This is a genomic window from Lentzea chajnantorensis, from assembly GCF_054300775.1.
In genome coordinates, this window is the sequence record NZ_JBSDZT010000002.1 from 6864197 (window position 1) to 7088816 (window position 224620).

Annotated in this window: 221 protein-coding genes, 10 pseudogenes and 1 riboswitch (1 of these 232 only partly in view); of the genes and pseudogenes, 96 read left to right on the forward strand and 135 right to left on the reverse strand. The window is 71.3% G+C overall.

Translation table 11 applies throughout. The features are described from left to right. Positions 1-173: 173 nt before the first annotated feature. The gene (locus tag ACVDFE_RS32840; RefSeq protein WP_458433245.1) at positions 174-374 is read left to right on the forward strand and encodes a hypothetical protein; all 201 of its coding nucleotides are present in this window, start codon (positions 174-176) and stop codon (positions 372-374) included. A 274-nt stretch (positions 375-648) separates the two neighbouring features. On the opposite strand, the gene ACVDFE_RS32845 is transcribed toward ACVDFE_RS32840, so the two are convergent. Next, positions 649-792 (reverse strand): hypothetical protein, encoded by a 144-nt coding sequence (locus tag ACVDFE_RS32845; protein WP_458433246.1) that lies wholly within the window; start codon positions 790-792, stop codon positions 649-651. 174 nt (positions 793-966) lie between these two features. Here ACVDFE_RS32845 and ACVDFE_RS32850 point away from each other — a divergent pair, with 174 nt between their 5' ends. After that, positions 967-1677 (forward strand): toll/interleukin-1 receptor domain-containing protein, encoded by a 711-nt coding sequence (locus tag ACVDFE_RS32850; protein WP_458433247.1) that lies wholly within the window; start codon positions 967-969, stop codon positions 1675-1677. Positions 1678-1782: 105 nt separating this feature from the next. Here the strand turns inward: ACVDFE_RS32850 and ACVDFE_RS32855 are convergent, their stop codons facing one another. Next, on the reverse strand, positions 1783-2523 hold the full coding sequence (locus tag ACVDFE_RS32855; protein WP_458433248.1) for a hypothetical protein: 741 nt from the start codon (positions 2521-2523) through the stop codon (positions 1783-1785). 397 nt (positions 2524-2920) lie between these two features. Then, positions 2921-3774 (reverse strand): annotated as a pseudogene (locus ACVDFE_RS32860) (IS5 family transposase). A gap of 230 nt (positions 3775-4004) precedes the next feature. Between ACVDFE_RS32860 and ACVDFE_RS32865 the strand changes: the two are divergent. Continuing rightward, complete coding sequence (locus tag ACVDFE_RS32865) at positions 4005-4520, forward strand: lytic polysaccharide monooxygenase auxiliary activity family 9 protein (protein WP_360387458.1); 516 nt, start codon at positions 4005-4007, stop codon at positions 4518-4520. Between the two features lies 1 nt (position 4521). Here ACVDFE_RS32865 and ACVDFE_RS32870 read toward each other — a convergent pair whose 3' ends face one another. Genes ACVDFE_RS32870 through ACVDFE_RS32885 form a run of 4 tightly spaced genes read right to left on the reverse strand, consistent with a single transcriptional unit; the run spans position 4522 to position 8036 of the window. Further along, the gene (locus tag ACVDFE_RS32870; protein WP_458433249.1) at positions 4522-4929 is read right to left on the reverse strand and encodes a DnaJ family domain-containing protein; all 408 of its coding nucleotides are present in this window, start codon (positions 4927-4929) and stop codon (positions 4522-4524) included. Next, entirely contained in the window at positions 4926-5846 is a 921-nt protein-coding gene (pip, locus tag ACVDFE_RS32875) for a prolyl aminopeptidase (RefSeq protein WP_458433250.1), read from the reverse strand. The genes ACVDFE_RS32870 and pip overlap by 4 nt, the downstream gene beginning before the upstream one ends. Positions 5847-5848: 2 nt before the next feature. Next, positions 5849-7039 carry an MFS transporter gene (locus tag ACVDFE_RS32880; RefSeq protein WP_360387452.1) on the reverse strand — a complete coding sequence of 397 codons (1191 nt, stop codon included), beginning with the start codon at positions 7037-7039 and terminating at the stop codon, positions 5849-5851. A 4-nt stretch (positions 7040-7043) separates the two neighbouring features. Continuing rightward, positions 7044-8036 (reverse strand): ABC transporter substrate-binding protein, encoded by a 993-nt coding sequence (locus tag ACVDFE_RS32885; protein WP_458433251.1) that lies wholly within the window; start codon positions 8034-8036, stop codon positions 7044-7046. 140 nt (positions 8037-8176) lie between these two features. Between ACVDFE_RS32885 and ACVDFE_RS32890 the strand changes: the two genes are divergently transcribed. From ACVDFE_RS32890 to ACVDFE_RS32905, 4 genes are all read left to right on the forward strand, one after another. Continuing rightward, positions 8177-8443 (forward strand): hypothetical protein, encoded by a 267-nt coding sequence (locus tag ACVDFE_RS32890; RefSeq protein ID WP_458433252.1) that lies wholly within the window; start codon positions 8177-8179, stop codon positions 8441-8443. Positions 8444-8506: 63 nt separating this feature from the next. Beyond that, positions 8507-9487 carry a C40 family peptidase gene (locus tag ACVDFE_RS32895; RefSeq protein ID WP_458433253.1) on the forward strand — a complete coding sequence of 327 codons (981 nt, stop codon included), beginning with the start codon at positions 8507-8509 and terminating at the stop codon, positions 9485-9487. A 263-nt stretch (positions 9488-9750) separates the two neighbouring features. Continuing rightward, positions 9751-10692: a C40 family peptidase gene (locus tag ACVDFE_RS32900; RefSeq protein WP_458433254.1), complete on the forward strand. Its 942-nt coding sequence runs from the start codon at positions 9751-9753 to the stop codon at positions 10690-10692. A 169-nt stretch (positions 10693-10861) separates the two neighbouring features. Continuing rightward, on the forward strand, positions 10862-11428 hold the full coding sequence (locus tag ACVDFE_RS32905) for a LysM peptidoglycan-binding domain-containing protein (RefSeq protein ID WP_458433256.1): 567 nt from the start codon (positions 10862-10864) through the stop codon (positions 11426-11428). Positions 11429-11495: 67 nt separating this feature from the next. Here ACVDFE_RS32905 and ACVDFE_RS32910 read toward each other — a convergent pair whose 3' ends face one another. From ACVDFE_RS32910 to ACVDFE_RS32920, 3 genes are all read right to left on the reverse strand, one after another. Next, positions 11496-11666 carry a hypothetical protein gene (locus ACVDFE_RS32910; protein ID WP_458433258.1) on the reverse strand — a complete coding sequence of 57 codons (171 nt, stop codon included), beginning with the start codon at positions 11664-11666 and terminating at the stop codon, positions 11496-11498. Next, entirely contained in the window at positions 11656-11811 is a 156-nt protein-coding gene (locus tag ACVDFE_RS32915) for a hypothetical protein (RefSeq protein ID WP_458433260.1), read from the reverse strand. Before ACVDFE_RS32915 ends, ACVDFE_RS32910 begins: the two co-directional genes overlap by 11 nt. A 467-nt stretch (positions 11812-12278) precedes the next feature. Then, a complete protein-coding gene (locus ACVDFE_RS32920; RefSeq protein WP_360387436.1) occupies positions 12279-12923 on the reverse strand; it encodes a hypothetical protein in 645 nt (214 codons plus the stop codon). A gap of 143 nt (positions 12924-13066) precedes the next feature. Between ACVDFE_RS32920 and ACVDFE_RS32925 the strand changes: the two genes are divergently transcribed. The 4 genes from ACVDFE_RS32925 to ACVDFE_RS32940 are packed head-to-tail and all read left to right on the forward strand — an operon-like array spanning position 13067 to position 17047. Further along, positions 13067-13768: a VIT1/CCC1 transporter family protein gene (locus ACVDFE_RS32925; RefSeq protein ID WP_360387433.1), complete on the forward strand. Its 702-nt coding sequence runs from the start codon at positions 13067-13069 to the stop codon at positions 13766-13768. 24 nt (positions 13769-13792) lie between these two features. After that, entirely contained in the window at positions 13793-14017 is a 225-nt protein-coding gene (locus ACVDFE_RS32930; RefSeq protein ID WP_360387430.1) for a hypothetical protein, read from the forward strand. Positions 14018-14024: 7 nt separating this feature from the next. Continuing rightward, a complete protein-coding gene (locus ACVDFE_RS32935; RefSeq protein ID WP_458433262.1) occupies positions 14025-14702 on the forward strand; it encodes an HAD family hydrolase in 678 nt (225 codons plus the stop codon). Continuing rightward, positions 14699-17047 carry a glycoside hydrolase family 65 protein gene (locus ACVDFE_RS32940; protein ID WP_458433263.1) on the forward strand — a complete coding sequence of 783 codons (2349 nt, stop codon included), beginning with the start codon at positions 14699-14701 and terminating at the stop codon, positions 17045-17047. Before ACVDFE_RS32935 ends, ACVDFE_RS32940 begins: the two co-directional genes overlap by 4 nt. Here ACVDFE_RS32940 and ACVDFE_RS32945 read toward each other — a convergent pair. The 3 genes from ACVDFE_RS32945 to ACVDFE_RS32955 all read right to left on the reverse strand — a co-directional run bounded on the left by ACVDFE_RS32945 (position 17044) and on the right by ACVDFE_RS32955 (position 19198). After that, complete coding sequence (locus tag ACVDFE_RS32945; RefSeq protein ID WP_360387423.1) at positions 17044-17379, reverse strand: nuclear transport factor 2 family protein; 336 nt, start codon at positions 17377-17379, stop codon at positions 17044-17046. The genes ACVDFE_RS32940 and ACVDFE_RS32945 overlap by 4 nt on opposite strands. Position 17380: 1 nt before the next feature. Further along, on the reverse strand, positions 17381-18082 hold the full coding sequence (locus ACVDFE_RS32950) for an SDR family NAD(P)-dependent oxidoreductase (RefSeq protein WP_458433264.1): 702 nt from the start codon (positions 18080-18082) through the stop codon (positions 17381-17383). Positions 18083-18223: 141 nt separating this feature from the next. Next, complete coding sequence (locus ACVDFE_RS32955; protein WP_360387419.1) at positions 18224-19198, reverse strand: alcohol dehydrogenase catalytic domain-containing protein; 975 nt, start codon at positions 19196-19198, stop codon at positions 18224-18226. A gap of 82 nt (positions 19199-19280) precedes the next feature. On the opposite strand from ACVDFE_RS32955, the gene ACVDFE_RS32960 reads away from it, so the two are divergent. The 4 genes from ACVDFE_RS32960 (at position 19281) to ACVDFE_RS32975 (ending at position 23612) form a co-directional block, all read left to right on the forward strand. Beyond that, entirely contained in the window at positions 19281-20447 is a 1167-nt protein-coding gene (locus tag ACVDFE_RS32960; RefSeq protein WP_458433265.1) for a beta-1,3-glucanase family protein, read from the forward strand. Between the two features lie 82 nt (positions 20448-20529). Continuing rightward, positions 20530-21201 (forward strand): response regulator transcription factor, encoded by a 672-nt coding sequence (locus ACVDFE_RS32965; RefSeq protein ID WP_458433266.1) that lies wholly within the window; start codon positions 20530-20532, stop codon positions 21199-21201. Continuing rightward, positions 21198-22526 carry a HAMP domain-containing sensor histidine kinase gene (locus tag ACVDFE_RS32970; RefSeq protein WP_458433267.1) on the forward strand — a complete coding sequence of 443 codons (1329 nt, stop codon included), beginning with the start codon at positions 21198-21200 and terminating at the stop codon, positions 22524-22526. The genes ACVDFE_RS32965 and ACVDFE_RS32970 overlap by 4 nt, the downstream gene beginning before the upstream one ends. A 45-nt stretch (positions 22527-22571) precedes the next feature. Further along, positions 22572-23612, forward strand: a complete 1041-nt coding sequence (locus tag ACVDFE_RS32975; RefSeq protein ID WP_458433268.1) for an NAD-dependent epimerase/dehydratase family protein — start codon at positions 22572-22574, stop codon at positions 23610-23612. On the opposite strand, the gene ACVDFE_RS32980 is transcribed toward ACVDFE_RS32975, so the two are convergent. After that, the gene (locus ACVDFE_RS32980) at positions 23599-24765 is read right to left on the reverse strand and encodes a hypothetical protein (protein WP_360387405.1); all 1167 of its coding nucleotides are present in this window, start codon (positions 24763-24765) and stop codon (positions 23599-23601) included. The genes ACVDFE_RS32975 and ACVDFE_RS32980 overlap by 14 nt on opposite strands. A gap of 123 nt (positions 24766-24888) precedes the next feature. Here ACVDFE_RS32980 and ACVDFE_RS32985 point away from each other — a divergent pair, with 123 nt between their 5' ends. From ACVDFE_RS32985 to ACVDFE_RS33000, 4 genes are read left to right on the forward strand one after another with little or no spacing between them, the layout of a single operon-like run. Further along, positions 24889-25527, forward strand: a complete 639-nt coding sequence (locus ACVDFE_RS32985; protein ID WP_360387402.1) for a glycosyltransferase family 2 protein — start codon at positions 24889-24891, stop codon at positions 25525-25527. Then, positions 25524-26183 carry a TIGR04282 family arsenosugar biosynthesis glycosyltransferase gene (locus ACVDFE_RS32990; protein WP_458433271.1) on the forward strand — a complete coding sequence of 220 codons (660 nt, stop codon included), beginning with the start codon at positions 25524-25526 and terminating at the stop codon, positions 26181-26183. The genes ACVDFE_RS32985 and ACVDFE_RS32990 overlap by 4 nt, the downstream gene beginning before the upstream one ends. Next, entirely contained in the window at positions 26180-26779 is a 600-nt protein-coding gene (locus ACVDFE_RS32995) for a methyltransferase (RefSeq protein WP_458433272.1), read from the forward strand. Before ACVDFE_RS32990 ends, ACVDFE_RS32995 begins: the two co-directional genes overlap by 4 nt. Next, positions 26776-27819: a molybdopterin-dependent oxidoreductase gene (locus ACVDFE_RS33000; protein WP_458433274.1), complete on the forward strand. Its 1044-nt coding sequence runs from the start codon at positions 26776-26778 to the stop codon at positions 27817-27819. The genes ACVDFE_RS32995 and ACVDFE_RS33000 overlap by 4 nt, the downstream gene beginning before the upstream one ends. Positions 27820-28145: 326 nt before the next feature. Here the strand turns inward: ACVDFE_RS33000 and ACVDFE_RS33005 are convergent, their stop codons facing one another. Together ACVDFE_RS33005 and ACVDFE_RS33010 are read right to left on the reverse strand one after the other, a co-directional pair. Continuing rightward, on the reverse strand, positions 28146-28961 hold the full coding sequence (locus tag ACVDFE_RS33005) for an ABC transporter permease (protein ID WP_458433275.1): 816 nt from the start codon (positions 28959-28961) through the stop codon (positions 28146-28148). Next, entirely contained in the window at positions 28961-29821 is an 861-nt protein-coding gene (locus tag ACVDFE_RS33010; protein ID WP_458433276.1) for an ABC transporter ATP-binding protein, read from the reverse strand. Before ACVDFE_RS33010 ends, ACVDFE_RS33005 begins: the two co-directional genes overlap by 1 nt. Positions 29822-29920: 99 nt before the next feature. On the opposite strand from ACVDFE_RS33010, the gene ACVDFE_RS33015 reads away from it, so the two are divergent. Continuing rightward, positions 29921-30973, forward strand: a complete 1053-nt coding sequence (locus ACVDFE_RS33015) for a sensor histidine kinase (protein ID WP_458433277.1) — start codon at positions 29921-29923, stop codon at positions 30971-30973. Continuing rightward, positions 30970-31614: a response regulator transcription factor gene (locus ACVDFE_RS33020; RefSeq protein WP_360387381.1), complete on the forward strand. Its 645-nt coding sequence runs from the start codon at positions 30970-30972 to the stop codon at positions 31612-31614. The genes ACVDFE_RS33015 and ACVDFE_RS33020 overlap by 4 nt, the downstream gene beginning before the upstream one ends. Positions 31615-31700: 86 nt before the next feature. Here the strand turns inward: ACVDFE_RS33020 and ACVDFE_RS33025 are convergent, their stop codons facing one another. Continuing rightward, positions 31701-32147 (reverse strand): Lrp/AsnC family transcriptional regulator, encoded by a 447-nt coding sequence (locus ACVDFE_RS33025; protein ID WP_360387378.1) that lies wholly within the window; start codon positions 32145-32147, stop codon positions 31701-31703. Continuing rightward, the gene (locus ACVDFE_RS33030; RefSeq protein WP_360387375.1) at positions 32144-33265 is read right to left on the reverse strand and encodes a M24 family metallopeptidase; all 1122 of its coding nucleotides are present in this window, start codon (positions 33263-33265) and stop codon (positions 32144-32146) included. The genes ACVDFE_RS33025 and ACVDFE_RS33030 overlap by 4 nt, the downstream gene beginning before the upstream one ends. Between ACVDFE_RS33030 and ACVDFE_RS33035 the strand changes: the two genes are divergently transcribed. Further along, positions 33264-34238 carry a 5'-3' exonuclease gene (locus tag ACVDFE_RS33035; RefSeq protein WP_458433278.1) on the forward strand — a complete coding sequence of 325 codons (975 nt, stop codon included), beginning with the start codon at positions 33264-33266 and terminating at the stop codon, positions 34236-34238. The two genes, ACVDFE_RS33030 and ACVDFE_RS33035, sit on opposite strands and share 2 nt — an antisense overlap. Here ACVDFE_RS33035 and ACVDFE_RS33040 read toward each other — a convergent pair. The 13 genes from ACVDFE_RS33040 to pafA form a co-directional block, all read right to left on the reverse strand. Continuing rightward, positions 34235-35404, reverse strand: a complete 1170-nt coding sequence (locus ACVDFE_RS33040) for a GNAT family N-acetyltransferase (RefSeq protein WP_458433279.1) — start codon at positions 35402-35404, stop codon at positions 34235-34237. The two genes, ACVDFE_RS33035 and ACVDFE_RS33040, sit on opposite strands and share 4 nt — an antisense overlap. A gap of 132 nt (positions 35405-35536) precedes the next feature. Next, a complete protein-coding gene (locus ACVDFE_RS33045; RefSeq protein ID WP_360387366.1) occupies positions 35537-36223 on the reverse strand; it encodes a DUF4333 domain-containing protein in 687 nt (228 codons plus the stop codon). 96 nt (positions 36224-36319) lie between these two features. Continuing rightward, complete coding sequence (locus ACVDFE_RS33050; protein ID WP_360387363.1) at positions 36320-39067, reverse strand: DEAD/DEAH box helicase; 2748 nt, start codon at positions 39065-39067, stop codon at positions 36320-36322. Between the two features lie 195 nt (positions 39068-39262). Beyond that, positions 39263-41107, reverse strand: a complete 1845-nt coding sequence (gene htpG / locus ACVDFE_RS33055) for a molecular chaperone HtpG (RefSeq protein WP_458433280.1) — start codon at positions 41105-41107, stop codon at positions 39263-39265. A 45-nt stretch (positions 41108-41152) separates the two neighbouring features. Continuing rightward, positions 41153-42013 carry a diacylglycerol/lipid kinase family protein gene (locus tag ACVDFE_RS33060; protein WP_458433281.1) on the reverse strand — a complete coding sequence of 287 codons (861 nt, stop codon included), beginning with the start codon at positions 42011-42013 and terminating at the stop codon, positions 41153-41155. After that, the gene (gene tatC / locus ACVDFE_RS33065; protein WP_360388362.1) at positions 42010-42933 is read right to left on the reverse strand and encodes a twin-arginine translocase subunit TatC; all 924 of its coding nucleotides are present in this window, start codon (positions 42931-42933) and stop codon (positions 42010-42012) included. Before tatC ends, ACVDFE_RS33060 begins: the two co-directional genes overlap by 4 nt. Positions 42934-43047: 114 nt before the next feature. Next, positions 43048-43374 (reverse strand): Sec-independent protein translocase subunit TatA, encoded by a 327-nt coding sequence (tatA, locus tag ACVDFE_RS33070; RefSeq protein ID WP_360387355.1) that lies wholly within the window; start codon positions 43372-43374, stop codon positions 43048-43050. Then, positions 43367-43639 (reverse strand): bacteriophage holin, encoded by a 273-nt coding sequence (locus ACVDFE_RS33075; RefSeq protein WP_360387352.1) that lies wholly within the window; start codon positions 43637-43639, stop codon positions 43367-43369. The genes tatA and ACVDFE_RS33075 overlap by 8 nt, the downstream gene beginning before the upstream one ends. 18 nt (positions 43640-43657) lie before the next feature. Continuing rightward, positions 43658-44629 carry a helix-turn-helix transcriptional regulator gene (locus ACVDFE_RS33080; RefSeq protein ID WP_360387349.1) on the reverse strand — a complete coding sequence of 324 codons (972 nt, stop codon included), beginning with the start codon at positions 44627-44629 and terminating at the stop codon, positions 43658-43660. Then, on the reverse strand, positions 44626-45591 hold the full coding sequence (locus ACVDFE_RS33085) for a helix-turn-helix transcriptional regulator (RefSeq protein ID WP_360387347.1): 966 nt from the start codon (positions 45589-45591) through the stop codon (positions 44626-44628). The genes ACVDFE_RS33080 and ACVDFE_RS33085 overlap by 4 nt, the downstream gene beginning before the upstream one ends. 90 nt (positions 45592-45681) lie before the next feature. Beyond that, positions 45682-46527: an alpha/beta fold hydrolase gene (locus ACVDFE_RS33090; protein WP_458433282.1), complete on the reverse strand. Its 846-nt coding sequence runs from the start codon at positions 46525-46527 to the stop codon at positions 45682-45684. Between the two features lie 35 nt (positions 46528-46562). After that, positions 46563-47567: an oxidoreductase gene (locus ACVDFE_RS33095; protein WP_458433283.1), complete on the reverse strand. Its 1005-nt coding sequence runs from the start codon at positions 47565-47567 to the stop codon at positions 46563-46565. A gap of 32 nt (positions 47568-47599) precedes the next feature. Further along, complete coding sequence (gene pafA, locus ACVDFE_RS33100) at positions 47600-48958, reverse strand: Pup--protein ligase (RefSeq protein WP_089955448.1); 1359 nt, start codon at positions 48956-48958, stop codon at positions 47600-47602. 116 nt (positions 48959-49074) lie between these two features. On the opposite strand from pafA, the gene ACVDFE_RS33105 reads away from it, so the two are divergent. Genes ACVDFE_RS33105 through ACVDFE_RS33120 form a run of 4 tightly spaced genes read left to right on the forward strand, consistent with a single transcriptional unit; the run spans position 49075 to position 54271 of the window. Next, the gene (locus ACVDFE_RS33105) at positions 49075-50439 is read left to right on the forward strand and encodes a bifunctional phosphatase PAP2/diacylglycerol kinase family protein (protein WP_360388359.1); all 1365 of its coding nucleotides are present in this window, start codon (positions 49075-49077) and stop codon (positions 50437-50439) included. A 40-nt stretch (positions 50440-50479) separates the two neighbouring features. Further along, positions 50480-51235 (forward strand): IclR family transcriptional regulator, encoded by a 756-nt coding sequence (locus tag ACVDFE_RS33110; RefSeq protein ID WP_360387339.1) that lies wholly within the window; start codon positions 50480-50482, stop codon positions 51233-51235. A 53-nt stretch (positions 51236-51288) separates the two neighbouring features. Continuing rightward, the gene (gene glpK / locus ACVDFE_RS33115; protein ID WP_458433284.1) at positions 51289-52758 is read left to right on the forward strand and encodes a glycerol kinase GlpK; all 1470 of its coding nucleotides are present in this window, start codon (positions 51289-51291) and stop codon (positions 52756-52758) included. Next, the gene (locus ACVDFE_RS33120) at positions 52751-54271 is read left to right on the forward strand and encodes a glycerol-3-phosphate dehydrogenase/oxidase (protein ID WP_360387334.1); all 1521 of its coding nucleotides are present in this window, start codon (positions 52751-52753) and stop codon (positions 54269-54271) included. The genes glpK and ACVDFE_RS33120 overlap by 8 nt, the downstream gene beginning before the upstream one ends. Positions 54272-54327: 56 nt before the next feature. Here ACVDFE_RS33120 and ACVDFE_RS33125 read toward each other — a convergent pair whose 3' ends face one another. Further along, positions 54328-54870 carry a GNAT family N-acetyltransferase gene (locus ACVDFE_RS33125; protein WP_458433285.1) on the reverse strand — a complete coding sequence of 181 codons (543 nt, stop codon included), beginning with the start codon at positions 54868-54870 and terminating at the stop codon, positions 54328-54330. A gap of 137 nt (positions 54871-55007) precedes the next feature. Between ACVDFE_RS33125 and ACVDFE_RS33130 the strand changes: the two genes are divergently transcribed. Next, positions 55008-55553, forward strand: coding sequence for a PadR family transcriptional regulator (locus tag ACVDFE_RS33130; RefSeq protein WP_458433286.1), 546 nt, complete (start codon positions 55008-55010; stop codon positions 55551-55553). After that, positions 55550-55708 carry a hypothetical protein gene (locus ACVDFE_RS33135; protein ID WP_458433287.1) on the forward strand — a complete coding sequence of 53 codons (159 nt, stop codon included), beginning with the start codon at positions 55550-55552 and terminating at the stop codon, positions 55706-55708. The genes ACVDFE_RS33130 and ACVDFE_RS33135 overlap by 4 nt, the downstream gene beginning before the upstream one ends. 229 nt (positions 55709-55937) lie before the next feature. On the opposite strand, the gene prcA is transcribed toward ACVDFE_RS33135, so the two are convergent. The 5 genes from prcA to ACVDFE_RS33160 form a co-directional block, all read right to left on the reverse strand. Further along, complete coding sequence (prcA, locus tag ACVDFE_RS33140; protein ID WP_360387324.1) at positions 55938-56705, reverse strand: proteasome subunit alpha; 768 nt, start codon at positions 56703-56705, stop codon at positions 55938-55940. A gap of 34 nt (positions 56706-56739) precedes the next feature. After that, the gene (gene prcB / locus ACVDFE_RS33145) at positions 56740-57588 is read right to left on the reverse strand and encodes a proteasome subunit beta (protein ID WP_360387321.1); all 849 of its coding nucleotides are present in this window, start codon (positions 57586-57588) and stop codon (positions 56740-56742) included. A gap of 48 nt (positions 57589-57636) precedes the next feature. Beyond that, positions 57637-57831 carry a ubiquitin-like protein Pup gene (locus tag ACVDFE_RS33150; RefSeq protein WP_360387319.1) on the reverse strand — a complete coding sequence of 65 codons (195 nt, stop codon included), beginning with the start codon at positions 57829-57831 and terminating at the stop codon, positions 57637-57639. Between the two features lie 79 nt (positions 57832-57910). Beyond that, positions 57911-59404, reverse strand: a complete 1494-nt coding sequence (dop, locus tag ACVDFE_RS33155; protein WP_360387317.1) for a depupylase/deamidase Dop — start codon at positions 59402-59404, stop codon at positions 57911-57913. 73 nt (positions 59405-59477) lie between these two features. After that, positions 59478-61883: an FtsX-like permease family protein gene (locus ACVDFE_RS33160; RefSeq protein ID WP_458433288.1), complete on the reverse strand. Its 2406-nt coding sequence runs from the start codon at positions 61881-61883 to the stop codon at positions 59478-59480. Positions 61884-61990: 107 nt separating this feature from the next. Here ACVDFE_RS33160 and ACVDFE_RS33165 point away from each other — a divergent pair, with 107 nt between their 5' ends. Next, complete coding sequence (locus tag ACVDFE_RS33165; protein WP_360387311.1) at positions 61991-62497, forward strand: NUDIX hydrolase; 507 nt, start codon at positions 61991-61993, stop codon at positions 62495-62497. Here ACVDFE_RS33165 and ACVDFE_RS33170 read toward each other — a convergent pair. The 4 genes and pseudogenes from ACVDFE_RS33170 to ACVDFE_RS33185 form a co-directional block, all read right to left on the reverse strand. After that, entirely contained in the window at positions 62477-63355 is an 879-nt protein-coding gene (locus tag ACVDFE_RS33170) for an aldo/keto reductase (protein WP_360387309.1), read from the reverse strand. The genes ACVDFE_RS33165 and ACVDFE_RS33170 overlap by 21 nt on opposite strands. A gap of 94 nt (positions 63356-63449) precedes the next feature. Beyond that, complete coding sequence (locus ACVDFE_RS33175; protein WP_360387307.1) at positions 63450-64493, reverse strand: glycoside hydrolase family 5 protein; 1044 nt, start codon at positions 64491-64493, stop codon at positions 63450-63452. 93 nt (positions 64494-64586) lie between these two features. Then, positions 64587-65342 (reverse strand): ABC transporter permease, encoded by a 756-nt coding sequence (locus ACVDFE_RS33180; protein ID WP_458433289.1) that lies wholly within the window; start codon positions 65340-65342, stop codon positions 64587-64589. Positions 65343-65392: 50 nt separating this feature from the next. Continuing rightward, positions 65393-66040: pseudogene (locus ACVDFE_RS33185) on the reverse strand (ABC transporter ATP-binding protein); the annotation flags it as partial. A 114-nt stretch (positions 66041-66154) separates the two neighbouring features. On the opposite strand from ACVDFE_RS33185, the gene ACVDFE_RS33190 reads away from it, so the two are divergent. Together ACVDFE_RS33190 and ACVDFE_RS33195 are read left to right on the forward strand one after the other, a co-directional pair. Beyond that, positions 66155-67222: a sensor histidine kinase gene (locus ACVDFE_RS33190; RefSeq protein ID WP_458434436.1), complete on the forward strand. Its 1068-nt coding sequence runs from the start codon at positions 66155-66157 to the stop codon at positions 67220-67222. Further along, positions 67219-67848, forward strand: a complete 630-nt coding sequence (locus ACVDFE_RS33195; RefSeq protein ID WP_360387302.1) for a response regulator transcription factor — start codon at positions 67219-67221, stop codon at positions 67846-67848. Before ACVDFE_RS33190 ends, ACVDFE_RS33195 begins: the two co-directional genes overlap by 4 nt. Before the next feature lie 180 nt (positions 67849-68028). Here the strand turns inward: ACVDFE_RS33195 and arc are convergent, their stop codons facing one another. Then, positions 68029-69825 carry a proteasome ATPase gene (arc, locus tag ACVDFE_RS33200; RefSeq protein WP_360387299.1) on the reverse strand — a complete coding sequence of 599 codons (1797 nt, stop codon included), beginning with the start codon at positions 69823-69825 and terminating at the stop codon, positions 68029-68031. A 702-nt stretch (positions 69826-70527) separates the two neighbouring features. On the opposite strand from arc, the gene ACVDFE_RS33205 reads away from it, so the two are divergent. Both ACVDFE_RS33205 and ACVDFE_RS33210 read left to right on the forward strand, forming a co-directional pair. Beyond that, complete coding sequence (locus tag ACVDFE_RS33205) at positions 70528-70710, forward strand: hypothetical protein (RefSeq protein WP_458433290.1); 183 nt, start codon at positions 70528-70530, stop codon at positions 70708-70710. Positions 70711-70768: 58 nt separating this feature from the next. Next, positions 70769-71614 (forward strand): Rv0361 family membrane protein, encoded by an 846-nt coding sequence (locus ACVDFE_RS33210; RefSeq protein ID WP_458433291.1) that lies wholly within the window; start codon positions 70769-70771, stop codon positions 71612-71614. Positions 71615-71668: 54 nt separating this feature from the next. On the opposite strand, the gene ACVDFE_RS33215 is transcribed toward ACVDFE_RS33210, so the two are convergent. Further along, entirely contained in the window at positions 71669-72496 is an 828-nt protein-coding gene (locus ACVDFE_RS33215) for a tRNA (adenine-N1)-methyltransferase (RefSeq protein WP_458433292.1), read from the reverse strand. A 12-nt stretch (positions 72497-72508) separates the two neighbouring features. Then, positions 72509-73627, reverse strand: coding sequence for a site-2 protease family protein (locus ACVDFE_RS33220; RefSeq protein ID WP_360387289.1), 1119 nt, complete (start codon positions 73625-73627; stop codon positions 72509-72511). A 106-nt stretch (positions 73628-73733) separates the two neighbouring features. Between ACVDFE_RS33220 and ACVDFE_RS33225 the strand changes: the two genes are divergently transcribed. The 3 genes from ACVDFE_RS33225 (at position 73734) to ACVDFE_RS33235 (ending at position 76230) form a co-directional block, all read left to right on the forward strand. Then, complete coding sequence (locus ACVDFE_RS33225; protein WP_360387286.1) at positions 73734-74579, forward strand: RecB family exonuclease; 846 nt, start codon at positions 73734-73736, stop codon at positions 74577-74579. Beyond that, positions 74579-75340, forward strand: a complete 762-nt coding sequence (locus tag ACVDFE_RS33230) for a thioesterase family protein (protein WP_458433293.1) — start codon at positions 74579-74581, stop codon at positions 75338-75340. The genes ACVDFE_RS33225 and ACVDFE_RS33230 overlap by 1 nt, the downstream gene beginning before the upstream one ends. Positions 75341-75600: 260 nt before the next feature. Next, complete coding sequence (locus ACVDFE_RS33235) at positions 75601-76230, forward strand: phosphoribosyltransferase (protein WP_458433294.1); 630 nt, start codon at positions 75601-75603, stop codon at positions 76228-76230. Here ACVDFE_RS33235 and ACVDFE_RS33240 read toward each other — a convergent pair. The 3 genes from ACVDFE_RS33240 to ACVDFE_RS33250 are packed head-to-tail and all read right to left on the reverse strand — an operon-like array spanning position 76186 to position 77614. After that, positions 76186-76479: an antibiotic biosynthesis monooxygenase family protein gene (locus tag ACVDFE_RS33240; protein WP_458433295.1), complete on the reverse strand. Its 294-nt coding sequence runs from the start codon at positions 76477-76479 to the stop codon at positions 76186-76188. The two genes, ACVDFE_RS33235 and ACVDFE_RS33240, sit on opposite strands and share 45 nt — an antisense overlap. Next, a complete protein-coding gene (gene hisG / locus ACVDFE_RS33245; RefSeq protein ID WP_360387278.1) occupies positions 76476-77336 on the reverse strand; it encodes an ATP phosphoribosyltransferase in 861 nt (286 codons plus the stop codon). The genes ACVDFE_RS33240 and hisG overlap by 4 nt, the downstream gene beginning before the upstream one ends. A gap of 14 nt (positions 77337-77350) precedes the next feature. Continuing rightward, complete coding sequence (locus ACVDFE_RS33250; RefSeq protein WP_065920430.1) at positions 77351-77614, reverse strand: phosphoribosyl-ATP diphosphatase; 264 nt, start codon at positions 77612-77614, stop codon at positions 77351-77353. A 106-nt stretch (positions 77615-77720) separates the two neighbouring features. On the opposite strand from ACVDFE_RS33250, the gene ACVDFE_RS33255 reads away from it, so the two are divergent. From ACVDFE_RS33255 to ACVDFE_RS33265, 3 genes are all read left to right on the forward strand, one after another. Next, positions 77721-78371 carry a (2Fe-2S)-binding protein gene (locus ACVDFE_RS33255; protein WP_360387276.1) on the forward strand — a complete coding sequence of 217 codons (651 nt, stop codon included), beginning with the start codon at positions 77721-77723 and terminating at the stop codon, positions 78369-78371. Between the two features lie 48 nt (positions 78372-78419). Then, positions 78420-78594, forward strand: a riboswitch (cobalamin riboswitch). 32 nt (positions 78595-78626) lie between these two features. Next, positions 78627-78815: a CbtB domain-containing protein gene (locus tag ACVDFE_RS33260; RefSeq protein WP_458433296.1), complete on the forward strand. Its 189-nt coding sequence runs from the start codon at positions 78627-78629 to the stop codon at positions 78813-78815. Between the two features lie 16 nt (positions 78816-78831). Then, positions 78832-79581 carry a CbtA family protein gene (locus ACVDFE_RS33265; RefSeq protein ID WP_458433297.1) on the forward strand — a complete coding sequence of 250 codons (750 nt, stop codon included), beginning with the start codon at positions 78832-78834 and terminating at the stop codon, positions 79579-79581. A 36-nt stretch (positions 79582-79617) separates the two neighbouring features. Here ACVDFE_RS33265 and ACVDFE_RS33270 read toward each other — a convergent pair whose 3' ends face one another. Continuing rightward, entirely contained in the window at positions 79618-80331 is a 714-nt protein-coding gene (locus ACVDFE_RS33270) for a GntR family transcriptional regulator (RefSeq protein ID WP_458433298.1), read from the reverse strand. A gap of 30 nt (positions 80332-80361) precedes the next feature. Beyond that, positions 80362-80895: a GntR family transcriptional regulator gene (locus tag ACVDFE_RS33275; protein WP_458433299.1), complete on the reverse strand. Its 534-nt coding sequence runs from the start codon at positions 80893-80895 to the stop codon at positions 80362-80364. Positions 80896-80995: 100 nt separating this feature from the next. Between ACVDFE_RS33275 and ACVDFE_RS33280 the strand changes: the two genes are divergently transcribed. Further along, on the forward strand, positions 80996-81601 hold the full coding sequence (locus ACVDFE_RS33280) for a hypothetical protein (RefSeq protein ID WP_458433300.1): 606 nt from the start codon (positions 80996-80998) through the stop codon (positions 81599-81601). Here ACVDFE_RS33280 and ACVDFE_RS33285 read toward each other — a convergent pair. Both ACVDFE_RS33285 and metH read right to left on the reverse strand, forming a co-directional pair. Then, on the reverse strand, positions 81594-82259 hold the full coding sequence (locus tag ACVDFE_RS33285) for an HAD family hydrolase (RefSeq protein ID WP_458433301.1): 666 nt from the start codon (positions 82257-82259) through the stop codon (positions 81594-81596). The genes ACVDFE_RS33280 and ACVDFE_RS33285 overlap by 8 nt on opposite strands. Continuing rightward, entirely contained in the window at positions 82252-85791 is a 3540-nt protein-coding gene (metH, locus tag ACVDFE_RS33290; protein ID WP_458433302.1) for a methionine synthase, read from the reverse strand. Before metH ends, ACVDFE_RS33285 begins: the two co-directional genes overlap by 8 nt. Before the next feature lie 114 nt (positions 85792-85905). Between metH and ACVDFE_RS33295 the strand changes: the two genes are divergently transcribed. Together ACVDFE_RS33295 and ACVDFE_RS33300 are read left to right on the forward strand one after the other, a co-directional pair. Continuing rightward, complete coding sequence (locus ACVDFE_RS33295; RefSeq protein ID WP_458434437.1) at positions 85906-86739, forward strand: PAC2 family protein; 834 nt, start codon at positions 85906-85908, stop codon at positions 86737-86739. Between the two features lie 139 nt (positions 86740-86878). Further along, positions 86879-88039 (forward strand): MFS transporter, encoded by a 1161-nt coding sequence (locus ACVDFE_RS33300; RefSeq protein WP_458433303.1) that lies wholly within the window; start codon positions 86879-86881, stop codon positions 88037-88039. Here ACVDFE_RS33300 and ACVDFE_RS33305 read toward each other — a convergent pair. After that, positions 87969-89552 (reverse strand): ABC transporter permease, encoded by a 1584-nt coding sequence (locus ACVDFE_RS33305; protein WP_458433304.1) that lies wholly within the window; start codon positions 89550-89552, stop codon positions 87969-87971. The two genes, ACVDFE_RS33300 and ACVDFE_RS33305, sit on opposite strands and share 71 nt — an antisense overlap. Then, positions 89549-90436 (reverse strand): ABC transporter ATP-binding protein, encoded by an 888-nt coding sequence (locus ACVDFE_RS33310; RefSeq protein WP_360387258.1) that lies wholly within the window; start codon positions 90434-90436, stop codon positions 89549-89551. The genes ACVDFE_RS33305 and ACVDFE_RS33310 overlap by 4 nt, the downstream gene beginning before the upstream one ends. Before the next feature lie 92 nt (positions 90437-90528). Here ACVDFE_RS33310 and ACVDFE_RS33315 point away from each other — a divergent pair, with 92 nt between their 5' ends. After that, on the forward strand, positions 90529-91017 hold the full coding sequence (locus ACVDFE_RS33315; protein WP_360387255.1) for a GbsR/MarR family transcriptional regulator: 489 nt from the start codon (positions 90529-90531) through the stop codon (positions 91015-91017). Positions 91018-91074: 57 nt separating this feature from the next. On the opposite strand, the gene ACVDFE_RS33320 is transcribed toward ACVDFE_RS33315, so the two are convergent. Next, complete coding sequence (locus ACVDFE_RS33320) at positions 91075-92175, reverse strand: S1 family peptidase (RefSeq protein ID WP_458433305.1); 1101 nt, start codon at positions 92173-92175, stop codon at positions 91075-91077. Positions 92176-92588: 413 nt separating this feature from the next. Here ACVDFE_RS33320 and ACVDFE_RS33325 point away from each other — a divergent pair, with 413 nt between their 5' ends. The 3 genes from ACVDFE_RS33325 (at position 92589) to ACVDFE_RS33335 (ending at position 96679) form a co-directional block, all read left to right on the forward strand. After that, positions 92589-94385, forward strand: coding sequence for a S8 family peptidase (locus ACVDFE_RS33325; RefSeq protein ID WP_458433306.1), 1797 nt, complete (start codon positions 92589-92591; stop codon positions 94383-94385). A gap of 602 nt (positions 94386-94987) precedes the next feature. Continuing rightward, positions 94988-95128: a hypothetical protein gene (locus ACVDFE_RS33330; protein ID WP_360387246.1), complete on the forward strand. Its 141-nt coding sequence runs from the start codon at positions 94988-94990 to the stop codon at positions 95126-95128. After that, the gene (locus ACVDFE_RS33335) at positions 95129-96679 is read left to right on the forward strand and encodes a helix-turn-helix domain-containing protein (protein ID WP_458433307.1); all 1551 of its coding nucleotides are present in this window, start codon (positions 95129-95131) and stop codon (positions 96677-96679) included. A gap of 87 nt (positions 96680-96766) precedes the next feature. Here the strand turns inward: ACVDFE_RS33335 and mshC are convergent, their stop codons facing one another. After that, complete coding sequence (gene mshC, locus ACVDFE_RS33340; RefSeq protein ID WP_360387242.1) at positions 96767-98005, reverse strand: cysteine--1-D-myo-inosityl 2-amino-2-deoxy-alpha-D-glucopyranoside ligase; 1239 nt, start codon at positions 98003-98005, stop codon at positions 96767-96769. Between the two features lie 163 nt (positions 98006-98168). Between mshC and ACVDFE_RS33345 the strand changes: the two genes are divergently transcribed. Genes ACVDFE_RS33345 through ctaD form a run of 4 tightly spaced genes read left to right on the forward strand, consistent with a single transcriptional unit; the run spans position 98169 to position 106046 of the window. Next, positions 98169-98951: a slipin family protein gene (locus ACVDFE_RS33345; protein ID WP_360387239.1), complete on the forward strand. Its 783-nt coding sequence runs from the start codon at positions 98169-98171 to the stop codon at positions 98949-98951. A 58-nt stretch (positions 98952-99009) separates the two neighbouring features. After that, the gene (locus ACVDFE_RS33350) at positions 99010-102924 is read left to right on the forward strand and encodes an AAA family ATPase (RefSeq protein WP_458433308.1); all 3915 of its coding nucleotides are present in this window, start codon (positions 99010-99012) and stop codon (positions 102922-102924) included. Further along, entirely contained in the window at positions 102921-104246 is a 1326-nt protein-coding gene (locus ACVDFE_RS33355) for an esterase/lipase family protein (protein ID WP_458433309.1), read from the forward strand. Before ACVDFE_RS33350 ends, ACVDFE_RS33355 begins: the two co-directional genes overlap by 4 nt. A 36-nt stretch (positions 104247-104282) precedes the next feature. Continuing rightward, positions 104283-106046 carry an aa3-type cytochrome oxidase subunit I gene (ctaD, locus tag ACVDFE_RS33360; protein WP_360387233.1) on the forward strand — a complete coding sequence of 588 codons (1764 nt, stop codon included), beginning with the start codon at positions 104283-104285 and terminating at the stop codon, positions 106044-106046. On the opposite strand, the gene ACVDFE_RS33365 is transcribed toward ctaD, so the two are convergent. Continuing rightward, positions 106047-106859 carry an SCO6745 family protein gene (locus tag ACVDFE_RS33365; RefSeq protein WP_458433310.1) on the reverse strand — a complete coding sequence of 271 codons (813 nt, stop codon included), beginning with the start codon at positions 106857-106859 and terminating at the stop codon, positions 106047-106049. It lies immediately after the preceding gene. A 463-nt stretch (positions 106860-107322) separates the two neighbouring features. Between ACVDFE_RS33365 and ACVDFE_RS33370 the strand changes: the two are divergent. Beyond that, positions 107323-107604, forward strand: a pseudogene (locus ACVDFE_RS33370) (DUF4240 domain-containing protein); the annotation flags it as partial. On the opposite strand, the gene ACVDFE_RS33375 reads toward ACVDFE_RS33370, so the two are convergent. From ACVDFE_RS33375 to ACVDFE_RS33385, 3 genes are all read right to left on the reverse strand, one after another. Then, positions 107547-107708: a hypothetical protein gene (locus ACVDFE_RS33375; protein ID WP_458433311.1), complete on the reverse strand. Its 162-nt coding sequence runs from the start codon at positions 107706-107708 to the stop codon at positions 107547-107549. The pseudogene ACVDFE_RS33370 and the gene ACVDFE_RS33375 sit on opposite strands and share 58 nt — an antisense overlap. Before the next feature lie 508 nt (positions 107709-108216). Next, positions 108217-110142: a vWA domain-containing protein gene (locus ACVDFE_RS33380; RefSeq protein ID WP_458433312.1), complete on the reverse strand. Its 1926-nt coding sequence runs from the start codon at positions 110140-110142 to the stop codon at positions 108217-108219. Further along, a complete protein-coding gene (locus ACVDFE_RS33385) occupies positions 110139-111530 on the reverse strand; it encodes a sigma 54-interacting transcriptional regulator (protein ID WP_458433313.1) in 1392 nt (463 codons plus the stop codon). The genes ACVDFE_RS33380 and ACVDFE_RS33385 overlap by 4 nt, the downstream gene beginning before the upstream one ends. A gap of 320 nt (positions 111531-111850) precedes the next feature. Here ACVDFE_RS33385 and ACVDFE_RS33390 point away from each other — a divergent pair, with 320 nt between their 5' ends. From ACVDFE_RS33390 to ACVDFE_RS33405, 4 genes are read left to right on the forward strand one after another with little or no spacing between them, the layout of a single operon-like run. Next, a complete protein-coding gene (locus ACVDFE_RS33390) occupies positions 111851-112342 on the forward strand; it encodes a YcxB family protein (RefSeq protein ID WP_360387219.1) in 492 nt (163 codons plus the stop codon). 58 nt (positions 112343-112400) lie between these two features. Beyond that, a complete protein-coding gene (locus ACVDFE_RS33395) occupies positions 112401-113198 on the forward strand; it encodes a hypothetical protein (RefSeq protein WP_458433314.1) in 798 nt (265 codons plus the stop codon). A 52-nt stretch (positions 113199-113250) separates the two neighbouring features. Further along, positions 113251-114270 (forward strand): GlxA family transcriptional regulator, encoded by a 1020-nt coding sequence (locus ACVDFE_RS33400; protein WP_458433315.1) that lies wholly within the window; start codon positions 113251-113253, stop codon positions 114268-114270. Between the two features lie 18 nt (positions 114271-114288). Next, positions 114289-114651, forward strand: coding sequence for a hypothetical protein (locus ACVDFE_RS33405; protein ID WP_458433316.1), 363 nt, complete (start codon positions 114289-114291; stop codon positions 114649-114651). A gap of 45 nt (positions 114652-114696) precedes the next feature. Here the strand turns inward: ACVDFE_RS33405 and ACVDFE_RS33410 are convergent, their stop codons facing one another. The 3 genes from ACVDFE_RS33410 to ACVDFE_RS33420 are packed head-to-tail and all read right to left on the reverse strand — an operon-like array spanning position 114697 to position 117290. Beyond that, entirely contained in the window at positions 114697-115725 is a 1029-nt protein-coding gene (locus ACVDFE_RS33410) for a ferrochelatase (protein WP_360387207.1), read from the reverse strand. Between the two features lie 52 nt (positions 115726-115777). Further along, positions 115778-116545, reverse strand: coding sequence for an enoyl-ACP reductase FabI (gene fabI, locus ACVDFE_RS33415; RefSeq protein WP_360387204.1), 768 nt, complete (start codon positions 116543-116545; stop codon positions 115778-115780). A gap of 40 nt (positions 116546-116585) precedes the next feature. Beyond that, positions 116586-117290 carry a beta-ketoacyl-ACP reductase gene (locus ACVDFE_RS33420; RefSeq protein WP_360387201.1) on the reverse strand — a complete coding sequence of 235 codons (705 nt, stop codon included), beginning with the start codon at positions 117288-117290 and terminating at the stop codon, positions 116586-116588. A gap of 120 nt (positions 117291-117410) precedes the next feature. Between ACVDFE_RS33420 and ACVDFE_RS33425 the strand changes: the two genes are divergently transcribed. From ACVDFE_RS33425 to ACVDFE_RS33445, 5 genes are read left to right on the forward strand one after another with little or no spacing between them, the layout of a single operon-like run. Beyond that, a complete protein-coding gene (locus ACVDFE_RS33425) occupies positions 117411-120005 on the forward strand; it encodes an FAD-binding and (Fe-S)-binding domain-containing protein (RefSeq protein ID WP_458433317.1) in 2595 nt (864 codons plus the stop codon). 49 nt (positions 120006-120054) lie between these two features. Continuing rightward, a complete protein-coding gene (locus tag ACVDFE_RS33430) occupies positions 120055-120714 on the forward strand; it encodes a response regulator transcription factor (RefSeq protein WP_360387195.1) in 660 nt (219 codons plus the stop codon). Continuing rightward, positions 120715-122019, forward strand: a complete 1305-nt coding sequence (locus ACVDFE_RS33435; protein ID WP_360387193.1) for a sensor histidine kinase — start codon at positions 120715-120717, stop codon at positions 122017-122019. Next, positions 122016-122879: a TAXI family TRAP transporter solute-binding subunit gene (locus tag ACVDFE_RS33440; RefSeq protein WP_458433318.1), complete on the forward strand. Its 864-nt coding sequence runs from the start codon at positions 122016-122018 to the stop codon at positions 122877-122879. Before ACVDFE_RS33435 ends, ACVDFE_RS33440 begins: the two co-directional genes overlap by 4 nt. Next, complete coding sequence (locus ACVDFE_RS33445) at positions 122876-123409, forward strand: dihydrofolate reductase family protein (protein ID WP_360387189.1); 534 nt, start codon at positions 122876-122878, stop codon at positions 123407-123409. Before ACVDFE_RS33440 ends, ACVDFE_RS33445 begins: the two co-directional genes overlap by 4 nt. Here ACVDFE_RS33445 and ACVDFE_RS33450 read toward each other — a convergent pair. The 5 genes from ACVDFE_RS33450 to ACVDFE_RS33470 form a co-directional block, all read right to left on the reverse strand. Continuing rightward, the gene (locus ACVDFE_RS33450) at positions 123406-124371 is read right to left on the reverse strand and encodes a VWA domain-containing protein (RefSeq protein WP_360387186.1); all 966 of its coding nucleotides are present in this window, start codon (positions 124369-124371) and stop codon (positions 123406-123408) included. The genes ACVDFE_RS33445 and ACVDFE_RS33450 overlap by 4 nt on opposite strands. Continuing rightward, positions 124368-125249, reverse strand: coding sequence for a DUF58 domain-containing protein (locus tag ACVDFE_RS33455; RefSeq protein ID WP_458434438.1), 882 nt, complete (start codon positions 125247-125249; stop codon positions 124368-124370). The genes ACVDFE_RS33450 and ACVDFE_RS33455 overlap by 4 nt, the downstream gene beginning before the upstream one ends. 62 nt (positions 125250-125311) lie before the next feature. Beyond that, positions 125312-126376, reverse strand: coding sequence for an AAA family ATPase (locus ACVDFE_RS33460; protein ID WP_458433319.1), 1065 nt, complete (start codon positions 126374-126376; stop codon positions 125312-125314). 46 nt (positions 126377-126422) lie between these two features. Beyond that, positions 126423-126953 (reverse strand): molybdenum cofactor guanylyltransferase, encoded by a 531-nt coding sequence (gene mobA, locus ACVDFE_RS33465; protein WP_458433320.1) that lies wholly within the window; start codon positions 126951-126953, stop codon positions 126423-126425. After that, on the reverse strand, positions 126950-127612 hold the full coding sequence (locus ACVDFE_RS33470) for a TetR/AcrR family transcriptional regulator (protein WP_360387179.1): 663 nt from the start codon (positions 127610-127612) through the stop codon (positions 126950-126952). Before ACVDFE_RS33470 ends, mobA begins: the two co-directional genes overlap by 4 nt. Before the next feature lie 157 nt (positions 127613-127769). Between ACVDFE_RS33470 and ACVDFE_RS33475 the strand changes: the two genes are divergently transcribed. The 4 genes from ACVDFE_RS33475 (at position 127770) to ACVDFE_RS33490 (ending at position 130289) form a co-directional block, all read left to right on the forward strand. Then, on the forward strand, positions 127770-128111 hold the full coding sequence (locus ACVDFE_RS33475; protein ID WP_360387176.1) for a DUF2203 domain-containing protein: 342 nt from the start codon (positions 127770-127772) through the stop codon (positions 128109-128111). Positions 128112-128220: 109 nt separating this feature from the next. Continuing rightward, on the forward strand, positions 128221-128769 hold the full coding sequence (locus ACVDFE_RS33480; protein ID WP_458433321.1) for a cysteine hydrolase family protein: 549 nt from the start codon (positions 128221-128223) through the stop codon (positions 128767-128769). Next, on the forward strand, positions 128766-129668 hold the full coding sequence (locus tag ACVDFE_RS33485) for a GlxA family transcriptional regulator (RefSeq protein ID WP_458433322.1): 903 nt from the start codon (positions 128766-128768) through the stop codon (positions 129666-129668). The genes ACVDFE_RS33480 and ACVDFE_RS33485 overlap by 4 nt, the downstream gene beginning before the upstream one ends. A 63-nt stretch (positions 129669-129731) precedes the next feature. Further along, positions 129732-130289: a cysteine hydrolase family protein gene (locus ACVDFE_RS33490; RefSeq protein ID WP_458433323.1), complete on the forward strand. Its 558-nt coding sequence runs from the start codon at positions 129732-129734 to the stop codon at positions 130287-130289. Here the strand turns inward: ACVDFE_RS33490 and ACVDFE_RS33495 are convergent. From ACVDFE_RS33495 to ACVDFE_RS33515, 5 genes are all read right to left on the reverse strand, one after another. Continuing rightward, entirely contained in the window at positions 130214-130666 is a 453-nt protein-coding gene (locus ACVDFE_RS33495; RefSeq protein ID WP_458433324.1) for a hypothetical protein, read from the reverse strand. The genes ACVDFE_RS33490 and ACVDFE_RS33495 overlap by 76 nt on opposite strands. Further along, positions 130663-131307: an epimerase gene (locus tag ACVDFE_RS33500; RefSeq protein WP_458433325.1), complete on the reverse strand. Its 645-nt coding sequence runs from the start codon at positions 131305-131307 to the stop codon at positions 130663-130665. Before ACVDFE_RS33500 ends, ACVDFE_RS33495 begins: the two co-directional genes overlap by 4 nt. A 47-nt stretch (positions 131308-131354) precedes the next feature. Further along, positions 131355-132665: an NlpC/P60 family protein gene (locus ACVDFE_RS33505; protein ID WP_458433326.1), complete on the reverse strand. Its 1311-nt coding sequence runs from the start codon at positions 132663-132665 to the stop codon at positions 131355-131357. A gap of 135 nt (positions 132666-132800) precedes the next feature. After that, complete coding sequence (locus ACVDFE_RS33510) at positions 132801-134315, reverse strand: class I adenylate-forming enzyme family protein (RefSeq protein WP_458433327.1); 1515 nt, start codon at positions 134313-134315, stop codon at positions 132801-132803. A 10-nt stretch (positions 134316-134325) separates the two neighbouring features. Further along, positions 134326-135135: an SIR2 family NAD-dependent protein deacylase gene (locus ACVDFE_RS33515; protein ID WP_458433328.1), complete on the reverse strand. Its 810-nt coding sequence runs from the start codon at positions 135133-135135 to the stop codon at positions 134326-134328. A 17-nt stretch (positions 135136-135152) separates the two neighbouring features. On the opposite strand from ACVDFE_RS33515, the gene ACVDFE_RS33520 reads away from it, so the two are divergent. From ACVDFE_RS33520 to ACVDFE_RS33530, 3 genes are all read left to right on the forward strand, one after another. Continuing rightward, entirely contained in the window at positions 135153-135617 is a 465-nt protein-coding gene (locus ACVDFE_RS33520) for a hypothetical protein (protein ID WP_360387154.1), read from the forward strand. Beyond that, complete coding sequence (locus ACVDFE_RS33525; RefSeq protein WP_458433329.1) at positions 135601-137109, forward strand: flagellar basal body protein FliL; 1509 nt, start codon at positions 135601-135603, stop codon at positions 137107-137109. Before ACVDFE_RS33520 ends, ACVDFE_RS33525 begins: the two co-directional genes overlap by 17 nt. An 83-nt stretch (positions 137110-137192) precedes the next feature. Next, positions 137193-138494 (forward strand): FAD-dependent monooxygenase, encoded by a 1302-nt coding sequence (locus tag ACVDFE_RS33530; RefSeq protein ID WP_458433330.1) that lies wholly within the window; start codon positions 137193-137195, stop codon positions 138492-138494. On the opposite strand, the gene ACVDFE_RS33535 is transcribed toward ACVDFE_RS33530, so the two are convergent. From ACVDFE_RS33535 to ACVDFE_RS33545, 3 genes are read right to left on the reverse strand one after another with little or no spacing between them, the layout of a single operon-like run. Further along, positions 138414-141131: a BTAD domain-containing putative transcriptional regulator gene (locus ACVDFE_RS33535; protein ID WP_360387146.1), complete on the reverse strand. Its 2718-nt coding sequence runs from the start codon at positions 141129-141131 to the stop codon at positions 138414-138416. The two genes, ACVDFE_RS33530 and ACVDFE_RS33535, sit on opposite strands and share 81 nt — an antisense overlap. Beyond that, the gene (locus ACVDFE_RS33540) at positions 141128-141760 is read right to left on the reverse strand and encodes a hypothetical protein (RefSeq protein ID WP_458433331.1); all 633 of its coding nucleotides are present in this window, start codon (positions 141758-141760) and stop codon (positions 141128-141130) included. The genes ACVDFE_RS33535 and ACVDFE_RS33540 overlap by 4 nt, the downstream gene beginning before the upstream one ends. Then, entirely contained in the window at positions 141757-142467 is a 711-nt protein-coding gene (locus ACVDFE_RS33545; protein WP_458433332.1) for an ATP-binding cassette domain-containing protein, read from the reverse strand. Before ACVDFE_RS33545 ends, ACVDFE_RS33540 begins: the two co-directional genes overlap by 4 nt. 192 nt (positions 142468-142659) lie before the next feature. Here ACVDFE_RS33545 and acnA point away from each other — a divergent pair, with 192 nt between their 5' ends. Beyond that, positions 142660-145470: an aconitate hydratase AcnA gene (gene acnA, locus ACVDFE_RS33550; RefSeq protein WP_458433333.1), complete on the forward strand. Its 2811-nt coding sequence runs from the start codon at positions 142660-142662 to the stop codon at positions 145468-145470. Between the two features lie 143 nt (positions 145471-145613). Then, entirely contained in the window at positions 145614-146039 is a 426-nt protein-coding gene (locus tag ACVDFE_RS33555; RefSeq protein ID WP_360387135.1) for a DUF1761 domain-containing protein, read from the forward strand. Here ACVDFE_RS33555 and ACVDFE_RS33560 read toward each other — a convergent pair. The 12 genes from ACVDFE_RS33560 to ACVDFE_RS33615 form a co-directional block, all read right to left on the reverse strand. Beyond that, the gene (locus ACVDFE_RS33560; RefSeq protein ID WP_360387133.1) at positions 146036-146680 is read right to left on the reverse strand and encodes a dihydrofolate reductase family protein; all 645 of its coding nucleotides are present in this window, start codon (positions 146678-146680) and stop codon (positions 146036-146038) included. The two genes, ACVDFE_RS33555 and ACVDFE_RS33560, sit on opposite strands and share 4 nt — an antisense overlap. A gap of 71 nt (positions 146681-146751) precedes the next feature. Next, positions 146752-147189 carry a PH domain-containing protein gene (locus ACVDFE_RS33565; protein WP_458433334.1) on the reverse strand — a complete coding sequence of 146 codons (438 nt, stop codon included), beginning with the start codon at positions 147187-147189 and terminating at the stop codon, positions 146752-146754. Further along, positions 147186-147683: a 6,7-dimethyl-8-ribityllumazine synthase gene (ribH, locus tag ACVDFE_RS33570; protein WP_360387128.1), complete on the reverse strand. Its 498-nt coding sequence runs from the start codon at positions 147681-147683 to the stop codon at positions 147186-147188. The genes ACVDFE_RS33565 and ribH overlap by 4 nt, the downstream gene beginning before the upstream one ends. Continuing rightward, on the reverse strand, positions 147680-148942 hold the full coding sequence (locus ACVDFE_RS33575) for a bifunctional 3,4-dihydroxy-2-butanone-4-phosphate synthase/GTP cyclohydrolase II (protein WP_360387125.1): 1263 nt from the start codon (positions 148940-148942) through the stop codon (positions 147680-147682). Before ACVDFE_RS33575 ends, ribH begins: the two co-directional genes overlap by 4 nt. After that, positions 148939-149559 carry a riboflavin synthase gene (locus tag ACVDFE_RS33580; protein ID WP_458433335.1) on the reverse strand — a complete coding sequence of 207 codons (621 nt, stop codon included), beginning with the start codon at positions 149557-149559 and terminating at the stop codon, positions 148939-148941. The genes ACVDFE_RS33575 and ACVDFE_RS33580 overlap by 4 nt, the downstream gene beginning before the upstream one ends. 8 nt (positions 149560-149567) lie before the next feature. Continuing rightward, positions 149568-150551 carry a bifunctional diaminohydroxyphosphoribosylaminopyrimidine deaminase/5-amino-6-(5-phosphoribosylamino)uracil reductase RibD gene (ribD, locus tag ACVDFE_RS33585; protein WP_360388348.1) on the reverse strand — a complete coding sequence of 328 codons (984 nt, stop codon included), beginning with the start codon at positions 150549-150551 and terminating at the stop codon, positions 149568-149570. Positions 150552-150565: 14 nt separating this feature from the next. Continuing rightward, positions 150566-151216, reverse strand: a complete 651-nt coding sequence (rpe, locus tag ACVDFE_RS33590; protein ID WP_458434439.1) for a ribulose-phosphate 3-epimerase — start codon at positions 151214-151216, stop codon at positions 150566-150568. Between the two features lie 26 nt (positions 151217-151242). Beyond that, on the reverse strand, positions 151243-151743 hold the full coding sequence (locus tag ACVDFE_RS33595; protein WP_360387119.1) for a flavoprotein: 501 nt from the start codon (positions 151741-151743) through the stop codon (positions 151243-151245). 271 nt (positions 151744-152014) lie between these two features. Beyond that, positions 152015-153451: an RsmB/NOP family class I SAM-dependent RNA methyltransferase gene (locus tag ACVDFE_RS33600; RefSeq protein WP_360387116.1), complete on the reverse strand. Its 1437-nt coding sequence runs from the start codon at positions 153449-153451 to the stop codon at positions 152015-152017. Between the two features lie 334 nt (positions 153452-153785). Next, positions 153786-154712, reverse strand: a complete 927-nt coding sequence (gene fmt, locus ACVDFE_RS33605; RefSeq protein ID WP_458433336.1) for a methionyl-tRNA formyltransferase — start codon at positions 154710-154712, stop codon at positions 153786-153788. Between the two features lie 2 nt (positions 154713-154714). Further along, positions 154715-155263: a peptide deformylase gene (gene def / locus ACVDFE_RS33610; RefSeq protein WP_360387111.1), complete on the reverse strand. Its 549-nt coding sequence runs from the start codon at positions 155261-155263 to the stop codon at positions 154715-154717. 47 nt (positions 155264-155310) lie between these two features. Next, entirely contained in the window at positions 155311-155469 is a 159-nt protein-coding gene (locus ACVDFE_RS33615; RefSeq protein ID WP_360387109.1) for a hypothetical protein, read from the reverse strand. A 220-nt stretch (positions 155470-155689) separates the two neighbouring features. Here ACVDFE_RS33615 and ACVDFE_RS33620 point away from each other — a divergent pair. Continuing rightward, positions 155690-156207 (forward strand): annotated as a pseudogene (locus ACVDFE_RS33620) (DinB family protein). A 33-nt stretch (positions 156208-156240) separates the two neighbouring features. Here ACVDFE_RS33620 and ggt read toward each other — a convergent pair. Then, positions 156241-158021: pseudogene (gene ggt, locus ACVDFE_RS33625) on the reverse strand (gamma-glutamyltransferase). A gap of 86 nt (positions 158022-158107) precedes the next feature. On the opposite strand from ggt, the gene ACVDFE_RS33630 reads away from it, so the two are divergent. Then, on the forward strand, positions 158108-158554 hold the full coding sequence (locus tag ACVDFE_RS33630) for a hypothetical protein (RefSeq protein ID WP_458433337.1): 447 nt from the start codon (positions 158108-158110) through the stop codon (positions 158552-158554). A gap of 24 nt (positions 158555-158578) precedes the next feature. Here the strand turns inward: ACVDFE_RS33630 and ACVDFE_RS33635 are convergent, their stop codons facing one another. The 14 genes and pseudogenes from ACVDFE_RS33635 to pyrR form a co-directional block, all read right to left on the reverse strand. Further along, positions 158579-160939 (reverse strand): primosomal protein N' family DNA-binding protein, encoded by a 2361-nt coding sequence (locus ACVDFE_RS33635; protein ID WP_458433338.1) that lies wholly within the window; start codon positions 160937-160939, stop codon positions 158579-158581. Between the two features lie 75 nt (positions 160940-161014). Then, the gene (locus ACVDFE_RS33640; RefSeq protein ID WP_458433339.1) at positions 161015-162961 is read right to left on the reverse strand and encodes a phosphocholine-specific phospholipase C; all 1947 of its coding nucleotides are present in this window, start codon (positions 162959-162961) and stop codon (positions 161015-161017) included. Positions 162962-163131: 170 nt separating this feature from the next. Further along, positions 163132-164334, reverse strand: coding sequence for a methionine adenosyltransferase (metK, locus tag ACVDFE_RS33645; RefSeq protein ID WP_360387093.1), 1203 nt, complete (start codon positions 164332-164334; stop codon positions 163132-163134). Between the two features lie 37 nt (positions 164335-164371). Beyond that, positions 164372-165580 carry a bifunctional phosphopantothenoylcysteine decarboxylase/phosphopantothenate--cysteine ligase CoaBC gene (gene coaBC, locus ACVDFE_RS33650; RefSeq protein ID WP_458434440.1) on the reverse strand — a complete coding sequence of 403 codons (1209 nt, stop codon included), beginning with the start codon at positions 165578-165580 and terminating at the stop codon, positions 164372-164374. Positions 165581-165797: 217 nt separating this feature from the next. Continuing rightward, positions 165798-166076, reverse strand: coding sequence for a DNA-directed RNA polymerase subunit omega (gene rpoZ, locus ACVDFE_RS33655; protein ID WP_045313812.1), 279 nt, complete (start codon positions 166074-166076; stop codon positions 165798-165800). Between the two features lie 3 nt (positions 166077-166079). Then, on the reverse strand, positions 166080-166676 hold the full coding sequence (gene gmk / locus ACVDFE_RS33660; protein ID WP_360387088.1) for a guanylate kinase: 597 nt from the start codon (positions 166674-166676) through the stop codon (positions 166080-166082). Then, positions 166673-166990 (reverse strand): integration host factor, actinobacterial type, encoded by a 318-nt coding sequence (gene mihF / locus ACVDFE_RS33665; protein ID WP_053733390.1) that lies wholly within the window; start codon positions 166988-166990, stop codon positions 166673-166675. Before mihF ends, gmk begins: the two co-directional genes overlap by 4 nt. A gap of 295 nt (positions 166991-167285) precedes the next feature. Next, on the reverse strand, positions 167286-168098 hold the full coding sequence (gene pyrF / locus ACVDFE_RS33670) for an orotidine-5'-phosphate decarboxylase (protein ID WP_360387085.1): 813 nt from the start codon (positions 168096-168098) through the stop codon (positions 167286-167288). Continuing rightward, the gene (gene carB, locus ACVDFE_RS33675) at positions 168095-171397 is read right to left on the reverse strand and encodes a carbamoyl-phosphate synthase large subunit (protein WP_458433340.1); all 3303 of its coding nucleotides are present in this window, start codon (positions 171395-171397) and stop codon (positions 168095-168097) included. The genes pyrF and carB overlap by 4 nt, the downstream gene beginning before the upstream one ends. Position 171398: 1 nt before the next feature. Further along, positions 171399-172511, reverse strand: a complete 1113-nt coding sequence (gene carA, locus ACVDFE_RS33680; RefSeq protein WP_360387079.1) for a glutamine-hydrolyzing carbamoyl-phosphate synthase small subunit — start codon at positions 172509-172511, stop codon at positions 171399-171401. Further along, positions 172508-173014 (reverse strand): PH-like domain-containing protein, encoded by a 507-nt coding sequence (locus tag ACVDFE_RS33685; protein WP_360387076.1) that lies wholly within the window; start codon positions 173012-173014, stop codon positions 172508-172510. The genes carA and ACVDFE_RS33685 overlap by 4 nt, the downstream gene beginning before the upstream one ends. Beyond that, entirely contained in the window at positions 173011-174291 is a 1281-nt protein-coding gene (locus ACVDFE_RS33690) for a dihydroorotase (protein WP_458433341.1), read from the reverse strand. Before ACVDFE_RS33690 ends, ACVDFE_RS33685 begins: the two co-directional genes overlap by 4 nt. Then, positions 174288-175221, reverse strand: a pseudogene (locus tag ACVDFE_RS33695) (aspartate carbamoyltransferase catalytic subunit). Before ACVDFE_RS33695 ends, ACVDFE_RS33690 begins: the two are co-directional and overlap by 4 nt. Beyond that, positions 175218-175790 carry a bifunctional pyr operon transcriptional regulator/uracil phosphoribosyltransferase PyrR gene (gene pyrR, locus ACVDFE_RS33700; protein WP_360387067.1) on the reverse strand — a complete coding sequence of 191 codons (573 nt, stop codon included), beginning with the start codon at positions 175788-175790 and terminating at the stop codon, positions 175218-175220. The pseudogene ACVDFE_RS33695 and the gene pyrR overlap by 4 nt, the downstream one beginning before the upstream one ends. A 257-nt stretch (positions 175791-176047) precedes the next feature. On the opposite strand from pyrR, the gene bldD reads away from it, so the two are divergent. Beyond that, positions 176048-176536: a transcriptional regulator BldD gene (bldD, locus tag ACVDFE_RS33705; RefSeq protein ID WP_030471611.1), complete on the forward strand. Its 489-nt coding sequence runs from the start codon at positions 176048-176050 to the stop codon at positions 176534-176536. A 135-nt stretch (positions 176537-176671) separates the two neighbouring features. Here bldD and ACVDFE_RS33710 read toward each other — a convergent pair whose 3' ends face one another. Then, entirely contained in the window at positions 176672-177487 is an 816-nt protein-coding gene (locus ACVDFE_RS33710; protein WP_458433342.1) for a sigma-70 family RNA polymerase sigma factor, read from the reverse strand. A gap of 87 nt (positions 177488-177574) precedes the next feature. Here ACVDFE_RS33710 and ACVDFE_RS33715 point away from each other — a divergent pair, with 87 nt between their 5' ends. Both ACVDFE_RS33715 and ACVDFE_RS33720 read left to right on the forward strand, forming a co-directional pair. Continuing rightward, positions 177575-178303, forward strand: coding sequence for an SDR family oxidoreductase (locus ACVDFE_RS33715; RefSeq protein ID WP_458433343.1), 729 nt, complete (start codon positions 177575-177577; stop codon positions 178301-178303). A 12-nt stretch (positions 178304-178315) separates the two neighbouring features. Continuing rightward, positions 178316-178999, forward strand: coding sequence for an HD domain-containing protein (locus ACVDFE_RS33720; RefSeq protein ID WP_458433344.1), 684 nt, complete (start codon positions 178316-178318; stop codon positions 178997-178999). Here ACVDFE_RS33720 and ACVDFE_RS33725 read toward each other — a convergent pair. The 4 genes from ACVDFE_RS33725 to ACVDFE_RS33740 form a co-directional block, all read right to left on the reverse strand. Next, a complete protein-coding gene (locus ACVDFE_RS33725; RefSeq protein ID WP_458433345.1) occupies positions 178978-179586 on the reverse strand; it encodes a dihydrofolate reductase family protein in 609 nt (202 codons plus the stop codon). The genes ACVDFE_RS33720 and ACVDFE_RS33725 overlap by 22 nt on opposite strands. A gap of 244 nt (positions 179587-179830) precedes the next feature. Then, positions 179831-180250, reverse strand: a complete 420-nt coding sequence (gene nusB / locus ACVDFE_RS33730) for a transcription antitermination factor NusB (protein ID WP_360387054.1) — start codon at positions 180248-180250, stop codon at positions 179831-179833. Next, the gene (gene efp / locus ACVDFE_RS33735; protein WP_360387052.1) at positions 180250-180819 is read right to left on the reverse strand and encodes an elongation factor P; all 570 of its coding nucleotides are present in this window, start codon (positions 180817-180819) and stop codon (positions 180250-180252) included. Before efp ends, nusB begins: the two co-directional genes overlap by 1 nt. Before the next feature lie 30 nt (positions 180820-180849). Then, a complete protein-coding gene (locus tag ACVDFE_RS33740; RefSeq protein ID WP_360387049.1) occupies positions 180850-181926 on the reverse strand; it encodes a M24 family metallopeptidase in 1077 nt (358 codons plus the stop codon). A gap of 35 nt (positions 181927-181961) precedes the next feature. Here ACVDFE_RS33740 and ACVDFE_RS33745 point away from each other — a divergent pair, with 35 nt between their 5' ends. Then, positions 181962-182366, forward strand: coding sequence for a B-4DMT family transporter (locus ACVDFE_RS33745; protein WP_458433346.1), 405 nt, complete (start codon positions 181962-181964; stop codon positions 182364-182366). Here the strand turns inward: ACVDFE_RS33745 and ACVDFE_RS33750 are convergent. Beyond that, positions 182352-182729, reverse strand: a complete 378-nt coding sequence (locus tag ACVDFE_RS33750) for a VOC family protein (RefSeq protein WP_458433347.1) — start codon at positions 182727-182729, stop codon at positions 182352-182354. The genes ACVDFE_RS33745 and ACVDFE_RS33750 overlap by 15 nt on opposite strands. Before the next feature lie 29 nt (positions 182730-182758). On the opposite strand from ACVDFE_RS33750, the gene ACVDFE_RS33755 reads away from it, so the two are divergent. Beyond that, entirely contained in the window at positions 182759-183691 is a 933-nt protein-coding gene (locus ACVDFE_RS33755) for a hypothetical protein (RefSeq protein ID WP_458433348.1), read from the forward strand. 4 nt (positions 183692-183695) lie between these two features. On the opposite strand, the gene aroQ is transcribed toward ACVDFE_RS33755, so the two are convergent. The 7 genes and pseudogenes from aroQ to ACVDFE_RS33790 form a co-directional block, all read right to left on the reverse strand. Next, positions 183696-184127 (reverse strand): type II 3-dehydroquinate dehydratase, encoded by a 432-nt coding sequence (gene aroQ, locus ACVDFE_RS33760; protein ID WP_458433349.1) that lies wholly within the window; start codon positions 184125-184127, stop codon positions 183696-183698. After that, positions 184124-185188: a 3-dehydroquinate synthase gene (gene aroB / locus ACVDFE_RS33765; protein WP_458434441.1), complete on the reverse strand. Its 1065-nt coding sequence runs from the start codon at positions 185186-185188 to the stop codon at positions 184124-184126. The genes aroQ and aroB overlap by 4 nt, the downstream gene beginning before the upstream one ends. Positions 185189-185213: 25 nt before the next feature. Further along, positions 185214-185739, reverse strand: a pseudogene (locus ACVDFE_RS33770) (shikimate kinase); the annotation flags it as partial. Further along, entirely contained in the window at positions 185736-186935 is a 1200-nt protein-coding gene (aroC, locus tag ACVDFE_RS33775; protein WP_458433350.1) for a chorismate synthase, read from the reverse strand. The gene aroC and the pseudogene ACVDFE_RS33770, both read right to left, overlap by 4 nt. A gap of 13 nt (positions 186936-186948) precedes the next feature. Further along, positions 186949-187401: a prepilin peptidase gene (locus ACVDFE_RS33780; RefSeq protein WP_458433351.1), complete on the reverse strand. Its 453-nt coding sequence runs from the start codon at positions 187399-187401 to the stop codon at positions 186949-186951. A gap of 146 nt (positions 187402-187547) precedes the next feature. Then, positions 187548-188003 (reverse strand): PTS sugar transporter subunit IIA, encoded by a 456-nt coding sequence (locus ACVDFE_RS33785; protein ID WP_360387025.1) that lies wholly within the window; start codon positions 188001-188003, stop codon positions 187548-187550. Beyond that, positions 188000-188236, reverse strand: coding sequence for a PTS glucose/sucrose transporter subunit IIB (locus ACVDFE_RS33790; protein WP_360387022.1), 237 nt, complete (start codon positions 188234-188236; stop codon positions 188000-188002). Before ACVDFE_RS33790 ends, ACVDFE_RS33785 begins: the two co-directional genes overlap by 4 nt. A 111-nt stretch (positions 188237-188347) precedes the next feature. Between ACVDFE_RS33790 and ACVDFE_RS33795 the strand changes: the two genes are divergently transcribed. The 3 genes from ACVDFE_RS33795 to ACVDFE_RS33805 are packed head-to-tail and all read left to right on the forward strand — an operon-like array spanning position 188348 to position 190764. Beyond that, positions 188348-189103, forward strand: a complete 756-nt coding sequence (locus ACVDFE_RS33795) for a GntR family transcriptional regulator (RefSeq protein WP_360387019.1) — start codon at positions 188348-188350, stop codon at positions 189101-189103. Continuing rightward, complete coding sequence (locus ACVDFE_RS33800) at positions 189100-190464, forward strand: PTS transporter subunit EIIC (protein ID WP_458433352.1); 1365 nt, start codon at positions 189100-189102, stop codon at positions 190462-190464. Before ACVDFE_RS33795 ends, ACVDFE_RS33800 begins: the two co-directional genes overlap by 4 nt. A 33-nt stretch (positions 190465-190497) precedes the next feature. Then, entirely contained in the window at positions 190498-190764 is a 267-nt protein-coding gene (locus ACVDFE_RS33805; RefSeq protein WP_360388343.1) for an HPr family phosphocarrier protein, read from the forward strand. A gap of 219 nt (positions 190765-190983) precedes the next feature. Here ACVDFE_RS33805 and ACVDFE_RS33810 read toward each other — a convergent pair. Beyond that, positions 190984-191475, reverse strand: a pseudogene (locus tag ACVDFE_RS33810) (phosphatase PAP2 family protein); the annotation flags it as partial. 103 nt (positions 191476-191578) lie between these two features. On the opposite strand from ACVDFE_RS33810, the gene ACVDFE_RS33815 reads away from it, so the two are divergent. The 3 genes from ACVDFE_RS33815 to ACVDFE_RS33825 are packed head-to-tail and all read left to right on the forward strand — an operon-like array spanning position 191579 to position 193990. Next, the gene (locus ACVDFE_RS33815; RefSeq protein WP_458433353.1) at positions 191579-192253 is read left to right on the forward strand and encodes a response regulator transcription factor; all 675 of its coding nucleotides are present in this window, start codon (positions 191579-191581) and stop codon (positions 192251-192253) included. A gap of 10 nt (positions 192254-192263) precedes the next feature. Beyond that, positions 192264-193607, forward strand: a complete 1344-nt coding sequence (locus ACVDFE_RS33820; RefSeq protein WP_458433354.1) for a sensor histidine kinase — start codon at positions 192264-192266, stop codon at positions 193605-193607. Continuing rightward, positions 193604-193990, forward strand: coding sequence for a hypothetical protein (locus ACVDFE_RS33825; protein WP_360387007.1), 387 nt, complete (start codon positions 193604-193606; stop codon positions 193988-193990). The genes ACVDFE_RS33820 and ACVDFE_RS33825 overlap by 4 nt, the downstream gene beginning before the upstream one ends. Before the next feature lie 35 nt (positions 193991-194025). Here ACVDFE_RS33825 and ACVDFE_RS33830 read toward each other — a convergent pair whose 3' ends face one another. From ACVDFE_RS33830 to ACVDFE_RS33865, 8 genes are all read right to left on the reverse strand, one after another. Continuing rightward, positions 194026-194973, reverse strand: a complete 948-nt coding sequence (locus tag ACVDFE_RS33830) for an IS481 family transposase (RefSeq protein WP_458429237.1) — start codon at positions 194971-194973, stop codon at positions 194026-194028. 108 nt (positions 194974-195081) lie between these two features. Beyond that, the gene (locus ACVDFE_RS33835) at positions 195082-195549 is read right to left on the reverse strand and encodes a DUF6985 domain-containing protein (protein WP_458433355.1); all 468 of its coding nucleotides are present in this window, start codon (positions 195547-195549) and stop codon (positions 195082-195084) included. A 16-nt stretch (positions 195550-195565) separates the two neighbouring features. Then, positions 195566-196384 carry a shikimate dehydrogenase gene (locus ACVDFE_RS33840; protein ID WP_458433356.1) on the reverse strand — a complete coding sequence of 273 codons (819 nt, stop codon included), beginning with the start codon at positions 196382-196384 and terminating at the stop codon, positions 195566-195568. Beyond that, positions 196384-197589, reverse strand: a complete 1206-nt coding sequence (gene mltG, locus ACVDFE_RS33845) for an endolytic transglycosylase MltG (RefSeq protein ID WP_360386998.1) — start codon at positions 197587-197589, stop codon at positions 196384-196386. Before mltG ends, ACVDFE_RS33840 begins: the two co-directional genes overlap by 1 nt. Then, complete coding sequence (gene ruvX, locus ACVDFE_RS33850; protein WP_458433357.1) at positions 197586-198074, reverse strand: Holliday junction resolvase RuvX; 489 nt, start codon at positions 198072-198074, stop codon at positions 197586-197588. Before ruvX ends, mltG begins: the two co-directional genes overlap by 4 nt. Then, a complete protein-coding gene (gene alaS, locus ACVDFE_RS33855) occupies positions 198061-200730 on the reverse strand; it encodes an alanine--tRNA ligase (protein ID WP_360386992.1) in 2670 nt (889 codons plus the stop codon). The genes ruvX and alaS overlap by 14 nt, the downstream gene beginning before the upstream one ends. Positions 200731-200786: 56 nt before the next feature. After that, on the reverse strand, positions 200787-201056 hold the full coding sequence (locus tag ACVDFE_RS33860) for a hypothetical protein (RefSeq protein ID WP_166046713.1): 270 nt from the start codon (positions 201054-201056) through the stop codon (positions 200787-200789). Continuing rightward, positions 201053-201457 carry a DUF948 domain-containing protein gene (locus ACVDFE_RS33865; RefSeq protein WP_360386989.1) on the reverse strand — a complete coding sequence of 135 codons (405 nt, stop codon included), beginning with the start codon at positions 201455-201457 and terminating at the stop codon, positions 201053-201055. Before ACVDFE_RS33865 ends, ACVDFE_RS33860 begins: the two co-directional genes overlap by 4 nt. Before the next feature lie 426 nt (positions 201458-201883). Here ACVDFE_RS33865 and ACVDFE_RS33870 point away from each other — a divergent pair. After that, positions 201884-202117, forward strand: a pseudogene (locus ACVDFE_RS33870) (GNAT family N-acetyltransferase); the annotation flags it as partial. A 13-nt stretch (positions 202118-202130) separates the two neighbouring features. Beyond that, complete coding sequence (locus ACVDFE_RS33875; RefSeq protein WP_458433358.1) at positions 202131-202337, forward strand: GNAT family N-acetyltransferase; 207 nt, start codon at positions 202131-202133, stop codon at positions 202335-202337. A 97-nt stretch (positions 202338-202434) separates the two neighbouring features. Here ACVDFE_RS33875 and ACVDFE_RS33880 read toward each other — a convergent pair whose 3' ends face one another. The 3 genes from ACVDFE_RS33880 to ACVDFE_RS33890 are packed head-to-tail and all read right to left on the reverse strand — an operon-like array spanning position 202435 to position 204779. Beyond that, positions 202435-203070 carry a maleylpyruvate isomerase N-terminal domain-containing protein gene (locus ACVDFE_RS33880; protein ID WP_458433359.1) on the reverse strand — a complete coding sequence of 212 codons (636 nt, stop codon included), beginning with the start codon at positions 203068-203070 and terminating at the stop codon, positions 202435-202437. Positions 203071-203128: 58 nt separating this feature from the next. Continuing rightward, positions 203129-204478 (reverse strand): replication-associated recombination protein A, encoded by a 1350-nt coding sequence (locus ACVDFE_RS33885; RefSeq protein WP_360386981.1) that lies wholly within the window; start codon positions 204476-204478, stop codon positions 203129-203131. A 10-nt stretch (positions 204479-204488) separates the two neighbouring features. After that, a complete protein-coding gene (locus ACVDFE_RS33890) occupies positions 204489-204779 on the reverse strand; it encodes a hypothetical protein (protein ID WP_458433360.1) in 291 nt (96 codons plus the stop codon). Between ACVDFE_RS33890 and ACVDFE_RS33895 the strand changes: the two genes are divergently transcribed. The 6 genes from ACVDFE_RS33895 to ACVDFE_RS33920 all read left to right on the forward strand — a co-directional run bounded on the left by ACVDFE_RS33895 (position 204769) and on the right by ACVDFE_RS33920 (position 210043). Further along, positions 204769-205119 carry a hypothetical protein gene (locus tag ACVDFE_RS33895; protein WP_458433361.1) on the forward strand — a complete coding sequence of 117 codons (351 nt, stop codon included), beginning with the start codon at positions 204769-204771 and terminating at the stop codon, positions 205117-205119. The two genes, ACVDFE_RS33890 and ACVDFE_RS33895, sit on opposite strands and share 11 nt — an antisense overlap. Before the next feature lie 82 nt (positions 205120-205201). After that, entirely contained in the window at positions 205202-206179 is a 978-nt protein-coding gene (locus ACVDFE_RS33900; RefSeq protein ID WP_360386976.1) for a hypothetical protein, read from the forward strand. After that, positions 206166-206765: a DUF4129 domain-containing protein gene (locus ACVDFE_RS33905; protein WP_360386973.1), complete on the forward strand. Its 600-nt coding sequence runs from the start codon at positions 206166-206168 to the stop codon at positions 206763-206765. Before ACVDFE_RS33900 ends, ACVDFE_RS33905 begins: the two co-directional genes overlap by 14 nt. Then, a complete protein-coding gene (locus ACVDFE_RS33910; RefSeq protein WP_458433362.1) occupies positions 206762-207793 on the forward strand; it encodes a DUF4350 domain-containing protein in 1032 nt (343 codons plus the stop codon). Before ACVDFE_RS33905 ends, ACVDFE_RS33910 begins: the two co-directional genes overlap by 4 nt. Beyond that, positions 207790-208752 carry an AAA family ATPase gene (locus tag ACVDFE_RS33915; RefSeq protein ID WP_458433363.1) on the forward strand — a complete coding sequence of 321 codons (963 nt, stop codon included), beginning with the start codon at positions 207790-207792 and terminating at the stop codon, positions 208750-208752. Before ACVDFE_RS33910 ends, ACVDFE_RS33915 begins: the two co-directional genes overlap by 4 nt. A 1-nt stretch (position 208753) precedes the next feature. Next, positions 208754-210043, forward strand: coding sequence for a DUF58 domain-containing protein (locus tag ACVDFE_RS33920; protein ID WP_458433364.1), 1290 nt, complete (start codon positions 208754-208756; stop codon positions 210041-210043). A gap of 28 nt (positions 210044-210071) precedes the next feature. On the opposite strand, the gene ACVDFE_RS33925 is transcribed toward ACVDFE_RS33920, so the two are convergent. Together ACVDFE_RS33925 and ACVDFE_RS33930 are read right to left on the reverse strand one after the other, a co-directional pair. Then, the gene (locus ACVDFE_RS33925; protein WP_458429237.1) at positions 210072-211019 is read right to left on the reverse strand and encodes an IS481 family transposase; all 948 of its coding nucleotides are present in this window, start codon (positions 211017-211019) and stop codon (positions 210072-210074) included. A 123-nt stretch (positions 211020-211142) separates the two neighbouring features. Continuing rightward, the gene (locus ACVDFE_RS33930; protein ID WP_458433365.1) at positions 211143-212150 is read right to left on the reverse strand and encodes a stage II sporulation protein M; all 1008 of its coding nucleotides are present in this window, start codon (positions 212148-212150) and stop codon (positions 211143-211145) included. A gap of 19 nt (positions 212151-212169) precedes the next feature. On the opposite strand from ACVDFE_RS33930, the gene ACVDFE_RS33935 reads away from it, so the two are divergent. After that, complete coding sequence (locus tag ACVDFE_RS33935; protein WP_458433366.1) at positions 212170-212976, forward strand: RDD family protein; 807 nt, start codon at positions 212170-212172, stop codon at positions 212974-212976. On the opposite strand, the gene ACVDFE_RS33940 is transcribed toward ACVDFE_RS33935, so the two are convergent. Further along, positions 212894-213310 carry a nuclear transport factor 2 family protein gene (locus ACVDFE_RS33940; protein ID WP_360386956.1) on the reverse strand — a complete coding sequence of 139 codons (417 nt, stop codon included), beginning with the start codon at positions 213308-213310 and terminating at the stop codon, positions 212894-212896. The two genes, ACVDFE_RS33935 and ACVDFE_RS33940, sit on opposite strands and share 83 nt — an antisense overlap. Positions 213311-213388: 78 nt before the next feature. Between ACVDFE_RS33940 and ACVDFE_RS33945 the strand changes: the two genes are divergently transcribed. Continuing rightward, the gene (locus tag ACVDFE_RS33945) at positions 213389-213904 is read left to right on the forward strand and encodes a TetR/AcrR family transcriptional regulator (RefSeq protein ID WP_458433367.1); all 516 of its coding nucleotides are present in this window, start codon (positions 213389-213391) and stop codon (positions 213902-213904) included. Here the strand turns inward: ACVDFE_RS33945 and ACVDFE_RS33950 are convergent. The 4 genes and pseudogenes from ACVDFE_RS33950 to ACVDFE_RS33965 all read right to left on the reverse strand — a co-directional run bounded on the left by ACVDFE_RS33950 (position 213883) and on the right by ACVDFE_RS33965 (position 216259). After that, positions 213883-214671, reverse strand: coding sequence for an energy-coupling factor ABC transporter ATP-binding protein (locus ACVDFE_RS33950; protein WP_458434442.1), 789 nt, complete (start codon positions 214669-214671; stop codon positions 213883-213885). The genes ACVDFE_RS33945 and ACVDFE_RS33950 overlap by 22 nt on opposite strands. Beyond that, positions 214660-215298, reverse strand: a pseudogene (cbiQ, locus tag ACVDFE_RS33955) (cobalt ECF transporter T component CbiQ); the annotation flags it as partial. The pseudogene cbiQ and the gene ACVDFE_RS33950, both read right to left, overlap by 12 nt. Further along, positions 215295-215576, reverse strand: coding sequence for a PDGLE domain-containing protein (locus ACVDFE_RS33960; RefSeq protein ID WP_360386950.1), 282 nt, complete (start codon positions 215574-215576; stop codon positions 215295-215297). The gene ACVDFE_RS33960 and the pseudogene cbiQ, both read right to left, overlap by 4 nt. Then, on the reverse strand, positions 215573-216259 hold the full coding sequence (locus tag ACVDFE_RS33965) for an energy-coupling factor ABC transporter permease (protein ID WP_458433368.1): 687 nt from the start codon (positions 216257-216259) through the stop codon (positions 215573-215575). Before ACVDFE_RS33965 ends, ACVDFE_RS33960 begins: the two co-directional genes overlap by 4 nt. A gap of 289 nt (positions 216260-216548) precedes the next feature. On the opposite strand from ACVDFE_RS33965, the gene ACVDFE_RS33970 reads away from it, so the two are divergent. Continuing rightward, positions 216549-218663, forward strand: a complete 2115-nt coding sequence (locus tag ACVDFE_RS33970; RefSeq protein ID WP_458433369.1) for a glycosyl hydrolase family 95 catalytic domain-containing protein — start codon at positions 216549-216551, stop codon at positions 218661-218663. Positions 218664-218705: 42 nt separating this feature from the next. Continuing rightward, positions 218706-220055, forward strand: a complete 1350-nt coding sequence (locus ACVDFE_RS33975; protein WP_360386942.1) for a pyridoxal phosphate-dependent decarboxylase family protein — start codon at positions 218706-218708, stop codon at positions 220053-220055. A 99-nt stretch (positions 220056-220154) separates the two neighbouring features. Here the strand turns inward: ACVDFE_RS33975 and ACVDFE_RS33980 are convergent, their stop codons facing one another. Further along, complete coding sequence (locus tag ACVDFE_RS33980; RefSeq protein ID WP_245816540.1) at positions 220155-220670, reverse strand: MarR family winged helix-turn-helix transcriptional regulator; 516 nt, start codon at positions 220668-220670, stop codon at positions 220155-220157. A 375-nt stretch (positions 220671-221045) separates the two neighbouring features. Between ACVDFE_RS33980 and ACVDFE_RS33985 the strand changes: the two genes are divergently transcribed. Both ACVDFE_RS33985 and ACVDFE_RS33990 read left to right on the forward strand, forming a co-directional pair. Further along, positions 221046-222395: a glutamine synthetase family protein gene (locus ACVDFE_RS33985; protein ID WP_360386938.1), complete on the forward strand. Its 1350-nt coding sequence runs from the start codon at positions 221046-221048 to the stop codon at positions 222393-222395. 10 nt (positions 222396-222405) lie between these two features. Next, positions 222406-224620, forward strand: the 5' portion of a protein-coding gene (locus tag ACVDFE_RS33990; protein WP_360386935.1) for a DEAD/DEAH box helicase. It continues 272 nt past the right edge of the window; the window shows 2215 of its 2487 coding nt (coding positions 1-2215); it begins with the start codon at positions 222406-222408; its stop codon lies beyond the right edge, outside the window.

Here is a 224620-nt window from a genome sequence, read left to right on the forward strand (position 1 = left end):
AGTCGACAGACAAGCCCAGTGTTCGTCGCTTCAGGCCAGGATGGCAGCGCTGACGCTACCCAGTTCGATCCGACTCCCGACGCAGTCAGGAGTGCAACGCTCATAAAAAGCGTCATGTGACCACCTCCTCGACGCTCACTGTCTGCCCACTTGAGACTGATGTAGGAGGCGATGTGAGTGAAAAGCAGGATGATCGCTATCGCGATCAGGTACGCATGGAAGGAACCCAGCCCGAGGAAACCCTCGCCTCAAGCGACGAACCCGATCATTCTACCAACAAGCACCAGCAGCCGGGAACGGTCTCTCCAGGTCGGAAGCCCGCTGAGTTCACGACGTGCTCACTCCCCGAACGCCACCTCGAAGGCCTCGACTGAAGAGTTGCTCGGCGCGTTCAAGGTGCGAGAGGCGACGTCGACGGCGATCGCCAGATCCCCCGGCCCGGGATACCGTCCCCGGCGTGTACGACCACGTTAATCGGCGTGGAGTTGATCTGGAGCTGCTCGCCGGGACGTGCCAGCGCCGTTGCGCTGAACGCTCCGGGCGGCCGGTTCGCTGTCTGCCGCCGGGTGACCGCCGGGCCCACCACCAGGTACTCATCGCCGTCGAAGGCGACCCGGTCACCGACCCTCAGAACCGCTCCTGCCGACGTCACGAGCCCGCCGCCTCACCTCTGACCACGACCTCTGGATGTCTGGGCAGGTCCAGGTTGGTGTTCAACTCACGCCGCCACAGCAGGTGGAACAGCACCGGCAGCACCGCGATTAGATCGCCGACCTCATCGGCTCCGTCCAACAGCCGGCTGGAGCGGAGCACGCCGCACGCAGCGCGGCGGCAACGTCATCGAGCCGGTGGTGAGGATGCCGGTAGCCGTCCGCTGGCTCCCCAATGGCGCCGTCGAGTCCCGACACGGAAAGCGTCAGGCAGCAAGCGACTCATAATGCCGGAAGTTGCATCTACCATGCGCGTATGGCGCAATGCACAGCACCAGTCGAAGGCCACCGCTCGTCAGCGGCAGCTGCGCGATGCCCGGCATGTCGTGGGAGAAGTTCGTATCGCTCCTACTCTTCCTACAACCCGCCACGGACTTCTTACAGCGGAGGGTCGTCCAGTGGTAGCGGCGAGGGTTACCGAAGCTTGTCAGGCGGTGGAGGCTCGCGCCACACCAGGACGGGCACGACGGTGTCGTACACCCCTACCGAATGGCGCACCGTCGAGCCCTTCACCCAGAAGGCTGGCGAGCAGGCTCAGGCACACCCGGAACGCCGCGACCTCTTCCTCTGCCACGCCTGGGACGACCGAGAAGGTAGCGCAAAAGAGCTGTATGGCCACCTGAAGTCGAATGGCGCCTCAGTGTGGTTCAGCGAAGAAGACCTCCTACTCGGTTCGCTCATGATCCGCGAGATTGATAAGGGGCTACGAAACTCCCGCGTCGGGATCGTGCTAGTCACGCCTGCGCTGCTCAGGAGCATCGAGTCCGAGGGCGTGGCCGAGAAGGAGCTGGCCGTACTGCTCTCCACTCGTCGCGTCATCCCTGTACTACACGAAGTGAGCTTCGACGACCTCAACAACGTCAGCCCGATGCTGGCTTCGCACGCTGGACTCAGTACCAAGGAGTCAACGCTGAGCAACGTCGCAGCCAAGGTCGCCGCCGCTGCGGCCGCGCTTCCCGCTGCATAGACCGACCAGCTACAAGAGGCCAAGGCCGGTGGCCGAGGTATAGCTTTGGGCTGCATTGCCGCATTCCGACGGCGTCCCTTCGGAGATCGTCGCCGAGAAGCGCAATCAGGCTGGGGCGGTCCCCGTCGTCCGCAGGGTCCGCAGCTGCGCCAGGGACAACTCCCGCGTCCGGTCCGACACGGGCGAGGACGTCCAGTCGTACAGATGACGGTTCGCCGTCACCTGACTCGTGTCCGGGGTGACGTCGTGACCGCCGGAGGCCACGATCTTCTCGATCATCTCGGCGAACTTCCCGGGTCCACCGCCGCCGTATCCGACGTTATAGCCGTCGCCGGTCTTCTCGGGTAGGAAGTGCAGCTCGCCGCGGTCGTTGCGCAGCCACATGACGCCAGCGTCCCGATCGATGATCAAACGCTCCAGCACCTGTCCCTCGGGCAGCGACAATGGGGAGAAAGTCCAGTAGGTCCAGTTCTCGATGTTCCCGCTGACCGTGCGGTAGTGCTCCTTCACGACGGGCATCCAGGTGAGCGGATCGTAGAGGGTCGTCAGACACAGACAGCCGTCGCCGGCGATTGCCGACGGCGACTCGGGGTCGTCGAAGACGCAGGGAGCCCACAGTCGCGGGGCCTCATTATTGGAGACCAGGGCCATGTGAAGCGGGGTCGGCTCGGTGTCTTGCAACCGGCCAATCCATTCCTGCGTGTACCGGCTGGACTTGCGCAGTCGCTGGGTGGCGTTGAGCGCAGATCCCCACATCTTCGGTGTCTCACTGTAGAGCACGAAATTGAACCATCCTCGCTGCGGGTCATAGGTCAGGTTCAATTCACGGCTAGGCTGGTAGGTCATCAGTCGGGAATCCCTTCTGCGGTCGGACCTACCAGCGTCCCATTTTCTCCCGACAAGAGCGGCCAGCACCCTCTGAGATAAAGGGAAGTTCAGCCAATCGGCGCAACCGCGATCACCGACAAGGTTGCCCGCCGAATGGTGAAGATCAGGGAAGCGCTGAACGTGTCAGGCGTGGTGCAGGATAAGCCGACCGGCGCAGCGAACCCAGTGATGCCAGGCATCGTAACCCGCCGGATCAGCCGTGACCGGGCACCCGTCGAGCGTCCGTCTCCGCCGTGATCAGCTTCCGCAGCACCTCGGCCAGCCGCGCGTCAGCATGCCCGATGGCCTCGTGCGTGCTCGCAGCTCGCACTGGTCGACCAGACCCCACAGCCCTGTCCAGGACCGCTAAGAGGTCCTAACAGAATCGTTGGACGTGGCGGTAGCAGATGATGCAGGTAGCGAGGCCGAGGAAGGCTTCGTGGATGTCGTCGCGGCGTTCCCAGCGGATGCGCAGGCGTTTCATGCCGTGGTACCAGGCGATCGTGCGCTCCACGACCCAGCGGACTGTCCCCAGGCCGGAGCCGTGGGACTCGCCGCGGCGAGCGATCCGCGGCGTGATTCCCCTGGCGCGCAGGCGTCTGCGGTACTTGTCGTGGTCGTAGCCGCGGTCGGCGTAGACCGTCCTCGGGCGTCGGCGCGGCCGGCCCCGTCTGCCGCGCACGTTGGGCACCGCGTCCAGTAGCGGCTCGAGACCGGTGACGTCGTTGCGGTTGCCGCCGGTGAGCAGGACCGCGAGCGGGATGCCCCCGCCGTCGGTCAGGACGTGGTGTTTGGAGCCCGGCCGGGCGCGGTCGACCGGGCTCGGCCCGCTTTTGGGCCGCGTCGAGCAGCACGGACGTGCGAGGTGTCGATCACTGCCCGGTCCCAGTCCAGCCTGCCCGCCGAGTGCAACTCCGCCAGCAGAAGCTCATGCAGCCGCGACCACACGCCAGCCTCGTTCCAGTCGCGCAACCGCCGCCAGCAGGTCATCCCGGAGCCGAAGCCCAACTCCTGCGGCAGGAACTCCCACTGGATCCCGGTGTGCAGCACGAACAGAATTCCGCACAGCACCTGCCGGTCCGGCATCCTCTTACGACCAGGATTACGCGGCCTGCGCGGCACCACCGGCAGTAACGGCTCGATCCGCTCCCACAGATCGTCCGAGACGATCCACGGCGGCGACTGACCCCTCCTCACGGTCAAACATGATCCACATCCGACATGCTGCACGCCACCACGTTGATCATTCTGTTAGGAACTCTAAGCCTGCGGCGGTCAGCAGATACCCGGCCAGCACCACCTGCTCGCGACCAGCATCCGCCCGCAGACGGCGGCAATGTCATCGCCAGCCGATCCGCAGGCACACCTTGTGGCTCCTTCGTCACTCGCGGTATGGTCTAGACCTTCACCGCCGCCGCGATGTAACGCACAACCCGCAACATCAAGGCAAAGGAAGTCACATGAAAATTCGACGCAGGGTCGCGGCCGCTGTGGCCGGTGTGGTCGCTGCACCGTTGCTCGTCGTGGCTCTCCCCACCGGCACGGCGTTCGCGCACGGGTACGTGTCCTCGCCCGCCAGCCGTCAGGCCCAGTGCGCCAGTGGCGTGGTCTCCTGCGGCAACATCAAGTACGAGCCGCAGTCGGTCGAGGGCCCGAAGGGGCTGCAGAGCTGCCACGCCAACCTGCCGCAGTTCGCCGAGCTGAGCAACGACAGCAAGGGCTGGAAGGTGCACCAGACCGGTCGTTCGGTGACGTTCAACTGGACGTTCACCGCGCGGCACCGCACGCGGGACTACGACTACTTCGTGGACGGTCGCAAGGTGGCCACGTTCAGCGGCAACAACCAGCAGCCGCCGGCGAGCGTGCAGCACACGGTGAACGTGGGGTCGGCGGGCCGGCACAAGGTCCTCGCGGTGTGGAACATCGGCGACACCGCGATGGCGTTCTACTCCTGCATCGACATCAACGCGAGCTGAGCTAGTCGGTACGTGAGGTCCCCTTCCGCTCACGTACCAGCTTTTCGACGTTGAACGGCATCAGGTTCAAAGGCGGACCGGACAACGGTTTGCGCAGTGCGTCGAGGATGCGCGCGTTGATCGCTTCGATGATCGCGCGCGCGTCCTCGTCGGTGGGAGCCGTGAGCGCGCGTTCCTTCGCGCTCTCGGCTTCCTTGCGCAGCACGAGGGAAGGCGGCAGGCCCGCTGTCCCCTCCTCCTCGCGCACCTTCCGCTTGATCCACCAGTCCTCGTCGAGCGGTTCCCCCGCGCCGGGCAGCGGTTTGCCGGCGCTGGGCAGGCCGTCGAACTCGCCGCGCTCCTGGGCCTCGCGGATCTGGCGGTCGATCCACGACTCGAAGTCCATGCCGTGCGGTTTCCGTTGCGTCATGGGGAGAACCTCCTCGCTGCGGCCTCGATGGCGGCGACGAACGCGGGACTGCCCTTGTGGCCGCTGTCGTCCACGACGGTCAGCGTCGCATCCGGCCACGCCTTCGCCAACCGCCAGGCCGTGTCGGGTGGGCAGCTCAGGTCGCGGCGGCCGTGGATGATCTCACCGGGGATGCCGGCGAGCCGGTGCGCGTCGCCCACCAAGTCGCCGACGAAGCCGTGGTTGGCGTAGTAGTGCGCGCAGATCCGCACCAGCGCGAGCATCTCGTCGGAGGGGCGGCCGGTCCAGCTGCCCTGCTTGCCGAAGTTCTCCAGCGACAACACGGTGTCCTCCCACCGCGACCACTCGATCGCCGCCCGTTCCCGCACCGCGCGGTCGGGGTGCTCCATCAGGTCCGCGTAGGCGCGCACGACGTCCGGCGGATCGCCCGCGTGCGCGCTGAAGCGGGCCCACGCCTCCGGGAAGAACCGGGACGCGCCCCGGTACAGCCAGTCCAGCTCGCGCTGCGAGGACAGGCTGACCGCCACGAGGATCAGCTCGCTGACCCGGTCCGGGTGGCGCTGCGCGTAGGCGACGGCCAGCGTCACACCCCAGGAACCGCCGAACACCAGCCACTTCTCGATGCCGAGGTGCTCGCGCAGCCGTTCGACGTCGGCGATCAGGTGGTCGGTGGTGTTGACGCTCAGGTCCGTCGCCGGATCGCTCGCGTTCGGCGTGCTGCGGCCGCAACCGCGCTGGTCGAACAGGACCGTCTTGTAGTTGCCCGCGCTCAACACCTTGCGCGCGCCGACCGAGCAGCCCGACCCCGGTCCGCCGTGCAGGTACACGGCGGGTTTGGCGTCCGGCTCGCCGACGACCTCCCAGTAGAGCCGGTTGCCGTCGCCGACGTCGAGCAGGCCGTGGTCGAGGAGGTCCATGATCACGAGGCTACCGAGCCGTGCCGGCGCAGGGCGACCGCGACCCAGACCGCCACGAGCACGCCCGCGCCACCGGCCACGACGAACGTCAGCCGGGGTCCGGCCGCGTCGAGCAGCAGGCCGCCGCCGACGTACGACAGCGCCGCGGCGACGCCGATCCCGCCGTAGAAGTTGCCGAACACCCGGCCCGTCCGGTCGGCGGGCACCAGCCGTTGCAGCAGCGTGCTGTGCGCGACGTCCATGCCCGCGATGCCCAGCCCGCGCACCGCCTGCAGCGCGAACGCCGACGCGACGCCCCACGCCAGACCGGTGAGCAGGTTGCCCGCGCTGCTCAGCACGAACCCGGTGACGAGCAGCGCGACCATGCCCAGCCGCGCGGACCCCTTGGCGAGCAACGCGTACCCGGCGAGCAACCCGGCGCCGACCGCGGCCAGCACCACGCTCGCCGCGCTGTCGGAGCTCCCGAAGACGTCCTTGGTGAGCTGGATGACCGCCACGTCGTCGATCGCGGTGCACGCCACGACTCCGCAGAAGCCCAGGAACACGATCCGCACCGTGCGGTTGTGCCAGATCTCGCGCAGCCCGGCACGGGCGTCGCCCAGGACCGTCTCCCCCGGTTCCGCCGGCACCACCAGCCGCGGCAGCCGCAGCAGCAACACCGCGGCCAGCGCGAAGGAGGCGGCGTCCACGAGCAGCACACCGCGGGTGTCGAGGAACGTCAGCAGCACGGCGGCGAGCAGCGGCCCGAGCACGTCCGCGCTGTTGGTGCCGAAGCCCAGCGCGGTGTTCGCGGGCCCGAGGTCCTCCTCCGCGACCAGGCTCGGCACCGCCGCCCGCGACGCCGGCAGGAAGACCTGCCCCAGCAGCGCCCGCAGCCCGACGAGCGCGAGCAGGACCGGCAACGGCGGCAGGGTGAACGCGATGACCGCCAGCAGCACGCACTGCGCGGCCTCGCAGCCGACCATGACCGTGCGCCGGTCGAAGCGGTCGCTCACGAGGCCGGTGAACGGGCTGAGCAACGACGGCGCGAAGTCCCCGACGAGCAGCAGGGCGGCGACCGCCAGCGCCTGCCCCAGCGCCGACTGGACGTGCAGCATCAGCGTGACCAGGCTCAGCGCGTCCCCGACAACGGAAACGACCCGTGCGGTGGTGAGCACGCGCAACGGGCCGTTGTCCTTCAAAAGCGTCAGCACATGGTCATCGTGCCAAGGCCGCGTCCAACTGGTCAGCCAATTTGTTCATGATCCCGGCGTAGGAGGTGTAGCTCAGCGGGGCGACCGCGTTCCACTCCACGAACCGGCCGGCCTGCACGGCGGGCAGTGCCTGGAAGACCGGGTGGCCCTCCTTCATCTTCTCCGGGTCGAGCACGTGCTGGCGGGTGTCCCACATGATCACGTGTTCCTTGTACGTGCCGACGTTCTCCCACGACAGCGACTGGAAGTAGCCGCCGCCCTCGGCGTCGGGCGTGGCCGGCGTGAGCAGCGGCAGGCCGAGCTCCTTCGCGTACCAGTCGAGATCGGGGTTGCGGGCCGGCACCGCGACGTAGAAGAGCTTCGGGTCGGCGCCGACCACCTGGATCTTCTGGTTCGCGGCCGTCATCTTGGCGCCGATGGCCTTCAACCGCTCGGCGGCCTTGGTGAACGCCTGCTCGTCGGCCTTCACCTTGGCCGAGTCGACGTCGGCGCCGAGGGACTGGGCCAGGTCGCGAAAGCGCTTGATGCCGTCCGGCAGCTGGATCTTCGACTGGCCGATGCCGACGGTCGGGGCGATCTTCGCGACCTTCTCCTCGAACTCGGCCGTGAGGTGCCAGAGCCCGCTGACCTCGGGGTAGTAGCCGGCGACGACGAGGTCGGCGTTCAGCGCGGCGAACTTCTCGATGTCGATCTCGCCGTAGCCGGGGCCGGTGATGTCGGTGACCTGGCTCGGGTCGATGCTGCCCGCCTCGGGGTCGGTGGTGCCGTCCGCGCGCTTGAGCGGGCCGAACGTGCCGACCACGTTGACGCCGTAGTCCTTCAGCGCGCCCGCGGCGGACACCTGTGCGACCACGCGCTCCGGCCGCTTCTCGGCGGTGACCTCCTTGCCCCGGTCGTCCTTGAACGACCACTGGTCCTGCTGCTGCTCCGCGGGGGTGGTCCCACCACACCCGGCCACCAGTCCGAGCAAGAGCACCGCGGCGACTGTCCTGCGCACCTGTCCACCTCCTGAGTTTAGGCTTGCCTAACCTATCAAGCGCCCATGGAACCCGCGCAGGGTGCCTGATCGGGTGGTGTTGGTGTCGAACCGGCGAGTGGTGCCGTAATGGAGCCGTGAGCACCTCTAGGTTGCGCGTCGTGTCCAAATACTCACGTATCGCAACCTCTGTTCTCGCGGCCGCCGGTGCCGCACTCGCCGCCGCGTCCCCCGCACTGGCCGACCCCGGTTCGATGTTCGGCCCGGACGTGCAGGTGCCCGAGAACCCCTGGAACCACAGCGCCGTGGCCGTGTGCGCGACGGACGTCCTGACCGCACCCGTGTTCGGCAGCTCGGTCGGAGAGGTGCTGAACCACTGCGGCAACGGCGCGGTCGTCGCCGAGATGCTGGATCACGCCCAGGGCTGAACCCGGTCGGCCCACCGGCCGTACGCCTCCTCAGAAGTTGTTCCCGACTCCTGAGGAGGCCGCGTGTCCGGCCGACGTGCTGCAAGGACCGCGAGGACGGCCGCTCTCGCCGCGGTGGTGGCCGCGACGGTGGTGTCGACGCCCTCCGCGCACGCCCAACCGGCCGCCGACGCGCTGAAGGCCTACACCGAGCTGACCCACCACGCCGAGGAGCTCACCCAGGACCACCTCAAGGCGCAGGTCGACCTGGCGGCGGCGAACACGCGGCTCGGCACCGCCACCGAGACCGAGAAGCAGGCGCTGGCCGCGTCCGAACAGTTCCGCGGGCAGGTGGACCTGCTGACCGAGGCGTCGTTCCAGGGAGCGCGGTTCAGCGACATCTCCGCGCTGCTGACCAGCACGTCCCAGCAGGACTTCCTGGAGCGCATGCAGGCGCTCAACGTCCTCGCCGCGGAGAACAACGAGGCGGTGGCCCGGCTCGACGCCACGCTGACGGCGGCCGCGAAGGCCAGGGCCGGCGCGGCCTCGGCGGCCGAGGCGGCGACCGAGCTCGTCGCGGACGTGGCGGCCCGCAAGACCGCGATGGACCAGCAGGTGGCGACCGCGCGGGCCAAGTACCAGTCGCTGTCGAGGCCGCAGCAGGCGACGCTGGCCGCCAAGGGCGACACCTCGGCGGTGCCGGTGCCCGCGGGTGCGGCCGGCACGGCGCTGAACTTCGCGCTGGCGCAGCGCGGCGAGCCGTACGTGTTCGGCGCCAACGGCCCCGACCAGTGGGACTGCTCCTCGCTGGTGCAGGCCGCCTACCGGGCCGCGAACGTCTCGATCCCGCGGGTCACCTACGACCAGGCGAAGGTGGGCCGCGCGGTGACGCGGGCGACCATCGCGCCGGGCGACCTCATCATCTACTACGCAGGTCAGTCGCACGTGGCGATGGCCGTGGACAGCGTCCGCGCGGTGCACGCGTCCACGGAGGGCGTTCCGGTCAAAATCGCCGACATCGACTCGATCGGTCCCATTTCGGTGATTCGCCGCGTCGTCGGGTGACGCGTCTCTCCACCCCGCGATAAGCCGACGTAGACGACTGTGAGAGCGTGCGTTCGCCGAACTGGTGAGGATCCGGTGGTAGACGAACACAAGGTCATTCCGTAACCTGTCCGAGACCTTCGGCCCAGCAGTTAACCCACTCGGGGCACACGCCAAGGTTGCCGCCTCACGCGCAGTAGTTCTCAGCGTGGCGGCTGCCAGGAAAAAGGAGGACCCGCGACGTGGTGTCGCAACCCTCACGCCGTACCGTGCGTGGAGCGATCGTGGCGGCTGCTGTCGTCGCCGCCGCACTGCCCACGGCCCCGGCCACCGCACAACCGACGGCTGCTGACGCGCTCAAGAAGTACAACGAGCTCAACGAGCAGGCGTCGCAGATCAACCAGGACCAGCTCAAGGCCCAGGACGACCTGAAGGCCAAGCAGGGCGAGCTGGACAAGGCGAAGAACGACCTCGTCGTCGCCAAGCAGGCGGAGGAGACCCTCCGCGGCCAGGTCGACCTGCTCACAGAGGCCTCGTTCGGCGGAGCCCGCTTCAACCAGCTCTCCGCGCTGCTCGTGAGCAACTCGCAGCAGGACTTCCTCAACCGCATGACGGCCATCAACATCCTGGCCACGGACAACGCGGAAGCCCTCAAGAAGCTCACCGACGCCGTCGAGGCCGCGGACGCCGCCACCAGGACGGCCAACGAGGCCACCGAGGCGTCGAAGAAGCTGCTCGCGGACATCGAGCAGAAGAAGGCCGCGCTCGCGAAGCAGATCGAGGAAGTGCGTGCTCAGTACAACCAGCTGAACACCGCGACCCAGAACGCCCTGAAGAGCAAGGGCGACATGTCGAACATCCTGGTCCCGGCCGGCACCGCCGGCAAGGCCCTGGAGTTCGCCCTCGCCCAGCGCGGTGAGCCCTACGTCTACGGCTCCAACGGCCCGGACTCGTGGGACTGCTCCTCGCTGATCCAGAAGGCCTACGCCTACGCGGGCGTGTCCATCGGCCGCACCAGCTACGCCCAGGCGGCAGCGGGTCGCCCGGTCTCGCGCAGCGAGGTCAAGGCGGGCGACATCATCGTCTACTACTCCAGCCAGTCCCACGTGGCCATGGCGATCGACAACGTGCGCGCCGTGCACGCGTCGACGGAGGGCCAGCCGGTGAAGATCGCCGACATCAACTCGATCGGCCCGGTCACCGGGATGCGCCGCATCGAGGGCTGACCAGGTTCTCCGCAACGCCCCCGTCCCGCTGCCCCGGGACGGGGGCGTTGTGCGTCCATCACCGCATCGGGTGCAGGAGCCGCGCTGACCCTGCGGTCCCGGCCGCACCGCACTACGGTCCGGGTGGCCGCCCGGACCCGGCGGCCTTCGCGTGCGAAGTGGAGCGTCGATGAACACTCTGGAAGCCGGCCAGGAGCTCACCACCGGCCAGCAGCTCACCACTGCCAACGGCTACTCCCTGACCCTCCAGTCCGACGGCAACCTGGTGCTGACGGAGAACAACGGCACCGTCTGGGCCAGCGGCACCAACGGCAGGGGCGCCGTGCGCGCCGCGCTGCAGGACGACGGCAACTTCGTGCTCTACAACGGTGACAACAACCCGGTGTGGGCCACCGACACCGCCGGCAACACCGGCTCGCGCCTCGTGCTGCAGGACGACCGCAACCTCGTCGTGGTCGGCGGCGACGGCAGCGCCAAGTGGGCCAGCGGCACGAACACCGACACGCCGCAGTCCACCCCGGCCGCCGCAGAGCCCGCCCCCGCCGCCCCGGCCCCGGCCGAACAGGCCCCGCCGGCACCGGAGGTGCTCACCTACACCGTGCAGCCCGGCGACTCGCTGTGGGCGATCGCCGAGAGCTGGTACCGCGACGGCAACCGCTACACCGACGTCGCGGCCGTCAACGGCATCGAGAACCCCGACCTGATCCACCCCGGCCAGGTCCTGCGCATGCCCTGAGCTCCCGCGCACATGCGAACGGGCCGGTCCTCTCCTCGGAGGACCGGCCCGTTCGCGCACGTGGCGTCTACACGGAGGCGACCCCGTCCTCGGGCGCCTGGCGGGCGATCGCGAAGGCCGGGTTGCCCTCCTCGTCCTGCCGCACGTCGAGGACCTTGTCGTCCAGGAACTCCGCGGCGGCCGGCTCCATGATGACCTTGGCACCCGCGTCGGCGGTCACCACCTGGTCACCGTCCACCGGCTCGCTGAGGGAGAAGCTCGAGCGCCGCCTGGCTGTCCTGCTCGGTGGCGAGAGCGAACCTCAGGCCGACGTCGTCGTTGGTGGTGGACTGTGAAGTCAGCTCGTTGATGACTTCCGCAGCCACCGGCGTCACTTCGAGCATGTCGGCCCCTTTGTCTGGAAACAACGAACGCGCCCCGTGTTCCCGGTGAGCACCCGCCTCAACCATCGGATGCCGATGGATGTGGAGAACGCGCAGGTAGAAGGCCCGAGATCGGTGGCGGAGCCAGGGCGGACGGGCGGATCGCCGGGCTCGGCGGGGCAATCGAGCGGATCAACCGCCAGGGTCCGGTGGACGGGCTCCGACGCGGACCGGTCGCAGCGGACAGCGCGGCCACCCGCGTCCAGCGCCCGCAGCACGGCACCCGCGCTCAACACTCCCCACGCGCCCAGCGCCCGCAGCACGGCACCCGCGCCCAACACTCCCCACGCGCCCAGCGTCCGAGCACGGCACCTGTGCCCGGAACGCGCCGCCGCGTCCCCGCGCATCGCCCGCAGCCTGGACCCCGGCACGCCCACGCCCGCTCCCAGCCGGCCCACACCGGGCAGCCCAAGAGCCGAAACAGGCCCCTAAGCCACCCGGTGCGTCGCGGGACGAGCCGTCTCCTGCCGCACGTGGCCGCAGGCGGAGCAGACCCGCGGCACCGGCACGAGCTCGGCGACCAGCCGCCACGAGTCGGCGAAGCTCGGTGCCTGCACGCCCGGCACCAGGAGGCTGTCCAGCGACTCCTGGCGGCGGCGGCCCTTCTCGCGGCTGCGTTCCACGGGGTCGCGGCGGTGGGCCAGGGCGCGGGAGGCCGCGCGGGCGCGTTCGCCCTCCGTGCCCAGTTCGCGGGCGCGGCGCGGGGTGTTGAGCAGGGCGTTGCGGCGGTTCACGCGGAACCACTCGCCCAGCGTCATGCCCGGTAACGGCGGGCGGGCCAGGGTGCCGTCCGCCGTCCACGAGCGCAGGCGGGCGCGCAGGAACTCGTGCGCCACCTGCGAGCGGGAGCGGGGGCGGCCCTGGCGGGTGCCGTCGGGGTGCGTGTCGATCGCGGCGAGCACGGCGTCGACGGACCAGCCGGCGGCGAACCAGGGTTCGAGGGTGCGGCGGACCCAGTGGCGGTTCGCGTCGGGCCAGGAGGCGCGCACGCACAGCGACTCGACGGCGGTGGCCACGTCGGCGTCGGTGGCGGGGACCACGCGGCCGGGCCAGCGGCTGGGTTCGATCTGCATCTGGACTGACCTCCTGGAAGCACCGTGACGAACATCTGTTCGACAGTGTGCCACCGGGGTCTGACAAAAAACGACGTCCAACCGGTTGACCTGGGCAAACACCGGTCGACGCACGCCTGAACAGTGCACGATAGCCTGCGGAAATGACGCATCACGAGCCCCACGACGACGTCAGCGGCAACCGGATGAACTGGCTGCGCGCCGGGGTCCTGGGCGCGAACGACGGCATCGTCTCCACCGCCAGCCTGGTCGTGGGCGTCGCGGGCGCCACCGCGGACAGGACCCAGATCCTCGTCGCGGGCCTCGCCGGGCTGTTCGCGGGCGCGATGTCGATGGCCAGCGGCGAGTACGTCAGCGTCAGCAGCCAGCGCGACGCCGAACGCGCGCTGATCGCGCAGGAGAAGCGCGAGCTGCGGGACACGCCCGACGAGGAGCTGAAGGAGCTCGCGGGCATCTACCGGGACAAGGGCCTCGACGCCGAGACCGCCCGGCAGGTCGCCGAGCAGCTCACCGAGCACGACGCGCTGGCCGCGCACGCCGACGTCGAGCTCAAGATCGACCCCGACAACCTCACCAACCCGTGGGCCGCCGCCATCGCCAGCTTCGTGAGCTTCACCATCGGCGCGCTGCTCCCCCTCATCGCCATCGCCACCACCTCACCGTCGCTGCGCGTGCCTGTGACGGTCATCGCCGCGATAGCCACCCTCGCGCTGACCGGCTACGTCAGCGCGCGCCTGAGCAACGCGCCGAAGCAGCGCGCTGTCCTGCGCAACGTCGTGGGAGGCCTGATCGCCATGGGCATCACCTACGCGGTCGGGGCGCTCGTGGGCCAAAGCATCGGATAGACCGAATGCGGGTACAGGTGCGCCATGAGTGAAGACAGGGGTAGCTACGCACCCGCCGACACCGACGACTTCGAGGCCCTCGACGAGGACAACCTCCAGAAGGACCCGCTGGAGGAGGGCATGGACCCGCCGGAGGGCTGGGCGGGGGCCGACCGGTACGGGACGACCGAGTACGAGCAGGCCCACCCCCGGCCGCTCGACGAACGCCTTCAAGAGGAACGGCGCGAGAACGACGAGACGGGTGCATGATCACAACATGAGCCTCGGCATCCCGGACCGGATCACGGCGTTGCTGTTCGACCTCGACGGTGTGCTCACGAGCACCGCGGTCCTGCACCGCAAGGCGTGGCGGCAGACCTTCGAGGACATGGGTCAGCCGTTCAGCGAGCAGGACTACCTCTCCTACGTGGACGGCAAGCCGCGCTACGACGGCGTCAGAAGCTTCCTGGCCTCGCGCGGGCTCACGCCGCCGGAGGAGGAGGTCCGCCGCATCGGTGACCGCAAGAACGACCTGGTGAACCACATCATCGACGAGGAGGGCATCACGCCCTACCCCGGTTCGGTGCGCTACCTGCAGAAGGCGCGCGAGGCCGGGCTGCCGATCGGGGTGGTCACGTCCTCGGCGAACGCGATGCGCGTGCTGCGCTCGGGCAACCTGCTGGACTACGTCGACGCGCTGGTGGACGGCAACGTCATCGCGGCGGACAACCTGCGCGGCAAACCGGAACCCGACTCCTTCGTCGAGGGCGCGAAGAGGTTGAAGACGGCACCGGAGCACGCCGCCGTCTTCGAGGACGCGCTCGCCGGTGTCGCGGCCGGGCGCAAGGGCGGGTTCGGGTTCGTCGTCGGCGTCGACCGCGGCAACCAGCGCGACGCCCTGCGCGAACACGGTGCCGACCAGGTGGTCGACGAGCTCGACGAGCTGCTGTCATGAGCTACGCGATCGAACCGTGGCAGTTGCGCTGGCAGGGCCTCGCGGTCGACCAGCTGCACCGGACCGAGTCGACGTTCGCCCTGGCCAACGGGCACATCGGCTTCCGCGGCACCCTCGACGAGGGTGAGCCGCGCGGTCTGCCGGGCACCTACCTCAACGGCTTCTACGAGGAGCACCCGCTGCCCTACGGCGAGGGCGGCTACGGCTACCCGGAGGCGGGCCAGACGGTCGTCAACGTCACCGACGGCAAGATCATCCGGTTGCTGGTCGAGGACGAGCCGCTGGACATGCGCTACGGCACCGCGCTGGAGCACGAGCGGACGCTGGACTTCCGCTCCGGCACGCTGCGCCGCCGCACGGTGTGGGAGTCCCCGACCGGCCGGCGGGTGGTGGTGCGCAGCGAGCGGCTGGTGTCGTTCACGCAACGCGCGGTCGCCGCCATCCGCTACGAGGTCGAGCCGGTGGACGACGTGCAGCTCGTCGTCCAGTCCGACCTGCTGGTCAACGAACCCATCGAGAAGCGCACCAACGACCCCCGCGTCGCGGCCGCGCTGAACGCACCGCTGGTCGCGGACTTCGTCATGGCCGAGAAGGCCAGGGCGGTGCTCTGCCACCACACCAGGGAGTCCGGGCTGCGGATGGCCGCGGCGATGGACCACGAGGTCGACGCGGGCGGTGTGGACCCGCGCACGGACATCCGCGCCGAGGACGACCTGGCCCGGTTCACCGTCGCGGTCGACGTGGCCGGGGGCAGCAGCCTCAAGCTCACCAAGTACCTCGGCTACGGCTGGTCGGCGCAGCGGTCGACGCCCTCGCTGCGGGCGCAGGTCGAGGCCGCGCTCGCCGGTGCGCTGCAGACCGGCTGGACCGGGCTGCTGGCCGAGCAGAGGGCGTTCCTGGACGACTTCTGGGAGGTCGCCGACATCGAGCTCGACGGTGACGACGAGCTGCAGCAGGCGATCCGGTTCTCGCTGTTCCACATCCTGCAGGCCGGTGCCCGCGGGGAGACCCGCGCGATTCCGGGCAAGGGGCTGACCGGTCCCGGCTACGACGGGCACGCGTTCTGGGACACCGAGACGTTCGTGCTGCCGGTGCTCACCTACACCGTCCCGGACGCGGCCCGCGACGCCCTGCGGTGGCGGCACTCCACGCTGGACAAGGCCCGCGACCGTGCGAAGGTGCTGGGGCTCGGGGGTGCCGCGTTCCCGTGGCGGTCCATCAACGGTGCCGAGTGCAGCGCGTACTGGCCGGCGGGCACGGCCGCGTTCCACGTCTCCGGCGACGTCGCCTACGCCACCCAGCAGTACCTCAACGCGACGAACGACGAGGACTTCGACCGGGAGGAGGCCGTCGAGATCCTCACCGAGACCGCACGGCTGTGGACCTCGCTCGGCCACCACGACCCGCACGACGGGTTCCGCATCGACGGCGTCACCGGTCCGGACGAGTACTCGGCGATCGTGGACAACAACGTCTACACGAACCTGATCGCCCAGCAGAACCTGCGTGCCGCCGCCGACGCCGCCGAACGGCACCCGGACCGGGCGGGGGCGAGTGAGGAGGAGATCGCCGAGTGGCGCAGGGCCGCGGACAAGATGGCGCTGCCCTACGACGAGATGCTCCAGGTCCACCCGCAGGCGGACAACTTCACCAAGCACGCCGAGTGGGACTTCGAGGGCACGCCGCAGGAGAAGTACCCGCTGCTGCTGCACTACCCGTACTTCGACCTGTACCGCAAGCAGGTGGTGAAGCAGGCGGACCTCGTGCTGGCGATGCACCTGCGCGGTGACGCGTTCACCGCGCAGGAGAAGGCCCGCAACTTCGCCTACTACGAGGCGCGGACCGTGCGGGACTCGTCGCTGTCGGCCGGGACGCAGGCGGTGATCGCGGCCGAGGTCGGGCACCTGGACCTGGCGTTCGACTACCTGGTCGAGGCCGCGTTCACCGACCTGCACGACCTGCACGACAACGTCCACAACGGACTGCACATGGCCTCGCTGGCCGGTGCGTGGATGGCGCTGGTGGCCGGGTTCGGCGGCATGCGCGACCACGGCGGCGAGCTGACGTTCGCGCCGCGGATGCCCGCCGCGCTGCGCCGGTTCTCGTTCCGGATGTCGTTCCGGGGCACCAGGATCGGGGTCGAGGTGACCGAGACGGAGGCGACCTACCGGATCGTCGACGGCACCGAGCTGACGACGAGGCACCACGGGGAGCGGATCACGATCACCGAGGGCAACCCGGTGACGATGCCGCTCCCGCCGGCGCCGGAGCTGGAACGGCCGAAGGGCCCGTACGGCCGGGAGCCGCGCAGGGCGGCTCCCGGACAGCCGGGCACGGAGCGCTAGGGCAGTGGGGAGACCTGGTAGTGCGTGATCAGGTCTCCCCGCACCAGCACGCTCAGGTTCACCGCGACCGCCGGCCGGTCGGCGAACGAGAAGTCGACCGCGAGATAGCCGAGCGTCAGGTTCTCCGCCAGTTCTCGCGTTTCGAGGACCTCGTACTCGGCTTTCAGGCCGATCGGCTGGGAGTCGTAGTAGGCGGCGACCGCCTCACGTCCCACCCCGTAGGGCTTGAGGCCCTGGAAGATCGCGTCCTCGGTGAACAGCTCCGCCACGCGCTGCGGTTCGTGCGCGTCCACGGCGGCCTTCCACCGGTCCATGACGTCGATGAGGGCCATGTCAGTGCCCCGCGCTCTGGCCGCCGTCGACGTGCAGGACCTCGCCGGTGACGAACCCGGCCCGTTCGAGGAACAGCACCGCGTCGACCACCTCGTCGACCTCGCCGATCCGCTTGACCGGGTGCAGCGAGGCCAGCGCCTCGTGGGTCTCCGGGGCGTGCATCGGCGTGCGGATGATGCCGAGCGCGACCGTGTTGAAGCGGATGTCGCGGGTGGCGTACTCGACCGCGAGCGACCTGGTGACGGCGTTGATGCCACCCTTGGTCAGCGACGCGAGTGCCGACGGCACGGCGGAAAGAGCGTGGTCGACCAGGGCGGTCGACACGTTCAGGACGTGCCCGCCGGTGGCTTCCATCGCGCTCACCGCGCTGCGCGTGATGTCGAAGAACCCGCGCAGGTTCGTGCCGAGCACGGTCTCGTAGTCCTCGTCGGTGTACTCGGTGAACGGCTTGGCGACGAAGACGCCCGCGTTGTTCACCAGGGTGTCGACGCGGCCGAACCGCGCCAGCGCCTCCCCGATGACCCGTGCGCCCTCCCCGGGTACCGCGAGGTCGGCGCGCACGGCCAGCACCTCGGGGTCGTCGGAGGCCTCGACGGACCGCGACACCGCGACCACCGAAAAACCGAGCCTGCGATAAGCGGGCACCAACGCCGCACCGATTCCCTGCGACGCGCCCGTGATCACTGCGACCTTGCCGGTCATGTCCTCGCCCTTTCGCAGCGTGAGTGGAACTGACCAGCACAACAGCGGTTCCCGGCGGGCAATTTCGGATGGGTGCGACCTGTTCCCTCCTGCCTGAGAGGCTCAGCCTACGAGCGTTCCGCGACGGTGGCGGAGTTCTTCTCAGTCCAGCTCCAGCACCACCTTGACGTCGCCGGGGCGTGACTCGAAGGCCTCCGCGCAGGACTCCAGCGGCACCCGCCTGGTGATCATCGCCGAGAGCCAGGCGTCGTCCGCCCGGTCGAGCACCGCGGAGGCCTCGCGGTAGTGCCGGACGTTCGAGTTGACCGTCCCGAACGTGATCCCGTTGCGCAGCACCAGGTCCCGGTTCGCCTGACCGAGGTCGACCGGCACCACCTCGGTCGAGGGCACCCCGGTCAGGCACACCAGCCGCCGCCCAAGCAGCTGCGCCACCAGCTGCGGCGCACCGGTCGCCTCGATCACGACCTCGTGGTCGGGCAGCGTCCGGTGGTAGGTGGCGCCCAGCGACTCGACGAGGTCCGGCTTCGGGCCGTCCGAGGCGACGTCGAACACGTGCACGTCCAGCCCGCGCTGCACGCCGATCATGGCCGCCAGCAGCCCGATCGGACCGGCACCGGTGACCAGCACGCTGTCGAAGTCGAAGAACGCGAACCGCTCCAGCCGCTCCCACGCCTTGACCACCACCGACGCGGGTTCGAGCAGCACACCGGCCCGTGAGCTGACACCGACGGCGTACTGCGCCGGCACCGTCCACAAAGTAGCGCCGTAGCCGTCGATGCCGGTGATCCCGCGCTCGGTGTACCGGCCGTTGAGGCACATGTCGAACTCCCCGCGCGCACAGGGCGCGCACGGCACCGGGTCCGGCCTGCGCACCACGCCCACGACCAGCGAGCCGGGCGCGAAGCCGGGACCGCTGATCACCCTGCCCAGCGACTCGTGCCCGATCACCAGTTCGCCACCGGTGCCGAACTCGCCGCGGACGATCTCGCGGTCGGTCCCGCAGATCCCGATCGCCAGACCCTCGACCAGCAGCTCGTCCGGTCCCGGCACCGGGTCGGGGAGTTCGGTCAGCGACAGGGAGCCGGCTCGTGCGGGATCTACCGTGAGTGCGCGCATGAGATCCATTCTTGACATGCCGACCCGATCGCGCTGACCATGGGAGCGCTCTCACGCAACCCTGTCTGTGAGGAGATAGTCGATGCGCAAGCTCCTGCTGCTGGCGACATCGGCCCTGGTCGGGCTGACAACGTTGTCTGCACCTGCTCAAGCCGCTCCACCGAGCCTGCTCCCGCTCACCGTCCAGAACACCTCCGGTCGCGGCGACGCCGTGCACCTGTACGTGTTCGGCGAGATGGGCGGCCGGCTCGGGTACGTGAACGCGAACGGCCAGTTCACGGCCTGGTCCGGCGGGAGCATCCCGCCCTCGCCCGCGCCGGACGTCTCGATCCCCGGCCCCGCCAACGGGGCCAGCAAGACCCTGCAGATCCCGCTCAACCTCGCCGGCGGCCGGCTCTACATGTCCTTCCGCGACAAGCTCAAGTTCTCGCTGGTGCCGGGCGGCCTCGTGCAGCCGGCGCCGTGGGCGGCGGGTGACCCGAACCGCGACATCCTGTTCGACTGGAGCGAGTTCACCTACAACGGCGGCGGGCTGTGGCTCAACAGCTCGCAGGTGGACATGTTCAGCGTCCCGCACGCGGTCGAGGCGACCTCGCAGGCCGGCGCGACCAAGCGCACCGGCGTGCTGGTCAGCGGCGGCCGCAACCGGATCTTCGACCAGCACCAGCAGATGGGCGGTGACTGGTCGCGGTTGGTCCACACGCGGTCGGACGGCACCCGGCTGCGCGTGCTGAACCCGAGCAAGGGCCTCGACGCGGGCCTGTTCTCCAGCTCCTACTACGCGGGCTACGTCAGCAGCGCCTGGTCGACGTACCAGAACACGCCGCTGACCGTGGTGCCGTACCGGAACGAGCCGAACCGGAAGTTCACCGGCCGCACCAGCGGCGGGGTCCTGCGGTTCACGAACACCGCCGGCCAGCAGGTGGCGTCGTTCGAGCAGCCCTCGACGCGGGACGTCCTCAACTGCGACGGCCGGCTCGCCGCGCCCAACAACGACGTCGGCGCGATCTCCCGGTCGCTGTGCGCCGCGCTCAACCGCTCGACGCTCGGGTACCTGCACACCCAGCCGACCTACAACGCCGCCGAGTTCTACACCCGCGCGACGGCCAACCACTTCTCGAAGATCGTGCACCGGAACATGGTCGACGGGAAGGCCTACGGGTTCGCCTTCGACGACGTCGGCGCGTTCGAGTCGCTCGTTCACGAACCGAACCCGCGATCGGCCAAAATCACCCTGACAGCATTTTAAACCAAAGCTTTCTTGCTTTTGATCGACTTTCACTCCACTGTGTGAGGCGCCGTCGCCGCGGCTCTCACACAGTGGAGTCGTCGTGTGCGTACGGGTCCTGCTGGTCGAAGACGACGAGCGAATCCGCCAGGCGTTGCGCCTTGCGCTGGGAGACGAGGGATTCACCGTCGACGAGGCGTGTTCCGGCGAGGTGGCGTTGCGGCGCCTGGAATCCGAGTCGTTCGACGTGGTGCTGGTCGACCTGACCCTGCCCGGGGTGGACGGGCTGGAGGTCGTGCGCACCCTCCGCGGGCGCGGTGACCTGCCGATAATCGTCGTCACCGCGCGGACGGACGCCTGCGACGTGGTCGCCGGACTGGAGGCGGGCGCCGACGACTACGTGACGAAACCGTTGATGGGCGGCGTTCTCGCGGCCCGCATCCGCGCGTTGTTGCGGCGCCGCGGACCGGGGCGCGACACAGTTCGGGTGGGCGATCTGGAAATCCGTCCGCAGGAAGGTCTCGTGCACCGGGCGGGGGAACGCGTTCACCTCACGAGAACGGAATTCCGGCTGCTGCTGGAACTCGCTGGTGCGGCCGGCCGAATCGTCACCAGGGAACAGCTGCTGCACCGGGTGTGGGGATATGACTACTTCGGCGACACCCGCTTGCTCGACGTGCACATAAGGCGGTTGCGACGCAAGGTCGAGGCGAACCCGGACGACCCGGCCCTGGTGCTCACGGTGCGCGGCGCCGGGTACCGGATCCGTTCGTGAGGCTCACGCTGCGGTGGCGGGTGGCGCTGGCGTTCGGCTTCGGGCTGCTCGCGGTCACGAGCGTGCTCGCGTTCGCCACCTGGAACCTCGCCTGCGGCTACATGATGCGCCAGCGCGAGGCCTCCGCGACCCGCCAGGCCGAGGTGAACGTGCGGCTGGTCGAGCGGTCGCTGGCCTCCCCCGGCCTCGACGAGCTGCTGACCGGGCTCACCACCGGCCCCGACTCGACGATCCTGGTGATCACGCCGGGCGGTCTGGTGACCGCGGGCCGGCCGGTCGACCCCGGCCTGCTGCCGGTCGGGCTGGTGCGGCACCCGCCCGGTGGCGGGCGGATCACCGTGGACGGCCAGCCGATGCTCGCCGTGGTCCGCCCGGTCGCGGGCAACGCCGTGTACGTGGAGCTGTTCGGGCTGGAGCAGCTCGACCGCGCGTCCCGGTTCCTCAGCGCGGTGCTGATCGGCGGCACGGTCGCCTCGGCGCTGCTGGGGGCGGCGCTGGGGTCGTGGGCGTCGAAGCGGGCGCTCCGGCCGCTGGCGGAGCTCAGTTCGGCCGCGGCGCGGATCGCCGGTGGCGACCTCGGTGCCCGGTTGCCGGTGCGGGACGACCCGGACCTCGCGGCGCTGGCGGCGAAGTTCAACTCGACGGCGCACGCGCTGGAGCAGCGGGCGTTGCGGGACGCCCGGTTCGCCTCCGACGTGTCGCACGAGCTGCGGTCGCCGCTCACGACGATGGTGAACGCCGGTGCGGTGCTGCGGCGGCGGCGCGAGCACCTGCCGGGCACGGCCGGGACGGCGCTGGAGCTGCTGACCTCGGAGGTGGACCGGTTCGCCCGGATGGTGGTGGACCTGCTGGAGATCTCGCGGGCCGACCAGACCGACGACCCGCGGCACGAGGAGATCGCGCTCGACGCGCTGGTGCGCAACGTGGCCGCGACGCGGGCCCCGGTGCCGGTGGAGCTCGAACCGGCGGTCGTGCTGGGTGACCGGCGGCGGCTCGACCGGGTGCTGACCAACCTGCTGGACAACGCGGACCGGCACGCGGGCGGAGCGGTGCTGGTGTCGGTGCGGCGGCACGGCGGGCACGTCCGGCTCGCCGTGGAGGACGAGGGGCCCGGTGTGCCGGAGCCGTTGCGCGAGCAGGTGTTCGAACGGTTCGCGCGAGGTGTGATGGCGGGCAGCAGGGGTGACGACACCGGCAGCGGGCTGGGGCTCGCGCTGGTCCGCGAGCACGTGCACCGGCTGGGCGGGCGGGTGTGGGTGGAGGACCGCGTGCCGGTCGGTGCGCGGTTCGTGGTGGAGCTGGTCTTACGGAGTTCTGACGGCTGACCGTTCGGGGCCGCCCGGACCCCCTGGCGGCCCTACCGTCGACACATGCGAGTACTGATCACCGGCGGGGCCGGGTTCATCGGGTCGCACGTCGCCGACGAGCTCACCTCCCAGGGCCACGACTGCGTCCTGCTGGACGCCCTGCTGCCCGAAGCGCACGGAGCCGCACCGGTGCTGGACCACGAGCTGGTCGTCGGCGACGTCGCCGACCCGGACGTGCTGCGACCACTGCTGTCCACAGTGGACGCGGTCTGCCACCAGGCCGCGATGGTCGGGCACGGGGTCGACCCGTTCGACGCGCCCTCCTACGCCCGGCACAACGACCTGGGCACGGCGGTGCTGCTGGCCGAGATGCACCGGGCCGGGGTGTCGCGGCTGGTGCTGGCGTCGTCGATGGTCGTCTACGGCGAGGGCCGGTACCGCTGCCTGACGCACGGGATCGTGCGCGGGGAGCGGTCGCCCGCCGACCTCGCCGCCGGCCGGTACGAGCCGAGGTGCGCCTGCGGTGACTTCCTGGTGCCCGAGCTGGTGCCGGAGGACGCGCCGCTGGACCCGCGCAGCACGTACGCGGCGACCAAGCTGGCCCAGGAGCACCTGGCGGCGGCGTGGGCGCGGCAGACCGGCGGCAGCGTGTGGGCGTTGCGCTACCACAACGTCTACGGCCCGCGGATGCCGCGCGACACCCCCTACGCCGGGGTGGCGTCGATCTTCCGGTCCGCGCTGCAGAACGGCCGCGCGCCGCGGGTGATGGAGGACGGCCGGCAGCGCAGGGACTTCGTGCACGTGACCGACGTGGCACGGGCGAACGTGCTGGCGCTCTCGTCGGCACGGCCGGGGTTCGAGGCCGTGAACGTCTGCTCGGGCTCCATGCACACGATCGGCGACCTGGCGTTCGCGCTGGCCGACGCGTGCGACGGACCCGCCCCGCAGATCGTCGGTGGTGCCCGGCCCGGCGACGTGCGGCACGTCGTCGCCTCGCCCGCGAAGGCGGCCGACGTGCTGGGGTTCGAGGCGTCCGTGCGGTTCGAGGACGGGGTGCGGGCGTTCGCGGTGGACCCGTTGCGGGCGGCGGTCACCAGTTCGTGAGCACGAGGTGGTTCACCGCGAGGGCCGTCAACGCCTGCGCGGTGAGCCACCTCCTGCGGTGGTCCAGCCTGGCCGCGCCGACCATGAGCCAGACGGCGAACGGCAGCCAGATGCGTTCGGTCTCGGCCTTGCTCAGCCCGGACAGGTCGGCGGCCAGGACCGCGATGCCGGCGGCGACGACCCACCTGTCCCTGCGCAGCCCCTGGATGCCGGCGGGGCCGAGCACGAGTGCGAGCGCGGCCAGGTTCGCCCAGACCCAGTACCAGTACGGCCGGACGTCGCCGATGCCCTGGTAGTAGCGGAGCTTGACGAGCTCGTAGCCGTCGAGCCACCAGAACCCGGCGAGCGCGAACGCCGCCACGACCGCGAGTGCGCCCGCGACCGCCCAGCCGATCCTGCGCCCTGCCGCCACGATCGCCAGCGGGGCGAGCAGCACCAGGCCGTAGGACAGGAACACGCACCAGCCGAGCACGACCCCGCCGAGCAGCGGCCACCGGGTGAGCAGGTAGAGGCCGACCGCGGCGACGCCCATGAACATGCCGTCCGCGGACGCGCCGACCCACACCGCACCGGGGAACAGCACGAGGTACGGCAGCACCGCGGTGTCGCCGAGGGCCTTGGGGATCGCGACGACGGCGAGCGAGCCGACGAGAACGCAGAAGAGGGAGGCGGCCGCTCCCCCGCCGAGCCCGATGCGGTCCAGCGCGACGAACGTGAGCAGCGCGCCCGGTGGGTGGCCGGAGACGTGCGTGGTCCACGAGTCGGGCTGGAAGTCGGGGATGCGGTGGGCGAACTCGCGCACCATCGCCGGGACGTCCGTGATCTGGGGAACCTCGTGCAGGTACTCGTCCTCGGTGGTGAGCCGGGTGGTGAAGTGGTCCCAGCCGTCGACCATGGCCAGCGAGAGGGTGAACGCCACCGACGTCGCGTAGGCGATCGGGAGGGCGTGCCGGTGCCGGGCCAGCTCGGGTCCCTTCGCCACCACGAGGAAGGCGAGGAGGACCGCGGCGGGCGTGCCGGGTCCGACGTGGGGCCGCCAGTCGCCGAAGAGCGGCGCGGCGGAGGCGAAGAGCAGACCGGGGTGGTTCAGGTTGACCAGCAGTCCGGTGACGACGGCGGCGACGACGAGCAACCCGGCGACGAGGAGGCGCACCGCTCCCAACCTAGGGGGTCCCGGGCGGTGTCCGCCAAGGGCGCAAGACAACCGTAAGAACTCTTCCGCGCGTCACAATTCCGTAAGCACCACAACACTTTCCGCCGGTCCAGGATGGACCGCATGGATGTCGTCCTGCCCTGCCTCGACGAGGCCGCCGCACTGCCCGCCGTGCTGAGCTCCCTGCCTCCCGGACACCGCGCGATCGTCGTGGACAACGGCTCCGGTGACGGGTCTCCCGCCGTGGCCCGCGAGCTCGGCGCCCTGGTCGTGCACGAGCCCCGCCGCGGTTACGGGGCCGCCGTGCACACCGGGCTGCTGGCCGCCACCTCCGACCTCGTCGCGTTCGCCGACTGCGACGGCTCGCTGGACCTCGCCGAACTGCCGGCGATGGCCGCCCTGCTGCCGTCCTGCGATCTCGTCGTCGGCCGCCGGGTGCCGGTGTCGGCGGGCGTGTGGCCGTGGCACGCCCGCGCCGGCAACGCCGTGATCGCCTCCCTGCTGCGCCGCCGCGGCCTCGCCGTGCACGACATCGCACCCCTGCGGGTGGTCAGGCGGGAAGCGTTGCTGGCGCTGGACGTGCGGGACCGCGCGTTCGGCTACCCGCTGGAGCTCCTGGTCCGCGCGGCCGCCGCCGGGTGGCGGGTGCGCGAGGTCGACGTCGCCTACCGGCCGCGGGCCGCGGGGACGCGGTCGAAGGTGTCCGGCTCGGTGCGCGGCACGCTGCGGGCGGCGCGGGACATGGCGGGGGTGCTGCGATGAGGTTCTGCCTGCTGGTCATGGCGAAGTCCCCGGTGCCCGGCCAGGTCAAGACGCGCCTGTGCCCGCCGCTGACGCCCGAGCAGGCCGCGGAGGTGGCGGCGGCGGCGTTTCTCGACACGATCGACGCGGCCCTGGCGACTCCCGGCGCGGTGCCGGTGGTGGCGCTGGCCGGGGTGGTGCGGCGGGAGGACGTGCGGGACGCCCTGGGCGGGTGCGTGGTGGTCCCGCAACGCGGCCGGAGCTTCAACGAGAGGTTGGTGAACGCGCACGCGGACGTCGCGCGGTTCGGGCTGCCGGTGCTGCAGGTCGGCATGGACACACCGCAGGTGACGCCGTCGTTGCTGGCGTCCGCGGCGGAGTTCGACGAGGCGGCGCTCGGGTTCGCACTCGACGGCGGCTGGTGGGCGCTGGGGTTGCGGGACCCGCTGCGGGCCTCGGTCCTGCTGGACGTGCCGATGTCGCGGGACGACACCGGGGCGCGGACGCTGGAAGCGTTGCGGGGGATGAAGGTCGACGCGCTGCCGCCGTTGTCCGATGTGGACACCGTGGCGGACGCGCTGACGGTGGCGGCGCAGGTGCCGGGGTCGCGGTTCGCGCGGGTCCTGGGGCGTCTCGGCGCGGCGTCGGCCTCGCGCGGCGCGGTGGTGGCGCGATGATGTTCGACCAGGCCCTCGACGGCCACCCCGGCTGGCTCGACCTGCCCGGCACCGCCCCGCGCCCGCTGCCGGTCGCCCGCTGGCACGCCGACGCGGACGACGGCGACGACGCCCTGCTCGACGCGTGCACCGGGCCCACCCTCGACGTCGGCTGCGGCCCCGGCCGGCTCGTCGCGGCACTGCTCGCGCGCAACGTCCAGGCGCTCGGCGTCGACGTGTCGCCCGTGGCCGTCCGGCGCACCACCGACCGCGGCGGTCTCGCCCTGCGGCGCGACGTGTTCGACCTGCTGCCCGGCGAGGGCCGCTGGCAGCACGTGCTGCTCGCCGACGGCAACATCGGCATCGGCGGCGACCCGGCCGCGCTCCTGCTGCGGGTCCGGCAGTTGCTGCGGACCGGCGGAACCGTCGTCGCCGAGGTCGAGACGCCCGGTTCCGGCCTCACGCGGGGGCAGGCGCGGGTCCGGGCCGGCGGCGAGCCCGGCCCGTGGTTCCCGTGGGCGTGGAGCGACGCCGACTCGGTGCCCGCGGACGGGTTCTTCCGGTTGTGGCACCGGGAACGGGCCGGCCGCTGGTTCGCCTGCTGGGAGCGGCTGTGAGGACCCCCGCCTTCCGGTCGCCCGCGCACCACACCGGTGTCACCAGCCGCGTCGGCACGTGGCTGGGCATCACGTTCGGCCTGTGCTTCGTCACCGGCCTGCTCAGCCACGGCGTGCAGCACGACTGGCCGTGGCCGACCCGCCCGGTCGACCTCTACCGGGTCACGCAGGGCGTGCACGTGCTGTCCGGCGTGGCCTCGATCCCGTTGCTGCTGGCCAAGCTGTGGTCGGTGTACCCGAAGCTGTTCGAGCGGCCGCTGGTCGGGTCCGTGCCGCACGCGCTGGAGCGCGGCTCGATCCTCGTGCTGGTCGCGGCGTCGTTCTTCGAGGTCGTCACCGGGTTGTTCAACGCGGCGCAGAACTACCCGTGGTCGTTCTACTTCCCGGCCGCCCACTACGCGGTGGCGTGGATCGTGATCGGCTCGCTGCTCGTGCACATCGCGGTGAAGATTCCTCTCATCCGGCGTTCGCTCGAACCCGCTTCCGAGCACAGGACTGTCCTGTCCCGCCGGGCTTTCCTGCGCACGACCGCGCTCACCACCGGTGTCGCCGTGGTCGCGACAGCGGGTGTCACGGTGCCGTGGCTGCGCAAGGTCTCCGTGCTGGCTTGGCGTTCCGACGGCGCACTGCCGGTGAACCGGACCGCGCGGGCCGCGAACATCGTGGTGCCACCGGACTGGAAGCTCGAAGTCGGTGACCGCGCCTACTCGCTCGCCGAGCTGCGGGCCATGCCGCAGACCACCGTCGAGCTGCCCATCGCGTGCGTGGAGGGCTGGAGCCAGACCGCGACCTGGACCGGTGTCCGGGTGCGCGACCTGATCAGCGGCGGTGACGTCCGCGTCGAGTCGCTGGAGGAAGACGGGCTCTACCGGGCGACGACGCTGCCGGAGGCGTTCGCGCGGGACCCGCTGACCCTCCTCGCGTTGCGGCTCGACGGCGAGGAGCTCAGCTCCGACCACGGGTTCCCGTGCCGGCTCATCGCGCCCAACCGGCCGGGCGTGCTGCAGACCAAGTGGGTCACGTCCCTGGAGGTCCGGTGAGGACCGCGCTCGCCCTCGCCGGCATCGGACTCGGCGCGTGGGGTGCGTGGCTGCTGCTCCCCCAGGTCACCGCGGAGCTGCTCGCGTGGCTCGGCGGCGGTGTCGTGCTGCACGACCTCGTGATCGCTCCGCTGGTCGGTGCGTCCGGTCTCGTCGTCAAGCGCGCGTCGGTCGGCATCGGCCTGACGGTCTCCGGTGTGGTGCTGCTGATCGCGATCCCGGTGCTGTGGCGGGAGCACAGCGGGCCGGTGAACCCGGGGCTGCACGACCGCGACTACCCCCTCGGAGTCGCGGTCGTGCTGGGCCTGGTCTGGGCGGCGGTGGCGCTACACGAGGTCGCGGCGCACCTTCAGCAGCGTCGCCGTGCCCGCGAAGAACACGACGTAGCCGGCGAGGAGCAGCGCGGCGGTGGGTCCGCCCAGGTCGGTCAGCACGCCGGGGGCACCGGTGCCGCCGACCGCACCGGCCAGGTTGCCGGCCGAGCCGCCGGGCAGGACCTCGGTCAGGTCACCGACCGGGCCGAGCAGCGACCCGACGCCGCGCAGCAGGTTCTCGACGACGATCGCCCACATCAGCCCGAGCCCGACGGCCAGCGCGGGTCCCCTGGTGAGCACGCCGAGGAACACGCCGAAGGCCGTCCACATCGCGGCGATCAGCAGTGACGCGCCCAGCGCCTCCAGGGCACCGGTGCCCGGCAGGTTCCAGTCCCAGCCCTCCAGCGACGCCACGGTGACGGCCGCGCCGAGGTCGACGACGAACGTCAGCGCCACCAGGACGACCACGACGATCCCCAGCGCGCCCAGGGTGCCCGCCATCGCGGACACCCGGCGCGGACCGGCGGTCAGCGTGGTCTTCCAGGTGCCCCAGCCGTACCCGGAGCCGACCGCGAGCGCCGCCAGCACCAGGATGATCGCGCCGCCGAACATCGGCAGGCCGCGCACGACGGCGGCACCGACGTTCTCCGGCTGCATCGCGCTGACCAGCTGCTGCTGGGTGAGGTCGCGGGTGGTGGAGCCGCCGTTGAGGGCGAGGTAGTTGAACACGTAGCCGAACGTCAGCGTCAGCACCAGCCAGAGGCCGACCAGCACCCACGTCGCCGGCCACTTCCACAGCCGCAGCAGCTCCGCCTTCACGCTGCCCATCACGCCGCTCCCGTCATCTCGAAGAAGACCTCTTCCAACGTCCGGCGCAGCGGCCGGACCTCCTGCACGTCCACGTCGGCGTGCACGAGCGCGCGCACCAGCGCCCCGGCGTCCGGCTCCCGCACGTGCAGCACGTCGCCGCGCAGCTCGCTGCCCTCGATGAGCACGTGCGCCTTCTCGATCGGGTCGGCCTTGACCAGCAGCACGCTGTCGCCGCGCAGCTGCTCGACCGTGCTCTCGGCGACGAGCTTGCCGTTCGCGATCACGCCGACCCGGTCGCAGATCTCCTCGACCTCGCCGAGCAGGTGGCTCGACAGCAGCACGGTCTGGCCCTGCGCGGACAGCGCGCGCACCAGGTCGCGCATGTCGGCCATGCCCGCCGGGTCCAGGCCGTTGGTGGGCTCGTCGAGGACCAGCAGTTCCGGCTGGCCAAGCAGGGCAGCGGCGACGCCGAGCCGTTGTTTCATGCCCAGCGAGTAGCGGCGGAACTTCTCGTTCGCGGCCGTGGTGAGGTCGACCTGGTCGAGTGCGGCCTCGACGTCGGCCCGGCTGGCTCCCCGGCGGGCCGCGTGCACCCGCAGGTTGTCGCGGCCGGACAGGTACGGGTAGAAGCCCGGCCCCTCGATCAGCGACCCCACCTTCAGCAACGCCGCCGGGTCGCCCGGTGGCCGCCCGAGCACGGTCGCGGTGCCGCTCGTCGGCCGCACCAGGCCCAGCAGCATGCGGATCGTGGTCGTCTTGCCCGCGCCGTTGGGGCCGAGGAACCCGTAGACCTCGCCCCGCCGCACGGACAGACCGACCTCGTCCACCACGGCGCGGTCGCCGTAGCGCTTCGTCAGCTTCTCCGTCGTCACGATCATGCGGCCAAGCCTGTGCCTGGCAGAGACTCCGGTCGTCCGCTCCGGAGCGGCAGGAAGATACGCACATCTGCGTACGTCCCCGGTCGTATCGTCGGCGGCATGCGCATCAAGTGGCAGGACATCGCGCTGACCGCGGCGCTGGTGTTCTTCGGACTGGGCGGCACGCGGTTCGCCGCGCGGTGGCAGACCGGCTCGTTCGAGGTGGACGTCCTCGCGTACGTGCTGATCACCGTCGCGGCCGCCGGTCTGCTGCTCCGCTCGACCCGTCCGCTGTGGACGGTGGGGATCACGACCGCGGCCATCACGGCGTACCTGGCGATGGGGTACCCGTTCGGGCCGGTGCTGGTGAGCGGGGTCGCCGCGATGTACGCGGTGGCGGTGTACGCGCGGATCGAGCTCGCCGCCGCGAGCGTCCTGGTGTACGCGCTGGCGATCCTGCCGTGGTGGAACGACTCGGTGACGTCGTGGATCACCTGGTCGGCGGGCTGGATCCTGCTGCCCGCCGCGGCCGGTGTGCTGATGCGGCTGCGCCGGCGGTCCGCTGTGGACGTTCGCGAGCGGGCCGTGATCTCGGAACGGCTGCGCCTGGCCCAGGAGGTGCACGACGTCGTGGGCCACGGCCTGTCGGTGATCGCGATGCAGGCCGGGGTGGCGCTGTACGTGCTGGACAGGGACCCGGTGAAGGCCCGCGCGTCGCTGGAGGCGATCCGCGCCACCTCGAAGGAGGCGCTGGAGGGCCTGCGGTCCGAACTGGACACCCTGCGCAGCTCGGCACCGTTGCGGCCCACCACCTCGCTGGCCGACCTGCCGGCGCTCGCGTCCCGGATGCGCGAGGCGGGCTTGGAGGTGTCGGTGGAGGCCGACGGGGTCGCCGTGCCCGGCACCTACGAGCTGGCCGCGTACCGGATCGTGCAGGAGTCGCTGACGAACGTGCTGCGGCACGCCTCCCCCGGCGTCACGGCGGCGGTGAAGGTGTACGAGGCGCGCGGTGTGCTCGTGGTCGAGGTGAGCGACACCGGCACGCCGGGACCGGTCGAGGAGGGCTACGGCATCACCGGCATGCGGTCGCGGGCCGAGGCGCTGGGCGGCACGCTGGAGATCCGCACGACGCACGGCTTCACGGTCGTCGCACGGATACCGTTGCCCGCATGATTCGCGTGGTGGTGGCCGACGACCAGGCCCTGGTGCGGATGGGGCTGCGGACGCTCATCGAGACCGAGGACGGCGTCCAGCTCGCCGGTGAGGCCGCGGACGGGCGCGAGGCGCTGGGGCTGATCCGGTCGCTCAAGCCGGACGTGGTGTTCCTCGACATCCGCATGCCGCTGATGGACGGCCTGGAGGTGCTGCGCCGTGTCTCCTCCGACCCCGCACTGGCCGAGGTCAAGATCGTCATGCTCACGACGTTCGACCTCGACGAGTACGTGTTCGAGGCGCTGCGCACCGGCGCGTCCGGGTTCCTCGTGAAGGACTCCGACCCCGCCGACCTGCTGCGCGCCGTGCACGTGGTCGCCGACGGCGGCTCGCTGCTGTCCCCGTCGGTCACGCGCAGGGTGATCGACCGGTTCGCCTCGGGCGCGAGCGCGCGACCCGTGCCGCACCTGGACAAACTGACCGACCGCGAACGCGAGATCATGCGTCACGTCGCGTCCGGCGCGTCCAACGACGAGATCGCGGCCACGCTGGTGATCTCCCCCGCGACGGTGCGCACGCACGTGTCGCGGGCGATGGTGAAGCTGGGGGCCCGCGACCGGGCCCAGCTCGTCGTGTTCGCCGTGCAGTCCGGCCTGACCTGAGCAGGTTTTCAGCTGTTGTGCCTGTGCCGCCCCTGGCTTTGCCGGCGTCAGCAAGGAGGGGGCGGGCAGGACTTCTGGGCAGGTGCTCAGACGGCCGGTGGGCGATCCTCGTACGGAGTGGACAGCACGACCGTCGTGCGGGTCGACACGTTCGCCGACTCGCGGATCTTCTGCAGCAGCTCCTCCAGCGCCACCGGCGAGGCCACCCGGACGCGCAGGACGTACGAGGCGTCCCCCGCGACCGAGTAGCAGGCCTCGATCTCCGGCAGGTGCTCCAGCCGCCTCGGGTAGTCGTCCGGCTCGGAGGGGTTGATCGGGAAGAGCGAGATGAACGCGGACATCGGCAACCCGACCTCCGCGCCGTCCAGCCGGGCCGCGTAGCCCTTCACGATGCCGCGCTGCTCCAGCCGCTTCACCCGCTGGTGCACCGCCGACACGCTCAGGCCGACGCGTTCGGCCAGGTCGGTGAAGCTGCAACGGCCGTCGGCCGCGAGCTCCTTCAGGATCGCTCTGTCGATCTGCTCGAGGGTCAAAGCACCACCAGCTCGTGAGGTCGGTTGTTGAAGGACTCCACGCCGTCCTCCGTCGCGACGACGATGTCCTCGATGCGAGCACCCCAGCGGCCGGGCAGGTAGATGCCGGGCTCGACGCTGAAGGCCATGCCCGCTTCGAGCGGCAGCGCGTTGCCGCTGACGATGTAGGGCTCCTCGTGCACGTCCAGGCCGATGCCGTGGCCGGTGCGGTGCACGAAGTACTCGCCGAAGCCCGCGTCGGTGATGACCTGGCGGGCCACGTCGTCGATCTGCTCGCAGGTCACGCCCGGCTTGACCGCCTCGACGGCGGCCTTCTGCGCGGCCTGGAGGACGGCGTAGGTGTCCCACACGTCGTCGTGCTTCGGCTCACCCATGACGTACGTGCGGGTGGAGTCGGAGTTGTAGCCCTCGGCGACCGGGCCGCCGATGTCGATGACCACGACCTCGCCCGCCTCAATCACGCGGTCGGAGTCGCGGTGGTGCGGCGACGCGCCGTTCGGGCCGGAGCCGACGATCACGAAGTCCGCGACCGTGTGGCCCTCCTCCACGATGGCGGCGGCGATGTCCTTGGCCACCTCGCGCTCGGTGCGGCCGACGCGCAGGAACTCGCCCATGCGCGCGTGCACCCGGTCGATCGCCTGACCGGCCTTGCGCAGCGCGGCGACCTCGCTCGCGTCCTTGCGCATGCGCAGCTCGCGGATGATCGGGCCGGCCAGCGACTGCGGCCCGCCGATGGCGTTGCCGAGCTTGATGGTGTGCAGGGCGGGCATCATGTCCGCCACGGCCGTGCGGTTGCCCTTGACCGCGGCCTTGACCAGTGCGTACGGGTCCTCGCCGTCGACCCAGGTGACGACCTCGACGCCGAGCTCGTCGGTCGGGATGCCCGCGTAGCCGGGCTGCTCCAGCTTCGGCACCACGAGCGTGGGCGTGCCGTCGACCGGCAGCGCGAGGCACGTGAGCCGCTCGAACGAGTCGCCACCGGCACCGATCAGGTACCGCAGGTCCGAGCCGGGCGAGATGAGGAGGGCGTCCACGCCCGCCTGCCGCGCGGCGGCGGAAGCGCGGTCGAGCCGCGCACGCAGCGCGGACACGTCGATGGGCCCGGTGATCGTTGCCATGGGCCGAAGCCTAGTAGCTTGTCGGGTTGTGAGCTTCTCCCTGGTGCTGCTCGACTCCGCGAGCCTCTACTTCCGGTCGTTCTACGCGCTGCCGGACTCGATGACCGCGCCCGACGGCACGCCGGTGAACGCCGTGCGCGGCTTCGTCGACACGATCGCCCGTGTCATCACCGACCGCGGCGCCGCCCGCCTGGTCGCGTGCCTGGACGCCGACTGGCGCCCCGAGTTCCGGGTGAAGGCGCTGCCCTCCTACAAGGCCCACCGCGTCGCTTCCGATGCCGGCGACGGGTCCGAGGAGGTGCCGGACATCCTCACGCCGCAGATCCCGATCATCCTCGACGTGCTGGACGCGGCCGGCATCTGCACCGGCGAGGCCACCGGCTACGAGGCCGACGACGTGATCGGCGCCCTCGCGCACCACGAGAAGAAGTCACCCGTCGAGGTCGTCACGGGCGACCGCGACATGTTCCAGGTCGTGCGTTCCGAACCGACGCCCGTGCACGTGCTGTACGTGGGCCGCGGCTGGAACAAGGTCGAGGTTCTCGGCCCCGAGGAGCTGGCCGCCAAGTACTCGCTGCCGGTCGAGAACGCCGGCTCCGCCTACGCCGACATGGCCGTGCTGCGCGGCGACCCCTCCGACGGCCTGCCGGGCGTGGCGGGCATCGGCGAGAAGACCGCGGCGAAGCTCATCACCGAGTTCGGCTCGCTCGACGCCGTCCTGAAGGCCGTGGCCGACCCGATGGACCGCAAGCTCACCACCAAGGCCCGCAACGCCCTGATCGCCGCAGAGGAGTACCTGGCGGCGGCACCGGTGGTCGTGCGCACGGCCCTGGACGCACCGGTGGTGCTGGACCGGTCCGACGAGGTGCCGCGGGTGCCCGCCGACCCCGAGCGGTTGCGGGAGCTGACGCAGCGCTGGGGGTTGGGCTCGTCGGTGCCGCGCCTGGTGAACGCGATGGAGCGGCGCGCCTAGAAGAACGTGCCGCAGTACGGGGCCCGCGCGACGGCGAACAGCGCGTCGGCCTCGGCCAGCTTCGTCCCGGTGAGCCAGCCCGTCGCGGCGAGCTGCGAGAACGTCGTGTCCCCGAAGTAGCACGCCCCCAGCAGGTCGACCGGCACCGTGACGTCCGCGGCCGCGTCGACCCGCTCCACGCCGTCGGGCGTCACCCGGTAGCGGCCGTCGTTGGCGGGCAGCAGCCTGTCCCGCACCTCGACGACCACCGGGTCGGCGTGGCCGTACGTGCGGGCGGCGAGCATGCGCGGCACGTCGGTCAGCCGCAGCCAGACCTCGTCGAACACGTCCTTGGTCCGCACCACGCGCGGGTCCTCGAACAGCCACGTCACCGGCTCGTCGAGCGGCACCTCGCACTCGATGTGGTCGACCAGGTCCAGCCGTGCCGCGTAGCGCCACAGGTCGCGCCACGCCGCGGGGGTGGCCGCCACGAAGTCGTGGATGGACAGCCGGTGCTTGAACTCCTCCTCCGTCTTCACGACGTAGGTCAGGAAACCGTCGTCACCGCCGGGTCCGGTGTGGACGACGGTGACCGAGTTCTCCGCGTCACCCTTGCGGTCGCGGGCACGGGCCCACCAGCCGGTCCAGCGGCCGATCTGGCCGGGGCGGGTGAGGCCGAGGGTGGCGTGCAGCTCGGGCAGCAGCTCGTCGGCGGTGTCCTGGTCGAGCATCCGCACGCGACCGGTCGGCGTGCCGGGGACGACGGCTTTCCGCGCATCGATCTCGACGAGGCGGACGCGACCGGCCAGGCCGTAGCCGAAGCGGCCGTAGATGCGTCCCTCGGAGGCGCGCAGGGTGGCGACGGGGTCGGGCAGCGTGGCGAGTTGTTCGCGCATCAACGCCGTCAGCACGCCACGGCGCGTGTGGTCGGCACGCACGCCCACGCGTGACACGGCGGCATGCGGGACCACGGCGCCGCCGGGCACCACGAGAGAGGAGCCGAACGACTGCGTGGTGCCGACCATCTCGTCACCGTCGAACGCGGCGAGCACGCGACCGGGCTCGTAGGACGCCTTGATGACCTCCCACTGCTCGTCGGTGGGCGGGCCCCAGTGCATGGCGCGGCGGAACACGCCGCTGTGGGTGCGGAACTGCGCTTCGTCGGTGAGCACACGGATCTCGGTCACGACCGCGATCGTGACCCAGCACGACCGCGGACGCACCTCAGTTTCCGCACCGGCCGCCGTGAACGCGGACCAACGCGAAGAAGACCTTCCCCCGGCAACGCCGCGGGAAGGTCTTCCGGAAACTTCCGCAGGTCAGCCGGTGGGCTGGCCGACCTCGTACTCGCCGTCCTCGGTCTTGACGACGATCTTGACCTTCTTGTCCTTGCCGCCGACCTGCACCTTGCACTCGAACGAGGTGTTGGGCTTGACCTCGTTCTCACCCGAGCAGGTCGCGCTGCCGACGTCGGAGATCTTGTACTCGTCCTTGAGGATCTGGACGATGCCGTTCTGCACCGAGGTGTTGTCGAAGACCTTCTTCTTGAAGAACGCCGGCGACACGAACCCGGTGAACAGCACACCGCCGACGATCAGCACGACGACGACCGCCGCGACCCAGATGGCCGCGCTGGACTTCTTCTTCTGCTGCACCGGCGGGCCGTAACCCGGCTGCTGGCCGTACGGGTTGGGCTGCTGACCGTACTGCTGCGCCTGCTGGCCGTACGGGTCCTGCGCCGGGTTGCCGTAGGGGTTCGACTGCGGGGCCCCCTGCGGCACGCCGTACTGCTGCGTCTGCTGCTGCGACGGGTCGAACCCGGGGTACGGCTGCTGCGGCTGGCCCTGCTGGGGCTGCTGCGGCTGGCCGTACGGGTTCTGAGCCGGGAAGCCGCCGGACGGGGTGCCGGGAGGGAAACCGCCACCGTAGGGCTGCTGCGGCTGCTGCGGCTGGCCCCAGGGCTGCTGTGGATCGTTCCCTCCGGACGGTCCGTACGGGCTGCTCATCTGTCGACCTCCGTGTGTACGACGTTGCGGCGCGATCCAACCACACCGTTGTGGTCAGTCTTCACTCCGACTCGCAAAACCTTTGTCAGGCGAACGTCACATCATCGCCACGACACCGCGCCGCAGCGCGTCGACCGCCTTCGAGGCGGCCGCCCCGACCGGGTCGCCCTTGCCGGACACGTCGCGGATCTGGTCGAGCAGGTCGATGACCTGCCGGCACCAGCGCACGAAGTCACCGGCACCGAGCTCGTTGCCGCCCGCCTCCGCGGCGCTCAGCACCTTCTCCAGCGACTCGCCGCGCGCCCACCGGTACACCGGCCACGCGAAGCCGGGGTCCGGCTGGCGGGTGATGCGTTCGAGCTTCAGGCGGCGCTCGTCGTCCTCGATCTCCGCCCACAGCCGCACGGTCTTGAGCATCGCGTCCGCGACCGGGCCCTGCGGCAACCGCGCCTCGACCGGACCGTCCCGCCGCGCCTCGTAGACCAGCGACGACACCACCGCCGCCAGCTCCTCTGGCTTGAGACCCTTCCACAGGCCGTGGCGCAGGCACTCGGCGGCCAGCAGGTCCGACTCGCTGTAGAGCCTGGTCAGGCGCTTGCCGGCGGCCGTGACCTCGTCGACCTCGCTGAGGTAGCCGCGCTCGCGCAGCAACGCCCTGATCCGGTCGAACTGGCGGGCCAGCGAGTGCGTGGTCGCCGCGACCTTGCGCTCCAGCTGCTCGGTCTCGGCCAGCAGCCGGTGGTAGCGCTCCCCCCACCGGGCGTGGTCCTCGCGCTGGTCGCAGCCGTGGCACGGGTGCGCGCGCAGGGCCCGGCGCAGCGTCGCGAGCTCGGGGTCGTCGTCCGCGGTGGTCTTGCGGCGGCCGCGCGAGGGCACCGTGATGCCCGTGTTGCGGATCGTCGCGGCCAGGTCGCGCCGCGACTTCGGCGACCGCACGTCCACCTGCCTGGGCAGCCGCACGTGCCCCAGCACCTCGACCGGTGCCGGGAAGTCCGCCGACGTGAGCCGGCCCGACCAGCGGTCCTCGGTGACGACCAGCGGCCGCGCCTCGCCCAGCGGCTCGATGCCGGGGTCGATGACGACCGCGAGACCGGACCTGCGCCCCGACGGCACCGCGATCACGTCGCCCTTGCGCAACGTCTCCAGCGACTTCGCCGTCTCGATCCGCCGCGCGTTCGTGTTCTGCTTCGCGAGCTGCTTCTCCCGGTCCGCGACCCGCCTGCGCAGCCCCGCGTACTCCGCGAAGTCGCCCAGGTGGCACGTCATGGACTCCGAGTAGCCCGCCAGCGCCTCCTTGTTGCGCTCGATCCGCCGCGCCAGGCCCACCACCGAGCGGTCGGCCTGGAACTGCGCGAACGACTGCTCCAGGATCTCGCGCGCGGCCGAGGCGCCCAGCTGCGACACCAGGTTGACGGCCATGTTGTAGCCGGGCCGGAACGACGAGCGCAGCGGGTACGTGCGCGTGGAGGCGAGCCCGCCGACCGCCTTCGGGTCGATGCCCGGCTGCCACACGACGACCGCGTGGCCCTCGACGTCGATGCCGCGGCGGCCCGCCCGGCCGGTCAGCTGCGTGTACTCGCCCGGCGTGAGGTCGACGTGCGCCTCGCCGTTGTACTTCACCAGCTTCTCGAGCACGACCGTGCGCGCCGGCATGTTGATCCCCAGCGCCAGCGTCTCGGTGGCGAACACGACCTTCACCAGGCCGCGGACGAACAGCTCCTCGACGGTCTCCTTGAACGCGGGCAGCAACCCGGCGTGGTGCGACGCGATGCCCCGCTCCAGCGCCTCCCGCCACTCCCAGAACCCGAGCACCATCAGGTCGGCCTCTGGCAGGTCGCGGGTCTTCTCGTCGATGATCCGGCGGACCTCCTCGGTCTCCTCCGGCGTGTTGAGCCGCAACCCGGCCCGCGCGGTCTGCGCGACCGCCGCGTCGCACCCGGCCCGGCTGAACACGAACACGATCGCGGGCAGCAGGCTCGCGTTGTCGAGCCGTTGGATCATGTCGATGCGCGAGGGCGGCTTGAACCCGCTGCCGCGCGCCGGCCTGCCGGGACCACCGCCGCCACCGCGGTTGCGGCCGCGGCTGAACGGCACGTGGTAGCGCGCCAGCTCCTCGGTCTTGCGCAGCACCTGCGAGTTGATCCGCGCGTGCGTCTCGTCGCCCTCGAACAGGTCGAGCATCTGGTTGCCCACCAGCATGTGCTGCCACAGCGGCACCGGCCGGTGCTCGTCGACCACCACCGCCGTGTCGCCGCGCACCTCGACCAGCCACTCGCCGAACTCCTCGGCGTTGCTGACCGTCGCGGACAGGCCGACCACCTGCACGTGCTCCGGCAGGTGCAGGATGACCTCCTCCCACACCGGGCCGCGGAACCGGTCGGCGAGGTAGTGCACCTCGTCCATCACCACGTACGCGAGGCCGTCCAGAGTGGACGAACCCGAGTACAGCATGTTCCGCAGCACCTCCGTGGTCATCACCACGATCGGCGCGCCACCGTTGATGCTCGTGTCGCCCGTCAGCAGGCCGATGTTCTTCGCGCCGTAGCGCGCCGTGAGGTCGGCGAACTTCTGGTTCGACAGCGCCTTGATCGGGGTGGTGTAGAAGCACTTGCGGCCCTCGGTCAGCGCGAGGTGCACCGCGAACTCGCCCACGACGGTCTTGCCGGCACCGGTCGGGGCGCAGACGAGCACTCCGTGACCGTCCTCGAGGGCCTCGCAGGCCTGGCGCTGGAACGGGTCCAGCTCGAAGGAGATGACGGAGCCGAAGTCGGTCAGCTTGGGCCGCTGAGCGTTACGCCGTGACTGGGCGTAGGCCTCGGCCGGGGACCGCGAAGCACGTGACACCCCTCCAGGCTGTCACACACCACCGACAATTGCCGCCGAGATAGATTAACTTCAGCCCTCACTGAACCCATAAACCCCACTGCCTCCGCCAAGCCCACCGCAGTTCTTCCTGTCACGCGGGGGCCCCGCGTTCCCCTGTGGGTAACGCGGGGCCCCCGCGTGCGCCAGGAGAGTACGAAAGCTCCCCGCGTGCACTCAGAACGTGCGCTGGACGCGGTCGGCCACCAGCTTCACGAAGCGAGACGGGTCGGCCAGCTCGCCGCCCTCGGCCAGCAGGGCCAGGCCGTGCAGCAGCTCGGCCGTGTCGGTCAGCGAGTCGCGTTCACCCGCGGCGAACGCCCGGTGCAGGCCCTCGACCAGCGGGTGGGACGGGTTCAGCTCCAGAATCCGCTTGATCTTCGGCAGCTCCTGCCCCATCGCCTTGTACATCTTCTCCAGCGTGGGCGTGATGTCGTGCGCGTCGCCGACCACGCACGCCGGCGAGGTCGTGAGGCGCGAGGAGAGCCGGACCTCCTTGACGCTGTCCTCCAGCAGGCCCTGCAGCCACATGAGCAGGTCGCCGAACTCCTCGGCCTTGGCCGCGGCCGCCGACTTCTCCTCCTCCGTCTCCAGGTCCACCTGGCCCTTGGCGACGGACTGGAACGGCTTGCCGTCGAAGGAGGGCACCGACTCCGGCCACATCTCGTCGATGCCGTCGGTGAGGATCAGCACCTCGTAGCCCTTGGCGCGCAACGCCTCCATGTGCGGCGAGTGCTCCACGGCGGCGCGGGACTCACCGTTCATGTAGTAGATGTGCTCCTGGCCCTCCTTCATCCGCGACACGTAGTCGGCGAGCGTGGTGGGCGCGTCGGCCGAGTGCGTGGACGCGAACGAGCAGATCTCCAGGATCGCGTCGCGGTTGTCGGCGTCGGCGAGCAGGCCCTCCTTGAGCGCCGCGCCGACCTCGCCCCACAGCTTGGCGTAGTCGTCGGGGCGGTTGCCCTGCAACGCCTTGATCGAGGACAGCACCTTCTTCACGAGCCGGCGGCGCATCAGCTGGATCTGGCGGTCCTGCTGCAGGATCTCCCGCGAGACGTTCAGCGACAGGTCCGCCGCGTCGACGACGCCCTTCACGAACCGCAGGTACTCGGGCATGAGCTCGCGGCAGTCGTCCATGATGAAGACGCGCTTGACGTAGAGCTGCACACCGCGCCTGGCGTCGCGCATGAACAGGTCCATCGGGGCCTGCGCGGGCAGGAACAGCAGCGCCTGGTACTCGAACGTGCCCTCCGCCTGCATGCGGATGGTCTCGAGCGGCGCGTTCCAGTCGTGGCTGATGTGCCGGTAGAACTCGGCGTACTCCTCCTCGGTCACCTCGGAGGCCGGGCGCGCCCACAGCGCCTTGCGGGAGTTGATCTCCTCACCGCCCAGGCGCACCGGCCAGGTGATGAAGTCGGAGTAGCGCTTGACGATCTCGCGGATCTTCGCCGGCTCGGTGTAGTCCGGCAGCTGGTCCTCGTCGTCGGACGGCTTGAGGTGCAACGTGACGGAGGTGCCCTGCGGCGCGTCGTCGACCTCGTCGATCGTGTAGGTGCTCTCGCCGGTCGACTCCCAGCGCACGCCCTTCTCGGCGTGCGGGTGCTTCGTCACCAGCGTGACCTTGTCGGCCACCATGAACGACGAGTAGAAGCCGATGCCGAACTGGCCGATCAGGTCCGAGGCGTTGCCGGACTGCTGTTCCTTGAGCTTGCCCAGGAACTCGGCGGTGCCGGACTTCGCGATCGTGCCGATCAACCGGACGACGTCCTCGCGCGTCATGCCGATGCCGTTGTCGCGCACGGTCAGCGTGCGCTCGGCGGGATCGGACTCGATGACGATGTGCAGGTCGTCGGTGTCGGCGACCATGTCCTTGTCGCGGAAGGACTCCAGCCGGAGCTTGTCCAGCGCGTCCGAGGCGTTCGACACCAGCTCGCGCAGGAACGTGTCCTTGTTCGAGTAGATCGAGTGGATCATCAGCTGCAGCAGCTGGCGAGCCTCGCTCTGGAACTCCAGGGTTTCCATACATCCCTACCGAAAAGATCAAAGCGGACCGAACAGCCCTATAAGTTAGCGACCCACGACGGTGAGCGCGTCAGGAACCGTCCGAACGGAGATGGGCAACGCCTCTTGACGCTCGCCGTCGGCGTACGCGACCCAGCCGTTGCCCCCGGCCAACGAGACCTCACGGGCGCGGAACGTGCGCACCGCCGGATGGTCGGTGTGCCGGCCCGTGCGCAACGTGGGCAGCATCCGCACCAGCATCGAGCGGCTCGCGCGTTCCACGACGGTCACGTCGAACAAGCCGTCGGCGGCGTCGGCGTCGGGGCACACCGGGATGCCGCCGCCGTAGTTCGGCGTGTTGCCCACCGCGACCAGCGTCGCGTCCAGCGAGAACGTCTCGGACTCGGTCGTGACCAGCAGCGGAGCCGACCGCAGTGACGCGAGCTCGGCCAGCACGGCGAGGTCGTAGCGGCGCGGGCCGGCGGGCCAGCGCATCACGTTCGCCCGCTCGTTCACCGCGGAGTCGAAGCCCGCGCACAGGACCGTGGCGAACCACTGGCCGGTGGACAGCCGACCGAGGTCGAGGGTCTTCTTCGTGCCGTGGACGACGTCCTCGACCGACCGGGACCCGATGGCGTTGGCCAGGTCGTTGCCGGTGCCCGCCGGGACGATCCCCAGTGCCGTGGACGTGCCCGCGCACGCCTGGATGCCCAGGTGGGCGGCACCGTCACCGCCCAGCACGACCAGCAGGTCGACGCCGTCGGCGACGGCTTGGCGCGCCAGCGCGAGCGTGCCCCCGGCGTCGTGGGCGACGAGCTGGCGCAGCTCGGAGACGTGCGGCCGCAACGCGGCGGCGGTAGACCCGGCGATCCGGGCCGCCCGCCCCTTGCCCGACGCGGGGCAGACCAGCAGGGCCGCCCGCGTCACGTGGCGTCGTCGTAGTTCACGCGCTTCGCGGGTTCCGAAGCGACCGCCTTCTGCCCGGCGCCCTTGTCGTCGGCGTCGTTGCCGTCGGCGTCGGACGGCGTGTAGTGGAACGGCGCCGCCTCGTTGTCGTCCAGCGCGTCCCAGCCGTCGGCCGCGCGCAGCCTGGCGGCGCGCCGGTCGTGGATCCTGGCGATCTGGATGGCCATCTCGAACAGCAGCGACAACGCGATCGCCAGCGCGATCATCGAGATCGGGTCGGTGCCCGGCGTCGCGATCGCGGCGAACACGAACAGGCCCATGAGCAGGCCGCGCCGCCACTTCGAGAGCGCCTCGTAGGTGATCACGCCCGCCCGGTTCAGCATCACGACCACGAGCGGCAGCTCGAAGCTGACGCCGAAGATGAAGAGCATCGTGATGATGAACGAGATGTACTTCTCACCGGTCAGCGCGGTGATGAAGTTGTCGCCACCGAAGCTGATCAGCACCTGCAGGCCCTGCGGCACGACCCAGTACGCGAGCACCGCGCCCGCCGCGAACAGCACGGCGGCGAACGAGACGAAGGTGCGCGCGAAGTTGCGCTCCTTCGCGTACAGGCCGGGCGTGATGAACGCCCAGAACTGGTAGAGCCAGAACGGGCTGAGCAGCACCGCACCCGCCGCCGCACCGACCTTGAGCCGGATCATGAAGACCTCGAACGGCTCGGTCTGCAGCAGCTTGCAGCCCTCCTCGCCGGGGAACTTGACCCGGTAGGGCTCGAGGTCGGGCTGGCAGTAGGGGCCGGTCATGATCTCGCCCAGCGACGGGACCGGCCCCAGCCGCACGTCGAACCAGATCCAGCCGAAGATGGCACCGATCGCGATGATCAGCATCGCCAGGCCGAGCCGGTGCCTCAGCTCGTACAGGTGATCCTTGAGCGACATGGTGCCGTCGGCGTTGGCTCGACGGCGCTTGGCGCGTTCCCGGCGCTCCGCGAACCACCGGAACGGACTTGCCACCTCGGTGACCGTCCTTACGAAGTCGGAGACCGGGGGAGGTCAGTTGATGTTGTTGGCCTTGTTCTGCGCGGTCTGCTCGATCGGGGGCGCCACCTGCGGCTGCTGCACGACGGGCTGAACGGGCTGAACGGGCTGCTGCACCTGCGGCTGGGCCGGCGGCAGCTGCTGGACGGGCTGCTGCACCACGGGCTGCTGCTGGACCGGCGTGTCGTCCGCGTCCTGGTCGCGCAGGCCCTTGGTCTCCGCCTTGAAGATCTTGGCCGACTTGCCGAGCGAACGGGCCATGTCGGGAAGCTTCTTCGCACCGAACAGCAGAATGATCACCACTGCGATGATGATCAGCTCGGTGGGTCCGAGGTTACCCATTGGTGATCCTCCTGTCTCCCCCGCCACGACGATCGTACGCGGGGTCGTCCCTGGTGGGGACCTGTTCCGTGCGCCGCCGCTCGGCGAGGGCCACCTTCAGCGCTGCTGATCGCGCCTTGAGCAGGCCCACTCCGTCGCCGACCCTGTCCCCCACCAGAGTGCGGGCACTGGCGAATCGACGCAAGGATCGGAGGACCAGCCTGCCGATCACGACGAGCACGATCAGGCCGAGGACGAGCAGCGCCAGGGTCGGTGTGTACGGCACGACCCCACGTTATACGGCTCAGGTGGACAGCAGGTGATCTGCCCGGCGCAATGCCTCCTCTGCCCGCCGGACCACCTCGGCCGCGAGCTCCGGCGGCTGTTCGACGTGCACGTCACCGCCCAGCCCGAGGAGCAGGCGAACCATCCACGACGGGTCGTCGTAGCGCATGAGGACACGCGTGCGGCCGTCGGAGATCTCCGCCGCGTGGTCCACCGGGTAGTACTCCGCCACCCAGTGCGCGTCCGGTTCGAGCAGGAGGACCGCGATCTTCTGGTTGTCCCTCGGCTGGAACAACCCCTCCGATGTGTCGGTGTGCTTGGCGTGCGGCGGTGGTACGCTCGCCTCGTCCAGGACCTCGACCCCGTCGATGCGGTCGAGCCGGAACAACCGCACGCCGAGCGCGGACCGGCACCACGCTTCGAGGTAGCCGCGGCCTTCCAGCAGCAACAGGCGCATCGGATCGACCACACGGTCGCTCATCGCGTCGTGCGACTGCGAGTAGTAACGGATGCGCACGGCCCGTTCGCGCTTCACGGCGTCCTGCACGGCCGCGCGGATCTCGGCGGTCTCCTCGCGCTCGAACGCCGCGAGCCCCACGACCATGCCCGCGGGCTGGGCCTTGCCGACCGCCGACTCGATCTTGGCCAGCGCCCGCTGCACGGCGTCGGTGTCGACGACGCCCGGGGTGTCCGCGAGCGCCCGCAGCGCCACGAGCAGCGACGACGCCTCCGCCGCGGTGAGCCGCAGCGGCCGGTTCATGCCCGCGTCGAAGCTGACGGTGATCGTCTCGCCCTCGAAGCTGAGGTCGATGAGGTCGCCGGGGCCGTAGCCGGGCAGCCCGCACATCCACAGCAGCTCGAGGTCCTTGCGCAGCTGCTTCGGGGTGATCCCGAAGTCGGCGGCGGCCTCCTTGACGGTGATCGCCGGCCGGTTGAGCAGGTACGGCACGAGTGCGAGCAGCCGCGGCAGCCGTTCGTTGGACGCGGTCACCGCGCTCCCTCCAGTGCACCCTGCAGCCGGTCGCGGACGCTCTTGGCGAGCACCTCGGGTTCCAGCACGACGACGTCGGGCCCGAACCCGGCCAGCCACTTGGCCGCCGAGTCGGGGAACTTCAGGTCGATCTCGACGACGTCGCCGCCGTCGCGGTGCTCCACGACCTTCGCGTGCCTGCGCACGCCCTGCGCCCTGCCCTTCGCGACCCAGATCCTGGCCGGCGCCGTCTCGTGCGGGTCGGCCTGGGTGCGGGCGATGAGGCTCATCAGGTCGGTGCCCTCCGGCACGGTGAACGCGCCGGGCCTGCCGACGGTCCTGACCTGCCCGACCACCCGTGACAGGCGGAAGCAGCGGGTGTCGCGGCGTTCGCGGTCCCAGCCGACGAGGTACCACTTGCCGCGCCACGCGACCACGCCCCACGGTTCGACCGTGCGCTCCTTCTGCCCGCCCGGCGGTGGCTTGCGGTAGTCGAACGCGACGGCCTGCCCAGCCTGCACCGCCTGCAGCAGCGGCGGGAACGCGGGCTCGTTGGCCCTGACCTTGGGCTCGACGGCCGCGGGCGCGTCCTGGTCGACGTCCACACCGGCCGCGCGCAGCTTGATCAGCGCACCGTGCACTGCACCCGTGAGCTGCGGTGAGTCCCACAGCCGTGCGGCCAGCGCGACGGCGGCGGCCTCGTCGGGTTCGAGGTCGATGTCGCCGAGCTCGTAGTCGCGGCGCGCGATCCGGTAGCCGTCCTCCGCGCCCTCGACGTTCGACTGGCGGCCCACCTCCAGCGGCACGCCCAGGTCCCGCAGCTCGGACTTGTCGCGTTCGAACATGCGGAAGAACGCCTCGTCCGTCGGCGCTTCGTGATAGCCGGGGACGATGGCGCGGATGCGCTCCGCTGTCAGGTACTGGCGGGTCGACAGCAGGCACAGCACCAGGTTGACAAGGCGTTCGGCGCGTGCGATGGCCACGGCAGTAACCCTAACCTCGCGCGTGCTGAAACCTAATCACCACCTGTCGTGAACGGTCCGTTCAGCGCACTGCGCGCGTTGACCCGCACGTCACAGCAGTGTGCGCAACTCTCTTACGAGCTCGTCCGGCGCTTCCTCGGCCACGTGGTGCCCGGAGTCGATGGGCCGCACACGGACGTCGTCGGCCCATTCGCTCCAGATGCCCGGCAGGTCGTCGTAGAGGTCGCCCAGGTCGTCCTTGGTCGACCACAGCGCGAGCACCGGGCACGCGATCTTGCGCCCGTTGGCGAGGTCCTCGTCGTCGTGCGCGCGGTCGACCTCCAGCCCGGCTCGGTAGTCGCCGCACATGGCGTGCACGGTGTCGCGGTCGTTGATCGCGCGCTGGTAGTCCGCCCAGTTCTCGACCCCCATGGCCGCGGGCGTGTCCCGGTACCGCCCGCCGTACCAGAGGCCGGGGTCCTGGCTGATCATCGCGGCCGCGATGTCCTGCTGCGCGAGGAAGAACCAGTGGTACCAGGCCTGCGCGAACCGCGCGTCGCACCGCGCCAGGTGCGCCCCGACCGGCAGCCCGTCGAGCACCGCGAGCCGCGTGACCCGTTCGGGGTGGTCGAGCGCGAGCCGGATGGCCGCGGCCGCACCCCGGTCGTGCCCGACGACGGCGAACCGCTCGTGGCCGAGTTCGCGCATGAGCCGCACGAAGTCGCGGGCCATCGCCCGCTTCGAGTAGTCGCCGGGCTTGCTGGACTCGCCGTAGCCGCGCAGGTCCGGGCACACCACGGTGTGGTCGGCCGCGAGCTGCGGCGCGACCCGGTGCCACGTCGTGTGCGTGCGAGGGTGGCCGTGCAGCAGGAGGACCGGCGGCCCTGCACCACCGGTCCTCACCCGCAGCACTGCCTCGCCGACATCGATGCGGCGCAACGAGAATCCCTCGAACACGCGCCCTGGTTACCCCACCGCACCGCAAGCGGAAACTAGTTCCGCCCCACCCGTCCCTTCTCCCCCGCGGCCCAGCAGGCCCCGCCGACGCAGTCGACCGTGTCGAAGCTGCCCGCGTCGGCCACCCGCCAGCTCTTCCCGTCCCCGGACACGTCCGTCCCCGACGGACCGACCGCGACGAGCCCGTTGCCCCGGTAGGCGATCCCGGACCGGTACCCGACCGGAGCCGTCGTCCCGGCCTTCCAGCCGCGTCCGTCGTTGGTGGCGAACGCCGGCGTCGGATCCGTCGGCTTGAGGTAGTCGCCGCCGATCGCCACGCCCCGCCACGGCGTCTTGAACGCCACCGCGAACACCCCGGCCGCCTCCCCCGCCGGCAGCGGCACCTCATCCGCTCGCCACGACCTGCCGCCGTCGCGCGACTCCAGCACCCGTGCCTGCGCACCGCCGCCGGTGGCGATCCAGGCGTGGTTGCCCGCCGTCGTCACGCACTGCCCGGACGCGGCGAACGCGAACTCGCCCGGCAATGCGTCCGGCATGCCCTTGGGGTCGTTGACGTGCCACGACCGGCCGCCGTCCCACGTCCTGAGGACCCGGAACTTCCCGTCCACCGGGTCGCTCAACGCCAGCCCGCGGAACCGGTCGAAGAACGCCATGCAGTCGTAGAACGCCTTGGGGTCGGTGTTGCGGAACTCCTCCTGCCACGTCTTGCCGCCGTCGCTCGTGCGGTAGATCCGCGACGTCTCCCCTTCACCGATCGACAACGCCACCGCGGTGCGCGCGTCGAAGGACTCGATGTCGCGGAAGTCCAGCGCGGCGGTGCCCGGCGGCGCGACGGACTCCCACGTCCGCCCGCCGTTCGTGGTGCGCAGGACGGTGCCCTTCGACCCGCTGACCCACGCGACCTGGCCGTTCACGGCGGACAGGCCGCGCAGCCGCGCGTCGGTGCCGGTGGGGGTCAGCTCCCAGTAGGGGTCCGGGGCCGCTGCCGCGACCCCGGGCAGGAGCAGAAAAGCAGCGAGTGCCGCCGCGATGATCCTCATGCGACGGCACTCTGCCAGTTCTCACAACGCTGCTAAAGCGACGAGATGAGCCTTTCCACCCGCTCGTCCACCGCGCGGAACGGGTCCTTGCACAGCACGGTCCGCTGCGCCTGGTCGTTCAGCTTCAGGTGCACCCAGTCCACGGTGAAGTCACGTCCGGCGGCCTGCGCCGCGGCGATGAAGTCGCCGCGCAGCTTCGCGCGGGTGGTCTGCGGCGGGGTGTCCTTCGCGGCCTCGATCTCGCCGTCGTCGGTCACGCGTTCGACCTGGCCCTTGCGCTGGAGCAGGTCGAAGACGCCGCGGCCGCGCCGGATGTCGTGGTAGGCGAGGTCGAGCTGGGCGATGCGGGGGTTGGACAGGTCCATGTCGTGCTTGGCCATGTACCGCTCCATCAGGCGGTTCTTGATGGCCCAGTCGATCTCGCGGTCGATCTTGGAGAGGTCCTGCGACTCGACGGCGTCGAGGGTGCGGCCCCACAGTTCGAGGACGCGCTGCGCCATCGGGTCGGGAGAGCGCTTGGCGACGTGCTCGACGGCCTTCTCGTAGTACTCGCGCTGGATGTCGAGCGCGGAGGCCTCCTTGCCGCCGGCCAGGCGGACGGTGCGGCGGCCGGTCAGGTCGTGGGAGATCTCGCGGATGGCGCGGATCGGGTTGTCCAGGGAGAAGTCGCGGAACTGGACGCCCTGCTCGATCATCTCCAGCACCAGGTTGGCGCTGCCGACCTTGAGCAGCGTGGTGACCTCGGACATGTTCGAGTCGCCGACGATGACGTGCAGGCGCCGGTAGCGCTCGGCGTCGGCGTGCGGCTCGTCGCGGGTGTTGATGATCGGGCGGGACCGCGTGGTCGCGGACGACACGCCCTCCCAGATGTGCTCGGCGCGCTGCGAGAGGCAGTACACGGCGCCGCGCGGGGTCTGCAGGACCTTGCCGGCGCCGCAGATCAGCTGGCGGGTGACCAGGAACGGCAGCAGCACGTCCGCGATGCGGGAGAACTCGCCGGCCCGTGCGACCAGGTAGTTCTCGTGGCAGCCGTAGGAGTTGCCCGCCGAGTCGGTGTTGTTCTTGAACAGGAAGATGTCGCCGCCGATGCCCTCGTCGGCGAGCCTGCGCTCGGCGTCGACGAGCAGGTCCTCGAGGATCCGCTCCCCCGCCTTGTCGTGCGTGACGAGCTGGGCCAGGTCGTCGCACTCGGCCGTGGCGTACTCGGGGTGCGAGCCGACGTCGAGGTAGAGCCGGGAGCCGTTGCGCAGGAAGACGTTGGACGAACGCCCCCAGGACACGACCCGGCGGAACAAGTACCGCGCGACCTCGTCCGGGGACAGTCGACGCTGCCCGTGGAAGGTGCAGGTCACCCCGAACTCTGTCTCAATGCCGAAGATCCGCCGCTGCATCCCTCAACAGTAGGCGACGCGCAGGCGGAGGTGGGTGATCCGTTCGGGCGGCACGCCGGTTGCGGTTTAGTGTCAACAGCGTGTGGAAACGGGTCAGCGCTCTCGACAAGAAGCTCATGAGCTCCTCGGCCGGACTGCCTCCGAGCAGGCTCGACAGGGGTTTGAAGAGGCTTTCCAAAGCCGCGAACCACAGCCTGCTGTGGTTCGTCGTCGCGGGGATCCTGGCCACGGGCAAAGGGCCGCTCCGGCGTGGCGCGTTGCGCGGTCTCGCGGCCATCGCCGGCGCCTCTGCCAGCGCGAACTTGGTCGGGAAGTCACTTTTTCCGCGTCGCAGACCCGCCGCTGACCTGATCTCGTTCGAACGCCGCCTGGCCAAACGGCCGACGTCGTCGTCCTTTCCTTCCGGACACTCCGCGTCGGCGGCCGCTTTCGCCACCGCGGTGGCCCTGGAATCGCCCAAAGCAGGCGCGGTGGTGGCTCCGATCGCGGCGGCCGTGGCCTATTCACGCGTCCACACCGGCGTGCATTGGCCGACCGACGTCGTGGCCGGTGCGGCGGTCGGCGTGGGGGCCGCGTACCTGACGCGCCGCTGGTGGCCGCTCGGGATGAACGAGCCCGCGTCGGCCTACGAGCACGCCGACCTGACGTCGTTGCAGGAGGGCGACGGGCTGGTCGTCGTGGTCAACCCGCACTCGGGGGTCGGCCCCGACCCGACGCCGCAGATCACGGAGGAGTGGCCGAAGGCGCGGATCGTGGCGGTCGAGGAGCTCGACGACCTGCCGGACGCCAAGGCGCTGGGCGTGGCCGGGGGCGACGGGACGGTGGCCGCCGTGGCCGCGGTCGCCGCCGAGCGCGACCTGCCGATGGTGCTCATCCCCTCCGGCACGCTCAACCACTTCGCCCGCGACGTGGGCATCACCGGGCTGCACGACACGGCGCAGGCGGTGGCCGACGGCGTGGGCGTGCGGGTCGACCTGGCGCAGGTCAACGGCCAGTGGTTCGTGAACACGGCCTCGCTGGGTGGCTACCCGGACATGGTGCGGATCCGCGAGAAGACGGAGAGGCGCTGGGGCAAGTGGCCCGCGGCGGGCATGGCGCTGTTCCGCGTGCTGCAACGGGCCAAGCCGCTCGACATCACCATCAACGGCGAGGACCACCTCGTCTGGCTGCTGTTCGTGGGCAACGGCCCGTACCGGCCGAAGGGCTTCGCGCCCACGATGCGCCCGCGGCTGGACGACGGGCTGCTCGACGTCCGCTACGTCCGCGCGGACCGGAAGTACTCGCGGACCAGGTTCTTCCTGGGCGCCCTGCTCGGGGCGTTGGAGCACTCGCGCGTGTACAAGCACTTCGAGGTGGCGTCGTTGACCGTCGAGGTGCACGGCGCGCCCATCTCGATCGCGACGGACGGCGAGGTGCGCGAGCGGGCCAACCACTTCGAGTTCCGCTCACGTCCGGCCGCACTGGGCATCTACCGCCCCTGATGTTCGACATTGTCGAACGCCCGCAGGTAGAGTGGGGTGCGTGCCCGGACCCATCCAGTCCATCCAGCGCGCGGCGGAGGTCCTCAAGCTGCTCGCCCACGGCGGCGCGCACCAGCTGAGCGTCGCCGAGATCTCGCGCGCGCTGGACCTCGCGAAACCGACGGTGCACGGCATCCTGCGGACGTTGCACGAGGTCGGGTTCGTCGAGCAGGAGGTCGAGGGCGGCAAGTACCGCCTGGGGGCCGCGCTGTTCCAGATCGGCACCTCCTACCTCGACGGCAACGAGCTGCGCGCCAAGGCGCTGAACTGGTCGGACACGCTGGCGATGCGAGCGCGTGAGGCGGTGCGCATCGGCGTGCCGCACGGCAGGCACGTGCTGGTCGTGCACCACGTGTTCCGCCCGGACAACAGCCGGCAGGCGCTCGACACCGGTGCGTTGCTGCCGTGGCACGCGACGGCGCTGGGCAAGGCGCTGGTGGCCTTCGGCGAGCGGCCGGAGGGCGAGCTGCAGCGGTTCACCCGGCACACGCTGGACGAGGAGGCGCTGTCCGCGGCCCTGGAGCTGGTCCGCGACCGCGACTGGGCCTACGACCTGCACGAACTGGTCGAGGGCGAGGCGTCGGTGGCGGCACCGATCCGCGACCGGCGCGGGGTGGTCGTCGGCGCGATCGGCGTGTCGGGACCGGTGGAGCGGCTGTGCGAGTCACCTGACCAGCCACCCCGCCTGGAGCTCGTGTCCTACGTACGTGAGGCAGCTCGCAGCGTGTCCAGGGAGCTGGGTGGCCTCTCCTGGTAGTACTGTGGAAGCGTTCGACAATGTCGAATGGTTCACACAGAGGAGTGTGCAACGTGGCTCACATCGCGGCGATCGACCAGGGCACGACGTCGTCCCGGTGCATCGTGTTCGACCAGTCCGGCGGGATCGTGTCGGTCGCCCAGCGCGAGCACCGGCAGATCTTCCCCAGGCCGGGCTGGGTGGAGCACGACGCGGCCGAGATCTGGGCGAACGTGCAGGCCGTCGTCCGCGACGCCCTCGCGCAGGCCTCCCTCACGCACTCCGACATCGTCGCCTTCGGCATCACGAACCAGCGCGAGACCACGGTCGTCTGGGACAGGGCGACCGGTGAGCCCGTGCACAACGCCGTCGTCTGGCAGGACACCCGCACGGACGCGCTGGTCAAGCGCCTCGGCGATCACGACCGGTTCCGCGAGCGCTCCGGTCTGCCGCCGGCCACCTACTTCTCCGGGCCGAAGCTGCGCTGGCTGCTCGACAACGTCGACGGCCTGCGCGGGAGGGCCGAGCGGGGCGAGGTCCTGTTCGGCACCATGGACACCTGGCTGATCTGGAACCTGACCGGCCGCCACGTCACCGACGTGACGAACGCGTCGCGCACCATGCTGATGAACCTGGAGACCCTCGACTGGGACCCGGAGCTCGTCGCCGCGATGGACGTCCCGCGCGCGATGCTCCCGGAGATCCGGTCCTCCTCCGAGGTCTACGGCACCTACGAGGGCGTGCCCGTCGCGTCCGCGCTCGGCGACCAGCAGGCGGCGTTGTTCGGCCAGACCTGCTTCGCGCCCGGCGAGGGCAAGTGCACGTACGGCACGGGCGCGTTCCTGCTGCTCAACACCGGCGACGAGCCGGTGCGCAGCCAGAACGGCCTGCTGACCACGGTCGGCTACAAGATCGGCGCCGAACCGGCCGTGTACGCGCTGGAGGGCGCGGTCGCGGTGACCGGCGCGCTGGTGCAGTGGTTCCGCGACAAGGTCGGGCTGATCTCGTCGGCGGCGGAGATCGAGACGCTGGCGCGCACGGTGGACGACAACGGCGGCGCGTACTTCGTGCCCGCGTTCTCCGGGCTGTTCGCGCCGCACTGGCGTTCCGACGCGCGCGGTGTCATCGCCGGGCTGACGGGCTACATCTCGCGCGGGCACCTCGCACGCGCCGTGCTCGAAGCCTCGGCGTGGCAGACCCGCGAGGTCGTGGACGCGATGAACGCCGACTCCGGCGTGGACCTCACGACGTTGCGGGTCGACGGCGGCATGACGGCGAACAACCTGCTCATGCAGTTCCTCTCGGACGTGCTCGACGTGCCGGTGGTGCGCCCGATCGTCGCGGAGACGACGTGCCTGGGCGCGGCGTACGCAGCCGGTCTGGCCGTCGGCTACTGGAACAGCACCGACGAGCTGAGGGCCAACTGGCACAAGGCGGCCGAATGGGAGCCGTCGATGGAACCGGCGGCGCGGGACCGCGGCTACCGGAAGTGGAAGAAGGCGGTCGAGCGGACCGTCGGGTGGATGGACGAGGACGATGACTGACTCAACACAGCGGGCACGCGCCCGCGAAGAGCTGCAGCACGGCAAGTTCGACGTCGTCGTGATCGGCGGCGGCATCCTGGGCATCGCCACGACGTGGGCCGCGGCCCGCTCCGGCCTGCGCGTCGCCCTGGTGGAGAGCGGCGACTTCGCCGGCGCCACCTCGTCGGCTTCCTCCAAGCTCGTGCACGGCGGCCTGCGCTACCTCGCGATGGGCCCGTCGGCCGTGCCGATGGTGCACGAGAACCACAGGGAACGACGTGCGCTGGGCGACCACCTCGCCCCGCACCTGGTGCGCCCGCTGCCGTTCCTCGTCCCCGTCTACAAGGGCGGCCCGCACAGCCGGTTCGTGCTGGGTGCGGGCGTCACGCTGTACTCCGCGCTGTCGGGCTTCGGCGACGGCATGGGGAAGGTGCTGTCGGCGCGCAGGGCAGCTGAGTGGGTGCCTGACCTGCGCGCCGACGGTCTGCGCGGCGCGGCGATGTACTACGACCACCAGATGAACGACAGCCGCGTGGCGATCACCGCCGCGCGCGCCGCCGCCGAGGCCGGTGCCGTGCTGCTCAACCACATCTCGGTCGTGGGCCTGCGCAAGACCGGCGCGAAGGTCACCGGTGTGGACCTGCGCGACCCGCTCGGTGAGTTCGGGGTGGACGCGAAGGTCGTCGTGAACGCGACCGGCCCGTGGCTCGACGTGCTTCGGCGCATGGAGGACCCCTCCGCCGACCCGTCGATCCGCCTGTCCAAGGGCTCGCACCTGGTGCTGAGGCAGACGTCGGAGTGGAAGGCCGCGCTGACGATCCCGGTCGACGACGTGCGCGTGTCGTTCGCGATCCCGTGGGAGGGCCACCTCCTGCTCGGCACGACCGACGAGGCCTACGAGGGCGACCCGGCGGCGGTCGCGTGCACCGACGCCGACGTCGACCAGATCCTCGGCGAGGCGGGCACCGCGGTCACGGGCCTCGACCGCTCGCGGATCGCGTACACGTTCGCAGGCCTGCGGGTCCTGCCCGGCGGTCCGGGCGACACCTCGCACGCCAAGCGCGAGACCGTGATCACCGCGGGGTCCGGCGGCATGATCAGCGTGGCCGGCGGCAAGTGGACGACGTTCCGCAAGATCGGCGCGACGGTCCTGGCCCGCGTGAACTCCGAGCTGGGCCGCACCTTCGACGGCCCGCTGGACGGCGTGGCGCTGCCCGGTTCGGCATCACCGGAGACCGTCGGCTCGGTGCTGAACCACGCGTTCGACGCACTGCCCGACGACGTGGTCCGCCACCTCGCCACGCACTACGGCACGACGTCGCACGAGGTCGTCGCGCTCGGCCTGGAGAACCCGGCCCTGCTGGAGCGCGTGCACCCGGACGGCCCGGACATCTGGGCCCAGGTCGAGCACGCCCGCCGCACCGAGTGGGCCACCGAGGTCGACGACGTGCTGCGCCGCCGCACCACCGTGATGGTCCGCGGGCTCGACTCGCCGGAGGTCCGCACGCGGGTGTCGGAGCTGCTCGCCTCCTGAAGTCGCCGCGTCGCGTTCCACCCGGCCGTTCGAGTGCCGGGTGGAACGCGCCGGCATCACGGCTTGAGCGCGCGCACCACTCTGCGGCAGACGTGGACGCGCTCGAACCGCTGCCGCAGCTCGGCCTCCCGTTCGATCCGGGCGTGCAGGAACGCCCCGGCCGGCACCAGGCCGTGCCGCGCGGTCACCACCGTGCCGACCTCGTCCGCCGACGCGTGCACGTGCAGGTACCGGCTCGTCTCGGTGAAACCGTTGCGCGCGAACCACCTCAGCGCGGGTTCGTCCGACCGCGTCCACGCGTCCACCTCGGTGGCACCGCAGCGCACCAGCCGGCGCACCGCCTCGTCGAGCAGCGCGGTCGCGATCCCGCAGCCCCGGTGGTCCGGGTGCACCACGACCAGGTCGATCGTCGCCTCCGCGCCCTGCACCGACACGTCCAGCGCGCCGATGACGACGTTGTCGGAGCACACGACGAGCTCCAGGTCGGCACGTCTGCGCGCCGGCCACACATCGTCGTAGTAGCTCGTGTCCAGCAGCCCCAGCACACGGCAGCGCAACCACGACGCCTCATCGGCGGGCTCGTAGTCCCGAACGCGCACACCTGGCTTAGTCGCGGGCTTGATAGGCGCCCCCAGCAACCTCACCACCCCAGGATTCCGGATGCGCGACCCGCGCGCACGTGAGTTTCGAGGTCACCGTTTGCCAGGGACATACCCGGTATGCACACTCGGTACGCATGTCGGTGAAACACGGTCTGCTGGCGTTGCTCGAACGCGGGCCCATGTACGGCTACCAGCTCCGGGCGGCGTTCGACTCCACCACCGGTGGCACGTGGCCCCTGAACATCGGGCAGGTCTACACGACGCTGTCCCGCCTGGAACGCGACGACCTGGTCGCCGCGCTGCCGGAGAACGACGGCCAGCGGCCGTACGAGCTCACCGCGCAGGGCCGCGACGAGGTGCGGCGGTGGTTCGGCACGCCGGTGCGGCGGGGTGACCGGCCGCGCGACGAGATGGCGATCAAGCTCGCGCTCGCGATCACCACGCCCGGCGTCGACGTGGCCGCGGTCGTCACGACCCAGCGCACCGCGACCACGCGCACGCTGCAGGAGTACACGCGGCTCAAGACGGGGCCGGGCGAGCTGCCGTGGCTGCTGGTGCTCGACGCGATGATCTTCCAGGCCGAGGCGGAGCTGCGCTGGCTCGACCACTGCGAGGCGAGCCTGCTCCGCTACCGGCCCCGGCCCGTGGCCGAGCCGGCGGACGTCGAGGTGCCGCGATGAACGTCCTCGAACTGCGTGACGTCCACCGCGTCCACGGCAGCGGCGAGGCGGCCGTGAACGCGCTCCAGGGCGTGTCGCTCACCGTCGGGCCCGGCGAGCTGGTCGCCGTGACGGGGCCCTCCGGCTCGGGTTGGCCGGGTTGCTGGTGGAGCTGAGCGAGGCTTCGACCGCCTGACAACGAGGGTGTCGGCGACGCAACGCTCGGCTCCAACCCCCGGTAGCACCGCGACGAGCAACGCACGCACCCCGATCTGGGCGCCATCGCCACTGCGCCGCCAGCAGGCACCACCGCCACCGTCAACCGCGCCCGCACACCCCGCCACACAGCGAGAAGGCCCCCGGCGTCACCCGCCAGAGGCCTTCCACACCAAGCGAACCGCGGGGCTACTTCGGCTCGTCGTCCGACGAGGGCAGCTCCACGTCCGTCACGTCCTTGCCGTCCTTGGTCGGCGCCGGCATCAGCTGGTCCAGGGCCGGGCCCGCGATGCGGCGGAAGGCGCGGCGGGGGCGGGCGCGTTCCAGCACCGCCACCTCCAGCTTGGCCGCGGGGAGGACCTCGGCGGCGCCGTTGCCGGTGGACGAGGAGCCCGCCGACAGGGCCTTCACCGCCACGGGAACGGCTTCGGCCAGGGTCAGGCCGTCGGCGAACGACTCCTTCAGCGCCGTGTTGGCGGCGTCGACCGTGCCGCCCATCACGATGTACTGCGGCTCGTCCACGATCGAACCGTCGTAGGTCAACCGGTACAGCGTGTCGGAGTCGGCGGAGTCGCCGACCTCCGCCACGCAGATCTCCACCTCGAAGGGCTTGATCTGCTCGGTGAAGTAGGTGCCGAGGGTCGTCGCGTAGACGTTCGCGAGGGACCGGGAAGTCACGTCCCGCGGGTCGTTCTGGTACCCGCGCACGTCAGCGAACCGGATGCCCGCCTGGCGGAGGTTCTCGAACTCGCTGTACCGCCCGACGGCCGCGAAACCGATGCGGTCGTAGATCTCCGAGACCTTGTGCAGCGTGCTGGAGGGGTTCTCCGCGACGAACAGAATGCCGTCCGCGTACTTCAGCACGATGACGCTGCGACCCCTGGCGATGCCCTTGCGGGCGTACTCGGAGCGGTCGCGCATCACCTGCTCTGCCGATGCGTACAGCGGCATCGTCATGGGTGGTGCTCCTGACGTCGAACCTGATGGGGACTCAGCCTGCTGGGCGGGACCGGCGGCCTTCGACGACCGCGTCGGCGATCGTCTGGACCTGCGACTCCGGTACCTCGACGGCACCGTCGACACCGTTGATCGTGACCACGACCGGGTAGAGGCGGCGGACCGGGTCGGGGCCGCCGGTGGCCGAGTCGTCGTCGGCCGCGTCGTAGAGCGCCTCGATGACCACGCGGACAGCGCCGTCGACGTCCGCATCCGGGTCGTAGAGCTTCTTCAGCGACGACTTCGCGAACAGCGAGCCGGAACCGACCGCCTGGTAGCCCTGCGACTCCTCGTAGCGGCCGCCGGTGACGTCGTAGGACACGATCCGGCCCGCGCGGTCGAGGTCGGTCGACGAGGTGTCGTACCCGGCGAACAGGGGCACCACGGCGAGGCCGGCCATGGCCGCGTCGAGGTTGCCCCTGATCATCGCCGAGAGGCGGTTCGCCTTGCCGTCGAGCGACAGCGGAACGCCTTCGATCTTCTCGTAGTGCCGCAGCTCGACCGTGTACAGCCGCACGATCTCGATCGCGATGCCCGCCGTGCCGGCGATGCCGACGGCGGAGTGGTCGTCGGTGACGAAGACCTTCTTCATGTCGCGCTGGGCGATCACGTTGCCCATCGTCGCGCGCCGGTCACCGGCGATCACGACGCCACCCTTGTAGGTGACGGCGACGATCGTCGTCCCGTGCGGGGCCTGGACGGTCCCCTCCGGGAGCTTCCTGGCGGAAGGCAGCATGTCCGGTGCCTGCGCCCGCAGGAAGTCCGTGAACGACGACGAGCCCGGCGTCAGGTACGCCGAAGGCAGCGCCGCGGCCGGGTAACGCCCGGTCGAGCTGTGGTCCATGTGTTGGTTGTTCTCCCGTCCCCGAGGTGGTCAACAGGCCGCGACGGCCTACTGACCGCCCTTCTGCACGTATGCGCGGACGAAGTCCTCCGCGTTCTCCTCCAGCACGTCGTCGATCTCGTCGAGGATCGCGTCCACGTCCTCGCCGAGCTTCTCGCGACGCTCCTGGCCGGCTCCTGCGGCGTCACCGGCGCCGTCGTCGCCGTCGCCACCGCCCTGGCGCTGCTTCTGTTCCTGGGACATCTCGGCCTCCCACTGACTCGCCTGACAAGAACACTACCCAGCGGCACCGACAAAAACTCTCAGCCACTCGGGTAGACGATCACCCGCGGGTCAGTGCATCGACCAGCTGCTCGGCGGTGTCCGAGGCCTCCAGGAGGGCTCCGACGTGCGCTTTCGTCCCGCGCAGCGGTTCGAGCGTCGGAATCCGCACGAGTGATTCGCGACCGAGGTCGAAGATCACCGAGTCCCACGACGCGGCCGCGACCGAGGTCGGGTAGCGCTCCAGGCACCGGCCGCGGAAGTACGCACGCGTGTCCTCCGGCGGCGTCGTGATGGCCGCGCGCACCTCCTCCTCGCTGACCAGGCGCTTCATCGAGCCGCGCGCGACCAGGCGGTTGTAGAGGCCCTTGTCCAGGCGCACGTCCGAGTACTGCAGGTCGACGAGGTTCAGCCGCGCGGAGCCCCAGGCGAGGCCGTCGCGCTGCCGGTAGCCCTCGAGCAGCCGCAGCTTGGCCACCCAGTCGAGCCGGTCCGCGCACAGCGACGGGTCCTTGGCCAGGTCGTTGAGGACCTCGCCCCAGATCCGCAGGACGTCGCGGTCGCCGGTGCCCTCCTTCTCGACGAACGCCGTCGCGCGCTCGAGGTAGGCGAACTGCAGGTCCAGGCCGGTGACCTTGCGGCCGCCGGTCAGCTCGACCTTCGTCTTGAGCGTCGGGTCGTGGCTGATCTGGTGCACCGCGCGCACCGGGTCGACCAGGCGCAGGTCGTCGAACCGCTGCCCGGCCTCGATCATGTCGAGCACCAGCGAGGTGGTGCCGCACTTGAGGTACGTGGAGTACTCGGCGAGGTTCGCGTCGCCGATGATGACGTGCAGGCGCCGGTACTTGTCCGCGTCGGCGTGCGGCTCGTCGCGGGTGTTGATGATGCCGCGCTTGAGCGTGGTCTCCAGGCCGACCTCGACCTCGATGTAGTCGGCGCGCTGGGAGAGCTGGTAGCCGGCCTCCTCGCCGGCGGCACCGATGCCGACGCGCCCGGACCCGGTCACGACCTGGCGCGACACGAAGAACGGCGTGAGGCCCGCGATGACGGCCGTGAACGGCGTCGAGCGCTGCATCAGGTAGTTCTCGTGCGTGCCGTACGACGCGCCCTTGCCGTCGACGTTGTTCTTGTACAGCTGCAGGCGGGGCTGACCGGGCACGGAGGCGGCCTTGATCGCGGCCTCCTCCATCACCCGCTCCCCCGCCTTGTCCCAGATCACCGCGTCGCGCGCGTTGGTGACCTCGGGCGCGGAGTACTCGGGGTGCGCGTGGTCCACGTAGAGCCGCGCACCGTTGGTGAGGATGACGTTCGCCGCGCCCAGGTCCTCGACGTCGGAGTCGGCCGGGTGGCCGCCCGGCGAGCCCAGGTCGAACCCGCGGGCGTCGCGCAGCGGCGACTCCACCTCGTAGTCCCAGCGCGCGCGCCTGGACCGCGGTATGTCCGCCGCCGCCGCGTACGCGAGCACCACCTGTGTCGAAGTGAGCACCGGGTTCGCGGTCGCGTCTCCCGGCACCGCGATGCCGTACTCGACCTCGGTTCCCATGATCCGCCGCATGCGCAACACCTTATGACCTGATCCCCGACAACAGCGTGAGGGGAGCTTCGCGTTGAAGCTCCCCCCAGCCTATTCACCCGGACGCCAATCCGGCGGCAGGCCGGATCCGCGAAGCGCCCCTGGACGGTCCGAACGCGGCCACGACGGCGAGCACGACGACCGCCAGCGCGCCGATGACCAGCGGCAACACCACGGACGCGGTCGGCAGGACGAGGGGAACCCCGATGGCCAGGATCGCGATCACCGCGTACCCGAACCCGAGCACGCCCCCTCCGACGACCCCGACGAGGGCCAGCATGACCGCTTCGGCGATCACCCCGCCCTGCAGTCCGCCGCGAGTGACGCCCAAGGCGCGCCGCAGTGCGAGCTCCTTGCGGCGCTCCTGGACGGAGATCGTGAGCGCGGTGCCGATGCCCGTCACGGCGACCGCCACGGACAGCCCGAGCAGCACCATCATCAGCACCGTGCCGAGGTGCATGTACCGGTCGGCCTCCGCGCGCTCGTCGGCGTCGGTCTGCACGATGACGGTCGGGTGGTCCGGCAGCGCGGCCTGCAGACCCGCCCGGAACTGCGCGGGGTCGGTGCCCGGCCGCAGCGCGACCAGCACCTTCTCCGCCGGTCCCGAGGTCAGGCCGCCGAGGACGGGCGTGTACCCGGTGAGCGTGCCGGGAACGGTCCCGACCACCTCGTAGCGCTTGCCGCCGGACTCGACGAACGGCCGGTCCTCCCAGTGCGGCGGCACGATCGCGGTGCCCGCGGTGAACCGCTCGGCACCGGGCACGTTCTGCGCCTTCAGCCACGCCTTGAACTCCTCCGGGTCGGCGCCGGACCCGTTCTCGGCCTTGTGCAGCACGACGTCGGCGGCCACGCCGTCCTGCGCGGGGATCGCCGGCAGCGGCCGCTCCCCCGCGTCGACCACGGTGGCGTCCGGCCGTTCCTCGTTGGCGAACGAGTAGGTCATCTCCTGCGCGGTGCCCAGCAGGACCAGGAAGAACGTCACCATCGAACTGGCCAGCAGCAACGGCAGCGCCACCGACGCCGACCGCTGCGGCATCCTGCGCACCTCGGCCCCGGCGAGCTTCCACTGCGTCCACCGCGCACCGCCGGCCTTGCCGAACAGCCGCGCGATGAACGGCACCGTGACCGGCCCGAGGATCCAGAACAGGCCCGTCACCGCGGCGATCGCGGAGAACGTGACGGCGAGGGGCGCCGCGGCCGTGCCCTTGGCCGCGATGGCCGCCAGCGCGAGGAACGCGGCACCACCGGTGAACAGAAGACCGAACACGAGCCGAAGCCGGCGCACGGACCGTGTCGGCATCTCGTTGTCGGCGTCGCGCAACGCGGCGAGGGGCGACACGCGGGCGGCGTTGATCGCGGGGCGGACGGCGGCGGCGACCGAGAGCACGGCGGCGACGACGACCCCGAGGACCACGTACCCGAGCGACGGCAGCAGCTCCGGGCTGAGCTCGACCGCGCCGAACAGCACGGAGATGCCGGTGACGTCGAACGTCCGCGCGAGCACCCACGCCATCGGCCCGCCCAGCAGCGCACCGCCGATGCCGGCCACCGCACCCGTCAGCAGCGCCTCGACCAGGCTCCTGCGCACCAGTGGCCCGCGCTGGGCGCCGATGCACCGCAGCAACGCCGTCTGCCGCTGGCGTTGCGCGTAGACCGCGCGGAACGTGGCGGCGGCGACGAACACGGCCGTCGCGAGGGCCAGGACGCTGAACGGCAGCAGGATGAACGTCAGGTCGTTGCCGATCTTGTCGGCGTCGGGTTCCGGGTCCCACACGGCGTAGGAGGCTCCGGCGGCGGTCTTGACCGCGTCGCGCGCCCCGCCGATGACCCACACCTGCTTGGTCAACGGCTGCGGGTCGAGCTCGCGCGCGAGGTCGGGACCGGCGACCAGGACGGGCCGCGCGTCGATCCCGCCCTTCTTCAGGACACCGCTGACGGTGACCTGCAGCGGTGTGCCGTCGGCGGCGGCCAGCGAGACCTCGTCACCGGGCTTCAGACCGCGCTCGTAGGCGGTGATCTTGTCGACGGCGACCTCGCCGCCGGCGGCGGGCTGCCTCCCCTCCGCCAGCGGCCAGCGCACCAGGTCCGGTTGCTGGACGTGCACCTCGGCGCGGTGCTGCCCGGCGCGGCCGTTCGCGTCCAGCAGGTCGGCCTGCGCCACCTGCACGGGGACCGCCCTGCCGACGGCGGAGAGCTTGGTCAGCAGGGCGTCGTCGAGCTTCGGGCGGTCCGCCTCGGCGACCGGGGTGGCGTCGTAGGGCTGCTGCCTGACCTCGACCACGTGCCCGACCGAGGACGGTGTGCCGGGTGCCCCCTCGTCGACCGACCTGGTGAGCGCGTCGCTCAGCACCAGGGCGGCCAGCAGGCAGGCCACGCCGACGACGAGCGCGACTCCGGGCAGCAGCGCGCGGCCCGGCCGGGCGCGGAACTCGGCGACGCCGAGCCGCAGGGAAGTGGACACGGATCCTCCTCGGTGACGTCTGACGGTCACGAAGGTAGGAAGGGGGCCGATCAGCGGGCGTCGGACTGCGGTAGCAAGCTGGCGTACGACCACAGGAGGACACGGGGATGATCACCCTCTACGACGAGGACGCCAACCCGGTCGGGGAGGTCTCCCGCGCGCGGATGCGGGCGGAGAACCTCTGGCACGGCTGCGTCCTGATCTTCGTCCGCTCGCTCGACGGCTCCCGCGTGTACGTGCACCGCCGCACCGACACCAAGGACATCTTCCCCGGCCTGTACGACTGCTCGGCCGGCGGCGTGATCGACGCGGGCGAGGCGCCCGGCCCGGCCGCGGAACGCGAGCTCGCCGAGGAGCTCGGCGTCTCCGGCGTGCCGCTGAAGGAGCTCTTCCGCACCCGGTACGTCGACGACCGGACGCGCTACCACGCGTGGGTGTACGAGGTGAGCACCGACGGGCCGTTCACCCACCAGCCGGAGGAGGTGGCGTCGGGCGGGTGGATGGACCTGGGCGAGCTGCGCCGCAGGATCGACGACCCGGACTGGCCGCTGGTGCCCGACGCGCGGGCGATCAGCCGGGAGTGGCTGCGGACGCTAGTGCCAGGGGAGGGCTGAGCGGGTCGCCCAGTACTGCTCGGCCGGTTCGGACAGGTCGGGCAGCACGACCTCCACGGACATGGCCCTGGCGTTGGAGCGCAGCTGCTCGGGGCTCGCCGCGCCGGACAGCACCACGTCCACCCACGGCTGCTGGGCGACCGCGGCCAGCGCCACGGCGTCCGTGCCGATGCCGAGCTCCTTCGCCTGCGCGACAACGGGTCCGGGTGCCTGCACGGCGAGCCGGCCGTTGGCCATGCCCTCCTTGATGACGACCTTGAGCCCGGCGGCGTGCGCTTCGCCCAGAGCGGCCGCCGCCGAGGTCTCCAGCACGTTCCAGGTGGACTGGACGGACGTGAAGATGCCGAGGTCGAGCGCTTTGCGGATGGCCTCGGCCTGGTTCGGTCCCGACGTGGAGAACCCGAGCGGGACACCGGTCGCGACCATCGCCTCCTGCAACGCCCGGTCGTCGAACAACGGGCTGTCGGCGGTCAGCGAGTGCACCTGGTAGAGGTCCACACGCGACAGCAGCGCGCGGGTCTCCTGCCACTGCTGGGAGAAGCGGGCGAGCGAGTGCTCCTTGACCTCGTGCACCTCGGCGTCGGCCCGCCAGTCCGCGGTGTAGGCGTAGCCCCACTTGCTGGAGACGGTCACGTCGTCGTGGCCGGGCAGCCACTCGCTCAGGAACTGCTCGGACAGGCCGTAGGAGCGGGCCGCGTCGACCCACCTGATGCCGATCTCGTACGCCGCGTCGAGCACGAGGTGGCACTGCGCTCGCATGGCGTCCACGTCCCGCACCCGCGGCAGAGCGTCCTCACGACCGATGTTGATGTAGGCGGGACGACCGAGGGACGCGAGACCGAGTGCCAGCTGTGCCATGCCGACTACCGTAAAACGACCCCTGTCACGGCGAACGGCGGCCCCTGGGGACCGCCGTTCACCTGACCCGCCGGGGCCGGTCGAGCTCCGCCGATCAGAAGTCGTCGGCCGTGCGGAGGTGGTTGCGCACCCACTTGCCGGAGTCCTTCAGCGGCCCCTCGCCGGAGAAGCCGCTGCCCGAGCACGTGCCGCTCTTGAACACCGCGCCCGTGCGGTGGTCGTCGGAGAAGTTCCAGTTCGTCCAGGAGATCTTGGCCTCCTTCATGAACGCGATGAACTTGTTCGCCATGGTGAAGTCGTTGGGACCGTCACCGGAGGCCTCCTGCGAACCGAACTCGGTGACGAAGACCGGCACCTGGCTCGAGACCGTGCGCAACGCGTTGAGGTACGAGTCGCGGTGGTCCTTCGCGTAGAAGTGGAAGGTGTACATCAGGTTCGAGGCGTTGACCTTGTTGCGGCTGACCTCGTTGACGTCGCGGCCGTCGGACAGGCCGAACGTCGACCAGCCGTGCGTGCCCACGAGCACGAGGCTGTCCGGGTCCTCCGCGCGGATCGTCGGGATGACGGCCTCCGCGTAGGACTTCACCCGCGACCACGTGACGCCGTTCGGCTCGTTCGCGATGTCGTAGATGATGTTCGTCTTGTCCTTGTGGCGCTGGGCGATCTCCTTGAAGAACGTCTTGGCGCGCGCGGTGTTGTGGTTCGGGTCGCCCGGCGAGAGCTGGTGCCAGTCGACCAGCGCGTAGAGGCCGCGCTTGGTGGCCTCCTCGATGTAGCCGTGCACCAGGTCGGTGAACTTCCGGGGGTTCGACTCGTAGCCGCCCTCCTGGACGTACATCGAGATGCGGAGGACGTCGGCCTTCCAGTCGTTGGCGAGCGCGTCCAGCGACGCGGTCTTGACGCACTGGGAGTACCACTGGATGCCGTGCGTGCTCATGCCGCGCAACTGGATCTGCTTGCCGTTCTTGTTGCACAGCTTGACGCCGCACACCTTCAGCTGGCCGTTGACCGCCGCGGGCGACCCCGCGGGCAGCGCGGCGGCGGAAACGTCGGCGGCGGCCGAACTGCCCGCCGTCACACCGGTCAGGGGGAGCACGACTGCCGCGGCGAGCGCCACCACAGACTTCTGCCAAGCCATTCAGCGTCTCCTCTCGGACGGGCGGCGATTAGTTAGGTAAGTTTCCTTACCGATTAAAGGTATAGATGACCTTAAAGCCGCCCCAAGAGTGCGTCAAGCATCTTGTCGCAGAAGAGTCACAGTTCCGGTACCGAGAGTCACCAGTGCGTAAAGCACCAAAACTGCGACGGCGGCCGGCGCACTCAGCGGCGCGTCCTCGACGACACCCGCCACCTCCCACACCAGGTACGGCACCATCACCGCCGAAGCGTCGACGTTCCACGGCGGCGGCAGCATCGGCGTGATCGCGGGAATGCCCCAGAGCAGCACGCCGACGACCACGACCGCGACGGCCGTGGACCGCACGGCGAGTCCCAGACCGAGGCCGACCAGCCCCGTGACCAGGATCGACAGCACCGCCGTGCCCGCCCACGGCAGCACGTCGCCGAGGTCCTCCCACGGCGCGATCGGCGGCGGCCGGTCCCCCATGAACAACCGGCTGCTGCCGATGCTCAGCGCGAGCGCCGCGGTGCCGAGGACCACGGCCGCGGTGGCGACGAGGGCGGTCTTGGCGGCCAGCAGGCGCTTCCGGTCCGGCACGGCGGTCAACGCGGTGAGCCGCGGGTCGGACGTCGCGACCAGGGCGCCGAGCGCGGCGACCAGGAACTGCGCGACCGGCGTGATCACCACGCTGCTGTCGGCGGAGGCGAACTTCGCCTGTTCCACGGCCGGCGAGGCGTCGTAGTCCTGCACGATCAGCCACGACAGCACCGCCCCCGCGGCCAGCACCAGACCGAGCGCGATGACCAGCCCGTGCGACGACCTGACCGTCCGGAGCTTGATCCACTCGGCGGCGAACGCGTTCCTCACAGGCCCCTCCCGGAGGTGAGGTCGAGGTAGGCGTCCTCCAGCGAACCGTTGCGGGTCAACGCCTCCATCGGTGTCTCCGCGACCAGCCGTCCTCGTGCGACGATCACGACGTGGTCGGCGGTCAGCGCCATCTCGCTCATCAGGTGGCTGGAGACGAAGACCGTGCGGCCCTGCTCCGCGAGCGACCGCATGAGCTCGCGGATCCACCGCACGCCCTCGGGGTCGAGGCCGTTGACCGGCTCGTCGAACATCAGGACCTGCGGGTCGCCCAGCAACGCCGCCGCGACGCCGAGCCGTTGCTTCATGCCGAGCGACAGCGCCCGGATCCGCCTGTGCCGCACGCCGCCCAGGCCGACCTGCTCGACCAGCTCCTCGGCGCGGCGGTGGGGAATGCCGTTGCTCGCGGCGATCCAGCGCAGGTGGTCGAGCGCCCTGCGGCCGTGGTGGACCGCGGCCGGGTCGAGCAGCACGCCGACGTGCCGCAGCGGCTGGTCCAGCTCCGCGTACCTCCTGCCGCAGACCAGCGCCTCGCCCCTCGTGGGCCGGTCAAGGCCGACGACCATGCGCATGGCCGTGGACTTGCCGGCGCCGTTCGGGCCGAGGAAGCCCGTCACCAGTCCCGGCCGGACGGTGAACGACAGGTCGTCGACCGCCGTGGTGCCGCCGTATCTCTTCGTCAGGTTCCGCACCTCGATCATGCGGAGAAGAGTCGGCGGTCGCGCGCTCCACCGGATCGGACCGTGCTCCGATCTCCCGAATCGGACCGTGGTCCGAGGCGTGCGGTCCCGCGGGTCGTTACCTTCGGTCCCGTGATGGCGAAGCTGCACCTCTACCTGGTCGACGCGGCGGCCGCGCTGGTGATCTGGGTCCTCGTCGCCTACGCGATCCTCGAACCGCACCAGCACCCGTCGCCGTGGGTCGCGGTACCGGTGGCCGGGCTGGTCGCCGCTCCGGTGGCCGTGCGCCGGTGGTGGCCGGAGCTGTCACTGGCGGTCAGCACCGCGGCGATGGTGTTCTCGGTCATCAGCCGGGTGCTGCCGATCCCGGCGCTCGGCGCGCCGCTGGGCGCGGTCTGCTTCTGCCTCTACACGATGGCGGTTGACCGCGACCGGGTCTGGTCGCTGGGCGCGTTCCTGGTGGCGATCACCGCCACCGCCGTCGTCTCCGGCGGTGAGCCCGAGAACGTCCTGGTCGCGTTCGCCGCCCTGGGCGCGGTGTGGGCCATCGGCTACACCACCCGCCTGCGGCGTTCGATGATCGAGCGGGAGGCGTCCCGGCAGGCCGGGCAGGCACTCGCCGACGAACGCCTGCGCATCGCCCGCGAGCTGCACGACGTGGTGGCGCACAACCTCTCGCTGATCGCCGTGCAGGCCGGCAACGCCGCACACGTGCGTTCACCCGAGCACGCGTACAGCGCGTTGCAGGTCATCTCCGAGACGAGCCGTGCGGCCCTGACCGAGATGCGGGGGCTGCTGGGCGTGCTGCGCTCCGACGCCGACCTGGCGCCCTCCCCCGGCCTCGACGGGCTGGCCGACCTCGCCGACCGCGCGTCGCTCGCCGGGGTGCGCGTCGCGCTGGAGGTGACGGGCGGGACGGTCGTGCCGGAGGGGATCGCGCTGTCGGCGTACCGGATCGTGCAGGAGGCGCTGACCAACGTGGTGAAGCACGCGGCACCCGCGGCGTGCACGGTGCTGGTGCGGATCACGGCGGAGGCCGTGGTGGTCGACGTCACCGACGACGGTCCCGGGGTGCGGGAGCTGGGGACGGGGCACGGGTTGGTCGGGATGAGGGAACGCGTGGCGGTGTACGGCGGGACGTTCAGCGCGGGACAACGCGAGGGTGGCGGGTTCCGGGTCCACGCGGAGCTGCCGATCCGATGACCAGCGTGCTGATCGTCGACGACCAGGCGTTGCTGCGCGCGAGCTTCCGGCTGCTCGTCGACAACGAACCCGGCCTGACCGCGGTGGGCGAGGCCGGCACCGGAGCCGAGGCCGTGGCGCTGGCCGCGTCCCTGCGACCGGACGTGGTGCTGATGGACATCCGCATGCCGGAGATGGACGGCATCGAGGCCACGCGGCTGCTGGACGGCCCGCGCGTGCTGGTGCTGACCACGTTCGACCTCGACGAGTACGTGTTCGGCGCCCTGCGCGCCGGTGCCTCGGGTTTCCTGCTGAAGGACACACCACCGGCCGAGCTGCTGGCAGCGATCCGCGTGGTTGCCTCCGGCGAGGCGCTGCTGTCGCCGTCTGTCACCCGGCAGCTGATCTCCGAGTTCGTGCGGCGGCCCTCGGCGCCACCGGTGCGCGGGCTGGAGGTGCTGACCGAACGCGAGAAGGAGGTGCTGCGGCTGATCGCGCGCGGGCTGTCGAACGCGGAGATCATGGCCGAGCTGCACGTCAGCACCGGCACGGTGAAGACGCACATCGGAAACCTGCTGGCGAAGCTGCACGCGCGGGACCGTGCGCAGCTGGTGATCGCGGCCTACGAGTCCGGCCTGGCCCGCTGACCCCTGCGGTCCCTGGCCTGGTTCGACTGGCGGCGAACAGGTTGGTGGTGGTCAACGGCGATTCGATCATGTGTTGGTGGTACTTGCAGATGCCTGAGCAGACAAGCGGGGAGGGGGTACCGGCACGTGGAAACGCCCCGGTCGCGAGGAGCGACCGGGGCGGTTCGGTTCGAAGCGGTGTTACAGGTACGTGCCGGTGTTCGTGGCCGTGTCGATCGCGCGGCCGGCGTCCTGGTTCTTCCCGGTGACGAGCGTGCGGATGTAGACGATCCGCTCGCCCTTCTTGCCCGAGATGCGCGCCCAGTCGTCCGGGTTCGTCGTGTTCGGCAGGTCCTCGTTCTCGGCGAACTCGTCGAGGATGGCGGCCTGCAGGTGCCGGACGGAGAGCCCGGGCTGCTTGGTGTCCAGCAGCGACTTGATCGCCGCCTTCTTCGCCCTGTCGACGATGTTCTGGATCATGGCGCCGGAGTTGAAGTCCCGGAAGTACAGGACCTCCTTGTCACCGTTGGCGTAGGTGACCTCCAGGAACCGGTTGTCCTCGGACTCCTCGTACATGCGCTCCACGGTGTGCTGCACCATGCCCTCGATGCAGGCCTTCGGGTCCCCGCCGAACTCGGCGAGGTCGTCGGCGTGCAGCGGGAGGTTCGGCGTCAGGTACTTGTTGAAGATGTCCTTCGCGCCCTCGGCGTCCGGCCGCTCGATCTTGATCTTCACGTCGAGGCGGCCGGGGCGGAGGATCGCCGGGTCGATCATGTCCTCGCGGTTGGAGGCGCCGATGACGATCACGTTCTCCAGGCCCTCGACGCCGTCGATCTCGGCGAGGAGCTGGGGCACGATCGTCGTCTCGACGTCGGACGACACACCGGAACCGCGGGTGCGGAAGATCGAGTCCATCTCGTCGAAGAACACGATCACCGGGGTGCCGTCGGAGGCCTTCTCCCGAGCCCGCTGGAAGATCAGGCGGATGTGCCGCTCGGTCTCACCGACGAACTTGTTGAGGAGCTCCGGGCCCTTGATGTTGAGGAAGTACGACTTCGCCTGCTTGTCGGTCTCCCCGCGGATCTCGCGCACCTTCTTGGCGAGCGAGTTCGCGACGGCCTTGGCGATGAGCGTCTTGCCGCAGCCGGGAGGGCCGTAGAGCAGCACGCCCTTGGGCGGGCGCAGCTCGTACTCGCGGAACAGGTCGGCGTGCAGGAACGGCAGCTCCACCGCGTCGCGGATCTGCTCGATCTGCCGCGACAGACCGCCGATGTCGCTGTAGTCGATGTCCGGGACCTCTTCGAGCACGAGGTCCTCGACCTCGGCCTTGGGCACCCGCTCGTAGGCGAAGCCCGCCTTCGAGTCGACGAGCAGCGAGTCGCCGGGCTTGAGCGGCGCGTCGAGCAGCGGCTGGGCGAGCCAGACCACCCTCTCCTCGTCCGCGTGCCCCACGACCAGCGCCCGTGCGATCTGGTCCTCCCCGTCCTCGGAGAGCACCTCCCGCAGCGCGCAGACCTCACCCGACCGCTCGAACCCGCCGGCCTCGACGACCGTGAGCGCCTCGTTGAGGCGCACCGACTGGCCGAAGGAGAGCTTCTCCGGCTCGACCGCCGGGGACACGGCGACCCGCATCCGGCGGCCGGACGTGAAGACGTCCACCGTCCCGTCGTCGAACCGCGCCATGAAGACGCCGTACCCGCTGGGCGGTTGCGCCAGCCGGTCGACCTCCTCACGCAGCGCGAGCAGTTGGCTTCGTGCTTCGCGGAGGGTGTCTATGAGCTTCGTGTTTCGCTCGGTCAGTTGGCTGACGCGTTCGGTCGCCTCCGCCAGCCGCTGCTCCAGCAGCCGCGCGTGGCGGGGGGACTCGGTCAGCTTGCGGCGCAACGACGCGATCTCGTCCTCGAGGAACCTGATCTGCGCGTTCAGCTCAGCAGAGTTGTTGCCATGGTTCAGCTCGCCACCCTCATCGGGTTGGCTGCCGGGATGACCGTGCTGCATGTCGGCACCCTCCTCCCGTGTACGTACCGATTACGGTACCGGCGATCACCGACAAAATGGGGTACTCACAACATCATCTTCGCTCGTGTGACGCAACGGTCCCGCCTCCAACAGAGGTCAACTGCTCCATCCCGGTGCCCGGTTCGCCCGGCTTCCCGCTACCGTGCGTCCCGAAAACCAGCACCGGCCTTTCGTGTCGCGACACGCCCGCCGACCTGCGAGAAGTCCGACGGGGGGATGATCGGGACACCGACTCGGCTGCCCCATCCCCACGATGCGCGACCACCCTCAGACATTCGCAGGCACGCTTGGTACGGTTCACAGTTCGGCGACGAGCACGAACGTGTCGCGATCCCACCAGGTGGACCACGACGTGCCCCGTTCGGCGGTCACGCACCGCTACCCACCTCGTTCCCGTTCGTCGGAGGACCCGCTCGAGCAGGGCTCCGGTGCGTTCAGCGGGCCTGCGGCCAACCGGGTGGTCTTGCCGGCGCAACCGGCGCACCACCCGACAGCGCAGTGCATCGCACTCGATTCCCGCCGGAGTGCCGCAATCGTTATCAGCCAGAACCTCCGCGTCACCCCGTCGCAACAGCGGGTGGCAGGGCTCCATGACGACGGACCGGTTCGCCGACGTGGCCTGTCCCGGCTTCCTCAAGGAGGGCGAGGGCGCGAGGCAACCCGCTACAGACCGCGCCCGGGGTGACCGTCGGCGAGGTGGTCGTGTCGGGTGAGACGGGTACCTTCGACCTGCGCATGGACGACCTGGTGAACGCCGAGGGTGAGAAGGGCTTCATCCTGTACGGCATGACGCTGCAGAAGAAGGACTCCGGCTGGCTCGTGTGCGGCAGGTCCGCGGTGGAGGAAAGCCGCTCCACCGGCTGACGCGTCGAACCCAGATTTCCACCTCAGCACCACATCATCCAGTTCGGGGGAGTTTCCGATGACCTACCCGCCGCAGCAGCCCGGTCCGCACGGGCAGCAGCCGCAGCCCGGTGGTCCGTACGGGCAGCAGCCGCCGCAGCAGCCGGGTTACGGCCAGCAGCCGCAGCCCGGATACGGCCAGCCCCAGCCCGGCTACGGCCAGCAGCCCCCTCAGCCGGGCTACGGCGCGCCGCAGCCCGGTTACGGCCAGCCGCAGCAGGACCCGTTCGGCCCGCCCAGCGGCGGTTTCCAGCAGGGCCCCTACGGCCAGCAGCCCGGCCCGTACGGGCAGCAGCCCCAGCCCGGTTTCGGTGGCCCCGGCTACGGCGGCCCGCCGCCCAAGAAGAGCAAGACCGGCCTGATCATCGGCGTGGTCGCCGCGGTCGTCGTCGTGCTCGGCGGTGGCATCACGGCCGCCGTCCTGCTCTCCGGCAACGACTCGGACAACAACGCCAGCAGCACGTCCGAACCCGGCAGCAGCGACGGCAAGTCCGGTGACGACGACGCCGACGTCAAGAAGGTCGCCGAGGAGTACATCGCCGCGGCCAGCACCCGCAACGAGAGCAAGGCCAAGTCCTTGACCTGCAAGGCGGTGCTCGACGAGGCGGCGGCGCTGGAGAAGAACCTCACCGAGGAGCAGAAGAAGCTCGCGGAGGAGCTCAAGAAGCTGCCGGTGCCCAAGCTCACCTACAAGGGCGCCGACGTGTCCGGCGACACCGCGAAGGTGAAGATCAACAGCGTCTCGTCCTACAGCGGTCAGACGCAGGACCTGGACATCGACTACACGTTCAAGAAGGAGTCTGGCAAGTGGAAGTACTGCCAGCTCGTCAAGGACCTGAAGCTCCCCACGGCGCCGACCAAGTGACGTCGTGAGCGAAAGGGGGTCCCTCCGGCCGGAGGGACCCCCTTTCCGCTGTTCTCAGCCCTTGCTGGGGCGGCGCTGCGGCTTCGGCGCGGTCACGCCCTCCGCGAGCCGGCGGGTGGTCAGCAGGAACGCGGTGTGCGCGATCATCCGGTGCTCGGGGCGCACGGCGAGGCCCACGACGTGCCACGGGCGCACGAGCGTCTCCCACGCGTGCGGCTCGGTCCAGCACGTCATCTCGCGCAGCGCCTCGGTGATCACGGACAGCTGCGTCGTCGTCGCCACGTAGACGACCAGGACACCGCCCGGGATGAGGTTCTTCGCGACCGTGGGCAGGACCTCCCACGGCGACAGCATGTCGAGGATGACCCGGTCGACCTCGCCCTCGTGGTTCTTCACGTCGTCAACGGTGATCGACCAGTTGCCGGGCCGTTCGCCGAAGAACGTCTCCACGTTGCGGATGGCGTGGACCGCGTGGTCGTCGCGCACCTCGTAGGACTGGACGCTGCCCTTCTCCCCCACCGCGCGCAGCAGCGAGCACGACAGCGCACCGGACCCCGCGCCCGCCTCCAGCACGCGCGCGCCCGGGAAGATGTCGCCGTACATGCAGATCTGCGCGGCGTCCTTCGGGTAGATGACCTGCGCCCCGCGCGGCATCGACAGCACGTAGTCCGGCAGCAGCGGGCGCAGCGCCAGGAAGTTCGTGCCGCCCACGGACTGCACGACCGACCCCTCCGGCTGCCCGATGAGCAGGTCGTGCGGGATGGCGCCGCGGTGGGTGTGGTACTCCTTGCCGGGTTCGAGGACGACCGTGTAGTGCCGCCCCTTGGGGTCGGTCAGCTGAACCCGGTCACCCGGCTGGAACGGTCCACTTGCGCTAATCACCGCGCAATGGTGTCAAACGCCCTTCTCAATGGCCGCACGCAGGTCCTCCCTGCGCAGCACACCGGCCGGACGGCCCTCCAGGTCGACGACGAGGAACTGCCACGCGGCGGTGCCCTGGACGCGTTCCACGATCTCCTCGCCGGGCTCGTCGGCCAGCAGCACCGTCTCCGGCAGGATCGGCTCCGCAGCCTGCTCCGCGGGCGCGAACGGGCTCGCGGCGGCCAGCTTGCGCGCGGCTTCCGCGTCGAGCAGCCCGGCCGCGACGCCGTCGGCCCGCACCAGCACCACGCCCCGTCCTGCGCTGGTGCTCAGCGCGTCCGCCACCGGGCTCTCGGCCGGCAGCTGCAGCACCGGCAGGATCAGGTCGTCGAGGGTGACGCCGGCGGGCCAGGTGCGGCGCCGTTCGCCGGCGAGCTCGCTGCGTGCGCCGGCGACGACGACCCACGCCGTGAGCGCGCACACTCCGAAGCGCAGCCATCGGTCCTCCGCGCCTTCCGCGATGCCGTAGACCGCCCACAGGACGAGCGCGAACGCCACGACGAACCCGCCGACGACGGCGACCCGCGTACCCGTCGCGCGTTGACCGGTCACGGCCCACACGCCCGCCCGCACGATCCGGCCGCCGTCGAGCGGGAGCCCCGGCAGGAGGTTGAACACGGCCACCGCGACGTTGGCGGCGGCGATCTGGGCCACCAGCAGCCAGATGACGTTGCTGGGCTCCATGACGAACGCGCCGATGCCGAAGAGCACGGCCAGCACGACAGACACGGCCGGGCCCGCCCCCGCGACAATGCCCTCGTGACCGGGTTTGCCGGGGCTGCGCATGATCTCCGACAACCCGCCCAGCAGGTACAGCCGCAGCCTCCTGACGGGCAGGCCCAGTCGCAGTGCCGCGACGCAGTGGCCCAGCTCGTGCGCGAGGACGCTGAGGCCGAGGAAGATCGCGAAGAGCGTGGCGAGCAGCAGCCCGACCGCCGGGGGCGTGCCGGGGGCGAGGTCGTCGACCAGCGGCGCGTAGAACGCCACCACGATCGCCGAGCCGACCCACCACGACGGCGCGAGCAGCACCGGGATGCCCGCCACCCGGAACAGCAGCAGGCCGCCCTCCTTCTCGCTGATCCGCGCGGCCACGGGTGCACTGTAGAGGCAGCGGTGTGATCTCGCGGTGTACCGCGCCGGGGGGCGGCTGACCAGGGGGTGCCCGGAATTGTCAGACCCCTGTCCTAGGGTCAGGACCATGAGCACCACGTTGCGCAGGCCCGCGTTGTCGCCGTCGCGGGCAGGGGACTTCAAGCAGTGCCCGCTGCTCTACCGCTTCCGCGCGGTCGACCGCCTGCCGGAGCGGCCGACCAAGGCGCAGGTGCGCGGCACGGTCGTGCACGCGGTGCTGGAGGACCTGTTCGCACTGCCCGCCGCCGAGCGGGTGCCCGACCGCGCGCGGTCGATGATCGCGCCGGCGTGGGACCGGGTGAAGGCCGAGCGGCCCGAGTTCGCCACGCTCTTCGAGGTCCCCGGTGGTGAGGAGGAGGTGGAGTGGCTGGCGTCGGCCACGAAGCTGCTGGACGGCTACTTCGGCCTGGAGGACCCGCGCCGCCTGGAGCCGGAGTCGCGCGAGCTGCTGGTCGAGTCCGAGCTGCCCTCCGGCGTGCTGCTGCGCGGGTACATCGACCGGGTGGACGTGGCGCCGACGGGCGAGATCCGGGTGGTGGACTACAAGACCGGCGCAGCGCCGCGCGAGATCGGCGAGGCCAAGGCGTTGTTCCAGATGAAGTTCTACGCCCTGGTGCTGTGGCGGCTGCGCGGTGTGGTCCCCCGCCAGCTGCGCCTGATGTACCTCGCCGACCGCCAGGCCCTGGCCTACACGCCGGACGAGTCGGAGCTGGCCCGCTTCGAACGCACGCTGGAAGCCATCTGGCAGGCCATCATGCGCGCCGCGCCGACCGGCGACTTCCGCCCGTCGCCGAGCCGCCTGTGCGACTACTGCGACCACAAGGCCTTCTGCCCCGCGTTCGACGGCACCCCGCCGCCCTACCCCGGCTGGCCGGAGCCCGACGACACCGAACCCCTCCAGGACCGCGACTGATGCCCGCCTTCTACCTCCCGCTGGACGAGCACACCTACCGCTCGACCCCGCACACGGTCGGCCCGTGGGGCCCGGACAGCCAGCACCTCGGCCCGCCCTCCGCACTGCTCGTGCGGTCCCTGTCGGACACCGACCGGCTGCTGGCCCGCGTGACGTTCGAGGTCCTCGGCCCGGTTCCGGTGGCCGACCTCACCGTCACCACGGCGGTCGAGCGGCCCGGCCGCTCCGTGGAGCTGGCCTCCGCCACCCTGTCCCACAACGGCCGCGCGGCCCTCGTCGCCCGCGCCTGGCGCATCTCGACCTCCGACACCACCCCGGTGGCCGGCGGTTCCGGCGTCCCGCTGCCGCCGCCGTCGGCGGCGGTGCCGATGGAGGTCCCCGAGCACTGGGGCGGCGGCTACCTCTCCGCCGTCGAGTGGCTCTCCCTGTCCGGCGGCATCTTCACCCCCGGCGACGCCCTGGTGTGGGCCCGCCCCCTGGTCGACGTGGTCGAGGGCTCCCCCATCACCCCGCTGGAACGGCTGTTCGCCGTCGTCGACTCCTCCAGCGGTGTCTCGTCCCGCGTGGACATCCGCAAGTGGTACGCCATCAACACCGACCTGACCGTGCACCTGCACCGCCGCCCCGTCGGCGAGTGGGTCGGCCTGGACGCGCGCACCACGATCGGGCCGGACGGCGTCGGGGTGGCGACGAGCACCGTGCACGACGTGGAAGGGCCGGTGGGGTCGACGGCGCAGGCCCTGTTCGTGCGCGAACGCTGACTCGGCACGCAGTCTGCTGTGGACATCCCGAGGGCGTTGCTCTCGATACCCAGCGTGCGGATCTGCGTCTCGCTGGTGAGGGCCGGCACGAGCGCGACCAGGACGAGTGCGGCCGTCTTTCCCGGGTGGCACAGACCAAAAGGCGCTCGGACGTCGTCCTGATACACCGCGCCGTTGCACCGGGCGAAGTAGCTGCCAGCGGCTTTACGCCGTTCGTGCGTGCCGCGGGAACGGGGACGGGGCGTAGCGTCGGCGGGACTGTGAAGAGGTTCGCGAACCGGCGGGAGGCGGGCCGCGCCCTGGCCGCGCAGCTTGCGGAGCACACCTGGCACGACCCGCTCGTGCTGGGGCTGCCGCGCGGCGGTGTGCCGGTGGCGGCGGAGGTCGCGGAGGTCCTCGGGGCTGAGCTGGACGTCGTGGTGGCGCGCAAGATCGGCGCGCCGGGGCACCCCGAGTACGGGGTCGGCGCGGTCGCGGTGGACAGCGCGCCGATCTACGACGCCGCGGTGCTCAGAGTGCTCGGGCTCACCGAGGAGCAGCTGGCCGCGGGCTGCGACCGCGAACGGGCCGAGGCCGCGCGCAGGACCGCGCTGTACCGGCGGGATCGGCCGCCGCTCGTGGTCGAGGAGCGGGACGTGGTCGTGGTCGACGACGGGCTGGCCACCGGTGTCACCGCGCGGGCCGCCCTGCACTGGCTGGAGCGACGAGGGCCGAACCGCCTGGTGCTGGCCGTGCCGGTCGCCGCGAGGCAGTCGGTGCGCACGTTCAGCACGCCCGTGGTGGCGGTGCTCCTGCCGCGGCACCTCGGTGCGGTGAGCCGGTGGTACGACCGCTTCGAGCAGACCTCAGACGCCGAGGTCCTCGAAGTGCTGGACCACCGGGAACGGTGAGTAGAACCGGTGCAGCAGCTCCGACCACCGGGCGTAGGACGGGCCCTGGCGGAACCCGACCGTGTGCGCCTCGACCGACTCCCACTGCACCAGCAGCAGGTACCGGTTCGGGTCCTCCAGGCACCGCGACAGCCGCAGGCCGAGGAAGCCCGGCGAGGCGGAGATCAGCTCCCGCGCCTCGCCGAAGGCCTCCTCGAACTCCGCCGCACGTCCGGGCAGGACGTCCAGCACGGCGTGCTCCAGGATCACAGGCGGCAGAACCGGATGTCCGAGGCCAGGATCGCCTTGGCGCCGATCGCGGCCAGCTCGTCCATGACCCGGTTCGCGTCGCGGCGGCGGACCATCGCCCGCACCGCGACCCAGTTCTCGTCGGCCAGCGGCGCGACCGTCGGCGACTCCAGGCCCGGCGTGAGGCTGATCGCCTCGTCCAGCAGCGTGCGCGGGCAGTCGTAGTCCAGCATCAGGTACTGCTGGGCGAACACGACGCCCTGCAGGCGGGCCTGCAGCTGCTTCTTGGCCGGCGAGAGCTCCGAGCCCGCGCGGTGCACGAGGACCGCCTCCGACTCGCAGATCGGCTCGCCGAACGCCACCAGGTCGTGCTGGCGCAGCGTGCGGCCGGAGCCCACGACGTCGGCGATCAGGTCGGCCACGCCGAGCTGGATGGAGATCTCGACCGCGCCGTCGAGGCGGATCACCGTGGCGTTGATGCCGCGGCGTTTGAGGTCGCGGCCGACCAGCTTCGGGTAGGCGGTGGCGAGCCGCTTGCCCTCCAGGTCCTCGACCGTCCAGTCGGTGCCCCGCGGGCCCGCGTAGCGGAAGGTGGACCCACCGAAGCCCAGTGCCAGCAGCTCCTCGACGGAGGAGCCGTTGTCATCGGCGCCCGAGTCGGCGGCCAGGTCGCGGCCGGTGATGCCCAGGTCGAGGTCACCGGACGCCACGTAGATCGCGATGTCCTTGGGGCGCAAGAAGAAGAACTCGACCTCGTTGTTCGGGTCGAGCACGGTCAGGTCGCGCGGCTCGTGCCGCTGCCGGTAACCGGCCTCGGTCAGCATCGCGGAGGCGCGTTCGGCGAGCGCGCCCTTGTTCGGGACTGCTACGCGCAGCATCGGTCAGCTCTCCGTCAGAGGTACTTGTAGACGTCGTCGAGGGTCAGGCCGCGGCCCAGCATGATCACCTGGAGGCGGTACAGCAGCTGCGAGATCTCTTCCGCGAGCTTCTCGTCGGACTCGTACTCGGCGGCGATCCAGACCTCGCCCGCTTCCTCCAGGACCTTCTTGCCCTGCGCATGGACGCCGGCCTCAAGCGCAGCCACGGTGCCGGAACCCTCCGGCTTGGTGCGGGCTCGTTCGGTCAGTTCGGCGAACAGCGAGTCGAAGGTCTTCACGGGGGCACATCCTCCCACCTCCGGACGGGTGGTCCACACCGCGGTCACCTCTGTTCCAGCCCGTGGACGTGATCTGTCCTGCATGGACACCCAGTAGCGTGAATCTGTGTCGGAGTTCGCCGAAGTCCTCGCAGCGCTGCGCCAGGTGCGCGGCATCAACCCGTTCTTCGCGCTGGACGTGGGCCGTCCGGACGACTCGTGGCTGCCGGGGACGGCACTGCTCGAAGGCCCCGCCCTCAGGGAGACCATCGACGCGATCGCGGCCCGCTACAACGCCGCCGAGCCCCGCGTCGCCGCCAGCCTGTTCTTCCTCAGCTACACCGCGCGGCTGCTCAGCCCGCTCACCGCGACGGACCTGCCGATCGACGTGCGCCCGGAGAACCTGTGGTGGCAGCACCACCGCCGCAACGGCCTGAGCGTCCGCATCGACACCCCGCGGCTCGGCCCGCGCCCGGCGGAGGCGCTCGCACCGGTCGTGGAGGCGGTCCACGCGGTCGTGCCCGTGGCACGCGGTCTGCTGTGGGGCAACGCGATGTCGAACATCGCGGGCGCGCTGAAAATGGTGGTGCGAGCGGGTGCGCTGAGTGCGGAGGAAGCGGAGGAACGCGGCAACCGGCTCATGGCAGCGCCACCGTTCGAAGGTGCCGGGGAATTCGTCACCCTGCCCGGCGAGGTCGCGTTCCTGCGCCGGTCGTGCTGCCTTTACTACCGCGTTGCCGCAGGTGGGAAGTGCGGGGACTGCCCTCTTGTGAAGTGATGAAGACGACAACTCTTATGGCCGGTTGTGCGTGAACCGCCGTTCACCTTACGGTGCACGCGCCGCAGTGACGGGAAGCCGGTGGAAATCCGGCGCGGTCCTCGCCACTGTGACCGGGAAGCGATCCCCGCCGAGCACGTCACTGGTCCCGCGAGGGGCTGGGAAGACGCGGGGGCAGCGTTGATCCGGGAGTCAGGAGACCGGCTGCGGCGCCGTAAGGAGTTTCACCTTCCACGAGGTATGGAGGAGCCCGTCATGACGAGCCCTGCAGCAAGCCTGTCCGCCGTCCGCGTGCCCAAGTGGGCCTTCGCCGTCTCAATGCTCGGCCTGATCGTCACCTACCTGGTCCTGCAGGAGAACGGCCTCGCTCTCGGTGCGAGCTCGGAGCTGCTGCACGAGTTCTTCCACGACGGCCGCCACGCCCTCGGCGTTCCCTGCCACTGATCCGCTGATCACGCAGATGACGACCACGTACAGGTCGATCGCACTGCGCGGACTCGCGGCCGGCGCCATCGCCGGTACCGCCTCCGCGCTCGTGCAGCTCCTGGTCACCGAGATCCCCATCCGCGCCGCACTGGCCGTCGAGGAGGCCCGCACCCCCGCCGGTGACGGCCACTCCCACTCGCACGGCGAGGAGGGGCTGGTCAGCCGCGGCGTCCAGATCGCGGGCGGCATGCTCGGCGTGGTGATCGTCGGCATCGCCGTCGGCCTGGTGTTCGCCACGGCCTACGCGCTGTCGAAGCGCTGGTTCGCCGACCGCACGCCGTTCACCCGCAGCACCGCGTTCGGAGTCGCCGTGTTCGGTGCGGTGGCGCTGCTGCCGTGGCTGAAGTACCCGGCGAACCCGCCCGCGGTGGGCGACCCGGACACGGTGAACTACCGCACCGCGCTGTACCTGGGCGTGGTGGTGGCCGGTCTGGCGATCGTCTGGGGAGCGAGCTGGCTCGCCTCGGCACTGGCCGCGCAGCCGCACCCGGTCCGCGTGACCGCGGTGCTGCTCGCGGTCGTGGCGGCGGTGGCGGTGGTGCTGGTGGCGTTCCCCGCGCCGCCGGACACGATCCCGGCGGACATGCCGGTGGCCGTGCTGTGGCAGTTCCGCCTCAGCTCACTCGCCCAGCTGGCCACGCTCCACGTCGGTCTCGGCGTGGTGTTCGGCCTGCTGGTCGATCCGGCGACACGCCGGGCGAAGGCACCCGTCGCGGTTTCCTGATGGTCCGGGGCGGTCGTCGCGGCGACCGCCCCGGGTCTACAGGGCCTGGTGGTAGCGCAGCTCGTAGCGGTGCGAACTCTTGATCAGCACAGACGCCTCCACCGGGCGATCGTGGTCGCTGTAGACGACCCGCAGCTGCCGGATGACCGGCGTCCCGCCGGGCAGGTCGAGCGCCTCGGCTTCCGCAACGGTCGGTGGGCGCGCTGAGATCCGGTCGACGAACGACCGCTGGACGAAGCCGAGGTCAGCGAGCGCCCGAGGTGCACCGCCGCGGATCTTCGCAGGTCTCGCCAGGGCGGTGTCACCGGCGATGTCCACCGGGTAGTACGACGCTGACAGCTCCACCGGCTGGTCCTGGTGGCTGAGGATCCGGGTGCGGACGACCGCCGGCACTCCGGGGCCGAGGCCCAAGCCCTCGGCCACGTCGGCCGGAGGGACGACCGTGTCGACGGCGAGCAGCTCGTAGCGGAACCGGCCTGCCCCGGGCTCGATGTAGGCAGCGGCGTCGACCACCAGCGGTTCCCGGTCGCGGACGTACACGCCCTTGCCGGCGCGGCTGTCGAGAAGACCCTCGTCCTTCAACGCCTTCAGCGCGTGCTGGATGGTCGCGTTGGCCGCACCGTGCTGTGCGACGAGCTGTGCGGTCGACGGCAGCTGCGCACCCGGCGGCAGCTCTCCGCGCATGATGAGGTCGCGCAGCTCCGCCGCGATCTGCTCGTGCCGGGGCCGGACGTCACGTGCGCGGGGCAATGCCTGCTCCTCGGAACTTCGTCTGGACGGTCATGGCGTCAGCTCATAACGCAGCCGCCGCCCATCGGACACCATCGTCATCACGGTGGCCTCGACAGGCCGATCCTCCTCGGTCAGCAGCGAACGCGCGAGCAGCAGAACGCAAGACTGGCCCTCGAGTCGCAACGCGGTCCGCTCGTCCACTGTGGCCAGACGAGCGCTGACGTCCTCGCGCACCCGCTTCGGGGGATGACCGAGCCCGGCGAGGAAGGCCACCGCGCCACCGGGGATCTTGCGCGGCTCGGCGAGGCGGGTGCCGCGAGCGATGACCACGGGGTAGTGCGAGTCGACGAGTTCGACCGGCTGGCCGTCGAACAACATCAGGCGCCGCCTGACCACCACCGGATCACCTCGTTCCAGGTCGAGCATGGCGGCGACCGCGGCGGTGGCGGGCACTTCCTCGACGCCCAGCAGCTTTTGGGTCCCCTCACCGCCGTGCACCTGCGCCTCGGCAGCCCAAGCGTCACCGGGTTGACCGCTCACGTACGGCATCGAGACGCTCGTCCACGAGCGCACGGTCGTCATCACTCACGCTCCTCGGCTGGGTCCTGCGCGTACCGCTGTCATAGACCCTAGTCATAGGATCAGCTAGGTACATTTCGGATATTGCAGTAAGGTTGCCCGGATGATCAACGCCCCTTACATCACCGCTTGGAGCGCAGAGCAGGATCTGCCCTACGAGTTGGTGGTGCGTCCAGGCCACGGCATCGGCTACGCGGACGAAGTCCTGACTGATCGGGACACCCGCGGTGTGTTGTGGCTCCGCGGCCCGATTCGGCACGAGGTGGGACGCCCTGAGTTCGGCCGGGTGCACCCGCTCAGGCAGCGACGAGCCATGCGGCGGTTGCTGTGCCAGGTCTGCGCGGGACCAGCGGACCGCACGGACGACGGCGTGCTGTGGCTGTTGCGCGACTACCGCAACGACTGGCCGCACTGGCCGGAGGGCATGGGGTGCAACGAGCCGCCCGTGTGCCGATCGTGCGTCACGCTCTCCCTGCGGCTTTGCCCGGCACTGCGACGCGGCGCTGTCGCAGTCCGATCAACCGAGTTCCCCGTCGTCGGGGTGAGAGGTGTGCTGCACCGGCCCGGCGCGCGTGGTCCTGCGGTGGCGCAGGATGCAACTCGGTACTTCGACGACCCGGACATCCCCTGGATGGTGGCCTCCGCCCTGGTGCGTCAGCTCAGCAACTGCGTTCTGGTGCCGTTCGACGATCTTGGCCTGATCACCTGACCTGCAGCGCCTTCAGCACTTCGAGGTCGACGCCGACGAGGGAGTCGCGGAACACCCGCCGCTCCCCCGCCGGCACCTCGACGTCACACGGCACGACCAGCACGGTGCACCCGGCCGCCACCGCAGAGGCGACACCGGTCGGCGAGTCCTCGACCGCCACGCACCCGGCCGCGTCCACGCCGAGCAACCGCGCCGCCTTCAGGTACGGCTCCGGCAGCGGCTTGTTCAGCCCGTCCACCTCGTCGCCGCACACCGTCACGTCGAACAGGTCACGGCCGATGGTGTCGAGCGCGACCTCGGTCAGCGACCGTTCGGTGGAGGTCACCAGCGCCATCGGCACGCCGGACGACCGCACCGCGCGCAGCGCCTCGGCAGCGCCCGGACGCCACGGCAGACCGGTGCGGAAGACCTCCTCGGTGCGGCGGGAGATCCACGCGGCGCCGTCGGCCATGTCGGCGTCGGTCGGTTCGATGCCGACGTCGGCGAACAGCAGGCGCATCGTCGTGGGGACGTTGCTGCCGACCATGCGTTCGCGGGTCTCCAGCGACAGGATCCCGCCGAGCTTCTCGGCGTACTCGTAGAGCGGGATGTCCCACAGCTTCTCGGAGTCCAGCAGCGTGCCGTCCATGTCCCACAGGACAGCTTGCGGGTCAGACATTGAAGTACTTCGCCTCCGGGTGGTGCGCCACGAAGGCGTCGGTGGACTGTTCCGGGTGGAGCTGGAGTTCCTCGGACAGCGTGACGCCGATGCGGGCCGGGTCGAGCAGGTCGACGACGCGCCGGCGGTCTTCCATCTCGGGGCAGGCGCCGTAGCCGAACGAGTACCGCGCGCCGCGGTAGCCGAGCTTGAAGTACTCCTCGACGGCGGCGGGATCTTCCTGGGCCACTGACCCGCCCGCCGGCCACACGAGCTCCTCGCGCACGCGCTTGTGCCAGTACTCGGCCAGCGCTTCGGTGAGCTGGACCCCCAGTCCGTGGACCTCCAGGTACTCACGATACGCGTTCTTGCCGAACAGCTCGTTGGCGTAGTCGGCGATCGGCTGGCCCATCGTCACGAGGTGGAACGCGATGACGTCGACCTCACCCGACGAGCGGGCGCGCCAGAAGTCGGCCAGGCAGAGGCGCCGATCCCTCTTCTGGCGCGGAAAGCGGAACCGGAAGCGCTCCGGCGCGTCCGGGGAGGGCTCGGTCAGGATGACCAGGTCGTTGCCCTCGGACACGCACGGGAAGTAGCCGTAGACGACCGCGGCGTGGGCAAGAACACCTTCTGTCGCAAGGCGTTCCATCCAGTACCGCAGCCGTGGCCTGCCCTCGGTCTCGACGAGCTCCTCGTAGGTCGGGCCGCCGCCGCGCGTGCCCTTGAGGCCCCACTGGCCCATGAACGTCGCGCGCTCGTCCAGCAGCGCGCTGTAGTCCGCGACGGGAATGCCCTTCACCACGCGGCTGCCCCAGAACGGCGGCACCGGCACCGGGTTGTCGGTGGCCACGTCGGAACGACCGGTTCCCGCTTCTTCCTCTCCTGGCGCGGCTTTGCGGGCCGCGGCGATGCGCAGCGCACGTTCGCGGCGGGCCTTGCGCTCGGCGGCCTTCGCCTGGGCCTCCGGGTCGACCAGAGGGGTCTCTCCGCGTTTCGCCGCCATGATCGCGTCCATCAGGCGCAGGCCCTCGAACGCGTCGCGGGCGTAGCGGACGTCGCCCAGGTACATCTCGGTCAGGTCGTTCTCGACGTAGGCGCGGGTCAGCGCGGCGCCGCCGAGCAGCACCGGCCAGCGGGCCGCGACGCCCCTGGAGTTCATCTCCTCCAGGTTCTCCTTCATGACCACGGTCGACTTGACCAGCAGGCCGGACATGCCGATCGCGTCCGCGCGGTGCTGCTGCGCGGCCTCCAGGATGGCGTTGATCGGCTGCTTGATGCCGATGTTCACGACCTCGTAGCCGTTGTTGGACAGGATGATGTCGACGAGGTTCTTGCCGATGTCGTGCACGTCGCCCTTGACCGTGGCGAGCACGATGCGGCCCTTGCCGCCGTCGTCGGACCGTTCCATGTGCGGTTCGAGGTGCGCGACGGCGGTCTTCATGACCTCGGCGGACTGCAGCACGAACGGCAGCTGCATCTGGCCGGAGCCGAACAGCTCGCCGACGGTTTTCATGCCCGCCAGCAGCGTGTCGTTGATGATCTGCAACGCCGGGCGTTCGTCCAGTGCGAGGTCCAGGTCCGCTTCCAGGCCGTTGCGCTCGCCGTCGACGATCCGGCGCTCCAGCCGTTCGAACAACGGCAGCGCGGCCAGCTCCTCGGCGCGCGACGCGGAGTTCGACTTGGTGGTGACGCCCTCGAACAGCTCCATCAGCTTCTGCAGCGGGTCGTAGCCCTCGCGGCGGCGGTCGTGGACCAGGTCCAGCGCCACCGCGCGCTGCTCGTCGGGGATGCGCGCCATCGGCACGATCTTCGACGCGTGCACGATCGCCGTGTCGAGGCCCGCCTGCACGCACTCGTGCAGGAACACCGAGTTCAGCACCTGGCGCGCGGCCGGGTTGAGTCCGAAGGAGACGTTCGACAGGCCCAGCGTCGTCTGCACGTCCGGGTAGCGGCGCTTGAGCTCGCGGATCGCCTCGATCGTCTCGACCGCGTCGCGGCGGACCTCCTCCTGGCCGGTGGAGATCGGGAACGTCAGGCAGTCGACGATGATGTCGGAGCGGCGCAGGCCCCAGTTCGTCGTCAGGTCCTCGATCAACCGGGTGGCGACGCGGACCTTCCAGTCCCTGGTGCGCGCCTGGCCCTCCTCGTCGATGCACAGCGCCACGACCGCGGCACCGTGCTCGGACACCAGCCGCATGATCTTCTGGAACCGCGAGTCGGGCCCGTCGCCGTCCTCGTAGTTCACCGAGTTCACCGCGCACCGGCCGCCCAGGCACTCCAGGCCCGCTCGCAGCACGTCCGGCTCGGTGGAGTCGAGCACGACCGGCAACGTCGACGCGGTGGCCAGGCGGGACGCGAGCGCCCGCATGTCCGCCTCGCCGTCGCGGCCGACGTAGTCGACGCACAGGTCGACGAGGTGCGCGCCCTCGCGGGTCTGATCCCGCGCGATCTCGATGCAGTCGTCCCACTTCTGGGCGAGCATCGCCTCCCGGAACGCCTTGGAGCCGTTGGCGTTCGTGCGCTCGCCGATCATCAGCACCGAGGCGTCCTGCTTGAACGGGACGGACTGGTACAGGGAGGACACCCCGGGCTCGGGACGCGGCCGGCGCGCGGGCGGGCCGAGGTCGCGCACGGCGGCGGCGACCTGGCGCAGGTGCTCCGCGGTCGTGCCGCAGCAGCCGCCCACGAGCCGGGTGCCGAACTCGGTGACGAACCCGGCCAGCGCACGGGCCAGCTCCTCCGGGGAGAGCGGGTAGACGGCGCCGTTCGGGCCGAGTTCGGGCAGGCCGGCGTTCGGCATCACCGACAGCGGGATGCGGGCGTGCTTGGCCAGCGTGCGCAGGTGCTCGCTCATCTCGGCGGGGCCGGTCGCGCAGTTGAGGCCGATCAGGTCGATGCCGAGCGGTTCCAGCGCGGTCAGCGCGGCACCGATCTCCGAGCCCAGCAGCATCGTGCCGGTCGTCTCGACGGTGACCTGGGCGATGATCGGGACCGTGCGGCCCTCCGCGGTCATCGCGCGCTTGGCGCCGACGACCGACGCCTTCGTCTGCAGCAGGTCCTGCGAGGTCTCGACGATGATCGCGTCCACGCCGCCGGCGAGCAGGCCGCGGCACTGCTCCACGTAGGCGTCGCGCAGCGTGGCGTACGGGGCGTGGCCCAGCGTCGGCAGCTTGGTGCCGGGGCCGACCGAGCCGAGCACGAACCGCGGCCGGTCGGGGGTGCTGAACTCGTCGGCCACCTCGCGGGCCAGTGCCGCGCCGCGTTCGGACAGGTGGTGGATCTGATCGGCGATGTCGTACTCGGCCAGGTTCGCGAGGTTCGCCCCGAACGTGTTGGTCTCGACGGCGTCCACGCCGACCTCGAGATAACCGCGGTGGACGGCCTTCACGACGTCCGGCCGGGTGACGTTCAAGATCTCGTTGCAGCCCTCGAGACCGGCAAAGTCGTCGAGCGAGAGGTCGGCGGCCTGGAGCATCGTGCCCATGGCGCCGTCGGCGACCACAACCCGGTTCACCAGCGCTTCGAGGAACGGTGAGGATCCACGATCAGGCATGGGCCAAGCCTACGATGACTTGGCTGGGGGAGGCCGTAGTCTGGCGCCGTGAACGATCCGTCCCAGGACTCCCCGACCCCCGCGAACCCGCGCGAACCGCTCACGAGCCCGATCATGGTCTGCGCTTTCGAGGGGTGGAACGACGCCGGCGATGCCGCGAGCACCGCCGTCGAGCACCTGCAACTCACCTGGGACGCCACCCCGCTCGCCGAGATCGACCCGGACGACTACTACGACTTCCAGGTGACGCGGCCCACGGTCCGCATGGTGGACGGTGTCACCCGAAGGGTCGACTGGCCGACGACGCGGCTCTCGGTGTGCCGGCCGCCCGGTTCCTCCGTCGACGTGGTCCTCGTGCACGGCATCGAGCCGAACATGAGGTGGCGCAAGTTCGCGGACGAGCTCCTCGGCCACATCGAGGTGCTCGGGGTGACGACCGTGGTGACGCTCGGCGCCCTGCTCATGGACACGCCGCACACCCGCCCCGTCCCGGTCACCGGAACCGCCTACGACGCGGACGCCGCCGAGAAGTTCGGCCTGGAGCACTCGAAGTACGAGGGCCCGACCGGCATCGTCGGCGTGTTCCAGGACGCGTGCGTGCGGGCCGGCATCCCGGCCATCTCGTTCTGGGCCGCCGTGCCGCACTACGTGTCGCAGCCGCCCTCCCCCAAGGCCACGCTCGCGCTGCTGCACCGGGTGGAGGAGGTCCTCGACATCGAGGTCCCGCTCGGCGCGCTGCCCGAACAGGCGGAGGAGTGGGAGCGGACCGTCTCCGAGATGGCCGACGAGGACGAGGACGTGCGCAACTACGTGCGTGCGCTGGAGGAGCGCGGCGACGCGGCCATGCAGATCACCGAGGCCTCCGGTGACGACATCGCGGCCGAGTTCGAGCGCTACCTGCGCCGTCGTGGCCGCGGTCCCGGCTGGCCGTCGACCGGTCCGCGCTGACCTTCCGGGCGTCTGCAAGTACCACCAACAGGGTGGTTGGTGGTACTTGCAGACGCCCTCAGCCGGGACGGCGGGGAAAGTTAGCACCCGGCAAGCATCTGTGCCGCCGGCCCGATTAGGGTGAACGGCGGAGGTGTGCGTGGGACGGTTGGCACGCGCCGGGTTGTACGCGGGCGCACTGATCGGGCCGTTCGGCGGCGCCGTCACCACGTCGGTCCTGCCCGAGATCGGCGGCAGCTTCGGCCGCTCGCCGGGTGCGGCGGCCTCGACGCTCACCTACTACCTCGTGCCGTTCGCGGTGCTGATGCTGGTGTCCGGCACGCTCGCGCAGCGCTGGGGACCGCAGCGCACGGTCCGGATCGCGTACGTCGCCTACGCCGTCACGTCCCTGCTGGCCGCGAGCGCGTGGACGTTCGAGGTGCTGCTCGCCTCGCGGGCGTTGCAGGGTGCGGCGAACTCGTTCACCACGCCGGTGCTGCTGGCCGTGATCGCCGCCTCGACCCCCAAGGAGAAGCTCGGGCGCGCACTGGGGCTGTTCGGGTCGATGCAGGCGGCCGGGCAGACGTCGGCGCCGCTGGTGGGCGGGCTCAGCGCGGAGGTCGACTGGCGGCTGGCGTTCGTGGTGATCGCGGTCGTGGCGGCCGGGCTCGCGGTGCTGGGGGTGCCGCAGACCGACGCCGAACCGGAGCGGGACGCGAGCCTGCGCAGCGCGTTCGTGCCCAGCACGCTGCGGCCGGCGCTGATCGCGTTCATCGGCTGGGGCTGTCTGGGCGGGTTGTCGTTCCTCGTGGCGTTCCGGCTGGACGACGTGTTCGGGCTCGGCGCCGGTGAACGCGGGTTGTTGCTCACCGGGTTCGGCGTCGTCGGGTTCCTGACCGCCCGGCACATCGGCAGGGCGATCGACCGGTTCGGCGCGACCACCACCGTCGTCGTCGGCGCGACGCTCGGCGGTGGTCTCGTCGCCGCGGTCGGCACGGCCCCGCTGGCGGCGCTCGTGGTGGTCGCGTGGGCGCTGACCGGTGCGGCGGCGCAGGGCGTGCTGGTCAGCATCAACGCGCTGGTGCTGCAGAGCGACAACGCCAACAGGGGCGGCAGCGTCAGCGTCGTGCAGTCGCTGCGCTTCATGGGTGCCGCCGCGGCCCCGCTGGCGTTCGTCCCGCTCTACCAGGCCCACCCGCTCGCGGGCTTCCTCGTGCCCGCCGCGCTGCTGGTCGTCGTGCCCGCGGTCGTCACGTGGTCAGGTCGCGGCGCCGGAAGCCGGCGAAGCCCGCGGCCAGGAGCACCACCGCGACCGCGGTGAGCCACCCGAGCGGCCCGAAGGTGATGTCCGGGTACTTCGGGACGTGGGTGAACGGCGCGAGGTCGATCACCCACTGGTCGAGCCGCAGGGCCGGGCCGAGCAGCGTGAGCACCAGCGACACCGACACCACCGCCCAGCTCACGCCGGTGAGCTGCGGGAACACCCCGAACAGCGCCAGCGCCACGCCCGCGACCACCCAGGCCGCCGGGAGCTGGACCAGCGCGGTGCCGACCATGCGCGGCAGCACACCACCCAGGTCGTCGGTCTGCACTCCGTAGACCAGGCCAAGCCCCAGGCCCGCCGCTACCAGCACGACCGCGCCGCCCACCAGGGCGAACACCGCGTGCGAGGCGACCCAGCCCGAGCGCGACACCGGGGTGGCGAGCAGTGGCTCCGCCCGGAGCGAGGTCTCCTCCGACCGCAGCCGCAGCACCGCCTGGACCAGGTAGATCGACGTGATCAGGCCCAGCAGCTGCGTGACGGTCGCGAAGAACGCGTCCACCATCGCGTCGGCACCGCCGATCTGCTGCACGACCTGCCCGAGCGCGGGGTTGTCCTGCACCATCTGCCCGACCGCCTGCGCGACGCTGCCGTAGATCACGCCCACGCCGGACAACGCGATCGACCAGCCGATCAGCGAGCCCCTCTGCAGCCGCCAGGCCAGGCCGAACGGGCTGCCGATCGTGCCGTGCGCCGGGCCGGGCCGCGCGGCCAGCAGGCCGAGCCCGACGTCGCGGCGGGTCACGACGTAGCTCGACAGGCCCACGAGCAGGACGAACGCCGCCAGCGGGAGCAGCAGCACCCAGAACCGGTCGTCGCCGAACGACCGCACGTGCTCGGTCCAGCCGATCGGCGAGAGCCAGGTCAGCCACTGCGGGCCCGACTCCCCCGCGGCGTCGCCGGCCGCGCGGAACAGGTAGGTGACGCCGAGGAAGCCGCCCGCGACCGCGTTCGACACGCGCGAGTTCTCCGACAGCTGGGCGGTCAGGGCGCTGACGCCGGTGAACACGAGGCCCACCGAAGCCGTCGACAGGCCGAACGCGAACGAGCCGGCCGCGTCGAGGTCCTTGCCGATCAGCGCGAGCGCTTGCAGGAGCCCGATCAGCAGGCTCGTGCCGCCCGCGGCGACCACCGCGGCGGCCAGGGGCGCGTGCCGGCCGACGACCGTGGCGGCGATGAGCTCCGTGCGGCCTGCCTCTTCTTCTGCGCGCGTGTGGCGGGTGACGACCAGCATGGCCATGATCGCGACGAACAGGCCGGAGAACACGCCCCAGCGCCACACCACCAGGCCGCCCAGCGACGACCAGTCGTGCAACGGGCCGAGCATCGCGAGGAACGCGGAGTTGGCGTTCGCGGTGGCGCCGAGCAGCGCCCGCGACTCCTGCGAGGAGTACAGCTCCTCCAGCGCGGTGGTCGTCGAGTAGGTGACGCCGACCAGGAACAGCACCCAGACCGGCAGCAGCACCCGGTCGCGGCGCAACGCCAGCCGCACGAGCTGCCAGGTGCCGATCATTTGGCGTCCTCGTAGTGGCGCAGGAACAGCTCCTCCAGCGTGGGCGGCTGCGAGGTCAGGGTGCGCACGCCGGTGGACACCAGCTGCTTGAGGGCGAGGTCGAGCTTGTCCGAGTCGACCTCGAACCTCACCCGGTTGCCCTCGGCGACCAGGTCGTGCACGCCGTCGAGGTGCGCCAGGCCGTCGGGCGGGCCGGCGAGCTCCGCGGAGATCGAGGTGCGGGTCAGGTGCCGCAGGTCGGCGAGCGTGCCGGTCTCGACGACGTGCCCGTTGCGGATGATGCTCACCCGGTCGCACAGCGCCTCGACCTCGGCGAGGATGTGGCTCGACAGCAGCACGGTGCGGCCGCGCGCGCGTTCGTCGTTGATGCAGTCCTGGAAGACGGCCTCCATCAGCGGGTCGAGGCCCGAGGTCGGCTCGTCCAGGATCAGCAGCTCCACGTCGCTCGACAGCGCGGCGACCAGCGCGACCTTCTGCCGGTTGCCCTTGGAGTAGGTGCGGCCCTTCTTGCGCGGGTCCAGCTCGAAGCGCTCCAGCAGCTCGGCGCGGCGGGCGGGGTTCAGGCCGCCGCGCAGGCGTCCGAGCAGGTCGATGACCTCGCCGCCGGTCAGGTTGGGCCAGAGGTTGACGTCGCCGGGGACGTAGGCGAGGCGGCGGTGCAGGGACGCGGTGTCCTTCCACGGGTCGCCGCCGAGCAGCCGCGCGGTGCCGGAGTCGGCCCGCAGCAGGCCGAGGAGGATCCGGATCGTCGTCGACTTGCCGGAACCGTTGGGTCCCAGGAAGCCGTGCACCTCACCGGTCCGGACGTCCAGGTTCAGATCGTCCAGTGCACGCGTCGGGCCGAAGGTCTTCACCAGGCCCGACACGGATATCGCAGATGTCATGGCCGGTAAGCTACGCTTGTTTCACAACTTCGTGAAGTCCGTAAATTTTGCCCGATCGGCTGACGGAAGGGGATGATGCCGCGGTGACCAGGGTGACCCAGCGTGACCAGCAGGCGGTGAGCCAGTTCGTCGAACGGTTCGGCGCGATCCTGTCGGACACGGGCATGGCCCGCATGCCCGCACGGATACTCGCGGCGTTGCTCACGACCGACTCCGGCAAGCTCACCTCGGCCGAGATCGCCGACCTGCTGCAGATCAGCCCGGCGGCGGTGTCGGGCGCGGTGCGCTACCTGACCCAGGTCCGGATCGTGAGCCGCGAACGGGAGCCCGGCTCGCGCCGGGACGTGTACCGGATGCGCGACGACGTCTGGTACGAGGCGACGTTCCGCAAGGACCAGATGCTCGGGATGATCGACGAGGTGCTGTCGGAGGGCGTCACGGCGCTGGGCACGCACACCGACGCCGGGGCGCGGCTGGACGAGACGCGCGAGTTCTTCCGGTTCTGCCACGGCGAGCTCGGGTCGATGATCGAGCGCTGGAAGGCGCACCGCGAGAAGTGGATCGCCGACCGCGAGTCGTGAACGCGGAACGCCCGCGGGGACAGGGACCCGCGGGCGTTCTCAGCCGTGCGCCGGACGTCAGCCCGTGACCAGCGTCAGGTTGTACGCCGAGAGGATCTCGTTGACCGGCTGGAAGTAGGTCGTGCCGCCACTGGTGCAGTTGCCGGAGCCACCCGAGGTGACGCCCTGCGCCTGCATGCCGCTGACCCACGAGCCACCCGAGTCACCGGGCTCCGCGCACACGTCGGTGCGCGTGAGGCCGCTGACCGAGCCCTCCTGGTAGTTCACCGTCTGGTTCTTGGCCGAGACCGTGCCGCAGTGCCAGCCCGTGGTGGAGCCGGAACGGCAGATCGACGCGCCGACCGCGGCCTCGGTGCTGCCGGAGACGACGACGTCGGCGCCGCCGTAGTGGTTCACCTTGGCCGTGGGCGTCCAGGACGAGTTGGCCTTGACCCACCCGTAGTCGTTGCCCGGGAAGGACGAGCCTTCGAACGCGCCGAGCGCGGTGCGGTCGGCACCGGCCACGGAGTCACCGGACGAGCCGCAGTGACCGGCGGTGACGAACCCGCCCTGCACCGCGAAGCCCACCGAGCAGCGGCCGGCGTTGTTGATGTAGTACGCGTCACCGCCGCGGATGTCCTTGAGCAACCGCGGTGCCTCGTCGGTCTCGACGACCTTCGCGAGCGCGCCCGCCTTGGCCGCGAACGCCTGTGCGGCCTGCGCCTGGCCGCGCTTCGCGGTGACCGTGACGACGTTGGCCCTCGTGTCGACGAACCAGCCGGTGACCTCGGCCGGGGCCTTCTCCGCGTCCAGCTTCGCCTTGGCCGAGTCGAGGTCGCCGGCCGAGTTGGCCACCGTCCTCGGTTCGGCACCGAGCTGGCGCAGCCGCTGCGACTTGGCCTCGTCGGTCACGCCCACGACGAGCTTGCCGGTGGCCGCGTCGAACCACGCGCCACCGAAGTCGTCACCGGCGAAACCTCGTGCGACGTGCTGCAGGACCGCGGCCGCGCTCTCCTGGCGCAGCCGATCCGCCGCCTGCCCAGCGGTGAGGCCGAGGTCGCGCTGCATCGCGGCCAAGAGGTCCGCCGACGGTTCCGGCGCGGCGACAGCGGCAGGGGATGCCGTCGCCGCGAAGGCACCCGCCAGGACGGCGACCGCCGCGAAGGCAATGCGCTTCATAGGCACTTCTCCTCATCTTTCGATCTCGTGCAGGGCCGGGAGTAACACCGGACCGGGCAGCGGCGATGAGGGGGATGGCTGTGCTGCAACACAGCTCGCACGACACCGGATGCATGGCGTCCCCAGGCGGCGAACTGCCCGATCAGTTCGTTCCTCCGTCCGGGTGACGCTATGTCGTGCTGCCTACCGGCCGGTAGGGCCGATCGACGGGTTGGACTTCGGCGGTCGAGTTGGTATAAGGAATTCAAATGCGCTCTCTCGGTCTATTTCCGTGACTGCGGGTGAGCGATTCGTCCGTTGACATGCACACGCAAAAACGTCAACAGTTGCGTCGTACCGGTCTATCCCTCTGACCTGCGGGTTTGGTCTAGCGTGCAGGACACCCTGTTCCCTGCACGAGGGAGAACCCTGCAATGCGAAGAGTCTTGGGTGCGGGACTCGCCGCCGCCGCTGCCGCATGTCTGGCCGCCGCGGTGGTTCCCACCGCTTCAGCTCAGGAAATCACCGGCACGATTCTCGGCGCCGACCGCGCCGACGTCGTCCAGGACAGCTACATCGTCTCGCTGAAGGCCGGCACGGCGTCGAGGGCCGCCGCTCCGGACCTGGCCGGTCGCTACGGCGGCAAGGTGCGCGACGTCTGGCAGCACGCGCTCAACGGCTTCTCGGTGAACATGACCGCGAAGCAGGCGGCACGCCTGGCAGCCGACCCGCGCGTCGCCTACGTCCAGCAGGACGCCCAGGTGCACATGCTCGACGTCCAGCAGAACCCGCCGTCATGGGGTCTGGACCGCGTCGACCAGCGCGACCTGCCGCTGAGCAACAGCTACCAGTACGACACCACCGCGTCGAACGTGACGGCGTACGTCATCGACACCGGTGTCCGCACCACCCACGCCACGTTCGGCGGCCGTGCCACCTGGGGCACCAACACCTCCGGTGACGGCAACAACAGCGACTGCAACGGCCACGGCACGCACGTCGCCGGCACCATCGCGGGCTCGCAGTACGGCCTCGCGAAGGCCGCCAAGGTCGTCGCCGTGAAGGTGCTCAACTGCCAGGGCTCCGGCACCACCGCCGGTGTCGTCAGCGGCATCGACTGGGTGACGGCGAACGCGGTGAAGCCCGCGGTCGCGAACATGTCGCTCGGCGGCGGCGCCGACTCCACCCTGGACGCGGCCGTGCGCCGTTCCATCGCCTCCGGCGTGACCTACGCGATCGCGTCCGGCAACTCGAACACCGACGCCTGCAGCACCTCGCCCGCCCGCGTCACCGAGGCGATCACGGTCAACGCGTCGACCAACACCGACGCGCGCGCCTCGTTCTCGAACTACGGCTCCTGCACGGACATCTACGCGCCGGGCCAGAACATCGTGTCGTCGTGGAACACCAACGACACCGCCACGAACAACATCTCCGGCACCTCGATGGCCACCCCACACGTCGCGGGCGCGGTGGCCCTGTGGCTCGCCACGCACCCGACCGACTCCCCCGCCGCCGTCTGGGCGGGCCTGGACGCGGCCTCGACCCCCAACAAGATCACCAACGTCGGCGCCAACACCCCGAACAAGCTGCTCTACACGCTGTGGGGCGGCGGCCAGCCCGGCAACCCGGCGGTGACCAACCCCGGTGCGCAGACCTCCACGGTCGGCACCCCGGTGTCGCTGCAGCTCTCGGCCTCCGGCGGCACCCCGCCGTACACCTGGTCCGTGACCGGTCTCCCGGCCGGCCTGTCGGCGTCCTCCTCCGGCGCCATCTCCGGCACGCCGACCACCGCGGGCACCTCCTCGGTCACCGCGACCGTGACCGACTCGACCGGCAAGACCGGCTCGGCCACTTTCTCCTGGACCGTCAACGCCGTGGGCGGCAGCTGTGACGCCCGCACCAACTCCACCCCGGCCGCGATCCCGGACCTCGGCACGGTGACCAGCACCATCGTGGTCTCCGGCTGCGCGGGCAACGCCTCGGCCGGCTCGACCGTCAAGGTCGCCATCACCCACACCTACAAGGGCGACCTGGTCGTCGACCTGGTGGCGCCGGACGGCACCGTCGTGAACCTGCACAACCGCAGCGGCGGCTCGGCCGACAACATCAACGAGACCTACACCAAGGACCTGTCCGGTGAGGCCGCCAACGGCACCTGGACGCTGCGCGTGCGTGACGCGGCGTTCCTGGACACGGGCACGTTGACCAGCTGGACGCTCGACGTCTGAGCCTCGGCTGTGCGTTGAGGACCGCCTCCGGCATCCGTGCCGGGGGCGGTTCCTCGTTGCTGTGCCTTGCGCGAAGTCGGACGCTTCCGTGAAAGATGTGGGGTGCCCGTTCTCCGGGCACCCCACATCGCGTTGACGGCTCCCACAAGCGGCAGCAAGGGGGCTGTCGACCGAACTCGTCTGGACCGCAGCGAGACTCGGTGCCTTCGCCCGCGAAGGTGACCCCATCTTGACACCGCGCGACGCGCGAAGCGCAGTCGAGATCGTGGCCAAATCCGCGTCAAATCCTGGTCAGTCCACCCACAGCTCGACCAGCGGGCTGATCAGTGCACATGGCGACGATCTGAGCGGTGGGCCCGGCCGGTGGGTCCAGAGCCGAAGAACACCGGGTCCCCGTGGGCTCCGCACCGAACATCGCCGCGCATCTTCGGTGAACAGCCCGAATGCCTTGCCGCGCGCTTCGGGCCAGCGGTACCAATCGAGCGGCATCCGGGAGACGGCAGCTCCCGGACGCCAGTTACGCCGATTCGTCCGGACCGCAACCCGAGAGAGTTGATTCGGTGATTCCCATCATCTGCGCGGTACCCCCGCCATTGCAGTCAGTGCTGCTCCGCGTCCGTCCCCCGGAGGTGCGGGACGCCGAGGCGGAAACGCGCCTCGTGCTCTCCCTGGCCCTCCTCGTCGCCATCACGGCCACGACCGCGATCTTCATCGAGAGGTCGTCGAAGGGCCGGGTGAGGTGAGTGGGCCAGAAGCGGCTGAAGCCGATCCGCGACGAGCACAGCCCGGCCGGCGTGGTGGCCGGGTTCCTGCGCGGCCTCTACACCGGCAACGCCGACCTGACGCTGACCCGGCTCGCGGCGGACACCGGCTACTCGCAGGCGTCGTTGTCCGAAGCCCTCAGCGGGAAGGTCATGCCCTCGCTCGATCTGGTCATCGCCTTCGTCGAGGGGTGCGGGCGGGACGACGCCGTGGTCGAGGCGGGGCACGTGTGGCGCCGGGAGAAGGCGCGCAGCCAGGGATCGACCCGGCCGCCGCGCCCGGAACGCGCCGACTCGTGGGAGAGCCTGCACGACGAGGTGGTGCTGCTGGCGCACGAGTCCGGCGTGTTCAGGGCCAAGGCGCTGTGCGACGCGGCAGCGGCGGCCGGGCACCCGATGACGCACACGTCCGCTCATCGCTGGCTGACGACGGCACGTCCACTCAGGCTGGACAGCCTGGACACGATCCTCAACGCCTGCAAGGTGCCGATGCGGCAGCGGGAACCGTGGGTGCGTGCGCACGACCGTGCTGCGGACAACGCGGGTGCGGTCCGGGCGTCCTTCCAGGGGACGGCCTGTCTTCCGACCGGCTCGCTCAGCCACGAGGCGCTGGCCGAGGAGTTGCGGAGGATGCGGCGCGGGGCCGGTGTGCACGCACCCGACTTGAAGGACGCGGCCGGCCCGGTGCTGCGCGAGCTCTGCGACCTCACCGACTTCGACGGTGCGGAAGTGGTGCGCCGCAAGGTCGGCGAGTGGGTCCACTCAGTGGCGGGTGGGCTACCGGCCGACGTCCGCGTCACCGTCCTCACCGCCCTCGGTCTCAACCCGGACGCCCCGCACCGGGTGTTCCGGGAACGGGTCGAGTGGCTCGCGGCGCAGCAGGACCGCAGCCCCGGGACGTCCCGGCGCAGGATCGACGAGGCGCTGACCCGGATGGCCGAGGCCGCGGTCGCGGCGCCCCGGCCGGCGCTGATGACCTCCCGCGAGCACGCCTGGCACGTGCGCGCGTTCGAGGCCGTGCTCAGCCTGGACGGCACCACTCCGCGCTGCACCGAGAGCAGGACGATCGTGGCCGACCGCGACGGGCTGGACCGGATCACCTGGTCGCTCACGCTGCCGCGCAACGGTGACGACAGCCCTGGGGAGCTGGACGTGACGGTGCTCCACGGGGCACAGCTGTTGTCGAAGGAGCGGCCGTCGCCGCGGCGGTTCGTGCTGGGGCTCGGTCTGCCCCGCCGGCTGCGGTCCGGCGAGGTGCACGACTTCGTGTTGCAGGTCAGCGTGCCGAACGGCCGGCTGAGCCCCAGGTACGTGTTCTGGCCGGAGCGGAGGTGCGAGCGCTTCCGGCTCGTATCGCGGTTCGGCAGCCGGAAGCCCGCGGCCGTGTGGCGGGTCGACCACGTGTTCCACCGGGACGCCGACGAGATCGAGACCGGGCGGGACTACGTCTCCGTGGACGACGGCGGCGAGGTGCGGGCCGCTTTCGCCGAGCTGCAGGCGGGCCACGGTTACGGCATCAGGTGGGCCTGGTGAGGTGAGGGAAGACCGCACCGGACCACGGCCGTGCGGAACGAGCCGGTCATCGACCCTGGAGCCCAGGGCCGTGACCGGCTCGTCCGGCTAGAGCTCCACGCCCAGCAACGCATCCACGGCGGTGCGGATCTGCGACGGTCCGTGTGAGTCCGACCCGCCAACGGACAGCGCCTCGTCGGCCCACGCGTCGATGGCGGCCAACGCGCGCGGGGTGTCGAGGTCGTTGCCCAGGTGGTCGCGCAACCGGGTCACGGTGTCCACAGCGGACGGACCGGAGGACAGCGACACCGCACGGCGCCACTTGTCGACGCGGGTCAGGGCCTCGTCGAGCAGTGCGGAGGTCCACGGGCGGTCGGCGCGGTAGTGGCCGGCGAGCAGGGCCAGCCGGATCGCGTTCGGGTCGACCTTCTCCGCGCGCAGCTTGGAGACGAAGACCAGGTTGCCGCGGGACTTCGACATCTTCTCGCCGTCGAGGCCGATCATGCCCGCGTGCACGTAGTGGCGGGCGAACGGGTGCTCGCCGGTCTGGGCCTCCGCGTGCGCGGCCGAGTACTCGTGGTGCGGGTAGATCAGGTCGGAGCCGCCGCCCTGCACGTCGATGCCCATGCCGAGGCGGTTGTGGGCGATGGCGCTGCACTCGATGTGCCAGCCGGGGCGGCCCTCGCCCAGCTCGGACGGCCAAGAGGGCTCGCCCTCGCGCTTCATCCGCCACAGCAGGGCGTCGAGGGGGTGCTTCTTGCCGGGGCGGTCCGGGTCGCCGCCGCGTTCGGCGAACAGCGCCCGCATCGTGTCCTCGGAGTAGTTCGACTCGTAGCCGAACCGGCCGGTGGCGTTGTGCTCGAAGTAGATGTCCGGGTACTCGTCGTCGTCCACGCGGTAGGCGTGGCCGTCGGCCACCAGCTTCGCGACGACCTCGACGATCTCCGGGATGGCTTCGACGATGCCGACGTAGTCCTGCGGCGGCAGGACGCGCAGGGCCTCCATGTCCTCGCGGAACAGGGCCGTCTCGCGCATGGCCAGGACGACCCAGTCGTCCTTGTCGCGCAGCGCGCGCTCCAGCAACGGGTCGTCGACGTCGGTGACGTTCTGGACGTAGTGCACGTTGTGGCCGTTGTCGAGCCAGATCCGGTGCACGAGGTCGAACGCCAGGTAGGTGGCGGCGTGGCCGAGGTGCGTCGCGTCGTACGGCGTGATGCCGCAGACGTACAACCTGGCGGTGTCTCCTGGCGCCGTCGGGCGCACTTCGCCCGTAGCCGTGTCGTACAGCCGCAGCGGGCGGGGGTCCCCCGGAACCCGCGGCACAGGAATGGATGACCAGGTTTGCATGCTTCCGACACTAACGCGTGCCGACGGGTGGAGTGCACTTTCCGGGTGTTGGGACGAGCACCCCGAACGGACCAGCACGGCCGGTCCGCCGCGACCGTGACCTGCGCGTAGGGGCGTACCGTGGGAGATCGGGGAATTCGCCGATGAGTGGAGGCGGGGTCTCATGGTCATCTTCGAAGTCCTCGGCGGACTCGTCACGCTCGGCGCCATCGGCCTCGCCATGAGCGCGCGCGTGATCAAGCAGTTCGAGCAGGGGCTCGTGTTCCGGTTCGGCCGACTCCGGGAGGGTGTGCGCGGGCCGGGGCTGACGATGCTGGTGCCGGGCGTGGACCAGCTGCGCAAGGTCAACATGCAGATCGTCACGCTGCCCGTGCCCGCTCAGGACGGCATCACCCGCGACAACGTGACCGTGCGCGTGGACGCCGTCGTCTACTTCAAGGTGCAGGACCCGGCCAAGGCCGTCATCAACGTCGAGGACTACCGGTTCGCGATGCTGCAGGTCGCGCAGACGTCGCTGCGGTCGATCATCGGCAAGAGCGAGCTCGACGACCTGCTGTCCAACCGGGAGAACCTCAACCAGGGCCTGGAGCTGATGATCGACACGCCCGCGCTGTCGTGGGGCATCGACATCGACCGGGTCGAGATCAAGGACGTGGCGCTGCCGGAGAGCATGAAGCGCTCGATGTCGCGGCAGGCGGAGGCTGAACGCGAGCGGCGGGCCCGCGTCATCACCGCGGACGGCGAGCTGCAGGCGTCGAAGAAGCTGTCCGAGGCCGCCGGCCGCATGCAGGAGACACCGGCGGCGCTCCAGCTGCGCCTGCTGCAGACCATCGTCGAGGTGGCCGCGGAGAAGAACTCCACGCTCGTGCTGCCGTTCCCCGTGGAGCTGCTGCGGTTCCTGGAGAAGAACACGGGCGAACCGCTCCCCCGCCGTTCGCCCGAGTGAGTTAACGGCGTAACGCCGCTGTTCCGCGAACGACGTCCGGGCAGGGGGTACGACCGACATGCGGGAGAAGGCCAGGGGCAGGTTCGTCGGCATCGGTGTCAGCTCCTACGAGCTGTTGCAGCCGTTGCAGCACGCCGTGAGCGACGTGCTGGAGCTGCGCGCGCTCCTGAAGGGCTACGAGGGCGAGCCGCTGGCGGACCCGACCGAGGCCGAGGTCCGCGCGCACATGCAGGCGGTGCGGCGCACCCCGCAGGACGGTGGCGCCCTGGTGGCGTTGTTCAGCGGCCACGCGGTGCCGGTCGCGGGCAAGCTCAGGCTGCTGGCCCGCGACAACGACGGCGGCGCCGACGGCATCGCGGTCGAGGACTTCGTGCTGTGGTGTGCGGCGTCGGGCGCGCACCAGGTGCTGGTGGTCGTCGACGCCTGCTACTCGGGCACCCAGCTGGACGAGGCGCTCGGCACGATCGCGGACATGCAGGAGCAGCTGCTCACCGGGCAGATGCACTGGGCGGGCGTGCTGGTGTCGTGCTCCGGCGTGGAGACGGCCCGCGACGGGCTGTTCGGCGGCCGGCTGCGCAGGCTGCTGCGCGGGGGCCCGAGCGCGGACTCCGACGTGTGGCGGTGGAGCGACCGCACGTCGCTCGTGGACGGCGGCACGGTGGGCACGGCGCTGCTGAACGCGTGGGACAGCGACGTGCAACGGCCGCGGTTCGTGCAGTACGGCTCGGCGCAGCCGATGCTCCCCAACCCCCTCTACGCGCCGGACACCGTGGTCAAGCACCTGCTGCTGGCCGCGCGCGGCGGTGACTCGGCCGACCACCGGTCGTGGTTCGCCGGTCGCACCGCCGAGGTCGACCGGGTCGTCGGCTGGGTCCGGTCGGGCGTGCCGGGGCTGCGGGTGGTCACCGGGTCGCCCGGCAGCGGCAAGTCGGCGGTCGTGGGCCGGGTCGTGAGCCTGTCCAACGCCGCCGAACGCGACCTGCTGCTCTCCGGCGGACCGCCGTTCCGGCACGCCGACCCCGGTCAGGACTCGGTCGACGCCGCCGTGCACGCCCGCGCGATGGACGCGGACCGGGTCGCCGACCTGCTCAGCCGCCAACTGGTCGCCGCGGGCCTGGTCCCGGCGCCCGAGGGACCGCGGCGCGGTGCCGCCGAGCTGGTGGGCGTGGTCAGCGCGCTCCCGGAGCCGCCGGTGCTCGTCGTCGACGGCCTGGACGAGGCGCGCGGCGAGTCGTTCTCGATCGCCACGTCGCTGCTGACCAAGCTCGCGCAGCACGCCGTCGTGGTGGTGTCGACGCGGCAGGCGCACCGGGTCGTGGGCGGCGCGCCGCTGCTGACCGAGCTGTCACCGGTGGAGGTGCTGGACCTCGACGACGCCGGCAGCGCCGCGGACGTCCGCGAGTACGTGCTGGCCCGGCTCGGTCCCACCGCTCCGCAGTCCACCGTGGACGAGCTGGCGCGGCTCCCGTTCCTGACCGCGTGGATGATCACCGACCAGCTGCTGTCCGACGGCGGCGCTGACCTCAGGCTGTCGCTGGTCGCCGCGTTCGACCGCGAGCTCGCGAAGGTCCCCGCCGCACGGCCGCTGCTGACGGCGCTGACGTGGAGCTACGGTGCCGGGTTCCCCGAGGAGGAGTGGCGCGCGGTCGCGGAGGCGTTGTCGGGCGAGCGGTTCGGCCGCGACGACATCACCGCGGTGCTCACCGAGCTGGGCCGCCACATCGTGCAGGACGGCGAGGAGGGCACGGCCGTCTTCAAGCTCACGCACCAGACGTTCGCCGACCACCTGCGGCCGCAGTTCACCCCCGGCCACGACCGGGTGTTCGCGCCGGGGGCGGAGAAGGTGGCGTGCGCGCTGATCCGGTTGTACCGGCAGCGGCTGGAGGCGGGCGTGCCGCCGGACGTGCCCGGCTACCTGTGGAAGTACGCGTGGCGGCACTGCGGGCACGCCGGCAACGAGGCGTTGAGCGCACTGCGCGAGCTGGCGACTGCGAACCGGATGCTGTTGCCGGACATCGCACTCGCGGCGACGGCGGCGGCGAACGAGCTGGCGCACTGGGGCCGCGGCGACGAGGCGGTCGAACCGCTGGAGGAGGCCGCGGCCCACTTCCGCGCGCTCGTGCCGGCGGCGCGGATGTACCTGGCAGACCTGGCGTTCGTGCTGAACCGGCTCGGCACCCGGTTCCGCGAGGCCGGCCGGCTGCAACAGGCCGTGGCGCCCGCCGAGGAGGCCGTGGTGCGCTACCGGGAGCTGGTCGCGGCGACCCCGACCACCGCGGAGACCCTGACGCACAAACGCCTCGCGCAGCGCATCGCGAAGACGACACCCCATCCCGGCGAGAACCAGACGTACGCGGCGCACCTCAGCGGTGCGCTGGTCGACCTGAGCGAGGTCTACGCGATGCTCGGGCGCCGCCACGAGGCGCTGTCGACCGCGCGCGACGCCGTGGCGGCGGTGGACGCGGACGCCCCGCTGGCGCGCGCGATGGTGTGCCTCGCGGCGCGGTGCAGCGACACCGGGCGGCGCTACGAGGCGATGCAGCGCTCCCGGCAGGCCGTCGAGCTGTACTGCGCGCTGGCGCAGACGAACCCGCTGCACCTGGCGGACCTGGTGACCGCGCTGGTGGAGCTGAGCCGCGACTACCTGTCGCTGGGCCGGCTGTCCGACGCCGACCGCACCACCCAGCAGGCGGCGGACATCAACGGCACGCTCGGCCGGCACGCGGCGTTCGAACCGCAGCTCGCCGACGCCGCGCTCGCGTTGAGCGTCGCCTACAGCATGGTCGGCCGCACCGAGGAGGCGCTGAGCTCGGCCCGCAAGGCCGCCGACCTCGCCGACGGGCTGCGCGTCCACGGCCATGCCCTGCACAACCTGATGCGCCGCCAGCGCGACGCCGAGAAACCGCGCGAGGCGCTGGTGACCGGGCTGCGGACGGTCGAGGTGTGCCTGCTGCCCGAGCACGAGCACCGGCTGTCGACGCTCGCGGCGGCGCTGTTCACGCTCGACGTGGTCTGCGCGCGGCTGGGCCGGCCGGAGATCGTCGAGGAGGCCTGGGAACGGGTCGTGGCGCGGTTCACCGGACCGCACCTGGCGACGTTGCTGATGCTGCGCGCGGCGGCCACCACGGCGGGCGACCCGGCGGCGGCGGCGTGGCTGTGCCAGGCGCTCACGCACGTCGGCCAGTCCCGGCAGGCGCTGCACGACGTGCACGACATCGCCCGCCGCCACCACGACTCCGCCCGTGCCTGCGGGCAGCCGTGGCCGTGGGACACGGCACCGGACTGGCTGACGGTGGACCGCGAGCTGCTCGCGACCGCCCGCCGGTGGGTGTTCGCGCGGTCGTACGCCGAGGAGCGCGCGGTCCTGCTGGCGCACCCCGAGCTGCTGTCGCCCGGCGCGGACGTCGCCGTCACCGAGGCGCTGTACGGCACCAGCCTGATCGAGGCGCAGGTCATCCAGTCGCGGCGGAGGACCGCGCAGGCGCAGGGCGTGGCACCGGCGTACCGGCCGTGGCTGCTCGCGAGCCTCGCCGACGAGTTCACCGACGCCGGCCCTGCCCGCCGCCGCGAGCTGCTCGCGACCCGGCGCGACGAGCTGCTCGACAAGGAGGTCCTGCACACTGTGCGGGACAACCGGCCGGCGCACGCGTTGCTGCTGCTGGCGAGTGAGGACACCGAGGTGCTCGACCCCGTGCTGACCGCGCTGGAGGACCCGGCGCGGGTGGTGGAGGTCCTGCGCGGGCTGGCCGCGAGCGCGTCCCCGCAGGCGCTCACCCAGGCCGTCGTCGCGCTGGGGCCGCACCCGCTGGCCGCGCTCTACCGGGTGGTCGCGCGGGCCAGGGCCGGTGACGACCGGCTCGCGCTGCCGTCCCCGGACCGGCGCCTGGCGTGGATCCACGAGCTGACCTACCTGGTGCCCGCCGACCCGGCCCTGCTCACCCTCATCCGCAAGCTCGCCGAGGAGTCATCATGAGCGATCTCGTCGTCGTCCTGCCCGGCATCCTCGGCAGCACCCTGCGGGACGAGGACGGCATGGTCTGGGAGGTCTCCGGCAGGGCCGCGTTGCGCGCCGTGCTGTCGCTCGGCCGCAGCCTGCGGCGGCTGACGCTGCCGGAGGGGATCGGTGACGAGCACCCCGGCGACGGCGTGGAGCCGGTCGCGCTGATGGCCGACCTGCACGTCGTCCCCGGCATCTGGACGCCGTTGAAGGGCTACGACCGGCTCACCCGGCGCCTCGGCTCGCTCGGCTACACCGCCGAGAAGGGCACCCTGCTGCTCTTCGCCTACGACTGGCGGCTGTCGAACCGGTACAACGGCGCGCTGCTCGCCCGGCGCGTGGACGAGGCGCTGGACCGGCTCGGACCGGACGCGAAGGTCACCTTCGTGTGCCACTCGATGGGCGGGCTCGTCGCGCGGTGGTGCGTCGAGCAGTGCGGCATGGCCGAGCGGACCGCGAAGCTGATCACCATCGGCACGCCCTACCGCGGCGCGGCGATGGCACTGGAACAGCTGGTCAACGGCGTGCGCAAGGGCCTCGGGCCGTTGGCAGCCGACCTGACCGGGTTCGCGCGGTCGTTGCCGTCGCTGCACCAGCTGCTGCCCGAGTACGCGTGCATCGAGTCGCCGGACGGCCTGCTCAAGACCACTGAGCTGACGTTGCCCGAGGTCGACACCAAGATGGTCGCGGACGCGATGGCGTTCCACGGCGCGTTGACCGACTCGTTCGCCGACAAGACGTACGCGATCCTCGGTGGCAAACAGCCCACGGCCACGACGGTGAAGATCGCCGACGGCAAGGTGACCTGCCTTCGGACCTATGAGGGCGAGGAGCTCTACGGCGACGCGACCGTGCCGATGGTCGGGGCCGCGCGCAAGGGGCTGGCGTTGTCGTCGAACACGCTGCACCGGGTGACCGAGCAGCACACGTCGTTGCAGGACAACGCGGCCGTGCTGGACATGGTGGAGTCGTTCCTGACCTCGAAGACGATCGTCCCCAGGACCGTCGTCGCCACCGAACCGCAGGTCAGCGTGCCCGACCTGGCATTGGTCGGCGAGGAGCTGGAGGTCACCGTCGAGCTGCGCGACACGCCGGCCAGGGCGGTGAAGGTGGCGCTGCTGGACGAGAACGGCAAACAGGTCGAAGCACGCGTTCCGGCGATCTCCGAGACCATGACCGCGAAATTCGGTGAATTGGCCCCCGGCGCCTACTACGTGCAGGTCAGCGGCACCGCGGTGGGTGCTCCGGTGGTGCCGGTGACCTCGGCGGTGCTCGTCGCGGATTGCCGGGACGTCTGACCGGGAGGACGATTGTCCGGTCACGGAGGAGGCGCGATGACCACGATCAAGCCAACACCGGTAGTGCCCCATCCGGGTGCCGCGCGCGCCCGGCCGAAGGGGTCCTACTTCCTGTCGCTCTTCCGGACCACCGATCCCAAGCAGATCGGGATCATGTACCTGACCACGTCGTTCGTGTTCTTCCTGATCGGCGGCCTGATGGCGCTGCTGATGCGCGCCGAGCTGGGCCGGCCGGGACTGCAGTTCCTGTCGAACGAGCAGTACAACCAGCTGTTCACCATGCACGGCACGATCATGCTGCTGCTGTACGCGACGCCGATCCTGTTCGGGTTCGCGAACTTCATCCTGCCGCTGCAGATCGGCTCGCCGGACGTCGCGTTCCCGCGGCTGAACGCCTTCTCGTACTGGCTGTACCTGTTCGGCGGCATCATCGTGGTGCTCGGGTTCGTCACACCCGGTGGCGCGGCGGACTTCGGCTGGTTCGCCTACACGCCGCTGTCCTCGGCCGTGCACTCGCCGGGCGTCGGCGCTGACATGTGGATCATGGGTCTGGCGGTGTCCGGCCTGGGCACGATCCTCGGCGCGGTCAACATGACCACGACCGTGGTGTGCCTGCGGGCGCCGGGCATGACGATGTTCCGGATGCCGATCTTCACCTGGAACATCCTGGTGACGTCCGTGCTGATCCTGCTGGCGTTCCCGATCCTCACCGCGGCGCTGATGGGCCTTGCCGCCGACCGCCACCTCGGCGCGCACGTGTTCGACCCGGCCAACGGCGGCGTCATCCTGTGGCAGCACCTGTTCTGGTTCTTCGGCCACCCCGAGGTCTACATCGTCGCGCTGCCGTTCTTCGGGATCGTGACCGAGATCTTCCCGGTGTTCAGCCGCAAACCGCTGTTCGGCTACAAGGGCCTGGTGTTCGCGACGCTGGCCATCGCGATGCTGTCCGTGGCCGTGTGGGCGCACCACATGTACGCCACCGGTGCGGTGCTGCTGCCGTTCTTCGCGCTGATGACGTTCCTCATCGCGGTGCCGACCGGCATCAAGTTCTTCAACTGGGCGGGCACGATGTGGAAGGGGCAGCTGACGTTCGAGTCGCCGATGCTGTTCGGCATCGGGTTCCTCATCACGTTCCTGTTCGGCGGGCTGACTGGGGTGCTGCTGGCCTCACCGCCGATCGACTTCCACGTGTCCGACACGTACTTCGTGGTGGCGCACTTCCACTACGTGCTGTTCGGCACCATCGTGTTCGCCACCTACGCGGGCATCTACTTCTGGTTCCCGAAGATGACCGGGCGGATGCTCAACGAGTCGCTGGGCAAGCTGCACTTCTGGACGACGTTCCTCGGCTTCCACGGCACGTTCCTGGTGCAGCACTGGCTGGGCAACGAGGGCATGCCGCGCCGGTACGCCGACTACCTGCCGACCGACGGCTTCACGTTCCTCAACACGTTCTCGACCATCAGCTCGTTCGTGCTCGGCGCGTCCGTGCTGCCGTTCGTGTGGAACGTCTTCCGCTCCTACCGCTACGGCGACCCGGCCCCGCAGGACGACCCGTGGGGCTACGGCAACTCGCTGGAGTGGGCCACGACCTCACCGCCGCCGCGGCACAACTTCACGGAGCTGCCGCGCATCCGTTCGGAGCGGCCCGCGTTCGAGCTGCACTACCCGCACATGGTCGAGCGGATGCGGGAGGAGGCGCACTTCTCGCTGACCCACCCGGGAAAGCACCGGGTGGGCCAGGACGAGGTGACCGAGAAGACGCTCGCCTCCACCCACCGCGAGGACGAGACCGGCTGATCAGCGCCGGCCGGGCAGCAGACCGGCCTCCAGGACGGCCTTGCCCAGCGGTGCGCCGAGCTCGACGTACCGCTGCCGTTCCGCGTCACCGAGCACGTCGTAGGCGGGTGCGTTCATGCGGTCGGTGTTGTCCTCGACGCGCTGGCGCAGCTCACGCCCCGCGTCGGTGAGCGCCTGCTCGGCCGTGACGAGCCCGCGCTCCCGCAGGACCTCCGCGGTCTGCGCCCACTGCTCCTGCGACCAGCCGCGGGTCTTGCGCAACGCCTCCCCCGACACCTCCCCCGACGCGGCGTGCAGCACCAGCGCCTCCAAACCAGTGAGCCCCTCCTGCAGCAGCGCCGCGAGGTGCCCGTCACCGCGGAACTCGCGCAGCAACGTCTGCGCGTGCCACAGCTGCAACAACGTGTCCTCCGGCCACGGCAGGCTCGCGTGCGCCGCGAACAACGTGCGCCCGAACGGCATCTCCGCCGACCGCTCGGCAGCCCGCCGGGCCAGCGCGGTGATCTCCGTGAGGTCCTCCGGCAGCACCGGCCGCAACGCCTCCTCCACGGCCTCCGTGCGCAGCTCGATCATCCGCGCCGGCGTGACCTTCTCCCACACCGCCGGGACGCAGGCCCGCACGAGCTCGGGGTTGAAGTTGTAGAAGGTGGCGATCACGACCTCGGCCGGCACGGGCCCGAGCGCCGCGGCCCGCGACGCGAAGTACCCGCCGGGCCGGTCGAGCCCGGCCTCGGTGTACCGCCGGGCCGCCTGGGGGGCGAAGTAGATCATCGCGTGCACGGCTTCGAGCGAGCGCCAGAGGTTCCTGATCATCCTCTCAACCTAGCCGCACGACGTGGAATTCCGGCGGGTGAGTTCGCGCTCACCGGGCGAGGGTGGACGTGGCCCGGTCGGGGCGGGGCCGGTCGGGGCGGGGCCGGTCGGGGCGGGGCCGGTCGGGGCGGGGCCGGTCGGGGCGGGGCCGGTCGAGGCGGGGCCGGTCGAGGCGGGGCCGGTCGAGGCGGGGCCGGTCGAGGCGGGGCCGGTCGAGGCGGGGCCGCTCCGCTGGCCCGCTCGGCTGGCCCGCTCGGCTGGCCCGCTCGGCTGGCCCGGTCGGCTGGCCCGGTCGGCTGGCCCGCTCGGCTGGCCAGCGGCCGCCTAACGGTGCCCAGTCGGCAGCGCAGCGGCAACTCAGCCGCTGTCCTGCGGCCGTCCGAAATTGTCAGACCCCTCTGCCAAGCTCAGCGACGTGGACCTCAAGACCTTCTGGCAGCTGATCGCCGACGCCCGCGCCGACGTGCCCGACCCGTCCGACTGCTGCGCCGTGGTCGCCGCCGCCAAGACCCGCCTGGCCGCACTCCCGCCCGCCGAGATCGTGTCGGCGCAGCAGGCGCTGTGGGACGTGATGGCCTTGTCGTACCGGAACCCCCTGTGGGCCGCGGCCTACGTGATCAACGGCGGCTGTTCCGACGACGGCTTCGACTACTTCCGCGGCTGGCTGCTCACCCAGGGCGAGGACGTCTACCACGCCGCCGCCACCTCCCCGGAGACCCTGGCCGACCTGCCCGCCGTGGTCGCGGCCGCCGGGTCGGGCGACGAGTTCGAGTGCGAGGGCGCCCTGAGCATCGCCTGGGACGCCCACCTCACCGCCACCGGCATGCGCCTGCCGCAGGACGCGTTCACGATCCGCTACCCGGAAGCTCGACCCGGACTGGTCGTTCGACTTCGACGACGAGGCCGAGATCGCCCGCCGCCTGCCCCGCCTGGCGGCCCTCTACGGCTACTGACGACTGCTGAGCTCGCTGCGGGGTGCAGCGCCGACGATCAGGCGCCCACGCGGACACCACGAGGTGCACGACCTCGGTGCGCGCGGGCTCGGCCCGCGCGGGCATGGCGGCTGGCTTGCCGGGACGGTCAAATTCGGACCCGGTCGGCTGGCCTCAACACCCCGGCTGGGCGGTCCACGAAGCGCGACTGGTTCGGCTTCGACGGCCCGCCACGGCACCAACCCGGCCCACCACGGCACCACCCGGCTCGGCGGCCCGCCGCGTACCACGGCTTCGAGCAGCCCGCCGCAGCGTGCCGCGCGCCGTCGGTCTCGGTGGACGCAGCAGCGCCGCCGAGGCTCAGGTGGACTGCGTCCTGCCGCCGATGCCGCACGCGGTCGTGTGCGGCCTCGACGGCGGACCGTTCAGCGGCGGCGGCGGGAGGTCAGGTAGTCGCTGACCACCGCGGCGCCCAAGCCGTCCTCGTCGGCGGACACCACGCGGCCGCGGCCGCGGCGGGCCACGATGTCCACGAAGGCGGCCAGGCGGGGGTCGTCGCCCAGTTTGAAGACCGAGATCGTGGCGCCCAGGCGGGCCAGGGAGTCGACCTCGTTCAGGGTTTTCGTGAGGGTGCGGGGCAGGGGCGGGTAGTTGAACTCCGCGTCGCCCTCGGGTTCGAGGTGGGCGGTGGGTTCGCCGTCGGTCACCACCAGGACCACCGGCTGGGCGTCGGGGTGGCGGCGGACGTGGCGGCCCGCGAGCAGCAGGGCGTGGTGCAGGTTGGTGCCCTGTTCCCACACGCCTTCCAGCGCCGTGAGCTGGCCGATGTCGACGGCCTCCGCGTAGCGGCCGAACGTGACCAGTTGCAGGGCGTCCGTGCGGAAGCGGGTCTGGATCAGGTGGTGCAGGGCCAGTGCCGTGCGCTTCATCGGCACCCAGCGGCCGTCCTGCACCATCGACCAGGACGTGTCCACGCACAACGCGACCGCGGCACGGGAGCGGTGCTCGGTCTCAGCGACCTCCAGGTCCACCACGTCCAGCTTCATGGAGCCGGAGCGCAGCACGGAGTTGCGCAGCGTGCGCGGCACGTCCCACGGTTCGGTGTCGCCGAACTGCCACGGGCGGGTCGAGCCGATCAGCTCGCCCGCGGCGCCGGCGGACACCGTCTCGCGGGAGCCCTGGGAGGAGCGCAGCTGGTCGACGACGCCGCGCAGGGCGGTCTCGCCGAGGCGGCGCAGCGCCTTCGGGGTGAGCCGCAGGGAGCCGTCCGGGGCGCGTTCGAGGATGTTCTGCTGGCGCAGGGCCTTCTCCAGCTCGGCGAGCCGGCGGGCGTCGACGGAGGCCTCGGGGCCCAGCTGGCGTTCCAGCGCCTCCAGGTCGATGTCCTCCAAGCGGGCGCCGGGGTAGGACTGGGCCAGCTGCTCGGCCAGCGCGTCCAGCTCGGCCAGGTCCGCCATCGCCTGCGCGCCCTCGCCGAGGCCGAGCGGGTCCTGGCCGCGGAACCGGGCGGAGGACGTCCAGTCCTCACCGGGGCGCAGGCTTTGCAGCAGCGAGTCCAGGGTGGACAGCTGCGAGCCGATGCCGCCGAAGGCCTGCTGGGACAACGCGGACAGCTCGGCGCGCTGCTCGTCGGTCATCGAGTTCATCATGCGCTGCGCGGCGGCGGACCGGGCGGCCAGCGCGTCGACCAGCTCGTCGACGGTGCGCGGGTTCTCCGGGAAGAAGTCGCCGTGCTTGCGCATGAACTCGTCGAACAGCCGCGGCGTGTCCGGTGAGCTCGCGGCGTGCGCGGTCAGCAGCTCGTTCAGGTCGCGCAGCATGCGCTGGATGCGGCGCACGTCCTCGGAGTCGACGTTGGACAGCGCCTCCTTCATGCCGCGGAAGCGCTGGTCCAGCAGCTCGCGGCCGAGCAGGTCGCGGATCTGCTCGAACGCCTCGCGCGCCTCCTGGGAGCGCCAGTCGTAGTTCGACAGCTCCTGCACGGCCGCGGCGGTGCCCTGCGGCAGCGCGTCGAGCTGGGCCTCGCGGAACCGGGCGTCGTCGGACGGGTCGGGGAACAACGCCCGCCGCTCCGCCTCCAGCGCCTCGTCCAGCAGCCGCCGGACCTCCTGCAGCGTGCCGTCCAGCCGGTGCCGGCGCTGGATCGACGACCGCCGCTGCCACAGCCGCGATGTCATGTCGTCCAGGCCGCGGGTGCCGTCGACGCCGCGCCGCAGCAGCTCGCGCAGGGCGGCGTTGGGCGAGGCGCCCTCCATGATCTCGCGGCCGAGCTCGTCCACGGCCGCGCGCAGGTCCACGGGCGGCGCCAGCGGGTCCGCGCCGCCGCCCCAGCGTCCGTAGCGGTACCTCATCCGTACACCGAACGGTCGTCGTCGGAGGACGTGTCCTTGGACAGGTGCCGCGTCAGGTAGAGCGACTCGAGCGCCAGCTCCACGGCCGAGGCGATGCGGCCGGGCGGGTCCTTCGGGCCGGCGCCCAGCCGGGCGGCCACCTCGTGCAGCACCGGCAGCTCGGGCAGCGCCGCCAGCAGGTCGCCGGCGTGCACGCGGTCGCCGGTGGCCACCGGGTGCCCGTCGGACACGGCCTCGGCCAGCGTCCGCAGGTTCAGCCCGGCCAGCCGGGCCCGCGCGGTGTCGGCGATCGAGCGGCGCAGCAGGTGGACCAGGACCTCGTCCTCCCGGCCCTCCTCCCCCGCCTCGAACTCCAGCTTGCCGCGCAGCACGTCCGGCACCGACTCCAGGTCGATCGGCCGGGCGATGGCCGGGGTCTCGCCGATCAGCGCGGACCGGCGCAGCGCGGAGGCCGCCACGGTCTCCGCCGCCGCGATGGCGAACCGCGCCGACACGCCGGAGCGCTGGTCGATCGACGACGACTCGCGCAGGTGCCGCACGAACCGGGCGATGATCTCCAGCAGGTGGTCGCCCACCTCGGCGACCAGCTCAGCCTCCTGGCGGACCATGTCGACCTCGGCGTCGACCTCCAGCGGGTAGTGCGTGCGCACTTCGGCGCCGAAGCGGTCCTTCAGCGGCGTGATGATGCGGCCGCGGTTGGTGTAGTCCTCCGGGTTCGCGGTGGCCACGAGCAGCACGTCCAGCGGCAGCCGCAGCGTGTAGCCGCGGACCTGGATGTCGCGCTCCTCCATGACGTTCAGCAGCGCGACCTGGATGCGTTCGGCCAGGTCGGGCAGCTCGTTGATGGCGATGATGCCGCGGTGGGCGCGCGGCAGCAGGCCGTAGTGGATCGTCTCCGGGTCGCCGAGCGACCGGCCCTCGGCCACCTTCACCGGGTCGACGTCGCCGACCAGGTCGCCGACCGAGGTGTCCGGAGTGGCGAGCTTCTCCGCGTACCGCTCGTCGCGGTGCCGCCACACCACCGGCAGGTCGTCACCGAGCTCGGCGGCCCGGCGGCGCGACTCCGGCGTGATCGGGTCGAGCGGGTGCTCGCCCAGCTCGGAGCCCTCGATCACGGGCGTCCACTCGTCCAGCAGCGACACGATCGTGCGCAGCAGGCGGGTCTTGCCCTGGCCGCGCTCGCCGAGCAGGACGACGTCGTGCCCGGCGAGCAGCGCCCGCTCCAGCTGCGGGAGCACCGTGCGGTCGAACCCGACGATGCCGGGCCACGGGTTGCGCCCCTCGCGCAGGGCGGCGAGCAGGTTCTCGCGGATCTCGGTCTTGACGCCGCGCGGCCGGTGCCCGGCGGCGCGCAGCTCGCCCGCCGTGCGGGCCTGGTTCTGGGTCACCCCGATGACGCTACGCAGCCCCACCGACAATTTCGACGTGGAGCGACTCCAGCCCCCTGCCGCACCGCCGCCTCCACGGCGTTGCGGGGGATGCGCGCCGGCGCCGGGTCGTGCGCCAGGGCTCCGTTGGAGCACAAGGAACCGCGCTGAACACCCATCCCTCGTCCGGCTTCGGCAGGACCACCGGCTCGGCCCCGTGACCGGGGTGCGGTAAGCCCTGGGCGAACGCGACGGCCCGCAGCACGGTCCTGCGCGCGACTCCGCTGTTTTCCGAATCCTCCGGGTCCACGGCGCCGTCGTGCAGGAGAATGCGGGGCGCTATGAGCAACTGTGTCGATTTCAAGTGGGCCCCGTCCCCCGCCGACTGGCGGGCGAGCCTGCGCACGATGGTGCCGATGTTCCGGTGGGCGCCGTGGTTCGCGGTCGCGCTCGGCGGCTTCTCGCTGGTCCTGCTGTTCTTCTACGACGGGCTGGTGCCGGCCGCGGTCTTCGGCCTGGTGTGCGCGCTGGTGATCGGGTTCATGGAGCCGGTCGCGGTGTGGTGGCGGTTCTCGTCGGACGAGATGATCAGCAGGACCGTGGTGGGCAGCGCCGACGACCAGTCGTTCCGGATGGCCGTGGGCACCGCCGTGCGCGAGGAGCTCGACTGGGCGGAGCTGCCCGGCTGGACCGAGACGCGGCAGGGGTTCGTGCTGGAGACGCTCGACGAGGGGTCGGCGTCGCTGTCGGTGCCGCACCGGGCGTTCGCGTCCACGCAGGACGCCCAGTCGTTCCGCGACCTGCTCGAACAGCACATCGGACCCGCGAACTAGCCGAACCCGATTCGAGACCGGCTGCAGCGGACGGCGCCGGGCCACGTAATCTCGTCGCGTGTCCTGTGCAAGTGCCACGCTGGTCGTGTGGACGTCGGGATGGCTGCACGGTCTGGCCGCCGCCGACGACGTCCTCGACGCCCTGCACACGTGGGCCGAGCAGCACGAGGTGGTGGCCGACGACGACGGCACCGCCACGGCGCTCGACCTCCCCGGTCCCGACGAGGCCCCCGTGGGCCCCGCCCTGCTGCTGGCCTCCCTGCGGCGCGCGGGTGCGACCTCGGCGCGGCTCGTGCTGCCGGTGACCGGTGACGTGCGCGGCCTGGGCGGCAAGGGGCCCCTCGCGATGTGCGCGCTGCGTTCCGGTGAGGCGCTCGTGATCCCGTCCGTGCACGTCGGGCTGGTGCCGAAGATCGTCGCGGACGGCGTGATGCGCTGGACGGTGTTCGACCTGCCCTCCTCCACGGGCCTGGAGCACATCCCGATCGGCGAGGCCGAGCAGGGGCTGGGCACGGCGCTGCGCGAGGCGACGGCGGCGCTGGCCGCGCTGGACGTCGCGAAGCACCGGCCGAACGTGCGCGAGGAGATCGCGGACCTGTCCGCCGCGAACTCCGCGCTGCCGTGGCCGGACGCGATGCCGCCGCGCTCGTTGCGGGTGCTGCAACGGGCCGCCGAAGTCGACGCGATCGTGTCGGTGGCCCGCTCGGACTCACCCGGTGGCGCGGTGTCGGCGTCGGCGATGACCGCGCGGACCGAGGCGTTGCGGCCGGTGTCCGAAGCGGTGCGGCGCGCGCGGTGCGCTGCCGTGGACGAAGCGGTGCGCGTGCTGGCCGACTCGGGCGCCGGGCGGCACTGACCCCGTTCCCCGTGCCTGCCCCCGCCACCGGTGCGAGGATGCGACGGGGGCGATGCGGGTGGACGCGGCACGGCGAGTGGTGATCATCGCGTACAACGACGCGCAGATCCTCGACGTGGCGTGCCCGAGCGGCACGTTCGAGATCGCGAACGGCCACGGGGCCGCGCCGCCGTACCGGATCGAGCTGGCCACGGTGACGGGGCGGGACGTGCGCAGCTCGTCGGGGATCGCGCTGACCGGCGCACGGCGGCTGGCCTCGGTGACCGGGCGGATCGACACGATGCTGGTCGTCGGCGGGCACGGGACCCGCGACGCGATGGCCGACGACGGGATGCTGACGCAGGTGCGGCGCCTCGCACGGTACAGCCGGCGGGTCGCGTCGGTGTGCACCGGCGCGTTCGTGCTGGCCGCGGCCGGGCTGCTGGACGGCAGGAAGGTGACCACGCACTGGGCGTACGGCGACATCCTGGTCGAGCACTTCCCGCAGGTCACGGTGGACCTGGCACCGCTCTACGTCCAGGACGGCAACGTCTACACCTCCGCCGGGGTCACCAGCGCGCTGGACCTGACGCTCGCGCTGGTCGAGGACGACAACGGCCCCACCGTCGCCCGCCGGGTCGCCCGCGAACTGGTGACCTACCTCCAGCGCCCGGCCGACCAGGCTCAGCTCAGCATGTTCCTCGCCGCGCCCCCGCCGGGCGACCGGCTGGTGCGCGACCTGCTCGGGCACATCGCCGCGCACCCCGGGGAGGACCTGAGCCCGGCCGCGCTCGCGGCACGGGCCCAGATCAGCACACGGCACCTCACCAGGCTGTTCGCCACCCACGTCGGCACCACCCCCGCCCGCGCCGTGCGGGCCGCCCGCACCGAGGCCGCCGCCCACCTGGTGCGGGGCAGCGACCTGTCGCTGGCCGCGGTCGCGCGCCGGTGCGGGTTCGGGTCGGCGGAGGTGCTGCGGCAGGCGTTCCTCGACCACTACGGGATGACCGGGGACAGGATTCGCAGGATCGCGGACATGCCCGGCCCGCTCGACCGTGGTTCTCCCCAGACTCCTGAGCACGGAACCACGTGAGATCGAGGGGGAAACACCATGCTCGACAGGAAAGCGGCGGCCGTGCTCGGGATGGCGCTGATCAGCCTGCTGGGGACGACGGTGGCGAGCGTCCCGGCGTCGGCGGCGCCGTGCCGCAAACCGGTGAGCTCCGTGTCGGTGCACGGTCGCACGATCCACCTGTGGGTGTGCGACAACGGCTGGCACGGTCAGATCACCGGTGGGGCCACGGGTGACCCGGTCTGGCTGGACAGCGCCCGCAACACGGTGACGGGCTACCGGACCATCCCGTCCGGCGCCACGTCGGTGAACACCGGCACGGTCGGGCAGTACGGCGGACCGTGGCGGGCCTGCGGGCGCGCGTTCAACCGCCCGGAGATCGTCTGCACCGCACGCAACTGAACCGGGTCTCCGGCCGGTCCGAGGAGGGCCGGCCGGAGTCCGGCACTACTGGGCCTTGACGGGCCTTTTTGCCGGCTCGCAGCACAACGGCGCGCACGGGGCACCGTTCACCGTGCAGCCAGCTGAGGTGAACGACGACAGCTTGCGCACGGGAGCACCGGAGGTGTGCTCGGCCACCAGCTCCACGACGAGCTCGGCGAAGCGCGGGTCGGCGTTCGGGGTCGCCGCGCGGGCGAACTCCACGCCGAGCTCGGCGGCGCGGTCACGGGCCTCGGTGTCGAGGTCCCACACCACTTCGAGGTGGTCGGACACGAACCCGATCGGGCACACCACGACGCCGGTGACGCCCTTGGCGTGCAACGCGTCGATGTGGTCGACGATGTCGGGCTCCAGCCACGGGATCTGCGGCGGGCCGGACCGCGACTGCCACACCACGTCGTACTCGGTGACGCCCAGCTCGGCCGCGACCAGCCGGGACGCCTCGACGACCTGGCGGGAGTAGCGGTAACCGCCCTCGGACGGCGGACCGGCGGCCTTGTCGGCGGACACCGGCACCGAGTGCGCGGTGAAGACGAGCCGGTACGGGCCGGTCAGCGACTCGGCGGCCGCGCGGACGCCGTCGGCGAAGGCGGAGATGAACAGCGGGTGGTCGAAGAACTGGCGCAGCTTCACCAGTTCGGGGCCGTCCGGCACGGCCGCCAGTGCCCGCACGATGTCCTCGTCGTACTGGCGGCACGCGGAGTAGCCGCCGTACGCGCTCGTCGGGAACACCAGCGCCCGCTGGACGCCGTCGGCCTTCATCTGCGCGACGGTGTCCTCGACCATCGGGTGCCAGTTGCGGTTGCCGAAGTAGATCGGCAGCTCGAAACCGGTGGCGCGCACGGCGTCGATCGCGTCGAGGTTCAGGCGGTTGATCGGTGACACGCCGCCGAAGTGCTGGTAGTGGGCCTCGACCTCGTCCAGCCGCTCCGGCGGCACGCCACGTCCGCGCACCACGTTCTCCAGGAAGGGACGGACGTCCTCAGGACCTTCCGGTCCGCCGAAGGAAAGCCAGAGCAGCGCATCGAAACTCACCGCTCCATCCAATCAGACGCCCGAACCCCCCACACGACGAGCAGCTGTGACGTCAGAGGCCGAGGAAGTGCACGCCGCCGTCGACGAACACCATCGAGCCCGTGGTGGCCGGGAACCAGTCGGACAGCAGGCCGCAGACCGACTTCGCGACGGGCGTCGGGTCGTCGACGTCCCACGACAGCGGCGCCTTCTCGCCCCACATCTTCTCCAGCTCGCCGAAGCCCGGGATGGACTTGGCGGCCATGGTGCGGACCGGGCCGGCGGAGATCAGGTTCACGCGGATGCCGTCCGGGCCGAGGTCGCGCGCCATGTAGCGGTTGATCGACTCGAACGCCGCCTTCGCCGCACCCATCCAGTTGTAGGCGGGCCACGCCTGGCGGGCGTCGAAGTCGAGGCCGACGACCGACGAGCCGTGCGACAGCATCGGGCGCACGGCCTGCACCAGCGCCTTGTAGGAGTACGCCGAGACGTGCATCGCGACGGAGACGTCCTCCCACGGCGCGTCCATGAACGGCGCGCCGAGACAGCTCTGCGGGGCGAACCCGATGGCGTGCACGACGCCGTCGAGGCCGTCGACGTGCTCACCGACGCGCTCGGCCAGCGTGTCGAGGTGCTCCTGGTTCTGCACGTCCAGCTCCACGACGGGCGCGGGCTTGGGCAGGCGCTGGGCGATGCGCTGCACGAGGCTCATCCGGCCGAACCCGGTCAGCACGACCTCGGCGCCCTGCTCCTGGGCGACGCGTGCGACGTGGAAGGCGATCGACGCGTCGGTGATCACACCGGTGATCAGCAGTCGCTTGCCTTCGAGCAGTCCGGTCACTTGATCCAACCCTTTCGCAGAAAGAAGAGAACGAAGAACGTCAGTGGCCCATGCCGAGGCCGCCGTCGACCGGCAGCACGGCACCGTTGATGTAGCCGGACTCGTTCGCGGCGAGGAACGTCACCGCGCGGGCGATCTCGTCGACGGCGCCGTAGCGACCGGCCGGGATCTGCTTGAGCGCCGCCTCGCGCACCGCCTCGGGCAGCTCGGCGGTCATGTCGGTGGTGATGAAGCCGGGGGCGATGACGTTCGCGGTGATGTTGCGCGAACCGAGCTCCAGCGCGATCGAGCGCGCCATGCCCACCATGCCCGCCTTGGACGCGGCGTAGTTGACCTGGCCCGCGCCGCCGGTGAGGCCCACGACCGACGAGATGAAGACGATGCGGCCGAACTTCTTGCGCAGCATGCCGCGCGAGGCGCGCTGGGCGAAGCGGAACGCGCCGGTGAGGTTGGCGTCGACGACGCTGGTGAACTGCTCCTCGCTCATGCGCAGCAACAGCGTGTCCTGGGTGATGCCGGCGTTGCAGACGAGCACCTCGACCGGACCGTGGGCGGCCTCGACCTCGGAGAACGCCGCGTCGATCTCCTCGGCGTTGGTCACGTCGCACTTCACGCCGAGCAGACCCTCGGGTGCGCCGGAGCCGCGGTGCGTGACGGCGACCTTGTCGCCCTGCGCCGCGAACGCCTGCGCGATGGCGAGGCCGATGCCGCGATTGCCCCCGGTGACCAGAACGGACCGACTCACTAGCTCTCCCTGCAATCGCCGCTGGTTGACCGGCTGAGGTTATCGGCTACCCGCAGGTAGCCCGGCATCGGCGGTTGAACCTCACACCACGGCGGGGCCGATCGGGGGCATGATCAGGTGATGCGGGCCTTCCTCGACCAACTGCGCCGCCACGTCGAGGGCGACGTGCTCGACGACCCGGCGAGCCGCGCCCTGTACTCGGCCGACGCGTCGAACTACCGCCACGTGCCGCGGGTGGTGGTCCGTCCGCGGACGACGGACGCCGTGGTCGCGGCCGTCGGGATCGCCGCGGAGCACCGCGTCCCGATCACCAGCCGCGGCGCGGGGACCTCGGTCGCGGGCAACGCCTGCGGTACCGGCCTGGTGATCGACTTCAGCCGCTACCTGAACGCCTTCGAGATCGCCGGCGACCGGGCGTTCGCGCAGCCGGGCGCGGTGCTCGACAAGATCAACGCGAGCGCCGGCGACCACCTGTTCGGCCCCGACCCGTCCACGCACTCGCGCTGCACGATCGGCGGGATGATCGGCAACAACGCCTGTGGCGCGCATTCGGTGAAGTGGGGCAAGACCAGCGAGAACGTCCTGGACCTCGACGTGCTGACCGTCGACGGCCGCCGGTTCCGCAGCACGGACCCGCCCGCGCTCGCGCTGCCGTCGCACGACCCGGCGTGGTTCCCGCAGCTCAGCCGCCGGGTCAGCGGGTACGCGCTGGACGCGCCGACGCTCACCGGCCAGCTCGTCGGCACGGAGGGCACCTGCGTGGTGCTGCTCGGCGCGGAACTGAAGCTGGTGCGCCGCCCGGAACGCCGGGTCCTCGTCGTGCTCGGCTTCGCGGACACCTACGAGGCCGCCGACCAGGTCACGCAGATCGAGGACGCGCTCGCGGTCGAGGGCCTGAACGAGGCGCTGGTGAACAGCGTCCGCACCCGCCCCGACCTGCCGGAAGGCCGCAGCTGGCTGTTCGTCGAGGTCGAGGACCACCCCGAACGGGTCGCCGCGCTCACGAGGAGCTCGATGGTCGTCCACGACCCGGCGCACCAGCGGGCGCTGTGGCGCATCCGCGAGGACGGCGCCGGTCTCGCCACCCGCATGGCCGACGGCAGCGAGGCGTGGTCGGGCTGGGAGGACTCGGCCGTCCCGCCGGAACGCCTCGGCGCCTACCTGCGCGACCTCGACGCGTTGCTCACCGGGTACGGGCGGCGCGGCACCACCTACGGCCACTACGGCGAGGGCTGCATCCACGTCCGCATCGACTTCGACCTGGCCCGCGGCTACCGCGAGTTCCTCCAGGACGCCGCGGACCTGGTCGTGAGCCACGGCGGCAGCCTGTCCGGCGAGCACGGCGACGGCCAGGCCCGCTCCGAGCTGCTCTCCCGCATGTACCCGCCGGCGGCGATCCGGGCGTTCCAGGAGTTCAAGCACGCCTTCGACCCCGGCAACCTGCTCAACCCCGGCCGGATCGTGGAGCCGCTGAAGCTCGACGACGACCTGCGCGTCCTCGTCGCTCCCCCGCGCATCCCGACGCGCGCGGAGTTCGCGAGCGACACCCGCCGCTGCGTCGGCGTGGGCAAGTGCCTGAACACCAAGGGCGGCGTGATGTGCCCGAGCTACCGCGTCACCAAGGAGGAGAAGCACTCCACGCGCGGCCGCGCGCACCTGCTGTTCGAGATGCTCAACGGTGACGTGGTCAAGGGCGGCTGGCGGTCGCTGGAGGTGGCCGAGGCGCTGGACCTGTGCCTGGGCTGCAAGGGCTGCAAGCGCGACTGCCCGGTCGACGTGGACATGGCGAGCTACAAGGCGGAGTTCCTGCACGAGCACTACAGGGGCCGCCCGCGCCCGCGGTCGCACTACGCGATGGGCTGGTTGCCGACGTGGCTGCGGTACGGGCTGGTCAACCGGTTCACGGCGCGGTTCGGCCGGTTGGCGGGCCTCACCCCGGAGCGCGAGCTGCCCACGCCCACCACTCCCCTGCTGCGCAGGCTGCGCCCGTTCGGCGAGGGCGAGCCGGTGCTGCTGTTCCCCGACACGTTCACGAACTTCTTCGAGCCGGACATCGGCATCGACGCCGCGAACGTGCTGGCGCACCTGGGGAACCGGGTCGAGCTGCCGCCCTCGACCGTCTGCTGTGGACTGACCTGGCACTCGACCGGTCAGCTGCCGAAGGCCCGCAGGGTCGTCGAACGCACGGCACGCGCGCTGCACCCGTGGACGAGCCGCGGCGTCCCGGTGATCGGCCTGGAACCGAGCTGCACGGCGTTCCTCAAGACCGAGGCCCCGAAGCTCTCGGACGCCGAGGAGGTGCGCGCGCTCGCCGACGCCACCCGCACGTTCGCCGAGCACGTCGCACCGGCGCTGCCCGACCTGCCCGGCGACCGCGAGGCGGTCGTGCAGACCCACTGCCACCAGTACGCGGAGCTGGGTTTCGGACCGGATCGCACGGCCATGGAGAAGGCCGGGCTGCGACCGCGGGTCGTGGAGGGCTGCTGCGGCCTGGCCGGCAACTTCGGCTTCGAGCAGGGCCACTACGACGTGTCGATCGCCTGCGCCGAACAGGACCTGCTGCCCGCCCTGCGCGCGAACGAGGACGCGCTGGTGCTCGCGGACGGCTTCAGCTGCCGCACCCAGATCCGGCACACGACCGACCGCGAGCCGGTCCACCTCGCCACCGCGCTCGCGACCCGGCTGGGGCTCCGAGCGCGTCTCCACGGTCACTGAAAAGCATCGACATGCCCGCGAAACGGCCATCCCGGGCGATACTGCTCCCATGCGGGTGCTGTTGGTCGAGGACGACGACGGTGTCGCCGACGCCCTGGTGGAGGCACTGCGGGCGAACGGCCACCGGCCTGCCCGCGTGCGCAGGGGGTCCGACGCGCTGATCGCGCACCGCGACGCGGACGTGGTGCTGCTCGACCTCGGCCTGCCCGACCAGGACGGCCTGGAGGTGCTGCGCAAGCTCCGCAGGATCGACCCGGTGCCGGTGCTGGTGCTGACCGCGCGCGGGGACGAGCGGACCGTGGTGCGCGGGTTGCGGCTGGGCGCGGACGACTACCTGGTCAAGCCGGTGCGGCTGGCCGAGCTGCTGGCCCGCATCGACGCGGTGGCGCGGCGCAGTGCGGCGCGGTCGCAGGAGCAGGGCGACCTGGTGCGGGTGTCCGATGTGGAGATCGACCTGCAGAGCCGCCAGGTCGTGGTCGGCGGGCGGGAGATCTCGTTGACCACCAAGGAGTTCGACGTGCTGGCGGTGCTCGCGCGGCGGCCGGGCACGGCGGTGAGCCGCCAGCAGCTGATGGACGAGGTGTGGGGCAATGCGTTCGTGGCGGTGTCGCGGACGCTGGACGTGCACCTCACGCAGCTGCGCGCCAAGCTCGACCGGCCGGGGCTGCTGCACACCATCCGCGGTTTCGGCTACCGGCTCGGTGAGTAGATGCGGCAACGGCTGCTGGTGGTGCTGCTGCTGTTCTCGCTGTCGGCGGTGACCGCGTTCGCCGTGCCGCTGCTGATGAGCACGGCCAGCGAGCGCACCCAGCGGTTCGTGATCGGCCGGACCGCCGACCTGGACCGGTTCGCGACCCTGCCGAACGACCTGGTGGTCGCGGAGGCGTTGCGCTACACCGAGGTCTACGGCGAGGAGGTCGTGGTCGTCGACGCCGCCGGGCGGCCGCTCGTCGAGTCCGGCATGGCGGTGGCCGACGTGTCCAGCCAGATCGACGCCGCGCTGCGCAACCAGCCGGCCGCGCCGGTGCGGACGGTGCTGCCCTGGAACGGCGGTGACGTGCTGTTCGCGCGACCGGTCGGCACCGGCACGAAGGTGGCGGGCGCGGTGGTGGTGCGCGCGTCCACCAGGGTGGCCGCGGCGGATGTCGCGCAGCGGTGGGCGCTGGTGCTCGCGGGGGCGTTGCTGGCGGCCTGCGCGTGCGTGTTGCTGGCGCTGGTCGTGGCGCGGTGGCTGCTGCGGCCGTTGAAGGAGCTCGACCGGGGTGTGCGGGCGGTCGCGGAGGGGCAGCGGCGCGCGCACGTCGCCGACACCGCGGGCCCGGCCGAGCTGCGGGCGTTGTCGGAGTCGTTCAACCGGATGTCCGACGCGGTGGCCGAGGCCGCCGACCAGCAGCGCCGGCTCATCGCGGACGCCTCGCACCAGCTGCGCAACCCGATGGCGGCGCTGCGGCTGCGGGTGGACATGCTGCCGGACAACGGTTCCCTGCTCACCGAGGTCGAGCGGCTGGAGTCGTTGCTGGACGGCCTGCTCGCGCTCGCGTCGGCCGAGAGCACCGCCACCGAACGGGCGGCGGGCGGGGTCGAGCCCGAGCTGGCCGACCTGCGGGCCGTGGCGCACGACCGGGTCGACGCGTGGCGGGCGGCGGCCGGGGCGGCGGGTGTGACGATCACCGTGGACGACCGCGCGCCGGGCCTGGTGCGGTGTGCCGTCTCGGACCTGGCGCAGGTGCTGGACGTGCTGCTGGACAACGCCATCAGGTACGGCGGCACCGAGGTGGCCGTGGTGTGCGACCGCGCGACTCTCACCGTGCGCGACAACGGTCCCGGTCTGTCCGAGGAGGACATCGAGCACGCGACCGAGCGGTTCTGGCGTGGTGGCGGCCCGCAGCGCGGCACCGGCCTCGGCCTGGCCATCGCCGAGCGCATCGTGACCGCTCACGGCGGGGAGCTGCGGCTGCACACCGACGGTGGCCTGGTCGCGACCGTGGAGCTGCCGAAGGAGCCGCTGCTGTGAAGCGCCGGACCCTCCTGCTGGGCGCGCTGGCCCTCACCGCGTGCGGGACAAGTGAGCCCAGCGGCACCATCCGCGTCGCGGGCGGCGAGCCCGGCGGGTTCTACAACGACTTCGCCGCCCTGCTGTCCCGCCTCGCCACCGGCTCGCTGACGATCACGCCGATCGAGACCGGCGGCAGCGCCGACAACCTGCGGCACCTGCGCGAGGGCACCGCCGACCTCGCGCTGACCCTGAGCGACAGCGCCCACCTGGAGCCCGGCCTGGTCGCGGTGGGCCGCGTCTACGAGAACTACCTCCAGCTCGTCGTGCTCGCCGACTCGCCGTACCGCAGCGCGGCCGACCTCGCCGGCCGGCCCGTGTCGCTGGGCGCCGCCGGGTCCGGCGCGGCGCTGCAGGGCGAACGGCTCGCGCTGGGCGTGTGGGAGGAGCACTACCCGCTGCGCAACGCCGTGGACGCGCTGAAGGCGGGCGAGATCGCGGCGCTGCTGTGGTCGGGCGGCGTGCCGACCCCGGAGCTCGACCGTGCGGAGGGGATCAGGCTGCTGCCGCTCGACGGGTTCCTGCCCCGGCTGCGGCAGAACCACGGCAAGGTCTACGAACGCGTGGACGTGCGCACGGGCGTCTACGACTCCCCCGTCGACATCCCGACGATCGGCACGCCGAACCTGCTGGTGTGCCGGCCCGACCTCGGCGCCGACCTCGCGGGGGCGGTGGTGCGGCTGCTGGTCGCGAACGCGGCGCGGCTGGTGCCGCAGCAGGCGCTCGGCACCCAGTACCTCGACGTGCGCAGTCTCATCGACACGGGCACGGTGCCGCTGCACGCCGGTGCCGCGGCGGAGTACCGGAGGATTCACGGATGATCATCACGATGGCGTCGGTCTCGCTGGACGGCTTCATGGAGGGACCCGGCCACGACATCAGCTGGCACCGGGTCGACGAGGAGCTGCACGGGCACTTCAACACCGAGCTGGCGCGGATGAGCCGGTTCATCGACGGCCGCCGCAACCACGAGACGATGCTCGCGGCGTGGCCGCACACCGGCGAGCACCCCGAGTGGCCGCCGTCGATGCACGAGTTCGGCCGGATCTGGCGGGAGATGCCCAAGATCGTGTACTCGCGGACGCTCGACACCACCGCGTGGAACACCGTGGTGCGGCGGGAGGTCGACCCGGACGAGATCAGGGCGCTGCCCGGTGACAGCATGGTCGGCGGCGCGCAGCTCGTGGGGACGTTCTTCGAGCACGACCTGGTCGACGAGGTCCGCCTGTACGTCAACCCGGTCGCGCTCGGCGCGGGCACGCCGTTCTTCACACGGCCGAAGACCCTGGCGCTCAAGAGCACCAGGGCCTTCGGGAACGGTGTGGTGGAGCTGGTCTACGGCAGGGGCTAGGGCAGTCTCTGGCCCAGCAGCAACGCCGCGGCGGCCGCGACCATCGCCGTCAGCGTGCCGAGCACCAGCCACGGCTTGGACGCGTCCGCCTGCTTCTTCTCGTAGCCGATCTGCTCGCCGAGCGTGTCGTACACCCGGCGCAGCTCCTCGGCGGAGGCGGCCTTGAAGAACTCGCCGCCGGAGATCTTCGCGATCTCCTTCATCGAGTCGTCGTCGACCGGCACGGCCTGCTGGCGGCCCTCGATGTCGACCACGCCGTCCTCGGTGCCGAACGAGATCGTGGAGATCGGGATACCGGCCTTCTTCGCGTCATCCGCCGCGTCGAACGCCTTGCGGGTGCCGACCGTCTCCTTGCCGTCCGTCATCAGCACGATGCGGGCCGGAGGGGGCCCCTCGGCGCCGCCGACGACCTTGCCGAACGAGTCGATGGACGCCATCGCGGCGACCAGCGCGTCACCGGTCGCGGTCGACTGGGCGAGCTTGAGCCCGTCGATCGACTGCGACACGGCCGCGCGGTCGGTGGTGGGCGCGACCAGCACCGTCGCCGAGCCCGCGAACGAGATCAGGCCCAGGTTGATGCCCGGCGTGAGGCCTTCGGCGAACGACTTGGCCGCCACCTGCGCGGCCTCCAGCCGGGACGGCTTCACGTCGGTGGCCTTCATCGACAGCGACACGTCGACCACGAGCATCACGGTCGCCCGGTTGCGCGGGACCCGCTGCTCCGACGTCGGCCCGGCCAGCGCGACGGTCAGCAGCGCGAGCGCCGCCAGCAGGAACGCCGCCGGGACGTGCCGCGACCAGCGTTCCCGCTTGGGCGCGACCTTCTCCAGCAGCTCCAGGTTCGTGAACCGCAGCACGCGCTTGCGGCGCATGCGCTGGGCGAGCACGTACCCGGCCGCGAGCACACCGACGGCGACGAGCAGCAGGAACCACCACGGGGCGACGAAGTTCGAAAAGCTCATGCGACACCCCCAGACCAACGGCGCTTGCGCGCCACCACGAAGCGGACCGTGTCCGCGATCCAGTCGGAGTCGGTCCGCAGCACCAGGTGCCCGGCGCCCGCGCGGCGCAGCCCGGCGGCGACCTCGGCCCGGTGCTCGGCAGCCGCGGCGTTGAACTCCTTGCGCAGCAACGCCGACGCGGTCACCTCGCGCTGCCGGCCGGTCTCCGGGTCGGACAGCACGACGGTGCCGACCTCGGGCAGGTCGACGTCGCGCGGGTCGACGACCTCGATGGCCACCAGCTCGTGCCGTGCCGACAGCGCGCGCAGCGGCCGTTGCCACTCCATGCCGCCGAGGAAGTCGGAGATCACCACGATCAGCCCGCGCCGGCGCGGCGGGCGGCGCAGCTGCTCCAGCAACGCCGCCAGGTCGCCGCGGGTGCCCTCACTCGCACGCGGCGTCTCGGCGATCTTGCGGATCATGCCGCGGGCGTGCGCCAGGCCACCGCGCGCCGGGATGCGCACGTTCTCCGCACCCGTCGAGATCGCGGCACCGATCCGGTTGCCGCCACCGCGGGTCAGGTGCGCCACGGCGGCTGTCGCGGCAATCGCCAGGTCGCGCTTCTCGCAGGCCGCGGTGCCGAAGTCGAGCGACGGCGACAGGTCGACCGCCACCCACGTCTCCAGCTCGCGGTCGGCGACCGTCTCGCGGATGTGCGGCACGGTGGTGCGGGCGGTGACCGCCCAGTCCATCCGGCGCACGTCGTCACCGGGCTGGTAGGTCCGCGCCTCGCCCGGCTCGGTGCCCGGTCCCGGCACGAGACCGAGGTGGTTGCCCTGCAGCAGGCCGTCCAGGCGGCGCCGCACGTCGAGCTCCAGCATGCGCAGCGCGGCCTCCATGCGGCCGCCGTGCAGGACCGGGGGCGCCCACGAGGGGCGCTCGGCGGTGGCCTTGTCCTTGCTCACGGCCTACCAGCCGGAACCGGCTGCTGCGGGCGCGCGGACACCTGCGGCAGCGGCACGATCTGCAGCACGCGGGTGATGATGTGGTCGATCGGCACGCCGTCGGCCAGCGCGTCGTAGGACAGCACGAGGCGGTGGCGCAGCACGTCCGGCACGACGTCCACGACGTCCTGCGGCAGCACGTAGTCACGGCCGCGCACGAGCGCGAGGCCACGGGCGGCGGCGATGATGCCCAGCGACGCACGCGGCGAGGCACCGTAGGCGACCCAGCCGGCGACGTCGGTCAGGCCGTGCTCGGCCGGTGCGCGGGTCGCGATCACCAGGCGCACCACGTAGTCGACCAGTGCGTGGTGGACGAAGACGCGCGACGCCACGCCCTGCAGGCGCACCAGCTCCTCCGGCGAGAGGACCTGGTTCGGCGTGGGCGCCTCGACACCCATGCGGTAGACGATCTCGCGCTCTTCCTCGGCCGTGGGGTACTCGACCTGGATCTTGAACAGGAACCGGTCGCGCTGCGCCTCCGGCAGCGGGTACACGCCCTCGTTCTCGATCGGGTTCTGCGTCGCCAGCACCAGGAACGGGTTCGGCATCGGGAAGGTCTTGCCGCCGATGGACACGTGCCGCTCGGCCATGACCTCCAGCATCGCCGACTGGACCTTGGCCGGCGCGCGGTTGATCTCGTCGGCCAGCACGAAGTTGGCGACCACGGGGCCGAGCTCGACGTCGAACGCCTCGCTGGACTGGCGGTAGATGCGGGTGCCGAGGATGTCGGCGGGCACCAGGTCGGGCGTGAACTGCACGCGGCTGAACGAGCCGCCGACCACGCGCGCGAACGTCTCGACGGCGAGCGTCTTCGCGACACCCGGCACACCTTCGAGCAGCAGGTGGCCCTTGGCCAGCAGACCCACGAGCATCCGCTCGACGAGCCGGTCCTGGCCGACGATGACCCGCTTCACCTCGAACACGGTGCGTTCGAGCAGCTGGGCGTCACGAGCCGGGGTGACGGGCGCCGGTGCGTTCGGCGTTGCCTCGGCGGCGGGCTCGGTCACGGTGCGGGCCTCCATGTGGAACAGGGTTTTCCGATCGTGAGCAGTCTTGCTCACGGGCTGTTCATTGGGTGTGAAGGGTGTCCAGGTCATCGGGTGTGTCGACGTCACGCGCCTCACCGGGCAAAGCGGACACTTCCACCGGCGCGAGCTTGCGCAACGTTCGGCGCAGCGGCTGGTCGCGCGGGTCCTCCGGCAGGACTTCGCGCAGCTCGGCGGCGTTCCAGAAGCCGATCAGCCACTGCACGCGGTCGTCGGCGAGCACGGCGTTGCCGCCCGCCGCGCGCAGCCTGGCGATCGTGCCGGCGGTGAGGCCGGGCTGGTCGACGGCGAGCACGGCGACCCACTCCTCGGTCACGTGCGCGAGACCGGCGGCAAGCCCGGCCAGCGGCCCTCCGCCGGGTGGGTCCTCCCGGGCCCAGACGACGCCGGGCCGGTCTTTCTCCGGCCCCACAACGACGACCCGCGCCGCGTCGTCCACAACGGACAGCACGTGGTCGAGCAGTGTGGCGTCCCGGTAGGACAGCGCGGCCTTGTCGACGCCGCCGAGCCGTTCGCCCGTGCCGCCGGTGAGGATGATCGCCGCGTACGTCACGCGCGCCTCGCGATGTGCGCGGCGACGCCGTCCAGGAACAACCGCAGGCCGAAGTCGAAGTCGGCCCCGATGTCGTCGCCGTGGGCCACGTCGAACGCGCCGGCCTCGATGACCTCGGTGAGCGCGGGCATGGTGCGCGGGTCGACCACCGCGCGCAGCGCCTGCCCGTACTGGTCGGGGTTGCTCTGGAAGCCCTGGGACGGGGTGGTGGTCAGCCGCGCCTCGCCCTGCACGAACGTCGACAGGCCCATCACGACGCCGACCTTCTCCCCCGGCTCCAGCGGCGTGCCCCCGAGGGCGGTGAGCGCGCTGTCGAGCCAGGCGAGGTTCCCCGGGCCGACCGGCGGGCCGCTGATCGGGATCCGCAGGAACCACGGGCGCCTGCGGATCGCCCGGAGCAGCGCCCGTGCCCAGACGCCGAGCCTGTCGCGCCACTCGCCGTCGGGCAGCGGCGGCGGGTCCTCCATCGCCGCGTCCCACATCAGCGCGAGCAGCTCGTCCTTGCTCTTCACGTGGCGGTAGAGCGCCATCGTCGCGTTGCCCATCTCCTGCGCGACGCGCGCCATGGACACGGCGGCCAGCCCTTCGGCGTCCGCGATCGCGATGGCGGCTCGCGTGATGTCGGCGGCGTCGATGGTCGGCTTCCGCCCCCTCTTCATGCCCCTAGTCAAACAGATGCGTACACCATACGCTCATTCAGGTTTTGCCGCACAGCGGCCGCGGTGTCGCGAACGGCTCGCGCCGAGGCCGATCCGGTTCACGATGAGGTCACCCGGTCGCCACGTCACCCCCGCCACTGTGCCAGCCTTGGCACCCGTGGAACTGTTCACGCTCGACGAGGCCCGTGCCGAGCTCACCCGCCTGCTGCCGGTGCTCGACGAGATCGTCCGGCTGCGCGCCGACGCGGCCGAGCTCGCGTCCGGCACCACGTCCCTGGGCGGTCTGCCGGAGTTCAAGGCGGCGCAGGCCCGGCTCGACGAGCTGATGGAGTCCGTGCAGCAGACCGGCGCAGAGCTGAAGGGCTTCGCGCCGCTGCTGGTCGACTTCCCCTCGCAGCTCGACGGCGTGCCGGTGCTGCTGTGCTGGCTGGAGGGCGACCGGACGCTCGACTGGTACCACCGCGCCGACCTCGGGTTCGCCGGCCGCCGCCGACTCTGACCCCTGCTGGCCAAGGCATCTGCACGGGGGCTGCGTGGTGACCGGATCGGTCCGCAGTGCGGCCGGGTCGTGCCTGGTTCGGCCGTGGCGGTCCGACGAGGCTGGTGACATGAAGCGCGCATTGATCGTCATCGACGTCCAGGAGTCGTTCCGCCGGCGTCCCAGCTGGGCCGAGGTGTCCAACCCCGGCGTCGTGGGCCAGGTGAACCGGCTGGTCGACCTCGCCCGCGACTCCGGCGACCTGGTGGTGTGGGTGCTGCACTCCGAGCCGGGCAGCGGTGACGTGTTCGACCCGGCGCTGGGGCACGTGCGGCTGATGGACGGGCTGAAGCCGCTCGACGACGAGCCGCTGCTGACCAAGACCTCGCACAACGCGTTCACCACGACCAACCTGCAGCAGACGCTGACCGCGCGGGGTGTGCGGGAGCTGCTGGTCAGCGGCATCCGCACCGAGCAGTGCTGCGAGACGACCACGCGGGTCGGCTCGGACCTCGGGTTCGACATGACGTTCGTGACGGACGCGACCGCGACCACGCCGTTGCCGCACTGGCGCACCGGGGCGGTGCTCGGCGTGCAGGAGGTCATCGAGCGCACCGAGTACGTCCTGGCGGGCCGGTTCGCGCGGATCTCGGACGTCGCTACGCTGACCGGATCGTGACCAGAGTCGTCTTCCTGCTCGTACCGGGAGTGCACCTGCTCGACCTCGCGGGGCCGGCGCAGGTGTTCTCCAGCGCGGCCGACTTCGGTGCCGGCTACGCACTGTCGTACGTCGGCGACTCGGTGTCGGTGCCGAGCCACCAGGGCGTGCCGCTGGGGGCGTCGACCGAGCTGCCCTCGCTGGGGGCGGACGACCTCCTGGTCGTGCCGGGATGGCGGTCGTCGACGTTGGTGGGCACCGGAGCGTTGAGTGCGCGCGCTCTGGCGTGGGTGCGCGCGCACCACGACAGCGGCGGCATGGTGGCGAGTGTGTGTGCCGGAGCCGATGCGCTCGGCCGTGCCGGACTGCTCGACGGCCGTCGTTGCACCACCCACCACGAACTGCAGGACGAGCTCGAACGCCGCTACCCCGCCGCACGGGTCGTGCGCGACGTTCTGTACGTGGAGGACAGTCGCGTCGTGACGTCGGCCGGCATCGCGAGCGGCATCGACCTCGCGCTGCACCTTGTCGCCGTGCGCAACGGTCCTTCCGTGGCCGCCGCCGTCGCACGCACGATGGTGGTTTACGCGCGCAGGAACGGCGACGACCACCAGGCGAGCGTGCTGCTGCGGTACCGGTCCCACGTCAACGAGACCGTGCACCGCATCCAGGACGTCATCGAGACGCGTCTCGCCGATCGCCTTTCGTTGGCAGAACTGGCATTGCTGGCCGGATGCAGCGAACGGACGGTCACGCGCCTGTTCGGCCGTGCGACCGGCATGACCCCGTTGAAGTATCAACAGGCGTTGCGCGTCGAACGCGCCGAACACCTCATCGGCAAGGGCGCCACCGTGGAGGTCGCCGCGCGTTCGGTCGGCTTCGAGGACGCCCGGATGTTGCGCCGCCTGCGTTCGCGCTGAGCCGCACGCGTGCGCCCCGCCGAGGGTCGACAACCCCGCCTCACCTGGGCATAGTCTGCCGCCGTGACCACTCTCGCGAACCGCCCCAACACCGCGTTGCTCGTGATCGACGTGCAGAACGGCGTCGTGAACCACGCCCACGACCGCGACACCGTGGTGGGCAACGTGGCCACCCTCGTGGCCAAGGCCCGCGCGGCCGGCATCGACGTGGTCTGGGTGCAGCACAGCAACCCCGAGCACATGCCGAAGGGCTCCGACGGCTGGCGGTTCGTCGCCGAGCTGGAGGTCGCCGACGGCGAACCGGTGGTGCACAAGGCCTACGCCGACTCGTTCGAGGCGACCGACCTCGAAGAGGTGTTGGCGGCCAAGGGGATCGGCCACGTGTTCGTGTCCGGCGCGCAGACCGACGAGTGCATCCGCTCCACCCTGCACGGCGCCCTGGTCCGCGGCTACGACGCCACCCTCGTGAGCGACGCCCACACCACCGAGGACCAGTCCGAGTGGGGCGCGCCCACACCGGACCTGGTCATCGCGCACACGAACCTCTACTGGGCCAACCACACCGCGCCGGGCCGCACAGCGGGCACGGTGACGACCGAGGACGCGTTCACGCCGGCGTGAGCAGGTGGGAAGCTCGGGCTGTAGTCGATCTTCCAGTCCTCGTACACGCCGCACTGGCCGCACGCGAGGCACCGCAGCCCGACGCTCACCCACCGCACCTCGCCGTCCGCCCGGCACGCCGCCCCGAGCACGGCGGCGAACTCCTCGCCACCGCACGGACACGCGCACTCCTGCGCCTCGTCGTCCTCCCAGTGCTCCGCCGAGTCGGCCAGGAACGCCGCCGTGCCGCACCCCAGGCACGTCCGCCGCGCCGCGCACTCCTCGGTCAGCTGCACGCCGAACGCCCGGCCGCCGCACGCGCCGCACACCGACTCGACCACGTGCGTGACCTCGTACCCGCCCGCACGGAAGTCCCGGACGTACTCGTCGAGGGTCATGCCGCGAGCCGGTTGATCTCGTCGCTGCGCAGCACCCGCGTGGCCGGTCGTGCGCCCTTCGCGAGCGCCACCAGCGCGCGCCCCAGCTGCTCGGTCGACGTCACGTGCTTCGGCGCGACCCTGGCCAGCACCGGGAACAACCACGAGGACCACGAGTAGACGTACCGGTAGATGCGCGTGCGCGAGGTGATCCCGTGGCGCGGCTGGATGAACCCCGGCCGCACCACGAACACCGGCCGGTCCAGCGCCAGCAGCTCGTTCTCGGTCCGGCCCTTCACCCGTGCCCACATCGTCTTGCTGCCGGCGTCCGCGCCTTCACCCGACACGTACACATACGTGCCACCAACAACACGGGCCGCCTCAAGCGCGTAGTCGTGCGTCACGGGCGTGTACTCCGCTTCGCTCAACCCGGCCGACGTCACACCCACGCAGTAGAAGCACGCGTCGGCGTCGGCCAGTTCGCCGGCGATCGGCGTGAGGTCGGCGAAGTCCGCGTGCACGACGTGCCGCAGCTTCGGTGACGTCACGTCCAACGGCGAGCGCCCGACCGTGACGACCTCACGCACCTCGGGGTCGAGGAGGCACTCCCGCAGCGCTCCCTGCCCCACCATCCCGGAACCGCCGAACACCACGATCTTCACGACGACAACCTAGCCCCGCACCGCCCTCACCGAGAAGCCGGCGAAGATCAGAGCAGCCGCGTCACGTACGGCATGATCCCGCCGTACCGCACCGGCGAGATCCGCACCACCGCACCGGAGTGCGGCGCCTCCACCATCATCCCGCCGCCGAGGTACAACGCCACGTGCGTGCCGCCGCCGGGTCCCCAGAAGATCATGTCGCCGGGAGCCATCTGCGACAGCGGCACCTTGCGGCCGGAGTTGTACTGGTAACCGCTGTAGTGCGGCAGGTACACGCCCGCGCCGGCGAAGGCGTACATCATCAGGCCGGAGCAGTCGAAGCCGATCTTGCGGTAGTCGCCGAAGGAGTCGGCCACGCCGCCGTCACGGACGCCGTAGGTGGGGCCGTAGTGGTTGCCGCCGCCCCACGCGTAGATGACGCCGCGTTGGGCCAGTGCGCGGTTGATGACGGTTTGCACGCGTGAGACCGAGGGTGCGGCAACGGCGGCAGGGCGTGGTGCAGCGGCAGGGGCCGGAGCGGCAACGGCCGCGGCGGCAGCGGCTGCGGCGCGGCGGGCGTTCTCCTCCTCCTCGCGGCGCTTGGCGTCGATCCACTGGTCGTACTGGCGGCGCTGGGCTTCGAGGCCGGTGACCTCGCCGCGGGCGGCGAGCAGCTCGCGTTCGACGGCGTCCTTGTCGGACTGCAGCTCGGTGGTCGCGGTGGCCTGGGCCTCGTGCGCGGCCACGGCTTCCTGCTGGGCGGCCTCGGCCACGCGCTTGGCCTCGTCGGCGGCTGCCTGCTTCTCCTCGGCCTTGCGCAGGGCGGCGCGGGCGGCGGAGTCGAGGTTCGCCGCGGTGCCCTGGTCGCGCATGACCTGGTCGAGGGCGTTCAGGGAGGACGAGGAGACCGCTTCGAGCATCTGCGCACGGGCGAGGAGGTCCTCGGGGGACTTGGCGCCGAAGTACGCGGAGATCGAGCCGACCGTGCTGCGCTGCGCGTACGAGGCGGCGACGAACTCGTCGAGGGCGCGGCGCGAGTCCTCGACGGCACGGGAGGCGGCGTCGGCCTGGGTGCGGGCGGAGGTGGCCTCGCGGCGGGCGGCCTCGGCCTCGGAGACGGCGGTCTCCAGGTCGACGCGGGCCTTGTTGGCGAGCTCGCGCTTGTAGGAGACCTGGTCGAGCAGCTCCTGCAGGCGGGCTTCCGCCTGGGTCAGGCGGCCGGTCAGCTCGCCGACCCGTGCCGCCTTCGCATCCGCCTGTGCGCGCGAGGCCGAGATCTCCGCGTCGCTCGGGTTCGGCGGAGGCGGGGGAACAGCGGCGGCCGTCCCCGTGAGGACGGCCGTCATCAGCACCGCGGCGGCGGAGAGTCGCGTCAGCATCCGGACATCACCTCCGACCGAATTAGACCAATCAGTCCCGGGTGGCGCATCTGGAACCGATGCACCGTCAGCCACTCGTGTCACAGTTGACCACGCAAGCGGTCCAATGGGGACGATCGGTTTGTCGGCGTGTCGTCAGTTCACGCCGCGGTCGCGCCCGGTCCAGTACGGTTCGCGGAGCTTGAACTTCTGGATCTTGCCGGTGGCCGTGCGCGGGATCGAGTCGCGGAACTCGACCGAGGTGGGGGCCTTGTAGCCGGCCAGGCGCTCCTTGCAGTGCCGGATCAGCTCGGCCTCGGTGACCTCCGCGGACCGCACGACGAGCGCCTTGATCGTTTCACCCCACCTCTCGTCGGGCACGCCGATCACGGCGACCTCGGCGACGGCCGGGTGGGAGAACAGGCAGTCCTCGACCTCGATCGACGACACGTTCTCGCCGCCGGTGATGATCACGTCCTTCTTGCGGTCGGAGATCGTCAGGTGGCCCTCGTCGTCGAAGTGGCCGCCGTCACCGGTGTGGAACCAGCCGTCCTCGATCGCCGCGGCGGTCGCCTCCGGGTTCTCCCAGTAGCCCTCCATGACCACATTGGACCGTGCGAGCACCTCGCCGGTGCCGGAGATCCGCAGCCGCGCGCCCAGCGCGGGCACGCCCGCCCGTGACTGCTTCCTCGCCTTCTCCTCGCCCTCCGGACCCGGCTGGGCGCGGTTGAACGTGAGCAGCGGCGCCGTCTCGGTCAGGCCGTAGATCTGCAGGAACTCCCAGCCGAGCTCCTCGGTCACCCGCTGGATCGTGCGCGACGGCGGCGGTGCGCCCGCGCAGACGATCCGCACGCGGTCACGGCCGGGGATCTCGCCGTCCCACGACGCCGCGGCGTCCAGCACGGCGTTCCACACGGCCGGTGCGCCGCACATCAGCGTGACGCCGTGGTCGCGGACCCGGCGCAGGATCTCCGCGCCGTCGACCTTGCGCAGCACGACCTGCGGCACGCCCAGGCCGGCCAGCCCGAACGGCATGCCCCAGCCGTTGCAGTGGAACATCGGCAGCACGTGCATGTACACGTCGCCTTCCCACGCACGGGTGTGCATGGCGAACGTGACGGCGTTCAGCCAGATGTTGCGATGGGTCAACTGCACGCCCTTGGGCCGCGCGGTCGTGCCGGAGGTGTAGTTGATCGTGGCGGTCGCGTCCTCCGAGGGCGCGCTCCACGGCCGTGGCTCCACATCGAACCGCAGCAGCGACTCCGACTCCTCGCCGAGCGTGAACCGGTGCCGCGCGACCACGTCGTCCAGCTCCAGCTCGGGGTCGACGAACAACGCCGACGCGCCGCTGTGCTCGACGATGTACCTGACCTCGTCGGGGTGCAGGCGGAAGTTGACCGGCACGCAGATGCGGCCGCTGCCGGGCACCGCGTGCAGCAGCTCCAGCAGCCGCGCCGAGTTGTGGCTGACGACGGCGACGCGTTCGCCCTCGCCGACGCCCAGCTCGTCGAGCCCCGCCTGCCACGCGCGCACACGGGCCGCCATCCGTGCGTACGTCGTCGTCTCGACCGGTCCGGCCGGCTGGTCCGGCTCGTCGACGGTCGCCGTCGTGGCCCCGAACGCGAACGACGCCCGGTCCAGGAAGTCCGTCGTGATCAGCGGTACGCGCATGGTCCCGACCCTACGACCAGGTGCTCGGATCTCCCCAGGACGAGAACCGGCCTCCCCCGGATGGAGGAACGGAGCTGAGGTCGGGCAGCACCTCGCCGACCGGTTCGCGCACGACGACGGCGGCGAGGGAGTCGTACGGAGTCGGTTCGTCGTTGCAGATGACGACCCGCGCCCCGACCTTCGCCGCGAGCGCCACCAGTCCCGCGGCGGGCTGCACGGACAGGGAGGTGCCGGCCACCAGCAGCAGGTCGCAGTCCAGTGCGGCGAGCCGGGCCCTGCGCAGCACCTCGCCGTCGAGCTCCTGCCCGAACGAGACGGTGGCGGACTTGAGGACTCCGCCGCAGCGCACGCACGCCGGTTCGGCCTCGCCGTCGGCGACGCGCTTCAACGCGTCGCGCATCGGGCCGGTGGCGCCGCAGTCGAGGCACACCGTGGCGTGCAGCGTGCCGTGCAGCTCCAGCACCCGGTGCGGGTCGGAGCCGGCTTTCTGGTGCAGGCCGTCGACGTTCTGCGTGACCACGGTGCGCAACCGGCCGGACCGTTCCAGTTCGACCAGCGCGCGGTGCGCGGCGTTCGGTGTGGCCGTCCACACGGGATGGTCGAGCCGCGAGCGCCACGTCCGCCTGCGCACCTCGGCGTCGGCGAGGTAGGAGGAGAGGGTGGCGCCCCGACCGGCGTCCGCGTCGCGCGCCCACACCCCGCCGGGATCGCGGAAGTCGGGGATGCCCGAGTCCGTGGAGACCCCGGCACCGGTCAGCACCGTGATCCGGTGGGCGGACGCGACCAGCGCCCGTGCCGCACTGCACGCGTCGGAGGCCATCGGGTCACACTAGTCCCGTGCGCAGCGCTGTGGGAGCCGCGATCGCGGCAGTGGGCTTGGTCACTCAGATCACCGGAACGTTCTTGCCCTGGCTCAAGTCGGGATCGACCACGAGGGACAGTTACCAGGTGCTCTCGCTCCGTGATCTCGCCGGGTTGGACGGGGTGGCGGGCGGCGTCGTGACGGGGGTGTGGGTCGGGCTGACCCCGCTGGCCGTACTGGCGATCGCCCTGCACGTGGTCCGATTTCGTCGAATCGCCGCATGCGCGGCGCTCCTCTTTGGCACGATCGGGGGAACCGTGGCCCTGGTTGCCACGGTCCAAGGGGACAGCAAGGGCGCATTGGTCGGCATCAGCACGACCGGACCCGTCGTCACCCTTGCCGGTGCTGTGCTGACGATCGTGGGGGCGATCACGGTGCTCACCTCGACCAGGCGCAGCGCAGTGATGACCTCAGGAGGGAACCGTGAGCTACCCGGGTAGCGGCGGACAGTGGCAGCCGCAGAACGATCCGTACGGGCAGCAGCACCAGCAGGGTGGTCATCCGCAGACCGGCCCGCAGGGCTACCCGCAACAGCAGCCGCAGCAGGGCGGTTTTCCGCAGACCGGGCCGCAGGGGTTCCCGCAGCAGGGCTACCCGCAGCAGCAGAACTTCCCGCAGCAGGGCTTTCCCCAGCAGGGTTTTCCCCAGCAGGGCTTCGACCAGCAGCCCTACGGCTACGCGCCGATGGGTGGCGAGCCGCCGAAGAAGAAGCGCACCGGCCTGGTGATCACGGCCGTGGTCGCGGTGCTGCTGCTCGTCGGCGGTGGCGTCACGTTCTTCGCGCTGCAGAAGTCGAACCCCGCGGCGAACGCCGGCAAGGACACGCCGGAGGTCGCGGCGAAGAACCTCGTCGAGCAGCTCGGCAGCGGTGACGTCGTCGGCATCATGGCCTCGCTCGCACCCGCGGAGGCCGCGCTGTCGAAGGACTACCTGGACTCGATGACGAAGGAGATGAAGCGCCTCGAGATCCTCAAGCCCGACGCGGACCCGAACAAGATGTCGGGCGTCGAGTTCAAGAGCGAGAACATCAAGTTCGACGAGGCGGCGGCCGAGAAGGTCAACGACCACCTCACGATCAACAAACTGACCGAGGGCAAGATCACCATCACCTCGGACATCTCCAAGGTCCCGCTGACCGACAAGCTGATGGACGCCATCGGCGACAAGGTCAGCATGACCAAGTCGGAGACCAAGACCTACGACATCTCGGCCGAGGTCAAGAAGCGCGGCAAGCCGATCGGCATCGCGTCGATCAAGGTCGATGACAAGTGGTACCCGAGCGCCTTCTACACGATCGCCAACGCGGTCCTGGAGGAGGAGAAGCTCACCTGGCCGGCCAAGGGCATCGCGGCGCAGGGCGCCGGCTCGCCGGAGGACGCGGCGAAGCAGCTGGTCACCGCGGCGCTGGACGGCGACATGGAGAAGGTCATCGCCACGCTGCCGCCGGACGAGGCCGGTGTGCTGCACGACCTCGGCCCGGTGCTGCTGGACCAGATCGGCAGCGTGGACAAGACCGGCGCCAAGCTGAACGCGCTGGAGACCGACGTGAAGGACGTGGCCGGCGGCAAGCAGGTCACCGTCAAGAAGCTGTCGGTGACGGCGGAGGGCGAGACGCTCACCATCACGCGCGAGGGCGACTGCTACTCGGTCGACGTGCCCAAGCAGGGTGAGCAGAAGCTGTGCGCCGACCAGGTCACGGAGCTGCTGGAGCAGCAGGGCGGCGGCAAGAGCAAGATCCCGGCCGAGGCGGTCGAGGTCATCGGGCGCGTCGCCACGTCGGTCATGAAGACCGGTGTCGGCGTGGTGTCCACCGAGGTCGACGGCAAGTGGTACGTCAGCCCGGTCCGCTCGTACTACGAGGTGCTGCTGACGCTGTTCCGCGGCTTCGAGCCCAAGGACGTCGACGCGCTGATCGCGCTCATGAAGAAGTAGTTCCCGCTGGTCCGCCACGGCCCTGTCACGCGCAACAGCGACGTGACAGGGCCGTGGCAGTTCACGGGCCGAGTGTGGTCGCCATGGACACTCAGGTTCTGATCATCGGCGCCGGCCCGACCGGCCTCACCCTGGCACTCGACCTCGCCCGCCGCGGCGTCGGGTTCCGCATCGTCGACGCCTCCCCCGCACCGTTCGCGGGCTCCCGCGGCAAGGGCCTGCAGCCGCGGTCGATGGAGGTCTTCCACGACCTGGGCGTCATCGAGCCGATCCTCGCCGCCGGTCGGCTGCACATGACCATGCGCGCCTACAACGGCCGTGAGGTGCTGCGCGAGTGGGACGTCCACGAGGGCCGCCACCCGACGGCCGAACGCCCGTACGCGCGCACCATGCTCATCGCCCAGTTCCGGGTCGAGCAGGCGCTGCGCGAAGCCCTTCCCCAGGCGGTCGAGTACGGCACGGCGCTGACGTCGTTCACCCAGGACGACTCCGGTGTCACCGCGGTCGTCGGGTCGGAGACCGTGCGGGCCAGGTACCTCGTCGGGTGCGACGGCGGGAAGTCGTTCGTGCGCAAGCAACTCGGCGTGTCGTTCGTCGGCGAGACGCACGAGGACCAGCGGATGCTGGTGGGCGACGTCCGGCTCTCCGGCCTGGACCGCGACCACTGGCACAGCTGGGGCGGGCGCGCGGACAGGTGGCTCGCGCTGTGCCCGTTGCCCGACACCGACCTCTTCCAGTTCCAGGCCACCGGTGACGGCGAGCCGTCGCTGGAGCTGTACCGGCAGATCGTCCGCGAGCGCACCGGCCTGGACGACGTGGTGCTGCACGAGGCGACGTGGATGTCGTTGTACCGCACCAACATCCGCATGGTCGACCGGTTCCGCGTCGGCCGGGTGTTCCTCGCGGGCGACGCGGCGCACGTGCACTCCCCCGCCGGTGCGCAGGGCATGAACACCGGCATCCAGGACGCCTACAACCTGGGCTGGAAGCTCGGGATGGAGACGTTGCTCGACACCTACGAGTCCGAGCGCAAGCCGGTCGCGGAGTGGCTGCTCGGCATGACGACCAGGATCATGACGTCGGGCAACCCGTTCGAGCGCCGCGACGACGAGACGCTGCAGCTGTCGCTGTCGTACCGCACGACCGACGGCGAGGGACTGCAGGCCGGTGACCGGATGCCCGACGGGATGACCGACCAGGGCCGGATCTTCGACCTGCTGCGCGGCCCCGACTTCGTGACGCTGGACTTCCCCGGCGGCCCGGTGCTGGTGCGCCCGGACGGGTACGTCGCCGCGGTCGGGCGGTCAGCGGTCGACGCGTACTTCGGCGCGCACCCGGTCACGCAGCTGCACCACCGCCGGGTCGCTGCTCGGGCCGCCGCGTAGCCGTTCGGCCTCGGTCAGGGCGTCCGCCGCGGAACGGGCGTCGCCCTGGGCCAGCAGCCAGCCCGCGTACGTCTCCAGCACGCTGGCCCGCGCGGGCCCGTCCGCGCTGCCGCTGACCGTGTCGAGCGCCCTCGCGTAGTGCTCACCCGCCTGGTCCAGGTGACCGAGGCGGGTGAGCGCCAGCCCGAGCCCGGCGTGGACGGTGGCGCGGAACTGGACCGCGTGCGCGTCGCCGGTGACGGCCAGTGCCCTCCGGTAGAGCCGCACCGCCTCCTCGAAGTCGCCGCCGAAGAACGCCACCTCGCCGTGCGCCTGCGCGACCCGTCCCCGGTCGAGGTCGTGCACCGGGTGCACCTGCGCGAGGTCCTCCCGCGCACCGGCCAGGTCACCGATCCGCACCTTCAGCCGCGCCGTCTGCACCAGCACCGACATCGGCACCAGCACGCTCTCCGGGTCCCCCAGCTCGGCCGCCACCCGCCGCGCCTCCGACACCGCCCGGAACCCCTCGGCGTGCGCACCGCGGTTGATCAGCACCATGACCAGGCACGACAACCCGAACACGACCGCCCACCGGTCCCCCACGGCGCGGAACAGCCGCAACGCCTCCCGGTAGGCCCGCTCCGCCTCCGGCGCCGCACCCTCGCTGAACTCCCCGGCCACCACACCGCGGACGAGCGCGGAGAACGCCCGCATCCACTCGTCACCGGACCGCTCCAGCCGGTCCGCGAGCGCCGACATCCGCCCGCCCAGCTCCGCCTGCCCCCACACCTGTCCGCTGGTGAGCATCAACGCGCACAGCGCCGTCGGCACGTCCTGCTGCCACAACCGCTCGGCCGCGAGCGCCGCCTCCGGCGTGCCCAGTGCCGCGAGCACCTCCGACAGCGGGTCGCCGGGCACCAGCGGCGCCCACCGCCGGATCTCCTCGAACCGCTTGGTCATCACCAGCCAGTGCCAGGTGCGGGCGGCCACCATCCGCCGCGCCAGCCCCTGGTCGTGCCCGACCGCCCACGCCAGTGCCGCGTCGAGGTTGGCCCGTTCGGCGTCGAACACCTCCAGTGCCTCTAGCTGGCGCGGGCCGCGGAACAGCGGCTCGGTGCGCTCGGCCAGCTCGACGTAGTGGCGCGCGTGGGCGGCCTGGTCGGCCAGGCCCTGCTCCAGCGCGTACTCGCGGACGGTCTCCAGCAGCCGGTAGCGCTCGCCGGAGCGGACGACCAGCGACTTCTCGACGAGGGCGGACAGCAGGTCCTCGGTCGCCCAGAGGTCGCCTTCCGCCGAGCAGACCTCGTGCACCGCCGCGGCCGTCGCCCCGCCCACGAACACCGCGACCCGCGCCAGCAGCTCCCGCTCGTCCGGGTCCAGCAGCTCCCAGCTCCAGTCGACGACCGCCCGCAGCGTCCGGTGCCGCACCGGACCGGTCCGCGTCCCGCGGTCCAGCAGCCGCAGCCGGCTCCCGACGCGTGCCTCCAGCTGCCGGGCCGACAGCGACCGCGCCCGTGCCGCCGCCAGTTCCAGTGCCAGCGGGATTCCTTCCAGCGCAACGCACACACGCCGCACCACGGCCTGGTCCAGCGCCGCGCCGACCCGTGCCGAGAACAGCCGCACGGAGTGGTCGAGGTCCAGCGGTGCCACCGGGTGCACGACCTCGCCGGGGATGCCCAGCGGTTCCCGCGACGTCGCCAGCACCCGCACCCCCGGTGCCTCCGCCAGCAGCCGCGCGCACAGCGAAGCCGCCGCGTCCACCACGTGCTCGCAGTTGTCCAGCACCACCAGCGACGTGCCCAGCCGGTCGAACACCGGCATCGCCAGCGGGTTCGGCCCCAGCGCCGCGTCGAGTGCGGCCAGCGGGTCGGCCGCCGAGTCCAGCTCCACGAACCACGCCGAGGCGCAGGACGAAGCGTGTGCCAGGGCCAGCCGCGTCTTGCCGACCCCGCCGAACCCGGTCAGCGTCACCAGCCGGTTCGCCGCCAGCAGCCCGCCGAGCGCGTCCAGGTCCTCGCCCCGGCCCACGAACGACCCCACCGGTGCCGGCAGGTTGCCGCGCACGCCGCGGTCCCGCAGCACCGCGAGGTGGGCCGCCGCCAGCGCTTCGCCGGGGTCCACGCCCAGCTCCTCCGCCAGCGCGGCGCGGACCCGTTCGTGCACGGCCAGCGCGTCCGAGCGCCGGCCCGCGGCGTGCAGGGCCAGCATCAGCCGCGCCTGCACGTCCTCGCGCAGCGGGTGAGCCGCCGCCAGCGCCTCCAGCCCGGTCAGGTCGTCGCGCAGCAACGCGAGCCGCACCGCCTCGTCGACCGCGAACGGCGCGTCCTCGAACGGGGCACCGCGCCACAGCGCCGCGTCGCGCGTGCGGAGGAACTCCTCGACGTCGGTGTCCGCTTCAAGCCGGTAGCCGCCCGCGTGCGAGGAGATCACGGACGCGCCGACCGCCCGCCGCAGCCGGGACACCAGCGACTGCAACGCGGCGGCGCCGTCGGCCGGTGGCTCGTCCGGCCACAGGTCCGCGATCAGCTGCTCGGCGGTGACCACCCGGCCCGGCTGCATCGCGAGCCGGATCAGCAGCCACCGCAACCGCTTGCCGCGCACCTCCACCGGCCCGTCGCCGCGGACGACGAGCGGTCCCAGCACGTCGACGCGCGTCACGCCCGCCGCACTCCCAGCGCGACCGCGCCCGCCACCAGCACCGCGCCGACCGCTCCCGCCCACAGCACCGACAGCGACACCTGGTTGTGCCCCAGCGCGTCGAGCACCCAGCCGAGCGGCGTGCCGCGGCCCAGCGGGTAGGTCAGGACGACCACGGTGAACACCGCGAGCACCGTCCGCCCGATCGCGTCGAACACCGGCCGCGCGAACATCAGGCCCACGCCGACGCCGAGCAACGCGACCGCCGTGTGCGCGCCGAGCCCCACCAGGAACTCGCCGACCGTGTACGGGTGCGGGTTCGTGACCACCGGCCACACCGCCGCCAGCACCGCCATCGCCACCGCGAACAGCACGGCCACCACCGCGACCGCGCCGAGCACCCGCGACCAGCCGCCGGCCGACACCACGGTGATCTCGCGCCGCACCACGTCCTCCGACGTCGCCACGACGACCGCCATCCACGCGCAGACGGGGTACAGCAACGCCGCCGACCCCGAGTACGCCTCCAGTGGCTGCCCGGCGTCCGAGGAGAACAGCATCCCCATGACGCCGAGGAACACCAGCACCGGGGCCAGGAACCGCTGTCCCCGCAGCACGTCCGCCGCGAGGTACCGCACCAGCGAGGTCATCGCACGCTCCGCACCGAGCACCCGAGCCGCAGCGCCTCCGCCAGCACCGAGTCGCTGCGGTCCGGTGCCACGACCACGCGCGCCGACGTCCCGCGCGACAGCACCGACCGCACGCCCTCCAGCGCCTCCAGCGCCTCCAGCCCCACGACCCGGCTCAGCTCGATCGTCACGTGGCCGCCCGCGAGGTCCACCCGCGTCGCGTCCGCGAGGTGCCCCTCGTGGTCGGACACCAGCGCCGTCCGCCCCCGCAGCAACTCCACCAGCTCCGCCGACGCCGCCGGGTCCAGGCCGCTCCACGGCTCGTCGAGCACCAGCACGTCGGAGGCGAGGAACGCCTGCGCGAGCGCCACCTTCTGCGCGTTGCCCTTCGACAGCGCGGACATCGGCGCGGTCAGCGAGCCGACGAACCCCAGCCGCTCCAGCACGTCGTTGGCCGCGGAACGCCGGACCCGTCCCATGTGCGCGAGGTAGGACGAGGCGGACATCCGGACGTCGGACGGGAACCGCTCCGGCACGTACCCGACCGACGCGGGCCGCACGACCCGTCCCGACGTCGGCCGCAGCACCCCCGCCGCGATCTTGAGCAGGGTGGACTTGCCGGTGCCGTTCGCGCCGGTCAGCACCACCAGCTCGGACACCTCCAGCGTGAGGTCGCGCAGCACCCAGGGCCCGCGCCCGTACCGCTGGGAAACCTGATCGAGGAGCACCACGCCAAGATAGCCACAGCCGGCACGGCGGCGTCGCCCTCCGCGCCGCGCGGGTGAGTTAGGACAACCTGGGTTGAAGCGGCTTACAGGACAAGCGTACTGTTTGGGGTCGAGGGGCAGTGGTCGACCGGTTGAGGAAGACTCTCCCCGTACCCGAACTGACCACCGCGCTGTCACCAGATGGAGTTGCACGTGACCAACAGCCTGGACAGCTTCGGCGCCCGCGGCACGCTCAACGTCGGCGACGCCTCGTACGAGGTGTTCCGGCTGAGCGCCGTGGAGGGCGCGGAGCGTCTGCCGTTCAGCCTGAAGATCCTGCTGGAGAACCTGCTGCGGACCGAGGACGGCGCGAACATCACCGCCGACCACGTGCGCGCTCTCGCCAACTGGGACCCCACCGCGGAGCCCGACACCGAGATCCAGTTCACGCCCGCGCGCGTCGTGATGCAGGACTTCACCGGCGTCCCCTGCGTCGTCGACCTCGCCACCATGCGCGAGGCCGTCACCCAGCTCGGCGGCGACGCCGAGAAGGTGAACCCGCTCGCGCCCGCCGAGCTCGTGATCGACCACTCGGTCATCGCCGACATCTTCGGCCGCCCGGACGCGTTCGAGCTGAACGTCGACCTGGAGTACGAGCGCAACCGCGAGCGCTACCAGTTCCTGCGCTGGGGCCAGACCGCGTTCGACGAGTTCAAGGTCGTCCCGCCCGGCACCGGCATCGTCCACCAGGTCAACATCGAGCACCTCGCTCGCGTCGTCATGGTCCGGGGCGGCCAGGCGTACCCGGACACGCTGGTCGGCACCGACTCGCACACCACGATGGTCAACGGCATCGGCGTGCTGGGCTGGGGCGTCGGCGGCATCGAGGCCGAGGCCGCGATGCTCGGCCAGCCGGTCTCCATGCTGATCCCGCGGGTCGTGGGCTTCAAGCTCTCCGGTGAGCTGCCCCCCGGCGCCACCGCCACCGACCTCGTGCTCACGATCACCGAGATGCTGCGCAAGCAGGGCGTCGTCGGCAAGTTCGTCGAGTTCTACGGCGAGGGCGTCGGCGCGGTGCCGCTCGCGAACCGCGCCACCATCGGCAACATGTCGCCGGAGTTCGGCTCCACGGTCGGCATCTTCCCGATCGACGGCGAGACCATCGACTACCTGCGCCTGACCGGCCGGTCCGAGAAGCAGATCGCGCTCGTCGAGGCCTACGCCAAGGAGCAGGGCCTCTGGCACGACCCGTCCCGCGAGCCGGTGTTCTCCGAGACGCTGGAGCTCGACCTGGCGACGGTCGTCCCGTCCATCGCCGGCCCGAAGCGCCCGCAGGACCGCATCGAGCTGACCTCCGCCAAGGAGGCGTTCCGCCAGGCACTGGGCGCCTACGTCGCGCACACCGACGGCCAGGAGCTGTCCGGCGTGGACGAGGCCGTCGACGACACGTTCCCGGCCAGCGACCCGATCGCCGTCCACGAGGGCGAGAACGGCTCCGGCACGCCGAAGGTGGTCCACACCGCCGCGGAGGGCGCCACCGGCCGGGTGTCGAACCCGGTCAAGGTCTCCCTCGACGGCAACGAGTTCGAGCTGGACCACGGCGCCGTCGCGATCGCCGCGATCACGTCGTGCACCAACACCTCGAACCCGTCCGTGATGCTCGGCGCGGCCCTGCTCGCGAAGAAGGCCGTCGAGCGCGGCCTCGAGCGCAAGCCGTGGGTCAAGACGACCCTGGCGCCGGGCTCGAAGGTCGTCATGGACTACTACGAGCGCGCCGGCCTCATGCCGTACCTGGAGAAGCTCGGCTTCCACCTGGTCGGCTACGGCTGCACCACCTGCATCGGCAACTCGGGCCCGCTGCAGGACGAGATCTCGGCGGGTGTGCAGGAGGGCGACCTCGCGGTCGTCTCGGTGCTGTCGGGCAACCGCAACTTCGAGGGCCGGATCAACCCGGACATCAAGATGAACTACCTCGCGTCGCCGCCGCTGGTCGTGGCGTACGCGCTGGCCGGTTCGATGGACAAGGACATCACCACCGAGCCGCTGGGCACGGACACCGAGGGCAAGCCGGTGTACCTGTCGGAGATCTGGCCGTCGCCGGCCGAGATCGCCGAGGTCATCTCGACCTCGATCTCCGCGGAGGGCTTCACCAAGGGCTACACCAACGTGTTCTCCGGTGACGAGCGCTGGCAGTCGCTGCCCACGCCGACCGGCAACACGTTCGAGTGGGACGCCGAGTCCACCTACGTGCGCAAGCCCCCGTACTTCGAGGGCATGGAGATGGAGCCGAAGCCGGTCACCGACGTCGCGGGCGCCCGCGTCCTCGCGCTGCTGGGCGACTCGGTCACCACCGACCACATCTCCCCCGCCGGTTCGATCAAGGCCGACTCGCCCGCGGGCAAGTACCTGACCGAGCACGGCGTGGAGCGCAAGGACTTCAACTCCTACGGCTCCCGCCGCGGCAACCACGAGGTGATGATCCGCGGCACGTTCGCGAACATCCGTCTGCGCAACCTCCTGCTCGACGACGTCCAGGGCGGCTTCACCCGCAACTTCCTGGAGGCCGACGCCCCGCAGACCACCATCTACGACGCGTCGGTGGCCTACGCGGAGGCGGGCGTCCCGCTGGTCGTGCTGGCGGGCAAGGAGTACGGCTCCGGTTCGTCGCGCGACTGGGCGGCCAAGGGCACCTCGCTGCTCGGCGTCCGCACCGTCATCGCCGAGTCCTACGAGCGCATCCACCGCTCGAACCTGATCGGCATGGGCGTCCTGCCGCTGCAGTTCCCGGCCGGCGAGACCGCCGCGTCGCTGGGCCTCGACGGCACCGAGACGTTCGACTTCACCGGCATCACGGAGCTGAACAACGGCACCACGCCGTCGACGGTGCACGTGACCGCTACGAAGGCCGACGGCGCGAAGGTGGAGTTCGACGCGGTCGTCCGCATCGACACGCCCGGTGAGGCGGACTACTACCGCAACGGCGGCATCATGCAGTACGTGCTGCGCAAGATGGTCCGCAGCTAGGTTCTGCCGCCGGACCAAGACCGAAGGGCCGTTCACACCCCGGTGTGGGCGGCCCTTCGGTGTGCCGCCCGGACCGCACAGCGGTAACGGTGGCGCCCGGGAGTGCGATGCCAAGACACCCTGACACCCGCGGGAGACCTCACATGAGCCTGAGCGTGCTCGGCGACCTCAACTGGTTCGCCGTCGTCGTCGCCACCGTCGCGTACTACGGGCTGGGCGCGATCTGGTACGCCGAGTTCGCCTTCGGCAGGGCCTGGCGGCGGTCGCTGGGCTGGGATCTCACCCCGCCCGAGCGCATCGGCTCCAGCGTCTACACGATCCCGCTGGCCACCTGTTTCGCCGCGACGCTGGCGGTCGCGATGGTCGCCGCCGCGTCCGGTACCGACGACGTGCTGGAGGGCTTGCTGCTCGGCCTGGTCGTGGGTGTCGGTGTCGCGTTCCCGGTGATGTTCGTGGGCGGGGTGTTCGACACGACGAAGCCCGCCCCGAAGGCCTCGGTGGCCATCGGGGCGGGCTTCCACGTCATCGGCCTCGGGCTCGTCGGAGCGATCCTGGGCCTGTGGCGTTAGCGGCGCCAGAACAGGTGGTGCACCACACCGCTCGGGCTGGGCACCACGTCCAGGTGGTAGCGGTCGAGCAGCTCGTCGGGCGAGTCCCACAGCCGCAGCCCGTCCCCCAGGCTCACCGGGGACACGGCGACGTGCAGCGTGTCGACGAGACCCGCGTCGAGGAACCGGCGGATGGTCGTGACGCCGCCGCCGAGCCGGACGTCCTTGCCCTGTGCGGCCTCCCGCGCCTGCTCCAGCACCGCCGCCGGGTCACCGCCGACGAAGTGGAACGTGGTGTCCGAGAGCGTGATGGACGGCCGTTCGTGGTGGGTCAGGACGAACACCGGGGTGTGGAACGGCGGCTCGTCGCCCCACCAGCCCTGCCACTCGTGGTCGGTCCACGGTCCGCGCTGGTACCCGAACTTGTTGCGGCCCATGATCTCCGCGCCGATGTTGTTCGTGAAGTCGCGGGTGAGGTAGTCGTCCAGGCCGCGGCTGCCACCGGGCTCGGTGCGGTTGGGCCAGCTCGCCGTGGCGCCGGCCCAGCCGAACAGCTTCCCCGCGTCGGGCAGGCCGAACGGGTTGTCGAAGCTCTGGTGCTCACCGGCGGCGACCCCGTCGCTGGTGACGTTGAAGTTCTGCACTCGCAGCAGCTGTGCCACGTGTTCCTCCGAGTTGTGCCGACGTCGACCGGGTTGACTCGCCGAGCCGGCAGAACTCATCGCCTCGGGCGCTACCGACCGGCCTTGTGCAGCTCGCGCAACGCGCGCACGGACGTGACGGCGTAGTCGCGGTCCACGGCCTGCACGGCCATGATCGAGATGTACTCGTCCTCCGGCAGCTCCAGCCGAGCCCACGCGGCACCGTCGGGGAAGCTGATCGCCAGCACGTCACCCCACGCGAAGCGGTGCGACGTCACGACGTTGCGGATCTCGATGCCGGTGGCGTCGGCCCTGACCCGCGGCCGGGTCAGCAGCAGCACACCGCCGGCGAGCAGGAAGCCGAGCACGATCATGGCGACCTGGTCGGAGGTCCGGAAGATCACGCCGGTCGGGGTGTTGCCCAGCAGCAGACCGACCACGGTGAACACGACCACCAGGCCGACCGCGCACGCCCACGCGACCTTGCGGATCTTCTTCGGGCGCAGCACCACGTCGGTCGCGGTCATCATTCGAAACCCCGCTCGGTCCAGGGCTGGCGCAGGCCGCGCAGCACCAGCGCGGTGTCGATCGCCGCCACGGTCGCCTCGTACCCCTTGTCCTCCACCGAGTCCGGCAGCCCGGCACGGGCCAGCGCCTGCTCCTCGGTGTCCGTCGTCAGCACGCCGTTGCCCACCGGCGTCGACTCGTCGAGCGCGACGCGGGTGAGCCCGTCGGTCACCGAGTCGCACACGTACTCGAAGTGCGGGGTGCCGCCGCGGATGACCACGCCCAGCGCGACCACCGCGTCGTGGTGGCGGGCCAGCTCCTGCACCACGACGGGGAGCTCGATCGCCCCCGCCACGCGCACGACGGTCGTGTCGGCGCAGCCCGCGTCCTCGGCGGCCCTGAGGGCGCGCTCGACGAGCTGGTCGGTGATCTTCGTGTGCCAGCGCGTCGCCGCGATCGCGACGCTCAGGCCCCTGCCGTCGAGCTTCGTCTGCTCAGGACGGCCCTCGCCGCTCATTCCTGGTCCTCCGTAGCGGAAACAACGGCCTCGTACTGCTCCAGCTGGGTCAGTTCGTGGCCCATCCGGTCGCGCTTGGTGCGCAGGTACCGCAGGTTCTCCGGGTTCGGGGAGATCGGCAGCGGCACCCGGTCGAGCACGCGCAGACCGTATCCGGCCTCCAGCCCGACGCGCTTGGCCGGGTTGTTCGTCAGCAGCCGCATGGACTTGATGCCGAGGTCCACGAGGATCTGCGCGCCCGTGCCGTAGTCGCGGGCGTCGGCGGGCAGGCCCTGCGCGAGGTTCGCGTCCACGGTGTCCGCACCCTGGTCCTGCAGCTGGTAGGCCTGCAGCTTGTGCATCAGGCCGATGCCGCGGCCCTCGTGCCCGCGCATGTACAGCACGACACCGCGGCCCTGTGCGGCCACGGCCTCCATCGCCGCGTCGAGCTGCGGGCCGCAGTCGCAGCGCAGCGAGCCGAGCACGTCGCCGGTGAGGCACTCGGAGTGCACGCGCACCAGCACGTCCTCGCCGTCACCGATCTCGCCGTAGACGAGCGCGACGTGCTCGATGCCGTCGAGCAGGCTGTCGTAGCCGAAGGCGGTGAACACCCCGTGCGCGGTCGGGATGCGGGCCTCGGCGGCGCGCACGACCTGGGTCTCGACCCGGCGTCGGTACGCGATCAGGTCCGCGATGGTGATGATCGCCAGGTCGTGGTCGGCGGCGAAGACCTCGAGCTCGTCGCGGCGGGCCATGTCGCCCTCGTCCTTCTGCGACACGATCTCGCAGAGCACGCCCGCGGGAGAGAGCCCGGCCAGGCGTGCCAGGTCGACGGCGGCCTCGGTGTGACCGGGACGGCGCAGCACGCCACCGGCTTTGGCGCGCAACGGGACCACGTGGCCGGGCCGGTTGAAGTCGGTGGCCTTCGAGGTCGGGTCGGCGAGCAGCCGGATCGTGCGGGCGCGGTCCGCGGCCGAGATGCCGGTGCTGACGCCCTCACGCGCGTCGACCGTGACCGTGTAGGCGGTGCCGCGCGCGTCCTGGTTCGTGTGGAACATCGGCGGCAGGTCGAGGCGTTCGCAGTCCTCCTCGGTCAGCGGCACGCAGATGTAGCCGGAGGTGTAGCGGACCATGAACGCGAGCAGCTCCGGCGTCGCCTTCTCGGCGGCGAAGATCAGGTCGCCCTCGTTCTCGCGGTCCTCGTCGTCCACGACGACCACGGGGCGGCCCGCCTTGACGTCGGCGACCGCCCGTTCGATGTCAGCGAAGTCGGTGTTCACTGGGTCTCCTCGCCCGCGATGGCCCGCAGGTGCGGGACGGCCAGTCGTTCAACGTACTTCGCCAGCACGTCGACCTCCAGGTTCACGGTGGAACCCGGCGACCGGTGCCCGAGCGTGGTCAGCTCCAGCGTGGTGGGGATGAGGCTCACCGTGAACTCGTCCTCGGCGACCGTGACCACGGTCAGCGACACGCCGTCGACCGTGATCGAGCCCTTCTCCACGACGTAGCGGGCGAGCTGGGGCGGCAGTCCGATGTGGACGACCTCCCAGTGCTCCGCCTTCTCCCGCGCGAGGATCGTGCCCGTGCCGTCGACGTGGCCCTGCACGATGTGGCCACCGAGGCGCTGGCCGACGGCGGCCGCGCGCTCCAGGTTGACCCGGTCGCCCTCTGCGACCTTCGCGAGGCTGCTGCGCACGAGGGTCTCGCGCATCACGTCGGCGGTGAACGTGCCGTTCTCCACCTCCACGACGGTGAGGCACACGCCGTTCACCGCGATGGAGTCGCCGTGCTTCGCGTCGCTCGTGACGATCGGCCCGGAGACGCGGATCCGCGCCGCGTCTGGCAGGTCCTGAACCGCGACCACGTGGCCGAGTTCCTCGACGATCCCGGTGAACACCGCTCCTCCTAAGTCTGCGGAACCGCGCTGATCCGCAAGTCTGGTCCGCTCATGGTGACGTCTTCCACGGTCAGCCGGACAGCGTCCGTGATGGTCGACACGCCCGCGTCCACCACGGCCGCGGGCCCGCTGCCCAGCAGCGCGGGTGCGACGTAGGCGAGCACGCGGTCGACCCGCCCGGCGCGCAGGAACGCCCCCGCCACGGTCGGACCGCCCTCCAGCAGCACGTCCACCACACCCCTCGCCGCCAGCGCGCCCAGCACCTCGTCCGGGTCGTGCGTGCGCAGGTGCAGCGCGGTGTGCCGGAGCGCGGCACCGGCCGGCAGGTCGCTCATGCCCACGACCACCGGCAACGGCTGGTGGGGCAGCAACATTCCGTCGGCGTCGCGAGCGGTCAGCGCGGGGTCGTCCGTGCGGACCGTGGTGGTGCCGACGACGATCGCGTCGAGCTTCGCGCGCAGGTCGTGGACCTCCTTGCGGGAAGTCTCGGAGCTGATCCAGCGGCTGGTGCCGTCCTGGGCGGCGATCCGGCCGTCCAGCGATGCCGCGTACTTCCACGTGACGTGCGGACGGCCCGTGCGCGCGTAGTGCAGCCACGCGCGCAGCGGGCCCTTGCTGACCTCGTCGGCGAGAAGGCCGCTCTCGACCGTGACGCCGGCCTCGCGCAGCCGTTCCGCACCGCCCGCGGCCCTCGGGTTCGGGTCGGTGACGGCGTGGACGACGTGCTTGATGCCCGCCTCCAGCAGCGCTTCCGTGCACGGACCGGTGCGGCCGTGGTGTGCGCACGGTTCGAGTGTGACGACTGCGGTGCCACCGCGCGCCCTGGTTCCCGCGTCCTTGAGCGCCATCACCTCGGCGTGCGGTCCCCCGGCGGGTTGCGTGCCGCCGAACCCGACCGCCTTGCCGTGCTCGTCGAGCACGACGCAGCCCACGGGCGGGTTGGGGCTGGTGGTGCCCCGCACCCGCTCGCTCTCCGCGACGGCGAGCGCCATCGCGTCCTCCGGCGTCACCGGACGCCGGCTGCCTGGGCGCGCAGTGCCTCGACGGCCTTGCCGGGGTCGGCGGCGTCGTACACGGCGGAACCCGCGACGAAGCAGTCCACACCGGCCTGCGCGGCCTGCTCGATGGTGTCGGCGTTGATGCCGCCGTCGATCTCCACCACCAGCTTGAGGTGGCCGGTGTCGACGAGCCGGCGCGCGGTCCTGACCTTGTCGAGGACCTCCGCCATGAACTTCTGGCCGCCGAAGCCGGGCTCGACCGACATGACCAGCAGCGTGTCGTAGTGCTTGAGGACCTCGACATAGGGCTCCAGCGGGGTGCCCGGCTTGATGCTCAGGCCGGCCTTGGCGCCGGCGGCCCTGAGGTTCTTGGCGAGCGCGACCGGGTCGGCGGCGGCCTCGGCGTGGACGGTCACGTTGTGGGCGCCCGCCTCGGCGTACCCGATGGCCCAGCGGTCCGGGTCCTCGATCATCAGGTGGCAGTCGACCGGGATGTCGGTGACCTTCAGCAGCGACTTGACCACGGGCAGGCCCAGGGTCAGGTTCGGCACGAAGTGGTTGTCCATGACGTCGACGTGGATCCAGTCCGACGTGGGCACCGCGGCGAGCTCGTCGGCGAGCCGGGCGAAGTCGGCGGACAGGATGCTGGGGGCGATCATCGGCGTGTGGACCACGAGGGTGGAGTCTAGGTGTCCAGCAGGTCGAGCAACCTGCCGGGCGGCTCGTCTGAGACGACCACGACACCCGCTCGCGTGAGGGTGGTGACGTGCGTCTCCCACATCGGGTGACGGCGCTTGTCGGCGTTGGCCTGCGGCATGACGACGACCTTGCAGCCCTCGACGCCCATGGCCTCGTTCACCGCGGTCAGCGCCTGGTTGTCGCCGATGCCGAGGGCCAGCTTCGCCACCGAGTTCGCGCTGGCGGGGGCGAACACGAACGCGTCGGGCGTGGGGTAGGGCTTGGGCTGGCCGGGCAGCCGCGGGTGCCACCTGACCTCCAGGTCGGTGAGCTCCTGGAGCTTGCCGAGCTCCCCCGCCTCCTCGAACCACGGGACCACCGCCGGGGTGAACGTGATGGCGAGCCGCCAGCCCCGTGCGACCGCCGGTTCGGCGAGCCCGGTGCGGAACCAGGACTCCACACCACCGCAGGCGGAGGCGACCAGACCGAGCAACCCGCGTGTCGTCACGACCGCGATGGTAGGCGAGGCCCGGTCTGCCGGCGGCGGGCCAGCCGGGCCTGTCCCCTCGCCGCTGCAGGTGCGGGCGCCGGGTGTGCGCGGTGGGCAACCGGTTCGGCTCGCCGGCGCAGTTGCACGTGCTGAGAGCCTGCGGGCCTGCGGTGTCGAGGCCTGCCGGGGGCTTTCACTCGAACCGGTGAACCTCTGCTCGGTGCGCCCTCATGCCGGTCGACGGGGTCCGGAACTGTCGGACCCCGTCGCTAACGTCGTTCCCGAGCGCTCAGACAGGACGTCGCAGCACCGCGCAGAACATCGCGTCCGTTCCGTGCAGGTGCGGCCAGAGCTGGACGTGCGGCCCGTCCCCGAGATCCGGCATCTCGGGGAAGAGCGTCCGGGTGTCGAGCTGTTCCGCTCCGGTCCGCCGGGCGACGTCCGCCACCACCCCCACGGTCTCCGAGAGATGAGGTGAGCACACGACATAAGCCACGACTCCGCCAGGACGCACCAGCCGCAACGCCTCGGTGAGGAGCTCGCGCTGCAGTTTCGTGAGCTGGCCGACGTCGGCGGGCTGGCGCCGCCACCGCGCCTCCGGGCGCCGGCGCAGGGCACCGAGACCGGTGCAGGGCGCGTCGACGAGCACGCGGTCGAACGCCCCTTCGACGAAGTCGGTCTCGCGGCCGTCGGCCACCTCCACGGTGATCGGCAGGCCTGAGGTGATCTTGCGCACCAGCTCCGCGCGGTGGGGTGCCTTCTCGACGGCGATGAGCTCACCGCCTTCCAGGCCGACCAGTGCCGCGAGCAGCGCTGCCTTCCCTCCCGGGCCGGCACACAGGTCGAGCCACCGGTCGTCGGTGCCTTCCAGCGGCGCACGCGTCAGGGCCAGTGCGCAGAGCTGGCTGCCCTCGTCCTGCACGTTCGCCAGACGCTCGCGAACGGGTTCGAGGTCAGCCGGGTCTCCGGCCCCCGGCTCCAGGTGCACGCCGTAGGGCGAGTAGGGCGCCACGTCGCCGCCGGTGATGGCGGCGAGTTCGTCGGCGCTCACCTCGCCGGGGCGTGCCACCAGGTGCACGGCGGGCCGGGCGTCATCGGCCTCCAGCGCGCGCCGCAGGGAGTCGTCGCGGCTGCCCAGCGCCTCGGCGAAGGCCTGCGCGATCCACCGCGGGTGGGCGTGCGTGAACGCCAGGTTGCCGATCGGGTCGGTGTCCGGGTCGGGTGCGAGCTCGTCGACCCACGCCTGTTCGTCCTGCTCGGCAATCCGGCGCAGCACGGCGTTGACGAAGCCCGCGATGCCGGAGCCCAGCTCGGCGCGGACGAGGTCGACGGTGGACGCCACGGCCGCGTGCGACGGGATGCGCGTGCGCAGCAGCTGGTACGCGCCCAGCCGCAACGCGTCGAGCGCCGACCCGTCCACTTCGGACAGCGGCCGGTCCGAGCACGCCTCGATGACGGCGTCGAGCAACCCGCGCGCCCGCGAGGCGCCGTAGGTGAGCTCGGTGGCCAGCGCCGCGTCGCGCCCGGTGATCCGCCGCTCCCGCAGGAGCTGCGGCAGCACCAGGTTCGCGTACGCGTCCCGCTGCCGCACCGCGCGCAACGTCTCCAGCGCCGCCAGCCGCGCCGGGTCCTCCACCGGCGGCCGCGCCGGTCCGGTGCGCCGCCGCGGCGGGTGCGGCCTGCGCGGCCCCGACGGCTTGGACGCTCCTCGCGAGTAGCCGGTCATGCGCTGCGCTCCATCAGTCCGGGCCTCATCACTTCGACTTCCCCTGCTCCGGCACGACCACCGCGCCGGCTTTCCGTACCGACCCACAACCGACCGGACACACCACCAAACCCAAACCCCGCTGCACTTCCGGGTGCCAACGGGCCCATCTCACCGCGACCATCCGCCCCGCGCTCGCTCGCAACGCCGACGCGCCGCAGCCCCACGACGGCCGACGACCGCGCCCCGGCCGCCTCGACCCGCGCGGCAGAACCACCCGCGGCCTCCGCAGTCCGTTGCCCCGCACCGCGCCTGCTCTCCACATCGTGTCCGCTCACCACACCGCGCCGCGCGCTCATGCGATGCGCTCCCCGGCCTCGATGCGCATGCCGCGGGCCCAGTCGGTCGCCGCCATGCGCTTCTTGCCCTGCGCCTGCACCTCGCCCAGTGCCACGGCGGTGGTCGCGGTGCCAACGAGCACCCGCTTGCGTTCGACGACGATCTCGCCGGCGGGCAGCGTGACGTCGTCCACGGGCGTGACGGGTCCGAGCTTGAGCCGCTCGCCGCGGAACTCGGCCCACGGGCCGGGTTCGGGTGTGACCGCGCGGGCGAGCCGGTCCAGGGCTGCCGCAGGGGTGGTGAAGGCGAGGCGCGCGTCCTCGACGGTGATCTTCGGGGCGTACGTCACGCCGTCGGCGGGCTGCTCGACGGCGCGCAGGGTGCCGTCCTCGATGCCGTCCACCGTGGACAGCAGCAGGTGGGCGCCGGAGACGGAGAGCCGGCCCAGCAGGTCGCCGGAGGTGTCGCGGGGCTTGACCTTCTCGGTCACCACGCCGAAGACGGGGCCCGCGTCGAGCTCCTTGACGATGCGGAAGGTGGTGGCGCCGGTGATGTCGTCGCCGTTGCGCACGGCGGCCTGCACCGGGGCGGCACCACGCCAGGCGGGCAGCACCGAGAAGTGGAGGTTGACCCAGCCGAGGCGCGGGACGTCGAGGGTGCGCTGCGGCAGCAGGGCGCCGTAGGCCACGACCGGGCAGAGGTCGGGTTCCAGCGCGCGCAGGCGGTCGAGGAAGTCGGGGTCGCCCGCCTTGGCCGGTGTCAGGACCTCGATGCCGTGCTCGTCGGCGAGGGCGCCGACCGGGGAGCGTTCCATCCGTCGGCCGCGGCCGACGGGGGCGTCCGGGCGGGTGACGACGGCGACGACGTCGTGGCGGGAGGAGTCGATGAAGGCGCGCAGCGAGGGAAGTGCCACCTCGGGCGTGCCTGCGAACACGAGGCGCATGGTCAGTTGGCCTTGCCGAAGAAGGGGTGCGGGCTCTGCTTCAGGGTGGGGACCGCGCCGTCGAACCACTCGGCCTGGCGGATCTCCCGCATCGCCTGCTTGCGGGTCTCGGCGTCGAGGCGGTCGAGGAACAGCACGCCGTCGAGGTGGTCGGTCTCGTGCTGGATGCAGCGGGCCAGGGTCTCGGTGCCCTCGACCTCGACCGGCTCACCGTGCATGTTCCAGCCCTTGGCCACGACGTGCAGGTGCCGGGTGCAGTTCCACGACATGCCGGGGATGGACAGGCAGCCCTCGTTGCCCTCCTGCAGCTCTTCGCCGACCACTTCCCAGGTGGGGTTGACGAGGTGGCCCGCGAAGCCGTCGCAGTGGTAGGTGAACACGCGCAGTCCCACACCGAGCTGCGGCGCGGCGAGCCCTGCTCCGCCCGCGTTCTGCATCGAGTCCCACAGGTCCTTGACCAGGGTGCGCAGTTCCTTGTCGAAGTCGGTGACCTCGACGGCGGGGGTGCGCAGCACGGGGTCGCCGAACAGACGGATGGGTTGGACGGTCACGCGGTGCTCCTCGTGGTGGACTGGCGGTCAGTCTACGAGGAACGCGGTCAGTGCTCGGCGGCGCTGCCGAGGAAGATCACGCCCACCAGCGCCACCAGGAGGTGGCCGGTGAACCGCAGCGCCGTCAGCACAGGACGGATCAGCGCCCTGAGGTCGAGGTGGGCCGCGATGGCGGTCGGGCGGTGGTGCACGGTGGTCGTCGTCATGGTGTCCACTGTGCCGTTCGCCCAGGTCAGCGGACATCGGCTGGCGGTATCGAGCCTTCCTCAGCCTGCGGTAGGAAGATCGGCGGCGACACTCGGCCGGGAGGTGGACACCTCCAGGTCATGAGGCTGATGCACCAGCGCTGCGAGGGGACGGCCGCGGTGGTCCGGGACGCGGACACCTCGGTTCTCCACCCGGACCCGCTCAGGTGATCATGGCTCCATGACCTGGACGGCACCCGAAGTCGAGATCCCGGCCGAACCCGTGCTCGGCCCCGAGCGAGCGGTGCTGGAGGCGGTCCTGGACCGCCACCGGGCGACGTTCCTGGCCAAGTGCGCGGGCCTCACCGGCGCCGAGCTGGCCACGGCGTCGGCGCCGCCCTCGACGCTCACCCTGCTGGGGCTCATCCGGCACCTGACCGACGTCGAACGCGTCTGGTGCCGGGTCAGGGCCGACGGCCAGGACCTGGGCCCCGCTACGCCTCGCAGGCCAACCCGGACGCCGCGTTCGACGACCTCGACCCGGAGCGCGCCGAGGCCGAGCACGCCGCGCTCGTCGAGGAGGTGGGGCTGGCCCGCCGGGCGGTCGCCGGCAAGGACCTCGACCACGTCTTCGTCCACGAGCGCCGGGGCGAGATGTCACTGCGCTGGCTGTACCTGCACCTCGTCGAGGAGTACGCGCAGCACAACGGCCACGCCGACCTGCTGCGCGAACGCATCGACGGCAGCACCTCGGAGTAGGTCCCGGGGTGCTGCCGTCGCGGGTGGAGCCGGTCAGCCGACCTTGACCACCCGAGCGGCACCACCGCCGCGGCGGGTCGGTTCGGCGACCGCGCGCCAGCGGCCGTCGGCGGCCCGTTCGACCGCCGTGGCCGCGCCGATCTCGGCGTTCTGGCTGAACCGGTGGCCGATGGCCTGCAGCCCCTGGGCGGGTGCGGCCGCGATGAACGCGGCCTCGGCGGGCGTCACGGCCGCGTTGCGCTGCGAGGCGCGCGGGGCGGCGACGGCGTCGAGCAGGGACAGCTTGCGGTCCAGCCGCGCGGTCAGGACCTGCGTGACCGTGGTGATGATCGTCGAACCACCGGGCGAGCCGACGGCGAGCACGACGCGGCCGTGGTCGAGCACGATGGTCGGCGCCATCGAGGACCGCGGGCGCTTGCCGGGGCCGGGCAGGTTCGGGTGCGGCACGCCGGGGGTCGGCGCGACGAACTCGAAGTCGGTGAGCTCGTTGTTCAGCAGGAACCCGCGGCCGGGCACGACGATGCCGCTGCCGCCCTCCGCCTCGATGGTGAGGGTGTAGGCGACGACGTTGCCCCAGCGGTCGGCGACGGTGAGGTGCGTGGTGCGCTCGGCGTCGTCGCGCAGGTCCGCGAGGCCCGCCGTGGCCTCGCACGGGGCGGGGTTGCGTGGGTCGGCGGCGGGCTGCGGTGCGGGCAGCACGGCGTCGGGCTTGATCAGGCACGCGCGCGAGTCGGCGAACCGCTGCGAGAGCAGGCCCTCGGTCGGCACGCGGGAGAACTTCGGGTCGCCGACCCAGCGCAGCCGGTCGGCGAACGCGAGCTTGGTCGACTCGATGAACCGGTGCAGGTACTCGACGTCCGAGGCCTTCGCGAGGTCCGTGGACTCCAGGATGTTCAGCGCCTCACCGACGGTCGTGCCTCCGGACGACGGCGCGGCCATGCCGTAGACGTCGAGGCCGCGGTAGCGCGTGTGCGTGGGGTCGCGGCGTTCGACCTGGTAGCGGGTCAGGTCGGAGAAGCTCCATGGCGCCGGCGCGGACGGTGCGGGTCGAGCCGGGCACGACCGGCGGCTGGCGCACGGCCTTGACCAGGTCACGGCCGACCGCGCCGCCGTAGAGGGAGGCGAAGCTCGGTGCGGGCGAGCTCCCGGTAGGTGTCGGCGAGCTGCGGGTTGCGGAACGTCGACCCGACCGCCGGCGGCTGACCGCCGGGCAGGTAGAGGTCGCGCGTGGAGGTGAAGTCGGCGAACCGCGCCGCGTTGGAGGTGATCTGCTGGTTGAAGGTGCGGTCGACGACGAACCCGCGCCGGGCCAGCGCCTCCGCGGGCGCCATGGCCTCGCGCAGGTTCAGCGTGCCCCACCGGCGCAGCGCCTGCTGCCAGGTCTTGGGCGTCCCCGGCACGCCGACGGACAGGCCGCTGGTCATGGCCTCGGCGAACGGCAGCGGTGCGCCGTTCTCGACGAAGAGCTGGTCGGTGGCGGCACGCGGCGCGGTCTCACGTCCGTCCAAGGTGGACACCCGGCCGGTGCGCGCGTCGTAGTGGACGAAGAAACCACCGCCGCCGATGCCCGCGGAGAACGGGTCGGTCACACCGAGCGCGGCCGCGGTGGCGACGGCGGCGTCCACGGCGTTGCCGCCGCGGCGCAGCACGTCGACGCCGATCTGGGAGGCGTCCGGGTCGACGCTGGACACCGCGCCACCCCACCCCACCTGTTCTGGCACCCGCGGGGCGGGGTCCGCCGGGCCCGCGGCGAGTGCCGGTGCGGGCGCGACCAGCACGACGGAGAGCGATAGTGCGGCAACCGTTCGCAACATGCGCACTCTTCTACTCCGTTCCGGCCGGATGGCAACACCTTTTGAGAAAGGCCTAGGGTGCGGTGGTGTCGATCGACCTTGACCGCTTGCGAACCGATTTCACGACCGCCGACCTGGACGAGGCCGACCGCGAGGAGGCGCTGCGCCTCCTGCTGCGCGACCACCGGCCCCAGGACGCCGACCTGCTGCGCCACCTGCTCGCCCAGGAGACCGCCGCGCACCGCGAGGGCTGGGGCGTGAGCGAGGCCATGGGCCTGGCCGCGCTGCTGCTCGCCGAGTGCGGCCGCGAGGAGGACGTCTGGGCGCTGTGGGAGGCCAAGAACGCCTCCTTCGACACCATGGCGGGCCTGGACGGGTTCCTGCTGTTCCCGGCGGGCATCGCTGGCACGACCGCGCACGTGATCGCGTCCGAGGAGCACCCGGAGCGGCACGACCTGATGGCGTACATGTCCGAGTACCTGCAGTACGAGAAGCTGACCGACGAGGACGTCCGCGAGCACCTCGCCGGCCTGCGCTCCTACCACGAGGGCTGACCGCCGCGGTCCGCGGCGGACCGGTCAGAGCACCTCGATCGGGTCGAGCTTGATCCGCACCAGCTCCTGCTCCTTGCGGGCCGTCCGCACCGCCTGCGCCTTCGCGAGCACCGAGGCCAGCTCCCGCCCCTCGGCACGCGCGACCCGCACGAGCGCGCGTTCCTTCGTCTCGTCGTCGCCCAGCGGCACCGGTCCGAGCACCTCGCCGCTGGGCGGCAGCCTGAGCTCGTCCAGCAGCGCGTTCACCGCGTCCGGTGTGCCGTCGACCGTCGCCATCCGCACCGCCGGCGGGAAGCCCAGCTCGGCGCGGGCGGCCAGCTCGGTCGACGCGTGCCACACCGGGTCCCACCGCACCAGCGCCTGCACCGGCGTCAACGCCGAGTCCGCGATCACCACGACCCGGCCGTTGCCCGGCCGCACCAGTCCCGCGGCCGTCATCCAGCGCCGCAGCGCCTCCTCCGACGCCCGCAGGTCGGCCCGGCCCAGCAACGCCCACCCGTCGAGCAGCAGCACCGCCCCGTAACCGCCCTCGGCCACCGGCTCGGCCCCCGGCGTGGACACCACCAGCGACGGCCGTGACGGCACCGTGGCGAGCACCTCGTCCGCACCGCTCGTGCGCACCGGGTGCCCCGGGAACGCCCGCCCGAGCTCCTCCGCCGTGCGCCTGGCGCCGATCACCTGCCCGCGCAACCGGCGGGACCCGCACGTCGGGCACCGGAACCCGGCCTCCGTCGCCGCGCACCACCGGCAGTAGGCGGGCCTGGGCTGCCCGTCGTGCGTGCCCCCCGGCAACGCCAGCGGCCCCGCGCACTTGCGGCACCGCGCCGGCCCCCGGCACTGCCCGCACGCCAGCGCCGGCACGTACCCCCGGCGCGGCACCTGGATGAGCACCGGCGAGTCGGCCAGCGCGAACCGGGCCGCCTCGAACGCGATGGACGGCAACCGCGCCGTGCGCGCCGCCGGGTCCTTCACGTCCTGCCAGTCGTTGTCGCCGACCGACACCACCCGCGGCGCGATGGCCCGCAACGTCTCCCGCGACGCCACGATCTCGTGCGCCCACCCGGTCTCCACCAGCAGCTGCGCCTCGGCCGTGCGGGCGAACCCGCCGATCAGCAACGCCGCACCGGTCATGTGCGCGCGCTGCACCAGCACGTCCCGCACGTTCGGGTACGGCGCGCGCGGCTCGGTGTGCAGGTCGTCCCCGTCGTCCCACACCACCAGCAACCCGGGGTCGGCCACCGGCGCGAACGCCGTGGCCCGCGTGCCCACCACGACCCGCGCGACCCCCCGCCGCACCGCCAGCCACCGCTTGTACCGCTCCGACGGCCCCAGGTCCGCCGACAGCGTCACCACGCCCTCGATCAGCGCGCTGCACGCCTCGAACACCCGCGCCACGTCCCGGTGGTCCGGCACCACGATCACCACGCCGCGCCCGGTCGACGCCACCGACGCCGCCGCCTCGGCCAGCCGGGCCGGCCAGTCCTCCGACGGCAGCGCCTGCCACACGGCGTGCGCCGGCAGCCCGCTGCGCAACGCCTCCAGGTACTTCGGCCCGCGCGGGTAGCGCGCCCACGCGTCGGCGGGCACCGGTGGCAGCGTGGACCGGACGGGCGCCGGGCGGGGGTGGTCGACCGGCTCGGCGTCGGGCTCGGTGGGCTGGGCGCCGGTGGGCTGGGCGCCGGTCGGCTGCGCGCCGGTCGGCTCAGGAGTCGTCGGCTCAGTTTCGGCGGCCTCGGGACCAGCGGACTCGGCTTCGGCGGCTTCGGGGCCAGCGGACTCGGCTTCGGCGGCCTCGGACTGGATGGGCTGGGAGCCGACGGTCGCGGAGCCGGCGGCCTCGGAGCCGGCGGCCTCGGAGCCGGCGGCCTCGGAGCCGGCGGGGCGCTCGCCGGTGGCGTCAGCGGCAGCCGCCTCGGGGCCGTCGGGCTGATCGCCTTCAGCGACCGTCCCCACCCACGCCGGGTCCTGCGGCAACGGTGCCGGTTCGCCGGACGGCGCTGCCTCCGCGCGGGCGTGCCGGGGCGGGATCGCGAGCCGCAGCACGTCGATCATGCCGCCCGCGTACCGGTCGGCGACGGCGCGGGCCAGCGCCGCGATCTCAGGCGCCAGCACCGGTTCCGACGAGATGACCTTCTCGATGAAGGCGAGCTTCTTCTCGTACTCGGTGCTGTCGACCCGCTCCAGCAGGTACCCGTCGACCACCTGCCCGGCGAACCGCACGCGCACACGACAGCCGGGGACCGCGGTGGTGTCCAGATCGAACGGAACCGCGTAGTCGAAGGGGCGGTCGAGGTGCGCCAGCGGCACGTCCACGACGATGCGCGCAACCGGCAGCGTGTCGGCGGGGACGCGCTCCCCGCGGCGTGCTCCGGTCTTCGTGCTCATGTCCACTGGTGTATCAGACGGGTCTGACACTCACGAACAGGGTGGCGAACGCCCGGGCGAGGACCTGCGCCGAGCTCAGCCGGAGATCGACTCCTGGCCGTTCTCGATGTGACCGCACAGCCGCCGGCGGAACTGCGGCTCCTCCTCCACCGCGACGGTCAGGTCGTACCAGCCGGAGTTCAGCGCGGTCAGCCACGGGATCACGTGCCGGTGACCGGGGCGCACGACGACCCGCCGCCGGCCCAGCACGAACGTCAGCCGCGAGCGCCCGGTGTTCTCGAACGTCAGCGTGAGCACACGGCTGTACCCGCGCACCGACGACGACACGCGCGCGGTGTCGGACGCGGCACCGGTGAACTCGCGGCGGAACCCGTTCGGGCCCAGCAGAACCAGGTCGTGGTCTCCCGCCAGCTCCACCGACTCCGTGCGGGCGACGTCGAAGTGCTGCGGCAGCGCGAACTGGCCGGAGTACGGGTACAGCGCGAAGTGCACCGACGCCGTGCCCGCGTTCGACATCTCCAGCCGTGACCCGCGCAGTGATGCATCGGGCTGATACGGCAACGCGCGCGCACGGCGACGTCCTGCCTCCTGTTCCGGCATCTTCTGCTCGGACGGCGGCGCGGGCCGCCAGCGCGGTGTCGCGGGCGGGACCGGCGCGGGTTCGCCGACCTCCGGCCACGTCCGCCGCCGGTCGAAGTCGAACGCCGAGGTCAGGTCACCGGTCACGGTCCGGCGCCAGGCGGAGACCTCCTCCGAGCGCACCCCGGTCCACTTCTCCAGGAACTGCGTCATCGAGGTGTGGTCGAACACCTGCGAGCACACGTACCCGCCGACCGACCACGGCGAGACGACGGTCATCGGCACACGGGCGCCCAGTCCGAGCGGTTTGTCGCCCACGTACTCGTCGGTGACCGACAACGGCGGGCGCGGCGGCGGCACGTGGTCGAAGAAGCCGTCGTTCTCGTCGTAGGTGATGAACAGCACCGTCGACTCCCACACGTCCTGGTTCGACGCCAGCGCGTCCAGGACCTGGTAGGTGATCGAGGCCGACGCGGCGGGCGAGGACGCGCCGGGGTGTTCGGAGTCCACTGAGGACGGCACCAGGTACGACACCGCGGGCAACCGGCCGGAGCTCACGTCCGCGCGGAACGCCTCCCCCAGCCCACCGGGCCGCACCCGCCGCAGTCCCCTGTCGTACAACGACTTCTCCGCCGGGGTCAGCTTCGACAGGTCGATCGCGCCGATCAGTGCGGGGTCGCTGGTGCCGTAGAGCTTGTCGAGCGACTTGAACCCCGCGGGCAGCACCTTGCGCGCGATCTCCTTGAACCGCGCGAAGAACTCCAGGTTGTTGTCCTGGAAGTTGTCGTGCTCCTGGTACACCCGCCACGACTTCCCCGCCGCCTCCAGGCGTTCCGGGTAGGTCGTCCACGCGTAGCCGGCGTGCGTGTCCTCGCTGTAGGCCGCGTTCCCGGTGGCGCGCGTGCCGTTCGGCTCGAAGCCGGTGTAGCCGGACACCCAGTAGTTGCGGTTCGGCGAGGTCGAGGACGGCACCGAGCAGTGGTAGGCGTCGCACAGCGTGAACGTGTCGGCGAGCTCGTAGTGGAACGGGATGTCCTGGCGCGTGTAGAACGCCATGGTGGCGCCGGTCTTGGCGGGCACCCAGTTGTCGTTCCAGCCGCCGCGCAGCGCCGAGTGGCCGCCGTTCCAGCTGTGGTCGAGGTCGCCGATGTACTGGACGTCGCGCCCGGAGGCGGCCTCGCGGACCGGGAACGGCAGCACCCCGCTCTGGTCGAACACGCCCTTCAGCGCGTTGCGGTCGGAGAACCCGCGCACGCCCCGCAGCGACCCGTAGTAGTGGTCGAACGAGCGGTTCTCCTGCATGAGCAGGACGACGTGCTTGATCGCCCGCAGCCCTCCCGACCGGGGTTCGCGGGCGAGCGCGGCGTACACCGACGGCGGCAGCAGCGTTCCGGAGGCGGCGGCGACGGCGGCGGCCATGAACCCGCGACGAGAGAGCGACATGAACGCAGTTTGTAGCTTCCCGACGTGAAGCGGAACCGTCCCGTACATGAACAACGCCGCCGCGGCCGCCGGTCACCACGCCGAGGCAGCCCGGCCGGGAGGCGGAAGTGTGCCCGAACGGGAACGGCCCGCTTCCCCTGAGGGCAGCGGGCCGTGCTCCGTGGGACGGCTCAGGCGCCGGCGGCGGCGCGCAGGGCCTCGGCGCGGTCGGTCGACTCCCAGGGGAGGTCGACGTCGGTGCGGCCGAAGTGGCCGTACGCGGCGGTCGGGGCGTAGATCGGGCGCAGCAGGTCGAGGTCGCGGATGATCGCGGCCGGGCGCAGGTCGAAGACCTCGGTGATGGCCTGCTGGATCTTCTGCGGGTCGACGGTCTCGGTGCCGAAGGTCTCCACGAACAGACCCACCGGGGCGGCCTTGCCGATCGCGTAGGCCACCTGGACCTCCACGCGCGTGGCCAGGCCCGCGGCGACGGTGTTCTTCGCGACCCAGCGCATGGCGTAGGCGGCGGAGCGGTCGACCTTCGACGGGTCCTTGCCGGAGAACGCGCCACCACCGTGCCGCGCCATGCCGCCGTAGGTGTCGACGATGATCTTGCGGCCGGTCAGGCCCGCGTCACCCATCGGGCCGCCGATGACGAAGCGACCGGTCGGGTTCGTCAGCAGCCGCACGTCGGCGGTGTCGATGCCCAGCTCGGCGACCTCCGGCGCGACCACGTGCGTGCGCAGGTCGACACCCAGCAGCTTCTCCAGGTCGATGCCGTCGGCGTGCTGCGTGGAGATGACCACCGTGTCCAGGCGCACCGGCTGGTCACCGGCGTACTCGATGGTGACCTGCGTCTTGCCGTCCGGGCGCAGGTACGGAACCGTGCCGTCCTTGCGGACCGCGGTCAGCCGGCGCGACAGGCGGTGCGCCAGCGCGATCGGCAGCGGCATCAGCTCCGGGGTGTCGGTGCAGGCGTAGCCGAACATCAGGCCCTGGTCGCCCGCGCCCTGCTTGTCGATCTCGTCCGCGGCGCCCTCGACGCGCTCCTCGAACGCCGTGTCCACGCCCTGCGCGATGTCCGGGGACTGCGCGCCGATCGCCACGTTCACGCCGCACGAGTGGCCGTCGAAGCCCTTCGCCGAGGAGTCGTAGCCGATCTCCAGGATCTTCTCCCGCACGATCGTCGGGATGTCCGCGTAAGCCTCGGTCGTGACCTCACCCGCGACGTGCACCTGACCCGTCGTCACCAGCGTCTCCACCGCGACGCGGGACCGGGGGTCCTTGGCCAGCAACGCGTCCAGGATCGAGTCGCTGATCGCGTCGCAGATCTTGTCGGGGTGTCCCTCGGTCACCGACTCACTCGTGAACAGCCTGCTGCTGTGCTGGCTCACGGACACTCCTTCGTTGCGGGTTCGACTCCGGGAAATACTACTGAGACTCAGTCAAGCGAGCGCTAACCGCGTCCCACACCGTGGCAGCCACTTGCGCTTTCGGCCCGTGCGGGATAGGCGTCTCCGCGCCCTCGGCGGAGAGCAGCCACCCGGCGTTGTCGTCCTGCTCGAACGCCTTGCCGTCGCCGACCGCGTTCACCACCAGCAGGTCGCAGCCCTTGCGGCGCAGCTTGGCCCGGCCGTAATCGAGCACGGACGTCGTCCCGTCACCGGTCTCCGCGGCGAACCCGACGATCACCTGGCCGTCCCGACGTGCGGAAACGAGCTCCACGAGGATGTCGGGGTTCTTCGTCAGCGAGATCGGGTCCGGGTCCGCGTCGGTCTTCTTGATCTTGTGTTCGGTCAGCGCGGCCGGCCGGAAGTCGGCGACCGCGGCGGCCATGACGACCACGTCCGCGTCACCGGCGATCTTGTGCATGGCGTCGCGCAGCTCCACGGCGGAGCCGACCCGGACCAGGTCGACACCGGCCGGGGTGGTCAGGTCCGCGGTGTTGCCGGCGACCAACGTCACTCGCGCACCGCGTTGCGCCGCCACCCGTGCGAGCGCGTAGCCCTGCTTGCCCGACGAGCGGTTGCCGATGAACCGCACCGGGTCGAGTGGTTCGCGGGTGCCACCGGCCGAGATCGCGACGTGCACGCCCTCCAGCGTCCGCCGCAGGGCGTCGCGCCGGGTGAGCAGCAGGCGGGCCAGCTCGACGATCTCAGCGGGGTCGGGCAGCCGGCCCTTGCCGGTGTCCTTGCCGGTGAGGCGGCCGCTCGCCGGTTCCGCGACGACGACACCGCGGCTGCGCAGCAGCGCCACGTTGTGCTGGGTGGCCGGGTGCTCCCACATCTCGGTGTGCATCGCGGGCACCAGCAGGACCGGGCAGCGCGCGGTCAGCAGGGTGTTCGTCAGCAGGTCGTCGGCCAGGCCGTGGGCTGCCTTCGCGATCAGGTTCGCCGTGGCGGGGGCCACGACCACCAGGTCGGCGTTCTGGCCGAGCTTGACGTGCGGCACCTCGTGCACGTCGTCGAACGGGTCCGCGGACACGACCTGCCCGGACAGCGCCTCGAACGTGGCGGCGCCGACGAACTTCAGCGCCCCCTCGGTGGGCACCACGCGCACGGAGTGCCCCGACTCGGTGAGCCGGCGCAGCACCTCACAGGCCTTGTACGCAGCGATGCCCCCGCCAACCCCGAGAACGATCCGGGGCTTTGCGGGGGCATCAGAGCTATTCACAGCGGAAGTCAAAAGCTCTCCTGAGAGGAACGACCGAGGAGGTCACGCCTCACGACGGAGGGACCCCGCTGGGGGTCCGGGGCGCAGCCCCGGCTGGGGTGTGGGGGCTCGGCCCCCACAAGACACTTCGAAGCGCGACGGCCTGCGCTTTCCGCAGGCACGCATCACCCCAGCGTCTTCGAACTCACTCGCCTTCGGTGTGCTCGAGCAAGCCGGCGTGGATCTCGCGGAGCGCGATCGACAGCGGCTTCTCACGCGGGCCCGGCTCGACGAGCGGGCCGACGTACTCGAGCAGGCCCTCGCCGAGCTGCGCGTAGTAGTCGTTGATCTGGCGGGCACGCTTCGCTGCGTAGATCACCAACGCGTACTTCGAGCTCACCTGCTCCAGCAGGTCGTCGATCGGCGGGTTGGTGATGCCCTCCGGGGAACCGGTCAGGTGACCGAGCTCGGTGTGGGTGATCACTCGTCAAACTCCTGAGATTCGTGGTCCGACCATCAAGGATAGCAAGTCGGCCGCGGCCGATTGCACGTCGGCGTTCACGACGACCTCGTCGAACTCTTTTTCGGCCGCCAGCTCCTCGCGGGCGATGGCCAGCCTGCGCTCGACGACCTCCGGGTGCTCGGTGCCCCGGCCGGTGAGCCGGTCCACCAGGTGCTCCCACGAAGGCGGGGCGAGCATCACGAGCTGGGCTTCCGGCATGGCCACGCGGACCTGCCGCGCGCCCTGCAGTTCGATCTCCAGCAGGGCCGGTCGTCCGGCGGCCAGGGCCTCCTCGACCGGCTTGCGAAGCGTTCCGTAGCAGTTGCCGGCGAACTCCGCGTGTTCGAGGAACTCACCCGCGTCGACCATCTGCTGGAACTTCTCGCGGTCGACGAAGTGGTAGTGCACCCCGTCGGTCTCGCCCGGCCTCGGCTTCCTGGTGGTCGCCGAGACGCTGAAGTAGATGTCGGGCTGCTGCCTGCGCAGCTCCGCCAGGACGCTGGACTTGCCGACGCCCGACGGCCCGGACAAGACGGTGAGCCGGGGACGGGCAACGCCCGTCCCCGGCTCGAGGCCACTCACTCGCCGCTGAACTCGGTGAGGAGCGCCTTGCGCTGGCGGTCGCCCAGGCCACGCAGACGACGGCTCGGAGCGATCTCGAGACGCTCCATGATCTGCTGCGCACGCACCTTGCCGACGCCCGGGAGGGCCTCCAGCAGGGCGGACACCTTCATCTTGCCCAGGACCTCGTCGCTCTCGGCGGCCTTGAGCACGTCCGTCAGGGTCGTGCCGCCGCGCTTGAGGCGCTCCTTGAGCTCAGCCCGAGCGCGACGAGCGGCAGCAGCCTTCTCCAGCGCTGCGGCCCGCTGCTCCTCGGTAAGCTGGGGAAGAGCCACGATTTCCTCCGTGGTGTGGATTCTTTTCGGATCGGTGCCGCGACCGTACCGACCGCAATTGCCTGAGTACAACGTGACCCAGTCAGGTAAATCTTCAGCGGCCATCTGTGATGCGGCGGGTGGTAGTAGTACCAACACCCCCCGGCCGCCTGATCACCGCCACCGGCAACTCGTCGCACACCCACAGTGTGCTATGAGGCCGGTGACCAGCGGGGCAGCCGGTGGGCTGGACCCTACCAACACAAGTTTCCCCAGGTGAGCGCGCCACACCCCAAAAGACGTGGCGCGCCCCTCCTCAGAGGCTGTCCTGGACCCTCCGCACGGCGCTGACCAGCGACGATACGTCGGGTCCATGCTTGAGAACATCTCGTGAAGAAGTCGGCAGAACGCCGCGCATGTCGGACCCGAAGAGCCGTTTTAGATCAGCGACCGAGCCGCCCTGAGCACCGAAACCGGGTGCCAGAACCGGGCCGTTGAACCCGGAGAGGTCCACGTCCGTTTCACCGATCGTGGCACCCACGACGAGACCCACATCGCCGCACGGAGAAATGCCGGAATTCCGAGCCGTGGCGAAATCGATGATCGTCTGCGCCACCGTTCGCCCGTCCGGAGCAACCGCGCGCTGGACCTGTGCACCCTCCGGGTTCGAGGTGAGCGCCAGCACGAACACGCCCCGGTCGTTCGCCCGTGCCGTGTCGAGCGCCGGCTGCAGCGAGCCGAAGCCGAGGAACGGCGACACCGTCACCGCGTCCCCGGCCAGCGGCGAGCCCTCGGCCAGGTACGCCTCGGCGTACGCGGCCATGGTGGAGCCGATGTCGCCGCGCTTGGCGTCGACGAGCACCAGCGTGCCCGAGTCGCGCAGCTCGGCGATCACGCGCTCCAGCACGGCCACCCCGCGCGACCCGCAGGCCTCGAAGAACGCCGCCTGGGGCTTGACCACCGCCACCCGCCCGCCGAAGGCCTCGACGGCCGTCAGGGCGAACCGTTCGAGGCCCTCCGCCGACCGCGAGAGGCCCCACGCGTCGAGCAGCGCCGGGTGCGGGTCGATGCCCACGCACAGCGGCCCGTGCGCCTCGACGGCCTTCGTGAGCCGTTCGCCGAAGGTCATTTCCCACCCCGCAGCGACGCCTGGAGCGCCTGCAGGGGCTGGACCCCGATGTCACCGCGGATGAGCGCCTCGATGCCGTGCACGGCCGCGGCGGCGCCCTGGATCGTGGTGACGCACGGGATGTCCTTGGCCACGGCGGCGGTGCGGATCTCGTAGCCGTCGACGCGGGGACCGCTGTTGCCGTACGGCGTGTTGAAGATCATGTCGATCTCGCCGTTGAGGATCATGTCGACGACGTTGCCCTCGCCCTCGAAGTGCTTGCGCACCTCGGTGCACGGGATCCCGTTGCGCTTCAGCACCTCCGCGGTGCCGGCCGTGGCGAGGATCTGGAAGCCCAGGTCCGCCAGGCGCTTCACCGGGAAGATCATCGCGCGCTTGTCGCGGTTGGCGAACGACACGAAGACCTTGCCCGCGGTGGGGAGGGAGCCGTAGGAGGCCGTCTGCGACTTCGCGAACGCCTTGCCGAACGACGAGTCGATGCCCATGACCTCGCCGGTGGACTTCATCTCCGGGCCCAGCAACGAGTCCACGCCGTGGCCCTCGGGGGTGCGGAAGCGGTGGAACTGCATGACCGCCTCCTTCACCGCGACCGGTGCGTGCTCGGGCAGCCGGGCGCCGTCACCGGTGGCCGGCAGGATGCCCTCCTCGCGCAGCTCCGCGATCGTGGCGCCGAGCATGACCCGCGACGCGGCCTTGGCCATCGACACGGCGGTCGCCTTGGACACGAACGGCACCGTGCGCGACGCGCGCGGGTTCGCCTCCAGCACGTACAGCACGTCGTCCTTGAGCGCGTACTGGACGTTCAGCAGGCCGCGCACGCCGATGCCGCGGGCGATGGCCTCGGTGGAGCGGCGGACGTTCTCGATGTCGGAGGCGCCCAGGGTGATCGGCGGCAGCGCGCAGGAGGAGTCACCGGAATGCACGCCGGCCTCCTCGATGTGCTCCATCACACCGCCGATGAACACCTCGTCGCCGTCGCACAGCGCGTCGACGTCGATCTCGATGGCGTCGTCGAGGAACCGGTCGACCAGCACCGGGTGCTCTGGCGTCACCTCGGTCGCGCGGGCGATGTAGCCCGACAGCGACTCCTCGTCGTAGACGATCTCCATGCCGCGGCCGCCGAGCACGTAGGAGGGGCGCACGAGGACCGGGTAGCCGATCTCGTCCGCGATCTCCTTGGCCTCGGCGAACGACGTGGCGGTGCCGAACTTCGGCGCGGGCAGGCCGGCCTCGGTCAGCACCTTGCCGAACTGGCCGCGGTCCTCCGCGAGGTGGATCGCCTCCGGCGTGGTGCCCACGACCGGCACACCGGCGTCGGCCAGGCGCTTCGCGAGGCCCAGCGGCGTCTGGCCGCCCAGCTGCACGATCACGCCGGCGACCTCGCCGGAGCGCTGCTCGGAGTGCACGACCTCCAGCACGTCCTCGAACGTCAGCGGCTCGAAGTAGAGGCGGTCGGAGGTGTCGTAGTCGGTCGACACCGTCTCCGGGTTGCAGTTGACCATCACGGTCTCGTACCCGGCCGCCCGCAGCGCCATCGCCGCGTGCACGCAGGAGTAGTCGAACTCGATGCCCTGGCCGATGCGGTTCGGGCCGGAGCCCAGGATCAGCACCTTGGGCTTCTCGCGCTGCTCGGCGACCTCGGACTCGGCGTCCGGGTCCAGCTCGTAGGCGCTGTAGTGGTACGGCGTCTCCGACTTGAACTCGGCCGCGCACGTGTCGACCGTCTTGTAGACCGGGCGCACGCCCAGACGGTGCCGCAGCGCGCGCACGCCGTCCTCACCGGCCAGCTCCGGCCGCAGCACGGAGATCTGCCGGTCCGACAGACCGGCGCGTTTCGCCTTGCGCAGCAACGACTCGTCGAGCACCGGTGCGTCGAGCAGCTCCTGGCGCAGCGTGCCGAGCCACGCGATCTGCTCGACGAACCAGGGGTCGATGCCCGACGCCCTGTGCACGTCCTCAATGGACGCACCGAGCCGCAGCGCGCGTTCGACGGTGTAGAGCCGGCCGTCGTGACCGCGCTCCAGCTGCTTGAGCGTGGAGTCGAGCGTGACGCCCTCGGGGTCGGGCTGGGTCCAGAAACCGACGGACTTGGTCTCCAGCGACCGCAGCGCCTTGCCCAGCGCCTCCACGAAGTTCCGGCCGATCGACATGGCCTCGCCGACGGACTTCATCGTCGTGGTCAGCGTCGGGTCGGCGCCGGGGAACTTCTCGAAGGCGAACCGCGGCGCCTTGACGACGACGTAGTCGAGCGTGGGCTCGAACGACGCCGGGGTCTCGCCGGTGATGTCGTTGGTGATCTCGTCGAGGGTGTAGCCGATGGCGAGCTTCGCGGCGATCTTGGCGATCGGGAAGCCGGTGGCCTTCGACGCCAGCGCCGAGGACCGCGACACGCGCGGGTTCATCTCGATGACGACCATGCGGCCGTTCTCGGGGTGGATGGCGAACTGGATGTTGCAGCCGCCGGTGTCGACGCCGACCTCGCGGATGACCTGGATGCCGACGTCGCGCATGTGCTGGTACTCGCGGTCGGTCAGCGTCATCGCGGGCGCGACCGTCACCGAGTCACCGGTGTGCACGCCCATCGGGTCGATGTTCTCGATCGAGCAGATGACCACGACGTTGTCGTTGCGGTCGCGCATGAGCTCGAGCTCGTACTCCTTCCACCCGAGCACGCTCTCCTCGATCAGCACCTCGGTGACCGGGGACTCCTCCAGGCCGATGGCCGCGAGGCGCTCCAGCTCCTCCGCGGTGTAGGCCATGCCGGAGCCCAGGCCGCCCATGGTGAACGACGGCCGGATGACGACCGGCAGGCCCAGCTCGGCGACGGTCTTGCGGACCTCGTCCATCGTGGTGCAGACGGCCGAGCGCGGGACCTCGGCGCCGATCTTGCGCACCAGGTCCTTGAAGATCTGCCGGTCCTCGCCGCGCTGGATGGCGTCGACGTTCGCGCCGATCAGCTCGACGTTGTACTTCTCCAGCACGCCGCGCTCGTGCAGCGCGATCGCCGTGTTCAGCGCGGTCTGGCCGCCCAGCGTCGCGAGGATCGCGTCCGGGCGTTCCTGCGCGATGACCTTCTCCACGAACTCGGCCGTGATCGGCTCGATGTAGGTGGCGTCGGCGAACTCGGGGTCGGTCATGATCGTCGCCGGGTTGGAGTTCACCAGGCTGACCCTGATGCCCTCCTCCCGCAGCACCCGGCACGCCTGGGTGCCGGAGTAGTCGAACTCGCAGGCCTGGCCGATGACGATCGGGCCGGAGCCGATGACCAGGATGTGCTTGAGATCAGTCCTCTTGGGCATGTCAGCGGCCGCCGTTCATCATGGTCACGAACTCGTCGAACAGGGGCGCGGCGTCGTGCGGACCGGCCGCGGCCTCGGGGTGGTACTGCACGGAGAACGCCGGTGCGTCGAGCAGCCGGACGCCCTCGACGGTGCCGTCGTTCGGGCAGTAGTGCGACAGCACGGCGCGGCCGAACTCCGAGGAGAACTCCTCGCCCGGCGTGCCCTCCAGCGCGAACCCGTGGTTCTGCGAGGTGATGGCGACCTTGCCGGTGGCCACGTCGATCACCGGGATGTTGATGCCGCGGTGGCCGTAGCGCATCTTGTAGGTCCCGCGGCCGACGGCGCGGCCGAGGATCTGGTTGCCGAAGCAGATGCCGAACAGCGGCAGCTCGCGGCCGAGCGCCTCCTTGGTCAGGGCGATGGCGTGGTCCTGCGTCGCCGGGTCGCCGGGGCCGTTGGAGAGGAAGAGACCGTCCGGGCTGACCTTGAGGATGTCCTCGAACGTGCTGGTCAGCGGCAGGACGTGCACCTCGATGCCGCGTGCGGCCATCATCCGCGGGGTGTTGGACTTGATGCCCAGGTCGAGCGCGGCGACGGTGAACTTCTTCTCGCCGATCGCCTCGACCACGTACGGCTTGTCGGTGGTGACGTCGACCGCGAGGTTCGCGCCGACCATCTGCGCGCTCGCCTTGACCTGCTCGACCATCGACGTGTCGTCGGTCAGCGCCGAGCCGGAGAACACACCGGCGCGCATCGCGCCCTGCTCGCGGATGTGGCGGGTCAGGGTGCGGGTGTCGAGGCCCGCGATGCCGACGACGCCCTGGTTCGCGAGCTCCTCGTCGAGACCGCGCCGGGAGCGCCAGTTCGACGGGGTGCGCGCGGGGTCGCGGACCACGTAGCCGGCCACCCAGATCTTCGTGGACTCGTCGTCCTCGTCGTTCCAGCCGGTGTTGCCGATCTGCGGCGCGGTCTGCACCACGATCTGGCGGTGGTAGGAGGGGTCGGTCAGGGTTTCCTGGTACCCGGTCATGGCCGTGGAGAACACGACCTCGCCGAGCGAGACGCCGGTCGCTCCGTACGCCTCACCGCGGAAGACGCGACCGTCTTCCAGCACCAATGCCGCGTTCGTCACGCCTTGCCCTCCGTGTTGATGGGGTCGTGGCCCAGAGCCGCGACCCACTCGTCGTAAACGTCCTTGTCGTCACCGCGGAACCCGGTGTCGAAGAGGTGGCCCTCGTTCTCCCACCGCAGCACCAGCAGGCCCTGCTCGCTGAACATGACCTTCCCGGCCAGCCCGCGGTCGGTGCGCGCGTCCCGGACGGACGCGGCGGGGATGAACAGCGGTGTGGCGCCGGTGCGTTCGATCGCGACGCCTTCCGGCACCAGGCTCAGCACGGCCTCCGCGCGGTGGCCGATGTCGCCGACCTGGATGCGGTCCTGCCAGTTGCCGGCGTTCGTCGTTCCGACGTAGACGCCCGTGGTCGTGAGCCTCGGCGTGCCGAGGGCCTGCGGCGGGGCGGGGAACGCGGGCAGGCCGGCCTGCTGGCGCTGGCGGCGCTTCCAGCCGTGCCACATGCCGTACACGCACAGCGCGAAGAACACGAGGACCGCCACGGAGAGGAGCACGCGGGTCATGGCGCAATCCTCCCCGCGAGTGCGGTCACGCGGCCACGCAAGATGGTGGCCGTCACCGCGCCGGGCAGCTCCATGCCCTCGAACGGGGTGTTGCCCGCGATGCTCGCGAGCTCCGCCCCGGTCACGGTCCACGTCGCGTCCGGGTCGACCAGCACCAGGTTCGCGGGCTCGCCGACCTCGATCGGACGGCCCTGGTCGGTCAGCCCGGCGATCTCGGCGGGCTTCTCGCTCATCACCCGCGCGACCCCGCGCCAGTCCAGCAGGCCGGTCTTCACCATCGTCTCGACGACGATGCCGAGCGCGGTCTGCAGGCCGAGCATGCCGGGGCGGGCGGCGGACCACTCGCAGTCCTTGTCCTGCACGGCGTGCGGGGCGTGGTCGGTGGCGACGCAGTCGATCGTGCCGTCGGCCAGCGCCTGGCGCAGCGCGTCCACGTCGGTCTGGGTGCGCAGCGGCGGGTTGACCTTGTTGACCGGGTCGTAGGTGCTCAGCCGGTCGTCGGTGAGGATCAGGTGGTGCGGGGTGACCTCGGCGCTGACCCTGGTGCCGCGGGCCTTGGCCCACTTCAGCACGTCGGCGGTGCCGGTGGTGCTGACGTGGCAGACGTGCAGCCTCGCCCCGACCTGCTGCGCGAGGATGCAGTCGCGCGCCACGATCGACTCCTCGGCGGCGGCGGGCCAGCCCTGCAGGCCGAGCCTGCTCGCGTTCTCGCCCTCGTGCGCCTGCGCGCCGACGGTGAGCTTCGGCTCCTCGGCGTGCTGGGCGATGACGGCACCGAGCGCCTTCGAGTACTCCAGCGCCCTGCGCATGATCAGCGGGTCGTGCACGCAGTGGCCGTCGTCGGAGAAGACGCGGACGTTCGCCTTGGACTTGGCCATCGTGCCGAGCTCGGCGAGCTTCTCGCCCCTGAGGCCGACGGTGACGGCGCCGACCGGGTGGACGTCGACCAGGCCGACCTCCTGGCCGCGGCGGGCGACGTGCTCGACGATGACGGCGTTGTCGGCGACCGGGTCGGTGTTGGCCATGGCGAAGACCGCCGTGTAGCCACCGAGAGCGGCGGCCCTGGAGCCCGTCTCGATGGTCTCGGTGTCCTCGCGGCCGGGTTCGCGCAGGTGGGTGTGCAGGTCGACGAAGCCGGGCAGCAGGACGGCGCCGTTGCCTTCGACGACCTCCGCGTTCTCGTCCGTGCCCTCGGCGATGACACCGTCACGGATCAAGACGTCACGCGGTTCCCCCTCGCCGTAGGGACGCACTCCCTTGAGCAGCAGGGGTTTCACGCGGTTTCCTCCTCGTGGGCAAGCAGGTGGTACAGCACGGCCATGCGCACGTGGACACCGTTGCGGACCTGCTCGGTGATGGCGGCCTGCGGGCTGTCGGCGACGACGGAGGCGATCTCCATGCCGCGCAGCATCGGGCCGGGGTGCAGCACGACGGCGTGCTCGGGCAGCAGCTTCAGGCGCCGCTCGTTGAGGCCGTAGGCGATCGAGTACTCGCGGGAAGCTCGGGAAGAACCCGCCGGTCATGCGTTCGGCCTGCACGCGCAGCAGCATCACGGCGTCCTGCGAGGGCAGCTCGGCGTCGATCTCGTGCGACACCGCGACCGGCCACTTCTCCACGCCCGTGGGCAGCAGCGTGGGCGGGGCGACCAGGGTGACCTCGGCGCCGAGCGTGGTGAGCAGGTGCACGTTCGAGCGGGCGACCCGGCTGTGCAGCACGTCGCCGACGATCGCGACCCGGCGGCCGTCGAGGCTGCCGAGGCGGTCGCGCAACGTCGCCGCGTCGAGCAGCGCCTGCGTCGGGTGCTCGTGCATGCCGTCGCCGGCGTTCACCACGGACGTGCCGGTGTGCTTGAGCCAGCCCGCGAGCCGGTGCGCCGCGCCGGAGGCCGGGTGCCGCACGATCACGCAGTCGGCGCCCGCGGCCTGCAACGTCAGGGCGGTGTCGCGCAACGACTCGCCCTTGTTGACGCTGGAGCCGGAGCTGCTGACGTTGATCACGTCGGCGGACATCCACTTGCCGGCGATCTCGAAGCTCACGCGGGTGCGGGTGCTGTTCTCGTAGAACATCGTGATCACGGTGCGGCCGCGCAGCGTCGGCAGCTTGCGGACCTCGCGGCCGAGCAGCGCCTGCTTCAGCCGGTCCGCGGTGTCGAGGATCGCGATCGCCTGGTCGCGGTCGAGGCCGTCGGTGGAGAGCAGGTGCTTCACTTCAGCACCACTCCGTCGCGGCCGTCGAACTCCTCGAGCATCACGACGACGTCCTCGGTCTTCGACGTGGGCAGGTTCTTGCCGACGTAGTCCGCCCGGATCGGCAGCTCGCGGTGGCCGCGGTCGACCAGCACGGCGAGCTGCACCGCACGGGGACGGCCGTGGTCGCGCAGGGCGTCGAGCGCGGCGCGGATGGTGCGGCCGGAGAACAGGACGTCGTCCACGAGCACGACGAGCTTGTCGTCGATGCCGCCGTCTGGCAGCTTCGTCGTCTCCAGCGGCCGCGTGGGGCCGCGGCGGAGGTCGTCGCGGTAGAGCGTGATGTCGAGGGTGCCCTCGCCGACCGACTTGCCGCAGAACTCGGTGATCTTGGCGGCCAGCCGACGGGCGAGAGGGGCTCCCCTGGAGGGAATACCCATCAAGACGACATCGGGTGCGCTGGGTGCATCGAGAGCGGTCTTCTCGATGATCTGATGGGCCATTCGGGCGACAGTGCGCGCGACATCACCGGCCGAAAGGATCTCGCGATCCCCGGCCGGATCCGTCGCGCCACGTTGACGTGACGCCACGGCTGGACCTCCTTCCCCGCCTCACTGGACGGGTCCTTAAAGGACGTCGGACACCTAGTGACAACTAGGCTGACCTGCACCGTATCACCTGTGGACGGTCAACCATCCGAGTGGTGTCGCACGCGTGGCGAGCGTCTCGTCCTGAGATCAGCTTGACCTGCCGACCACGGCGAGTAATCATTACTCTGCGTATCGATCTAAGCCTCCCCGCAGCACCGCCGTACTGCTGACGGGGCGAATGAACGGAGAACCGCCACATGGGCGACTACGCCAAGGCGCTGGGGGCCAAGCTCCGCGCTATCCGCCAGCAGCAGGGCCTGTCCCTGCACGGCGTCGAGCAGAAGTCCGGCGGTCGCTGGAAGGCCGTGGTCGTCGGCTCCTACGAGCGCGGTGACCGCGCGGTGACCGTGCAGAAGCTGGCCGAGCTGGCCGACTTCTACGGGGTCCCCGTCGCCGAGCTCCTGCCGGAGGGCCGCGTGCCCTCGGGTGCCGAGCCGGCCACCAAGATCGTGATCAACCTCGAACGGCTGCAGCAGCTGCCGGTCGAGAAGGTCGGCCCGCTGGCCCGCTACGCCGCGACGATCCAGTCGCAGCGCGGCGACTACAACGGCAAGGTCCTCTCGATCCGCACCGAGGACCTCCGCTCGCTGGCGATCATCTACGACATGACCCCCGGCGAGCTCACCGAGCAGCTCATCGACTGGGGCGTGCTGCCTCCCGAGGCCCGTCCGGCCAAGGAAGACTGAGCACCCCCGGGTCTTCACGCACAGTGGCTCCCGTGCCGTCCTGCTGGTCGCCCTCAGGACGGCGCGGGAGCCACTGCTGTTACTCCATCACTCGTTCGGGTGACAACGGCACCCGGTTCCGTCTCCGGTGCGTGATCACGCCGGGGGCACCAGCGCGGCGAGCTGCGCGCGGTCCTGGATGACGTGGATCGCGACGATCCGGTCGCCCTGGACCGTGAAGGCCATGAGCGAGAACAGCTCGCCGTCCACCCACGTCGCGAAGCCGGCCTCGCCGCCGATGAGCACCTCGCGGATTCGCGCGGTGGCCGCGAGCCTGCGGAACGCGCTCGCCCGTCCCGCCACGGCACGCGCGCCGACCACGTCGAGACGGCCGGCCCGCAGCGTGACCTCGGGGTGCAGCACCGCGATCAGGCCTTCGAGGTCCCCCTCCGACGACGCCCGCAGGAACGCGTTCACGACCTCGCGCTGCCCAGGCACGTCGACGTCGGGCCGCGGCTTGTCCTGCACGCGCTTGCGCGCCCGGCTCGCCAGCTGCCGCGTGGCGGCGGGCGTCTTGCCGATCAACGGCGCGATGTCGTCGAACGGCACCGCGAACATGTCGTGCAGCACGAACGCGAGCCGTTCGTCGGGCTTGAGGGTGTCCAGCACGATCAGCATCGCGAGCCCGACCTGGTCCTTCGCGACCGCCCGCTGCTCAGGCCCCTCGGCGGCGTCGACCACCGGGTCCGGCATCTCGTGCGCGTGCTCGCGGCGGTCCCGCAGCATGTTCAGGCACACGCGGGCGACGACCGTGGTGAGCCAGCCCTGCGGGTTCTCGACCTCGGCGGTGTCGGCCCGCTGCACGCGCAGCCACGCCTCCTGCACCGCGTCGTCGGCCTCGGCGAACGACCCCAGCACCCGGTGGGCGACGGCGCGCAGCCGGGCGCGCTCCTGCTCGAACTGCGCGATCAAAGCTCCCCCTGTGGCCTGGCGCACACGCTGTCACGTTCGCGGACGCCGCCGGGTCAACCGGGCAGCGACTCACCTGGGAGGGTAATCATGAAGATCCTCGTCACGGGCGGCACCGGCACCCTCGGCCGGCACGTCGTCCCGCTGCTGCGGGCGCACGGCGCCGAGGTCGTGGTGCTGAGCAGGCACTCGGGCCTGGTGTGCGACCTGCTCGCCGGTGACGTCCCCGCCATCGACGCCGACGTCGTCGTGCACCTCGCCGGTGGCCAGAAGGGCGACGACGTGGCGACCCGCAACCTGCTCGCGGCCTGCACGGGCGTGCGCCACCTGGTGCACATCTCGGTGATCGGCGCTGACACCGTGCCGCTGGCGTGGCTGCGCACCAAGCTCGCCTGCGAGCAGGCCGTCGCCGCGTCGGGCATCCCGTTCACGATCCTGCGCGCCGCCCAGTTCCACGACCTGACGCTGACGGTGGTGCGGGCCATGGCGAAGCTGCCGGTCGTGCCGGTGCCGGGTCTGCGCCTGCAGCCGGTCGACGCCGCGGACGTGGCCGCCCGCATCGCCGAGCTCGCACTGGGCGCACCCGCCGGTCGCGTGCCCGATCTCGCCGGTCCGGCCGAGTACGAGCTCAAGCAGCTGGTGCGCGACTACCTGACCAGCGCGGGCAAGTGGCGGCCCATCGTGCCCGTGCGGCTGCCGGGCAAGGTGGGGAAGGCCTACCGGGACGGGCACAACCTCACCCTGGACGGCGACCGCGGAACCCGTACGTGGGCGCGGTTCCTGGCGGCCGCACGGCCCGGTGACGTCCTGGCCGGGTGACATCCTGGCCGGGTGACCACCGCTGACACAGACCTGCTCACCGACCGCACGCCGCTGCCGGACGGCCTGGACGCCCGGCTGCGCGAACACCTCACGTTCCTGATCGAGGTCGACAAGCTGAAGACGGTGCTGCGCCAGTCCCCGCTCGCCGCGGCCGACCGCAGGGAGAACGACGCCGAGCACTCCTGGCACCTCGCGCTCATGGTCCTGGTCCTCGCCGAGTACGCCGACGAGCCGATCGACGTCGGGCACACGATCAAGCTCGTGGTGGTGCACGACCTCGTCGAGATCCACGCGGGCGACACCCCGCTCTACGACGCGGAGATGGGCACCGGCCAGCAGGACCGCGAGGAGGCCGCCGCCGACCGGTTGTTCGGCCTGCTGCCCACCGACACGGCGGCCGGGCTGCGGGCGTTGTGGGACGAGTTCGAGGCGCGCGCCACGCCGGAAGCCCGGTTCGCGAAGGCCATGGACCGGCTCCAACCCCTGTTGCTGAACTGGATGGCGCGGGGCGGCACCTGGCGCACGCCCGGCGTCACGGCGGACGACGTGCGCGCCCGCAAGGCGGTCATCGGTGAGGCGTCGGCGGCGCTGTGGGACGCCGGGCGGCACCTCATTGACGAGGGCGAGCGCCGCGGGTGGGCGCGTGGCCAGCGGTCTCCGGACCGCAACCTTCAGGACCGCACCACGCGGTAGGTCAGGTGCGTGAACGTGGCGGCGGGGCGTGACTCGACCTGCTCCAGCACGAGGCCGGGTACGCCGTCGAACAGCCGGGTGCCGGCGCCGAGGGTGACCGGCACGATCCGCAGGCGCAGCTCGTCGACCAGGCCGGCGGCGAGGTACTGGTTGACGGTCGTGGCACCGCCGTGGATGGAGACGTTGCGGTCACCGGCGGCGTCGCGGGCGCGGTCGAGGGCCGCCTCGATGCCGTCGGTGACGAAGTGGAAGGTCGTGCCGCCCTGCATCGGCTGCGGGTCGCGCGGGTGGTGGGTGAGGACGAACACCGGTGCGTGGTAGGGCGGCTCCTCGCCCCACCAGCCGTTCCACGGCCGGTCCCACTCGCCGCGGACCGGGCCGAACATGTTGCGGCCCATGATGAACGCCCCGGTCTGCGCGAGCTGGTCGAGCTGCAGGCGCTGCTCGGCGGGGTCGTCGTACCAGGCGTGCAACGTGCTGCCCCAGCCGTCACCGCCGTCGTCGCCGAACGGGCGTTCCTCGGTCTGGTCGTGGCCCGCCGCGAAGCCGTCGAGGGAGATCGAGAGGTCGCAGGTCACCTTGGTCATGGAGGAAGATCATGGTGCCGTTGACCCGTGACGTCCAACGCCAGAACCAGCGCGAACTCATCGAGAGCGTTGATGCGTGCGTTCGTCGCCGCAGGTGCGGGTGTCGCGTTGCGACCGGGCCTCGCGCTCCCGTGCGCTGAACGGCCGCCCGCTCCCGGACCGGGGCGAGCGGCCGTGCGCCGAACATGTGGCGTGCCGTGGGGCGGTTGCCGGATGAGTCACGGCACCGTCGCGCGGCACACCGCTACAGCACCGCGCGCAACTGGTCGGCGATGACCGCGATCCGGCCGAGCACGCCGTTCACGAACCGCGGCGAGTCGTCGGTGGACAGGCCCTTGGCGAGCTCCACCGCCTCGTCGATCGCGACCGCGTCCGGCACGTCGGCCGCCCACAGCAGCTCGTACAGGCCGATCCGCAGCACCGCGCGGTCGACGGCGGGCATGCGCTGCAGCGTCCAGCCCTCGGCGTGTTCCGAGATCAGGTCGTCGATGCGCGTCCGGTGGGCGGTGACGCCCTCGACGAGCGTGACCGTGTAGTCGTTGACCGGGGGGACGTCCGGTGAGCCGACGCGTTCGGCCAGCAGCGTCACCGGGTCGGTGCCCAGCAGGTCGGCTTCGTAGAGGAAGTCGACCGCGCGCTTGCGGGCCTTGCTCCGAGCACCCATCAGGACTTGTCGCTGATGCGGCCGAGGTAGCGGCCGTCGCGGGTGTCGACCTTGATCTTCTCGCCGGTCGTGACGAACAGCGGGACCTGGATCTCGGCGCCGGTCTCCAGGCGAGCGGGCTTGGTGCCGCCGGTGGAGCGGTCGCCCTGCAGGCCGGGGTCGGTGTGCTCGATGACGAGCTCGACCGAGGTCGGGAGCTCGATGAACAGCGGCACGCCCTCGTGGACGGCCACGACCGCCTCCTGGTTCTCCAGCAGGAAGTCGGCGGCGTCGCCCACCGTCTCAGCCGGGACCGGGATCTGGTCGTAGGTGTCACCGTCCATGAAGATGAAGTCGGTGCCCTCCTTGTACAGGTAGGTCATGCCGCGCTTGTCCACGGTGGCCGTGTCGACCTTCGTGCCCGCGTTGAAGGTCTTGTCGACGACCTTCCCGGTCAGCACGTGCTTGAGGGTCGTGCGCACGAAGGCGCCACCCTTGCCGGGCTTGACGTGCTGGAACGCGGTGACGGTCCAGAGCTGGCCGTCGAGGTTCAGCACCAGGCCGTTCTTCAGGTCGTTCGTGGTGGCCACGGTGGGATTTCTCCTGTGTTGGGCTGGGCGTCAGACGACCACGAGTTCCTTCGTGGTCAGGGTGAGGAGCTCCGGTCCGCTTTCGCGCACCACGAGGGTGTCCTCGATGCGGACCCCGCCCTTCCCCGGCAAGTAGACGCCAGGCTCGACGGTGACCGCCATACCGGCCGAAAGTGTACCGGCACCCACCTTCGACAACGCCGGTGCCTCGTGGATCTCCAGCCCGACGCCGTGCCCGAGGCCGTGCAGGAAGTCCTCCCCGTGCCCGGCCTCCTCGATGACCTCCCGCGACGCGTGGTCGACCTCGCTGACCTCCGCACCCGGCTTGAGCGCGGTGCGCCCGGCCGCCTGCGAGCGCGCGACCAGGTCGTACAGGTCGCGCTGCCAGTCGGCGGGCTTGCCGAGCACCAGGGTGCGGGTCATGTCCGAGTGGTAGCCGTCGACGAGCGCGCCGAAGTCGAGCTTGATGAAGTCGCCCACGTGCAGCGTCGCGTCCGTCGGCGAGTGGTGCGGCACCGCCGAGTTCGCGCCGAACGCCACGATCGACGAGAACGACGGCCCCTCCGCACCGTGGTCGAGCATGCGGCTCTCCAGCTCACGCGCGACGTCGCGCTCGGTCCGCCCGGCCCGCAGCCCGCCGTGCCCGATCAACGCCGCCAGCGCCCGGTCCGCCGCCGCGCACGCCATCCGCAGCGCCTCGACCTCGGCGTCGTCCTTGACCAGCCGCAGCTTCTCGACCAGCCCGCCCGCCTTGACGAGCTCCGCCTTCTCCGCCGCCTGCGCGAGCCCGTCCAGCCCGTCGACCGTGACGTGGTGGCTCTCGAACCCGAGCCTGCCCTTCGCCCGCTTCGCGAGCGCGAGGTCGCACGGCCGTTCGGTCGACCGCTCCAGGTCCGGCACCTGCTTCGCCGACTGCGTGAGATAACGCCCATCGGTGCAGAAGACGGTCTTGTCGTCGCCGCTCGCGTCGACCAGGAGGGCGGCGTTCGACCCGGTGAACCCCGTCAGGTAGCGGACGTTGAGCAGGTTCGTCACGAGGAGCGCGTCCAGCTCCGCGTCCTGGAGCTGTCGGCGCAGTGCGGTTCGGCGAGCGGCGTAGGACGACATGCCTCGCAGCGTACGGCCAGTCCTAAGCTGTCCGCATGCGTCCTTGGATCGCCCGTGCGTTGTGGATGGGTCTGCTGCACGGAGCCGTGCAGACCGGCGTCGCCGCCGTCGCGGTCCGCAGCCCCGAGGCGACGGCGGTGGGCCCGATCGCCCTCGGTCTCCTGATCGTCGCGGCGGTCCTGTGGGGCGCGGTCGACGCGCTGCGCGAGCTCCCGTCGCCCGGCATGCAGTGGTTCATCGCGGCACTGGTCGCCGGGCCGTTCGCCGGTGCCCTGGGCGTGATCGGGTCGGCGGTGCTGGTCGACCAGACCGGGCAGGAGGCGCTGTGGGTGGCGCTGACGGGTGGCGCCGCCTTCACGGCGCTGCTGATCCTGGCGCCGGCCGGGCTCGGGATGCTGCTGGGCGGGGTGCTGGCGCGGCGGTCCTCAGTCAGCGACTAGCTCGACCTCGAAGCCGTCCGCGTTTTCGAGGAACGCCGCGTAGTGGCCGGGGCCGCCGGCGTGGGGGTGCCGGTCCTCGAACAGGAGGTGCCAGCCGTGGTGCCGGGCCTCCTCGGTGAGGCGGTCGACGTTCGCCCTGTCACCCGCGTGCAGGGCCAGGTGGTTGAGGCCGGCTTTCATCCGATCGTGTGGGCCGGTGAGGGCCGGGGACTGCTCGGTGACCACGTAGGTGCGGCCGAGTTTCCAGCTCACGCCCGCTGACCAGCGTTGGTGCTCGGTCCAGCCGAGCTGCTGGAGGAGCCACCCGATCGTGGACTCGGCGCGGGCCAGATCAGGGACCCAGAGCTCGACGTGGTGCAGCATCGGTGGTCCTTCCGGGATCATGTGGACACATGCGCAACGACGTCACGGGCGATGTCCGCGACAACGGCGTGGTCTTGCAGGTTCGCGATGTCGGCGGGGACATCTTCATCGGTGTGCGCCGGCCGCGCCGGAGGCGGGTCGCGTGGGCGCAGGTGCTGCTGGTGATCTTGCTGGTCGCCGGGGAGCAGTACGCGTGGCAGGCCGCCGCCGACACGACGTTCCTCGCGGGAGAGGACATCCGGCCGCCCTGGGCTGCTGACGACCTGGTCTTCTCGCTGGTCGCGGACAAGCTCGCGACGTGCGCGGAAGAGGTGGTGGCCCGGCCGGCGAACTGCCCGCAACGCTCTGCCGCACCGATCACCGGCACCGTGGTGTGGACGCTGGTCGGCGACCCCCGCGACGGGATGCGGACCGTCTGGCACGACGGCGTGCTGAAGGTCTTCGGCGCCGCCGTGATGACGCTGTGGTTCCACGACGACCTGGACGTGGTGACCGTCGACTTCGCCACCGAGGTGCGCTGGCGTGGACGCGAGACCACGGCCGAGGACGTGGGACCGGTCGAGCCGGGCGTGTCCCCGGTCCCGCCCAGGCGCGGGTTCGAGCTGGAACGCGGGCAGGTCGTCGCCGCCGTCGGGCGCAAGTTCGACCTGTGCACGGCCCCGCGGACCCTGCCGATGGAGGTGACCTGCCCCCGCGCAGCCGGCCCGACCCGCACACCGCCGCGCCACGACATCAGGTGGGTGCGCAACTCCGACCCCGTGGACAACGTGGACGTCCGCTACGACCACAGGTTCGGCCTCGTGATCGCGACGGGCGACTACTCCCTCTCCGCGCTGCCCCGCGACCTCGCCGGGCAAGCCGATCCCCAGCTCCCGCAGCTGCACAGCGGGAACTACGTGGCCTACCTGGTCCGTGGACCTGACGGCACGGCGGTGGTGCTCGACCTGGAGCACCAGCCGTGAGCGGTCACTCCTGCTTGAGCGACAGCCAGCGCAGGGCCAGCAGGTAGCCCTCCACGCCGAGGCCCGCGATCACGCCGTTCGCCACCGCCGAGACCACGCTGTGGTGGCGGAACTCCTCGCGCTGGTGGATGTTCGAGATGTGCACCTCGACCAGGGGTGCGGTGAGCTGGGAGCAGGCGTCGCGGAGCGCGATGGAGTAGTGGGTCCAGGCGGCGCCGTTGAGGACGACCGGGGTGGCGGCGTCGGCGGCCTCGTGGAGCCACTCGACCATCTGGCCCTCGTGGTTGGTCTGGCGGACCTCGACGTCGAGGCCGAGGGTCTTGCCCTCGGTCTCGCACATCTCCACCAGGTCGGCGTGGGTGGTGCTGCCGTAGATCAGCGGCTCGCGGGTGCCCAGGCGGTTGAGGTTCGGGCCGTTGAGGACGAGGACCTTCACAGCAGCACCGTTCCGCCGGATTTGGGCTTCGGTTCCGCGGCGACCGCGGAGTAGGCGGCGGCGATCAGGGCCGGGTCCGGGCCTTCGAGGCGGCCGGGTTTCGCGAGGCCGTCGAGGACGACGAAGCGCAGGACGCCGGCCTTGTTCTTCTTGTCGACCTTCATGCCCTCCATGAGCTGCGGGAGGGCGTCGGCGTCGTAGGAGGTCGGGAGGCCGAGGGACTGCAGCACGGCGCGGTGGCGGTCGGCGGTCGCGTCGTCGAGGCGGCCGGCCAGGCGGGCCAGCTCGGCGGCGAAGACGAGGCCCACGCTGATGGCGGCGCCGTGGCGCCAGCGGTAGCGCTCGCGGCGTTCGATGGCGTGGCCGAGGGTGTGGCCGTAGTTCAGGATCTCGCGCAGGGAGGACTCGTGCAGGTCCGCGGAGACGACGTCGGCCTTGATCTGGATCTTGCGGCGGATCAGCTCGGCCAGCACGTCGCCGGTGGGGTCCAGGGCGGCCTGCGGGTCGGCCTCGATCAGGTCGAGGATGACCGGGTCGGCGATGAAGCCGCCCTTCACGATCTCGGCCATGCCCGCGATGAGCTCGTTGCGCGGCAACGTCTCCAGGGTGGCCAGGTCGACGAAGACGACCTCGGGCTCGTAGAACGTGCCCACGAGGTTCTTGCCGGCGTCGGTGTTGATGCCGGTCTTGCCGCCGACGGCGGCGTCGACCATGCCCAGCAGGGTGGTCGGGATGTTCACCAGGCGCACGCCGCGCATCCACGTGGAGGCGACGAAGCCCGCGAGGTCGGTGACGGCGCCGCCGCCGAGGCCGACCACGACGTCGTTGCGGGACAGGCCGATCTTGCCCAACACGTCCCAGCAGAAGCCGGCGACGGCGAGGTCCTTGCCGTCCTCGGCGTCAGGTACCTCGACGCGGTGCGCGTCGATGCCGGTCGCCTTCAGCTCGTCGACCAGCACTTCGGCCGTGGCGGCGAGGGTCGGCTGGTGCACGATCGCGACCTTGGCGGTGCCCTCCAGGTGCACGACGATCTCGCCCAGCAGACCGCGGCCGATCACCACGAGGTACGGCTTCTCGGCGTTGACCTCGACGGTCAGCGGCTCGGTCATTCCCCAACTCCCTTGATCACCGCGTCGGCCACCTGCTCCGGGTCGAGGGCGTCGGTGGCCACCTCGATCGTCGCGACCTCGCGGTACAGCGGCAGGCGCGCGTCGAGCAGCGCCTTGAACGTCGCGCGCGGGTTCACGCCGGACAGCAGCGGCCGCGCGGACGACAGCCCGGTGCGGCGCACCCCCTCGGCCATGCCCACGTTCAGGAACACGACGGTGTGCTCGCGCAGCCGCTCGCGGGTCGTGGCGGACAGCACCGCTCCCCCGCCCAGCGCCAGCACGCCCTCGTGCTCGGCCAGCGCCTTGGCGACCGCTTCCTCTTCGAGTGCGCGGAAGACGGGCTCGCCGTCGTCGGTGAAGATGTCCGAGATCGGCTTGCCGGCCGAGGCCACGACGTCGGCGTCGACGTCGCGGAACGGCAGGCCGAGCCGGGCGGCGAGCATCTCGCTGATCGTGGTCTTGCCGGCTCCTGGCGGCCCGACCACGACGAACCTCGGGCTCACATGCCCTCCCAGCGGGCTTCCAGCGCCTTGAGGTAGGCGTGCGCGTTGCGGCGCGTCTCGTCGAGCGAGTCGCCGCCGAACTTCTCCAGCGCGGCCTCGGCCAGCACGAGCGCCATCACGGACTCCAGCACGACACCGGCCCGCGGCACCGCGCACACGTCCGAGCGCTGGTGGATCGCGACGGCGGGCTCACCGGTCCGCACGTCCACGGTGGACAGTGCACGCGGGACGGTCGAGATCGGCTTCATGGCCACGCGCGCCCGCAGGACCTCGCCGTTGGTGATGCCGCCTTCGAGGCCACCGGCCCGGTTCGACCGCCGCGTGACACCGACCGGTCCGCTGCCGCGGTCGATCTCGTCGTGCGCCTGCGAGCCCCAGCGCCGGGCGGAGGTGAAGCCGTCGCCGATCTCCACGCCCTTCATGGCCTGCACGCCCATCAGCGCGGCGGCGAGCCGCGCGTCGAGGCGGCGGTCCCAGTGCACGTGCGAGCCCAGGCCGGGTGGCAACCCGTACGCGAGCACCTCGATGACGCCGCCGACGGTGTCACCGGCCTCCTTGACGGCCTCGACCTCGGCCACCATCGCCTCGGTCCCGCGCGGGTCGAAGCACCGCGTCGGCGACTCGTCGATCGCCGCCAGGTCGTCCGGCGTCGGCAGCGCCGCGTCCGCGGGCGTCTCGGCCGTGCCGATGGACACCACGTGGCTGAGGATCTGCACGCCCAGCAGCTGCTGCAGGAACTGCCGCGCCACCGTGCCGAGCGCCGTGCGCGCCGCGGTCTCCCGCGCGCTCGCCCGCTCCAGCACCGGCCGGGCCTCGTCGAAGCCGAACTTCTGCATGCCGGGCAGGTCCGCGTGCCCCGGTCGCGGCCGGGTCAGGGCCTCGTTGCGGCCGGTGGGCTTGAGCAGGCTCGGGTCGACGGGGTCCGGGGACATGACCGTCTGCCACTTGGGCCACTCGGTGTTGCCGATGGTGACGGCGATCGGCCCGCCCTGGGTCCTGCCGTGGCGCACGCCGCCGAGGATCTCGACCTCGTCCTGCTCGAACCCCATCCGCGGCGAGCGACCGAACCCGAGCCTGCGCCGGCCCAGCTGGGCGACGAGATCGTCGGTGGTCACCTCCACCCCGGCGGGCATGCCCTCCAGCACGGCGACGAGGGCGGGGCCGTGTGACTCTCCAGCGGTGATCCAGCGCAGCACGTTCACAATCCTTTCACAGCGTCGTCAACACCCAGGTGGCAGCCAGCAGTCCGGGCCCGTGCGGCACCCACCGGCTGCGGCGCACCGCCGCGAGCCCGAGCGTGATCGCGCCGGCCAGTATCGCCGCAGGTAAGAGCCCAGCCGGGCCGAGCGCCGCCCCGAGCCCGAACGCGAGCTTGACGTCGCCGCCGCCCATCACCGCCGGGCGCAGCCGCCGCACCGCGAGATGAGCGCCACCGAAGAGGACCGCTCCGAGCACAGCCGCTCCCAGCCCGTGGAACTGCAGGGCGAGCAGCGCGACGGCGAGCGGCACCGTCAGCACGTCCGGCAGCCGCTGACACCTCAGGTCGACCGCCGCGAGCACGACGCCGAACGCCGCGAGGACGTACGACGCGGGCGGCGCGTCGCTGAGATCGGCGACCGTCCACAGCACCCCGAGGACGAACGCGAGCAGGACCGTGGTCATGAGTCCACGGTCCTGCTCGTACGACCCGGCACCAAATCACGCCCGTCGTGAACGGTCCATCCACACCCCTGTTCTCAGGTCACGCGGGGGCCCCGCGTTCCCCTGTGGGTCACGCGGGGCCCCCGCGTGACCCACAGCAGGGGAGGTCAGCGGGACCAGTCGAACAGGGTGTCGTTCTCCACCACGTCGACGTCCACCGCCGGGACGCCCAGCGCTTCCGCCGCCGCGTCCAGCGCGATGACCGGGCAGATCGGCGCGAACCCGGCGGCCTCGACCTCCGCCGGGTTCCACGTCACGATCCGCTGGCCGGCCCGCACCTGCTCGCCCTTGACGACGTGCAGCTCGAAGCCCTCGCCCTTGCGCTTGACGGTGTCGATCCCGAGGTGCACCAGCACCGCGGCACCGTCCGCACCGGCGACGACGAACGCGTGCGGGTGCAGCGTCACGACGGTGCCGTCGAGGGGTGACACGACGTCCGCGACACCGCGGACCGGTTCGACGGCCACGCCGGGGCCGACCATCGCCTGCGAGAAGACCGGGTCGGGGACGGCGGAGAGCGCGACCACGCGACCGGCGACGGGGCTGCCGACGCGGACGCTCACAGGAGGTCCTCGATGTCCGACGCGATGGTGTCCGCCTCGGGGCCGACGATGACCTGGACGACGTCGCCGGACTTGATCACGCCGTGGGCGCCGGTGGCCTTCAGGGCCGCCTCGTCGACGAGGGACCCGTCCTTGACCTCACAGCGGAGCCGGGTGATGCAGGGCTCGATCTCGATGATGTTGTCGGCTCCGCCCAGTGCGGCAAGGATCGCTTCCGGCCTGTTGTCAGCCACGTTCGTACCTCTCGTTCCCGTAACAGCGGTTGACACCAACTCTGTGCGCGGAGCATTCTCCCGCACCAACTGGTCTAGACCGGAAAGTACCACTAGCGAGGAGGTGAGCGGGTGCACGAGATCGTGGACGGGCCCAAGCCCAAGCACGCACAGCTGCGCGAGATCCTGCGTCGCCTCGCCGAGCACGACCTCGCGCCGGGCTCGCCCATCCCGTCCGAGCGCGACCTCGCTGACCGGTTCGGGGTCTCCCGCATCACGGTGCGGGCTGCGGTGGGGCAACTGGTCGCGGAAGGCCTGCTCACGCGGGCGAAGGGGCGCGGCACGTTCACCGCTCAGCGGCGCTACGACCTGCAGCTGCACCTGACCTCGTTCACCTCGGACATGGTCACGCGCGGGCTGGAGCCGAGCACCGAGGTCATCAGCTGCGGTGAGGGCGTGCCCGGTGGCAAGGCGGCGCTCGGGCTCGACGCCGACGAGACCGCCTACCGGATCGTCCGGCTCCGCAGGGCCGACGGGGCGCCGCTGGCGCTCGAACGCGGCTGGTACAGCCCGCACGTGCTGCCCGAGCTCGACCGGTGCGACCTGTCCGGGTCGCTCTACGAGATCATCGCGGCCCGCTACGGGGTCCAGCTCGACCACGCGCGGCAGACCGTGTGGGCCGAGACCGCCGACGGGGACACCGCGAAGGCGCTCGACGTCCGCAAGGGCAGCCCGCTGCTCGTGTTCCGCAGGGTCGCCAGCTCGCAGGGCCGGCCGACCGAAGACGTGACGTCCTGGTACCGGGGCGATCTCTACCAGGTGACCATGCAACTGGACCGGACCGTCCCGGGTTCCGGACCGAACTCCGCCAAGGGAGGTACCACATGAGCGCCAGCGCCCCAGAGGCGACCGGCGGTCGCGGGATCAAGGGCCTGGCGGGTGTGCAACGGTTCGGTCGCAGCCTCATGCTGCCGATCGCCTCGCTGCCCGCCGCCGCACTTCTCCTGCGTCTCGGCCAGCCCGACCTGCTCGGCAAGGACGGTCTGGGCTGGAACCAGGTCGCCGCCGTGATCGGCAACGCGGGCGACGCCCTGTTCGCCAACCTGCCGCTGCTGTTCGCGGTGGGTGTCGCCATCGGGTTCGCCCGTCGTGGTGACGGTTCGACCGCGCTCGCCGCCGTCGTCGGCTTCGTGGTCACCCAGGCCGTCTTCAAGGCGATGTCGCCGTTGGTGCTGGAGGTCGCGGCAGACCCCGCCAAGCAGCAGCAGATCAACTACTCGGTGCTGACCGGCATCGTGGTCGGTCTGATCTCCGCCGTGCTGTGGCAGAAGTACCACCGCATCAAGCTGCCCCCGTACCTCGCGTTCTTCGGTGGCCGCCGGTTCGTGCCGATCATCGTCGCGGGCGTCATGATCCCGGTCGCGGTCGTCATGGGCCTCATCTACCCGTGGTTCAACAAGGGCCTGCTCGCCATCGGCGAGTTCGTCTCCGGCAGCACGATCGTCGGTGCCGGCATCTACGGCACGGTCAACCGCCTGCTGATCCCGCTGGGCCTGCACCACATCCCGAACACGTTCGTGTGGCAGGTCTTCGGCGAGTACAAGGTCGGCGACGCCACCAAGACCGGTGACATCCAGCGGTTCTTCGCCGGTGACCCGACCGCGGGCACGTTCATGTCCGGCTTCTTCCCGATCTTCATGTTCGCGCTCCCCGCCGCGGCGCTGGCGATCATCCACACCGCACGGCCGTCGCAGAAGAAGATCATCGCCGGCATCATGGGCTCCGCGGCCCTCACCTCGTTCATCACGGGTGTCACCGAGCCGCTCGAGTTCGCGTTCATGTTCGTCGCCTGGCCGCTGTACGTCATCCACGCGGTCCTCACGGGCACCTCGCTCGCGATCACCAACGCGCTGGGTGTGAAGGACGGCTTCGGCTTCTCCGCCGGTGCGATCGACTACCTGCTCAACTTCAACATCGCGACGAGGCCGTTGCTGATCATCCCGATCGGTCTCGTGTACGCGGCGATCTACTACTTCCTGTTCCGGTGGGTCATCACCAAGTGGAACCTGAAGACGCCGGGACGCGATGATGACGAGTCGCCGGAGGCCGACGAGAGCGTCGTCGGCGGCAGCGGCGACACCGCGGTGCGCGAGAACGCGGCGGTGCGCGAGAGTGCGGCGGCGCGGGAGAACGCGGCGGCGCGGGAGAGCACGGCGGTGCGCGAGAAGCGCGCCCAGCGCGAGCAGTAACCAGGACAACCAGCTCTACCGGGAGGAACCATCATGGCCGAGCGACGGGTCACCGTGGCCAGCAAGGTCGGACTGCACGCCCGACCGGCCGCCCTGCTGGCGAAGGCCGCCGCCGACCAGCCGGTGCCGGTCACCATCCGCAAGGACGGCGGCGAAGCCGTGGAAGCGGCGAGTGTGCTGGGACTCATGACCCTCGGCGCCATGCACGGTGACGAGGTGGTGCTCAGCGCCGAGGGGGACGGAGCGGACGCTGCTCTGGACGCCATCGCGGAGCTGATCGCCACCGACCACGACGACTGAGCCGGCCGCGTCGGCCAGGTCGGAGGACCCGGGCCGTGAGCGGTCTGCCGGCAGCACCGGCAGGCCGCTCACGGCCCACCCGAAGTGCAGCACCACGAGCGCGGTGACCACGCCCGAGAGCGTCGAGGGCGTGGCCGCCGTCGCCACCAGCAGCCAGGCCCCGCCCGCGGCGACGGCGGGCGGCACGAGCAGTCCCGCGGTCCACCTGCGCAGCACCAGGAAGCCCAGGGTCGTGACCAGCAGCGCCGCACCGAGCGTGTCGCTGAACCGGTGCCAGCCCAGCGACACCGTCTCCGCGGCCACCGCTCCCGCGCCCAGCGCTCCCGGCACCGCCACGAGCAGCGCGAACCTCTTCGGCACCGCGAGCACGACCGCGACCACCGCCGCCACCGCCGCCGTCGTGTGCCCGCTCGGGAAGCTGTTGTGCACCAGCACCGCCTCGTCGTCCAGCGGCGGCCTGACCAGCACGTGCAGCTTCAGCACCTGCGCCAGCAGCACCGACCCGCCCAGCACGAGCAGCGGCGGGAACGACCTCCTGCGGGCGACGAGCACCACGAGCACGGCGGCCACGACGATCGCGATGTCCACGTCGGACGCCCACGACCGCTGCAGCGACAGTTCGGGCAACGCCGCGTTCTCCGCCTTCTGCCCGGACGACGTCCACACGAGCGCGAAGTACGTGATGAGGAATCCCAGCAAACTTCCGGCCATGCGTCCGATGCTGCGCAGGCCGGGCGATGGGAACGTCCCCGCAATGTCATGGTTGCGCTACAGAAGCGGCGCGGAACCCCCTGACCCGCGGATAATGGCGTCCGTGGCGATGGTCTTGCTGGTCGAGGACGACCCCGCGGTGCGCGAAGGGCTCGGTTTGGCGCTGCGCCGCCAGGGACACGACGTCCGCGCGGCCGTTACGGGCGAGGAGGGCGTGGAACGGCTCCGCGAGACCCGCCCCGACATCGTGGTCCTCGACATCATGCTGCCGGGCATCGACGGCTTCGAGACGTGCCGCCGGATGCGCGGCCAGGCCGAGGTCCCGATCATCGTGCTCACCGCGCGCGGCGACGACTTCGACGTGGTCGCGGGCCTGGAGGCGGGTGCGGACGACTACGTCGTGAAACCGGTCGAGCCGCGGGTGCTGGAGGCGCGGATCCGGGCGGTGCTGCGGCGGACGGTCTCCGAGCCGGCCAACGCCGAACGGCACGGCTCGCTGGTGATCGATCGGGCAGGCCTGGAGGTGCGCAAGGACGACGTGAAGGTCGCGCTGACGCCCACCGAGCTGAAGCTGGTGCTGGAGCTGTCCCGCACGCCCGGCCGGGTGCTGACCCGCCAGCAGATCCTCGAAGCCGTCTGGGAGCACGACTACCTCGGTGACTCGCGGCTGGTCGACGCGTGCGTGCAGCGGGTCAGGGCCAAGATCGAGGACGTGCCCTCCGAGCCCGCCTACATCCACACCGTCCGCGGCTTCGGCTACCGCTTCGGCCCTCGTTGACGTCGTGCGCGTGAAGTTCCTCCGCGGCCTCAAACCGCGCTTGATGGCCGCGTTCGCACTGCTGACGCTGCTGGGTGCGGTCGCCGCCGCCGGGTTGTCGTACGCCAACGCCCGCAGCCTGCTGCTGTCGGACGCGCAGGACGGGTTCATGAACCCGCTGGTCGAGGAGGTCCGCGACTACGCGCCCCGCGTGGCCGTGCCGCCGACCCAGCAGGACCTCGACGACATGGCGACGTACCTGCGCAGCTCGTCCGTGGTCGTGTACCAGGGGATGCGGTCGCGGTCCGGGAGCGCGCTGGACTTCGTGCCCGCCGAGCTGCGCGAGACGCTCAAGACCAGCAGGACCGTGCAGTGGCAACGGCGGACGGACCGCGCCGACCCGTACGTGGTGATCGGCATCCCGCTGCTGCAACCGTCCGGCGAACCCACGGGGGTCGAGGTGTGGGCGTACAGCTCGCTGGGCGGCCCGGCACGCGCGATCGACAGCTTCGCCCAGGCGGCGTGGCTCGGCGTGGCCCTGGTGCTGCCGCTGGCGCTCGGCCTGGCCCTGCTGACCGCCCAGGGGGTGCTGCGGCCGGTGCGGCGGCTGGGCGCGGCGGCACGGGCCCTGGGCGCGGGGCGGCTGGACACGCGCGTCGAGGAACGCGGCGCCGACGAGCTGACCGAGCTCGCGCGGACGTTCAACAGGGCAGCCGAACAGCTGGAGGCCTCCCAGGCGGCGTCCCGGCGGTTCGTGGCGGACGTGTCGCACGAGCTGCGCACACCGCTGACCGCGATGAACGCCGTGACGGGCGTGCTCGACGAGGACGCCGACGCGCTGCCGGAGGACACGGCGGTCGCGGCGCGGCTGGTGTCCGCGGAGACCCGCAAGCTGACCAGGCTGGTCAACGACCTGATGGAGATCTCCCGCTTCGACGAGGGCCGCAACGTGCTGGAGCTCGACGAGTGGGACATCGGCACCGCCGTCTCCGACAGCCTGGCCGCACGGGGCTGGACCTCGTCGGTGGAGGCGTCGCTGCCCGCCGGCGTGACGGGACGGGTGGACCGCCGTCGGCTCGACGTCGTCGTGGCCAACCTCGTCGGCAACGCCCTCAGGCACGGCAGCGCCCCCGTGACGGTGTCCGTGCGCCCCGGCGTGATCGAGGTGGCCGACAGCGGCCCCGGCGTCCCACCGGACGCACTCCCCCACATCTTCGACCGCTTCTACAAGGCAGACACGGCCCGCTCCCGTTCCGAGGGCAGCGGGCTGGGATTGGCGATCGCATGGGAGAACGCGCGCCTGCACGGCGGCACGATCGAGGCCGCCAACGCGCCGTCCGGTGGCGCGGTCTTCACGTTGCGGCTGCCCTGGTGACGCTGGCCGGGTGCGGGGTGCGGCCGACGCCGGTGCTGCCGGGCCCGGCGGCACCGACGGTGTCCGTGCGCGAGATGACGGTCTACTTCGTGTCCTCCGACGGCACGGACCTGGTGCGGCGCACGCGGTCGCACACCGGGCACGTGGACAACACGACGGCGATCACGACGCTGATCGCGGGGCTGACCGACGAGGAGGCGAAGCTCGGGCTGCGGACGGAGGTGCCGAAGACGGCGCAGCCGGTGCTGACCGTCTCGAACCTCATCCTGCTGCCCACCGACATGCTGCCGTTGACGAGGCTGGCGGCGTATCAGCTGTTCTGCACGGCGTACGCGAACGGGGCGTCGGTGAACGGGCTGCCCAGCGGGTTCGACTGCCCCTAGGACCTAGGTGTACTGATTCGTGACGTTGTTGATGTCTAGGCGGTCAGTCGGGTGATGGGTGGCTGGCCGCCGAGGGCGGTGTGGGCGCGTCGTGTGTTGTAGTGGTGGACCCAGCTGGGCAGGGCGGCCAGGCGGTGGTTGTTGCCGGTCCAGGCTCGGGCGTAGGCGAACTCGGTTTGCAGGGTGCGGTTGAAGCGTTCGGCTTTGCCGTTGGTCCAGGGGCAGCGGGGTTTGGTGAATCGGCGGCGGATGCCCAGCGCGACGCAGACCGCTGCCCAGGTGCTGCCGACGCGGTAGACCTTGGCGTTGTCGGTGAGCACCCGCAGCACCACGACGCCCTGGTCGCGGAACCAGGCCACCGCCCGGTGCAGGAAGCCCGCGCAGGTGCGGTCTTTCTCATCGGGCAGTGCTTCGACGTAGGCGATGCGGGTGCGGTCGTCGACCGCGACGTGCAGATAGTCGTAGCCGATACCGCGGCCGCGCACGGCTTCGCTGCGGCCGTGGACCCGCCAGCCGCCGCCGTCGGGCACGCGCCCGAGTTTCTTGACGTCGACGTGCAGCAGGTCGCCGGGCCGGGGGCGTTCGTAGCGGATGCCGCTGTGGCGACGCCGCACCGGCAGACCGGTGATCGGGTCGGCCGCGGCCAGCGCGGGCTCGCCGCGGCGGCGCAGGACCCGGCCGATCGTGGAGGCCGGCAGCCCGAGCAGGCCGGACAGGTGCACCGGGCCCCGCCGCGTCTCCCGCCGCACGGCCAGGATGCGGTCCTCGACCTCGACCGGTGTGCGGGCCGGGCTGCGGTGCGGACGCGAGCTGCGATCGGCCAGGCCCGCGTCGCCTTCACGCCGGTAGCGGGCCAGCCACTTGTGCACGGTGGCGCGGGAGATGCCGAGCTGCTCGGCGATGCACGCCGGTGACCACCCGGCCGCGCGGCGGGTCACGATCAGCCTGCGGGCATGGATCGTGGTGCGGGCGTTACTGTGCACGCGAGGACCTCCGTGTGCCGATGGGATGCGTCAGACACATCCACTCCGCCCGGAGGTCCTCCCATGTTCAACCCGACACGCCGTCAACAACCTGATTAGTCACTACACCTAGGTCAGGTGGCCGTCGTACGGACCGGCCTTGGTGACCTCGGTGCCGCCGCGGAACACCAGCTGCAGGCCGTGCTCCGGTTCCCAGGCGCACTCGGCCTCGATCGACACGTACACCGGCCCGTCCTCGTCGTCGCGCAGCACGGTCGGCACGCTCCGGCTGAGGTCGACGTGCGCCCAGACGTCCGCGGGCTCGTCGATCGGCAGCAGGTCCTCCTCGGCCACGGCCTCGGCCCGCTCCCGGTAGTACTCGAACACCGCCGCTGCCGCCGCGTCCCTGGCGCGCTCGTCCAGTGCGAGGAAGGCGCGGACGGCCGCGTGCCACTCGTCCTTGCCGGGGTCGTCCTCGTACCACCCGTCGAGCCGCACCGGCGCCGTCGTTCCCAGCACCCGCACCGCGACCGGTGCGCTGATCAGGCCGTAGCCTTCGGTGTCCGCGGTGACCGGACCGAGACCGGGGATGTCCACCCGTCGATGCTAGCGGTCAGGAACGGGCCGCGAGCTCCGCTGCCAGCGCCTTGCGCATCACGTCCCGCGGCGCCACCTCGCCGGTGAACTGCTCCACCTGCCCGAAGGCCTGGTGCAGCAACATGTCCAGGCCCGTCGCCAACGCCGTTCCGGCCCGTTCCACGGCCACCGCGACGGGTGTCGGCCACGGGTGGTAGATCACGTCCAGCACGAACGGCGCCCGTGCCAGCTCCGCCGCCAGCGCCGCCGTCGCCTCGGCCGGCACCGTCGACACCAGCACGTCCGACGCCGCCGCCAGCCCGCCCAGGTCCACTTCGGACAGCCGCAGCACGTCGACCGCCACACCGAGCCGGGCGGCGCACGCGACGGCCTCCCCCGCACGCGAAGGATCGCGCACCACCAGGGAGACCGACCGCACACCCAGGTCGGAGAGACCCGCCAGCGCGGCCGTGGCCGTGCCGCCGGCGCCGAGCACGACACCGCGCGTGCCGCCGGGGAAACCCTTCTCCCGCAACGCCCCCACGACACCGTCCACGTCGGTGCAGTCGGCGTGCCAGCCGGAGCCGGTGCGCACCAGCGTGTTCGCGGCACCGACGGCCACCGCGCGGTCGGTCACCGAGGACGCGAAGGCCAGCGCCGCGCGCTTCGTCGGCATCGTGCACGACAGGCCCACCCACTCCGGGCCCAGCGAGGACACCAGCGCGGGCACCCCGGCCTCGTCGCACTCGACGCGGCCGTACTCCAGGTCGAGCCCGAGGAACGCGTACGCCGCGTTGTGCAGGACCGGGGACAGCGAGTGGGTGATCGGAGACCCGATCACGGCCGCCCTGCGCACTAGTAGACGCCCTCTGCTCGCGCCTTCTGGTCCTTCACCTGGTGCTCCTGGTAGGTGACCGAGAAGCACGAGTCACCGTTCTTGTCGCACTTCACGAAGTACTCGAAGTTGCCGGGCTCCGGCTTGATCGCCGCCTGGACCGCCTCGACGCTCGGCGAGCCGATCGGGGTCGGCGGCAGACCGGGCGTGACGTAGGTGTTGTACGGGCCCGAGGCGTTGCGGTCGGAGTCCGACGTGCGGATGTGCGGCTGGTTGAGCTTGTAGTTGACCGTCGAGTCGAACTGCAGGGGCATCGGCTTCTTCAGCCGGTTGTAGATCACCTGCGACACCTTGCCGAAGTCCTTCTCGATGGCTTCCTTCTCGATCAGGGAGGCCATGACCAGCACCTGGTACGGGCGGAAGCCGGTGTTGACGGTGCCGCCGGGGATGCCGATGCTCTGGAGCTTCTGGGCGGAGGCGACGACGACGCTGCGGATCAGCTCGACCGCGGACGAACCGGGCTTGACCTGGTAGACGCCGCGCATGATCAGGCCTTCGAGGCGGAAGGCGGGCTCCGCGCGCTTCACGTCGGTGACCGCCCAGTCGGGCACGCCCAGCGCGACCGGGTCGGTGGTCTCGGCGGCAGCACGGATCTCCTCGGGCGTGAGGCACTTCTTCACGCCGTCCTTCTCCGTGCAGCTCGCGTCGGCGAGCTGGGAGAAGATGCCCTTGACGGTCTTGTCGCCGACCTTGATGTCCGCGAGCTTCACGCCGCCGATGATCTGCACGGCGGGCACGCGGGTCTTCGGGTCGATCATCTTCGCGACCGCGGTGGCGCCCGACATCTTCGTCTTCATCAGGTAGAAGCCGGGCTGGATGGTCGTCACGCGGGCGTCGTTCTTGCTGGCCTCGGTGAACGCGCGCGGCGAGGCGACGACGCCGCCCTCGTAGAGGCTCGTGGCGATGACGCTCACCACGTCACCGTCCTTCACCTCGACGATGGCGTCGGCCTCACCCGCGCCGGGGTAGTCCTCGAACGAGCCGATGCCGCGCAGCTCCCTGTAGCCGTAGTAGGCACCGCCCATGCCCACGGCGAGGATCAGCGCGACGACCAGCCACAGCACGGTCTTCTTGCGCTTCTTCGCCTTGCGGGCCGCGCTGTTGTCCCTCTTCGCGGCACGTCGTTCGTCGACGTCGCGATCGAACAACCCGAGATCGTCGCTCACGCCTCATCCTTTCGGGCGGATACCGCTCGTGCCCGTGCGTCCAGCCAAGACTGCAGGATCTCGACCGCGGCGGCCTGGTCGACCACGGCACGCTGCTTCTTGCCCTTCACACCGCGCTGCGCCAGCACCCGGCTCACCACGACGGTCGTCAGCCGTTCGTCGCTCAACCGGACCGGCACCGGGGCCACGCGCGCGGCCAAGGCGGCAGCGTACGCGGTCGCCGCCTCGGCTGCCGGACCGTGCCGACCGGCGAGGGTCTTCGGCAGGCCGACCACGACCTCGACCACGTCATGCTCGGCCACGAGACGTACGAGCTCCGTGAGGTCGGAGCCGCGCTTCTCGTCCCGCTGCAGGGTGACCAGCGGAGTCGCCAGGAACGCACCCGGATCGCTCAGGGACACTCCCACGCGAACCGATCCGACGTCGACGCCGAGCCTGCGACCCAGGCCCGGATCGTCGACGCCGGCGACGTCAGCGCTGCTCAAGCACCTTGTCCAGTTCGCCGGTGAGGGCCGCGATGGCCTCCTGGACGCCGGCCGGGTTCGTGCCGCCGCCCTGGGCGAGGTCCGGCTTGCCGCCACCGCGGGCGGCGATGGCCGGGCCGAACACCGGGACGAGCTTGCCGGCGGCCAGGCCCAGGTCACGGGCGGCGGCCGTCGTGGCCACCACGAAGCTGACCTTGTCGCCGTCGACCGAGAACAGGGCCACCACACCGGGCTTGGCGCCCAGCCGGTTGCGGACCTCGCCACCGAGGGTGCGCAGGTCGTTGCCCGACACGCCCTCCAGGCCGAGGGCCACCAGCGACAGCCCGCGCACGTCCAAGGCCTTGTCGGCCAGCGACCCGGCGTTGCCGAGCAGCTGGGCGGCGCGCACCTTCTCGAGCTCCTTCTCGGCGGTCTTCAGCCGCTCGACCAGGGACTCGATCCGCTCGGGCAGGCCGTCGGAGCCGACCTTCAGCATGTCGGCGAGGTTCTGCACGATGGCGCGTTCCTTGGCCAGGAACCGCATGGCCTCGATGCCGACGTAGGCCTCCAGGCGGCGCACGCCGGACCCGACCGAGGACTCGCCCAGCAGGGTGATCGGGCCGATCTGCGACGAGTGCTCGACGTGGGTGCCACCGCACAGCTCGCGCGACCAGGGGCCGCCGATCTCGACGACGCGGACCGTCTCGTCGTAGGTCTCGCCGAACAGGGCCACGGCACCCATGTCCTGGGCGCCCTGCATGTCGGTGTAGACCACGGCGACGGGCAGGTCCTTGCGCACGGCGAGGTTCGAGACCTCCTCGATCTCGCTGCGGGCCTCGGCGGACAGGCCACCGGTCCAGGCGAAGTCCAGGCGCAAGTAGCCGGGCTTGTTGTACGAACCGCTCTGCAGGGCCGACGGGCCGAGCACCTGGCGCAGGGCGGCGTGCACGACGTGCGTGCCCGAGTGGCCCTGGCGGGCACCGACGCGCCACTCCGGGTCAACGCGGGCCTCGACGTGCTCGCCCTCGCTGACCTCGCCGTTCACGACGCGCACCTGGTGCACCCACAGCTTGCGGGCGACCTTCTGCACGTCGAGCACCTCGAGCTCGGCGTTGCCGGTGACGATCGTGCCGGCGTCGGACTCCTGGCCACCGGACTCGGCGTAGAGCGGCGTGCGGTCGAGGACGACCTCGACGATGTCGCCCTCCTTGGCGCTCTTGACCCGCTGGCCGTTGAGGACGATGCCGCGCAGCGTGGCCTCGGAGGCCAGCTCGGAGTAACCGGTGAACTCGGTCGGGCCCTGTTCCAGCAGCTCGCGGTACACCGTCTGGTCGCCGTGGCCGGTCTTCTTGCCGGCGGCGTCGGCCTTGGCGCGGGCGCGCTGCTCGGCCATCAGCTTGCGGAACCCGTCCTCGTCCACGGACAGGCCGGCCTCGGCGGCCATCTCCAGGGTGAGGTCGATCGGGAAGCCGTACGTGTCGTGCAGCTGGAAGGCGCGGTCGCCGGGCAGCGTGGCGCGGCCGTCGGACTTCACCTCGGCGGCGGCGTTCTCGAAGATCCGCGAGCCGGCGTCGAGGGTGCGCAGGAACGTGTCCTCCTCGGCCTTCACCACCTGCTGGATGCGGGCGAACCCGCTGACCAGCTCGGGGTAGGCCGGGCCCATCGAGTCGCGGACGACCTCGGCGTACTGCTGCAGCACCGGCTCCGTGACGCCGAGGAGCCGGCTGCTGCGGATGATGCGGCGCAGCAGGCGGCGCAGCACGTAGCCGCGGGCCTCGTTGCCGGGCGTGACGCCGTCGCCGACCAGCAGCACACCGCTGCGGGCGTGGTCGGCGATGACGCGGAAGCGCACGTCGTCGACCTCGTTGGCACCGTACTTGCGGCCCGACAGCTCCTCGGCCTTGTTGATGACGGCGCGCACGAGGTCGGTCTCGTAGACGTTGTCGACGCCCTGCAGCAGGTAGGCGACGCGCTCGACGCCCATGCCGGTGTCGATGTTCTTGTTCGGCAGCGACCCGACCGGCTTGTGGCCCTCCTTGGGGCTCAGCTCGCCGCGGACGTCCTGCATGAAGACCAGGTTCCAGATCTCCAGGTAGCGGTCCTCGTCGACGACGGGCCCGCCCTCCTGCCCGTACTCGGGACCGCGGTCGAAGTAGATCTCCGAGCAGGGGCCGCCGGGACCGGGCACGCCCATGTCCCAGTAGTTGTCCTTGCCGTCACGGCGCTGGATGCGCTCGGTCGGCAGGCCGGCGATCTTCTGCCACAGCTCGATGGCCTCGTCGTCGTCCTGGTAGACCGTGACCCAGATGCGCTCGGGGTCGAAGCCGTAGCCGCCCTCGTCGACCGAGCCGGTGACGAGGGTCCAGGCGAGGCGGATGGCCTCTTCCTTGAAGTAGTCGGCGATCGAGAAGTTGCCGGCCATCTGGAAGAACGTCAGGTGGCGCGTGGTCTTGCCGACCTCGTCGATGTCCGGCGTGCGCACGCACTTCTGGATGCTCGTCATCCGCGAGGCGGGCGGTGGGGCCTCGCCGAGGAAGTACGGCTTGAACGGCACCATGCCGGCGTTGACGAACAGCAGGTTCGGGTCGTCGAGCAGCAGCGAGGACGACGGGATGTACTTGTGCCCGTTGCGTTCGAAGTGCTCGCGGAAACGCTTGATGATCTCGTGGGTCTGCACGGGAGTTCCTCGGTGTGTCGCGGGGAGTGGTCAGGGCGCGCTTAGGAGGCGAACGGTCAGTGCTTCCCGTTCGCCCTGGGCGCTCGACGCCCCGGCGTGAACCCCGTCTGCCGCTCCACGGTCTCCTGCAACTCCTGCTCCCGTTCGGCCATGCCCGCCCGCACCTCGGCCCCGAAGGACCCGATGGCGCCGGCGAGCTCGCGCAGGCCTTCACCCACGTTAGCCCCGATACCAGCGGGAGTCGCCTGCTTTGTGACCTCGGCGGCCTTCTTCGCGGCGAAGAGCCCGGCCGCGGCACCCAGCCCGAACCAGAAGAGGCGGCTCACCTCGCACCTCGCTTCAGGCGGCGCTTGGTGTGCTTGTTCGGCTGCTCGGCGGCCCGGCGGCGCGCCTTGACGGCCTTGCTCACGCCGTAGGACAGCGCGGCGGCCTTGACCAGCGGACCGCCCAGCGTGGCGGTGAACAGGCTGGTGAGCGCCGAGACGTTGCCGGTGACCGCGCGGGCGTTGGCCGTGATCCCGTCGACCCGCTCCAGCTGCGTGTTCACGTGCGTCAACGTCGTGTTGGCCTCGGTGAACAACGGGTCGGTGTTCTCGTGCGCCTTGCGCATCGCGACCGTGGCCTCGTCGAAGAACCGCGCTGCCTTGACCGCCACGATCGCCAGCACGAGCACGAGCAGCACGAACGCACCGGCGGCGACCAGCGCTGCGATCTGCCCTGGCGACACGGATCCTCCTGGTGACCGGCGTTTGGCTTGGTTGGCGAGGAGATTACCGGGTGGGTCCGACACCTGATCGGGCGGCACCTTTTGTTGATCTTCATGGGGTGGCGGGGAGAAGGGGCGGGTGAGGCGGACCGCGGGCGGGAGCGGCGCGGCGGCCACGGTCGGTTCGACCCAAATGAGATGCTGGGACCACATTGACGCGCGCCGTCACTGCCTGTGAAATTGCGGTCACACAGGGCTTGACACGGCGACCCTGCGCGGATGAAGTAAGGCAACCCTTAGTTGGTTATCGCTGGAGGCCCTGTGAAGCCGGTGTCCCACCTCGACTCGTACCGGCGGCAGGCCACGGCGGGCGCGCCGCCGGTTCCCGGGCTGAGCGCACCCTGGGAGGTGCGGCTCGTCCGGCCCGACGGGTACGACCTGCACCTCGTGCACCGCTGGCACCAGGCGCCGCACGTGGCGGCCTACTGGCGCAAGGCGTGGTCGTTGCCGGGGTGGGAGGAGGAGCTGCGCGGGCAACTCGCCGGGGACGACGTGCGGCCCGTGCTGGTCGGGTGGCACGGGCGGCCGGTGATCTACGCGGAGGTCTACCGCGCGGCGCGGGACGTGGTGGGCGGCTGCTACCCGGTGCGGCCGCACGACCTCGGGTTGCGGCTGGCGGTGGGAGAAGCTCGCGATGACCGACCGCGGGCTCGTGCGCGCGTTGCTCCCCCACCTGGCCGATGCGTTGTTCGAGGCCGATCCGCACTGCACGCGCATCGTGATGGAGCCGGACATCAGCAACACGCGTGCCATCCGCTCGTTCGAGGCCGGCGGGTTCGTCGTCAAGGACGAGGTCATGATGCCGAACAAGGTCGCGGTGCTGATGGTGTGCAAGCGCTGAGCCCCTGGCCAGCAGTCTCGCCCGCCCCCTCCTTGCAGACGCCAGTAGCCAGGGGCGGGACCTCGGGGCGTTGAAGGCACAGCATCGGGCAACCTGCTCAGAACGCGGTGATGTCCTGCGAGGCGCGTTCCCCGCGGCTGAACGCGCGCACGATGTCGATGCCCCTGTGGCGGTTCAGGGCCAAGCGCGACAACAGGTCGATGACGGTCTCGTGCACGTGGCGCGGGAACTCCGGGGTGTCCACGCCGACGCTCACGGCCAAGTCGTCCGCGTGCACGACGAACTCCATCACGCGGCTGGGCAGGTAGTCGTCCAGCAGCACGGCCCACGGGCCCCAGTGCGGCATGCGGACGGGGCGGTTGCCGGCCGCCGCCAGCAGTTCCGGCAATGCCGCCACGGTCTGCTCGAAGCGGTCGCACAGGTCGGCGTGGCCGCCGGAGGCCACGTGCTCGCCGCCGTCGCGGATGCGCGTGTGGAACTCGGAGTCGACGTCGAGCTCGGTCCAGCCCGCGCGCGCGTAGTGCTCCATCAGCGGGACGGTGGGCACGTCCTCCGCCGGCGCCTCCAGCATGCCCGGCAACGGCAGGACCTGGTAGGCGATGTGGCCGGCGAGACCGCTGACGCCGAACTCCGGCAGCGCGCTCGGGTCGTTCCAGTGGTCGGCGACCTGAGGGGTGCGCAGCAACGTCAGCACCTGGCGCGCGGTGGCCAGGAAGTCGTCGGTGATCGTCATGCGTCCGACGCTACCGCCGGATCCCGTTGGCGGGCACCGGTTCCGCCGCACTCGCGGATCACCCGCCCCGCACGACCCTGCGCAGCTTGGGCAGGCGGTCGGCGACGGCGCGTTCGGCGCCGCGGCCGGTCGGCTCGTAGTAGTCGCGGCCCACCAGGTCGTCCGGCGCGTACTGCTGCTGGAGCACGCCTTCCGGCACGTCGTGGGGGTAGCGGTAACCCTGGGCGTTGCCGAGCTTGGCCGCACCCGCGTAGTGGCCGTCGCGCAGGTGCGCGGGCACCGCACCGGTGGCTCCCTTGCGGACGTCCTCGATCGCGGCGTAGATCGCTGTGGTCACGGCGTTGGACTTCGGCGCGGTCGCCAGGTGGATGGTGGCCTGGGCGAGGTTCAGGGCGCACTCGGGCAGGCCGATCAGCTGCACGGCCTGGGCGGCGGCGACGCACGTCTGCAGTGCGGTCGGGTCGGCCATGCCGACGTCCTCGCTGGCGTGGATCACCAGGCGGCGCGCGATGAACCGCGGGTCCTCGCCCGCCTCGATCATGCGGGCCAGGTAGTGCAGCGCGGCGTCCACGTCCGAGCCGCGGATCGACTTGATGAACGCCGACGTCACGTCGTAGTGCTGGTCGCCGTCGCGGTCGTAGCGCACCGCAGCCTTGTCCACAGTGGACTCCAGCAGCGACAGGGTGATCACGCCGTCGTTGGACGCGAGCGCCGAGTCCGCCGCGGCCTCCAGCGCGGTCAGCGACCGGCGGGCGTCACCGCCGGCCAGCCGGACCAGGTGTGCCAGCGCGTCGGGTTCCACGACGACCGAACCGCCCAGGCCGCGTTCGTCGGCCACCGCGCGTTCCACGACCGTGCGCACGTGCTCGTCGGTCAGCGACCTGAGCTGCAGCACCAGCGACCGCGACAGCAGCGGGGACACCACGGAGAAGAACGGGTTCTCGGTGGTGGCCGCGACGAGCAGCACGATCCGGTCCTCGACCGCGCCGAGCAGGGCGTCCTGCTGGGTCTTGGAGAACCGGTGCACCTCGTCGATGAACAGCACGGTCGACTCGCGCGAGCGGACCAGCCGGCGCCGGGCCTCGTCGATGACCGCGCGGACCTCCTTCACGCCCGCGGACAACGCCGACAGCGCGACGAACCGGCGGCCGGTCGCCCTCGACACCAGCGTGGCGAGCGTCGTCTTGCCGGTGCCGGGCGGGCCGTAGAGCATCACCGACGCGGGCGTGGCGCCCTCGACCAGGCGGCGCAGCGGCGCGCCGGGACCGAGCAGGTGGTCCTGTCCGACGACCTCGTCGAGTGAGGCGGGGCGCATCCGCACGGCCAGCGGGGCGTTGGCCGCGATGCGCTCGGCCTTCTCCTCGTCGGTCGCGCCGAACAGGCCCTCGTCGAACAGACCTTCGCTCATGCGTTCGAGCCTAACCCGTGTGCGAGGATTGCCCCTCGTGCCCATCCCAGTGCCCGCTCCCAGGGCCGTCCTGCTGGCCGGCCCGTCCGGCTCCGGCAAGTCGACGCTGGCCGCCCACCTCGGCTGGCCGGTGCTGCGCCTCGACGACTTCTACCGCGACGGCGACGACCCGCTGCTCCCCCGCGACGACCACGGCCGTGCCGACTGGGACGACGTCGGGTCGTGGAACGCCGGCGCCGCACTGGCCGCCGTGGTCGAGCTTCTCCACGACCGGCACGGTCCAGGCGCCGGTGTACTCCATCGGCGAGGACCGCAGAACGGGCTGGCAGACGATCGAGCTGGGCGACGCGCCCGCGTTCGTCGCGGAAGGACTGTTCGCCGACCTGCTGGTCGACGGCGCGCGGAAGGCCGGGGTGCTCAGGGACGCGATCGTGCTCGCGCCCAGCGCGCCGGTGACGTTCGCCCGGCGGTTCGCCAGGGACGTGGCCGAGGCCCGCAAGCCGGTGCCGGTGCTGGTCCGCCGCGGGTTGCGGCTCCTGCGTCAACAACCGGTGGTGGTGCGCCGTTGCACTGACGCGGGCATGCGCGCGATGAGCCCTCACCGCGCCCGTGCCGAGCTCGGGACCACTGCCAATTCGTGATCGACTCGCTCCGCGGTCCGCCTGTACCGCGAGCGCGCTTCTGGCAGGATTCCGCCAACACCACGACCGGGGGTAAGCCGCGATGTCCGACACGCCCGGCTGGTCTTCACCCGACCAGCCCCACCAGCAACCGCACCAGCCGCAGCACGGCTACAACGCGCCGCCACCGCCGGGCGCGCAGCCGTCGATGAAGCCCGGTGTGATCCCGCTGCGACCGCTCGCGATCGGCGAGATCGTCGACGGTGCCGTCAGCACCATGCGCAAGCACCCGAAGCTCATCATCGGCGCGGCCGCCGTCGTCGCCGCGGTGACGCAGGTCCTCGGCCTGCTGGTGCAGCTGCCGTTCCTCGACGACCTCACCTCGGTCGCCACGCTCGACCCGAACACCATGACCCAGCAGGAGGCGGTGGACCAGCTCACCAGCGGTCTCGTCGGCTTCTTCACCGGCACGCTGCTCAGCGTGCTGCTGCTGGTGGTCGGCACGGTGTTCCTCTCCGGCTTCGTGACCGTGGTCGTCGGCCGCGCCGTGCTGGGCCAGCCGGTCACGTTCGCCGAGGCCTGGGACGAGTTCAAGCCGCGGCTGCTGCCGTTGCTGGGCGCGACGCTGCTCTACGGCCTGGCCGTCACCGCCGGCGCGATCCTCTGCGTCGTCCCCGGCGTCTGGCTGTGGGTGCTGTTCGGCCTCGTCACCCCGGCGCTGGTGCTGGAGCGCTGCGGCGTGGGCACCGCGTTCGGCCGCTCGCGGACCCTCGTGCGGGGCGCGTGGTGGCGGACGTTCGGCGTCCTGCTGCTCGCCGCGCTGATCAGCGCGATCATCAACTGGATCATCAGCATCCCGTTCACCCTGCTCGGGTCGGCCACGACCGGTTTCTCCGGCGACCCCACGGCCGCGCTGAGCATCGGGTCGCTGGTGTTCACGACCATCGGCGCGATCATCGCCTCGACGATCACGCTGCCGTTCACCGCGGCGGTGACCGTGCTGGTCTACGTCGACCGGCGGATGCGCGCCGAGGGCATGGACATCGAGCTCCAGCGGGCCGCGGGGCATGGCGGTCTCTGACGTACCCGTCGACCTCGACCGCGACGAGGCCCGCGAGGCCGCCGTCCGGGAGCTGAGCGACCCGGCGTACGTCTCCGACGACCCGAACCCGGTCGAACGCGCCCTGCGGTGGGTGCTGGAGCAGCTGGACGAGCTGTTCGCGGGTGCCGGCGGCATGAGCGGCATCACCGCCGTCACGATCATCGTGGCGGTGGTGGTGCTCGTCGTGGTCGTCGTCCGGTTGCGCACCGGGCGCACCGGCCGCGCGCTGCGGTCGGGTGCGCAGGTCTTCGGCGACGCGGTCATGACCGCGGCCGAGCACCGGGCCGCGGCCGACCGCGCGGCCGCCGCCGGCGACTTGGCCGAGGCGGTCCGCGAACGGTTCCGCGCCGTGGTGCGGGAGCTGGAACAACGGGGAGTGCTCGACGCGCGGGCCGGTCGCACCGTCGCCGAGGTGGCCGCCGAGGCGGGTCGCTCGCTGCCGGGCCTCGCCGACGACCTGCGCGGCGCGGCGGTGCAGTTCGACGACGTCCGGTACGGCGGCCGGACCGCCACGGACCAGGGCTACCGGCAGCTGGTCTCCGTCGACGACCGGGTGCGCGGATGACGGCGGTCTCCCCCGACGCGGGGCGGATCTGGTCCGCTGCCAGAGGACCGCTGCTCATCGGCGTGATCATCCTCGCGACGGCGGTCGTGATCACGGTGCTGCGCGGCAGCGGCGAGGGCGGCTCGCTCGACCCCCGCTCGTTCCAGCCGCAGGGCAGCCACGCGCTGGCGGAGCTGTTGCGGCAGAACGGGGTGCACGTCGAGCTCACCGACGACGTGTCCGCTGTGGACGGTGCGACGCTGTTCGTCGCGCAGCCGAACCTGATCGACCCGGCACGGCTGGCCGGCCTGAGCGAGGCGGCCGCGGCGACCGTGCTCGTGGCACCGGCGAGCGACCTGGGCCGCGTGGAGGTCGAGACCCGCCAGCCGGGTTGCCCGCTCGCGGACCGGGCCGGTGCGGTCACGACCGGCGGGTTCACCTACACCGGCGAGCAGAGCTGCTACGACTCGACGCTGGTGCGCACCGGCACGGTCACGATGATCGGGTTCGGCGGCGTCTTCACCAACGACGACCTCGACGAGGAGGGCAACGCCGCGCTCGCGCTCGCGTTGCTCGGCCAGCACGAACGGCTGGTCTGGTACCTGCCGGCCGCGGCGGACCGCTCGCAGCAGAAGGCGCTGTCCGACCTCGTCCCGGCCGGATGGCTGTTCGCGGCGCTGCAGCTGGGGATCGCGGCCGTGGTGGTCGCGCTGTGGCGGGCCCGCAGGCTCGGCCGGGTGGTGCCAGAACGGCTGCCGGTCGTGGTGCGCGCCGCCGAGACCGTGGAGGGCAGGGCCCGGCTGTACCGGTCCTCGCACGCGGCGGGCCACGCGGCGGCGGTGCTGCGGCAGGCGACCCGCGACCGGCTGGCACCGCTGCTGGGCGTGCCGGTGGGTGCGGACCCGTCCGAGGAGATCGCCCGCAGGACTTCGCGTCCGGTGCCGCAGGTGCGGACGCTGCTCTACGACGACGGGCCGGTGGACGACCGGGGGCTGGTCGCGCTGGCCGACGAGCTGGACGCTTTGGAGAACGAGGTGCGCAAGGGATGACGGCAGTGGTCACCACCGAGGAAGCACGCACGGCGCTGGTGGCGTTGCGCACGGAGATCGGCAAGGCCGTGGTGGGCAACGACGCCGCGGTGACGTCGCTGATCCTCGCGTTGCTGTGCAGGGGGCACGTGCTGCTCGAAGGCGTGCCCGGCGTGGCGAAGACGCTGCTCGTGCGGGCCATGGCGAAGGCACTGGACCTGGAGACGACGCGGGTGCAGTTCACGCCGGACCTGATGCCGGGCGACCTGACCGGGTCGCTGGTCCACGACGCGCACAACGCCACGTTCTCGTTCCGCGAGGGCCCGGTGTTCACGAACCTGCTGCTGGCCGACGAGATCAACCGCACGCCGCCGAAGACGCAGTCGGCGCTGCTGGAGGCGATGGAGGAACGGCAGGTGTCCGCGGACGGCAAGACCCGGCCGCTGCCGGCGCCGTTCATCGTCGTGGCCACCCAGAACCCGGTGGAGTACGAGGGCACCTACCCGTTGCCCGAGGCGCAGCTCGACCGGTTCCTGCTCAAGGTCACCATGCCGGTGCCGGGGCGGGAGCAGGAGATCGACGTGCTGACCCGGCACGCGTCCGGGTTCGACCCGCGCGACCTCTCGCACCTGTCGGCGGTGGCCGGGGCGGAGCACCTGGAGGCTGGTTCCGCAGCCGTGCGCGCGTTGACCGTCGCACCCGAGGTGATCGCGTACGTCGTGGACGTGTGCCGTGCGACGCGCCAGTCCCCCGCGGTGCGCCTGGGCGTTTCTCCGCGTGGCGCAACGGCTCTGCTAGCTGCCGCACGGGCGTGGGCGTGGTTGTCCGGACGTGACTACGTGACGCCGGACGACGTGAAGTCGCTGGCGAGGCCCGCGTTGCGGCACCGGCTGGAGCTGCGCCCGGAGGCCGAGCTGGAGGGCGTGACGGCGGACGGCGTGCTGGACGGCGTGCTCGGGGCCGTTCCGGTGCCGCGCTGACGTGGCGCTCACGGGCCGCGCGGCGCTGCTCGCGCTCATCGGGGTGTTCGTCGTCGGGCTGGTCTTGCCGTCGTGGCAAGGAATTCTCGTCGTGCTCGCGGTGCTGGTCGTGTGTGTGGCGGCCGATCTCGTGCTGGCGGCGGGCGTCCGGCGGTTGACGTTCTCACGCGCGGGAGCGACGTCTGTGCGCACGGGCGAGCTGTGCTCGGTGCAGTTGACGGTGCACAACCCCGGTCGTCGGTTGCGCGGTGTTCTCCGGGACGCGTGGGCGCCTTCGGCGGGGGTGGTGGCCGACCGGGTGGCCGTGGACGTGCCCGCCGGCGGGTCGCGGACGCTGACGTTCGAGCTCCGGCCGGTGCGCCGAGGGGACCGCACGGCGGATCGCGTGACCGTGCGTTCTCTGGGCCCGCTGGGGATCGCGGCCCGGCAGGGGTCGCACGAGGTGCCGTGGACCGTGCGCGCGTTGCCGCCGTTCCACAGCCGCAAGCACCTGCCGCCGTTGCTGGAACGCCTGCGGGAGCTCGACGGCCGCCGGGCGTCGCTGATCCGCGGCGCGGGCACGGAGTTCGACTCGCTGCGGACGTACGTGATCGGCGACGACGTGCGGTCGATCGACTGGCGTGCGTCGGCGCGGTCATCGGACGTCGTGGTGCGCACGTGGCGGCCGGAACGCGACCGGCAGGTGCTGATCGTGCTGGACACCGCGCGCACGGCGGCCGGTCGGGTCGAGGGCTCGCTGGGTGGCCTGCCCCGGCTGGACACGGCCATGGACGCGGCGCTGCTGTTGTCCGCGCTCGCCGTTCAGGCGCGCGACCAGGTCGGCTTCCTGGCCCACAGCGGCAAGGTGCGGGCCTCGGTGCCGCGCGCGACGCTGCCGGCCCTGGTCGCCGCGATGGCGCCGCTGGAGGCCGAGCTGGTCGAGTTCGACGCCCGCGGCGCGGTCGCGGAGGTGCTGCGGCGTGCCGCGCGCCGGTCGCTGGTCGTGCTGCTGACGTCGCTGGAACCGTCGATCGAGCACGGCCTGCTGCCGCTGCTGCCGGCTCTGGCCGCGCGGCACCGGTTGCTCATCGCGTCGGTGTCCGACCCGGCGGTGCACGCGATGGCCGCCGGACGCGGTGACCTGGAAGCCGTCTACAACGCCGCCGCCGCGGAACGCACGTTGGCCGAACGCCGCCGTCTCACCGCTTTGCTCGCACGGCACGGTGTCGAGGTCGTGGACGCGTTGCCCGACGACCTGCCTCGCGCGCTCGCGGACCGCTACCTGTCGCTGAAGGCGGCGGGCAAGCTCTAGGTGTACTGATTCGTGACGTTGTTGATGTCTAGGCGGTCAGTCGGGTGATGGGTGGCTGGCCGCCGAGGGCGGTGTGGGCGCGTCGTGTGTTGTAGTGGTGGACCCAGCTGGGCAGGGCGGCCAGGCGGTGGTTGTTGCCGGTCCAGGCTCGGGCGTAGGCGAACTCGGTTTGCAGGGTGCGGTTGAAGCGTTCGGCTTTGCCGTTGGTCCAGGGGCAGCGGGGTTTGGTGAATCGGCGGCGGATGCCCAGCGCGACGCAGACCGCTGCCCAGGTGCTGCCGACGCGGTAGACCTTGGCGTTGTCGGTGAGCACCCGCAGCACCACGACGCCCTGGTCGCGGAACCAGGCCACCGCCCGGTGCAGGAAGCCCGCGCAGGTGCGGTCTTTCTCATCGGGCAGTGCTTCGACGTAGGCGATGCGGGTGCGGTCGTCGACCGCGACGTGCAGATAGTCGTAGCCGATACCGCGGCCGCGCACGGCTTCGCTGCGGCCGTGGACCCGCCAGCCGCCGCCGTCGGGCACGCGCCCGAGTTTCTTGACGTCGACGTGCAGCAGGTCGCCGGGCCGGGGGCGTTCGTAGCGGATGCCGCTGTGGCGACGCCGCACCGGCAGACCGGTGATCGGGTCGGCCGCGGCCAGCGCGGGCTCGCCGCGGCGGCGCAGGACCCGGCCGATCGTGGAGGCCGGCAGCCCGAGCAGGCCGGACAGGTGCACCGGGCCCCGCCGCGTCTCCCGCCGCACGGCCAGGATGCGGTCCTCGACCTCGACCGGTGTGCGGGCCGGGCTGCGGTGCGGACGCGAGCTGCGATCGGCCAGGCCCGCGTCGCCTTCACGCCGGTAGCGGGCCAGCCACTTGTGCACGGTGGCGCGGGAGATGCCGAGCTGCTCGGCGATGCACGCCGGTGACCACCCGGCCGCGCGGCGGGTCACGATCAGCCTGCGGGCATGGATCGTGGTGCGGGCGTTACTGTGCACGCGAGGACCTCCGTGTGCCGATGGGATGCGTCAGACACATCCACTCCGCCCGGAGGTCCTCCCATGTTCAACCCGACACGCCGTCAACAACCTGATTAGTCACTACATCTAGGCAAGCAAGATTCAGACGGACGTGGGCACGACGTCCTCGCGCTCGCCCGCGTCCACGTCCCCGGTCTCGCCCTCCAGCGCCGCCCGCCGCCCGATCACGAAGACGTACAGCAGGAACAGCACCTCGGCGGCCACGCCGATGCCGACCCGCGCCCACGTCGGCCACCCCGACGGCGTCACGAACCCCTCCAGCACACCGGACACCAGCAGCACCACGACCAGCCCGAGCGCCACGGCCACCACCGCGCGGCCCTCGGTGGCGAGCGCGGCAGCACGGGTGCGCGGGCCGGGGTCGATGACCTGCCAGCCCAGCCGCATGCCGATGCCCGCCGCGACGAACACCGCCGTCAGCTCCAGCAGGCCGTGCGGTGCCAGCAGCCCCAGGAACACCTCACCGCGGCCGGCGCCGAACATCAGGCCGACGCCGACGGCGAGGTTCACGGCGTTGGTGAAGAGCAGGTAGATCGGCGGGAGCGCGAACAGCACGCCGAGCAGCAGGCACGCGGCGGCCACCCAGGCGTTGTTCGTCCACACCTTGGCCGCGAACGAGCCCGCCGGGTCGCTGGAGTAGTAGGCCTCGTAACCGCCGCCGGCCCTGGTCATCTCGCGCAGCTCGTCGGGTGCGGCGATCAGCGCCTGCACGTCCGGGTTCGTCGCGATCCAGGCCGCCATGACACCGGTGAGCAGGTAGAACGCCACCCCGGCCGGAACCCACCAGCGCCATCCGCGGTAGACGGCGGCCGGGAACCGGTGTGTGAAGAAACGGGTGAAGATGCGCCATGCGGGCGTGTGCGTGCCCGTCACCGCAGCGCGCGCACGCGCGACCAAAGTGGAGAGACGTTCCACGGTGGCCACGTCCGGTGTCTGGCTGCGCACGGTCGACAGGTGTGTGGTGACGCGCTGGTAGAGCTCGATCAGCTCGTCGGCCTCGGGCCCGGTCAACCGGCCGGACCTGCCGACCAGCTGGTCGAGCCGCTCCCACGACGCGCGGTTGCGCTCGATGAACACGTCCAGATCCACGATGGGTCACACTATCCGCGTGGGGGATCTCGTCACCGGTGAAGCGGTAGTTCTGGACCTGCGCGTGGCGCGGCTGGCCAGCAGGGCGGTCGCGTTCGCGTTCGACGTGCTCGTGCAGTTCCTGTTGTTGCTCGGCGTGTTCCTGTTGTCGCCGATCGGCTTCGACGACGCGCTGCAGTCGGCGCTCGCGTTGTCGCTCACGATCGCCGTGCTGGTCGGGTACCCGGCCGCGGTGGAGTCGTTGACGCGCGGCCGGTCGCTGGGCAAGCTCGTCATGGGACTGCGGGTGGTGCGCGACGACGGCGGCTCGATCCGCTTCCGCCACGCCCTGGTGCGCGCGCTCACCGGGTTCTTCGTCGACTTCTGGGCGCTGGGCCTCGGCGGCGCGGTGGCGTTGTTCGTGTCGCTGTTCTCCGCGCAGGGCAAGCGGGTCGGCGACTACCTCGCGGGCACCGTCGTGGTGCACACGCGGGTGCCGGAGCAGGCGGTGACGACGGTGGAGATGCCGGCACCGCTGGCCGAGTGGGCCCAGGGCCTCGACCTGTCGCAGCTGCCGGAGGAGCTGGTGCTCGCGGCGCGGCAGTACCTGGGCCGCTACCACGAGCTCGGCGAGAGGGCGCAGCTGGAAGCTCGGGGCGCGGCTCGCGGACGACGTGGGTGCCGCCGTCCGGTCGCCGCGCGCCGAGCACGTCCACCCGTACCCGTACCTGGCCGCCGTGCTGGCCGAGCGGCGCGGCCGGGCGTCAGGCGCCCAGCAGTTCGGTCAGCAGTAGCGGGTTCATGTAATCGTCGTAGCGGGCGATCTCGCCGTCGCGCAGGTGGATGACCGCGATGGCGGTGAAGGTGTAGTGGTCCTGCTTCACCTTCGACCACCCCCTGTGCGTGATCTCGGCGACGACCACGTCCGGGTCGTCGGTGAGCCGGGTGATCGCCTCGACGTGCTGGACCTCGATCTTCTCGCGGACCCGCGCGCCCCTCATCTTGTCGAAGTAAGCGCGGATCTCGTTGCGGCCCTTGATCTCCGGCTGCTGGAACGACGCCGGGAACCGGTAGGCCATCACGCCGTCCTCGGTGAACAGGTCCGCGAACGAGTCGTGGCCCTGCTCCCCCGCGACCTGCCTGCGGACGTGCTCGACGATCTCCGCCGGTGTGCGTGCCATCTGTCCTGCCCCCATCTCTAGAATCGGAACGGTGACCCCGGTTATGACGATACGGAACGCACGCCCCGGTTGGCAACGATGAGGGCCGACGCGGCGCGGAACCGCGAGAAGGTGCTGGCGGCAGCACGGGAGCTGTTCGCGTCGAAGGGCATCGACGTGCCGCTCGACGAGATCGCCGCGCACGCCGGGGTCGGGCCCGGCACCGTCTACCGGCACTTCCCGACCAAGCAGGCGCTGTTCCAGGCCGTCACGGACGCGCGCGTCTCGGCGATGGTCGAGTCGGCCGCCGCCCCCGCCGGCGATCCGGGCGCGGCGCTGTTCGCGTTCCTCGGGCGGATGGCGGACGAGGCGGCGGCGAAGCGGGACCTGTCCGACGCGATCACCGTGCCGTCCGAGCTGCGGGACCGGCTGCACTCGGCGCTCGGCGGGCTGCTGGAACGGGCTCAGGCCGCCGGTGCGGTGCGCGCGGACGTGACGACGAAGGACCTGGTGGCACTGATGAAGGGGATGCTGCAGAGCCTGCACGAGGGGGCAAACCCCGCGCTGCTGCTGGAGATCGTGACCAGCGGGCTTCAGTCGAGCCGGAAGCCGTAGGGCAGTTCGAGGCGGTGGCGGGCGAGCAGGTCGGCGTCGGCGAGGAGCTCGCGGGTGGGTCCGTCCGCGACGACCACGCCGTCGTCGACCAGGACGCTGCGCGGGCAGGTCTGCAGCGCGAACGGCAGGTCGTGGGTGACCACGAGCATCGTGCGGCCCAGGCCGAGCAGCAGTTCGGCGAGCTCGCGGCGGGCCACGGGTTCCAGGTTCGCGGACGGCTCGTCCAGCACCAGGACCTCCGGGTCGCACGCGAGCACCGTGGCGAGCGCGACGCGGCGGCGCTGACCGCCGGACAGGTGCAGGGGTGAGCGGTCGGCGACCGCCTCCATCCCGACCGCCCGCAACGCCCCCAGCACCCGTTCGTCCACATCGGACATGCCGAAGTTCTGCGGGCCGAACGCGACGTCCTCGCGCACGGTCGGGCAGAACAGCTGGTCGTCCGGGTCCTGGAAGACCAGGCCGACGCGGCGGCGGATCTCGCGCAGGTTCGCCCTGCTGACTTCGAGGCCCGCGATCGCAACCGTGCCGGAGCCGCCGGAGTGGACGCCGTTGAGGTGCAGTGCCAGCGTGGTCTTGCCGGCGCCGTTCGGGCCGAGCACCGCGACCCGTTCGCCGCGCTCGACCCGCAGGTCCACGCCGAAGAGCGCCTGGTGGCCGTCCGGGTAGGCGAAGGCGAGCTTGGAGACCTGCACCGCCGCGGCGGCCGGGGTCTCGGGGACGATCGTGGCCGAACCTCCCGGCCGGCCGGTCCAGCCGCGCGACACCATGGCGAGGTGCACCCTCTCTCCGCGTTCGTAGGACCGGATGAACAGCGTGCCGACCGAGCGGGCCAGCGCACCGGCCTGCCACAGGAACCGCGGGTCGTCGCCGCGGGAGATGCGGGCGACGCGCATCCGCTTCGCCTCGCCGGCCACGACCTCGCCGTAGCGCAGCATCAGCGTGGCGATCATGATCATCGACGCGGGCACGCGCAACCGCTGCAGGCCCTTGAGCAGGTCACCGGGTGCGGTGGTGGCGGCCAGCGTGAGGCTGACCAGCACGCCGAGCGTGCCCTTGGCCAGGATGTTCCACCCGGCGAGCGCGCCCTCGACCGAGACCGAGACGCCGAGGAGGTCGGTGCGCGGGCCCGTGCCGAAGACCGGCAGCAGGAACGCGAGCACCACGAACGGCACCTCGATCACCGCGCGCTTGAGGAACCACCACGGCGAGACGCGTGCTACCGCCCAAACGGCGACGAGCACGAGGAGGTAGAGCCCGAAGACGGGGAACCACGTGCGCGGGGTGGCCACGACGCCCAGCACCGCCGCGAACGCCACGAGGATCTTCACGTGGGGTGCGAGGCGGTGCACCGGTGAGTCACCGGCGTGGTGCAGGACGTGGTGGCTCCCGCTCATGCCTTCGTCTTCTTGCGCAGCAGCCAGAACAGCCCGAACGACAGCCCGAGCACGACCACCACGCCGAGCACGCCCGCGAGGCCGGTGAACCGGTCGTCACCGCCGAGCGCGTAGTCGGCGAAGGCGCTGCCCGCGAACGGGTGCTCCTGCGCGTGCTCGGCGATGCCGGTGTCCTCGACCGTCTTGTCCAGGCCGTCCGGGTCGCCGGAGGCGAAGTACGACAGCACGCCCGCGATCAGCAGCGACACCACCGCGAACCCGAGGAAGAACCTCTTCACGACCGGACCTCCAGCGGCGAGCGGGTGCCCTTGAGCAGGTGCACGAGGTCAGGGCGGATCGCGGCGACCGACGTGACGGTCGCGGCGGTGATCAGACCCTCACCGACGCCGATCAGCGCGTGGAAGCCGAGCATGAGGAGTGCGACCTGGCCGATCTCCACCCCGCCCTGCCCTCCGATCGCGTACTCGACGACGAACCCCGTCGCGGCGAGCAGCGTGTTGACCAGCGCCGACACGAACGCGACGACCGCGAGCCCGCCCTTGCCCCGGTTCGCGAGCCCCCGCAGCGCCACCGCCACCGCGAACCCGGCCGCGGTGCCGATCAGGGCCATGTTGGTGACGTTGGTGCCCAGCGCCGTGAGCCCGCCGTCGGCGAACAGCAGCGCCTGCACCACCAGCACGATCGTCACGCACAGCGCACCGACCCAGGGGCCGACCAGGATCGCCGCGAGCGCACCGCCGAGCAGGTGCCCGGACGCACCCGGCAGGATCGGGAAGTTGATCATCTGGACGGCGAAGATGAAGGTCGCGACGAGCCCGGCCATCGGGGCGGTCCGGTCGTCCAGGTCGGCGCGGGCCTTCACCAGCGCGACCCCGACGCCCACCGCGGCGACGGCCAGGAACGCGACCGACGTCGGCGCGTTCAGCAGGCCGTCGCTCATGTGCATGGCAATGGCTGACATGTGCGGTCACGCTAATTGCCGGACCTCTGCTGTGGCTAGGACTGTGCAACAACGATTTGGGGGCAACAGCGCGGTGATCGTCACAGCGTCGCTAGTCATCGGATGACTTCTGCGGTTAGATCCGTTCCGCCGCCGCCACGGCACGGAGGGACCAACAGTGACAGAGCTGTCGCGTAGAACCTTTCTGTACGGAACAGGCGCAGCCGTGGGTGCGTCGGCACTGGGCTCGGGCACCTCGGTCGCAGCGCCGACCGCCCCTGAGACATCGGGTCACAACGTCCACCGGGACGTGGTCCGCGACGCCCGGATGGAGTGGCGGCGGCTGCCGCAGAACTGGGGCGACAGCCCGTTCCTCGCGAACGGCTTCCTGGGCGTGCAGGTCTACGCCGGGCGCACGCCGGACGAGCTGAAGCTGATGCTCAGCCACTCTGAGGTGCAGGACCAGCGCGAGCACTGGGAGGCCGCGATCGGGCTGTCCCGATTGCCGATCGGGTACCTGACGCTGCGGTTCGCCGGCGCGATCACGGCCATGGACTGGACGCTCGACCTGTGGAACGCGGAGCTGACCGGCTCGGTGACCACCACGCAGGGCAGTGCCACCTTCACGATGCTGGTGCACAACGCGCGCAGCACGTTCCTCGCGTCCGTGCGCGGTGACGTGACCTGGGGGTTCCAGCCGCTGGAGTCCTCGACGACCCGCCAGGTCCGCAGGCCGGCCGACTACACCGCGAACCCCGCGCCGGCGCTGGGCACCGCGAACGGCGTCTCGTACGCCGCGCAGCCGTTGCACGCGGGCGGTGGTTACACGACGGCCTGGTCGGCCCGTGGCGGCCGGTTCGCGGCCCATGTGGCGTACACGCATCCCGCGGACACGCACACGTCTGACGCGATCCGTGAGGTGCGCACGGCGCTGGCGATCCCGTTCGAGGTATTGCTGCTGCAGCACCGCCGTTGGTGGAACGCGTACTTCGCCAAGTCGCTGGTGTCGGTGCCGGACAAGCTCGTGCAGCGCTTCTACTGGTTGCAGCTCTACAAGATGGCCGCCGCCACCCGCGCCGACGCGCCGGTCATCAGCGAGTGGGGGCCGTGGTTCCCCGAGCAGGGCAACAGCTGGACGGCCGTGTGGTGGAACCTCAACGTCCAGATCTCGTACCCGCTGGTCAACGGCTCGAACCACCACGAGCTCGACGCCGTGACGACCACGTTGAAGCGCTACGAGCACAACCTCGAACGCAACATCAACCCCGCCTACCGGGACGGGGACTCGTACGCGATCTGCCACCCCGGCGACCGCACGTTGCGCTCCGGGCCGCGCTACTGCGGTGTGCCCGGCGTGGCGCCGAATGACCACACGGGCAATCTTCTGTGGGCGTGCCACAACGTGTGGCTGGGCTACCGGCACACGATGGACGAGAAGATCCTCAAGGACGTCCTCTTCCCGATCCTCACCAAGGCCGTCAACTACTACGCGCGGTTCCTCGTCGAGGGCACCGACGGCAGGCTGCACCTGCCGGAGACGCGGTCACCGGAGTACGCCAACGCCACGGACACGACCTACGACCTCTCGCTGATCCGCTGGGGCGTGCGCACGCTGCTGTCGATCGAGGAGAACCCGCGCTGGCGGGACGTGCTGACCCGGCTCGTGCCCTACCACCTGGGTCCGGACGGCGCGTTGATCGGCAAGGACGTGGCGCTCACCGACTCGCACCGGCACTTCTCGCACCTGCTGTGGTTCTACCCGCTGCGCGAGCTCACGTGGGACGTGGCCGAGCACCGCGACCTGATCGCGCGGACGTTCGACCACTGGGTGTCGCGCCGCGAGGCCTGGGCCGGCTACAGCTACGGCGCCGCGTCCGCGATGGCCTCGGCGATGGGGCGGCCGGAGGAGGCGCTGGCGTTCCTGCGCCACTTCCTCGACCGCAAGCCGGTCGGGTCCAACGCGGTGCTCACCGAGAACTCCTTCTACCGCGAGGGCAGCAACCTCGCGATCGAGTCGCCGCTCATGTCCGGCCAGGCCGTGCTGGAGATGATGGTCCAGTCGCACAACAACGTCGTGCGCGTCTTCCCGTCCGTCTCGCAGACGTGGGCCGACGCGTCCATCTCGTCGTTGCGCACCCAGGGCGCGTTCCTGGTCGACGCGTCACGGTCGGGCGGGCGCACCGACTGGGTGCGGGTGCACTCGGAGGCCGGTTCGCCGCTGGTGCTCGACCACGGCATCACCGGTGACATCGACGTGCGCGACCCGTGGGGCCGGCGACTGGACCACAAGCAGCAGGGTTCGGCCATCGTCGTGCCGTTGCGCCGTGGGCAGACGGCCATCGTCAGTCGCAAGGGCACTCGTCCGAACGTCGTAGCGCGCGATGTGACGGCCAACGGCTCGTCTTCGCGCTGGGGTCTGCCGTAACGTCCGAATTCGAACAACCGGATCGGACGAGTGGGGTGTGCGGTGGATCTTCAGCACTGGCTCAACGAGGCGCTGACCAACCACGAGAAGTGGACCGCCGAGTACGGCACCTTCACACCCCACTCATCCGTCGAGGTCGACCCGGCGCTCTTCGGGTCGGCGCTCGCCGAGCTGCAGGACCGGCTGCGCGACAACTACCCGTTCTTCCACCCGCGCTACGCGGGCCAGATGCTGAAACCGCCGCACCCGGCCGCCGTCGTCGGCTACCTGTCGGCGATGCTGATCAACCCGAACAACCACGCGCTGGACGGCGGCCCGGCGACCGCGGCGATGGAACGCGAGGTCGTGGCCGGTCTCGCGGGGATGTTCGGCTACGGCGAGCAGCACCTCGGCCACCTCACCTCCAGCGGCACGATCGCCAACCTGGAGGCGTTGTTCGTCGCCCGGTCGCTGCATCCGGGCCGTGGCGTCGCGTACTCCTCCGAGGCGCACTACACACACTCGCGCATGTGCGGTGTGCTCGGTGTCGAGGGGTTCCCCGTGCCCGTGGACAGTCGCGGGCGCATGGACCTGGACGCTCTCGAAGCGCTGCTGCGCGGCGGCAAGGTCGGAACGGTCGTGGTCACGCCGGGAACCACCGCTTTGGGTGCCATCGAACCGGTGCATCTCGTGCTGGACATCGCACGGCGTTACGACGTGCGGGTGCACGTGGACGGTGCGTACGGCGGGTTCTTCGCGTTGCTCGCGGGCACGGACCTGGCGCCGGAGCCGTGGGAGGCCATCGGATCGTGTGACTCCGTCGTGGTCGATCCGCACAAGCACGGTCTTCAGCCCTACGGCTGTGGTGCGGTGTTGTTCCGCGACCCGTCCGTGGGCCGCTTCTACCTGCACGATTCGCCCTACACGTACTTCACGTCCGACGAGCTGCACCTCGGTGAGATCAGCCTGGAGTGCTCCCGTGCCGGTGCGGCCGCCGCAGGGCTGTGGCTGACGCTGAAGCTGCTCCCGCTGACCCGCGAGGGCCTGGGCGAGGTGCTGGCGGCCGGACGGCGCGCGGCCGTGCGGTGGGCGGGGCTGATCCGCGAGTCGGAGCAGCTGGAGCTCTACCAGGAGCCCGAGCTCGACATCGTCACGTACTTCCCGCGGACCAGCCCGCTGACGCTCTCGGCCGTGGACGCGGCGGCGCACCGGGTGATGCAGACCGGCATGAACGCCGCCGTCGACCCGGTGTTCCTGAGCGTGGCACGGGCGTCGAAGGAGGCGTTCGCAGCACGGCACCCCGGCGTTGCGGCGGACGCGGACGGGGCGCGGGTGCTGCGCAGCGTGCTGATGAAGCCGGAGTCCGAGGAGTACCTCGACACGCTGCACGCGCGGGTGCTCAGCCTGCTCTGACGGTGCAGGTCAAGCGGCCTGCGCTCCGGGTCGGACAGCGGGGGAACGCCGAAGTGGGCGACTCACCCCCGGTGAGTCGCCCAACGGGCGCGCAGGTCCTCAGCCGTGCTTGGCGCGGCGGCCGGAGCGGCGCGGCGGCAACGGCGTGTCGCCGCGCAGGTCGAGCCGGCGCTGCTCGCCGTTGGCCTCCAGGTGCGTCACCATCCGGCGCAGCATCTCGGCCAGCGACTGCGCCTCCGACGACTCCAGCGGGTCGGAGACGAAGACCTCCTCCTCGTTGAACTTGGGGAAGAGGTCGGCCATCAGCTCTTCACCCTCAGGGGTGAGGCGCAGGACCGCGAGGCGCCCGTCGGTCGGGTGGCCCATGCGCTCCAGCAGGCCCCGCGACTGCAGCGTCTTGGCGACGCCGGTCAGGGTGCCCTTGGAGATGCCGGCCTCCTCGGCGACGTACCGCGTCTCCATCTCGCCCCAGATCCACACGACCCAGAGCACGACGAAGCCGGTCCAGGTCAGATCGCTGGTGCGCAGCACCGAGTTCTCGAGGTGCTGCCGGATCGCGGTCGCGGCGCGGTGGATGTTCGACACCGCCGCCATCTGCTCGCGACGCAGTGGCACCGCACCGAGCTTGGCTTGGACGGCCTTCTCGGTCTCGGCAATCGTGTGGTGACCAGACAACTCAAAGTCTCCCGTGCTCGAGCTCAGGTGTTCCCGGCACAATACTTGCGGTTCCGAAGTATGTCTTCGACCTGGTGGTTTCGATCCGGCACGAGTCTGCTCGCGCTGTGATCACGATGTCACATCGCGCATGGTCCCGTGACGGTCGTCACCCGTCCAGTTACGGACTGTTGCCCAGTGGTGGACGATGAGTGCGGAGCCCCCAGCTGAGACCGAGCACGGTCTGCGCTCCACGGACGGGTCGACAGCGCTCGCACCTCGAACGTTGTCCCCTTCCGCGCCAGCGACGCACTGGGCCAGGAAAGGTAGTTCGACGTGGTCGGTGAACAGGTGACACGGGAGCTCGCGGCAAGACTCGGCGACGACGGCATCGACGTGGTGCGCGTCGTCTTCCCCGACCTGCTCGGCACGGACCGGGGGCGCGACGTCCTCGTCGAACACCTACCTGCGGTGACGCAGCGCGGGCTGTCGTTCTGCCGGGCCGTCTACAGCACCACGCCGGGCGGCAAGACCACCGAGAACGGCGGGGTGCTCGACGCGGGGCTGCCCGACGTGATCGTGGTGCCCGACCTCGACACGCTGCTGCCGATCCCGTGGGAGCCGGGGGTCGCGTGGTGCATCGGCGACGCGCTCAGCCCGGCCGACGAGAGACCCGTCGACGAGTCACCCCGCCAGGTGCTGCGCAGGGCGCTGGAGGTGTTCGAGACCACGGGTCTCTCGCCGGTGGTCGGGCCGGAGCTGGAGTACTTCCTCTGCGAACCCGACGAAGACCGCCCGAACGGGTGGCGGCCGTACTGCGACGAGCCGGGCAACGTGTACGCGACCGGCCGCCGCGGAGACTCGGACGGTCACCTGCTGAGAACTCTCCGGACGTTGAGCTCGGCGGGCCTGCAGACCACCGGCGGCAACCACGAGTACGCCGGCGGGCAGTTCGAGATCAACCTCGTGCACTCCCCCGCGATGGACGCGGCCGACCGGGCGTTCCGGTTCAAGACCTCGGTGAAGGAGCTCGCCCGGCGCGAGGGGCGGCTGGCGACGTTCATGGCCAAACCGTTCAACGACGGCGGCGGCTCCGGCTTCCACCTGCACCTGTCGTGCCACGAGAAGGACGGCCGCAACGCGTTCCAGGCGGCGGGCACCTCGCACGGCCTGTCGGACGAGGCGCGCTGGGCGATCGGCGGCATCCTCACCCACGCACCGGCGCTGGCCGCACTGCTCAACCCGACGGTCAACTCCTACAAGCGGTTCGGCCCGGACTCGCTCGCCCCGTGGCTGATCGACTGGGGCCTCGACAACCGCAGCTCGATGCTGCGGGTCCCGGCCGAGCGGGGCGAGACCACCCGGCTGGAGCTGCGCCTGGGCGACGCGAGCGCGAACCCGTACCTGGGCATCGCGGGCCTCATCGCCGCCACCTACCTGGGCATCCGCGACCGGATCGACCCGCCGCGCCCCTCGGCGGGCTACGGCTACGACCCGTCCAAGGCCCCGACGCTGCCCGCCACGCTGCCGGACGCCCTCGCCTACCTGGAGGAGGACACGGCGATGGTCGAGGTGCTGGGCAAGGACTTCGTCCGGTCCTATGTGGACTTCAAGTGGGAGGAGGTGGCCCGCTTCCAGCGGTTCGTGACCGACTGGGAGTTCACCGAGTACGCGTACCACCTATAGTTCACCCGCGATGACTGCACTCACGGACCGGCTCACCTCGATCGCCGACGAAGACGAACTGTTCGACACCTTCTCCGGGTGGGCCGCCGAACGCGGCCTGGCGCTGTACCCCGCGCAGGAGGAGGCGGTCATCGAGCTGGTCTCGGGGGCGAACGTCATCCTCAGCACGCCCACCGGGTCGGGCAAGAGCCTGGTGGCCATCGGTGCCCACCTGGTCGCGATGGCGGGCAACCAGCGCAGCTTCTACACCGCGCCGATCAAGGCGCTGGTCTCGGAGAAGTTCTTCGCGCTGTGCGAGGTGTTCGGGCCGGAGAACGTCGGCATGATGACCGGCGACGCCTCGGTGAACGACCAGGCGCCCATCATCTGCTGCACCGCGGAGATCCTCGCGAACATCGCGCTGCGCGACGGGACGGCCGCGGACGTCGGCCAGGTCGTGATGGACGAGTTCCACTTCTACTCCGAGCCCGACCGCGGCTGGGCGTGGCAGGTGCCGCTGATCGAGCTGCCCCAGGCCCAGTTCCTGCTGATGTCGGCGACGCTGGGCGACGTCGCGTTCTTCGAGAAGGACCTGACCCGGCGCACCGGCCGCCCGACCGCGGTGGTCCGTTCGGCGCAGCGCCCGGTGCCGCTGAACTTCCAGTACGTCCTCACGCCGTTGCACGAGACGATCGAGGACCTGCTGCACGGCCGCGAGGCGCCGATCTACGTCGTGCACTTCACCCAGGCCGCCGCGCTGGAACGCGCGCAGTCGCTGATGAGCGTCAACGTGGCGACCAAGCAGGAGAAGGAAGCCATCGCCGACCTCATCGGCAACTTCCGGTTCTCCTCCGGCTTCGGCAAGACGCTCTCGCGGCTGGTGCGGCACGGCATCGGCGTGCACCACGCGGGCATGCTGCCCAAGTACCGGCGGCTGGTCGAGCAGCTCGCCCAGGCCGGTCTGCTCAAGGTCATCTGCGGCACGGACACCCTCGGCGTCGGCATCAACGTGCCGATCCGCACGGTCGTGTTCACGGCGCTGGCGAAGTACGACGGCACCCGCACCCGCATCCTCAAGGCCCGCGAGTTCCACCAGATCGCCGGCCGGGCCGGTCGCGCGGGCTACGACACCGTCGGCACGGTCGTGGTGCAGGCGCCCGAGCACGAGGTCGAGAACCGCAAGGCGCTGCTGAAGGCGGGCGACGACCCGAAGAAGAAGCGCAAGGTCGTCCGCAAGAAGGCGCCCGACGGGTTCGTGTCGTGGAGCGAGTCGACGTTCGAACGGCTCGTGGGCGCCGAGCCGGAGCCGCTGACGTCGTCGTTCCAGGTCTCGCACGCGATGCTGCTGAACGTGATCGGCCGCCCGGCCGGTGGCGCGTTCCAGGCGATGCGGCACCTGCTGGAGGACAACCACGAGGACCGCCCGAAGCAGCTCAAGCACATCAAGCGCGCCCTGGCGATGTACCGGGCCCTGGTCGCGGCCGGTGTCGTGGAACGCTCCGGCGGCGACTTCCGGCTCACGATGGACCTGCAGTTCAACTTCGCGCTGAACCAGCCGCTGTCGCCGTTCGCGCTCGCGGCCATCGAGCTGCTCGACCGGGAGGCCCCCGGCTACGCGCTGGACGTGCTGTCGGTGATCGAGTCCACGCTGGACGACCCGAGGCAGATCCTGGGCGCGCAGGAGCACAAGGCCCGCGGCGAGGCCATCGGCGCCATGAAGGCCGAGGGCATCGAGTACGACGAGCGCATGGAGCTGCTGGAGGACGTCACCTACCCGAAGCCGCTGGAGGAGCTGCTGGAGGCGGCGTTCCTCACCTACCGCCGCGGCCACCCGTGGGTCGGCGACTACCACCTGTCCCCCAAGGCCGTCGTGCGCGACATGTACGAGCGCGCGATGACGTTCACCGAGTACGTCTCGTTCTACGGCCTGGCCCGCTCGGAGGGCCTCGTGCTGCGCTACCTGGCCGACGGCTACAAGGCCCTGTCGCAGACGGTGCCGGAGGAGGCCAAGACCGAGGAGCTGCAGGACCTGATCTCGTGGCTGGGCGAGCTCGTCCGCCAGGTCGACTCGTCGCTGATCGACGAGTGGGAGAAGCTCACCAACCCCGACGGCACGGTGCAGGAGGTCCGCGTGGACCAGCCGCCCGCCGTCACCCGCAACACCCGCGCGTTCCGGGTGCTCGTGCGCAACGCCCTGTTCCGCCGCGTCGAGCTCGCCGCCAAGCGCGACTGGTACTCGCTGGGCG

Excerpts from the sequence above, each read along its gene's own strand:
- ACVDFE_RS32850 (WP_458433247.1), top strand. The coding sequence starts at position 967 with ATGGCGCAATGCACAGCACCAGTCGAAGGCCACCGCTCGTCAGCGGCA.
- ACVDFE_RS32855 (WP_458433248.1), bottom strand. The coding sequence starts at position 2,523 with ATGACCTACCAGCCTAGCCGTGAATTGAACCTGACCTATGACCCGCAG.
- ACVDFE_RS32865 (WP_360387458.1), top strand. The coding sequence starts at position 4,005 with ATGAAAATTCGACGCAGGGTCGCGGCCGCTGTGGCCGGTGTGGTCGCT.
- ACVDFE_RS32870 (WP_458433249.1), bottom strand. The coding sequence starts at position 4,929 with ATGACGCAACGGAAACCGCACGGCATGGACTTCGAGTCGTGGATCGAC.
- pip (WP_458433250.1), bottom strand. The coding sequence starts at position 5,846 with ATGGACCTCCTCGACCACGGCCTGCTCGACGTCGGCGACGGCAACCGG.
- ACVDFE_RS32905 (WP_458433256.1), top strand. The coding sequence starts at position 10,862 with ATGAACACTCTGGAAGCCGGCCAGGAGCTCACCACCGGCCAGCAGCTC.
- ACVDFE_RS32915 (WP_458433260.1), bottom strand. The coding sequence starts at position 11,811 with ATGCTCGAAGTGACGCCGGTGGCTGCGGAAGTCATCAACGAGCTGACT.
- ACVDFE_RS32920 (WP_360387436.1), bottom strand. The coding sequence starts at position 12,923 with ATGCAGATCGAACCCAGCCGCTGGCCCGGCCGCGTGGTCCCCGCCACC.
- ACVDFE_RS32925 (WP_360387433.1), top strand. The coding sequence starts at position 13,067 with ATGACGCATCACGAGCCCCACGACGACGTCAGCGGCAACCGGATGAAC.
- ACVDFE_RS32930 (WP_360387430.1), top strand. The coding sequence starts at position 13,793 with ATGAGTGAAGACAGGGGTAGCTACGCACCCGCCGACACCGACGACTTC.
- ACVDFE_RS32935 (WP_458433262.1), top strand. The coding sequence starts at position 14,025 with ATGAGCCTCGGCATCCCGGACCGGATCACGGCGTTGCTGTTCGACCTC.
- ACVDFE_RS32940 (WP_458433263.1), top strand. The coding sequence starts at position 14,699 with ATGAGCTACGCGATCGAACCGTGGCAGTTGCGCTGGCAGGGCCTCGCG.
- ACVDFE_RS32945 (WP_360387423.1), bottom strand. The coding sequence starts at position 17,379 with ATGGCCCTCATCGACGTCATGGACCGGTGGAAGGCCGCCGTGGACGCG.
- ACVDFE_RS32950 (WP_458433264.1), bottom strand. The coding sequence starts at position 18,082 with ATGACCGGCAAGGTCGCAGTGATCACGGGCGCGTCGCAGGGAATCGGT.
- ACVDFE_RS32955 (WP_360387419.1), bottom strand. The coding sequence starts at position 19,198 with ATGCGCGCACTCACGGTAGATCCCGCACGAGCCGGCTCCCTGTCGCTG.
- ACVDFE_RS32960 (WP_458433265.1), top strand. The coding sequence starts at position 19,281 with ATGCGCAAGCTCCTGCTGCTGGCGACATCGGCCCTGGTCGGGCTGACA.
- ACVDFE_RS32975 (WP_458433268.1), top strand. The coding sequence starts at position 22,572 with ATGCGAGTACTGATCACCGGCGGGGCCGGGTTCATCGGGTCGCACGTC.
- ACVDFE_RS32985 (WP_360387402.1), top strand. The coding sequence starts at position 24,889 with ATGGATGTCGTCCTGCCCTGCCTCGACGAGGCCGCCGCACTGCCCGCC.
- ACVDFE_RS32990 (WP_458433271.1), top strand. The coding sequence starts at position 25,524 with ATGAGGTTCTGCCTGCTGGTCATGGCGAAGTCCCCGGTGCCCGGCCAG.
- ACVDFE_RS32995 (WP_458433272.1), top strand. The coding sequence starts at position 26,180 with ATGATGTTCGACCAGGCCCTCGACGGCCACCCCGGCTGGCTCGACCTG.
- ACVDFE_RS33005 (WP_458433275.1), bottom strand. The coding sequence starts at position 28,961 with ATGGGCAGCGTGAAGGCGGAGCTGCTGCGGCTGTGGAAGTGGCCGGCG.
- ACVDFE_RS33010 (WP_458433276.1), bottom strand. The coding sequence starts at position 29,821 with ATGATCGTGACGACGGAGAAGCTGACGAAGCGCTACGGCGACCGCGCC.
- ACVDFE_RS33015 (WP_458433277.1), top strand. The coding sequence starts at position 29,921 with ATGCGCATCAAGTGGCAGGACATCGCGCTGACCGCGGCGCTGGTGTTC.
- ACVDFE_RS33020 (WP_360387381.1), top strand. The coding sequence starts at position 30,970 with ATGATTCGCGTGGTGGTGGCCGACGACCAGGCCCTGGTGCGGATGGGG.
- ACVDFE_RS33035 (WP_458433278.1), top strand. The coding sequence starts at position 33,264 with ATGGGCCGAAGCCTAGTAGCTTGTCGGGTTGTGAGCTTCTCCCTGGTG.
- ACVDFE_RS33030 (WP_360387375.1), bottom strand. The coding sequence starts at position 33,265 with ATGGCAACGATCACCGGGCCCATCGACGTGTCCGCGCTGCGTGCGCGG.
- ACVDFE_RS33045 (WP_360387366.1), bottom strand. The coding sequence starts at position 36,223 with ATGAGCAGCCCGTACGGACCGTCCGGAGGGAACGATCCACAGCAGCCC.
- htpG (WP_458433280.1), bottom strand. The coding sequence starts at position 41,107 with ATGGAAACCCTGGAGTTCCAGAGCGAGGCTCGCCAGCTGCTGCAGCTG.
- tatC (WP_360388362.1), bottom strand. The coding sequence starts at position 42,933 with ATGTCGCTCAAGGATCACCTGTACGAGCTGAGGCACCGGCTCGGCCTG.
- tatA (WP_360387355.1), bottom strand. The coding sequence starts at position 43,374 with ATGGGTAACCTCGGACCCACCGAGCTGATCATCATCGCAGTGGTGATC.
- ACVDFE_RS33095 (WP_458433283.1), bottom strand. The coding sequence starts at position 47,567 with ATGAGGATCATCGCGGCGGCACTCGCTGCTTTTCTGCTCCTGCCCGGG.
- pafA (WP_089955448.1), bottom strand. The coding sequence starts at position 48,958 with ATGCAGCGGCGGATCTTCGGCATTGAGACAGAGTTCGGGGTGACCTGC.
- ACVDFE_RS33105 (WP_360388359.1), top strand. The coding sequence starts at position 49,075 with ATGAGCTCCTCGGCCGGACTGCCTCCGAGCAGGCTCGACAGGGGTTTG.
- ACVDFE_RS33120 (WP_360387334.1), top strand. The coding sequence starts at position 52,751 with ATGACTGACTCAACACAGCGGGCACGCGCCCGCGAAGAGCTGCAGCAC.
- ACVDFE_RS33130 (WP_458433286.1), top strand. The coding sequence starts at position 55,008 with ATGTCGGTGAAACACGGTCTGCTGGCGTTGCTCGAACGCGGGCCCATG.
- ACVDFE_RS33135 (WP_458433287.1), top strand. The coding sequence starts at position 55,550 with ATGAACGTCCTCGAACTGCGTGACGTCCACCGCGTCCACGGCAGCGGC.
- prcA (WP_360387324.1), bottom strand. The coding sequence starts at position 56,705 with ATGACGATGCCGCTGTACGCATCGGCAGAGCAGGTGATGCGCGACCGC.
- prcB (WP_360387321.1), bottom strand. The coding sequence starts at position 57,588 with ATGGACCACAGCTCGACCGGGCGTTACCCGGCCGCGGCGCTGCCTTCG.
- ACVDFE_RS33150 (WP_360387319.1), bottom strand. The coding sequence starts at position 57,831 with ATGTCCCAGGAACAGAAGCAGCGCCAGGGCGGTGGCGACGGCGACGAC.
- dop (WP_360387317.1), bottom strand. The coding sequence starts at position 59,404 with ATGCGGCGGATCATGGGAACCGAGGTCGAGTACGGCATCGCGGTGCCG.
- ACVDFE_RS33165 (WP_360387311.1), top strand. The coding sequence starts at position 61,991 with ATGATCACCCTCTACGACGAGGACGCCAACCCGGTCGGGGAGGTCTCC.
- ACVDFE_RS33170 (WP_360387309.1), bottom strand. The coding sequence starts at position 63,355 with ATGGCACAGCTGGCACTCGGTCTCGCGTCCCTCGGTCGTCCCGCCTAC.
- ACVDFE_RS33175 (WP_360387307.1), bottom strand. The coding sequence starts at position 64,493 with ATGGCTTGGCAGAAGTCTGTGGTGGCGCTCGCCGCGGCAGTCGTGCTC.
- ACVDFE_RS33190 (WP_458434436.1), top strand. The coding sequence starts at position 66,155 with ATGGCGAAGCTGCACCTCTACCTGGTCGACGCGGCGGCCGCGCTGGTG.
- ACVDFE_RS33195 (WP_360387302.1), top strand. The coding sequence starts at position 67,219 with ATGACCAGCGTGCTGATCGTCGACGACCAGGCGTTGCTGCGCGCGAGC.
- arc (WP_360387299.1), bottom strand. The coding sequence starts at position 69,825 with ATGCAGCACGGTCATCCCGGCAGCCAACCCGATGAGGGTGGCGAGCTG.
- ACVDFE_RS33210 (WP_458433291.1), top strand. The coding sequence starts at position 70,769 with ATGACCTACCCGCCGCAGCAGCCCGGTCCGCACGGGCAGCAGCCGCAG.
- ACVDFE_RS33225 (WP_360387286.1), top strand. The coding sequence starts at position 73,734 with ATGAGCACCACGTTGCGCAGGCCCGCGTTGTCGCCGTCGCGGGCAGGG.
- ACVDFE_RS33230 (WP_458433293.1), top strand. The coding sequence starts at position 74,579 with ATGCCCGCCTTCTACCTCCCGCTGGACGAGCACACCTACCGCTCGACC.
- hisG (WP_360387278.1), bottom strand. The coding sequence starts at position 77,336 with ATGCTGCGCGTAGCAGTCCCGAACAAGGGCGCGCTCGCCGAACGCGCC.
- ACVDFE_RS33260 (WP_458433296.1), top strand. The coding sequence starts at position 78,627 with ATGACGAGCCCTGCAGCAAGCCTGTCCGCCGTCCGCGTGCCCAAGTGG.
- ACVDFE_RS33265 (WP_458433297.1), top strand. The coding sequence starts at position 78,832 with ATGACGACCACGTACAGGTCGATCGCACTGCGCGGACTCGCGGCCGGC.
- ACVDFE_RS33275 (WP_458433299.1), bottom strand. The coding sequence starts at position 80,895 with ATGACGACCGTGCGCTCGTGGACGAGCGTCTCGATGCCGTACGTGAGC.
- ACVDFE_RS33280 (WP_458433300.1), top strand. The coding sequence starts at position 80,996 with ATGATCAACGCCCCTTACATCACCGCTTGGAGCGCAGAGCAGGATCTG.
- ACVDFE_RS33285 (WP_458433301.1), bottom strand. The coding sequence starts at position 82,259 with ATGTCTGACCCGCAAGCTGTCCTGTGGGACATGGACGGCACGCTGCTG.
- metH (WP_458433302.1), bottom strand. The coding sequence starts at position 85,791 with ATGCCTGATCGTGGATCCTCACCGTTCCTCGAAGCGCTGGTGAACCGG.
- ACVDFE_RS33295 (WP_458434437.1), top strand. The coding sequence starts at position 85,906 with ATGGTCTGCGCTTTCGAGGGGTGGAACGACGCCGGCGATGCCGCGAGC.
- ACVDFE_RS33305 (WP_458433304.1), bottom strand. The coding sequence starts at position 89,552 with ATGATCGGCACCTGGCAGCTCGTGCGGCTGGCGTTGCGCCGCGACCGG.
- ACVDFE_RS33310 (WP_360387258.1), bottom strand. The coding sequence starts at position 90,436 with ATGACATCTGCGATATCCGTGTCGGGCCTGGTGAAGACCTTCGGCCCG.
- ACVDFE_RS33320 (WP_458433305.1), bottom strand. The coding sequence starts at position 92,175 with ATGAAGCGCATTGCCTTCGCGGCGGTCGCCGTCCTGGCGGGTGCCTTC.
- ACVDFE_RS33325 (WP_458433306.1), top strand. The coding sequence starts at position 92,589 with ATGCGAAGAGTCTTGGGTGCGGGACTCGCCGCCGCCGCTGCCGCATGT.
- mshC (WP_360387242.1), bottom strand. The coding sequence starts at position 98,005 with ATGCAAACCTGGTCATCCATTCCTGTGCCGCGGGTTCCGGGGGACCCC.
- ACVDFE_RS33345 (WP_360387239.1), top strand. The coding sequence starts at position 98,169 with ATGGTCATCTTCGAAGTCCTCGGCGGACTCGTCACGCTCGGCGCCATC.
- ACVDFE_RS33350 (WP_458433308.1), top strand. The coding sequence starts at position 99,010 with ATGCGGGAGAAGGCCAGGGGCAGGTTCGTCGGCATCGGTGTCAGCTCC.
- ACVDFE_RS33355 (WP_458433309.1), top strand. The coding sequence starts at position 102,921 with ATGAGCGATCTCGTCGTCGTCCTGCCCGGCATCCTCGGCAGCACCCTG.
- ctaD (WP_360387233.1), top strand. The coding sequence starts at position 104,283 with ATGACCACGATCAAGCCAACACCGGTAGTGCCCCATCCGGGTGCCGCG.
- ACVDFE_RS33365 (WP_458433310.1), bottom strand. The coding sequence starts at position 106,859 with ATGATCAGGAACCTCTGGCGCTCGCTCGAAGCCGTGCACGCGATGATC.
- ACVDFE_RS33380 (WP_458433312.1), bottom strand. The coding sequence starts at position 110,142 with ATGAGGTACCGCTACGGACGCTGGGGCGGCGGCGCGGACCCGCTGGCG.
- ACVDFE_RS33390 (WP_360387219.1), top strand. The coding sequence starts at position 111,851 with ATGAGCAACTGTGTCGATTTCAAGTGGGCCCCGTCCCCCGCCGACTGG.
- ACVDFE_RS33400 (WP_458433315.1), top strand. The coding sequence starts at position 113,251 with ATGCGGGTGGACGCGGCACGGCGAGTGGTGATCATCGCGTACAACGAC.
- ACVDFE_RS33405 (WP_458433316.1), top strand. The coding sequence starts at position 114,289 with ATGCTCGACAGGAAAGCGGCGGCCGTGCTCGGGATGGCGCTGATCAGC.
- ACVDFE_RS33425 (WP_458433317.1), top strand. The coding sequence starts at position 117,411 with ATGCGGGCCTTCCTCGACCAACTGCGCCGCCACGTCGAGGGCGACGTG.
- ACVDFE_RS33430 (WP_360387195.1), top strand. The coding sequence starts at position 120,055 with ATGCGGGTGCTGTTGGTCGAGGACGACGACGGTGTCGCCGACGCCCTG.
- ACVDFE_RS33435 (WP_360387193.1), top strand. The coding sequence starts at position 120,715 with ATGCGGCAACGGCTGCTGGTGGTGCTGCTGCTGTTCTCGCTGTCGGCG.
- ACVDFE_RS33445 (WP_360387189.1), top strand. The coding sequence starts at position 122,876 with ATGATCATCACGATGGCGTCGGTCTCGCTGGACGGCTTCATGGAGGGA.
- ACVDFE_RS33450 (WP_360387186.1), bottom strand. The coding sequence starts at position 124,371 with ATGAGCTTTTCGAACTTCGTCGCCCCGTGGTGGTTCCTGCTGCTCGTC.
- ACVDFE_RS33455 (WP_458434438.1), bottom strand. The coding sequence starts at position 125,249 with ATGGAGGCCGCGCTGCGCATGCTGGAGCTCGACGTGCGGCGCCGCCTG.
- ACVDFE_RS33460 (WP_458433319.1), bottom strand. The coding sequence starts at position 126,376 with ATGGAGGCCCGCACCGTGACCGAGCCCGCCGCCGAGGCAACGCCGAAC.
- ACVDFE_RS33470 (WP_360387179.1), bottom strand. The coding sequence starts at position 127,612 with ATGAAGAGGGGGCGGAAGCCGACCATCGACGCCGCCGACATCACGCGA.
- ACVDFE_RS33480 (WP_458433321.1), top strand. The coding sequence starts at position 128,221 with ATGAAGCGCGCATTGATCGTCATCGACGTCCAGGAGTCGTTCCGCCGG.
- ACVDFE_RS33495 (WP_458433324.1), bottom strand. The coding sequence starts at position 130,666 with ATGACCCTCGACGAGTACGTCCGGGACTTCCGTGCGGGCGGGTACGAG.
- ACVDFE_RS33505 (WP_458433326.1), bottom strand. The coding sequence starts at position 132,665 with ATGCTGACGCGACTCTCCGCCGCCGCGGTGCTGATGACGGCCGTCCTC.
- ACVDFE_RS33510 (WP_458433327.1), bottom strand. The coding sequence starts at position 134,315 with ATGCGCGTACCGCTGATCACGACGGACTTCCTGGACCGGGCGTCGTTC.
- ACVDFE_RS33515 (WP_458433328.1), bottom strand. The coding sequence starts at position 135,135 with ATGGCCTCCGACGCGTGCAGTGCGGCACGGGCGCTGGTCGCGTCCGCC.
- ACVDFE_RS33530 (WP_458433330.1), top strand. The coding sequence starts at position 137,193 with ATGGACACTCAGGTTCTGATCATCGGCGCCGGCCCGACCGGCCTCACC.
- ACVDFE_RS33540 (WP_458433331.1), bottom strand. The coding sequence starts at position 141,760 with ATGACCTCGCTGGTGCGGTACCTCGCGGCGGACGTGCTGCGGGGACAG.
- ACVDFE_RS33555 (WP_360387135.1), top strand. The coding sequence starts at position 145,614 with ATGAGCCTGAGCGTGCTCGGCGACCTCAACTGGTTCGCCGTCGTCGTC.
- ACVDFE_RS33565 (WP_458433334.1), bottom strand. The coding sequence starts at position 147,189 with ATGATGACCGCGACCGACGTGGTGCTGCGCCCGAAGAAGATCCGCAAG.
- ribH (WP_360387128.1), bottom strand. The coding sequence starts at position 147,683 with ATGAGCGGCGAGGGCCGTCCTGAGCAGACGAAGCTCGACGGCAGGGGC.
- ribD (WP_360388348.1), bottom strand. The coding sequence starts at position 150,551 with ATGGCGCTCGCCGTCGCGGAGAGCGAGCGGGTGCGGGGCACCACCAGC.
- rpe (WP_458434439.1), bottom strand. The coding sequence starts at position 151,216 with ATGATCGCCCCCAGCATCCTGTCCGCCGACTTCGCCCGGCTCGCCGAC.
- ACVDFE_RS33600 (WP_360387116.1), bottom strand. The coding sequence starts at position 153,451 with ATGACCGGCTACTCGCGAGGAGCGTCCAAGCCGTCGGGGCCGCGCAGG.
- fmt (WP_458433336.1), bottom strand. The coding sequence starts at position 154,712 with ATGCGCCTCGTGTTCGCAGGCACGCCCGAGGTGGCACTTCCCTCGCTG.
- ACVDFE_RS33615 (WP_360387109.1), bottom strand. The coding sequence starts at position 155,469 with ATGACGACGACCACCGTGCACCACCGCCCGACCGCCATCGCGGCCCAC.
- ACVDFE_RS33635 (WP_458433338.1), bottom strand. The coding sequence starts at position 160,939 with ATGAGCACGAAGACCGGAGCACGCCGCGGGGAGCGCGTCCCCGCCGAC.
- ACVDFE_RS33640 (WP_458433339.1), bottom strand. The coding sequence starts at position 162,961 with ATGTCGCTCTCTCGTCGCGGGTTCATGGCCGCCGCCGTCGCCGCCGCC.
- pyrF (WP_360387085.1), bottom strand. The coding sequence starts at position 168,098 with ATGACCTTCGGCGAACGGCTCACGAAGGCCGTCGAGGCGCACGGGCCG.
- carB (WP_458433340.1), bottom strand. The coding sequence starts at position 171,397 with ATGCCCAAGAGGACTGATCTCAAGCACATCCTGGTCATCGGCTCCGGC.
- ACVDFE_RS33685 (WP_360387076.1), bottom strand. The coding sequence starts at position 173,014 with ATGACCCGCGTGCTCCTCTCCGTGGCGGTCCTCGTGTTCTTCGCGCTG.
- bldD (WP_030471611.1), top strand. The coding sequence starts at position 176,048 with ATGGGCGACTACGCCAAGGCGCTGGGGGCCAAGCTCCGCGCTATCCGC.
- ACVDFE_RS33715 (WP_458433343.1), top strand. The coding sequence starts at position 177,575 with ATGAAGATCCTCGTCACGGGCGGCACCGGCACCCTCGGCCGGCACGTC.
- ACVDFE_RS33725 (WP_458433345.1), bottom strand. The coding sequence starts at position 179,586 with ATGACCAAGGTGACCTGCGACCTCTCGATCTCCCTCGACGGCTTCGCG.
- nusB (WP_360387054.1), bottom strand. The coding sequence starts at position 180,250 with ATGGGTGCTCGGAGCAAGGCCCGCAAGCGCGCGGTCGACTTCCTCTAC.
- ACVDFE_RS33740 (WP_360387049.1), bottom strand. The coding sequence starts at position 181,926 with ATGTCGTCCTACGCCGCTCGCCGAACCGCACTGCGCCGACAGCTCCAG.
- ACVDFE_RS33745 (WP_458433346.1), top strand. The coding sequence starts at position 181,962 with ATGCGTCCTTGGATCGCCCGTGCGTTGTGGATGGGTCTGCTGCACGGA.
- ACVDFE_RS33750 (WP_458433347.1), bottom strand. The coding sequence starts at position 182,729 with ATGCTGCACCACGTCGAGCTCTGGGTCCCTGATCTGGCCCGCGCCGAG.
- ACVDFE_RS33755 (WP_458433348.1), top strand. The coding sequence starts at position 182,759 with ATGCGCAACGACGTCACGGGCGATGTCCGCGACAACGGCGTGGTCTTG.
- ACVDFE_RS33780 (WP_458433351.1), bottom strand. The coding sequence starts at position 187,401 with ATGACCACGGTCCTGCTCGCGTTCGTCCTCGGGGTGCTGTGGACGGTC.
- ACVDFE_RS33800 (WP_458433352.1), top strand. The coding sequence starts at position 189,100 with ATGAGCGCCAGCGCCCCAGAGGCGACCGGCGGTCGCGGGATCAAGGGC.
- ACVDFE_RS33805 (WP_360388343.1), top strand. The coding sequence starts at position 190,498 with ATGGCCGAGCGACGGGTCACCGTGGCCAGCAAGGTCGGACTGCACGCC.
- ACVDFE_RS33875 (WP_458433358.1), top strand. The coding sequence starts at position 202,131 with ATGACCGACCGCGGGCTCGTGCGCGCGTTGCTCCCCCACCTGGCCGAT.
- ACVDFE_RS33880 (WP_458433359.1), bottom strand. The coding sequence starts at position 203,070 with ATGACGATCACCGACGACTTCCTGGCCACCGCGCGCCAGGTGCTGACG.
- ACVDFE_RS33885 (WP_360386981.1), bottom strand. The coding sequence starts at position 204,478 with ATGAGCGAAGGTCTGTTCGACGAGGGCCTGTTCGGCGCGACCGACGAG.
- ACVDFE_RS33890 (WP_458433360.1), bottom strand. The coding sequence starts at position 204,779 with ATGGAGTACACCGGCGCCTGGACCGTGCCGGTCGTGGAGAAGCTCGAC.
- ACVDFE_RS33900 (WP_360386976.1), top strand. The coding sequence starts at position 205,202 with ATGTCCGACACGCCCGGCTGGTCTTCACCCGACCAGCCCCACCAGCAA.
- ACVDFE_RS33905 (WP_360386973.1), top strand. The coding sequence starts at position 206,166 with ATGGCGGTCTCTGACGTACCCGTCGACCTCGACCGCGACGAGGCCCGC.
- ACVDFE_RS33910 (WP_458433362.1), top strand. The coding sequence starts at position 206,762 with ATGACGGCGGTCTCCCCCGACGCGGGGCGGATCTGGTCCGCTGCCAGA.
- ACVDFE_RS33915 (WP_458433363.1), top strand. The coding sequence starts at position 207,790 with ATGACGGCAGTGGTCACCACCGAGGAAGCACGCACGGCGCTGGTGGCG.
- ACVDFE_RS33940 (WP_360386956.1), bottom strand. The coding sequence starts at position 213,310 with ATGGCACGCACACCGGCGGAGATCGTCGAGCACGTCCGCAGGCAGGTC.
- ACVDFE_RS33945 (WP_458433367.1), top strand. The coding sequence starts at position 213,389 with ATGAGGGCCGACGCGGCGCGGAACCGCGAGAAGGTGCTGGCGGCAGCA.
- ACVDFE_RS33950 (WP_458434442.1), bottom strand. The coding sequence starts at position 214,671 with ATGGTGTCGCGCGGCTGGACCGGCCGGCCGGGAGGTTCGGCCACGATC.
- ACVDFE_RS33965 (WP_458433368.1), bottom strand. The coding sequence starts at position 216,259 with ATGTCAGCCATTGCCATGCACATGAGCGACGGCCTGCTGAACGCGCCG.